The following is a 230,686-nucleotide window of genomic DNA, read 5'->3' as shown; positions in this document are numbered from 1 at the left end:
TGTTGACGATGCGGATATGGCGCTGGTCGTCGCTGGCGTCCTTGTGCTCGACGATCGCGGCGACGCGGCCTTCGGCGTCGCGCACGATGCGACCATAGCCGGTGGCGTCGTGCAGCTCGGCGGCCAGCACCGCGAGCCGGCCCGGCGCATCGAGCAGCCGCTGGAGGGTCTCGCTGCGGATCAGCGGCACGTCGCCGTACAGCACCAGCACCCGGGCGTCGTCGGGCACGCCGGGCATCGCCTGCTGCACCGCATGACCGGTCCCCAGCTGCTGCGCCTGTTCGGCCCAGTGCAGATCGGGCTGGTCTTCGAAGGCCGCGCGCACCTGGTCGCCGCCGTGGCCGTAGACCACGTGGATGCCGGCCGGATCGAGCGCGCGCGCGCTGTCGATGACGTGCGCCAGCATCGGCACCCCGGCGATCTTCTGCAGCACCTTCGGCAGCGCGGATTTCATCCGCTTGCCCTCGCCCGCGGCGAGGACGACGACATGGAGGGGGGCGCGCATGGGAACTCCGGAACCAGGGTTGCCGGCATTCTAGCGAGACCGGCTGCTACGATGCCGGCCGATCCGCGCGCGGCGCTCACTCCGGCGCCCACCACCGGCGCCCCCACCGGACACCAGCATGCCCGCAACCCCCACCATCGCCGACGCGACACCGCCCTCCCGAGCGGCACGCTTCGCGGCGGCCGCAGGTGCGGTGGCCACGCTCGCCGGACTGATCGTCCACGCGACCTGGCGGGCGCTGCCGGCGGAACGCTTCGCGCTGTCGCTGGTGCTGGCCGCGATCGCGCTGGCGCTGGCCTGGCCGCTGCAGCGCCTGCTGCGCTGGACCCGGGCCTCGGCATTGGCGGCGGTCTGGCTGGCCGCGCTGACGATCTACGTCGGCCTTCCTGCGGTCCTGGCGGTCGCGCTGCTCGGCGCCGGCGCGCTCGCGATCGGGCTGTGGCTGACGCCGGCCGGACTCGCCGCGCGCGCCGCGATCGCCACCGTCGTCGGCCTGTTCGCGATCGCGATGCTCGCCGGCTGGACGCTGACCTGGCCGATCCATCATCCATGGGTGTGGTTCGCGCTGCTGGCGGTTCCGGTCCTGCTGCAGCGGGGCGCGCTCGCGACGACCCTGCGAGACGCCCGGACGGGCTGGCGCACCGCGGTCGCCGCGGCGCCGCGTGCGGCCGCCGTCGCGGTGCTGCTGCTCGGCATCGCCTCGGTGGCGTGCTGGGTGCCGACGATGCAGTCGGACGACCTCGGCTATCACCTCGGTCTGCCCACGCAATTGCTGCTGCACGCGCGTTACGCGCCGGACGCGGAGTACCAGGTGTGGTCGTACGCGCCATGGGCGGGCGATGCGCTGCACGGCATCGCCTTCGTGCTGTCGCGCCGCGATGCGCACGGCGCGCTCAACGCGCTGTGGATCGTCCTGATCGCCGGTGCGCTGTGGGCGTTGCTGACGCCGCTGCGCGCGAGCGGCCTCGAACGCTGGACCGCGATCGCGCTGTTCGCGTCGTTTCCGCCGCTGGTCTGGATGGCCGCGGGCCTGCAGACCGAGCTGGCGTCGATCGCGGCGCTCTGCGCCTTCGTCGCCATGTCGCTCGCGCTGCCGGGCGTTTCCGGCGCGCCGCGCGCGCTGGCCGCCGGCACCGTGCTGTTCGCCGGACTGTTCGCGCTCAAGCTCGCGCATGGCATGGCCGCACTGCCGCTGCTGGCCTGGGCGCTGTGGACGCAACGCGCGCATCTGGCGTGGCGCTGGCTGCCGCTCGCGCTGGTCGCCGGTCTCCTGTTGATTGCGTCGAGCCACGTGCAGGCCTGGCTGGCGACCGGCAACCCGGTGCTGCCGATGTTCAACCACGTGTTCGGCTCGCCGTATTTCCCGCGCGAACAGTTCCACGACCCGCGCTGGCACGCCGGCGTCGGCGCCGACATCCTCTGGCGCATGACCTTCCTCAGCGCACGCTACGTCGAAGGCTGGAACGGCGGTCTCGGCTTCAGCCTGATCGCGCTCGCCGGGCTGTGGCTGCTGCGGCTCGCGCAGCCCGGCAGTCGCCTGCTGTTGCTTGCGGTCACCGCCTGCGTGTTGCTGCCGCTGCTGCCGATGCAATACGCCCGCTATGCCTGGCCGGGCATCGTGCTGCTGCTCGCGGTGCTGGTCGCCGGCAGCGAAGCCGCGCTCGGGCGACGCGCATTCGTCTGGCTGTTCGCGACGCTGTGCGCACTCAACCTCGCGTACCAGGCGAATGCGAGCTGGCTGCATCACGCGGCGGCGGTAAAGCGCACGATCCGCAGCGGCGGCGATGCCGGCGCGGTGTTGTCGGCCTACGTCCCAGAACGGCTGCTGATCCGGCGCATTCCCGACAATGCCAAAGAACTCGTGCTCGCCACCGATCCCGCGCGCAACATGGTCGCGGAGCTCGGCGGTCGCGGCCGCACCGTCTCGCCGCACGATCCCTCGCTGCACGCCGACGCGAAGATCGCCGACGGCGATGCCAGCGGCGCGGGCTGGGCCGCGCTGTTCGAACGCGAACGCATCCGCTGGGTGTTGGTGAATGCCGACACCGCATCGCCCGCGCTGCGCGCTGCGCTCGCCGCCGCGGGTGCGACGCGGGTGGAGGCGCTGGGCGGGATCGAACTGTGGCGTCTCCCGTCCATCACGACGACGGAGACGCCGCCGTGAGCCTGCAGCGTCAGGGACGCCGCTATCTGATGATCGGCTGCGTCCAGTGGCTGGTCGACTGGGGCGTGATGGTGCTGCTCAGCCATCTCGGTCTGGCGGTGGAGGTCGCCAACATCTGCGGACGCATCAGCGGCGCGATGCTCGGTTTCTGGCTCAACGGACGGTTCACCTTCGCCGGCGACGACACCCGCATCGGCGGCACCCAGTTGCGGCGCTTCGTGCTGATGTGGCTGTGCACCACCACCCTCAGCACCGTCGCGATGGGCGGCATCGACGATGTGTTCGGCCTGCAGTGGGCGTGGCTGGCCAAGCCGGCGGTGGAACTCCTGCTCGGCGTGTTCGGCTTCCTGCTGTCGCGGCATTGGGTCTACAAGGCCTGATCTTGCCGGTAGAGCGGCCTTCAGGCCGCTGTCGTGCTTGACGGAAAAGCCGCGGCCTGAAGGCCGCTCTACCGGAAGCACAAACGAAAACGCCGGCTTTCGCCGGCGTTTCGGATGCATCGCGATGCGAAGACCTCAGTGCTTGAGGTTCTTGCGCAGGCGCTCCAGCGCGCTGAGCTGGGCGAGACTCATCGCCAGCTGCGACTGGGCTTCCTCGGCGCTCATCTTCGGATCCTTGTGGGCGAGCGCGCGCTGCGCTTCTTCCATCGCCGCGCGGACCGCCGCTTCGTCGATGTCCTGCGCGCGCACCGCGGTGTCGGCCAGCACGGTCACGACCTGCGGCTGCACTTCGAGGATGCCGCCGGAGATCGCGAAGTCGAGCACTTCGCCGTTCGCCAGGGTGACGACGACCTTGCCCGGCTTGAGGCGGGTGATCAGCGGCGCGTGGCGCGGCGCGATGCCGAGTTCGCCCTGCTCGCCGGTGGCGACGACCAGCGTGGCTTCGCCGTGGAAGATCTCGGCTTCGGCGCTGACGATGTCGCAACGGATGGTGGCCATGGTGTTCCGGTTCCTCGTAGGGCGGGTCTTGACCCGCCTTCTGTTTCACGCAATGGCGGGTCAAGACCCGCCCGACATCACGCGGCGAGCTTCTTCGCCTTCTCGACCGCTTCCTCGATGCCGCCGACCATGTAGAAGGCCTGTTCCGGCAGGTGGTCGCACTCGCCGTCGCAGATCATCTTGAAGCCGCGGATCGTGTCCTTCAGCGACACGTACTTGCCCTTCGAACCGGTGAACACTTCGGCCACGGTGAACGGCTGCGAGAAGAAGCGCTCGATCTTGCGCGCGCGGGCCACGGCCAGCTTGTCGTCTTCCGACAGTTCGTCCATGCCGAGGATCGCGATGATGTCCTTCAGCTCCTTGTACTTCTGCAGGGTCGACTGCACGCGACGCGCGGTCTCGTAGTGCTCGTTGCCGATCACGTTCGGATCGAGCTGGCGGCTGGTCGAGTCCAGCGGGTCCACGGCCGGATAGATGCCCAGCGAAGCGATGTTTCGCGACAGCACGACGGTCGCGTCGAGATGCGCGAAGGTCGTCGCCGGCGACGGGTCGGTCAGGTCGTCCGCGGGCACGTACACGGCCTGGATCGAGGTGATCGAACCGGTCTTGGTCGAGGTGATGCGTTCCTGCAGCACGCCCATTTCCTCGGCGAGCGTGGGCTGGTAGCCCACCGCCGACGGCATGCGGCCCAGCAGCGCCGACACTTCGGTACCGGCCAGGGTGTAGCGGTAGATGTTGTCGACGAACAGCAGCACGTCGCGGCCTTCGTCGCGGAAGTACTCGGCCATCGTCAGGCCGGTCAGCGCCACGCGCAGACGGTTGCCCGGCGGCTCGTTCATCTGGCCGTACACCATCGCCACCTTGGACTTGGCGTGCTCTTCGACGTTGACGACGCCGGATTCCTGCATTTCGTGATAGAAGTCGTTGCCTTCGCGGGTACGCTCACCCACGCCGGCGAACACCGACAGACCCGAGTGCTCGGTCGCGATGTTGTTGATGAGTTCCATCATGTTCACGGTCTTGCCCACGCCGGCGCCGCCGAACAGGCCGACCTTGCCGCCCTTGGCGAACGGACACATCAGGTCGATCACCTTGATGCCGGTTTCCAGCAGTTCGGTGGTCGAGGCCTGGTCTTCGTAGCTCGGCGCCGCGCGGTGGATTTCCCACGTGGTGTCGGCCTTGACCGGGCCGGCTTCGTCGATCGGGTTGCCGAGCACGTCCATGATGCGGCCGAGGGTGCCGATGCCGACCGGCACCGAGATCGCGCGGCCGGTGTTGTCGGCGATCAGGTTGCGCTTCAGGCCGTCGGTCGAACCGAGGGCGATCGTGCGCACCACGCCGTCGCCGAGCTGCTGCTGCACCTCGAGCGTGATGTCGGTGTTCTGCACCTTCAGCGCGTCGTACACCTTCGGCACGTGTTCGCGCGGGAATTCGACGTCGACGACGGCGCCGATGATCTGAACGATCTTGCCCTGGTTGCTCATGACTGTGTCCTCTGGAACTTTGAGATTCTGCCTGGCGGCGCAGCGGTTGCCGCGCCTGCCGCGATTGGATTAGACCGCCGCCGCGCCGCCGACGATTTCGGAGATTTCCTGGGTGATCGCCGCCTGGCGCGCCTTGTTGTAGACGAGGTTCAGGGTGCCGATCAGCTTGGTCGCGTTGTCGCTGGCGGCCTTCATCGCCACCATGCGCGCGGCGTGCTCGGAGGCCACGTTCTCCATCACCGCCTGATACACCAGCGACTCGATGTAGCGCGTGAGCACGTGCTCCAGCACGGTCTGCGCATCGGGTTCGTAGATGTAGTCCCAGTCGTGGTGGGCGACGCTGGTCTCGGACGGCGGCAGCGGCAGCAGCTGATCGAACGCCGCGCGCTGGGTCATGGTGTTCACGAAGTCGTTGTAGACCAGGAACACCTTGTCGACCTGGCCGCTGCTGTACGCATCCAGCATCACCTTGATCACGCCGACCAGCTGGTCCACGTGCGGGGTGTCGCCCAGATGCGTCACCGACGCCAGCATGCCGACCTTGATGCGACGGAAGAACACCGTGGCCTTCTGGCCGATGGTGACCACGTCGACCTCGACGCCCTGCTGCTGCCAGTTGCGGATGTCGCCGAGCAGCTTGCGGAACAGGTTGTTGTTGAGGCCGCCGGCGAGGCCGCGGTCGGAGGAGACGATGACGTAGCCGACGCGCTTGATCTCCTTGCGTTCCACCAGGTACGGATGGTGGAACTCGGAGTTCGCCTGCGCGAGGTGGCCGATGACCTGCTTCATCGCGCGCGCGTACGGACGCGAGGCCTTCATCCGGTCCTGCGCCTTGCGGATCTTGGAAGCCGAGACCATTTCGAGGGCGCGGGTCACCTTGCGGGTGTTCTGCACCGACTTGATCTTGGTTTTGATTTCTCTGCCGCCTGCCATCTCTCTCTTCCCGTAGGGCGGGCTCAAGCCCGCCGTTACCGATTACGACACGTCCGGAGGCGGGCCAGGGCCCGCCCTACGACATCACCAGGAACCGGTCTTCACGAACTCTTCGATGCCGGCCTTGAACGCCGCTTCGAGGTCGTCGTTCCAGTCGCCGGTTTCGTTGATCTTCGCCAGCACGTCGCCCTTGGTGTTGAAGAAGTGTGCATGCAGGGCGTCTTCGAACGCGCCGATCTTGGCGACCGGCACCTCGTCCATGTAGCCCTTGTCCACGGCGTAGATCGACAGCGACTGCTCGGCGACCGACATCGGGGCGTACTGCTTCTGCTTCATCAGCTCGGTCACGCGCTGACCGCGCTCCAGCTGCTTGCGGGTGGCTTCATCGAGGTCCGAGGCGAACTGCGCGAACGCGGCCAGCTCACGGTACTGGGCGAGCGCGATGCGGATGCCGCCCGACAGCTTCTTCATGATCTTGGTCTGGGCGGCGCCACCGACGCGCGACACCGAGATGCCGGCGTTCACGGCCGGGCGTATGCCGGCGTTGAACAGATCGGTTTCGAGGAAGATCTGGCCGTCGGTGATGGAAATGACGTTCGTCGGCACGAACGCCGACACGTCGCCGGCCTGGGTTTCGATGATCGGCAGCGCGGTCAGCGAACCGGTCTTGCCCTTCACCGCACCGTTGGTGAACTTCTCGACGTAGTCCTCGGACACGCGCGCGGCGCGCTCGAGCAGGCGGCTGTGCAGGTAGAACACGTCGCCCGGATACGCTTCGCGGCCCGGCGGGCGACGCAGCAGCAGCGAGATCTGGCGATAGGCCACGGCCTGCTTCGACAGATCGTCGTAGATGATCAGCGCGTCTTCGCCGCGGTCGCGGAAGTACTCGCCCATGGTGCAGCCCGAGTAGGCGGCGATGTACTGCATCGCGGCGGATTCGGAGGCCGAGGCGGCGACCACGGTGGTGTAGGCCATCGCGCCGTTGGCTTCGAGCTTGCGCACGATGTTGGCGATGGTCGAGTTCTTCTGACCGATCGCCACGTAGATGCACTTGATGCCGGAATTCTTCTGATTGATGATCGCGTCGATCGCCAGTGCGGTCTTGCCGGTCTGGCGGTCGCCGATGATCAGCTCGCGCTGGCCGCGGCCGATCGGGATCATCGAGTCGACCGACTTGTAGCCGGTCTGCACCGGCTGCGACACCGACTTGCGCCAGATCACGCCCGGGGCGATGGTTTCGACCGGCGCGCTGACCTTGGCTTCGATCGGGCCCTTGCCGTCGATCGCTTCGCCCAGCGCGTTCACGACGCGGCCGAGCATTTCCGGACCGGTCGGCACTTCGAGGATACGGCCGGTGGTCTTGGCGGTGTCGCCTTCGCGCAGGTGCTCGTAGTCGCCGAGGACCACGGCGCCGACCGAGTCGCGCTCGAGGTTGAGCGCCAGCGCGGTGGTGCCGCCCGGCAGCTCGATCATTTCGCCCTGCATCACGTCGGCGAGACCGTGGATGCGCACGATGCCGTCGGACACCGAGGTCACGGTGCCTTCGTTGCGCGCTTCGGCGGCGAGCTTGACCTTTTCGATGCGGGTCTTGATCAGTTCGCTGATTTCGGACGGGTTGAGCTGGGTGCTGGCCATGGTGGTTCCCTTGTGCCGACGCGAGCGCCGACGATGAATTGAATGCGTGTTATTGGACGGGCACGTCAGTGGGCGAGGGCCGACTGCAGGCGGGCGAGCTTGCTTTTCAGCGAGCCGTCGATGACCACGTCGCCGGCATCGATCACCGCGCCGCCGATCAGACTCTCGTCGACCGCGGTCTCGATCTCGACGTCGCGGCCGAAGCGACGCTTCAGCGCGGCCTTGATGCTGTCGAGTTCGGTCGCGGGCAGCGTCGTCGCCGACGTGACCCTGGCCTTGACGATGCGCTCGGCCTCGGCACGCAGTTCCTCGAACAGCCCGGCGATTTCCGGCAGCAGCGCGAGACGGCGGTTCTCCGCCAGCACCGAGAGGAAATTGCCGAACGCGTCGGAAGCGCCTTCAGGCGAGAGCAGCATGACCGCGTCGCCGCGGCCGAGCTGGGGATGGCCGAGCAGCGACTGCACGCGCGGATCGGCGGCGACGCGCGCGGCGAAGCCGAACGCGCCGGACCATTGCGCAGCGGCGCCGGCCTCGCGCGCGATCGCGAATGCGGCGCGGGCGTAGGGGCGGGCGAGAGTGAGAGCCTGGCTCATCGGAGTCTCCGTCGTGCCGTCAGAGCTGCGCGGCGAGTTCGTCGATCAGCGCCTTGTGGGCGTTGGCGTCGATTTCGCGCTTGAGCAGCTTTTCGGCGCCCGACACGGCCAGGGCGGACACCTGCTTGCGCAGGTCTTCCTTGGCGCGGTTGGCGGCGGCGGCGATCTCGGCCTCGGCCAGCGCCTTCTGCCGACCGGCTTCGGCGACGGCGTCGTTCTTGGCCTGGTCGACGATCTGGTTGGCACGCTGGTGGGCCTGTTCGATGATCTCGTTGGCCTTGGTGCGCGCGAGCTTCAGTTCCTCGTTGACCTTCTCTTCGGCCTGGGCGAGGTTCTTCTGCGCGTTGTCGGCCGCGGCGAGGCCTTCAGCGATCTTCTGCTGACGCTCCTCGATCGCCTTCATCAACGGCGGCCAGATGAACTTGACGGTGAACCAGATGAGGATCGCGAACGAGATCATCTGGCCCAGCAAGGTGATATTCGGATTCATGACGTACCCTGCGGATGCGTGTCCTGCGAATCGGCGCACGCCGCGGCCTCGGGCCACGGCATGCGCGAACGGAGACGCGGACCGTATGGACGGTCCGCGCCGGTACCGATTACTGCTGGAGAGCGGCGAGCAGCGGGTTCGCGAAGGCGAACATCATCGCCACGCCGACGCCGATCAGGAACGCGGCGTCGATCAGGCCGGCCAGCAGGAACATGCGACCGGACAGCATCGGAACCAGTTCCGGCTGACGGGCGGCGGATTCGAGAAACTTCGAACCCATGATGCCGATGCCGAGCGCAGCGCCGAGGGCGCCGAGACCGACGATCAGGCCGATGGCGACGGCGGTGAGGCCTTGGACGTTGGCGATGAATTCCATGATGAACTCCGGATTGAACGAGATGGATGGATGGAAATGGCTGTGTGAAGCGGGGATGGTTGAAGCGGAAACTCAGTGGTGCTCGTGCGCCATCGCCAGATAGACGACGGTGAGCACCATGAAGATGAAGGCCTGCAGCAGGATGATCAGGATGTGGAAGATCGCCCAGCCGGCATGCACGAACACGCCCGGCACGAAGGTGACCCACGACGCGAACAGGCCGGCGATGAGCATGAACAGCAGCTCGCCCGCGTACATGTTGCCGAACAGTCGCATGCCCAGGCTGACCGGCTTGGACAGGTATTCGACGAGATTCAGGAAGAGATTGAACGGGGCCAGGACGACGGCCATGATGCCGTGACCATGGAAGGGCGCGGTGAAGAGCTCCTTGGTGAAGCCCCAGCCGCCCTTGGCCTTGATCGAGTAGAAGATGATCAGCAGGAAGACCGTGATCGACATGCCGAACGTGGTGTTGATGTCGGCGGTCGGGACCACGCGCAGATAGGTGTGGTGCGCGGTCTCCGCGCCGGCGACCCACGTGACCAGCGCCATCGGCAGATCCAGCGGCACCAGGTCCATCGTGTTCATGAACACGACCCAGACGAAGATGGTCAGCGCCAGCGGCGCGATGAAACGGCGATCGCCGTGGAAGGCGTCCTTGACCTGGCCATCGACGAATTCCACCACCAGCTCGACGAAGGCCTGGCCCTTGGAGGGCACGCCGGACGTCGCCTTGCGCGCCTGGCTCCACAGCAGGAAGCAGGCCAGCAGACCGAGCGTCAGCGAGATGACCCACGAGTCGAGATGGAAGGTCTGCCCCGCCACCTGGGTCGTGTTGTGGGTCAGGTGATGGACGATGTATTCGGTCAGTCCGCCACTGCTTTGTTCAGCACTCACGCTGTCGCCCTCAGGTCCACGGTTGCGCCGCGACGGTGTTCGCGGCGATCGATTCGAAACAGACCGGCCTAACGGCCCGGTCGACGATCCGGTCAAACTATCTGGTCAAGCGTCCGCACGATCCGGTCGCGCTCAGTCTCGGCGCAACCCGCCTCTCGCGGAGAACAACAACCCCGCCGCGGCCACGGCCGCGCCGGCGAGCGCCGGCAGGGCCGGCAATTTCCAGACGGCGATCGCGAAGAAGAGCCCCGCGGCCACCACGATCCACTTCGCCGCCAGCCCCACCAGCAGCCGGCCGAACGCCATTTCGGCGCCGACCACCCCGCCCGAGAACGCCCCCCAGGCGGCCAGGGCGCTGCCGAGGGTCATCGCGGCGCCTCCGACCAGCGCGCCGAGCGCGGCCGGACGTCCGAACGACAGGCAGACCACGGCGGCGAGCAACGTGGCCACGGCCTGGAACAGCACCGTGCGTCGCGCCAGCCGACGGCCCGCAGCGACAGAATTCAGCACGCGGCACCCGGGGAGTTGGCAGAAGCGGCGGACCGGTTCGATGCCTGACGCACATCGAAAACCACTCCGCGAAGCCGCAAAAGTATAGCAGCCGGCCGTTTTCCGGGGCAACCGACGAAGGTCTGAAACCGGGAGCCTGATCGATAGTCTTGATCAATCGTTATTTCCGTAACAATCGATTTGACCATTGCCCCGACTGGCCCGAGGCTGGTCTCCCCTGCTCTCGGAAACCCGACGTGGCCAAGACCCTCAGTTTCGCCGGCCTGCACGTGGGCGTGGCCTTCGGTGTGGGCTACGCGATGACCGGTAACCCGTGGGTCGGCGGGGCGCTGGCCCTGGTCGAACCCGCCTGCAATACCGTCGTTTTCCACTTCCACGAGAAAGTATGGAAACGGATCGAGGCCCGACGACCCGCCGTCCCGCCACCGCTGCAGGTCTGAACGGTCCTGCGGCTTGCGGGAACTTCCTGCCGCGGCACCTGTCCTTCGCTGGCGACCTGCGATTTCCCGTCGTCCCTCGGCGACGCGCAGGCTCCGGAGCCCCGGTCCCAAGCCGGGGCTTCGTCTTTGCGGGCGTCGCCCGCCGCCTCAGCCGGCCAGCGCCCAGTCCGCCGCGGCCTCGGCGTGGATGCGGGCGGTATCGAACAGCGGCACGCTGGCGTCGCCCGCGCCGACCAGCAGGCCGATCTCGGTGCAGCCGAGAATCACGCCCTGGGCGCCGCGGCCGACGAGGTCGGCGATGATCGCCCTGTAGTCGTCGCGCGAAGCGTCGAGGATCCGGCCCAGGCACAGTTCGTCGTAGATGACCCGATGCACGCGGTCGCGTTGCGCCGCATCGGGCGTGAGCACTTCGATCCCGGCCGCCGCGATGCGATCGCGATAGAACGCCTGCTCCATCGTGAAGCGGGTGCCGAGCAGCGCGACCCGCGTCAGCCCAGCCGCGCGGATGCGTGCGGCGGTGGCGTCGGCGATGTGCAGCAGCGGCAGATCGACCGCCGCCTGCACCTGCGGCGCGACGAGGTGCATGGTGTTGGTGCAGATCACGATGGCCTCGGCGCCGGCGGCCTGGAGCCCGCGCGCCGCCTCCGCGAGCACGGCGCCCGCCATCTCCCATTCGCCGCGATGCTGCATCGCTTCGATCTCCGCGAAGTCGACGCTGTGCAGCACCAGCTTCGCCGAATGCAGGCCGCCGAGGCGCGCGCGCATGCGTTCGTTGACGATGCGGTAGTAGGGAATCGTCGATTCCCAGCTCATGCCGCCGATGAGGCCGAGGGTTTTCATGGCAATGCCGGTAGAGCGGCCTGACCAGCCCTTCTACCGAAGATCTCGATCATTTCTTCTTCGGGATGTAGAGATCGGTGATCGTGCCGTCGAAGACTTCCGCCGCCATGCCCACCGACTCGCTGAGCGTGGGATGCGGATGGATCGTGTGGCCGATGTCGGCGACCTCGCAGCCCATCTCGATCGCCAACGCGACTTCGGCGATCAGGTCGCCGGCATGCACGCCGACGATGCCGGCGCCGATGATGCGATGGCTGGCCTCGTCGAAAACGAGTTTCGTGAAGCCTTCGGTGCGGCCGATGCCGATGGCGCGGCCCGAAGCGGCCCACGGGAATTTGCCGACGCCGATCTTCAGGCCCTTGGCCTTCGCCTCGGTCTCGGTGACGCCGACCCAGGCGATTTCCGGGTCGGTGTAGGCCACCGACGGGATCACCCGCGCGACCCATTCCTTCTTTTCGCCGGCCGCGACTTCCGCCGCGAGCTTGCCCTCGTGGGTGGCTTTGTGCGCGAGCATCGGCTGGCCGATGATGTCGCCGATGGCGAAGATGTGCGGCACGTTGGTGCGCATCTGCCGGTCGACCTCGATGAAGCCGCGCTCGGTCACGGCGACGCCAGCCTTGTCGGCGTCGATCTTCTTTCCGTTCGGCGCGCGGCCCACGGCGACCAGCACGCGGTCGTAGGTGTCGTTGGCCGGAATGCTGGCGCCATCGAAGCCGCAGACGATGCCGGCCTTCGTCGCCTTGGCCTCGACGACTTTGGTTTTCAGATGGATCGCCACACCCTGCTTCTTGAGGCGGTCAGCGAGCGGCTTGATCAGATCGGTGTCGGCGCCGGGCATGATCTGATCCATGAACTCGACCACGGTCACCGTGCTGCCGAGCGCGCGATACACCGTCGCCATTTCGAGGCCGATGATGCCGCCGCCGACGACCAGCAAGGTCTTCGGAATGTCCTTGAGTTCGAGCGCGTCGGTGGAATCCATCACCCGCGGATCGCCAACATCCCCATTGACCCATGGAAACGCCGGCAGCTTCACCGGCTGCGAACCGGCGGCGATGATGCATTGCTCGAAGCGGACGAGCCGGGTGCCGGCGTCGCCGGCGACTTCGATCTCGTTCGGGGACACGAACCGGCCGGCGCCCTGCACCACCCGCACCTTGCGCTGCTTCGCCATGCCGCTCAGGCCCTTGGTGAGCTGACCGACGACTTTTTCCTTGTAGCCGCGCAGGGTGTCGAGCGAGATCTTCGGTGCGCCGAAATCGATGCCGTAATCCTTCGCATGCGCGGCTTCGTCGATGACGTTGGCGGCGTGCAGCAGCGCCTTCGATGGAATGCAGCCGACGTTGAGGCAGACGCCACCGAGCGCGGCGTAGCGCTCGACCAGCACGGTGTCGAGCCCGAGGTCGGCGCTGCGGAACGCGGCGGTGTAGCCGCCGGGGCCGGCGCCGAGCACCAGCATGCGGCATTCGATGTCGGCCTTGCGGCCGCTGGATGCGGCGGCCGTGGGTGCGGGCGTCGCGACAGAGGGCGCTGCAGGTGCAGGGGTCGGTGCGGATGTCGGGGGCGGTGCGGCAGGGCTCGGGGCTGAAGCCCCCCCTACAATGGCGGTGCTGTCGGCGCTCTCGAGGATCGCGATCACGCTGCCCTCGGACACGTTGTCGCCGACCTTCACCTTCAGTTCCTTCACCACGCCCGCGGCGGACGACGGCACTTCCATCGTCGCCTTGTCGGATTCGAGCGTGACCAGGCCCTGGTCCTTCGCCACGGTGTCGCCGGGCTGGACCAGGATCTCGATCACCGGGATGCCTTCGAAGTCGCCGATGTCGGGGACCTTCACTTCAACCGTCGTCGTCATCATCGTTCCCCGGTCACAGCAGCACGCGGCGCATGTCGGCCAGGACCTGGCCGAGATATGCGGTGAAGCGCGCGGCGGCGGCGCCGTCGATCACGCGATGATCGTAGGACAGCGACAGCGGCAGGATCAGGCGCGGCGCGAACTGCTGGCCGTCCCACACCGGCTTGATCGCCGATTTCGAGACGCCGAGGATCGCGACTTCCGGCGCGTTGACGATCGGCGTGAAGCCGGTGCCGCCGATGCCGCCGAGCGAACTGATCGAGAAACAACCGCCGCTCATCTCGGCCGGGCCGAGCTTGCCGTCGCGCGCCTTCTTCGCCAGTTCGCCGGTTTCCTGCGCGATCTCGATCACGCCCTTTTTGTCGACATCGCGCACCACCGGCACGACCAGGCCGTTCGGCGTGTCTGCGGCGAAACCGATGTGGAAATACTTCTTGAGGACGAGATTGCCGTCGGTGTCGAGGGATGCGTTGAAGTCGGGATACTTCTTCAAGGCCGAGACCGATGCCTTCATCAGGAAGGCGAGCATGGTGAGCTTGATGCCCGCCTTCTCGTTCTCTTTGTTCAATGCGACGCGCAGCGCTTCCAGATCGGTGATGTCGGCATCGTCGTGCTGGGTGACGTGCGGGATCATCGCCCAGTTGCGGGCGAGGTTGGCGCCGGAAATCTTCTTGATCCGCGACAGTTCGCGGACTTCGATCTCGCCGAACTTCGAGAAGTCGACCTTCGGCCACGGCAACAGATTGAGGCCACCGCCGCCACCGGCGGGCGCGGGCGCGGCGCCCGTGGCGCCGCCCTGCATCGCGGCCTTGACGAAGTTCTGCACATCTTCGCGGCTGATCCGGCCGGCGCGGGCGGTACCGGTCACGCGCGACAGGTCCACGCCGAGTTCGCGGGCGAACAGGCGCACCGCGGGGCTGGCGTAGGGCACCTTGTCCGGCAGCACGGCGTCGGCCTCGAAGCGGACCGGCGGCAGACCGGCACCCATCGGTGCAGCGGTTGCAGGTGCGGCGGCCGGTGCAGGCGCGGAAGCCACAGGTGCAGGTGCAGCCACGGCCGGCGCGGGCGCCTCGGGTTTCGGCGGCGCAGCGGGCGCAGGTGCGGCGGCGGCGGCCGGTTCGGCATCGCTCGGTTCGATGATCGCGACCACGCTGCCCTCGGACAGATTGTCGCCGAGCTTGACCTTCAGTTCGCGGACGATGCCTGCGAACGGCGCCGGCACTTCCATGGTCGCCTTGTCCGATTCCAGCGTCACCAGACTCTGGTCGCGGGCGACGGCATCGCCGACGGCCACCAGGATTTCGATCACCGGAATGTCGGTGAAATCGCCGATGTCGGGAACGCGGGCTTCCTTCAGAACTGTCATGTGCGGGCCTTGTGGTCGTGCCTGCGCCGGGGGGCGAAAGGATCGGGCTATTGTGGCCGGGGATGCGCCCCGCGCCAACCACGGCGACACCCCCGAGCGCGCATGCGCGCGCGCCCGGCAGGCGAAAACGTATTCACACGTCGGCGCCCTGCGTCGCCATACGCCGGCGAACGGCGACGCGCGCCTTCGGCACGGGCGCGTCATCCGCGCTTGGGCACGGCCTTCGCCCTGGCCTGCGGCTTCGCCGCGGCAGGCGTCTTCTTCGCGGCCGGCTTGCTGGCGGCCGTCTTCTTCGCGACGTTCTTCGCCGCCGGTGTTTTCGCCGCCGTGTTTTTCGCGGCGCCAGCGGATCCGCTGGTCGCGCGCGACGCTTCGTACAGCGCGATGTACTCGTCGACCGGATGACTGGCGATCAGCGTGCCGATGGCATCGAGCGGCAGACGGTCGAGCGCGCGGAAACGCAAGCAGGATTTGCCCATGTCCAGCGTCGTGCCCATCGCCGCCGCGGCCTCGCGCAGCGCGCGTTCCTGCGCGCTGTCCGAATACACGCACATCAGATACAGCGCGTAGTTGTTCTTCTGCGCGGCGAAGCCGACGTAGGCCAGCGGCTTCCCGTTGTAGGTGTCGGGATAGCGGTCCAGCGGGACCTCGTAGGTCGGCATGCCCCAGGTCATGGCTTCGGCATAGCCTTCGGGCAGATGCCGGCGGATCAGCGCGCGCAGCGCCGCCGCCACCTCGCGGCGTTCGGGCGGCAGCGCGGCGAGATAGGCATCGACGGTGGTGGCGGTGCTGGTGACCATTTCGAACGCCTTCGACGGAACGGATGGCCGGATTCCGACGCCATGCAGGTCGTCGATCCGGGCCTGTCGACGCTACACCGGGACGCCTGCGGGGTCACGATGCGGCGCAGCGCGCGGTCGCACCCGTCTTCGGCGTCCGCCAAAGGCGAAGCCCGGCGCGGGGCCGGGCTTCGCGGGGTCGCGCGGGTCCGAACGGGCACTCAGCGCTCGTCGCCCACCACGCGCAGTCCGAAGACCATCGAAGCGAAACCGACGTTCTGGGCAGAGCCGGTGACGTTGAGGCGGATCGTGGTCGGCTGTTTGAAGAACTCCTTGGCCTGCGATTCGGTCAGGCCATAGCTTTCGATCAGCGCCTTCTTCGAGACGAAACCGGCCATGCACACCGCCGAGTCGCGGGTGCGCTCGGTGAAGTTCACGCCCACGTCCAGCGGCACCACGAAACTTTCGCTCGCGGTCATGCTGGTCATGAACTGGCCGCCGAACGGTGCGCCGGTGGTCGGGTCGATCAGCGCCGGATCGTCCAGCACCGGATTCTCGATGGTCAGCGTCGGCGTGTAGCGCAGGCGGCCGTAGGTCGGCGTGGCGCCGCTGTTGACGTAGTTGACGTTGAGCACCGGCGAGAACCAGTAGCACAGCAGCGAGTTCGCGGACTTGCCCGGCAACGTGATGTGCGCGGCATCGTCGAACGTGAAGGGCGTGAACGCCGGCGCCGGCGCCAGCACCTGGCACAGTTCGTCCGGATTGGTCGGGTCGCTCGGGCAGGTGTCACTGAGATTGATGAAGGCGCTGGCCAGACCCAGCCAGACGACGTTGCGCTTGAAGGAATCGACGTCGTAGACGTCCTCTTCGCTGGGCGCACGCGCGGCCTTCGCGGCGCCGGCCTTGGCGACCGACAGGCTGCGGACCGTCTGCAGCGGATGCTGCGCGTGTTGGCGGGTGGGCAGATCGGGAGAAACGGCTTCGATGACATCGTGTTTCGACAGACCGCCCTGCTGGGCGTAGACGCCGACGGACACGAGGGCCGCGGCGATGCCGAGGCCGAGGAAATGCTTGCGTTGCATGGTGATGCGCTCCGGAGGTTGGCGGGACGGACGACACGTACCGGAACACAACGCAGGCCCCCGGGCGGAGCGGACAGCGCTCCGCCCGGACGGCGTGGCGGATCAGTCGCCCATCACCCGCAGGCCGAACACGAACGACGCCGTGCTGACGTATTGCACGCTGCCGGTCACGTTCAGACGAACGGTGGTCGGGCTGGCGAAGAAGTCGTCCGCCTGCGACGGGGTCAGGCCGTAGTTCTGGATCAGCGACTTGTGGCTGATGAAGCCGGCCATGCAGACGGTTGAATCGCGGGTGCGCTCCATCAGGGTCACGCCGGGTTCGAGCGATTCCTGGAAGCGTTCGCTCGACGTCATGCTGGTCATCAGTTGGCCGCCGAACGGCGCGCCGGTGGTCGGATCGATCAGCGACGGATCGGCCAGCACCGGATTCTCGATGGTGAGCGTCGGGTTGTAGGAGAGGCGTCCGATCACGCGCGACGCGGTCGGGTTCTGCCACGTGTAGCTCAGCACCGGCGAGAACCAGTAGCAGAGGATCGAATTGCTGGCGTACTTCGGCAGCACGATCCGCGCGGCATCGTTGAAGGCGAAGCTCGTCGACGCACCGACCGCGGGGTTGAGCTCCTGACAGTATTCGTCGGGGCTGGTCGGCTTCGGGCAGCCGCTCTGCACATTGATGAAGGCGCTGGCGATGCCCAGCCAACGCACGTTGCGCCCGAAGCTGTCGACGTCGTAGACCTCGGCCTCGGTGACCGGATAGATCGGCGGCGCGAGCTTGGCGGTGATCGGGGCGGACGCGGCCGCCGGCAGGCGGGCGACCTTACCTCGGGTACGCTGCAGGCCAGAGTAGTTCTGGACATCCGCGGACACACCGCGGATGGCGTCGTCGCGGGTGAACAGACCGCGCTGGGCATAGGCGGTCATGGAAGCGATGGCGGCGACGGCGATGGCCAGGCCGAGGATGTGCTTGCGCTGCATGGGACGGGGCTCCGGAGGTTGGATGAAGTCGATGACCGACACCCAAAGCCATACGCAGGACGGACACCGCGGCGGACAGCCGCGGCGGCGGCAGGCTCAGGGCCGCTCCGCCTCCATGTGCACGCGCTCGCGGTGCAGCAGGTACAGGCCGCTGAGCACGATGATCGCCGCGCCCACCCAGGTGACGCCGTCGGGGAGGACGTGCCACAGGCTGAAATCCAGGATCAGGCCCCAGAGCAGCGCGGTGTATTCGAGCGGCGCGATCGAGGACGCCTCGCCGTGGCGGAAGGCCTCGGTCACGGTGTACTGGCCGAGCGCGCCGGCGACGCCGACCCCGGCGATCAGCCAGGCATCCGCAGCGGCCACCGGGCGCCAGTCCGGCAGGGCCAGCGCCCCCGCGCCGAGCGCGATGCAGGCCAGCAGCCAGACCACCATCGCCTGAGTGCTGTCGGTGCGCGCCAGCACCCGCACGGTGATCGCCGACACCGAATACCCCAGGGCCGACAGCAGCACCGCCAGCCCGGCGAGGGTCATCACGCCCTCGCCCGTGGGCCGCAGCACCACCAGCACCCCGACGAAACCGATCGCGATCGCGATCCAGCGTCGCGGGCCGACCTTCTCGCCCAGCACCGGCACCGACAACGCGGTGATCAGCAGCGGCGCGACGAAGAAGATGGTGTAGGCGGTCGACAACGGCAGCGTGCGCAGGGCGTAGACGAAGGCGGCCATCATCAGCACGCCCATCACGCCGCGCATCAGGTGCAGCGGCCAGCGCACCCGCAGCAGCCGCATCGGCCCGACCGTGGCCAGCGCCCAGACCAGCACGAACGGCAGCGAGGACGCACCGCGCAACGCCGCGACCTGGAACGGCGGATAGTGGGCCGACAGCGTCTTCAGGCCCGCGTCCATCAACGAAAAGAAGAGGACGGCGGCGAGCATCAGCAGGGCCGCTCGCCAGGAGCGGCGGCCGATGGGGGCATGCGGGGACATCCGGCTAGGATGCCGGTTGCGGCCAGCGCCGGCCAGCCGTGCGCGCGGGACACCGAGTCCCGCCGGACCTGCCGCCTGACCCGACGCGGGCGTTTCCGGCGTTTTACACTCCGTCCGCCCGACCTGACCCGGAGTGCTGCCGTGATGCCAGTCGTTACCCGTACGTTGCCCCTCGCCTGCCTGCTGATGGGCGTCCTGTGGCTGTCCGCCTGCCAGCGCGACGCCCCCGCGGACACGCCCGCACCTGCACCGGCAACTGCGGCGACACCCGCCCCGGCCGCACCGGCCCCGACGACCGACACCCCGGCCGCACCCGCCGAATTCGATCCCGCCAGCGTGCCGGACAGCACCGCGTCGCTGCCGCCGTTCCCGTTCTTCAAGTCGCCGGACGGGCTGGACAGCACCTTCGACGAGAAGGACAAGCTGGTGAACTTCGATCGTCACTTCTTCATCGCCGGCGACAAGGCCGTGGCGGTCGAAGGCCGGATCTTCCACGACCGCTTCAATCTCGACGGCGGCGCGCGCAAGTATTCCGACATCGAATTCCGCCGCAACTACGAGAACGCGATCCAGGCCCTGGGCGGAAAGAAGATCAACACGAGCCAGTACACCTACGCGGTGATGGACGCCGCCGGCGGTCGCGACGCGCTGGAGAAGACGAATTACGCCGCACCGATGAACCCCGATGCGCCGCACGACATCTATCTGATCCGCCAGGGCGGCAAGGAATGGTGGATCGATGTCAGCACCGGCGCGTTCCCGCTGCACGGCTACGTGGTCGTGCTGGAGCGCGAAGGCATGAAGCAGTCGCTCGGCTTCCTCGACGCCGCGGCGATGAAGCAGGCGATCGACAAGAACGGCCGGGTCGCGCTCTACATCAACTTCGACGTGGACAAGGCCACCCTGCGTCCCGACGCGCAGCCGATCCTCGCCGAGATCGACAAACTGCTGCAGTCCGATCCGGCGCTGAAGCTGTCGATCGAGGGCCACACCGACAACACCGGTGCGCCCGATCACAACCAGACCCTCTCCGCCGCCCGCGCCCGCAGCGTGCTCGGCGCACTGGTCGGCCTCGGCATCGATCCGGCGCGCCTGCAGTCCAAGGGCTTCGGCCAGGACAAACCGCTGGCCGACAACGCCAGCGAAGACGGCCGCGCGAAGAACCGCCGGGTGGAACTGGTGAAGATCTGAGGCGCGACCGGTCGCGTTGCCCGCCCTCCCGATGCGGGATGGCGGGACGCGATCCGCGCCGCGATCCGCGCACGATCAACGGACACGATCGCCGAACACGATCGGTTAACCTGTGCGCCCCGTCCCACGTGCCGCCGCCATGCCCTCTTTCGATATCGTGTCCGAAGTCGACATCCACGAGCTGACCAACGCCGTCGACCAGGCCAACCGCGAACTGTCCACCCGCTTCGACTTCAAGGGCGTGGACGCGAAATTCGTGCTCGAAGACACCCTGGTCACGCAGTCGGCGCCCAGCGAATTCCAGCTCAAGCAGATGACCGACATCCTGCGCGCGCGCCTGATCGCCCGCAGCATCGACGCCCGCTGCCTGGACTTCGGCGATGTCGAAACCAATCTCGCCGGCAGCCGCCAGAAGGTCACCGTCAAGCAGGGCATCGAACGCGAACTGGCGAAGAAGATCCAGGCCGCGCTGAAGGACGCCAAGCTCAAGGTCGATTCGCAGATCAACGGCGACAAGCTCCGCGTCAACGGCAAGAAGCGCGACGACCTGCAGGCCGCCATCGCCCTGCTCCGCGGCATGGAGTTCGAACGGCCGCTGCAGTTCGACAACTTCCGCGATTGAGCGCGATGCACGACTCGGTCGACCAGGCATCGGAGCCCGCGGAACTCGCCGCCACCCGCCGCTGGCTGGAGCGCGCGGTGATCGGGCTGAATCTCTGCCCGTTCGCGAAGGCGGTGTACGTCAAGCGACAGGTGCGCTTCGTGCTCAGCGACGCCGAACTCGAAGACGATCTGTTGGAAGAACTCGCCGAAGAGCTGCTGCGCCTGCGCGATACGCCGGCGGACGAGATCGACACCACCCTGCTGGTGCATCCGCGGGCGCTGACCGACTTCCTCGACTACAACGATTTCCTCGATCGCGTCGATGCGCTGATCGAGGCGCTCGAACTCGACGGCGTGCTGCAGGTGGCGAGTTTCCATCCGCAATACCAGTTCGCCGACAGCGATCCCGACGACCCGGGCAACGGCACCAATCGCGCGCCCTACCCGACCCTGCATCTGCTGCGCGAGGACAGTCTCGACCGCGCCGTCGCCGCGTATCCCGATCCGGATGCGATCGTGCAGCGCAATCTGGAGACAATGGAAACGCTGGGCCTGGACGGCCTGCGCCGGCTGCTCGACGACGAAAAGCGCCTTTCATAGGGTGCGCCTCGGCGCACCGGCCGTGTTCGCGGCGTGATCCGAGCGCTGCGCCGAGGCGCACCCTATGCCGTCATGGCAGCATCAGCGCGTGGCAACAACGCATACGCTTCCGCCAGATCCGTCGCGATACGGTGGCCCAGCGCGCGCGTGTCCGCATCGGGCGCGATGAGGTCCGGCACCTGGATCGGGGTCATGCCGGCGGCCAGCGCCGCACGCACACCGAACGCCGAATCCTCGAACACCACGCAGCGCGCCGGATCGACGCCGAGCGCGGCCGCGGCCTTGAGATAGCCTTCCGGCGCCGGCTTGGGTTCGATCACGTCGCTGCCGGTGATCACGATCTCGAAGAAGGACGCGATGCGGCTGGTCCGCAGTTTGAGGTGCGCGCGTTCGCGCTGCGTCGAAGTCACCACCGCGCGGGGCACGCCGCGACCCTGCAGATCGCCGAGCACATCGAGCACATGCGGCTGCAGCGGCATGCCCGCATCGATCCGCCGGTGGTATCGCACATGACACGCTTCGCGCAGTGCGTGGACCTGCTGCTCGGTCATCGTGCGCAGCATCATCGGCACGTAGTCCTTTTCGTGCATGCCGATCATGTCGAACCACAGGCGGTCGTCGACCTCCAGCGCCAGTTCCCGCGCCGCCTCGCGCCAGCAGTCGATGATCGCGCGTTCGCTGTCGAGCATCAGGCCGTCCATGTCGAACAGCACGGCCTGCGGCATGAAATCGATGCGACTCATTCGGCCGCGCCCGAAAACAGCGCTGCGCGATCCGCGTCACCGAGGATCCGCCACTGCCCTTCGGCCAGCGCGTCGAGGGACAGACCGCCGACCTGCGGCCGATGCAATGCGTCGACGTGATTGCCGACCGCCGCGAACATCCGCCGCACCTGGTGATAGCGGCCTTCGTGCAGGGTCAGCCGCACGCGCTGCGGATCGAGCGTCTCGAGTTCCGCTGGCAGCAGCGGTTTCTGTTCGGATTCGAGCATCAGCGTGCCGCTGGCGAACAGCGCCGCCTCGTCGCCGCGCAGCGGTCGCGCCAGCGTCGCCTCGTAGACCTTGGGGATTTCCGCTTTCGGCGAAATGATCCGGTGCAGCAGCGCACCGTCGTCGGTCAGCAGCAGCAGGCCGCTGGTCTCGCGATCAAGCCGGCCCACCGTCGACAGCACCGGATCGCGCAGGCGGAAACGCGGCGGCAGCAGGTCGTAGATCAACCGTCCCTGGTCCTTGGTCGAGCAGGTATAGCCCGCGGGCTTGTGCAGCATCAGCAGCAGGCCCGGCGCCGGGTCCAGCGGCTCGCCGTCGACGCGCACGGCGTCGTGGGTGGCGTGCACGCCGAGTTCGTCGTCGGCGTACAGCACCTCGCCGTCGGCGTCGGTGATGCGGCCTTCGCGGAACAGCGCGGTCACCTGCTTGCGGCTGCCGTAGCCGAGGTTGGCGATGAGTCTGAGCAGTTTCACGATTTCACCATCACGATTTCATCGTCATGTTTCACCACCATGATCTCATCCTCATGATTTCAGCCTCATGCGTTCACCGCCTCGATGATCTTGAAGCCGTTCGCCTGCGCGACCGTGCGCACGGTGCGGAAGCGCGCATCCAGCACCTGCTCGTAGGGCAGATGGCGGTTCGCGACCAGCCACAGGCGGCCGCCCGGATGCAGCGCATCGGCCGCGGCGGCGATGAACGCGCGGCCGATATCCGGGCGCTCCGCGCGGCCCTGCGCGTGGAACGGCGGATTGGTCACGATGACGTCGTAGCGCTGCGGCAGGCCGGTGGCGACATCGTGCCAGTGGAAGCCGAGCGGCAGACGCGCGGCGAAGGCGTCGAGATTGCGCTTCGCCAGCGCCAGCGCGCGCGCTTCGGCCTCGTACAGATCCAGCGACACGATGCCGGGGCAACGCCGCAGCAGTTCGACCGAGAGATAGCCGTAACCGCAGCCCAGGTCCGCGGCACGGCCGTGCAGATCGTCGGGCAGATGCGCGGCGAGCAGTGCGGACGCCGCGTCGATGCGATCCCAGGCGAAGACGCCGGGACGACTGACGAACCGTCCGTCGAGGATCGGGCGCGGCGCATCCAGCGTCGACCATTCGGCGAGCCGCGCCGCGTCGGTACTCGACGCGTCGACCGTCGCCCAGAACACGCGGCAGTGGTGCTTCGACAGGCTGCCGGACAGGCCCGCGAGCGCCTTCAGATCGGCTTCGCCGGATTTCGCGCCTTCGTCGTTCGGCATGCAGGCAACCACGACGCCACCGGGCGCGCAGGACGCGACCGCGCGGGCGAACAGCGCGCGCGCTTCATCGCGCTGCCGCGGCGGCAACAGCAGCACCAGCGGATGCGACGCCGCGTCATCGCCTGATTCGGCATCAACCGCTTCGGCATCGCGCACGCGCCAGCCGGAGCGCGCCAGCGCATCGGCCTCCGGCCTGAAGCTCTGTTCGCAGATCAATCCGGGGCGCGCCGCTTCGCGCAGCGGCCAGCCGTCGCGCGCGCGCAGGAACGGCACGTCCCCGGCGCGCGGCCACGCCAGCGCGCCCGTGGCGAAGGGCAGGAACAGGACTTCGAGCGCGGCGTCGCCGCGGTCAGCGGCCATGGCGGAGATCGGATTCGGCAGGCATCGGCGCATTTTAACCGCCCGGTGTGAGGTTTCCCGCCCCGCCGCGAATCATGTGAGCATCCTCGACAAGACCCGCCGCCGTGATCGCCACCGACACCCCCATGGATGCGCCCCGCGCCCGCTTCGCCGCCCTGCTCGATACGCATCGCGGCATCGTGTTCAAGGTGGCGAACACCTACTGCCGGCACGCCGAGGATCGCCAGGATCTCGCGCAGGAGATCGCCGCGCAGTTGTGGCGCGCGTTTCACGGCTACGACCCGGCGCGGCCGTTCTCCACCTGGATGTACCGGATCGCGCTGAACGTGGCGATCTCGCACGTCCGCACCGCCGGCGGACGCGCGCGCGACGTGCCGCTGGACGACCGGCATGACGAGCACCAGGACGGGCTCTCGGTCGACGACGGCACCGCACGGCACGAAAGCGACCAGCGCATCCGCGCGCTGCACGCGGTGATCGATCGCCAGCCGCCGCTGGACCGCGCGCTGTTGCTGCTGTGGCTGGAAGAACGCACCCAGCGCGAGATCGCCGACGTGCTGGGCATCACCGAAAGCAACGTCTCCACCAAGCTCAACCGGCTCAAACAACGCATCCGCGAACAACTCGCGGATATCGATCCTTCCTGACCTCCCCCTACAAGGCCGCTCTGCGAGGCACCCCCTGCAATGGACATTCCCATGGAACTCGACGAACTCAAGCAAGCCTGGAAAACCCTCGACGCGCGGCTGACGCTGCAGAACAGGATCCAGCTCGAAGCGCTGCACGAACGCAAGGTCGGCAGGATCCGCTCCCGCCTGCGCCCGCTGTTCTGGGGGCAGATCATCCAGATCCTGTTCGGCGTCTGGATGGTGCTGATCGGCGTCGACGTATGGGCCTCGCACCGCGATACGCTGCATCTGCTGCTCGCCGGCCTCGTCGTGCACGCCTACGGCGTCGCGACCATCATCGCCGCCGGCGTCGTCTGCGCCGGCATCGCCCGCATCGATCACGCCGCGCCGGTGCTCGAACTGCAGCGCAGGCTGGCGCGACTGCGCAGAGCCTATCTGCTCGGCGGTATGTGCGTGGGCCTGCCGTGGTGGGTGATGTGGGTGCCCTTCATGATGACCCTCGCGATGTCGGCGACCGGCATCGACATCTACGCCGTCGCGCAGGCGTCGTCGCCGCTGGCGAACTGGCTGAACATCGGCATCGCCGTCGGCGTGCTCGGCCTGATCGGCACCTGGATCTTCCATCGCTGGTCGCGGCATCCCAGCCGCGCCGCGCTGGGCAAAAAGCTCGAAGACGGCGCTGCCGGCGGCAGCCTGCGCAAGGCGCAGGCCGAACTGGATGCGTTGAAGCGTTACGGCGAGGAGTGAAGACAAGGCGGCGCTGCGATCCACCTGGTCGCATGCGCCGCCTTGACACCGAAAACCGCCGGTCGCATCCTGCGGAAGCGACGGGGAATCGCCGCAATTTTCCGGATGCCATCGTCCGCATCCGCTACGCATCGCGTCCTGCCGACGTTTCCGGCGCAGGGGCCGGATCGGCATCGACGTCCGCATCGACATCCGCCATGGACAGGAGGATCACACCATGTTCGATCCGTTCGATCACGACAGCGCACTGGATCGCGCCGCCCGCATCACGCCCGCCTATGTTCGCGATCTGCTCGACGGTTATGTCGAGGCCGACCTCATCGACGACGATGAGCGCCAGGCGATGCTGCGGCAGATCCAGCCGCTGCTCGACCTGATCCGCAGCACGATACAAGGCGAGCGCTTCTGGGAACTGTTCCAGCAGCATTTCGGCTTCGCGGGCGCCACACCGAAGATCGTGCCGATGAACGCCGCGAACCTCTGCCCGGAGCCGACCGGACTGATCAACGCGGCCAATCTCCTGCGCAGCGCCTACAACCGCAACGTGGCCCAGCAGGTGCGCACCGCCGATGGCCTGCGCGTCCGGCAACTGGCGGCGATGCGCGCGCGTCTGGCGCGCTCGCTGGGATTGTCCGATCCGCAGGACCTGGCGCTGATCCGCAACAGCTCCGAAGGCAACAATGCGATCAACGCCGGCTATCGACACTGGACCCGCACCGACGATCCGGCGCAGCTCGACACCGTAATCGTGTGGGACGAGAACCATCCCACCAATCTCGAAGCCTGGCGCCTGCGCCGCGATGCGCATCGCGGCATCCGCCACGACGACGATGCGCCCCGGCCGGGCGACCCCTTCCGGCTGATCCTGGTCCATCTCGACCGCGAAGACACGGCGGAAACGATCGCGCGGAAGTTCACCGACCACATCGATGCCCGCACCCGCTTCGTCACCTTCAGCGAAACCAGCAACGGCAACGGCATGCGGATCCCGGAATCGGCGATCGAATCGATCTGGAACCATGTCGCCGGCAACGGTTACGACCAGTGCCACATCCACATCGACGGCACGATGAGCTGGGGCGCGCGGCCGGTGAATCTCGGCAGGCCGCACTGCCACAGCTTCGTCTCCAGCGCGCACAAATGGTTCCTGGGACCCAAGGAGACGGCGATCTTCTACATGCACAAGGACAAGGTCGCCAATTTCCAGCCGAGCATTTTCGCGTACGACTACCGGATCCAGATCGGGCACTGGGACGCGATGCCCGCGAACGCGCTGCGCTTCGAGATGCTGGGCCAGCGCGACGACGTCAATCTGATCACGCTCGACCTGACCCAGATGGTGTGGGATGCGCTGATGCCGCGGAATCCGTATGGGCGCGTGCGCCATCTCGCGACGCGCCTGAAGGGCAAGCTGCTGGACAACGGCTGGCGGCTCAGGACACCGCTGGAAGACTGGAAAAGCTGGGGCATCGTGCGCGTCGAAGCGCCGAGCCATCCGCCCCGGGAATCGCTCTACGACTGGATGTACGACCCGCGGCGGCCGCACCGGTTCGGCGGTTCCGGCGGCGGGCGGCTGGGGGACGAAACCTTCCGCCTGTGCCCGCACATCTACAACATCGAAGCGGACATCGATCGCGCGGTCGAATCGATGAATCTCTGGCGCAGCCCCTGATCTGCGCGCGACGCCTGCCTGCGTGCCGAGACGCAGGCAGGCACGCGGATCAGGCGTCCAGCTCCCGCAACACCAGCGACGGCGGCACGTCCAGCACGCGCCGGGTGGCGAACAGACCGGCGAGGAGCGCGGCGAGCATGCCGATGGCGGCGCCGGTCGCGGCCATCGCCCAATCGGGTTCCCAGGGCAGATCGAAGACCTGCACCGAAACGACGCCGGCGAGAATGCTCGCGGCCACCGCGGCGACGAGTCCCGACAGCAGTCCGATCGCCGCGAATTCCGAGGCCTGCGCCATGCGCAGCTGACGACGGCTGCCGCCCAGCGCGCGCATCACACCGCCTTCGCGCAGGCGTTCGTCCTGGCTCGCGCTGACCGCGGCCATCAGCACCAGCACGCCGGCGGCGAGCGAGAACCAGAACACCACCTGCACCACCATCGCCACCTGGTCGCCGATGCTCTTCACCTGGGTGATGATCGCGTCGACGTCGATCACCGACAGATTCGGATGGCGCGACACCAGGCCGGCGGTGAACTTCGTCGCTTCCGGCGGCACCTTCACCGCGGTGATGTAGCTCGCGGGATAACCGTCGAGCGCGCCCGGCGACACCACCACGAAGAAATTGGGCCTGAAGCTCTGCCAGTCGACCTTGCGCAGACTGGTGACGGTCGCATCGAGACGCTGCCCGGCGATGTCGAAGGCGATGCGGTCGCCGATCTTCCAGCCCAGCGATTTGGCGAAGTCCTCCTCCACCGACAGCTCGGGCTTCGCCGTCCCCTGCGCCGACCAGGGCTTGCCGGCGACGATCCTGTTGTCGTCGCCGAAACCTTCGGCCGACGACAGGTTGAACTCGCGCTCGGCGAGACGACGCGCACGCTCGCCCTCTTCGGCGTAATCCTTCCCGGACACCGGCTTGCCGTTGCGTTCGATCAGGCGGCCGCGGATCATCGGATACAGCTCCGGCGCGGCCACGCCCTGCGACGCGATGTACGCGCGCACGTCTTCCATCTGCTCCGGCTGCACGTTGATGATGAAGCGATTCGGCGCATCCGGCGACAACGAGAGCCGCCAGCGGTCGAGCAGATCGGTGCGCACGAAGGTCAGCAGCAGCAGCGCCATCAGCCCGAGCCCGAGCGCGGACACCTGCGCGATGCTGGTGCCGGCGCGACGACTCACGTTCGCCAGGCCATAGCGCAGACTGCCGCGCAGGCGCGAACGCAGCCGGCGCACGAGCAGGATCAGTGCGTACGCGATCAACGCCAGCGCCGCGAGCGTGAGCGCGATGCCCGCGAGCATCGTCAACCCGAGCGTCGCCGAGCCCGCCTGCCACCACAGCAGCGCGGCCAGCCCGCCGAAACCCGCGAGCGCGACCAGCCAGGCGCTGGGTTCGGTGGCGTCGAGATCGCGACGCAGCACGCGCAGCGCCGGCACGCGGCGCAGCGCCAGCACCGGCGGCGCGCCGAACGACAGCAGCACCACCAGTCCCACCGCCATGCCCTGCAGCGCCGGCCACACGCTGGCCGGCGGAATGTCGATCTTCAGTTCGGCCGACAGCCATGCGCCGACCGCCCATTGCAGCGCGAACGCGACGACGACGCCGGTCAGGCTCGCCAGCACGCCGAGGATCAGCAGTTCCCCGATATGAATCGAGGCCAGCGTCTTCTGGCTCGCGCCGAGGCAGCGCATCACCGCCGCGCCGGACAGATGGCGCTCGCTGTGCCGGCGCGCGGCCATCGCCACCGCCACCGCGGCCAGCACCACCGAGATCAGCGCGGCGAGCCCGAGGAAACGGCCCGCGCCATCCAGCGCGGAGCGGATTTCGGGGCGCGCGTCGGCGATGGTTTCGAGGCGCTGCCCGCGACCGAGCGCGGCGCGCGAGGCATCGGCGAACGCTTCGACCGCAGGCGCATCGCCGGCGATCACGAGCTTGTAGGCGGCGCGGCTGCCGGGCTGGATCAGGCCGGTGGCCGGGAGATCCTTGAGTGCGATGAACACCTTCGGCGCGACGTTGAAATAATCGATGGCGCCGTCGGGTTCCTGCAGCACCAGTCCGGCCAGGCGCAGCTCGATGCTGCCGATGCCGATCGTGTCGCCCGGCTTGGCGCCCAGCGCATCGGCGCCCGCGCGACTGAGCCACAGCGTACCCGGGGCGGGCACGCCCTCGACCGTACGCTCGCCAGCGGCATCGGCGATGCGGAACGCACCGCGCAGCGGGAAGCCTTCGCCCAGCGCGCGCAGCTCGCCGAGCTTCAACTGTGCGGTGTCGCCCTGGCCGAGACGGATCATCGTCGGCAGCTCGATGGTCTCGGTGCGTTTCAATCCCTTCGCTTGCGCCGCTTCGCGGATGCGGCCGGCGATCGGCGTGTCGCTGCGCACGACGGCATCGCCGCCGAGCAGACGATTGGCCTCGATCGCCAGCGCACGGCCGGCGCGATCAGTGACGAAGCCGACCGACGTGACCGCGACCACCGCAAGCACCAGTGCGGCGACGAGAATGCGGATATCGCCGGCGGCGAGGTCGCGTCGCAGCTGGCGCCAGGCGAGCGGCAGCAGCTTCATGCCGACACCAGTCGGCCGCCGTCGAGCCGCAGCGCGCGATCGCAGCGCACGGCCAGATGATCGTCGTGGGTGACCAGCACGAGCGTGGTGCCGGCATCCGCATTCAGGCCGAACAGCAGTTCGATGATCGCCTGCCCGGTGCGGGTGTCGAGATTGCCGGTGGGCTCGTCCGCGAACAACAGTGCCGGCCGGGTCACGAACGCGCGCGCCAGGGCGACGCGCTGCTGTTCGCCGCCGGACAGCTGGCGCGGATAGTGGTCGAGACGCTCGCTCAGACCGACCTTGTCGAGAATCTCGCGCGCCGGGCCTTCCACGTCGGCGTCGCCGCGCAGTTCCAGCGGCAGCATCACGTTCTCCAGCGCCGTCAACGAAGGCAGCAGCTGGAAACTCTGGAACACGAAGCCGACCTTCTCGCCGCGCACCTTCGCGCGGCCGTCCTCGTCCAGCGTCGACAGCGGCGCACCGTCGAGCAGCACCCGGCCGTCGCTGGGCGTGTCCAGCCCGGCCATCAACGCCAGCAGGGTGCTCTTGCCGGAGCCGGACGCACCGACCACCGCGATCCGTTCGCCGCGGGCGATGCCGAAATCGATGCCATCGAGAATGGTCAGCTCGCCGGTGGGCAGGCGCACGCGCTTGCCGAGGCCTTCGACGGAGAGCGCCAGCGGCGCGACGGGGGACGCGGTCTCGGCGGACTCGCCGGCCGCGGGGGATTCAACCGGATGCAGGGTCATGGGGGGCGTCGGTGGGGGGACGAAGGGTCGATATTGGGCGGGGCGGAGGGGAACGCAAGGGTGTGCGGACCCCAACCGATGGCATGTACGCGCCCGGGATGCGCGCGGATGCGAAGACGGCGCGGCTTCCATCCTGCGATGCGTTATCGTGCCTGCCATGTCCGATCACGACCCATATCGCCCGCCCGAAATGGCGATCGCCCCGATGCAACGACGACGCTGGGTGCCTTCCGGCCTCGGCGGCTGGGCACTCCCTCTCGCGGGCGGACTGCTGTTGTTCGCCGCCTACAGCCTGTTCTTCGCCTGGGGCCGCGCCTGGTGGGTGCTCAACATGCCGGGTACGGCCGCCTTCCGCGGCAATCTGATGTGGGATCTGGCGTTGGCCCTGATCTACTTTTCGGCGACGCTGCTCTTCGGGTCGACCTTCGCGCTGATGCGACTGGGTTCGCCCCATTTTCGACCCCTGTACGTCGCCTGCTGCATCGTCGGCATGCTCGTACTATTCCTGATCGGCACCCAACCGCATGCATGGGCGAATCTGTTGTCGCCTACAGACGCGTCTCTGATGGCCGCCGGCTTCGCCGCTGCATGGTCCGCATTCTGGATTCCCTGGCTGTACCGTTCGGCGCGCGCCCGCAGCGTGTTCTCGGCTTGAATCATGACCGCGAGCGAAGGGGCCATGACGACCGATGCGTTTCGAACCGCGCGGACCGGCCCAGCCGGCCTCGGCGGCTGGTTGTGGCCCGTCACGTGGCTGGCCGCGACATTGCCGCTGTTCATGACCGCCGCCATCATTGCAGCCCTGATCGATCCTCTTTTCGTTCTGCTGCGTTACGGCACGATTTTGTATCCCTTCGGCGAGGCATGGTTGCAATGGGAGATCGGTGTCGGCGTATTGCTGACCGCAACCGCATGGTGGTGGGCGATTCGCTGGTTCGACCGCGATCCGCGCATGCTGCGACGTGCCCCGATCGCACTGCTCGCCTGCACAGCGGCGGTCGCGGCGATCGGATGGGTCGACCGCGATCATTCTGTCTACCCCGTCATCGCAACGGTCCTGCTGGGCTTGACCGCAGCGAGTTTTCTCGGTGTGCGCTGCTCGAAACGCATACGCAACACCTTCGTATCCCATCCGCTGCCGGTGCCAGATCCGGGATGGCACGGCGCGCTTTTCGGCGGCCCGTCCGATTGGTCGCATCGGCGTTGGCTGCTTCCGGGCATGCTTGCCTACGCAGCGGTCAGGCTTTTTTTCGAATTGGGCACCTTCGCAGGGGCGGCCTTCGAAACGATTCCACCCGCGCCTGTCACAGGCAGTGCGCAGATTGCGGAAGGCACCGCAGCAGCCCTGATCGCGATGACACATCCCGGGCGCTACATCGAGGCGTCCCGGGTGGCGCTGGCGCTGTCTTCGATTTCGGCGATGCTCCTCACCGGCGCGCTGATCGGCCTGATGCGCGGCGCGCGATGGACGCCATGGCTCACGCTCGGCGCGCTTCTGTGCGCAATGGCCGCCCCCTTGTGGATGAGCGTTCGCGACTGGTGTTGCCCGTTCGTCGACGGCCCCGAATTCGAACGCATGTGGCACGAGTGGTGCGTCGTCATACTGATCGCAGCGCTCGGCGGCGCCTTGCGGCGCTGGCCGGGAACGGATCAACAGGCTGCGCGTTGATGCGCTTCGGCTGTCGTCCCGGCGCAGGCCGGGACCCAGCGTTTGAAGCGTTTGCGCTGCGAGCGACGTGCGCAGCGGAAGATTCGGAACCTTCAAAGCGCAAAAGCGGGGTCCCGGCCTGCGCCGGGACGACGACGGGTGTGAGTGTCGCGGGTCGCGTGAACGACACGGATCGCGCGGGCGCAGAGCCATAGGACGAAACCCGCCAGACGGTAGACGGATGGCCACGAATATTCCGGCACTTCGCCAACAACCCCGGGTTTCGCTGCGCTCTACCCGGGCTACGCAAAACGGCGTTTGATGCGCTTCGGCTGTCGTCCCGGCGCAGGCCGGGACACAGCGTTTGAAGCGTTTGCGCTGCGAGCGACGTGCGCAGCGGAAGATTCGGAACCTTCAAAGCGCAAAAGCGGGGTCCCGGCCTGCGCCGGGACGACGACGGGTGTGAGTGTCGCGGGTCGCGTGAGTGACAAGGATCGCGCGGGTGCAGAGCCATAGCACGAAACCCGAAAGCGGTTTCCGCCATGAATGATCCATGCCGCCGGATGGCGGGTTTTCAACAACCAAGCTGGTTATCGCCTTCGGCGGTTCCGCACTACGATCACGACACTGCCGATGCGAGAAGGGCGGCATCGCCTTCGGCGATGCCGCCCCGCGCCCGTCGCCGGGCGGCTTCTCGATCAATAGATGCAGGAGCCGCCGCCGATCGGGCATGCGCGCAGGAAGATCCAGACCGTACTCCTGCACTGGTAGTAATAGCGATACGAGCCGCTCTGCGTGTAGACCACGCGACCTTCGAGGCTGGCGGTACACGCGATGTTCGGCGCCGCCGCGCTCGCCGTGCTGCTGAGCGACATCGCCGCGGCGAATACCGCGATCGCGACACCCTTCATGATTCCCTGCTTCATTGCATTCTCCTGGTTCGATCCGTTGAAGTCGCCGGAGGAAGAGCCTGTGGTGTACGGCGCATCGCGCGATGCGGCTTCGCACGCGTCGAAGGTCGGCAGGCGGCCGGCGTTGTCCGCCCGCGTTTCGAGTATGGTGGCTTTGATAGACGCCTGCAATCGAACGCGTTCAGCCTTATTCCTGAATACGACGATCGATGCGGCAATGCAGCATGGCGCATGCGTTGCTGATGCACGGACGTGCATCGCATCGCAGCATGCGCCTGCCGATGTTCCGGCAAGGCGCCTGGTACCGGCCTGCAACGGCATCGACGCGCACGGACATCAGGGCGACATCACTTCACCTCGACATCGTCGATCCCGAAGCGGAACGCGCCCTGCGGCTGGCCCGCGGTGAAGGCGATGCCGCGGACGCGGGCGAGATCGGCGGCGCCGGCGGTCACGGATTCGGCCCGATCAAGCATCATGGGACGTCGGCGGGAGGACGAGTGGTCGCCATTGGGCAAGCCCGAAAAGAATGCACGCCGCGACTTGCGACGATCCGCAATGCGCGCCGGCGATCGCCTTGACAGGCTCATGACGGCAGCGTAAATCATCTCCCTAATCGCAGCAGCGATTCCGCATCTTCTCGATGCGCTCGCCCCGCGGTACCGGTACTCGGGGGAATTCCAGGCGTCATTCGCATCCGACCCAGACAAGGTGCGCACGTCGGCATCGACGACGCTGCGCCAGTGATTCTCACAAGGACAAGGGGGAAGGAAATGTCATCGCTCAAGACCGCAACAAGTTCGTCGCTTCTGCTGACCGGCTGCCTGCTCGCACTCGCGCCCGGCGCCGCGAAGGCGCACAAACCGCTGCTGCACAAGACCTGCTGGTGCGACGCCGTCGCCGTCGACGGCAACCAGAACGTCAAGAAAATCATGAGCATCAGCACGGGACTGGTGTTCCACGTCGTCGTGCCGACCACCGGTGATCGGGGCGATTGCAGCAAGCAGTGCGGCGTCCTGTTCGATCAGAATCGTACCGCCATCGCGGCGCAGGCCTGTAACCTCAATCTCCCCAACGGCATCGACATCAGGGCGCTCTGGTGGATCGGAACGCAGAATGCGAACCAGGTCCGCAACGCGCCGCTGCAGGTGAAATATGGCCAGAAATGCCCCGGCAACGGCTGGATGTCGAATACCGACAACCAGATCGGCGGCATCACCTTCGACGGCAAATGCAAGGGCGAATACACCCTGACCTGGACCCCGGCACATCCCGGGCTCCCGCCTCTCTCGCCGCCCGCCAACGGAACACCCATCGGCAACTGGGGGTTTTTCTGGAACGGTCATTTGGTGGTCTGGGGAACGGCGTCGAACGGTGGTGCGCCCTGGCCCCCATCCTCGGCGAACGGCAAGATGTGCACGATTTGAGTCGTGCCGCTCCGAGTCGTGCCGCCTTGGATCTCGCTTGACCACGAACGGATCTGCAGGTACTCGATGGACGCCGAGATCGCCGTCGCCTGCCGCGACGCGAGTCCGTTCGTACGTGCGGCGGACTCGGCGGCAGTCAACGCGGTAGCCCGGACGTCGCTGCAGGCGACACCCGGGCCACACCGCTTCCAGAGGATCACTTCACCTCGACATCGTCGATCTCGAATCGGAACGCGCCCTGCGGCTGGCCGGCGGTGAACGCGAAGGCGCGCACGCGGGCGAGATCTGCGCCGTTGAATCCGTTCAGCGGGATGCGCACTTCGCTCCATTCCGGGCCGGCGACGAACGGCTTCATGCTCGGCATCGACTGCATCTGCGCGCCGGAGAACAGCATCACGCTGTAATTGCGGCCGTCGCCGCGGACGCGGAAGACGAGTTCCGTGCGCGCCGACAGATCGGCCGGCTGCATCGCGGCCTTGGCGGGAAAGAACATCGCGCCGGACCACGGGAACGCGAAACCGGCCTTGATTTCGCCGGACACCGCAAGCGCACCGTTCGCGCGCGTCATCGTCACGACCGAAGCGCCGCCGGCCATCTGGTCGGTGGTCTGCATCCAGCCGGCGCCGATCTTCGCGGGCAGCACGCCGCCCGCGCCGGCATTCGCGCCGCCACCGACATCGCCTTCGAAATCGTCGACCAGCGTGGCGGCGGGCATCGCTTCGCCCACGGCCGCGGCGGCGACCTGCGGCTGCGGACGGGCGATGGTGTAGCCGTTCTTCCAGACCGTGGCGATGTTGCGGGTGGCGACGATGTCGACGGTCGGATCGCCGTCGACCAGCACCAGGTCGGCGCGCAGGCCCGGCGCGATGCGGCCGCGGTCGTCGAGTCGGAAACGGCGCGCGGGCACCGAGGTCGCCGCGGCCAGCGCCTGCACCGGCGTGAGGCCGGAGCGCACCAGCAGATCGAGTTCGCCGTGCATGCTGATGCCGTGCGCGGTGCCGGGATTGCCGGCATCGGTGCCGGCGAGAATATCGACGCCGGCCGCGTGCAGATCGCGCACGTTCTTCATCGCATCGGCGAGCACCGCGGGCTTCGGTTCCGCCGCGCCGAAGGACGCCTTCAGCGCATCGGCCTGCGCGGTGGTGAGCCAGGGCCGCAGCCGCGCGTCCGCGCCGAGCTTGCCGCCCTCGCCGGCCTGGGCCATGGTCGCGAGCACCGAGAGCGTGGGCACCACGAACGCCCTGCGCCTTTTCGCCGCAGCGACGAAGGCGGCGTCGCCGGGTTCGCCAAACATGTGCACGAGACCGTCGGCACCACCGTCGACGGCCATCCGGCCATCGCGCAGGCGCGAGACATGCACCACCGCCAGCGCCTTGCGGCCGTGCGCGGCGGCGATCGCGGCGCGCACCTGCTCGGGCGAGATCGTGGGAATGCGCCGGGTGTCGCTGTGCGCGCTGAAATCCTCGACGATGATCTTGATGTAGTCGGAACCTTCGGCGAGACGCGCGGCGACGAACGCGCCGGCATCGGCGCCGGGTTCCAGCACCGGCACCTTCATCCCGTACTGGGTGCCATGACCGCCCGGCGCGGTGACCGCAGCGCCCGCGCTCCACAGGTCGGCGTCTTCGGTGCGCGCGAGCGAGGCACGTGCGGTCTTCAGCGCCGGCAGGCGATTCCAGTCGCCGAGCATGTCGAGCTCGGTGGTGACGCCGAAACGAAGCGCATCGCGCTGCGCTTCGCCCCAACTGTGCACATGGCTGTCGATCAGGCCGGGCAGCAGGGTCTTGCCGCGACCGTCGACGGTGGCGATATCCGCCGGCGCCTTCACGGTCGTGCCGATGGCGACGATGCGGCCGTCGCGAACCAGCACCTGCTGGTTCTGGCGCACGCGCGCGCCGTCGAACACGCGCACGTCGCGGATCAGGACATCGTTGGCCGGATCGTTGTCGCCGGCCGCGTGCGACGGGGCCGAGAAACACGCGACGGCGATGGCGACGGCGACGGCGACGGTGCTTGCGAGCGGAGCGCCGGTGCGGCGTTTGCAGAGGGTCATGGCGAAACTCCTTCGGGGGATGCGGACAGCGGGATGAAAAGGGGAATGGAGGGACAGGACGATCCGGCACCGCCGATGTGACGGCAGCGGATGGGGACCATGGGCGGATGACGCGTCGAGCGCCCGGATCAGCGGTCGTCGAAGTCGCGAGGTGGGCCGGTGATCTTCACAACCAGCCCTTCTGTCGGGCCAGCCGGTAGGCTTCGATGCGGTTGCCGACGCCGAGCTTGCCGATGGCTTCGGACAGGTAATTGCGCACGGTGCCGTGCGAGAGGCTGAGCTGGGTCGCGATCTCGTTCGCGGACAGGCCCTCGCCGGCGAGCCGCAGCACCTGGCGCTCGCGATCGTTCAGCGGGTCCTGCTCGGACCACGCTTCCAGCGCCAGCTGCGGGTCGATGGCGCGACCGCCGCGGTGGACCTTGCGCAGCGCTTCGGCAAGATCCTCGGCCGGCGCGTCCTTCAGCAGATAGCCGCAGACGCCGGCATCGAGGGCGCGACGCAGGAAGCCGGCGCGGGCGAAGGTGGTCACGATCACGACCTTCGTCGGCATCTCGTGGCGCTGGATGCGCTGCGCCAGTTCCAGGCCGCTGAGGCCGGGCATCTCGATGTCGGTCACCAGCAGATCGGGCTTCAGCCGCTGCAACTCGCGCCACGCGGTTTCGCCGTCGGGCGCGGCGCCGAGGACTTCGATGTCGGTCTCCAGCGACAACAGCGCGGTCAGCGCGCCGCGCACCATCGCCTGATCCTCGGCCAGCAGGATGCGGATCATGCGCGCACCGCCTGCGCGGCTTCGTCGCCGGCATCGCCGCCCACGGGCATCGCCAGCGGCAGCCGCGCTTCGATCCGCGTGCCCTTCCCCTTCGGGGTTTCGATGCGGAGCTGACCGTCGAGCGCTTCGATCCGCTCGCGCATGCCGGTCAGGCCGTTGCCCGGCACCACCGCACCGCCACGGCCGTCGTCGGACACCCGCAGCACGACTTCGCCCCACTCCAGCGCGAGTTCCACCCGCGCCGTCCGCGCACGCGCATGGCGCTGCAGGTTGGTGATCGCTTCGCGCAGGGTCAGCGCCAGCGCGCTTTCCACCGCCGGCGACAACACCCCGCCGTCGAGCGCGCCGCGCGCGATCGCGGTGTCGAAGGCGATGCCGTCGCTGTCCAGCAGCAGCCGCGCCGACACCAGTTCGGCGGCGAAGCCCGCGGCGCGGATGCCGGTGACCGCGGTCCGCACCTGTGCGAGCGCATCGCGCGCCACCCGGCTGACCTCGGCGATCTCGCGCTGCGCGGCCTCGCGGGCTTCGGGCGAATCGCCGCGCTGCAGCAGCTTCGCGGCGAGATCGCTCTTGAGCGCGACCAGCGACAGCGTGTGGCCGAGCAGATCGTGCAGATCGCGGCCGATGCGTTCGCGCTCGGCCACGGTGGCGAGTCGCCGCACTTCGTCGTGGGACAGTTTCAGTTCGGCGCGCTTGCGGGTGCTGATCGCGAACTGGTAGTTGCCGAAGAACACGCCCACCGACACCAGCAGCGTGATCAGGAACACGAAGACCGGATAGTCCAGCAGCAGCGTTTCCAGCAACAGACCGGCGAGGATCGCGAACGTCCACGCCAACTGCGGCCACAGCGAACGCCCGAGGGTGGCGGCGAACGCGATCGCGTAGATGATGTAGGCGTTGGCGAACGGATTCACCGGAAACAGCGCGTAACCGATCGCCGCGATCGCCACCATGCACAGGCGCGTCCCGGTGTCTTCAAGCCGGTAGGCGGCGAAATACAGCGGCAGGAACACCGCGATCGACAACAACGTGGGGCCGAGCACCTCGCGCGCCGGGCCGACCCAGCCGCCGCGGGCATCGCCGAACCAGCCCAGCACGAACGGCAGGAACAGGAAGGCGAGATAGCCGAGGGTGAAGAACGGCATCCAGCCCAGGCCCAGCGCTTCCGGCACCAGTCGGGCGCGCCATTGCAGCAACAGGGGCATCAGGGTTCGCGGCATGTGAAGACTCGTTGTTCGGTGGCGTGCGTGCGATCAGGGTAATGCAGGGGACTTGCGGCAGGAGGTTCCGCGGCGCTCAGGCGGCGAGCCGGCGCCGCGCCAGCGCGAAGAACAGCGCGGTGATGCCGAACAGCACGCCGAGGTGCACGAAGAGATTCCCGCCGGCATCCATGCCGATCACCTTCAGCGCGATCTGCGAATGATGATAGGACGGCCACACCGGCGCCATGCCGCCGATCCACGCGGGCAGCATCTTCAGCGGCAGCCACAGGCCGGAGAGGAAGGCCATCGGCAGATACAGCATGTTGACCACCGCCGGCGCGCCCTGACCGCCGACCAGCGTGCCGATGTACAGGCCCAGCGCGGCGAACGGCAGCACGCCGGCCAGATTCACGACGAACAGCAGCGCCCATTGCGACGGACGCAGCGACACGCCGCCGACGCCGGCGGCCAGCGCCATCAGCAGGATCGAGATCATCATCGCGAACAGCATCGCCATCGCCATCTTCGCCAGCAGATACGCGCCGGGCGGCATCGGCAGCGCGCGCTTGTAGATCAGGAAGCCCTGGTCGCGCTCCAACGCCACGGTCACGCCGAACGCGAACAGGCCTGCGCCCATCACCCCGAACACGCCGTAGGTCGCGAGCAGATAGCGCGCGGCGTCGCCGTTGGACTTGTTCAGCAGCACGCCGAACAGCAGATAGAACAGCGCCGGGAACAGCAGCGAGGGAATCGCGAACGACGGCGTGCGCAGCAGGCGCAGGAATTCGTGGCGGGCTTCGAGCGCATAGCTGCGCAGCGGCGAATGCGCGGCCGCGGCGGCGGCGCGGTCGACGGCGTGCGAAAGAGCGGCGGTCGTGTTCATGCGGCTTCCCTGGCGACGTCGGCGTCGCGATCGGTGGAATTCGAACGGGTGATTTCGAGAAAGGCGTCGGCGAGGCCGGCGCGGCGCACGTCGAGATCGCTCAGCGCGGCGTCTTCGGCCAGCAGTCGGCGGACCACGGTTTCGGCGTCGTCGGCCAGCACTTCGATCCGCGCCGGATTGCCGTCGGCGCCGCGGCTGGCGCTGCGCACACCGGGCCAGGTCGAGATGCGCGCGGCGTCCAGCGCCGACAGGCAGCTGATCCGCCGCTGCGAGACCAGCGCGCGAACCTCGTGCAGGCGGCCCGCGGCGGCGACGCGGCCGCGATTGAGCACGACCACGCGGTCGGCCAGCGCTTCGGCTTCTTCGAGGTAATGCGTGGTCAGCAGCACCGCGGCGCCGTCGGCGACGATCGCGCGGATGGTCGTCCACATCCGCTGGCGGGCGTCGATGTCGAGGCCGGTGGTGGGCTCGTCGAGGAACAGCACCTCGGGGTCGCCGCAGATCGCCAGCGCGAACTGCACCCGGCGCTGCTGGCCGCCCGACAGCTTGCCGTAGCGGCGATCGAGCAGGCCTTCCAGTCCGGCGAGGGCGACGCAATCGTCGACGGTGCGCGGCGACGGGTAATAGCTGCGGGTCAGCGCGAGCAGTTCGGCGACGCGGCTGTTCTCGGGAATGCCGGCGGACTGCAGCATCACCCCGGCGCGACGACGCGCGGCCAGCAGGCCGGGCGAACGGCCGAACAGCAGGGCCTCGCCGGCATCGGGCTTCAACAGCCCCAGCATCGCCGCGACCGCGGTGGATTTGCCGGCACCGTTGGCGCCGAGCAGGGCCAGCACCTCGCCGCCGCGCAGCGACAGATCGATGCCGTCCAGGGCGAGGGTGCGGCCGTAACGGTGGTGGACGCCGCGCAGTTGCGCGAGCGGGGGCGATTCGGGGGACATGGCGGGCTCCTGTGAGGATGGCGCCAGACTAGGCAGGGCGGGTCGCGGCCGGCAGTCGGGAGCGTCAACCATCGGACATGACATTCGTCAGCTGTCGCCGGGCCCCGCGAAGCATTACGCTTGTGTCGTTCGTGCCGCACCGCAGCGGCCACCTCGCCCCTCCCCCCTCAAGCCGCAGGACCCTGCCCGGACCGCTCCGGCCATCTCCCGCGCCCTTTTCCCGGACAACATGAACACCAACGCCGATCTGCTGAAGGAACTGCGCATCGACCGCAAGGCCCCCTCGCCGCCGAGCCGACATGGGCTCTGGATCGGCCTCGCCGTGGCTGTCGTGGTCGTCGGCGGCGCAGCCGCATGGTTCGCATTCGGGCGCGACGATCGCATCGAAGTGCGTACGGCGTCCGTGGTCGCCATCGGCAACGGCGGCGGCAGCGCCTCGGTGCTGGACGCCACCGGCTACGTGGTCGCCCGCCGCCAGGCGACGGTGTCGGCCAAGATCACCGGCAAGGTCCGCCAGGTGCTGATCGAAGAAGGCCAGCGGGTCGAAGCCGGCCAGATCATGGCCACGCTCGATCCGGTCGACGCCGACGCCCAGCGCACCCTGGCGCAGTCGCAGGTCGGCGCCGCGCGCAGCCAGACCGACAGCGTGCGCGCGCAGTTGACCGAAGCCGAAGCCAACGCGTCGCGCCTCGGCCGGCTGGTCGGCCAGAAACTGATCTCGCGCCAACAGTACGATCAGGCCGTGGCCCAGCGCGATTCGCTGCGCGCCCAGCTCGCGACCGCGCAGCGCAACGCGCAGGTCGCCGCCGATTCGCTGCGCATCGCCGAGAACGGCGTCGACAACACCATCGTGCGCGCGCCGTTCGCCGGCGTGGTGATCGCCAAGGCCGCGCAGCCGGGCGAGATCGTCTCGCCGCTGTCCGCGGGCGGCGGCTTCACCCGCACCGGCATCGGCACCATCGTCGACATGGATTCGCTGGAAGTGGAAGTCGACGTGGGCGAATCCTTCATCGGCCGCGTGCAACCGCAGATGCCGGTCGAAGCGGTGCTCAACGCCTATCCCGACTGGAAGATTCCCGCGGAGGTGATCGCGATCATCCCCACCGCCGACCGCGGCAAGGCCACGGTCAAGGTGCGCATCGCGCTGAAGCAGCGCGATGCCCGCATCGTGCCCGACATGGGCGTGCGCGTGAGCTTCCTGGAAGCCGCGAAGCCGGCCGCGCCCGCCGCCAAACCGGGCGTCCTGGCGCCGACCGCCGCGATCGTCGCGCGCGACGGCGGCGACGTGGCGTTCGTGGTCGAGGACGGCATCGCCCGCCGGCGCGCGCTCAAGCTCGGGCGCACCCTCGGCGACGACCGCGAAGTGCTGGAAGGCCTCGCCGGCGGCGACACGGTGGTGCTCGATCCCCCGGAAGCGCTCGCCGACGGCGCAGCCGTGCGCGTTGCCGACCCGGCGTCCGAAGACTCGGCCGCGGACGCCGAATAACCACGCGCCGCCGCACGTCATCGCACATTCCGCATCCCGTTCCGCCTTCACTCTCCCGCATTCCACGAGGACACCGCCGATGGACGCACTGGTTTCGATCCGCAACCTCACCAAGACCTACCAGCGCGGCTCCGAAAAGGTCGAAGTGCTGCATGGCGTCGACCTGGACATCCCGAAGGGCGATTTCGTCGCGCTGATGGGCCCCTCCGGTTCGGGCAAGACCACCCTGTTGAACCTGATCGGCGGGCTGGACTCGCCTTCCGGCGGCGAGATCGTCGTCGACGGCGCGCGCATCGACCAGATGCGTTCCGGGCAACTGTCGCAGTGGCGCAGCAACAACGTCGGCTTCGTGTTCCAGTTCTACAACCTGATGCCGACCCTCAACGCGCAGAAGAACGTGGAACTGCCGCTGCTGCTGACCAGCCTGGGCGCGGCGCAGCGCAAGCGCAACGCCGAGATCGCCCTGCAGCTGGTGGGCCTGGCCGAGCGGGGGAAACATCGTCCGAACGAACTGTCCGGCGGCCAGCAGCAGCGCGTGGCGATCGCCCGCGCGATCGTCTCCGACCCGACGCTGCTGATCTGCGACGAACCGACCGGCGACCTCGATCGCCAGTCCGCCGAGGAGATCCTCGCCCTGCTGCAGAGCCTCAACCGCGATCACGGCAAGACCATCGTCATGGTGACCCACGATCCGAAGGCCGCCGACCACGCCCGCCGCACGATCCACCTGGACAAGGGCGCGCTGGTCGACGGACTCGTCGACGGCGACGCCGCGCACTGATGCCGCATCGCCGGCCATCCGCAACCTTTCCGAGGTCGCCATGAAATACCTGCACCTGATCTGGGCCGCGCTGTTCCGCAGCAAGACCCGCACCTCGCTGACCCTGCTGTCGGTGATCGCCGCATTCCTGCTGTTCGGCATGCTCGACTCGGTCCGCCTGACCTTCGCTTCCGGCGGCCCGATCTCCGGCGCCAACCGCATGGTGGTGTCGTCGCGGCTGTCCATCACCCAGATGCTGCCCTACAGCCTCGAGAGCAAGATCGCGGCCACGCCCGGCGTGAAGAGCGTGGCCTACGCCGCCTGGTTCGGCGGCATCTACCGCGACCCCAAGAATTTCTTCCCGAATTTCGCGGTCGGCCCGACCATGCTGGACATGTATCCGGAATACGAATTGACGCCCGCGCAGCGCAAGGCCTTCGACGCCGACCGCACCGCCGCGGTCGTCGGCGAATCGCTGGCCGAGCGCCACGGCTGGAAGATCGGCGACACCATCCCGATGCAGGCCACGATCTTCCCGACCAGGGGCAGCAACAACTGGGAATTCAAGCTCGCCGGCATCTACAAGATCAACGACAGCAAACGCAAGGGCGAGGAAAACCAGCTCTGGTTCCACTGGCAATACTTCGACGAATCCAACGACTACGTGAAGAGCCGCGTCGGCTGGTACATGGTCAAGCTGGACGATCCGAACCAGGCCGACCGCGTGGCCAAGGCGATCGATGCGCTGTCCGCGAATTCCGACCACGAGACCAAGACCCAGACCGAACAGGCGTTCAACCAGGCCTTCGCCAAGCAGTTCGCCGATGTCGGCCTGATCGTCACCGCGATCATGGGCGCGGTGTTCTTCACCCTGCTGCTGCTCACCGGCAACACCATGGCCCAGGCGGTGCGCGAGCGCATTCCGGAGCTGGCGGTGCTCAAGACGATCGGTTTCTCCAACCGTTCGGTGCTGTGGCTGGTGCTGGCCGAGTCGATGCTGCTGATCGTGATCGGCGGTTCGATCGGACTGGGCATCGCCGCGCTGCTGATGCCCGTCCTCAGCAGCGCGAGCAACGGCATGATCCAGCTGCCGACCGTGCCGCTGCAGACCTGGGGCCTCGGTCTGGCGCTGATGCTGGCGATCGGCGCGATCGTCGGCCTGCTGCCGGCGATCCGCGCGATGCGCCTCAACATCGTCGACGCCCTCGCCGGGCGTTGAGGCGAGCCTCCTCCAAGGACAATCCCATGAATCGCATCAAACAATGGTTGGGCAACCTCGGGATCACGCTGCTGCTGGCCGCCGGGCTGGCCGCGTGGATCTGGCTGCCCTGGTACGGCCTGCTCGCGGCCGCGGCGCTGTTGACGCTGTGGCTGTTGCTGAGCCGCCGCGGCCTGCAGACCCTCGCGGTGGCCGGCATCGGCATCAGCAGCCTGCCGCGGCGCTGGGGCGCCTCCAGCGTGATCGTCATCGGCATCGCGGGGGTGGTCGGCGTGCTGGTGGCGATGCTGGCGATGGGCGAAGGCTTCCAGGCCACGCTCAAGGGCACCGGCAGCGACGACCGCGCGATCATCCTGCGCGGCGGTTCGCAGGCCGAAACCAATTCGGTGATCGTCCGCGACCAGGTGCCGCTGATTTCGGCGCTCGAAGGCATCGCCAGGGGCAGCAACGGACGCCCGATGGTGTCGCCGGAACTGTCGCAGGTCGTCAACCTGCCGAGCAGGAGCGACGGCACCGACGCCAACGCGCAATTGCGCGGCGTCGGCGAACAGGCCTGGGAACTGCGCCCGCAGTTGAAGATCGTGGAAGGCCGCAAATTCAGGCCCGGGCTGCGCGAACTGGTGGTCGGCCAGGGCGCGATGCAGCAGTTCCGCGGCATCACCGTGGGCCAGCAACTGACGCTGGCCAACCAGAGCTGGACGGTGGTCGGCAAGTTCGCCAGCGGCGACTCGCACGAGTCCGAACTGTGGGCGGACGGCGAAGTGCTGGCGTCGACCTACAACCGCCAGTCGTTCCAGTCGGCGACGGTGAAGCTCGACGGCAAGGATGGCTTCAAACGCCTGAAGGCCGCGCTCGCCGCCGATCCGCGACTGAAGCTGGACGTGCTGACCACGCGCGATTACTACTCGAAACAGTCGGAGCAGCTCAGCACGCTGATCCGCATCCTCGGCCTCGTGATCGGTTCGATCATGGCGGTGGGCGCGGTGTTCGGCGCGCTCAACACCATGTTCGCGGCGGTCGCCGGCCGGGCGCGCGAAATCGCGACCATGCGCGCGCTCGGCTTCCGCGGCGTGCCGGTGGTGATCGCGGTGATGATGGAAACCATGCTGCTGGCGCTGCTCGGCGGCCTGCTCGGCGCGGCCATCGCCTGGCTGGTGTTCAACGGTTACCAGGTGTCGACCCTGGGCAGCAACTTCAGCCAGGTCGTGTTCCAGTTCAGGGTGTCGCCGGAACTGCTGTGGACCGGCCTGAAATGGGCGCTGGGCATCGGCCTGATCGGCGGCCTGTTCCCGGCGCTGCGCGCCGCGCGCCTGCCGGTGACCGAAGCGCTGCGCGGAGCCTGATCGGCGCGCGCGGTTTGCGCGGCTTGCCTGCCCACGCCCCACCCCGACCTTCCCCCGCGCGCGCGGGAGGATCGAGGTGGGGCACGCGTTGCCGCGCGATCAGATCGCGGCCGCGCGTCGCGCGCGACGCAGGCTGTCGGTCATGAACAGCGCCAGCGCCGCCCAGATGAAGCCGAAGCCGATCGCGCGGTCCAGATCGAAGACCTCGCGGAACACCAGCACGCCGATCAGGAACTGCATCGTCGGTGCGATGTACTGCATCAGGCCGATGGTCGACAGCGGCACGCGCCGCACCGCGAACGAGAACCCGATCAGCGGCAGCGCGGTGAGCGCGCCGCCGAAGATCAGCAGCGCATCGATGCCGAGGCCCCAGTCCGCGCCGCCGGCCGCGGCGCCGAAAAAGCCGCCGGCGCCACCGATTTCCGCCCACACCAGATAACCCAGCGCCGGCAGCAGCAGCACCGCGTTCTCGACCCCGAGGCCGGTCACCGATTCGACCGCCGCGAGTTTGCGGATCAGCCCGTACACGCCGAAGGACGCGGCCAGCGCCAGCGCGATCCACGGAAAACTGCCGTAGTTGAAGGTCAGCCAGAGCACGCCGGCCGCGGCGATGCCGACCGACGTCCATTGCACCGGATTCAGGCGTTCGCGCAGGAACAGCGTGCCGATCACCACGTTGAGCAGCGGATTGATGAAATAACCGAGACTGGTTTCGACCACGTGGCCGGCGTTCACCGCCCAGATGTACAGCCCCCAGTTGATGCCGATGCACAGCCCGCTGAGCGCGAGCAGGCGCGCCAGCCGCGGCTGCGCCATCACCGCCGCGAACCAGCCGCGGCCCTGTTTCCAGAACAGCCACACCGCGACCAGCAGCGCGCTCCAGACCACGCGATGGGCGACGATCTGCAGCGACGGCACGGTCTTCAGCAGATGCCAGTACAGCGGCATCAGGCCCCACAGCACGAAGGCGCCGGTGGCCATCCACAGCCCGGCGCGGGTATCGGCGCGCGCGGCATCGGACAGCGGCGACGCGCTCATCGCCGCGACTCCGTCGCTGCCGTCCCGGTGGTCGATATCGCCGCCGGCGCGCGCGCCTTCGCGCGACTGATGACGATCACGCCGACCAGGATGATGGCCATCGCGCCGAGATCGTGCAGACCGAAATGCTCGCTGCCGAGCGATGCGCCCAGCAGCACCGCGATCGGCGGATTGACGTAGGCGTAGCTCGCGGCCAGCGCCGGCCGCACGTGGTTCAACAGCCAGACATAGGCGCCGAAGCCGCCGATGGAACCGAAGATCGCGAGATAGATCAGCGCCGCGGTGCCCTGCGGCGTCGGCGCCGCGGGCAGGCGTTCGCCCATCGCCAGGCCCAGCGCCACCAGCATCGCGCCGCCACAGAGCATCTGCGCGGCCGCGGCCATGAACGGCGACGGCAGATCGCGGCCGCGCGACCACACCGAACCGAACGCCCAGGCGATCGGTGCGATCAGCAGCATCACCAGTCCGCTCGGTGCGGAGGACAGACTGCTACCCGCGTTGAGCCAGAGCACGCCGAGGAAACCGATGCCGATGCCCAGCCATTCGCCGCGGCTGGGACGCAGGCCGAAGAGCATGCCGAACAGGCCCATCCACAGCGGCATCGAAGCGATCGCGATCGCCGCGAGCCCGGACGACACCTGCTCCTCGGCCAGCACCACCATGCCGTTGCCCAGCAGCATCATCAGCAGCCCCATCACCGCCAGTACCGGCCACTGCCCGCGCGTCGGCGCGGAAACGCCGCGCCAGCGCAGCACCGCGTAGAGCAGACCACCCGCGACCAGCATGCGTCCACCCGACACCGCCAGCAGCGGCGGCCAGCCGCCTTCCAGCGCGAAGCGGATGCCGAGGTAGGTCGAGCCCCAGATCACGTACACCGCCGACAGCGCCAGCGCGATCGCAAGCGTGGAGGCAGGGCGTGGGGCGGCCGCGGATGGAGAGGCCATCGCAGATCTCGAAGTGAGAAAAGAAAACCGTCGCGGTGCGCGACGGTCGCTGCATTCTACGCCCGCGCAGCGTGCGGAAACCGCGGCGATTGCGGCATTCCGTGGAACGCCGCCGTTCCGCGCGCGACGCGACTCAGGCAGCGCGCTCGCGTCCCAGCAGGCGGCGTTTGAGGTCGAGTCCCCAGCGATAGCCGCCGGGCGAACCGTCGCCGCGGATCACCCGATGGCAGGGCACCACGATCGCGACGCGGTTGTGCGCGCAGGCGCTGGCGACGGCGCGCGCGGCCTTCGGCGCGTCGAGCGCCGCGGCGACGTCGGCGTAGCTGCGGGTCTCGCCCGGCGGAATCTTCATCAACGCGTCCCACACGCGTTTCTGGAACGCGGTGCCGATGAGATCGACGGGCACCTTCGCGCGCTTGCCGGCGAGCGCGTCGGCGACCGCGCGCACCCGCGGCGCGAGGAATTCGTCGCGGCCGGCATCGACACGCTGCCGCTGCGCGCGCGGGAATTCGGTCTGCAGCGTGCGTTCGAGCGCATCGGCGTCGGCGCCGAGTTCGACCATGCAGATCCCGCGCGCGGTGGCCGCGACCAATGCCGGCCCCAGCGCGGTGTCGACGATGCTCCAGCGGATGTCCTCGCCGTCGCCACCGGCGCGATAGCGGGCCGGCGTCATGCCCAGCTTCGCCGCGCCGGTCTCGTACACCCGCGAGGGCGAGCCGTAGCCGGCGTCGTACAGCGCCGCGCTCACGTCGCGACCCGCCTTCAATCCGGACTTGAGGGCGCCAAGGCGGCGCTGGGCGAGGTATTCGGCCGGGCTCAGCCCGAAACGCGCGCGGAACCGGCGCTGCAGATGCGAGGCGCTGAGACCGACCGCGGCCGCCAGCTCGGCCAGCGTGGGCTCGCCGGCATCGAGCAGCGCACGGGCGCGATCGAGCGGGTCGCGATCGAGGGAGGCACGGTTGGAGAGGTCGTGGCGGGCGGCGTCGTTCATGCCGCAAAGACTACGGGCGCCCGCAGGCGCCCGCTATCCGGATCTTGCGCGGGTGCGCTTAGAGCGTGTTATGTACTTTTTCATATGCGGCGTTGCGCAGCCTGTGGCGCCGAGACAAGGTTCCGCGGCGCAGCCTTGGCTGGTGGCCAAGGCAAGCCGCGGGCCGCAGGATCGGCGCCACAGGGGCGCAACCCGAAGGGAAGGCCGTCTGCGGGCCCGATCCAGCGTTGCGCACCTTGCCAAGGCCACCACAGCCTTGGCGGCGGCACGCGCCTTGGCTCAGGCCCGCAGACGGCCTTCGCGGCACATGAAAAAGTGCATAACACGCTCTAGCGCATCAGTTGGCCCACTGGCCCGGCTTGCGCGACTCGGTCAGCAGCACCTGCGCCGACAGCGGTTTGTCGCTGTCGAGCTCGCGCACGGCGTCGGCGAGGATCGCGGCGGATTCGCGCAGCAGCGGGTCCGGGCGCTTTTCGGCGGCCTTTTCGCGGGCGGCGTCCTGGGCGATGTCGCGCTCGTTCGACGTCAGGCCGTCGTCGGTATCCTCGCCCAACGGATCGAGATCCAGGCCCAGCGCCTTGCGCTCTTCCTGCCGCAGCTTGCGCTTGGCCGCGTCGCGGTCGCGTTCGGCGCGGCGCTCGGCCTCGTTCAGCGAGACCCACTTCTTCGCGTTTTCCGCGCGGAACTGGGCGATGTCCTCGCTCCACCAGCGGAATTCGCGGTCGGCGGCGATGCGGGTGTTGTGCAGCGCTTCCAGTCGCGGCAGCAGCGGGCCGAAGTCGCCGTAACGCACGTACGGCACGGCCGCGATGCGGTCCCACGGCAGCGCGTTGTCGAGGGTGCTTTCGCCGTACTCGCTGGCGTCCACGGTCACCGGGAACTTGATGTCCGGCACCACGCCCTTGTTCTGGGTGCTGCTGCCGCCGGGCAGGAAGAACTGGGCGATGGTCAGCTTGACCTGGCCGAAGCGCTTGCCGTCGGCCATCGGCCAGCGGTCGAGGTCGACGAGGTTCTGCACCGTGCCCTTGCCGAAGCTGGTTTCGCCGATGATCAGGCCGCGACCGTAATCCTGGATCGCGCCGGCGAAGATCTCGGAGGCCGAGGCCGAGCCGCGGTTGATCAGCACCGCCAGCGGACCGTCCCAAACCACGCCGGACGCGGTGTCGCCGTCCACCCGGACGTCGCCGCCGGAGGCCTTGGCCTGCACCACCGGGCCCTTGTCGATGAACAGGCCGGTGATCGCGACCGCTTCGTCGAGCGAACCGCCGCCGTTGTTGCGCAGATCCATCACCACGCCGTCGACCCGCTCGCCGCGGAATTCGCGCAGCAGGCGTTCGACGTCGCGGGTGGCCGAGGCGTAGTCGTTGCTGTTGCGGCGACGGCCTTCCCAGTCCTGGTAGAACGCGGGCAGCTTGATCACGCCGATGCGCCGCGCGGGCGCGCCGTCGACGCCGGGGATGGTCAGCACTTCGCCCTTCGCCGCCTGTTCTTCCAGGCGGATCTTCGCGCGGTTGAGCACGATGCGGTTCGGCTTGCTGTCGAGCACCGCCTCGGCCGGCACGATGTCCAGCCGCACCTGGGTCCCCTTCGGGCCCTTGATCTTGTCGACCACGTCGTCGATGCGCCAGCCGATCACGTCTTCCATCGGACCGCTGTCGCCCTGGCCGACGCCGACGATGCGGTCGCCCGCCTTCAGCTTGCCGCTGAGGATCGCCGGGCCGCCGGGAATGAGCTCGCGGATCACCACCACGTCGTCCTGCTTCTGCAACTGCGCGCCGATGCCTTCCAGCGAGAGGCTCATGCTCTGCTCGAAACGCTCGGCCGCGCGCGGGTCGAAGTAATCGGTATGCGGGTCGATCGAGGTGGCGTAGGCGTTGAGGAACGTCTGGAACGCGTCGATGCCGTTCAGCTCGCCCACGTTCTTGGACATGTTGGCGTAACGCTTGTCCAGCGTCTTGCGGATCTCGTCGGGCTGCTTGCCGGCGAGCTTGAGGCGGAGCCAGTCGTTGCGGACCGACTGCTGCCACAGACGGTCGAGTTCGGCGGTGTCGGCGGACCACGGCGCGTCTTCGCGGTCGTACTCCCAGCGGTCGTTGCCCTCGAAGCTGAAGATGTCCTGCTTGAGCAGCGCGCGGGCGTGGGCGACGCGCTCGTTCACGCGGGTCTGGTAGAGCGAGAAGATCTCGAACGCCGGCGCCACTTCGCCGCTCTTGATCGCGTCGTCGAGGCGGCTGCGATAGCCCTCGAGCTTGGCGATGTCGCCGGCGGTGAAGAACAGCTTGCCGGGATCGAGGCTTTCGAGATACCGCTTGAACACTTCGGCCGACAGCTTGTCGTCCAGGGCCCGCGGGCGGTAGGCGTAACGGCTGTCGGACAGCAACCCGTACACCAGCTTGGCGGCGGTGGCCTGCTCGGCGCTGGGATTGCCGGCGTCGGCTTGCGCGGTCAGCCACGCGACCGGAGCGGTCAGCGCGAGGGCGAGCAGGGAAACCGGTAGAACCTTGGCGACTTTCATCGGCATCTCGTTCGAGGGGAGCGGATCTGGGGAGGCGCGTGCGTCTTGGCGGAGCATGCGTCGTCGAAAGAGAAGACGACAGGCACGGGGCCTAGGATGCACCCGGGCTCCGACCGATGCAAAGTGTCGAAAGTTGCGGAACGCACCGTCCGTCGCAGCGCAACGGCCGCAGAGCGGGCGGCCGCGGGCCGGACCGTTCAGCGGGGATTGGGCGACGCGACCGGGCCGTTCAGCCGACGAATCCGGCGTCCGCGGCCTGCTTGTCGGCGTGATAGGAACTGCGCACCATCGGGCCGGAGGCGACGTGGGTGAAGCCCAGCGCCATGCCGTAGTCCTCCAGCGCCTTGAATTCCTCGGGCGTCCAGTAGCGCATCACCGGATGGTGGTGGGCGCTGGGCTGCAGGTACTGGCCGATGGTGACCATGTCGACATCGTGCGCGCGCAGGTCGCGCAGGGTCGCCTGCACCTGATCCATGGTTTCGCCCAGACCGAGCATGATGCCGCTCTTGGTCGCCACCGCCGGATGCTGCGCCTTGAACTTCTGCAGCAGGGTCAGCGACCACTGGTAGTCGGCGCCGGGCCGCACGTTGCGGTACAGGTCGGGCACGGTTTCGAGGTTGTGGTTGAACACGTCCGGCGGATTCTCCGCCAGGATCTCCAGCGCCCGCTCCATGCGGCCCTTGCCGCGGAAATCGGGGGTGAGGATTTCGATCTTCGTGCCCGGGCTGAGTTCGCGCACCGCGGCGATGCAGTCGACGAAGTGCCGGGCGCCGCCGTCGCGCAGGTCGTCGCGGTCGACGCTGGTCACCACCACGTACTTCAGGCGCATGTCGGCGATGGTGCGGGCGAGGTTCAGCGGTTCGTCCGGGTCCGGCGGCTTCGGCCGGCCGTGGGCCACGTCGCAGAACGAGCAGCGGCGGGTGCAGACCTCGCCGAGGATCATGAAGGTCGCGGTGCCGTGGCTGAAGCACTCGTGGATGTTCGGGCAGGTGGCCTCTTCGCAGACCGTGACCAGGCGGTTTTCGCGCAACTTGGCCTTGAGGTTGGCGACCGCATTGCCGGCGGGGATGCGCACCCGGATCCACGACGGCTTGCGCAGCACAGGCGCGTCGGCGAACTGCACCGGCGAGCGCGCGATCTTGTCGGCGGCCACCTGGCGGACGCCCGGCTCCAGCGAGGCCGGGGCATCGCCGAGCACGGTCAGCGGGATGGTTTTCTCGGCGGGCGTGGGCGTGGACATCTCAGGCGACCTGGACGGAAGCGGAATGGGCTGCAGCGGAAGAAGAGCGTGCGGCGAGCGACGCGAGATCGGGCGCCGGCGCGGCCTGCGGTCGCAGACCGAACTGCGCGGCGAGCGCCTGCAGCAGCACGGGTTTCACCGCGTCGAGGCTGGACGGACCGCCCAAGTCTAGCATCGAGGTCACCTGCAGCCCGGCGTAGCCGCAGGGGTTGATGCGGTGGAAGGGTTCGAGATCCATGGCGATGTTGAAGGCCAGACCGTGGAAGGTGCAGCCGCGGCGGACGCGGATGCCCAGCGCGGCGACCTTGGCGCCGTTCACGTACACCCCCGGGGCGCCGTCGCGGCGCTCGGCGTGGATGTTCCAGTGATCGAGAGTGTCGATGATGGATTGTTCGATTTTGCAGACGTAATCGCGCACGCCGACCTTGATGCGCTTCAGGTCCAGCAGCGGGTAGACCACGAGCTGGCCCGGGCCGTGATAGGTCACCTGGCCACCGCGGTCCACGTTCAGCACCGGGATGTCGCCGGGCATCAGCACGTGTTCGGGTTTGCCGGCCTGGCCGAGGGTGAACACCGGGTCGTGCTCGACCAGCCACAGCTCGTCGGGCGTATCGGCGCCGCGATCGTCGGTGAAACCCTGCATCGCCCGCCACACCGGCAGATAGGGCTGACGCCCGAGATCGCGCACGAACGCGGGCAAGGCTGCGCTCACAGCGTCCACTTGATCTGCGGTTCGGCGCGCAGGGCGGCGTGGGCGGCCTCGTAACGGCTGCGGTCCTCGGCGTGAAAGCTCAGCCGGATCGACACGAATTTGCCGCCCGAGGAATTGCGCGCAGCCACGGTCTCGCGCAGCACCACGATGCCGATGGCCTCAAGCAGTTCCGGGATGCGCTCTTCCAGGCCGGCGCCGGCCGGACCCATGGCGGTGATCTCGAAGACCCCGGGGAACTGGAAGCCGTGGTCGGGATGGTCGGAGGTGATGTTCATGGCGCGGATTATGGGGCTGAAGGCAGGGCAACCCAAGTCTGGGGGCGCCAGGCCGGCAGCGCCAACCTCCTTCGAAACGCACAAGCCCCGCATGGGCGGGGCTGTGGAAAGAACAGTCTGAGCACGGATTCCAACTTGACTCAGGCAAACACAACCAATGACTCCAATCTCGCTATCGACCTTCTGCGAAATTCGCATCCACGAAAGCGCAGGCGAATTGCTCGGGATCTGGCGCATCGCCACGAGCGTTCGACCGGGCGATGGTCGCGAACCACAGATCACGAATCTTATCAGGCAAAGAAGGCTTGAATTCCATGACTGCACCGACAATTTCAACCCACGAACCACTGACGCCGTAAGTCTCTCTCAGGCCCGGCTCCAACTCGCGCAGACGATTCGCATCGAGATCACTCAGCTCGCCAATAGAATTGAGCACATACAGCTCCAAGAGGCGAAGAAATGGCTTGCCATCATATCTGCTCACAGGAATCCTCTTTCATGCACACACATTGAAAAACCGACCCGACGCCCAAGCTCCTCAAGCCCCATCATTTTCTATTCCGTGGCGATTGCTCCGCACGACCGCCCCCTCTGCCGGGCAAGGGATGAAGAATATCCCAGTATGACGAGCTTCGCGTGTGTTGCGATTTCGGGACCAACTGTAGAACGCCCTCTTGACCGGCGGCCTGGCTCTTCGTCGCATGATGCCATGTGTGATCGGACGGATTTTTCGTTCTGCCTTTCGGTGCGACCCTGTCGCCGACACCAGGAATCAGTTCTTCCATTTGCGCGGCGAACCTTGGGTCTTGCTTCATCTTTTCGTGAAGGTCCTTGTTCGCTCGATTGAACTGAACAGCGTCTGATTTATGGATGTCATCCGTATCCATTTTGAACTCGTACGCGACACTGTAGAACTTGGGTTTCTCGTGCGAAAGAGTACCCGAATCACCGACTCCGGCAGCGATCCCTGTCGTCGAGCCGTTTTTCGGAATCGCTCCATCTACCACACCCGACAAAGCACGCTTGAAGCGCCCGACGACAGCCCCGGGATTTGAACGCAAATCCTTGATGAAATTCCCGGCTCGCTTCAGGGTGCCAACGATTTCATCGACGCCGCCCGCGATCATCGAGAATCCGAAACCGACCGCCATGGAACCGAGCGTACTCCCGACTTCACCCCACTCCCACGACTTGAACTTGTCGTAAGACATGTCTTCGAGCTTTGTCTGCACCTCGGCCAACTTGTTTTCGATCACATCCTTCATCAGCGTCTTGGCGAACTTCATCAAGACGGTCTTCGCGGGCCCACCCGTTACCAGCGCTTGTACGCCCGCGACGATCGCGGAAGTCCAGTAAGGGTGTTCCTCGGCAAATTCAGCCGCACCCTCGATACCGTCCGAAATCATGTCGACGACCTTTCGCATCCCATCGCCCTTCGGACGATCGGCGTTGGAGATGAAGATCTCTTTCAGTACGGCATGGAGATCGCCATTCGGCGCGACGAACTGGGATGCGATCTCCTCCTTCGTGATCGTCATGTACCCGTTGTCGACAGCCTCTGGGCCGTAATTGCGTTGCATCCTGTCTTCCAACAGGGCGGCCTTTGTGTAAGCGCTGCGTATCTTCTTGTTGCCAGACATCTCCGAAAGCAGGCTCGCCTTGTCGGATGCGCTGGCGCCCTTCCTGTCCATTTCGGCAAGCGTCACAAGGATGGACTCGGCAACAGCCTCCGATTGCAGAGTGATCGCACTGTATTCATCCTGCGTATCGATCTCGGCAACCAGGGTCCCGTTTTCGTCCACGGTGATTCTGGGCGCATTGGCCGCCTGCAACGCCTTCCGCCCCTCATCGCTCAGCAACCATGCCCGATTGGATTCACGAGCCTTTCTTGCAACGACCGCCTCCTCGACATGTTCGATGCCGCGCTTGGTCGCATCCGCCAACGCATTGCCGAACGCATCGAACGCCATCTGCCCGTAATCCGGGCGCCCTTCCTCGCCCAACAGGCTGGCGACGTTGTGCTGCACCGCGCTGCCGATGAAGCCGTTCGCCGTACTGGTCAGGATCTCCCTGACATAGGAATTGCTGGTCAGCGGCTGTTTGCTGAGCCACCTGGCGGCATTGGAGTCGCCGCCCAGCCAATTCCCGAGCTCTGCCGTCATCGCACCGCTGACCGCGCTTGCGGCGAGGTTCGCCCAACTGAATGCCTCGCTGCTGCGGTCGCGCGATGGATCGATGCGGTTGATCGCCCAATTCGCACCGTAGTTGACCAGGTTGCCCGCGACGGCCTGTGCGGCGCCCCTGGCCCAGCTGAGCTTGCTGATCGCACCGAGCGTTTTGGTCAGCCCGCCCACCTCTTTTCCGGCTTTGACCGCCGTTCCCGCGGAACTCAATGCCGTACCCATGCCCGCGGTTGCCGCAGTGCTGATCGCGCCGAGCGCCACGGCGCCCCAGTCGAATTTATCGGTCAAACCGAAGGCCATCGAGGCAAGCTGACCAACCGCCGCACCCACCGCACCGGCGACGGCTGCGGCAGCGATCGTCGCTCCAACGCCAATGCCTGTAGCGGTTCCGGCAAGCACGGCGCCTCCGACAGCGAACGTCGCTGTGGTGACGGCTCCAGTCGCAGTGACCGTGCTTACGGCAGGCGCCATGGCAGCGGCAGCCGCCCCCGCCGTATACACCGTCACCACCGCGACGATGATGACCACCACGATCGTCAGAATGATCGACAGCGCACTGCAGCTCTTCTTCGGCGGCGGCGGCACATAGTCGAGCAACGGCGTGGTGCTGCCGATCACATCCGCCGGGTTGTAAGGCTTGAACGTATCCGCGTCGTTCTTGTTGACCTTGACTTCCGGCACCTTCAGCGTGGCGCCCGCGGTCAGCGTCTCGCTGCCGTCCAGCGCGTTGGCCGACGCAAGGACGTACCAGAGGCTTTCGTTGCCGTAGACGCGGCCGGCGATGGTGCGCAGCGTATCGCCGCCCTGCACCGTGACATTGCCGCTTCCGGATTCGCTGTTGCGATACGCGGTCAGCGTGCTGACGGCATCGATATAGCCGCCGGCCGACGCCATGGCCTGCTGACCATTGACGAAGGCGTAGCGCGTGATCGGGAAATTCCCGTTGCTGTCCTTGCGCTGGATGATTCCGCCGCCGGCATCGTAGGCGAACAGACGGTCTTTGCCGTCCTGGACCATGACGCGACGCCCCCAGCCGTCGTACACGCTGGTCGTGCTGCCCGGCTGGAAATTGCCGGTGCCGTAGCCATTGACGCGGGTTTCGAGATACGCCTCGCGTGCATCGTAGGTGTAGAGATAGGTGAACGTATATCCATCGATGCCATCGTCCTGGCCGATGAAGTCGCTGATGTGGTGGTACTTGTTCCACGCCAGGCGCCCGTCGCGGGCGAGATCGTAGTGGTTCTCCGTGGCATCGCGTGCGGCCAGAGCATGGCGGTAGCTGTACAACGGCATGGGGATGCCGCCAGACCACTGCGTGCCGGACACGTATCGCTCGTTGAACCCTTCCCAGGTGACCGATGTCAGCTGACGCCCATCGGCGTCGTAGGTGTAGTTCTCCCGGCGCTTTGCCTGTCCTGCGTACATCTGGCCGGTTTCGAACGGCTGCATGCGCGAAGTCAAACGCCCTGCGGCGTCGTAATCGAGGATTTCCGCAACCTGCGCAACGGCGCCCAGGGCCGCTGGCTTGAATACGATCCTGCGCTGGCCACGCTCGTTGTACTGGGTGTTTTCGTACTTGACGACACCGGACTCCAGGAAGCGACGGCGGATCTCGCGGCCGGCGGCGTCATAGTCGAGCGCGTAGCTGATGTCCTTGTCGTACGTGTTGGTGACGCCCAGCACGATGGCGCCGTTCGACAGCTTGCCATTGGCCACGGTGACGCGGTTCATCGCATCGTAGTCGTACCAGAACGACTTGAAGCTGGACGAGGCATAGATATACGTCGCGCCCGGCGTCACCGGTGTGTAAGAGCCGCCACCGCCGCCGCCGCCACCACCACCGCCACCGTCGTCCTCGATCGGAACTTCCAGCAATTGAACCGTCGTGGAAGTGTCGACGACCTCCATCGAATCTCGCTGCTCGAGCGTACCGGATACCGCGCTGCCGCCGTCCTTGTTGCTGGCCAGAGAAGCCTCGAGATCGCCATCGTCGAGGGCTTTCCGGATGTCCAGCGTCAAGGTCTTCTCGGCGATGCTGCCGTCCGCGTAGGTCGCACGCAGCTTGATGCTGCGCGAACCGAACCCCGTCGGCGTGCCGATCAGGTACCAGTCGCCCGGGCCGTACTGCTGCAACTGCAGCCAGGCGGGCGGCACGGCATTGTTCACGGAAACGATGGTGTATCCGTTCGGCGGCTGGCCGTTTCTCGCTTCGAACGCATCCGGCAGGAAGACGTCGAACGTATCGCCTTCGAACATGGTGATCTGCCACGGATCCACCGCGAGCATCAGCGTCTTGCTGACGCTTTGATTGTCGGTGTCCGTCGCGGTCACCACGATCTGATAGACGCCCTGGGCGGGAACGCCACTGATGACGCCGGTCGTCGCATCGATCTGCATGCCTGCGGGCAGGGGCTGCAACGGCTGCATGACGTTGCCGACGCGCAACATGGCGCTGTACTGCAGGGGCAGTCCTTCCGGATCCATGAACGCACTGGCCGTCGAGAAGGTCCAGTTCGCCTGACCCTGGCTCAGGGTCTGCTGCCAGCCGTCGTCGCCGATATAGGTCAGCTGCGGCGGCTGGCTCGGCAGGATCTTCACTGCGATGTCGCGCACGACCACACTGTTGTCGTCGATGCTCCGCGCGGTCAGACGCAGCGTCAGCATCTGCGCGGCCTGCGGAGTGCCGCTGACGATCCCGGTCGCCGGGTCGAAGCTCAACCACGACGGCAGCGGGCTGCCGTCGACCACTGTCAGGCTCATCTGGAACGTGGTTTCCGGAGCGAAACCGGCAACGCTGGGGCCGTAATTCACGCTGAACGCGTGGTTGGCATACCCCGTGATACCCCAACCTGCATTGGTACCGACATTGGCATTGGACGCCGCGTTCCCGACGCTCACGCGGCGGCGGTTGCCTGCGGCATCGTAGCTGTAGCGGACGGTCGCGAATTCGTATCCGTTCGCCATGTCGAACTGGCGGACCAGGCTCAACCTGCCCTGCGAGTCGTAGGTGGAGACCGTACGCAGGTGCACGATATTGCCCTTGCCGTCACGGGTATAGGTTTCCTCCATCGTGCGGTTGCCGCTTTCGTCGTAGGCATACCGCGTCCAGTTGCCGCCCTCGCGGATTTCCTTGACCAAGCCGCTGGCGTAGTAGAACTGGGAACGTTCGCCCGCGCCGAGCGGCACCGTCAGGCCAAGGCTTCCGGCAAGACTGGCGTTGCCATCGGTGCTGTCCGGCGGGGGCGCATTCGGATCGGGGCCATCGTAGCCGTCGCTGAGTTCGACATGGATGTTGCTGGATATGGCGCGCGTGGTCCTGATCAGCTGACCAGTGACGGCGTGATAGATATAGTCGTAGTCGGCACCACCCAGATCGTTGTGGTCGATCAGGCGACCGAAGACGTCGTAGTCCCAGGTCTGCTCGTCGACGAAGACATACTCGCCTTCGCGGTCCTTGCGGATGGCGGGTCCGCTGTAGTGCTCCGGCACATAGGTGTACCCACCGACGCCGTAGTCGTCGTAGGTGTATCCCTGATCGCTGTAGACCCACTCGCCCTGACCCAGGCCGGTGATGGTGCCATCGACATCGCCCAGCGACAGCAGATAGCGCCATCGCTGCGGGTCGCCATTGGTCTCGCGGATCTTGCGGCCCTGCAGATCGTGGGCGTAGGACTTGATCACTCCGGCGGCGCTTCGGCTGCCCAACAGCAGATGGCGACTGTCGTAGTCGTAGTGCGCGCTGAATCCCATCGCATTGTTGACTTCCCAGCGATCGCCGCTGTTCTGCAACGCGTAGTATTCGGCGCCGGTCATCTGGCGCCTGGTGGTGTCGTCGCTGCGGGTGACGAAGTCGCCGTGGGACACCGCACGACCGGCGCGATCGTAGGCCTTGTAGGTGATGTAACCCTGCGGATTCTGGACGTATCGCTCACGATCGAACAGGTCGTACGCCATGCGCGTGACGTTGCCCAAGGCGTCGACGACCTGCACGGTACGACCGATGTTGTCGTAAACCATGCGCTGCACATTGCCGTTGGCATCCCGACTCTCGGTCATGCGGCCGTAGTCGTCGTAATGCCATGTCAGCGTCGGCCGGGCGCGCACTTCGGTGCCGTTGGCGTTGACGACCTTGACCTCCGGGCGAATCTCCATCACCGCCTTGTTCTGGCTGTTGTAACGGATCAATGTCTCGTATCCGCGCGCATCGACATTGCGAACGACATTGTCCCAACGATCGTATTCGCGGACCGTCACCGGACGCAGGTTCAGATCGTCGGAATTCGACGGAAGCTCCTGGCGGATCGCACGCCCGAGTTTGTCGTAGCGGATGTGCGTGACCGCGTCGATCACCTGCTCCACGCCCTGCGCGTTGACGGTGACGCTGGCCTGGACGTTACGCACCACACGGCCGGCCAAGTCGTAAGCGGAGTGTCGGACGGCGCCGCCTTGAGCATTGGTGCTGAGCATGCGCCCGGCGTTGTCGTAGACGTAGCTCATCCAGGGCGTACCGACGGCGAAGGCATCGGAAATGCGATCGTCCTTGGCGACGACTTCTCCGAACGCGTTGTAGCGCACGATCTCGGACGCGTCGGTCGATATCCCCACGAGGTCCCGGACGAGCATGGACACGCCGTTCTGCGTGACGATCTTCGAGTGGTAGCGCTCGCGGACGACCGCCGAACTCAGCTGGCGGCCGGTCTTGTCGTACGTGTAGGTGCCGATGATGTCCGAATCGACCTGGGCGGTCAGATCCATGGTGTTGCGGCCGCGCAACTGGCTGAAGGTCGAGACGACCCGGTCGCCGGCGTCATACGTCCGGCTGGTGACGACACCGGTCGCCAGATCCCGTTCCGTGACCACCCGCCCGCGACGGTCGTACTCGGTTTCGGTGATCTGGTCGGCATCCACATCCTCCAACGCCGCGGCGGCGCCGACCTTGCCATTGGCATAACGCTGCACGCGCACGGCGTTGCCGAACGCATCGTATTCCAGCTCGGTGTATGGCGAACGCTGCTCGTACAAGCCGGCAGACGCCAGATGGGTGTTCACCGACAGACTCAGCTGGGCGTCCGACTGCGCGGCCACCACCGAACGCGATGGTTGCTGCACCGAAATGATGCGGCCCAGCGCGTCATAGCGCGTGGTGGTCGTGCCTTGCCCATCGATGATCGATGTGGTCCGGCCTTCGGCGTCGTAACCGAAGTGCGTAGCGACATCGACCAGAATCGGCGCATTGGCGCTGGACGATTGCGACCAATGCTTGACCGTTTGCGTCGACACCCGGCCCAGCGCGTCGTACGCGAAATCGACGCGACGATCGAAACCCGTGATCGCATCGCCCGCTGCAGGCAACTGGGGCGGAAGCACGGTCCCCAACGTCGACAGCGTCGTCGGCGCCAGCCGGCGCGCATGCTCGGTCTTGCTCTGGATTTCGCCGTAGACGGTGTAGCGCTGCGAGTTGACGTAGCCCTCGGCATCGATGCTGACGGTTTCGCGGCCGAGCGCATCGTAATACCGATACGTATCCGCCCACACCGCATCCACCTGGTCGGGCGTGCCCTCGAGCAGGATCGATGTCTTGACCGCTTCCCCGTAGGGGTTGAACCGGGTGCGCAGGGTCGGGCGCCCGGTCGCAACGCTGCCGTCGCTTTTCACGTAACTCACCGCATCCTGCTGTACCTGGTGCTTCTGGCCCAGGACGTTGTAGCTGTTGTCGACCCCGCGATCGGCGGCGCTCGACGGCAGGCCGGCCATCATCAGCGACTGCGTCAGGGCCTTGCCCGGCAGCCAGCCGGCGGCGCCGAATGCGGCGACCGAAGTGTCGAGCCTGTTGGCGTGACGGACGCTGCGGACCTCTTCGCCGAAGGCGTTGTACACGTGAGAGGTGACCTGCCGTTCCTGGTCGATGTCGTAGATCACCCGTCCGAGTGTGTCGTAGACCCGATCGCTGCGATGGCCCAGCGCATCCCTCTCCGACACCGCCTGCCCCAGCGTGTCGTACGCGATCTCGATGGTGTCGGCGACTCCGTTTGTCGGATCCAGCCCTGTCACCGGATCAGGCAGGACGATTCGCACGGTATTGCCGCGGTTGTCGTACTCGTAGCGGGTGATGCGGGTCTGCGCCGTATCGGCGTTCTCGACCCGGCGGAGCAGATTGCTGACGCCGTCGTATTCCATCCGGGTCACGATCGAACGGACCGTATGACCGGCGGTGGTCCGGACGAGCACGGCCGGGCTGATCTCCGCAGTGCGGCGGCCGGCACGGTCGTACTCGTAATTCCATATCGCACCTGCACGATCGGTGTGGCGGGTGATATTGCCGGCAGCGTCGTACTGGAAGAACTCGCTCTGGCCCATGGCATCGGTGCGCGATGTCACTTGTCCGGCAAGGTCGTAGGTCATCGATATCGCGCGATAACTGCCCATCGGCTGGGTCGCGACCCATGCGGTCAGCGCGCCCGTATCGGCGGCGCCGACCGGAAGCGCACCGTAGACGATCGTCTGCGTGACTCGACCGATCGCGTCGAAACGCTGCTCGCTGAGCGCACCGCTCGCATCGACCGCAAAACGCTGCCGATCGCCCGCATCGTAGTGGTAGCGCACCGTGCGGACCTGGGTCGCGCGCACGGCGGCGTCCGGACTCAGGGCCGCGTCGATGGCGCTTGCGACAGCGCCCTCCGTCGCGCCCCATGCGTAGCCGATGTCCACGCCGTAGCGGATCCTGGCGGTCTCGCGCCCGATGCCGTCGTACTGGGTCTCGGTCACCTGACCCATGCTGTCGCCGCTGCGCACGACCCGATAACGCACGCGTCCGGCCTGATCGTAGTGCAGGCCCTCGGCGCGCGCGGCGGATTCATGAACGGCCACGTGGGCCGCGAAGCTAGCTGCACTGGCCGTTCCCGCGGCGACCTCTCCCATCAGCGTCGCATCGAGCCTCGCGCCATAGGCCAGGGTCGTGCTCACGCGACCGATGGCGTCGTAGCGAATCTCTTCGGTCGAAGCATCCGCGTGGACCCGGAACACCACCCGTCCCACGGCATCATGCACGCTGTAGTCGGCGCGATCCTGCGCGGTCTCCACCAGCGCCGAAGCGACCGTGGCCGCATCCAGCGGGGTGCCGTGGAGACCCAGCGTCACCGCCTGTGCGTACCGACGAACGGAAGCGACCAGGCCGATCGCGTCGTAGCGCGTGCTGGTCACCGCGCCGGCGCCGTCGATGCTGTAGGCCACGCGCCCTGCCGCGTCGTACACCATCCGCTGCACCTGCGCGGTGCCGCGATGGGCGTTCAACCATGTCGACAGCGTCGCCTCCGAGACGGAGCCCTGCGACAGCGCCGAAGAAAGCATCGCGTCCACCGGCAACAGCGCGGTGTAGGCATAGGCACCGACCACGCGCCCGGCCTGGTCGTACTGCTGTTCGACCACGGCAGCCCGGGTGGCCGACGTCCGGGTGATGCTCAGACGCAGTCGACCTGCCGCGTCGTAGACGCTGTGATTCGATGTCGCCGCGGCTTCGTTCGCGGCCACGAATGCGTCGAAATCGGCGACGTCGGCGGTGCCGCTCAGCAACGTGTCGCCAAGCGCAGCCGCCACGAGGTCGGCCGGCACGGAATAGCGCAGGTTGCTCGTCACATTGCCGGCCGCGTCGTAGCGGGTTTCCCGCAGGATATTGTCCGCGGCCAGTACGAAACGCAGGCGACCCGCGCCATCGTGGATGCGCGATTCGCCCTCGTATCCCGCGGCCGGATCGACCTGCGCATCCAGACTCGCGATGGTCGCAGTGTCCAGCGTCCCGACAGCGGCAGGCGTGGCGTATGCGCGGGTGGCGACGACGCGCCCGGCCTTGTCGTACCACGTTCGGGTCATGCCGCCATTGCCGTCGACGCTGTACACCAGACGGCCGTTGGCATCGTGGAAGTTACGCATGACGCTGTCGTTTGCGCTCTGCGGCGTCGCCGCCAGCAGCGAGTCGATGGTGGCGGCACCTGCCGCAATCGCATCGCGCAACGTCGCCGTCAGCGTCAAGCGCTGCGCATACGCCTTGCTGGCGGTCTTGCGCCCTGTGCTGTCGTACACGGTCTCGGTCACTTCGCCTGCGCCGTTGATCGTCAAGCGCGCGCGGCCGTCGAGGTCGTAGACGACATAGCGGGTCACATCGCGCGCGTCGTCCCGCAGCCCCTGCTCGTCGATCAGCGCCAGCATGCCTGCGTCGTCCGGCGATGCGGTGCCGTACGCGCTCAGATCGAGGGCGCGTGCGTAGGCGCGCTGGGCGACCACGCGGCCATTGGCGTCGTAGGTCGTTTCTCCGACTCCACCCATGGCATCGATGCTGAATCGCAGACGGTTGGCCGCGTCGTACGCGTAGCGCGCCGAGCCGCCGTAACCGCTGCGGGCGATCACGTTGTCGTTGGCGTCGTAGACATACTCCGTCCGCAGCGCCAGACCGCCCGGATCGAGCGTCTCGCTGATCCGACGGCCGAAACCGTCGTATTCATATGCCGTCGTCTGCGCCGCCGCACTGCCGGCGCCCGAGGTGACCGACAGCCGGTTGCCTTCGCCGTCCCAGGTGTAGACGGTGCGCAGGTTCACACCATCCGGATCCTGCGCCAACTCGATCAGCTGGCCTTTGCGATCGTAGGTCATCCTGCTGACCCGGCCCGACGGATCGGTCGTCTGCACCTGCCGCCCCTGAGCGTCATACGCATGGCGCGTCGTCAGATTCAGACCGTCCGGATCCTCGGATCGGCTCAGCGTGCGGCCGACGGCGTCGTAGGCGTACGCCACGCTGCGGCCGGTGGCGTCGGTGGTGCGGATCAACTGCCCGCGGGCATCGTACTGATGCGTCGTGTCGTGGCCCGACGCGTCCGTCGCGCTGATCAGAAGACCACGATTGTCGTACGCCGTCCTCTGGATCGCGATGGAACCATCCGGCAGCGGCTGACGGGTCTCGATGGTCTGCCCGAAGGCGTTGTGCACGGTGGTGATGGCGACGCCTTCCGGCGTGACCATGGTCATGCTGCGCGCGGCATCGCTGTGGCTGTATTGGGTGACGCGGCCCAGCGCATCGGTCTGCGCGACCACCCGATCGAACGCGTCGTAGCTCGTCTGTGTCGCCAGATCCTCTCCACCGACGTTGCGCAGCACCTGCCCGATCTGTCTGCCGACGCGGTCGTAGACGTATTCGCGGACCGTGCCGCGCGCGTCCGTCGCGCCGACGAGTCGACCGAAGGCGTCGTAGGCGACGCGGGTATTGCGCCATGCGTACGCGTCGTATTCCTCCGTGCCGATGCGCTGTCCGCGCCGGTCGTACGTGTATGAGGACGACGACACCCACTCTCCCGCGACCGAGGACCGCCAGGCATTCCTGAGTTCGCCGAAACGGTTGTACTCGAACTCCGAGGCGGCGCCGTCGACGCCCTGGCGCCGGATCAGTCGGCCGGCGCGGTCGTAGCCGAACTGCGTGTGATCGCTGGTGCCGGCGAGCGCCGTCAGCTGCTGCAATGCCGAGGCCGCGCTCGCGCGATCGCCCGGCACCGCGATCGCGATGCGTCCGTCGTAGGCCAGGGTGTCGGCCACATCGCCGAACGCGGTGTAGCGCATTTCGGTGACTTCACCCAACGCATTCTTGAGCCCGGCGGCATCTTCGACTCCGCGCACGACATAACGCTGGCGGCCGGCCTCGTCGTGGAAGTACCAGGTCTTGTGTCCGAGCGCATCCGTGCTCTCGATCCGGCGCCCCAGCGCATCGTAACGATGACGCACGCCGTACTGCGCGTACAGCGCGTCCAGCTCGCTCTCGGTCATGTCGGCGTGCAGCAAGGCCGCGCCATCGCCGTTGAGTTCGCCGACCAGATGGCCAAACACGTCGTGGCGCAGGCCGCCGGCTCGAATCTCGCCCGTGTCGGCCGCCATCTCCGTCTTTACCAGCCGCCCGGCTTCATCGTAGACGTAACGCGTGACCGTCCCTTCGTGATTGCGCGAGACGATCAATTGGCCCAGGCCGTTGTAACTGTTCGTCGTTTCGCGCAGCGCCTCGGCCGGCGCGTCCAGCAGGGCCGCGGTGCGCAGGGTCGACAGCGACTCCGTGCCGCTCAACCCGGTCAGCCGCTTCGCGTATTGGCGCGTCGCTCGCTGGTTGTTCTGCTCATCGAAAAGCATCTCGCTGAGATAGCCTTCGGCGTTGAGCTCGCCGACCTGGCGGCCGCGCGCGTCGTGGAACAGCCGCGTGGTCTGATCCGCCGCCGCGTTCGTCGGACGCAGCTGTTGCAACGTGCCGCTGGCCCAGTACGCACTGTCGGTGCGGGTCGCATAGCGTACTGTCTTCGCCAATCGACCGCCTGCATCGTAGACCGACTCGCTCAGATAGCCTTCCGCGTCCAGCGTCGCCACCAGGCGGTCGGCGTTGTCGTAGAACATCCGCGTCACCCGCGTCTCGCGGGATGGCGCCGACGGTCTCCTCGCCGATGCCCCCCAACCCCAGCCGCCGTTGTAGATCTCGTCGCCCCATTCGGTGCTGCGCACCAGACGACCCGCACCGTCGTATTCGTAGGTGATCTCCGAGCCCGCGTTGTCGGTCGCGCGCACGAGGCGGCCGGCGCTGTCGTAGCGCATCTGCGCCACGCGGTCGTCCTCGACCTGCGCCACCCAGGCCTGATGCACCGCCAGCGATGTCGGCTGTGCCGCGGTGAACACCAGCTCGCGTATCGTCACCGCGCCACCGGCCAACCAACCCTGCGTGTTCGACAGTGTCGCGTAGCGCGTGGTCTTCAGCACGCGACCGGCGGCGTCGTATTCGGTCCGGCTGACCGCGCCGGTCGGATCCACCGTTGCGATCAGGCGCCCGGCGGCGTCGTAGAAGAAATAGCTGCGCCCGCCTGCGGCGTCCTCGCTCGCGCGCAGACGGCCGGTGGCGTCGTAGTAATTGGCGTTGGTGCGAGTGGTGGCGGCGCCGGCCACCACACCCGTTTCGCTCACCGACAACAGCTCACCGGCGCGGTTGCGTGCCTCGATGCGCACCAGACCATTGTCTTGCGTCAGCCGGATCCGATTTTCCGAATCGACGTAGCTGTAGATTGTCTGCAGCGTGCTCGCATCGTCGCCCGCTGCAGTCGCAGCATCGCGCTTGAGCACACTCAGCAGGCGGCCCATGCCGTCGTAGACGTATTCGGCGACTTCGCTGCCGGCAAGCACGCTGGCTGCGGTGCGCCCGGCACCGCGCGAGACGATCGACTGCCGCAGAAGGCCCTGGGCATCGTGGACATAGCGCGTGATGCTGGCGGTCGCATCCAGCACGCCGTTTCCGGCGGTATTCGCTGTGACGGTCGCGTATTCGATGCTCCGTTCCAATCGGCCTTTAGCATCGTAGGCGTAGCTGGTCAGGCTGCTGTTGGCGCGACGCTGCGCGGCCGCGTCGTTTGCCCAGGCGCTGAGCGCCTGATGGGTATATGCGGTGCCCGCGTAACGATCGCCCAGATACCGACGCTCGGATGCCAACATCCAATCGTAATGCGGCGCGGTCGACTCGTATGTCAGCTCGCGCACCTCGCCTTCCGCATTGATCACGAATCGCAAGCGGTCCGACCAGTCGTGCTCGTAAACATATCGCGTGGTCATCGCGCCGGATGGCATCGCCCCGTTGCCCGCTTCGTCCGCGTCCAGACCGTCGGCATCCGCCACCGTGTAGCGGGTCTCGCTGGTCACCTGATTGGCCTGGTTGTAGGTCCAGGCGATCACGTTGCCCTGCAGGTCGCGCTGCTGGATCCGATTGCCGTTGCCGTCGTAGCGGAATCGCTGCTCCTCGATGCTCGCGCCGCCGGTTGCGGTCGCCGTGGCGAAACTGCTGGTCGCGATCCGGGTCACGTTGCCGGCGGCATCGTATTCGTAACTCGTCGTCTGGCGCTGGCCATCGACCGCCGGTGCGAGTACCTCGGTCAACTGCCGGTTCGCATCGTATCGGTAGGTCCAGGTCCGGCCCGCCGCGTCGATCACGTCGGTCGAACCCGCGCCGTAGACGAAGCTCAGGGTGCGCGCCGAGCCATCCGCGGCGCTGCCTTCGGTCACCGTCTTGACCCGCCAGCCACCGGCGCCATCCGACTCGTAGGTATACGACACCGTCGCGCCGTCGCTCGCGGTCACGCCGGCGATGCGCAGATCCGCGGCATCGCCGCTGGCGTAGGCGTAGCTGGTGCGGAACAGACGGCCGTCGTTGGCGGCCGCGTTGGCGGCATCCCAAGCGTTGTCGTTGGCGTTGTCCGGGGTGAGATCGGTCTGCACCCAGCTCAGGCGACCGGCCGGGTCGTAGCCATAGGTGACCTGCGTCCGTATGACGCCGTTCTCCCGCGTGGCGATCGACGCCAGTCGCTGGGTATTGCCCTCGTAGGCGTACACGATCGCATCGCCGTTGGGATAACCGACGCTGGACACCACCTCGGAAACGCGGCCGAGCGCATCGTAGTGGATCAAATACGCGCTCGTGGACTGACTGACCCAGCGCAACAGGGCACGCGGCTGCGGATCGAATTCGCCGCTTTGCCGATTTTCGTTGCTTTCGAAATATTCGTGGTTCGACCCGTTGCCGTCCTGGTAGCGGTACCAGCCGGATTCGTCCCAGGCGATGACATCGTGCGCGCCACTGCCTGCGGTGGCGACATACATGCCGCGCGATGCATCGAACGCGTAGACGACCTGATCGCCCTCGCCGTTGTGATAACGCACGACGCTGCCGGCCGTATTGAGCGCGCCATCGAGCTCGACCCAGCGTTCGTAGCCGGTCGCCCAGCCGCCCTGGCCCATTCCGGGCACCTGGCCGCGGCTGTTGTAGGTGCGCAGCGCCGCCGCACTCTGTCCCCTGACGATCAGTCCTTCATCGAGCGCCTGCAGCACCAGATTGCCGGTCGCGACGTTGATGCCATGCGATTCCCGCCCCTGCCCCAGGCGCGTTCCGCTGCCTTGCCCGAGTTGCGTGGCCGAAGACTGGAAAACGCCAAGACCGTTGCCGGTGAAGATCGAGACCATATCGCTTGCTGCTCCGAATGCGGGGTGTCGTCGCCGGGCAAGGGGGCGATGCGCTTCATCGAAACCTGCCGGCGGGGTTCTCCAACAGTCCGGGGCAGAAGAAAATTGTTTAGGAAAATATTCTTTATTTTCAATAAGTTATGTAATTTTCCGACAGCCAAACATATCCGTTTCGCAAAAGCGACCGAAGCCCGGACACGTCGGCAGGACAGGATCGCGCGACCGCAGGCCGACGCGGGTGGACGGTGCAGCGCATGCGGAATGCCGTGGCCGCCATTCGTGCGATCCGTCGTAAACCCATCCAACGGCGCGATGCGCCACATCACGGAAATCCACCATGTACGTACGGATCACATCGTCCGCCCCGCTGGTCGCGCTGTTCTGCGGGGCCGCCATCACCACACTCGTCCTGGCGCTGCAGCCGCGGCAGGCCCCATCCGCAACGGCGATGCCGTCCGCGGTGGAAGGCGCGACGCAGGCCGGCCCTGACCGGACGCCCGCTGCGGACGGGAACCCCGCGACCACGACCGCATCCCCATCCGCACCGACCATCCGCGGCGAATCCCGGCCAGGCAGCTTCGACCCGGCCGAAGGGCGGGCCCGGATCGACGCCAACATCGCGGCGCTTGAACGGCGTTTCACGACCGAGCCGCTGGATCTGGCCTGGGCCGATCACCAAGAGCGCGCGCTGCAGGCGTTCTTCGCCGCGGACGCGCTCGCGGCACAGGACTTGCCGCTGCCGGAAGGTCTGCAGGCCGTCTGCCGCAGCGCCACCTGCCGGATCAGCGCGCGCTTCGCCGATCCGATCGAAGCCGAAATGACCACGCAGCGGCTGGCGATGCACGTCGCATCGCGACTGCCCTACGGCGCGGTGATGCCCTACCCGCTGGCGGACGGCCGCATCCAGGTCGAAGCCTGGTACTCCGCCACGCGGATCGCGCTCTGATCGCTTCCCGGGTGCGCATCGTGCGCCTCCGCACAGGATCCATCCCATGACCCACGCCTTCGCCACCGCCGCACTCACGCTCGCCATCGCCGCCGCCCTGAGCATCGCGCCGGGCACCGCATCCGCGAACTATCAGACCAGCACCGGCAGCGCCTGCATCGCCTACGGCAGCACCACCACGCCGGGCGAGTTGCGGTATCTGGTCAACGGGATCACGCCGCTCAATGCGACCGACGAATACATCCTCTGCGATTTCGTCACCGATTCGGAAAACGGCTGGTACAACGCCGCGAACAGCGCCACGCTGCAGATGTTCTTCAAGGCGGGCAATGTCGAGGCGGCGGTGACCTGCACCGCCACCGCGGGCTCGGCCTACATGTCCGGCGTGCTGACCTACAGCGGCGCGCACACCATTCCCGCCACCCTCGGCGGCACGCTCACGCTGAGCGGCATGACCGCGCCCGGCAGCTATTCCTGGGTGCCGTTCAACGTGGTATGCAAACTGCCCGCGAAAGCCACGCTGGCGCGGATGACGTTGAACGAACTCGGGCCCGTCTGAGGCGCGGCATGCGTCGGCGCGCCGCTCACCAGCGCGCCCTCACCAGCCCGGCATCTGGCTCCGGTCGAGTCCACCGACCTCGAACACCGCCTTGCGCTTGCCGAGGCCCTTCACCGGGAATTCGATTTCGAGGGTCTTCGCGCTGGTCGCAAGCTTCCACAGCGCGCGATCGTCCTCGATGAACATCGCGATGGCCTCGTCGGTGTCCGGTCGCGAACCCGGCAGCGATTTCGCGGGACGGTCGTCGGGCTTCACCGGCACGCGACAACCGCCGTAGCAGTTGAAGTCGCCGCGCTGCAGGACGAGATAACTGCTGCGGCCCCAGGACGGATGGTCGCGGAAGATCAGGCGCACCTGCGTGGGGCCGGAGCCGTCCACGTCGACGTTCTCCTTCGCATAGATCGCCGACGAGCGTTGCAGTCCGCCCTTCACGGTCTGGGTGCCGTAACTCCACAGCGCGGCGAGGCGTTTGGTTTCGCGTTCGGCCTCGGACTTGGCCTTGATCTCGTCGAGCTGCGCGGACACCCGCTTCGCCGCGGCGGTGTCGGGAAAATCGAGGATCAGCACGTCGGCCTGGGCCTTGGCCAGCGCCCAGTTCTGCTTGTCGACCGCATCGTCGAACGCGGCGGCGCCCTTCTGCGCTTCGGCCTCGCGCGCGGCGGCCTGGGCAGCTGCGGCGGCCCTGGCGGCTTCGGGGTCCTCGCCGCAGCCGGCGAGCAGCGCGACGCACAGCGCGAGGGGAAACATCCGGACGACGGCTAGGCGGTGCGCGATGGTCATGCGGTCTCCTGTGACGTTTTGGAGCATCGGGCTCAGGGCGCGTCCGCCGGCGGACCGGCCGGCGCGCCGCGTTCGATCAACAGCACCACCGCTTCTGCGGTTTCGCCGGGCCGTTCCATCAGCGACATGTGGCCGCAGCCGTCCAGCAGCACCTGGCTGGCGTGCGGAATGCGCGCGGCGTAGAGCGCCATCGCGCTGGGATCGATGACCTGATCCTGGCGGCACCACAGCAGCAGCGCCGGCTGTTCGATCTTCGCGGCTTCCTGCCCGGGCAGAAAGCGCTCGTCGCCGCGACCGATGCGGTCCAGCACGCGCTGCTCGAAGGCGGCATCGCGCTTGCGCTGGGCGATGTAGATGCGATCGACCGGCCACGGGATCGGCGGCATCGCGGTGCGATCATGGAAGACGGTGTCCATGTAGCGCTTCAGCGAGGCTTCGTCCTCGACCGCGAACGGATTCCTGCCGGCCAGCACGCCTTCGCCGAAACGGTTGTCGGCGAAGCGCACGCCGGCGGCATCGAGCAGGCCGACGCGCGCGACCCGATCCGGACGCCGCGCCGCGGTCAGCGCGGCGATGCCGCCGCCCATCGAATGCCCGAGCAGCACCACCGGCGCGCCGTTCGAGACTTCGCGCGCGGCGAGGAAATCCGCCACACGCCGGCTCTGCGCGACATAGCCGTAGTCGGCATCCGGCTTGCGTTCGCTCTGGCCCCATCCGGGCAGATCCGGGATCACGATGCGATACCGGCCCTTCAGCGCGCGCGCCAGCCGATACCAGTTTTCCTTGCTGCCGGTGTAGCCATGCAGCATGACGATGGTGGGCGCATCGGGCTTGTCGGCATCGATTTCGACCCAGGCCCACGCATGATCCCCGATCATGCTCTCGTGCGAACGCGCCCCCAGCAGCATGCGCTGCTTGGCGAACTCGGCGCGGATCACCAGGCCGGGATCGCGCCACAGCGCGATCGCCAGCGCGATCAGGATCGCGCCGGCGATGACGTTCGCGACGAAAGCCTTGCGCGGCGACACGCCCTTCATCGCGTCAGCGGATCACTTCGCCGGTGCGGCGGGCGCTTCGGGCGCCTGCGGCGCCGCCGGCGCGGCGGGTGCGGCGGGTGCGGACGGCGCCGGCTTGGCTTCGTCGATGGCCTTCTGCACCGAACCGGTGGTGATCGGGTGGTAGCCCGGCTTCGCTTCGGCGAAGACCTGCTTCGCCAGCGCGAGGCCGGCTTCGGTCTGCACCAGCGCGTTGTAGGTCGGCATGATCAGCTTGCGACGGCCGATGCGCTTGAGGAACGCGGCGATGGCGTCGTTGGCCTGGGTGTAACCGTTGCGCACCGCCAGCGGATACCAGCGCTGCGCGATCTCGCCGTTCATGGTGCCGGTGAAGGCGTAGGCGCCATCGAGCTGGGTCAGCTGATCCAGGGTCAGCGTTTCCGGCAGGCTTTCGATGAAATGCACCCACTCCTGGGTGGTCCATGTCTTGGTGATGGCGTCCGGCGGCAACTGGCCGGTGCCCAGCCACGCCAGCCGCGCGGAATCGACCACGCCGAAACGGCGGGCCTGGGTCTGCGGCGCGGTCGCCGGAATGCCGGGGTCGTACAGCCACGCATCGAACTCGGCCTGGGACACGATGTTCGGGTACTTCATCAGCAGATTCTGCTGCGCGTACTTCGCGAACTGCGCGCTGTTGATGCTCTGGAACGCGAAGTGGTTGAAGTATTCCTTCAGGAAGGGATCGAACTTGTCGCGGCCGAAACGCTCCTCGAGGAACTGCAGGAACCACGCGCCCTTGGTGTAGACGGTCGCGCTGCTGTTCTCGTCCGGGTCCTTGAGCACGCCGGGCTTGGTCGCGAGCGCCTGCAGCTTGGGATCGATCTCCGCGAACTCCTTCTTCAGCTCGTTGCGCTCGATCACGTTCTCCATGTCGGCCTGTTCTTCGCCGTACAGCACCTCGATGATGCGGTTCTCGACGTAGCTGGTGAAGCCTTCGTTGAGCCACGCGTCCTTGGCGCTGGAGAAGGTGACGAGGTTGCCCGACCAGCTGTGCGCCAGCTCGTGCGCGATCAGCGACACCAGGGTCTTGTCGCCGACGATCACCGTCGGGGTGAGGAAGGTCAGGCGCGGGTTCTCCATGCCGCCGTACGGGAACGACGGCGGCAGCACCAGCATGTCGTAACGGTCCCAGCGGTACGGGCCGTACAGCGACTCGGCGGTGGCGATCATCTTCTCGGTGTCCTCGAACTCGGCCACGGCCTTGTCGAGCATCGCCGGCTCGGACCACACGCCGCTGCGGTCGGAAATGCGCTTGAACGCGAGATCGCCGGCGGCGATGGCCATCAGGTACGACGGGATCTTCTGCGGCATCTTGAAGGTGTAGTCGCCGTCGCGGATCGCATTCGGATCGTTGTCGGCGCTCATCAGCACCATCACGTCCGGACGCGAGGTCAGGTGGGCGCTGTAGGTGTAGCGCACGCTCGGCGTGTCCTGCAGCGGCACCCACGAACGGGCGTGGATCTGCTGCGACTGGCTGAACATGAAGGGCAGCTGCTTGCCCTCGGTCATCGACGGTTCCAGCCACTGCAGGCCGGAGGCGTCCGGCGAGGTGCTGTAGGTCACCCGCACTTCCGGATTGCGCTGCGGCGTTTCGATGGTGAGCTTGCTGCCGAGGATCGGATCGGCGGCGGCCAGCGCGAACTTCAGCGGCGACCAGGCGCCCTTGGCGTCGGTGCCTTCGACCTTGGCGATGGTCAGATCGCGGCTGTCCAGCACCAGCGCGGTGGCGGCGGCGTCCTTCCAGTCGAGCTGGTAGGTGGCGGTGCCGGACAGGGTCTTGGTGTCGAAGTCGAGCTTCAGATCGAGGGTCAGGTCCTTGATCGCGACCTTCGTCGGCTCGGCGTAGGAATGTTCGTCGATGGTCGCCACGCTCGCGGCCGTTTTCGGCTTGGCGGCCGGCGTCGTCGGCGTGGCGGTCTCGGAGTTGCAGGCGGTCATCATCAGGGTGGCGAGCAGGGGCAGGGCCAGGATCGAAGCGCGCATGGCGGGACACGGTCGGACGGGAGAAGCCGCCAGTGTACCCGCCCCGCCCGGAGGGCAGACGACCGACCGCCGCCGGCCCGCCCGCGGCGGGCTGTCGCCGCCCGCTGGCCGCGGCCCGCGGCGCGATCCGTTCTATCGACTTGCCGGACGCTCGGCGCGAAAATGCCGGCGACCTTTCCGGCCGCCGCCCGCCACGCGGCCGCAGACCCATCCGATGCATTTCCCATCGAATCCACTCCCATCGAAACAAGGCCACCAGACCACCATGACCCATTCCGCCCGCGCGTCCGTTCTCCTCAAGGCCAGCCTGCTGACCCTCGCTCTGGCCGCCGTCGTGGCGCCGGCCAGCGCCCAGCGCCAGAGCGCGCAGGATCAGCGCAAGCAGCAGATGGCCGAGATCCCGACCTGCGCCAAACCGCTCGGCACGCTGTCGGTGCTCGAGCCGGAAGACGGCACCGACTGGTGGACCGGCCAGCAGCTGCCGGCGCCGTCGAAGCTGATCAAGGTCTTCGTCAGCAAGTCGCGCTGCTTCACCCTGGTCGACCGCGGCGCCGGCCTCGAAGCCGCCCAGCGCGAGCGCGCCCTCGGCGCCAGCGGCGAACTGCGCGGCCGCTCCAACGTCGGCAAGGGCCAGATGAAGGCGGCCGACTACGTGATGGTGCCCGACCTGATCTCCGCCAACCGCAACGCCGGCGGCAACGCCATCGGCGGCCTGATCGGCGGCCTGGTCGGCGGCCGCGCCGGTGCGGCCATCGGCGGCTTGGACTTCAAGCGCAAGACCGCCGACGTGGTGCTGACCGTCACCGACGTGCGTTCGACCGAACAGGTCGCGATGGCCGAAGGCAGCGCCAAGAAGACCGACATCGGCTGGGGCGCCGGCGGCGGCCTGTTCGGCTACAGCGGCTTCGGCGCCGGCGGCGCCAGCGGCTACGCCAACACCGAGATCGGCCAGGTGATCACCCTCGCCTACCTGCAGGCCTACATCGACATCGTCGGCCAGCTCGGCGGACTGCCGCAGAACGCCTCCGCCGCCAACGCGCAGCAGGCGGTCACGGTCACCAAGCCGGCCCGCCTGTTCACCACGCCGAAGGGCACCAAGGTCGTGCGCTCGCTCGACCCGGGGATGATGCTGTACCCCACCGGCAACAAGGAAGGCATGATGTGGGAAGTCGAGGACGAGCTCGGCAACAAGGGCTGGATCTCGTCGACGCTGATCGAGCTGTCGCGCTGATCGCGGCTTCGCGCATCACGCACGGAAAAGGGCGCTTCGGCGCCCTTTTTCATCGGCGGTCGTTGCGCAATCACGCCACGCGAAAAACACCGTCATCCTCGCGAATGCGAGGACCCCACCATGGTCATCGATCAAGTCTGGGTCCTCGCTTGCGCGAGGATGACGATCCTTGTTGATCGGCGCCCTGCGCGGCTTGACCGCCGAACCGCTGCAACACCGTCAGCGCAGCCGCGCCTTCACCAGATCCAGCAGCGCATCCGCGAGCGCGGTCTTCGCCGCCGGGCCCAGCGCATGCGCGGTCGTGGCGTCGATGACGGTCAGCGCGTTGTCGTCGCTTTCGAAACCGCAGCCGGCACGACCGACCTGGTTCGCGGCGATCATGTCCAACCCCTTGCGCACCAGTTTGTCGCGGGCGTAGCGCTCGACATCGTTGGTCTCCGCGGCGAAACCCAGCACCACACGCGGCCGCAGCGCATGCGCGGCGACTTCCGCCAACACGTCGTGCGTGCGCACGAGTTCGACGGTGAGCGTCTCGCCGCCACCCTCGCGGGTCTTCTTGATCTTCTCGGCCGAGACGGTGCGCGGCGTGTAATCGGCCACCGCGGCCGCGCCGATGTAGATGTCGGCCGGCAGCGCGCCCAGCACCGCATCGCGCATCTGCGCGGCCGAACGCACGTCGATCCGGCGCACGCCCGGCGGCGTGGCCAGATGCACGGGACCCGCGACCATCACCACATCGGCGCCGCGACGCGCGGCGGCGGCGGCGATCGCGAAGCCCATCTTGCCGCTGCTGCGGTTGCCGATGAACCGCACCGGATCGAGATCCTCGAAGGTCGGCCCGGCGCTGATCAGCAGGCGACGCCCGGCGAGGTCGTCGCCGCCGGCCAGGGATTCGTCCAGCGCGGCGACGATGTCCGGCGGCTCGCGCAGGCGGCCGGGACCGAATTCGCCGCAGGCCTGGGCGCCGTCGTCCGGACCGATCACCTGCACGCCGCGGTCGCGCAGCGTCGCCACGTTGGCCCGTGTGGCCGGATGCAGCCACATGCGATTGTTCATCGCCGGCGCCACCGCGATCGGTGCGGTGGTGGCGAGGCAGAGCGTGCTGACCAGATCGTCGGCCAGACCATGGGCGAGCTTGGCCAGGATGTCGGCGGTCGCCGGCGCCACGACCACGCGGTCGGCCCAGCGCGCCAGTTCGATATGCCCCATCGCCGCCTCGGCCGCTTCGTCCCAGAGCGTGCCGCGCACCGGCACCCCGGACACCGCCTGCAGGCTGGCCGCACCGATGAAGCGCTGGGCATTCGCGGTCATCGCCACCTGGACCTCGGCACCGGCCTCGCGCAATCGCCGGACCAGTTCCACCGCCTTGTAGGCGGCGATCCCGCCGCACACGCAGAGCAGGATGCGTCGACCGGTCAGCGCCATCGCGGGGTTTTCCTACGTTCGAACAGGGCCACAGCTTACCCGATGCCGCGGCCGCGCCCGACAGCGCGGCCGCGACCGCGGCGCGATGCTGTCGCCAACGCCCACCTCTTCTCGCCGACATGCAGATCCGCGACTGGCCCGACAACGAACGTCCCCGCGAAAAACTCCTCCACCACGGCCCCACCGTGCTCTCCGACGCCGAGCTGCTCGCGATCTTCCTGTCTTCCGGAATGCAGGGCTCGGACGCGGTCTCCAGCGCGCGCCGCCTACTGAGCGTTCACGGCCCACTGCGCAGCCTGCTGGAGCGGACGCCAAGAGAGCTGCTGAAGCTTCCGGGCATCGGCCCGGCCCGCGCCTGCGCCCTGCTCGCGGCGCTGGAGCTGGGCAACCGCCATCTCGCGGCCGGTCTGGAGCGCGGCGAAGCGCTGACCGACCCGCAGGCCGCCGGCCGCTATTTCGCCCAGCGCCTGCGCGGATTGCCGCACGAGGTCTTCGCCGCCCTGTTCCTCGACACCCGCCATCGCGCCATCGCCTTCGAGGAACTGTTCCGCGGCACCGTCGACGGCGCCGAGGTGCATCCGCGGGAAGTGGTGCGCCGCGCGCTGGCCCACAACGCCGCCGCGCTGATCGTCGGCCACAACCACCCCAGCGGCAACGGCGAACCCAGCGCCGCCGACCGCGCCATCACCCTGCGCCTGAAACAGGCGCTGGCGCTGGTCGAAATCCGCCTGCTCGACCATTTCATCGTCGGCGACGGCGCCCCGGTGTCGCTGGCGGCGCGGGGGTGGGTGTGAGGGGGGGCGGACAGCCCGCGCTTGGAGTGCGCAAGCCGCGCGCGCGGCATCGATGTCGCGATACGTTGGGGAGCGCGGCAGGCGGGCTACAATGCCCAACCCTCGAAACACCGCCGATTTCAGGCGCAAATCCTCCGTGAAATCCCAGCTTCGCGCCCTGATCGAACAGGGCATCGCCAATCTCCGCGGCCAGGGCGTGCTGCCCGCCGATCTCGCCGTCCCGGACTTCGTGGTCGAGCGCCCGAAGGACCGCAGCCATGGCGACTTCGCCACCAACGCGGCGATGACCCTGGCCAAGCCTGCGCGCAGCAATCCGCGCGCGATCGCGCAGGCCCTGATCGACGCCCTGCCCGCGAACGACGACATCGCTTCGGTGGAGATCGCCGGCCCCGGCTTCCTGAATTTCCGGCTGTCCGCGGCCGCATGGCAGCGCCAGCTGCGCGCCGTCCACGTCCAGGGCGAGACCTACGGCCGCAACGCCAGCGGCGGCGGCCGCACCGCCGGCGTGGAATACGTCTCCGCCAATCCCACCGGCCCGCTGCACGTCGGCCACGGCCGCGCCGCGGCGATCGGCGACTGCATCGCCCGCGTGCTCGACGCCAACGGCTGGCAGGTGAAGCGCGAGTTCTACTACAACGACGCCGGCGTGCAGATCGAGAATCTGGCGAAGTCGACGCAGGCGCGCGCCAGGGGCCTGAAGCCCGGCGACGCCGGCTGGTCGGAGGATTTCTACCAGGGCGACTACATCGCCGACGTGGCCCGGGCCTATCTCGACGGCGCCGCCGTCGAACTGGACGGCCAGCAGGTCGTCGGTGCCGGCGACGCGGAGGACTACGACGCGATCCGCCGCTTCGCCGTGGCCTGGCTGCGCCGCGAACAGAATCTCGACCTCGCAGCATTCCGCGTGTCGTTCGACGTGTATTACCTCGAATCCTCGCTCTACGCCGACGGCAAGGTGGAAGAGACCGTGCGCGAGCTCGTCGCGCACGGCCACACCTACGAGGAAGGCGGCGCGCTGTGGCTGCGCAGCACCGACTTCGGCGACGACAAGGACCGCGTGATGCGCAAGTCCGACGGCACGTATACCTATTTCGTGCCGGATGTGGCCTACCACCTGACCAAGTGGCAGCGTGGTTACGAACGCGCGATCACCGAGCTCGGCGCCGACCACCATGGTTCGCTGGCGCGCGTCATCGCCGGCCTGCAGGCGCTGGACTGCGGCATTCCGCAGCAGTGGCCGGAATACGTGCTGCACCAGATGGTCACGGTGATGCGCGGCGGCGAGGAAGTGAAGATCTCCAAGCGCGCCGGCAGCTACGTCACCCTGCGCGATCTGATCGACGAGACCGGCGCCGACGCCGTGCGCTGGTTCCTCATCGCGCGCAAGCCCGATTCGCAGCTGGTGTTCGACATCGACCTCGCGCGCTCGCAGACGCTCGACAATCCGGTGTACTACGTGCAGTTGTCGCATGCGCGCACCTTCGGCGTGCTGCGCAAGATGAAGGACCGCGGGCTGTCGTTCGATCTCGACGCCGGGCTGGCGCAGCCGCTGGATCTCGACAACGCCGCCGTGCGCGACCTGCTGATCGACATCGCGCGCTTCCCGGAGATCGTCGAAGTCGCCGGCCGCGATCTGGAACCGCACCTCATCGCGGCCTACCTCGTGGACCTCGCGCAGGCGTTCCAGTCGTACTACAACGGCCACATCTTCCTGGTCGACGACGCCGACACCCGCAACGCGCGCCTCGCGCTCGGCACCGCGGTGCAGCGCGTGCTGGCGAACGGCCTGGCCCTGCTCGGCGTCTCGGCGCCCGAGGAAATGTTCTTCGCCGACGACGCGGCGACGGAGGCGGTCTGATGGCGGCGAAACGCGGCAAATCGCAGGCGAAGCGCAATTCCGGCGGCGGCGGTGGCGGCATGTCCGGCTGGGCATGGCTGGTGATCGGCCTGGCGCTGGGCATCGGCGTGATCCTGCTGGCGCCGAAATTCCTCGACGGCAAGGGCGCAGGCTTCTTCCGCGCCGATCCGAAGCCCGACGCGCCGACGGCGGTGGACGCCAACCCCGACGACGCGCCGCTGGTCGACGACAGCGGCCCGGCGGTGGCGCCGACCGAGCCCAAGGATGAGGACTACGATTTCTACACCCTGCTGCCGGGCGAAGAGACCGCGCTGAGCGATACCGAACTGGCGGACCGCGCCCGCGCCGAGGAAGCCGCGCGCCAGGCCGCGGAGCCGCAGACACCCGCACCGACACCGACCGCACCCGACGCCGCGACCGCGCCGGCCGCGATCGACGCGAAGACGCCGCCCGCAATCGACGCACCGGCTTCGACTCCGCCGAAGCCGGACACCGCGACCGCCGCCGAACCACGCGGCGATGCGCGTTACATCCTGCAGGCCGGCGCCTTCGCCGCCTCCGGCGACGCCGAAGCCTTGAAGGCGAAGATTGCCTTCCTCGGCCTCGGCGCGCGGGTCGAATCGGCGCAGATCCAGGGCAAGACCGTCTACCGCGTGCGCATGGGACCCTACGGCACCGCCACCGAACTGGCCGACGCCAAGCGCAAACTCTCCGGCGGCGGATTGCCGGCGATGGCGATCAAGGTCAAGTGAACGAAATGAGCGATGCGACAGGCGTCATCTGTCGCTGATCGCAACCCCTGAGACACCCGACCGGCATACTCCTCTCCCAACAGGAGAACGCCATGCTCGAAGCCGCCCTGTTACGACCGTCGCTGCTCAGGCCGGTCTTCGATCTTCTGCTCAGCCGCCTCGACCGCCGTCGTCGCCGAAGGCTTCGGCGTTGCGCCGACGCCGCATTGCGCGAGGCGATCCGCGAGCTGCTGCTCGCGCAGCCCGACGAACGCCGGGTCGAGGCGAAGATCGCCCAGGCCCGCGCCGCGGGCGCGCTGACCCGCGAGACGGCGCTGGCGGAAACGATGCTGGCGCGACATCGCGACACCCGCGCGAGCACGGCGGGCAAACTCCATCGCAGCCGGCGGCTGTCGCAGGCGGCATGAGCGCCCGCGGTCGCAGCGACGTTAGAATCGCCGCATGAAGACCATCCTCATCACCGGCGGTACCTCCGGCTTCGGCCGCGCCGCCGTCAAACGTTTCCATGGCGCCGGCTGGCGCGTGATCGCCACCGGCCGCCGTGCCGAGCGCCTCGATGCGCTCGCCGACGCGCTCGGCCGCGAACGCCTGCACACCGCCGCCTTCGACATCCGCGACGAGGCCGAGATGCGCGCCGCCATCGACGCGTTGCCGCAGGCGTTCCGCGACATCGACGTGCTGGTGAACAACGCCGGCCTCGCGCTGGGCACCGCACCGGCGCAGCGCGCGGATCTCGCGCAGTGGAAACAGATGATCGACACCAACGTCACCGCGCTGGCGACGATGACCCATCTGCTGCTGCCGACGCTGATCGCGCGCAGGGGTGCGATCCTCAACATCGGCTCGGTCGCCGGCAGCTATCCCTACACCGGCGGCAACGTCTACGGCGGCACCAAGGCCTTCGTCTCGCAGTTCTCGCTGGGCCTGCGCAGCGATCTGCACGGCACCGGCGTGCGCGTGACCAGCATCGAGCCGGGCATGGCGGAAACCGAATTCACGCTCGTGCGCACCAGCGGCGACCAGACCGCCTCCGACACCCTGTACAAGGGCGCCGAGCCGATCTCCGCCGACGATCTCGCCGACACCCTGTTCTGGATCGCCACCCTGCCCCCGCACCTCAACGTCAACCGGATCGAAGTGATGCCGGTGCGACAGTCGTTCGCGGGGTTCCAGGTGGCTCGCGAGCGCTGACGATGCATCTGCTGCTGCCCGCGCTGATGGCCCTGGCGATCGGCTTGATGCTGCCGCTGCAGGGGCTGGTGAACGCGCGCCTCGGCGCGCAGATCGGGGGCCCGATCGTGGCCGCCTTCGTCTCGTTCCTCGTCGGCACCGTGCTGCTCGGCGCCTATCTGCTGCTGACGCGCACCCCGCTGGCGATCGGCGGCGCGGGCAAGCTGCCGCCGTGGATCTGGACCGGCGGTCTGCTCGGCGCGCTGTACGTCGCCTGTTTCACGCTGCTGATGCCGCGCCTCGGCGCGGCCTCGCTGGTGTGCCTCGCGATTCTCGGCCAGGTCAGCGCATCGCTGCTGTTCGATCATTTCGGCGTGCTGCAGGAACCACGCCGCGCGGATCCGGTACGCATCGCCGGCGCGATCCTGATGATCGTCGGCGTGCTGATGGTGGCGGCGCCGTGGCGCAAGCCACCCTCCGCGGCGGAGATCGCCGCCGCACCACCCGCACCCTGAAGTCGCGACGCGGTTCAGCCGTCGCAGCCGGAATCCTGCACGCAGGCGACGTACAGCGGCTCGCAGAACGCCTGATCGCGGATCCGCAGACAGCTGTTGTAGCGATCCAGGCATTTGCGGAGCGCGTATTCGCACCACGGGTCGGACTGGGCGCTGGCCGCGATCGCGAAGGTGCCTGCGAACGCGATGGCGGCGACCGCGATCAACGGCGCGCGGCGACGGACGGAGTGGCCTGGATTGGAGTGGCGTGGATCGGACGCAGGTCTTTTCATCGTGAACGGTCCTTGTCGGCCCGGATCGGGCGCGTTCACGCTAACGCCGCACGTGCATGCACGGCAAGTGCATCGGGGGTTCAGGGCATCGACGGGGACGCAAGCGGTTTCGATGCGGCGCGAGACAGCCACCATCCCCGCAGCCGCAACCCCGGCCGTTCCACCGCGTAGTACAGCAGCGCCGCCGCGATCAGCGAGGCCAGACCATACGTCGCGAACGCGAAATAACCGCTGCCGATGCGATCCAGCGCGTCGCCCAGATGGGTCTGCACCAGGCCGTACACCGGCTTGTGCACGAGATACAGACTGTAGGACACCGCCGCCAGCCATGCGGCGCCGGGCACCGCGCGACGGCCGATCCAACTGCCGGTCTGCGCGCCGGCCAACACCAGCAACGCCAGCCCCAGCGACAGCACTGGCCAACCGATGCTGTTGCCGAGCAGACCGGTGCGTTCGCGGAACAGCCAGAAACTCAACGCCATCGTCGCCAACCCCGCAATCAGCACAGCGTTGGCGCGCGCGCCGACGCGGGCCCAGCTGTCCGGGCGATACGTCTTCCACATCGCGAGGATCACGCCGGCCAACAGGCCGTCGAGCCGGTTCCAGGTCGGGTAGTAGATGTTCTCGACGAACCAGTTGCGATCGGAACCCAGCGTGTCGAAATGCAGCCACGTACCGCTGCGCAACGCGATGCCGCCGACCACGATCGCCGCGGCCAGCGCGACGAACCCCATGGCAGAGGCGCGCTTCGCGAGCAGCCAGGCCAGCAGCGGAAATACCAGATAGAAGTGTTCCTCGACGCACAGCGACCACGCGTGCGAGAACGCGGCGCGGTTGCCGTAGTCGATCGACAGATTCACGAAGAAGCCGGCGAACTTCCACCACGGCTCCATGCCCGGCGCTTCGCGGAACGCGGGCCACAGCAGATACAGCGCCAGCACCGCCCAGAACGCCGGCAGGATACGGAAGGCGCGGCGCAGATAGAAATCGCCGAAAGACAACCGTTCGCCGCTCGCCAGCGGCTTCAACACCTGCGCGCCGATCAGGAAGCCGCTGAGCACGAAGAACAGATCCACGCCCATCCAGCCGTAGCGCTGCGCCCAGTCCCAGTCCTCGCCGAGGCCGCCGACGAGAAACGAATGGAACAGCATCGTCCACAGCACCGCGATGGCGCGCAGCAGATCCAAACCGGGCAGATGATCGCGAACGGCGCCGCGGCGCGTGCGCTCGATTGAAGTGCCGCTGTCCACCGCGCGTCGCCTTGCCGTTGATCGGGACGCGCACTGTAATCGACGGCGTGCGACGTGGGCGGCGCGATGCGGAGGTTACATCGCCCGCCCGATCCCGCGCCCGCAGTGCGGGCGGAACCGTCAGCCCAGCGGCTCGTCGCTCAGATAGGTGTACGCGGTGAGCCCGTTCTCCAGCGCCTCGTTCAGGCGCGCGGCCTCGCCCTTGCTCAGGTCCACGGCGCCGACCTTGGCGCGGTAGATGCGGCGTAGGTCTTCGAGCTTGTAGCCGACGTAGTCCAGCATCACGTCGGTGGTGTCGCCGCGACGCTGCTGGGTGACCTTGAAGCCGTCGTCGCCGACGCGCACTTCGATCGCGTCGGTATCGCCGAACAGATTGTGGATGTCGCCGAGGATTTCCTGGTACGCGCCGACCATGAAAAATCCGATCCGGTAGCGTTCACCCGGGCGCAGCCCGTGCAACGGCAGCGAGGTGTGCAGATCCTCGTTCTCGACGTAGGTGTCGATCTTGCCGTCGGAGTCGCAGGTGAGGTCGGCGATCACGCCGCGACGGTCCGGCGCCTCGTCGAGGCGCTCGATCGGCACGATCGGGAACACCTGGTCGATCGCCCACACGTCCGGCATCGATTCGAACAGGCTGAAGTTCACGAAGTACTTGTCGACCAGACGCTCGTTGAGCTCGTCGAGCAGGTCGCGATGGCTCTTCTCGTCGTAGGTCAGGCGCGCGCGCACCGCATGGGCGATGGCGTAGAACAGGTCGTCGAGGCGCGCGCGCGCGACCAGGTCGATCTGGCCCAAGGCGTACAGCGACAGGCCTTCGCTGTGGTGATGCTGCGCTTCGTGGAACAGTTCCACCGCCGGCCGCGTGTCCAGCTCGGCGTAGATCTCGCGCAGATGGCGGATGGTCGGGGCTTCGTCATCGTGCGCGGGCGGCACGCGGCCTTCCGGCGCGCGCTCGACTTCGGAGACGTTGGTGACCAGCATCGCGTGGTGCGCGGTCATCGCGCGGCCGCATTCGGTGATCACCCGCGGCGGTGCGATCCCGTAGGCCTCGCAGGCCTCGGCCAGCGGCTGGACGATGCTGGAGGCGTACTGGTGGATGCCGTAGTTGATCGAGCAATAGCTGCGCGAACGCGTGCCTTCGTAGTCGACGCCGAGGCCGCCGCCGACGTCGACGTGGGTGACGGTCGCGCCCAGCTTCGACAGTTCGACGAAATAGCGGGTGGCCTCGCGCATGCCGTTGGCGATGTCGCGGACGTTGCTGATCTGCGAGCCCATGTGGAAGTGCAGCAGGCCCAGGCAATCGCCCATGTCGCTGTCGCGCAGGGACTTCCACAGATCAAGCACCTGGCGCGGCGACAGCCCGAACTTGGCCTTGTCGCCGCCGCTGTTCTGCCATTTGCCGGCGCCCAGCGACGCCAGGCGCATGCGCACGCCCAGTCCCGGTTTCACGCCCAGCGCCTTCGCCTCTTCCATCACCAGCGGCAGCTCGGACGGCTTCTCGACCACGATGAAGGTCTGCAGGCCGAGCTTGCGGCCGATCAGGGCGAGACGGATGTACTCGCGGTCCTTGTAGCCGTTGCAGACGATCAGGCCGCCGGGACGGCTCAGTGCCAGCACCGCCATCAACTCGGGCTTGCTGCCGGCCTCCAGGCCGAAGCCTTCGCCCGCGTGCGAGGCGAGGGTTCCGGCGACCGCGGCGTGCTGATTGACCTTGATCGGATAGACCGCGGTGTAACCGCCGGCGTAGTCGAACTCCTGCTGCGCCTGCGCGAACGCCGCCTGCAGTTTGCCCAGACGGTCGCCGAGGATCTGCGGGAAGCGCACCAGCAGCGGCAACTTGGCGCCGCTGGCCTGCGCGGCATCGACCACCTCGGCCAGCGCCGCGCCCGGCGCATCCGGGCCGCGCGGATGCACGACGATGCGGCCCTGCGCGTCGACATCGAAATACCCTTCGGCCCAGTGCGGGATCGAATAGGTCTTGCGGGCGTGGTCGATCGACCAGGCGGTCATGGGCGGCGGTTCCGGGGATTGAGGGGACGCGCATTGTAGGGCGGGCTCAAGCCCGCCACACGATTCCGCTTGGGCTGCCCGTCGGCGATCCCGTTCAGCTTCCCCGCCGATACACCGGATCCGGACACTGTGCGCGGACGCGCCGTGCCTGGTCGCGATGGGCGGTGTCTGTGAACACGCTGACGCTGCCCGGCAGGCGCACGGCATCGACCACGCGCTTGAGGCCGGCGGCCTCGCTCGCGACCGAGCCCTGCCAGCGCACCAGCAGGGCGTAATGCGCCGGTTCGCCGGCCATGTCCAGACGTTTCCGCGCCAGCCAGGCAGCGCCGATCTGGCCGAACGGCGCCAGTGCCGCGCGCAGGGCGGCCAGCGCGGCCTCATCGAGATCGTGGGCGACGAGATCGTCGTCGGCGTCCACACCGGCACGCGCCGCCAGCGAGGCCGCCCGGTCGGCGAACTCCGCGCGCAGCGTCGCCAGCGCATCGGCCACGGCGGACGACAGCGTCCCGTCGCGGCCCCAGGCGTCCAGCTTTTCGAACACCGGGCGGATCGCGCCCGCATCCAGGGTCATCGCCCGCCGCAGATGCGCGGCGCCGGCCGCGTCGTCGCCCTCGATCCGCAGCACGCCGGCGCGGAACCATGCGTTGGCGTTGTCGGGCGCCAGTTCGAGCGCGCGTTCGTACAGCAGCGCGGCGTCGAATTCCGGCCGCAGACGGGCCACCAGACGGGCGTGTTCGAGACGTTCTTCGATGCTCCAGTCGCTGCGGCGTTCGAGCGCGTCCAGGCGTTCGCGATCGGCCTTGGCTTCGGCATGCGCGGCCGTCCACGGTGCGCGCATCTCCGCGCGCCAGGCGTCGTCGAGGCTGCGCTCGATCCGTGCCAGCGCTTCGCCCAGCATCGCCACCGCCGGGACGCCCGGCGGACGCAGCGCGGGCGGCGCGCCCACCGCGGCCACGCGCTGCGGCAGCGTGGGATGGGTGTCCTCCAGATCGTTCTCGCGTTCCGCGCTCGCCAGCAGTCGCGCCACATCCAGCGGCGGCGCCTCGCGCAACGCCGCCGCCAGCAGCGCGTGATAGGCCGGCGCCGGCTGCGGCTGCGCGCGCATCCGCGCCTCCATCCGCGGCAGGAATGCGCGCTGCAGCCATTGCGCGGCGTGCGCGACGCGCAGCAGCGCCGAGACACGCGCCTCGCCGCCGACCAGCCGGGTGCTGACCGCGTCGGCCTCGTATTCGTCCTCGCGCGCCAGCACGAAGCTGTAGGCGCTGAAATACGGCGCATACCAGCGGAAAAACAACAGCAGCGGCCGCGCCATCGCGTTGCCACCGTGCGCCAGGGCATGCGCCAGTCGCAGCCAGCTCAGCCGCACGCGATAGATCCATCCCGAAAACCGGCCGTGGCCATGACTGAAATGGCCGAATTCGTGGGCGATCACCGCGGCGAGTTCATCGCGGTCGAGCACGCGCATCAGCGGCAGGCCGATCACCAGACAATGCCGATGGCCGGCCAGCCCCAGCAGACGCGGCACGCTGGCCGCGCCGGCGTTGAAGTCGCCGTCGATGATCACCTCGTCCAGCTCCGGCGCGCCGGCGGCCAGACGCAGGCGTTCGATGTCCTCTGCCAGCTCGGGCGCTTCCTCGGGCCGCAGCCGGTGGCCGGGGATCGGCTCGAAGCGCAGCCACAGCGCCCGCACCACCAGCGCCGCGAACACCATCTGCGGCAGCAGCACGTACAGCGCCCAGCCGTCGATACCGCGGCCGGTGACCAGCAGGGCGATCACCAGGCCCACCGGCAGGCCCACCGCCAGCAGCACCAGCAGCGAGAGCACGCCGAAACCCAGCCCGGCCAACAGCGCCACCCGGGTGCGATAGGCCTGCGGCGCCGCCTTGGCCTCGGCGGCGAGGCGCTCGATCATGGCCCGGTAGCGCCGTTCCTGGGTGTTCGCCGACATGGGTTTCCTCTCGGGGGCGCGTCGCGCGCGGAGGGGCATCGTAACGGAAGCCCGCGACCCGCTCCGGTACAATGCCGCCCCCTTTCCTGCCATCCGGGACGCCGCCATGACCGAGACCACCTGGCATTACGAGAATTTCGAACCCGCCGGCTCGGCCATCGGCTACCGCATCACCCGCAAGCTGGACGAAGTGCAGTCGCCGTTCCAGAAGATCGAGATCTTCGAGAGCACCGACTGGGGCAACCTCATGCTCATCGACGGCGCGATGATGCTGACCACCCGCGACAACTTCCTCTACCACGAGATGATGTCGCACCCGGCGTTGTTCACCCACGCGGATCCGAAGAACGTCGTGATCATCGGCGGCGGCGACTGCGGCACCCTGCGCGAAGTGCTCAAGCATCCGGGCGTCGAAAAGGCCGTGCAGTGCGACATCGACGAGCAGGTCACGCGCATGGCCGAGAAGTGGTTCCCGGAGCTGTGCGACAGCAACCACGACCCGCGTGCCGAACTGCTGTTCGACGACGGCATCGCCTACATGGCGAACTGCGCGCCGGGCAGCCTCGACATCGTCATCGTTGATTCCACCGATCCGGTCGGCCCGGCCGAAGGCCTGTTCAACAGGGCCTTCTACGAAAGCTGCTTCCGCGCGCTGAAGGACGACGGCATCCTCGTCCAGCAGTCGGAATCGCCGCTGGTGCTGCTGGACCTGATCAAGGAAATGCGCGGCGAGATGGGCAAGGCCGGCTTCGCGAGCTTCCAGACGCTGCCGTTCCCGCAGCCCTGCTATCCGACCGGCTGGTGGAGCGCGACGCTCGCCAAGAAATCCGGAGGCTTCGACTTCCGCGACGCCGATGCCCGCGCCAAGGCCTTCGCGACGAAGTACTACAGCGCCGACATCCACAAGGGCGCGGCGACGCTGCCGCCGTTCGTGGCGGAGGCCCTCGGCGGATGACGCTGTGCCGGACGCTGCGCCGTCCGTAACGATTCGCTTACTTCGGTCTCATGCTGTCTTAAGCGCAACGGTCTAGAAATCCCGGCATCTCGCCGGGATTTCCACATGCACGACACGCTTTCCCATGTCGCGCCCGTCGTGGCGCCGCGGTCACTGCCCGCCGCGGGCGCGATCGACCTGCGCACCCATCTGGCCGCACCGCTGGCGCTGTTCGCCGTCGCGCTCACCCTGATCTGGGCCTACGGCCTGGATTGGCGCCTCGCCCACGGCCTCTATGCCTGGGAAGGCTATCGCTGGGTACTCAAGAAGGCGTTCCTGACCCAGCACCTGCTGCATCGGCTGGGCCACGACCTCAGCGTCGCCGCCTGGGCCGGCGTGTCGCTCGCATGGCTGGCGTCGTTCCGGCGCGACGGCCTGACCGCCTGGCGGCGCCCGCTGGGCTATCTGACCCTGTCGGTGCTGGTCTCGACCGCGCTGGTGGCCGCGATCAAGGCCGGCTCGAACATGGACTGCCCCTGGGACATCGACGGCCTCGGCGGCACCCGTCCGCATCTCGGCCTGTTCGATCTTCGCCCGGACTCTCTGCCCGACGCGTCCTGCTTCCCGGCCGGCCATGCCAGCGGCGGCTATGCCTGGATGGCGCTGTACTTCTTCTTCCTGATGACCCGCCCGCACCTGCGCTGGCGCGGGCTGGCGGTCGGAATCGTCGTCGGCGCCGTGTTCGGGATCGCGCAGCAACTGCGCGGCGCGCACTTCCTGTCGCACGACCTGTGGACCGCGGCGATCTGCTGGACGACGGCGCTCGGCCTGTTCCTGTGGCTGCGGCCGAAGACGAACATCGGCTCCGCCTCCCGGTGAGCGGCACGCGACTTCCGTTGTAACATCCGGCCCGATGCGCACCAGCGTGCGCATGGCACGGCCGGTACCGTCCGGCCTCCCGTCAACCCGACTTTCCTCGTCGCCGTGGCTGCAACAGCGCGTCCTTCGAACATCGATCGGTTGAACATCGCGCTGATCGTGGCGTCGATGCTGCTCGCCCTCCGCTGGCCGTTCGAAACCCTGCTGCTCGCCTACGCCGTGCTCGGTCCGTTGCACTACATGACCGAGATCTCGTGGCTGCACGACCGCAACTACTTCCTGCCACGGCGTCGCGACGCGTGGCCGCTGTGGGTCGGCGGCACCGCCCTGATCGTCGCGGTGATCGCGGCGGCCGAGGCGGATCGGGATGTACTGCGGCGCGCGGTCGAGAACGGCGCGCTGTTCGCGCTGTTCGGCTTCGCGCTGATCCTGCTGATCACGCCGGTCTGGTGGCGACGGCTGCTCGCGCTGGCGGCGCTGGTGCCGCTCTGCCTGTGGTTCGCGCGCAGCCTCGATCTGGCCGATTCGCTGGCGGGCTATCTGCCCACGGTCATCCATGTCTACGTGTTCACCGGGTTGTTCATGCTCGTCGGCTGGCTGCGTCGCCGCGGTCGCGACGGCGCCGTCGCGCTGCTCGCGTACGCGCTGTGCCCGCTGCTGTGCTGGCTGGCGCCGCTGGACTGGAGCGCCGCGGCGTCCGCCTGGGCGGAACGCGCCTTCGTCGGCACACTCGCCGGCATCAACACGCTCATCCTCGGCGACGCCGGTTACGCCATCGATCGCGCGCATGTGGTCGAACATCCCGCCAGCATCCTCGTCACCCGCGTGCTGGCGCTGGCCTATCTCTATCACTATCTCAACTGGTTCTCGAAGGTCGAGGTGATCGGCTGGGCGCGGATCTCGCCTGCCCGCGGCGCGCTGATCGTCGCGCTGTGGGTCTTCGCGGCCGGTTTCTATTTCGTCGATTACGCGCTCGGCTTCATGCTGCTGCTGACCTTGAGTTTCCTGCACGTGGTGCTGGAGTTTCCGCTGAATCACCGGGCGTTCCGGGAGATGTTCGGCATGCTCCGTCCGGGGGATCGGCTTTCCAATCAGCGAAGTCACTGATTCGGCGCCAACGATCCCGTCGCCATGCGTCTCAGGTAAAGCCTGGAACCTTTTCCGCGCTGGAGCGCGGGTGACTTTCTTTGGCGCAAAGAAAGTCACCAAAGAAAACACTCAGGTCCAATTCAAATCTGCCATCGGAATTATGGTCGGGATTTTTCGATGAGACATCCTTGTCTCATCGAAAAACGGCGCACATCCTGTGCGCCGCCCTACGGGTCTCCAATCACGGATGGACACGCCGCCGCTGTACAGCGCATCGGGACGATGACCTCAAATGGGATGAAATCCGAATAGAGCATGGCCGTGTCGATTCTTGATGCTGCCGCAGGATCCGGGCTTTATGGCCCACGGCGACCATCAGCGCAGGATCCAGATCGCCGCCCTACGACGAACAACGATCACAGCGCATCGCCATCCATCTCGCCCGTGCGGATGCGCACCACCTTGTCCAGATCCCAGACGAAGATCTTGCCGTCGCCGATCTTGCCGGTGCCGGCCGACTGCATGATCGCCTCGACCACGGCATCGACGCGGTCGTCGCTCACCGCCACTTCGAGCTTGATCTTCGGCAGGAAATCGACCACGTACTCGGCGCCGCGGTACAGCTCGGTGTGGCCCTTCTGGCGGCCGAACCCCTTCACCTCGGTCGCGGTGATGCCGGCCACGCCGGCTTCGGCCAGCGCCTCGCGCACGTCGTCGAGTTTGAACGGCTTGATGATGGCCATCACCATCTTCATGAGGCGGCTCCTGCGCGGTCGGGGACTGCGCAGAGCATAGCGCGGGGGTCGGAAGATTCCGACGCCGGGACGCGGGGTCTTCCGATGGCGGCGGCAAGTCTGGCGCGGGATGCTGGCGTCCACGCTACAATCGCCCGGACATGCCCATGATCGACCTCAGCCAGATCGACGACCTCGCCCGCCGCCTCAGCGGCCTGGTGCCCCCCGCGTTGCGCGAGGGCCGCGAGGAAATGCAGGAAAACTTCAAGTCCGCGCTGCAGGCCGGGCTCGCGAAGCTCGACCTGGTCACCCGCGAGGAATTCGACGTCCAGCGCGCGGTGCTCGCCCGCACCCGCGGCCAGCTCGACGAACTGCGCGCCCTGGTCGAACAGCTGGAAGCGCGGCTCGCGGAACAGGACAAGCACCGCAGCGACACCCCGCCGCCCCACGCCTGAGGGCCGCCGCCATGACTCTTGCCCTCGTGCACACCCGTGCACGCACCGGCGTGCGCGCGCCCGCCGTGAACGTCGAAGTCTTCCTCGCCGGCGGCCTGCCGCGGATGTCCATCGTCGGCCTGCCCGAAGCCGCGGTCCGCGAAGCCAAGGACCGGGTCCGCGCCGCGATCCAGTGCGCGCAGTACGACTTCCCGGCCCGCGTCATCACCGTCAACCTCGCGCCGGCCGACCTGCCGAAGGACGGCGGCCGTTTCGATCTGCCGATCGCGCTGGGCATCCTCGCCGCCAGCGGCCAGATCCCGCTCGACGCCCTGCGCGACTGCGAATTCCTCGGCGAACTCGGCCTGACCGGCGAACTGCGTCCGGTCGACGGCGTGCTGCCCGCGGCGCTGGCCGCCGCGGCGCAGGGGCGACGGCTGATCGTGCCGGCCGGCAACGGCGCGGAGGCCGCGCTGGTCGCGGGCGTCGAAGCCTTCACCGCGCGCACCCTGCTCGAAGTCTGCGGGCACCTGTGCGGCCAGAAAGCCCTGCCGGCCGCGATCGCCCCGGCCAGCGCCTACGACCACGGCCCCGACCTGCGCGATGTCCGCGGCCAGACCCGCGCGCGTCGGGCGCTGGAAATCGCCGCTGCCGGCAGCCATCACCTGCTGCTGGTCGGCCCGCCCGGCTGCGGCAAGACCCTGCTGGCCTCGCGCCTGCCCGGCGTGCTGCCCGAAGCGAGCGAAGCCGACGCGCTGGAAACCGCGGCCATCGCATCGATCAGCGGCCGCGGCCTCGATCCCACACGCTGGCGCAACCGCCCCTTCCGCAGCCCGCACCACACCGCCAGCGCGGTGGCGCTGGTCGGCGGCGGCGCCGAACCGCGACCGGGCGAGATCTCGCTCGCGCACAACGGCGTCCTGTTCCTCGATGAGCTGCCCGAATGGGACCGCCGCGCGCTGGAAGTCCTGCGCGAACCGCTGGAATCCGGCGTGGTCACCATCTCCCGCGCAGCGCGGCAGTGCGAATTCCCCGCGCGTTTCCAACTGGTCGCCGCGATGAACCCCTGTCCGTGTGGATGGGCAGGCGATCCCTCAGGCCGCTGTCGCTGTCATCCCGATGCGATCCAACGCTATCGCGCCAAGATCTCCGGCCCGCTGCTCGAACGCATCGACCTGCATCTCGAAGTCCCACGACTGCCACCGGCCGAATTGCGACCCGACGCGCCGCCGGGTGAATCCAGCGATGTCGTTCGCGCCCGCGTCGTACGTGCACGCGAAGTGCAACGACAACGCGCCGGACGCTGCAACGCGCATCTCGATCAATCGGAAACGAATGCGGTCTGCCGACTCGCGCCGGACGATCAGGCGATGCTCGAAAACGCGATCGATCTGCTGCAGCTCTCGGCGCGTTCGATGCACCGCATACTGCGCGTTGCGCGCACCATCGCCGATCTCGCCGGCAGCGCCGACATTCTTGGACCGCATGTGGCGGAGGCGATCGGGCATCGGCGTGGGGAGCGCGCGGTGGCGTCACGAGCGACATGAGTGCATCGGGCGATCTTCGACCCACAAGCGCAAGTCAGGAAAGGCCGCCGCGCCCACCTGTATTTGCCACGCACCTCAAACCGCACCGATTGCGGCGATGATCGAAGTCAGACTGATCCCTTCATTCGCATCATAGGTGCCAGGCTTCCCATTCAATCTTTTGATCGCCTTGCCTCCGGCATGATGCAATGCGATCGCTCTCCAGTCATTGCTTCGAAACACCGGACTGCCGGAGCTGCCCGGTTCGGTTGGCGTTCGATAGTGCAGTCGTTGAGGCCCTGCGCCCGCCACCTGCTCGATATCGAGGATTTCGTTGTCATGGACGGAGAACTGCAAGCCTCGCCCCCCCGGATGACCAATCACGAAAACCCTTCTCGACTGCCCGCCGGCGTTCTGATCCAGCACCGGAAGATTCCTTGCAATTGCAATAGGTTGTATGCCGTCCAGAGGCTTGTTCAAGCGGAGTATCGCGCAATCGTACGCCATGGGTTCGCTTTCATATGCAATCTCGCTCACTTGATATCGCACCTTTTCCTCCATGGCCGAAAATGCGATCTCGATTTCATCGGGAGGCAGGCCCTTGTCCCTGCCTTCCTTGTTGCAGACGTGGAAATTCGTCACGACGAGCTTCTGGCCTCGCCAACGATCATGGATGCTCTCCCCATGGACCACGAAGCCCGTTCCAATCACTGCACCGTTGCTGGCGATGATCGATCCGACCGCACCCGCAGCATCGAGGCCCTTTCTCCACCACTCGATGGTTACCGGGCCTTCATCCCCCAGGATTGCTTCGAACTGAGGCTCGGAACCCGATAGTTGCTGCTTGTAGTCGAGAACGCTGGAGCCGGACAGTGGGAATTCCGCGCCAGGCAACTGAGCATGGAATGCGCAAATCACGGACAGCAAGCCCTGCCGCGCTTCGTCCTTCTCGCCGAGTCTCCAGATCTGCTCCAGTTGTCGACGCAGGCTGCCGACCTGGAAGGAGGTCAGGTCGTCATGGCGCAGGAATTCCTTGATGTACGTCTGAGCGGAGTCCACATCGTCGAGCGCCAGAGATGCCTCGGCCTTCGTCGCGAGTGCCCATGGATCGAGAGGACGGCCGTCATGACTGGCGTCGACCGTGCCCATGATCTTTTTTGCCAATGCGGCCAGATCGACGCCCTTGGCGGAAGCGACACCATCCTCTTCGGCGCGCTTTTGCAGGGCGAGCCAGTTGATCCCATGCCAGTAGTGCCTGGGATCCTCTTCGTAAGTCGTTCGATAAGCCCTGATCGATTTCTTCAAAAGATCGATGGCCAATGGATCCGCAGGCTCATGGTTCTCGACGAACATCTGCTTGTAGGCACGCCCCCTCAACCCCCGCAGCTCGAAGGATTCCCTGTCGCTTCTCGAGGTCCTCGGCAGTATTTCCCTGATGACAGCCAATGCCGCGGCAGGCTTTCCGGTCTCAATCAGCGCCTGCGACTGTCGCCTGCGCAACTCCGGCACCTGTGGGTCGAAACGGGCGACACGATCCGTGATCTGTTCCAACAACGAAAACTCTCGCTCGGCCTGCAAGCCGCGTATCAGGACCTTGGTATCCTCCCAGCGCGGGTTTCGACTCGATTTCGAGATTATCTTCTGCGCCTCGATGCGGATCTCGGATTGATCTTCATTCGTCGACACGACGTCAAGCCTCCCGCCCAAGCAAGGAACGCAGGGCGTTCTGCAATTCTTTTTGACGAAGGTACTTGACGATCGAGTGTCGCCAGGCGCCATCGTTGGTCACAGAGATGTCCTCGATCCTGATTTTTCCTTCCTGCTTGAAATCATTCGCGAATCTCGGGTCGCCGCCGCATACCACATCCAGCGTGTCGTAGACGTTGATCCAGCGGCCGCTTCCAATCTTCTCGAAGGGATAGCCGTTGTCCCGACTCCATTCCGGCTTGTTGCAATCCTGCACTTCGTCGATGCCCAAGGGGCTGCCGATCGTCATCAGCCCATCGATTCCCGGGCAGTCGACGATACGCTTGAGTGCGTCGTAGGCGATCATCGTTCCCATGCTGTGGGCGACCACGATGTGAGGTCTCGATCGGGGAATGCTCAGCTCGGCGATGGTCCGCCGCCGGATCTCATCCCGCACCTTCCACGTCGTTCCCGCTCTTGGCGAATGCTCGATATTGAAATAGAAGGCGTGGGCATCCCGCAGCAACGCTTTCATGATCCTCTTCTTCAGGAACCACGGCAGTGGAATGCGCTCCAGCCCAACCGCAGCGGCACCGCTGCTGTTCGCTGCCTGTTCCGCTTCCCACTGCGCCTCGCTGGCGTTGGTGAACCTGTAGAACATCGCTTCGATGAACCGCGCTTCCGCCTCCGTGCGCGACCCCACTGGCGGCAACTCGCCTTCCCCACCGGCGTCGACCTGTTCCGCCGTACTTTCCAGGGTGGACTCATAGTCCGCTTCGTTTTCGTCGGGCTTTTCGTACAGCACGTCTGCCCAGTACAGCATTGAACTGTTGACGCCTTCATTGCCCAGATGGAGGCCGTTCCCCCCATCTTCGAGCGCACGCAACCAGATACGATGCAACGAATCGGCAGCGGGCTTGTTGGCAAGGCCATGAATGAACGTGATATGCGGCATTTCTGACTCCTTTCACATGCAGTTGATGAGATCTACCGCGACAATGCACCGCGGCATTCATTCGTTTGTCCATGCGCGGATCGCGCATTGATTCGAAACACTGTCACGCACCAGCCGGTGATAGAGATCAATTCGACCACCTTCTACTGAAGTTGCGCGGATCGCGCATTGATTCGAAACACTGTCACGCACCAGCCGGTGATAGAGATCAATTCGACCACCTTCTACTGAAGTTCGGCAGATCCACGTGCCCGCAAGCAAGTTCAAGTCGGTGGATTTCAATCTTGATCGCGCCATTTCGATCATTGACCGGTAAAAGCAAATGGATTCCACTCCATAAACGAAGGCAGCGCGCGGCGTGCCGGGGCGATGACGGCCGGCCATCGCCGCCCCAGACTTGCCCGATCACGCATCCAGCGTTTGTGAGACGAGTCCATGCAGCTCCTCCGGCAGATCCCGGAAGCTGGAACCATAGTCATTTCGACGATACACATGAACCTTCCATCGCGCTTGCGAGACGAGCGCTTCGAGTTCGACAGAAGCATGGTCGTCGGCACTGACGATGGCGAGCGTCTTGCCGAGCAGGTCCGGATTGGCCATGAGGAATTCGATCTCCCAAGTCACGCCTTCCGAAAGCGCTCCATGTTTGTCAGCCTCGAAATCTGCCGCGATGAACAGGGCGCGCTGCCCCAGCGCCATCACATCCTCTTTCCAGTCCTCATCGCTGCTCAGTATCGGCAGAAAATTCAGGGTAGGCCTGGCGTCTCTTTCCGGATCCCAAAGCGCATACATATCGACTCGATTGCCAAGCATCGACTTCAAACCGAAAGCAGCGGGCTGGACATGGACATCGCCCATCTGACCCTCCGGCCCTGTTTGGGTGTATATCGTGCGTCGATCTCCGGTGACGCTTCGAAGATACAAGGCAAACCGACGCAGGCCCAGACCTCCATTCGCCAGTGAAACGGCTCCACCAAGCGCCTTCCGCAAATTCGATGCATATCGGCTCTTTGGCCAGAGGTAGAAGTAGCAGCAAAGCGGCCACAACAGGAATCCGACGAATTTCCAGAAATCCGCCCAGTTCGGCGGTGAAGCCTTTGTGTTGAAGTGGCTCTGGCACGAAACCATGAGGAACACGCAGACGCCACAAATGGGAGCGAACAAGGTCGCCGCCGAGAGCGCGCCCATTATTTCGACAGGCAGATCGATCTTCGGAATCTTGCGCGACGGTCGGTGCCGCTGAAGTTGCGCTGCGAGTGCATTTGCCGTGAATGCGGTGTAGCAGTACCTGCACACCAACAGAGCAAGCAGCCCGAGGAGGATCGACCCCACGATCGCAAGCACCGCATCGATGTCGCTCCCGGACTCCGCCATGGCCTCGACCTCCGAGGTTTCAAAACGCATGGTCTGACATACAGGAAGTCAAAACTCCTTGCGGGGAGTGTGCCGATTGGGCAGCCGGCGCGCAATCGCTGGTTTGGGCGCAGATCGGATCTTCGCACGCAGGAATCCCAAATCGCGGGACCGGCCCGTCTGCACGCCATGCACTGTCCAGGCGCTCGCCCGGAGAGGCGCTGCCACCTCCTTGTTCGCACCGGACGATGAGGCGATGCCCGAAACGGGTCGATCCGCTGCGGATCCCGACGCGCTCCGTGCATCGCCTTTTCGCGTCTTCGCCGGTCCAGCCTCCGGTACCGTCATTCCTGGGCGCATGTCCGCGGAGGCGAGCAGGTATCGGCGTGAGAGCAGGCCGTGTCGACGCGGGTGGCGGAAACACACGCATGGAAGTTCCTCAAGAGACCACTCTGATCCTGAGGCATCCTCTCCGGACAACGCCCCCCATGACTTTCGCCCCGCCCATCCTTCATGCTGGTCGTACCTACCGGAACGGGGCGGCGCCGTGGCCGATGTGTTCGTAAGCTACAAGAAGGAAGACCGTGAACTCGCGCAGCGCGTGGTCGAGGCGATCGAAACGGAAGGCTTTACCGTCTGGTGGGACGACGACATCACGCCTCGCGAGAGCTGGGACTTGTTGATCGAGCGTGAAGCGGACGCGGCAAAGGCGCTGGTCGTGCTGTGGACGCCGAAATCGGTCGCCTCTGAATGGGTTCGGGCAGAGGCCAAGCGCGGCAGGGATCTTTCCAAGCTGATCCCTTTCATGATGCAGCCCTGTCAGCTGCCGCTGGCCTTCTCGATGATCCAGGCGGCGGATCTTTCCGACTGGAATGGCGACATGACCGATGCGCGCTGGCGCAAGGCGATGGACTGGATCGCCGATCAATGCGGGCAGGCAAGACCGATTGCGCCGGCAAAGCCGGCGTTTCCGCGGGGCACATTCTGGCTGCCGGCAACCGTGGGTGTGACGGCTGCGGCTTTGGGGTGGGCTGCCTACACCTTCTGGCCGAAGGAGACCGACACCGCGCGTTCGCCTGCGACCCCAGTCCTGGACGCATCGCGACCGGCAACAGATTCCCCAGCCGTCGAGCCGCCGCTGCCAACCGGCCCGCTGGGTGAGGCCGAACGCGCGCGCCGCGCCTTCCTCGACGCACCGTCGAATCCCGCCTGCGAGGGCGAGGCCGCCCTGTATTTCGACTTCGAGGCGGTGGGCATCGACGAAGCGACGATCGGCGCATCGCTCGATCCGCTGCTCGAGCGACTGGATGAATGCGAGGTCTCCGCGGTTCTGGTCGAGGGTCACGCCGACGCCGCCGAGCGGAATCGAGGCTTCGATCTCGCCTCGGCCCGCTCCGGCACGGTCGCTTCCCTGCTGGTGGGGTCGGGGCTTCCGAAGGCCGCCATCGCCTCGGCCAGCTTCGGCTCCGAACGGCAAGCCGTGAAGGCGGGAGATGACATTCGTCTCGCCAAGAACCGCCGCGTCGTCGTGCGCGTGCGCGGCCTTCCGAGAAAGGAGGTGACCGCGGCGGCTTACAAGGCACTGGGCCTCTTGGACCCCGCAGACCGCTCTCAGCCCTTCTCGAAAATCCTGTTCGGATTCGACCGATCACGCCTGGAGGGACCCGAGGCGGTCGCCATTCTGGACACGTGGGGCGAGATCATGGCCGAGAACTCCGACATCGTCGTCGTGGTCACCGGCAGCAGCGGCACGGACGGCGCGGGCAGGGAATATGCCTTCAGGCTCGGCGAACGGCGGGCGCAGTCAGTCGCGGACTACCTGGTGTCGATCGGCGTCGAGGCTTCTCGCATCGAAACCCTCGCGCTCGGACCGGACCAGAATCCGCTGCCGGGCACGGACGTCGTCTCTCGCATGGCGAATCGAAATGTGTCTCTCGACAAGCGCCGAATGCCCTGAATGCCGTTACACGGGGCGGCTCGGGCAACGTGGGTGCACAGCTGTCGCTGTCTCCAAAGACCACTCTGACCCTGAGGTATCGCTCAGGCATCAAGACTCTGCCCCCTGTTTTTGCCATCAGGCCATCGCCCGTGCGGGCGTGTAGGTCGTCGATTGCTGTTGCGCATCGATCGCCTGCTGATTCAGCGCGCTCTCCGCTCGCGCAAGACTCTGCTCGACCGGCGTGCGCACCGCTTCGGCCGTTTTCACGCCGACGACGTCGTTCGGCCGCTCGGGCGAGCCGGTGTACGCGAACACGTATTCGCCCGCCTCGGCCTGCGTGCCCTTCCGGCCAAGCACCACGCCGTCGGCGGGCACGGTGAGGCCCGCCGTACGCCACTCCGCGGTGAGCGACGCGGCGACACGTTCGCTGGCCTCGTCGGGCGTGCGCCCGATCGAACGATCCATCGCATGCACATGCGTGCGCATCGAATCCAGAACCGGGTCCGACGGCGCGCCCCGGAGTTCCGTGCGCCGCTCGGGCGTACCCTGTTCGCGTTCGCGCGCGGCCGCTTCGACGGCAGCCCGCATCGCTTCGTCGGCGGTGCCGGTCGCCGGGAGGCCACGGTCTGTCTGGAACTGCTTCAGCGCGTGCTCGGTGCCGGGACCGAAATCGTTGTCGACCACCAGCGGTTCGCCACGCCGATTGGTGTACCCGAGCGCGTTCAGCTGGCTCTGCAGCACGCCGACCGCATCGCCCTTGTCGCCGGGCGCGAGGATGCCGTCCGCAAGCGGGTCGACCGGCCCGACGGGCTGGCCTTCATGGTCGCGGACATTGGTGACGACGGCCGCGGGACCCACGATGTTCTCGCTCGGCGCGGGCCGCTGATCGGTCGTGATCGCGCCTGAATCGAGATCCTGCAGGTAGCGGTCCAACTGCCCGAGATAGCGCGTGTTGATGTCGATGTGGACGTGCGTGGGATACGCCGTGTCGCTGACGACGCCGTCCTTCGAGCCGCGGCCCGACTGCGTGCCCATCGTCTCTCCGTACTCGATGCGATCGCCCGCCTGGCGATGCTCGAAAGACGTCGGGTCCATGTGCCGCACCTGCGCGATCATCTCGCGGTTCGGGTCGTCGGGCGGACCGCTCCAGATCTGCATCGTGCCCGTCCGCGGATCCAGCCCGTCGATGTAGCCGGCGGCCGGTGCGGGCACATCCACATCGCGCGAGTCGCCGACACGAAGCACGAAGTCCTTGGACACGAAGTAATCGCCGGATGCCGTCTGCTGCGGGCCCGTCTTGTCGGGCCGCCACAGCATCTCTTCGGGCTGCCCGTTCACGTCGGCATAGATCCGTCCGCGCTCCGCCAGCGCTTTGCCGGGATGGTGGTGCTCGAGATCGGCGTAGCGTCCGACGTCCTCGCGACCCTGCGGGGTGCTTTCGTATACCTCGTAACGGCTCATCGTTCGATCTCCTGCGGCGTTCGCGCCACCGACGTCAGTCGCCAGCAATCCGAGACACGCTCGAAAATGTAGATCGTCGGCTGCACGGCATCGGGAATGAATTCGTACACATCATGGGGTCCGGTATCGTCGAGCAGCCTGCCGTTGCGGCCGGGCTGCAGCGTCACGACGAAACCGCGCCCGGACGACTCGACGCGCCAGCGCACCGGGCGCTGTTCGGCGGGGCTTCGATCCGGCTCCAGATACACCCAGTCGTAGTCCATCGTTCCGAGGCGGTAGCCGTCGAAATCGGGCGCCGCCGCGCGCTCCGCGGGGCTCACCGTGTCGGCGAGGGAGGCCGGCATGCGACCGCGTCGCACCTCGGGGACCTCCGCCCACTCGAGCAGAATCTCGCGAGGATCCGTCATGCGGCACATCGCCGGCGCATCGGCAGCGGGCGGCAAGACGTGGGCCTGAGGCGGCGGCTTCGGGGACGCGGGCGCATTGGCGCAGCCGGCGAGAAGGCCTGCCGACACCAGCCACACGACAAGGGCAGGTCGCATCGCCATCAGGCCATCGCCCGCGCGGGCGTGTAGGTCGTCGATTGCTGTTGCGCATCGATCGCCTGCTGATTCAGCACGCTCTCCGCTCGCGCAAGACTCTGCTCGACCGGCGTGCGCACCGCTTCGGCCGTTTTCACGCCGACGACATCGTTCGGCCGCTCGGCCGAGCCGGTGTACGCGAACACGTATTCGCCCGCCGCGGCCTGCGTGCCCTTCCGGCCAAGCACCACGCCGTCGGCGGGCGCGGCGAGGCCCGCCGCACGCCACTCCGCGGTGAGCGACGCGGCGACACGTTCGCTGGCCTCGTCGGGCGTGCGTCCGATCGAACGATCCATCGCATGCACGTGCATGCGCATCGAATCCAGGACCGGATCCGACAACCGACCGAACTGCGTGCCCGGCGCATCCAGCGAAGCCCGGAGGGTGTCGGCCTGCATGCGCCCGACATCGAGCCGCAGTGCGTCGCGCGTCGCCTGATCGGCGATACCGGTGTCGGGCAGATCGTCCCGCGTCTGCTGATAGGCCAATACCGTATCCCGGGTGCGATCGCGGAAATTGCCCGTCTCCGGCAACCGCTCGGCCTCGCTGCCGGTCAGATTCATCCAATGATTGAGCTCGGCCTGCAATGCCTTGACGGCCTGCCCGCGCTCACCGTGCTCGAGCACACCGTCCGATTCCGGCGGGGCCGTGTGCTCGATGGCATCGCCTGCGACCACCTCTCCGTTGCGGATGGCTTCGATGGTTTCGGGCGTGAGGTATTCGGACCAGGCCTCGTGCCGCGCACGTCGATCGTCTTCACCGTTGTTGCCGCCGTTGATCGCGAGCATGGACGCTTCGATGTCGGTGCGCGCATCCTCGGGCACCCGCGCCTCCCAGTATCCGATCGCCACCGCCGCGAGATTTTCGGGGGCGGAGGCGAGATCGGGATCGTTTTCGAGGTCCAGCCCGGTGTGCTCGCCGATTTCCCGATAGGTATCGCGGCCGGTCAGCTGGATGTAGCCGCGGCCCCGATAGTCGTAGCCATCATTTTCGTTGTCGTTGCCCATCCGGTCGCCGTACATCATCCGGGCCAGCGTTTCGGGACTGCCATCCAGCGCTTCGAGGCGGGCCGCTTCGAGCTCTTCGTCGGTGTACCGATCGTGCGCCGATTGGACGGGGATCTGATCGATTCCCTGGGTATAGCGAAAGCTCTCCTCCGTCCGCCTCAGGTTTCCCGACTCGTGGCAGACGTTGGCCATGAAGGCCGACAGTTCCTCGGGGCTGTCGATGCCGGAATCGATGGCCGCCTTGAGCAGATCGAGCTGGGCCTGGTTGGGCATGGGGAGTTCCTTCAGTGAAACGTCGAGGTCGGGAGTCCTTTCGGCAAGCGCCCTGCAAAGCGATGGAGCCCGGGATCGAAGGGCGCGCGATCCACATGCTTCGACATCGGCAAACGCCGGGGGCAAACGACTGCGTCATGAAAGCGCCGGGATGAATCCCCATCCCTGAACGAACCGCCCGAGTCTGCGTCGCCCGCGCGCAGCATATGGCATGGCGGCGACAGGCCTGTCAACAACGCACGGCGATCCCGCGACAAGAGCGCGATGCCTCCGGACGCCCGGGCACGATCGCGGAGCGGCTCACCTGCGCCCGAGGTTCCGCTATCGGCGTGGAACGCATCCCTGAACGCGATGGATGGGATCTCCGGCGTCTGCGACGCGGGTGACGCGATGCCTGGGTTCGATGATCAGCGGATCTCGAGGGCGTAGGACTCGTCCGATTCCTCGACGACCGCGATGACGGCATCGGGATCGTGGATGGTGACGGTCTCCGTGGTGATCCCGTTGATCACGGCGTAGATGCTGTAGATGTCGCCGATCTGCAGCGTCCGCATCGTGAAATCGTTGGCGATCACCACCGACTGCAGAGGCATCCCGTTCGCGGAGACCTGGAAGGTCACCGGGCCGATGGTCGTCTTCTGGAACTGCAGTTGCCGGGGATCGCTCGACGGCATCGCCACGAGTTCGAATGCATAGGTCCCCTGCGCTTGATGCTGCACGATCCGCGCGAGAAAGCCCATCGCACCGGTGAAGGCGATGGGCGCCGACGTGTAGGTATTGCCTTCGAGGACCGTGGTCGCCACGACCGTGTAGGTCTGCGCGGTCGGAACCTGCTGTACGGCGCCGGGCGCGAGACCCGGCAGTCGCGCGATCGTCATGTCGCCTCGCCTCACGACGAACATGGCGATGTATGGGGTTTCGTTCTGCAGGGTCAGGCGGCGGGTCGAATCGTCCATGCGGGCATGCATACGGGTTGGGCTCCGGAAGGGAAAGGGCGACGCCGCCGGCGCGCGCGCCGTGGCGTATGCTGCGGCCCATTCGACACCGGGAGCGGACCATGACGCAAGCGCACGGCGGCTGTCTCTGCGGCGATGTCCGTTTCACCGTGACCTGGCCGAGCGAATGGGTGGCGCATTGCCACTGCTCGATGTGTCGACGGGCGCACGGCGCCGCCTACGTGACCTGGTTCGGAATGGCAGCCGACCGCGTCCGTATCGACGATCCCGTCAGCGCGCTGCGCTGGTACCTCTCGTCGCCCGGGCTCGACGGGCCGCGCGCCGAGCGCGGCTTCTGCACGCACTGCGGCAGCTCGCTGTTCTTCCGTTCGGATCGCTGGCCGGGCGAACTGCACATCGCGCTGGGCAATCTCGACGGCGACGCCGACCGCGCGCCGATGGCGCATGTGTTCTGGGACACCCATGTCGATTGGGCCGCCGTGGACCCGGGCGACGGTCTGCCGCGCAAACCCGCGCCGGAGGTGGACTGAGCCGCGAAGGACCGGCGCTGAGCCGGTCGCCCGCTGATCGACACCAACCGATCAGGCCTCGGCCAACGCCTTGTGCATCCGGGCGAAGTCCTTGCGGTACTGCTTCGCGAGCTTGGTCTTCTGCGCCGCGCTCAGGATCTTGCCGGACACCTGGAAGAACTTCTTCTCTTCTTCCTTGAGATGGTGATGCACTTTCTCGGACAGCTTGCGGGCTTTGGCCAGCCAGCCGCGATGATTCACGCCGAGCGCCTGCATGTCTTCGATGATCTCGTCGACCTCGTGATGCTCGGAGAGCGCGTGGCGGGACGAGGCCAGACCCATGTCGGTCATCAGGATCGGGACGTAGAGATAGCGCTCCTCCGACGCCGCGTGCGCGGCCAGCTCGATCCGCAGCGCGGTGAACAGCGACTGCCGATCCTGGGTATGCGGTTTGGAACGCAGCAGCTTGCGGCACAGCGAACGCTGGGTCTCGTGGCTCTCGCGCAGCGCGTCGTAGATGGTTTCGGACATGGCGATGGCTCCTTCGCAGGTGGGGTCGACACGGGCGCCGCGACGGCGCCCGGCAACGCAAAGAGTATGCGCGCATCGGGGCCGCGGCCACGAACGCCTGCGATCCGCAAGGCGGCCGTGCAAAACGAACCGGCAAAAGGAAACGGCCGGCATGACGCCGGCCGTTTGAAGAGAAGCGGGACGTGCGCTCAGTTGCCGGCGCAGGAATCGCACTTGTAGGCGCGGCGCAGGCTGTCCTGGGCGCCGCTGCGATTCTCGCGCTGCTGCTTGGCGGTCATGCAGATCGAGGTCATGCGGTTGGAACCGACGCTGCGGGTGTATTCGCAGACCATGCGCTCGTCCTCGGCCTTGGTGACGGCGGCCTTGATCCATTCCAGATCGTTGAACACTTCGGTGCGCTTGTCCGGTGGCATCTCGTCGAGGGTCTGCGCGCCGCCGAGCATGGCGAGCACGCGGTCCTGGCGTTCGATCAGTGCCGCACGGTCGCGCTTCTCCATGTCCTTGAACGCACCCTTGCCCGCGACGACCTGCGCGCGCAACTGGGTCTGCTGGGTGACGATGTCGCGGATGGTGAGCTGCTGCGGGTCGGCGGACGCGAAGGCGAGAAAACTGAACGCCGCGAGCGCGAGAACCCACAACGCGGACGCCGGCTTGAACGGGAATTTCACTGGCAAGACTCCTCTTTCTGCTGGAATTTTCTGCTGGAATGACGCCCTCACCGTCGCAGGCGGGGACCTCAGGGAATGCGGGCGCCGCACGGCGCGACGCGATGAAACATCAACGGCCGCGGTTCGCTTCGTCGCCGAGGCAGGCGATCGACGATTCGCCGCACATCTGACCGCGATTCAGCGAGGCGCGTGCGCGCTCCTGATGCTCGCGCTGCTGCTTCGCGGTCATGCATACGGATTTCATCCGGTTGGAACCGGCGATCCGCGTGTATTCGCAGATCATCCGCTCGTCCTCGGCCTTGGTGACCGCGGCCTTGATCCACTCCAGATCGTTGAACACCACGGTGCGCTGGTCCGGCGGCAGCACGTCGAGGGTCTGCGCGCCGCCGAGCATGGCGAGCACGCGATCCTGACGCTCGATCAGCGCCGCGCGGTCGCGCTGCTCCATGTCCTTGAACGCACCCTTGGCGGCGATGACCTGCGCGCGCAGTTGGGTCTGCTGGGTGACGATGTCGCGGATGGTCAGCTGTTGCGGGTCGGCGGAGGCGAAGGCGGCTGCGCACACCAGCGACAGGGCCAGACCGGCGAAGAACGATTTCACGGAAACGGCTTTCATGAGGACGCGGCTCCTGTTCAGGCAATCGTGGGGGGCAGGAACATCGACGGAAGCGCGGGCCTCATGCCACGGCGCCCCGGAGGCCGTGGAGGCGAAGCTCGACGGCGTGGCCCGAGATTGACACGGAACGACCGGATTTCGCCAGTGCGAACGAAAAGCCCCGGAGATCCGGGGCTTTCCTGTCGCAGCAGTCGGGTTCGGCGGGCTGCCGATCGCAAGGCCGGGCCGGGGCGTTCAGGGATCGCGGGACATCTGGCTCTGGCCGTGTTCGCGCAGCTTGCGGCGCTGGCCGACGGTCATGCACTTGTTCTCGGGGCGGTTGGAGCCCACCGGCTTGATCCGCTCGCAGATCAGACGGTTGTCCTCGGCGCGGACGACCGCCGCGCGGACATCCGCAAGCGCCTTGTCGAGCGCCGCCCGGTCTTCGGGCGAGAGCTCCGCGATCGCGGTCTTGCCGTCGATCAGGGCCAGCACCTGGTCCTGGCGCGAGAGGATGTCCTTGCGGTCCTCGTCGGTGAAATAGGAGTACTTGCCGGATTTGGATTCGACGACCTTGCGCAGATCGTTCTGCGCGGTACGGATCTGTTCGGGCGTGGAATCGATGGTGCCCGCGCCTTCGGCGAAAACGGGCGAAGCGAACAGCGAGACGGCGAGGATCGCCGTCGAGAAGACGATGCGCATGGGGGTTCTGATGGACGGAGGAAGAACCCCCATTGGAGCATGGGCGAAGCCGCGTCCGGCCATGACGAAAGTCATGGCCGGGATATCGCGCTTCGGATCGTCACGCCGCTGCGGCCGGCGTTTCGTGGAACTGCTCTTCCTCGGTGGAGCCCTTCAGCGCGACCGTCGAGGACTGGCCGCCCTGGATGGTCTGGGTCACGCTGTCGAAATAGCCGGTGCCCACTTCGCGCTGGTGCTTGACTGCGGTGAAACCGCGATCGGCGGCGGCGAATTCGGCTTCCTGCAGCTCGACGAAGGCGCTCATCTGGCGGCGGGCATAACCGTGCGCGAGGTTGAACATCGAATAGTTCAGAGCATGGAAGCCGGCGAGCGTGATGAACTGGAACTTGTAGCCGTAGCTCGCGATCTCCTTCTGGAACTTCGCGATGGTGGCGTCGTCGAGGTTCTTCTTCCAGTTGAAGCTCGGCGAGCAGTTGTAGGCCAGCAGCTTGCCCGGGAATTTCGCGTGGATGGCTTCGGCGAACTTGCGCGCGAATTCGAGATCCGGCTTGCCGGTCTCGCACCACACCAGATCGGCGTAGGGCGCGTAGGCGAGGCCGCGGCTGATCGCCTGGTCCAGGCCGTTCTTCGTCTTGTAGAAGCCTTCGACGGTGCGCTCGCCGGTGCAATGCGGCAGATCGTTCGGATCGATGTCGCTGGTCAGCAGATCGGCGGCCTCGGCATCGGTGCGGGCGACGATGATCGTCGGCGTGCCCATCACGTCCGCGGCGAGGCGCGCGGCGACCAGCTTCTCGACCGCTTCGCGGGTCGGCACCAGCACCTTGCCGCCCATGTGGCCGCACTTCTTCACGCTGGCCAACTGATCCTCGAAATGCACGCCCGACGCGCCGGCCTCGATCATCGCCTTCATCAGCTCGAACGCGTTGAGCACGCCGCCGAAGCCGGCCTCGGCGTCGGCCACGATCGGCTGCAGGAAATCGATGTCGCCGCTGCCTTCGGCGCACTGGATCTGATCGGCGCGCAGCAGGGTGTTGTTGATGCGCTTCACCACCTGCGGCACCGAGTTCGCCGGATACAGCGACTGGTCGGGGTACATTTCGCCGGCGATGTTGGCGTCGGCCGCGACCTGCCAGCCGCTGAGATAGATCGCCTTGAGCCCGGCCTTGACCTGCTGCATCGCCTGGTTGCCGGTGAGCGCGCCCAGCGCGTTCACGAAGTCTTCGGTCTGCAGATATTTCCAGAGCTTCTCCGAACCGAGGCGGGCGATCGAATGCTCGACCGGCACGGTGCCGCGCAGGCGGACCACGTCTTCGGCGCTGTAGGGACGGGTGATGCCGGCCCAGCGCGGGTTGTTGGTCCAGTCCAGCTTCAGTTGTTCGGCGGTGGGGAGCGTGGTCTTCATGGTCGTGGTCCTGCGTGGGGATGTGGTGTCGTTTTGTCGCTGCTTTGTAGGAGGGGCTTCAGCCCCGAGCGTTTGCCGTCGCATTCATTCGAAGAGCTCGGGCCTGAAGGCCCTCCTACAAAAGATCAATCGATGCGTTCGTAGGCCGGCAGCGTGAGGAAATCGGCGAGCGTGTCGCGGTGGGTGAGGTCGGCGAGCAGCGCGATGGCTTCGTCGACGCGCGCGAGGCCCGCGACGGTCGGATCGGCGGCGAGCTTCGACGGCAATCCGATCAGCGCGCGATCCAGCAATGCGAAATCGACCGGCGATCCGTCGTCGAGATGCAAATGTCCCCCGCGCGAGTCTTGGTCGCGCGGATCGGCATGATGCAGCCACTGCCACAGCTGCGCGCGCGAAATCTCGGCGGTGGCGGCGTCTTCCATCATCCCATGGATGGGCACGCAGCCGTTGCCGTCCAGCCACGCGGCGAGGTATCGCACGCAGACTTCGACGTTGCCGTAGAAACCGGCGGCGGTGATCGTGCCCAGCGACGGCTTCAGCAGATCTTCGGCCGAGACGTTCACGTCCTCGCGGCGCACGTCGTGCTGGTGCGGCCCCGGCATGCGTGCATCGAAGATGCCGCGCGCCAGCGCGACCATGCCCGGATGCGCCACCCAGGTGCCGTCGTGGCCGGCGTTCGCTTCGCGCAGCTTGTCGGCCTCGACCCGCGCGAATGCGGCGGCGTTGGCCTCGGCATCGCGCGGATTCGGAATCTGTGCGGCCATGCCGCCCATCGCATGCGCGCCACGGCGGTGGCAGGTCCTGATCAGCAGTTCCGAATACGCCTTCAGGAACGGCTGGGTCATCGTCACCTGGCCGCGCTCGGGCAACACCCGGTCGCGATGCGCGCGCAGGGTCTTGATGTAGGAAAAGATGTAGTCCCAGCGGCCGCAGTTCAGGCCGACGATGCGGCTGCGCAGCGCGTGCAGGATTTCGTCCATCTCGAATGCCGCCGGCAGGGTCTCGATCAGCACGGTGACCTTCATCGCGCCCTGCGGCAGATTCAGCTGCACCTCGATCTCGTCCAGCACCGCGTTCCACAGCGCCGCTTCTTCCATGCACTGCAGCTTCGGCAGATAGAAGTACGGGCCGCGGTCCTTCGCGGTGAGCGCGGAGGCGTTGTGGAACGCGAACAGCGCGAGGTCGAACAGACCGCCGGAAATCGGCGCGCCGTCGACGATCACGTGCTTCTCGTCGAGATGCCAGCCGCGCGGGCGCACCAGCAGCACCGCGCGCTCGGCTTCCGGCTTCATGCGGTACTGCTTGCCGTTGCCGTCGAATTCCAATGTGCCCCCGACCGCATCGCGGAGCGCGCGCTGGCCCTGGATCAGGTTCGCCCAGGTCGGGGCGGTGGAGTCCTCGAAATCGGCCATGTAGCAGTTGGCGCCCGAGTTGAGGGCGTTGATGACCATCTTCGGATCGACCGGCCCGGTGATCTCCACCCGGCGGTCGAGCAGGGCCGCCGGGATCGGCGCCACCCGCCAGTCGCCCTCGCGGATCGCCCGCGTGTCGTCGCGAAAGGCCGGCAGCGCGCCGTCGTCGAATTCGGCCTGCCGCGCCTGGCGTGCGGCCAGCCGCAGCTGTCGCTGGGGTTCGAAGCGGCGATGGAGATGGGTGAGCAGCGCCAGCGCTGCGGGGGTCAACAGGGCGTCCTGCCCCTCGGCCTGACCGGCGATGCAGAGACCGCCCGGTTGGTCGGAAGCCTCATCGTTGGGCTTGAGGACTGCGGACATCGATGACTCCAGAACACGACGTGGGGTCTCAACATCCGCCTCGGTACTGTATTTGACAACTCAGTTTTTGCAATGCACAAAATAAGCTGGGCTTATAGTTGAGCTTCGACGAAAGTCGAATCGTTTGAAACGACCGTGCAAGCCATTGATTCCTGGTCGAGATCAAACGGATCAGCCCGCACCCGTCCCGCTTGGAGAGGCCGCCATGGTCGACGACAACAGCCACAGCCCCCGTTTCGGCTACAAGTCCGATCGTCTGAAACCGCTTCGGGCCTTCTGTCAGGTCGCCCGCCTCGGCTCGGTGTCGCGCGCGGCCGAGGCCCTCTACCTCAGCCAGCCGGCGATCACCCTGCAGCTGCAGGCGCTGGAGCGGGAACTGGGGGTGCGGCTGTTCGAGCGCACCGGCCGGCGGCTCACGCCCACCCGCGAAGGCGACGCGCTGTACGAACTGGCGCGGCCGCTGGTCGAAGGCATCGACGCCCTGCCCGCCGCCTTCCGCGAGCAGATCCGCGGCCTGGACGCCGGCGAGCTGCACGTCGCCGCCGGCAGCTCGACCATCCTCTATCTGCTGCCGAAGATCGTGGAGGCCTATCGCAAGGCGCATCCCGAAGTGCGGCTGATCCTGCACAACGTCACCGGCGCCGGCGGACTGGACCAATTGCGCAAGGACGAAGTCGACCTCGCGGTGGGCTCGATGCTCGAAGTGCCGGGCGACATCGACTACGCCCCGGTCTACCGCTTCGAACCGATGCTGATCGCCCCGCCCAACCACCCGCTGGCGACCAAGCCCGACCTCAAGCTCGAAGACCTCTCGCCCTACGGCCTGATCCTGCCGCCGCAGCGCCTCACCACCTATCGCCTGGTCGACCTGGTATTCCAGCAGAACCGCGTGCCCTACACCGTCGCCCTCGAAGTCGGCGGCTGGGAAGTCATCAAACAGTACGTCGCCATGGGCCTGGGCATCAGCATCGTCACCTCGATCTGCCTCACCGACGCCGACCGCACCCGCCTCGCCGCCCGATCGCTGGCGAAATACTTTCCCTCACGCAGCTACGGCGTGGTCATGCGCAAGGGCAAATACCTCTCGCAGCAGGCCCGGGATTTCGTGGCGCTGATCCAGCCGCAGATTCTGGCGCCGCGGGAGTACGACGAGACAGGGCATTCGGGGAGGTGAGGGGTCGCAAAAAAAGAAATCTGCGACATACGTAGGCTGAGGTGAGCGCAGCGATGCCCACCATCCCGGTACGTCCAGCGACGTAAGCATCGAGCAGAGCGCAAAAACAGCGAGCAGTGCATTGAAGCATTCGGGTGATCCGGGTGGGATCGCTACGCTCACCCCACTTTACGCGCTATGGTGGTCTAATTATGGATCATGAGTAGGGGAAAAGCGTCGTGCTTAAGGTCTTTTTGAACCACACTTCGGAAGACAAGGCGCTGGTCATGCCGTATTTTCACAAGCTCAAAGCGCTAGGCTTTGAACCGTGGATCGACGAGAGAATTCTCCCTGGACAAGACTGGGATGAGGTGATCCAGCGTGCATTCAATGCTGCCGATGTCTATCTGATCTTCATGACCCCACGCAGTGTCACCAAGCGTGGGTATGTCCAGCTCGAAATTAATGACGCATTGGACAAGCAGAGATACAACCTGTACGGCGACATTGGCCTGATTCCACTTATGCTTGAGGACTGCGATGTGCCGGTCAAGATTTCCAGGTCGCACCAATACATTCGCTTACCAGAGGGATGGCATAAAGTGGTTGAGTCCTTGGAACTCGCAGCCCGGCAACGCAATATTGCCATTCACACAGGCGTGGAGATGGGTCCTTTTCGGATGTTCCTCCGTGCAGAGCAGCATCGCTGGGAAGGATTTCCTGGCTACGAAGTGTCGTTGAGTTACCCGCATATCGAGTCGTCGCGAGTTCCCAACGCGGCTCTTGAGCTCAATGAGTTTTTTACGTCCCTACGACTGAATATTCTGCTCGACGCTCGACAGGTCAGACTCGATCAGGAGAAAGAGCGATTCTCTGGTTGGGCCGGTGTCCCAGACTGGAAGCCCGTCAACTCATCTGACGTTTTTATATCACCTAGGCTAGCGAGTCAGTCCATCCTGAGCTTTAGCGTTCATCAGGATGGCATGTTTGCTGGCGCAGCCCATGGCTTCATGTGGCTTGAAACGCACAACTTCATGATTATTGAAGATCAGCTGATCAGGATCGATATCAATGACTTCTTATCAGAGCCCTATTTGGCTTATCCACCGATCACTGAGCTGGTGCGAGAACGAGTGGGGCATGAGTATGCAGATCGATTCGAAAGGGAGCTTGACGCCGATGATCTAATCAGAATTCGCGAAGCACTTCCCATCGACGGATCCATCTTCAAAAACTTCCAGATCACCCCTTCAGGCATCACTTTGCTCTATCCGCAAGGAGAGCTGTTCGGACATGCCGCGGGCGCTTTCGGCGCCGACCTCTCGTTTGATGAGATAAAGCAGTGGTTGAAGCCAGGCGGCCCTCACACTTATGCCCTAAATGCCAGCGCAATTTCTTGGGACTTGGGTATAGATGACTAGGTTTGTAAACCCAAGGCCATAAGGCGCGATGGTAGGGCGAAACCCGCGCAGCGGATTCCGCCATGAAACAGCGGCGAGGTTCAACGGTGGAATCGCCTTCGGCGGTTCCGCCCTGCCCGCTACGCGCTCACCGGGAGGACTTGGGGACGCGACCGGGAGACGTGGCGGGCGACCACCTCGCCAAGAACGATCGTCAGGACCCACGTGACGACGAAAAGGATGTCGGAGAGCAGGCCGAACGGGGGTTTGCCGGTGATGATGTAGAGCGGGATGAACACCAGTGCCACGGTTCCCAGGCCCATGCCGACCGCGTAGGCGCGGATCGCCCAGGCGCGATGGCGGACGAAGTCGCGTTTCCTGACCGCCATCATCGCCATGGCGAGCGCGATCAGGAGCACCACGCCGAAGACGCCGCGGGCGATGTCGACCATGATCGTCCTGACCGGCGTGACCTGGGCGAGGATCGACAGGCCCGACAGGCCGATGATCACGCCCGACACGACGAAGATCCGGCCTGATACGCGGTGCAGCCTCCCGAAGCGATGGCGGAGGGCGCGGACGAATTGCACGGGCCCGGTGATGCCGAACGCGAATCCCGCCAGCACATGTACGAACCAGGAGATGGGAGCGGCACCGAGGTGGGCGCTCGCTTTCGGGTAGTCGCCGGTCGGAATCTGAAACACCAGAAAGAGCGAGTTGAGGACCGGAATGGCGGTCAGGAAGGCCAGGAGCAGGGCGAGCGGGATCGGTCGCTGAAACAGGCGGAACATGGGGGCTCCCGAACGGAGAAGGTCTGTCGTGGTGGAAGGAAACAGCGGTCGAAAAACGGGGTCGGATGCCCGGTCGAAAACCGGATCCGCCAACTGCGCAACATCGCGCCTCAGGCGAAGCCGTACACCCAGGCCCAGGTGGTCTTGCGCGGCTTGCCGTTTTTGCCGGGCCCGTGCATCCGGATTTCATTGAACGGTGCGGGCAATGTCTGCGCGTCGACCGGCCCCGCGAGACGTTTGAGGTCGCGTATCTTGAGGCGATCGAGCCAGGTCTCGAACGCGGCCCAGTTCTCCATCCGCTTGATGTCGTCTTCCATGGCTTCCTCGCCGCCGAGCGCATCGTCCCCCGTGAAGAATCGGTTCTGCTTGTCGCTGTAGAGGTAGATCCTCGCGGCGGGATCGGTCCTGTGCAGGATGCGGCGCATGCCCAGCACGACGCCGGGCTCGTACAGCGGCGAGCCCATGCTCGCCATCTGCAGGATCGTGTTCGTGGGAATCGGCAGCACATCCGGCGCCCAGGACAGCACGGGGATCAGATTCGGAATCCGGCCTTTGTTGTTCCATCCTTGCCCCTTGTCGTGCCGGTTGAGGTTGTAGGCGTGCTCGAACCCGGTCACCAATCCGTCGACCCGCATGCGGCCTTCGCCCCACACGTCCAGCGGCATCGTCGCCTGCCGTTTGCGCAGGACGAACAGCACCTCGACCGGGTTACCGGACGCGGGCAGCGTCTGGCCGATCTGCACGCCATTGCCCCCGGCGTTCGCGGCGGATTCGACCTCAAGGAAGTCGTTGGTGGTGTGGATGCCATGGACGACGTGCCACTGCCAGCCGAAGGCGTTGTCGGACAACACCGGGCAGGCCGCGTGCGCCTGAATGTCGTACATGACGCCCGGCGCACCGTCCTCCGCGACGAGACGGATGTTGAAACTGCCTTCCGCGCCGTATAAGCCGGCATTCTCGAGCGTGAACGTTTCGGTGGCGCCCGGGTTCACGTAGGCGCTCCAGGCGATCTCCGCGCCGGCGGCGGTATGCCAATGTCCATGGACCGGCTCCCATGGATGGAACGACACATAGTCGTCCGTTTCGTTGCGGATCTCCACGGTGACCCTGTAAGCATCCATGCGAGCGTCCTCCATTGCGGTCTGCGGTCAGACAGGGACCGATGGTAGCAGGGCATCGCGGACACCGGACGACCGCACGCGCAGGCCTCGCGCGTTCGTGGCAGACAACGGCGCGTGACGCAGTCGGCGGATGCGCCCGCGGATCGTCGTCGGTGCGGTGCTCACGCCCTGCATCGCGCGATGCCGCATCTTCCGCCTCGACCGCCACGTATCATCCCCGCCATGCCCGCACCGCTCCGCGCCCTCGCCGCCCCCGCCACCGCGCGCATCCGCGCGTGGGTGCTCGATGTGTTTCCGCGCGGGCGCAGCGGAATCGATTACGACGCGCCCGCGGGCGATCCCGGGCTGTTCGGGCCGGAGAGCGTGACCTGGCGGATCCACGCGGACTTTCCGGGCATGCTTTCGGGTGGGTTGTGCGCGCTGATGCTGCAGACCCTGCACCCGCGCGCGCTGGCGGGGGTGTGGGATCACTCGAATTTCCGCGAAGACCTCGTGGGCCGGCTGCGCCGCACCACCGATTTCGTCGCCGGCAGCACCTACGCCGGCCGGGCGGAGGCCGAACGCCTGATCGCACGCGTGCGTGCGATCCATGCGCGCGTGCAGGGCACGACCGCGGACGGCACGCCTTATCGCGCCGATGATCCCGCGCTGCTGACCTGGGTGCACACGACCGAAAGCTACGGCTTCCTGCAGGGCTATCGCCGCTATTGCCGCGCGGTGCCGACGGCACTGGCCGATGCCTACTACGCGGAAACCGCGCGGGTCGCGGAAGCGCTCGGCGCGACCTCCGTGCCCGCGAGCGAGGCCGAGGTCGCCGCGTATTTCGCGTCGGCGCAGGACGCGCTGCGCTGCGATGCGCGTTCGCGCGAAGTGCTGGCCGTGCTCGCGCGGATGCGACTGCCGGTGCCGATGGCGGGCGTCTCGCGCGATCTGTTTCTCGGCGCCGGCGCCGCGCTGCTGCCCGACTGGGCGGAACAGCGGCTGCAGCGCACGTCGCTGCAACGCATGCAGGCGCGCGCGGCGTCCGCATCGCTGGCGACGTTGGCGCCGCTCTTCCGCGCGGCATTGCCCGACGGCATCGCGCCGCGCGCCTGTGCGCGGATGGGCATGGATGCGTCGTTGCTTACGCGATGGCCTGGCGCGGATCGGGTGTAATGTCCGGAAGCACACGACGCGATGAGGAAGCCGCGATGCACCCCGACACTCTGTCCTACCATGCGGCGCTCGCGCCAGCAGATCGCGCGATCTGCGATGTGCTGGCGCACGAGATCGCGCGGCATCTGCCGGAGGCGGAGAACAAGGTCTGGCACGCGCATCCGGTCTGGTTCCTCGACGGCAACCCGGTCGTCGGCTACGGCAAGTTGAAATCCTGCGTGCGCCTGCTGTTCTGGAGCGGGCAGTCGTTCGATGAGGACGGCTTGGCGAAGGAAGGCAGCTTCAAGGCCGCGGAAGCGCGGTACACGGCCGTCGATCAGGTCGATGTCGACGCCCTCGCGCGCTGGCTCGCGAAAAGCGCGATATCCAGTGGGATTACAAAAACATCGTCCGCCGCAAGGGACGGCTCGAACGTCTGAAGTGACGCCCTGCTCCGTGCGGCGCACGGGTGGAGATATCCGAGGGCGGGACCGCCTCTGGCAGAAGCGGGCCTGACTTCATCGATCGGGCCTGAGGCGGCAGGTCAAATGCCGCCGCTCGTTTTCGCACCTCAGTCGGCGGCCGCCGGCCCGAGCGGACGCGATGCGACGATTTCGCCGATCGCATCGTAGGTACGAGCGGTATCGAGCTTGCCGTCGCCATCGGCGTCGAATTCGCCGGAGACCGGGACGCCGCCGCGATATCGGATCGTTCGAACGACGCGGGCGTTCGTGTCGAGAGCTTCTTCCAGCACGATGACGCCGCTTTGGTGGACGAAACGCATATCGATGGCGCCGTCACCGTCGTGATCGACGCTCGACTCCATGGGCTGGTTGTCGCGATACCGATGCACGATCTCGAACCGCCCATCGAAGCCTTCGTCGAGTTCGACGCTGTGGGCATCACCGTTCGCCCGATAGCGTACGATCTGGTCGACGCGGCCGTCGCGATTGCGGTCGGTCTCGATACGATCGACGCGCTCGCCCGCAAGATAGGTGCGCTCGTCGATGCGGCCGTCGCCGTCGTAATCCCGCGCGATATTGTCTCCGGGACGGTTGTGGATCGCCCAGACGATCGCGCCGCCACAGAGGGCACCGAGCGACAGTGCACCCAGGATCTGCAACGTGGAAGCGCCACGCCCCGAAGATGCCGGCGCGGTCGCGGCCGCACCCGTCTCCTCCTGCACGTCGTCGCCTTCGGGTCGGGAACGCTCCCAGTCGGCGATGATCCCGCGCGCCTCCAAAGCCTGAGCTTCCGGCACCATCAGCGACACCGGCGTGTCGGCGGGCAATTCGCCCACGGCGCCGCGAAGGAATTCGCCCTGCACATGCGCCTGAATGCCCGCTTGTGCGAGCAGATCCCGCAGGAGATAGGCATCGGCAAGATTCGTCGTCTGGTGAACGATCTTCATGGCGGCCCCCTTTGTCTATGGATTGTATCGCAGGCCGTGCTGCGCTCCGCCCACTGCGCGCCCTCATGCCATCGACCATCGGGCGCAGATCAGAACCACTCCGGTCGCATTTCGAACGCGCTCGCCTCGCCATCGCGGACGAGACGGGCATGGTGTTCGACCAGCGGCAGTTCGGTGGCGAAGAAGAAACGGCAGGCCTGGAGTTTGCCGGCATAGAAATCGCGATCGTCGCCGCTGGCGTCGGCGAGAGCGGCCTGCGCGATCGCGGCCTGCTGCAGCCACAGCCAGCCGATGACGACATGGCCGAGCGCGGTCATGTAGTGGGTGGCGTTGGCGAGCGCGAGGCGGACATCGCCGGCGGCCATGCGCGCGCCGGCGGCGCGGGTGGCGTCGATGGCGAGCTTCGCGGCGACGGCGAGCTGGTCGGCCAACGGCATCAGCGGCGGGTGCGCACCGGCTTCGATGCAGGTCTGCGCGATCTTCGCCATCAGCAGTTTCAGCGCGGCGCCGTCCTGCATCATCGCCTTGCGGCCGAGCAGATCGAGCGCCTGGATGCCGTTGGTGCCTTCGTGGATCGGGTTGATGCGGTTGTCGCGGTAGTTCTGTTCCACCGGATACTCGCGGGTGAACCCGTAGCCGCCGAGAATCTGGATCGCCAGCTCGTTCGCCTTCAGCGAATAATCGGAGCCCCAAGCCTTCACGATCGGCGTCAGCAGCTCCAGCAACAGGTGACTGTCGCGACGCACCGATTCGTCCGGATCGCGCGCGTGGTCGACCAGCAGCGAGGCGTAATAGCCGAGCAGTTCCGCGCCTTCGACATAGACCTTCTGCTGCAGCAGCATGCGGCGCACGTCGGCGTGTTCGATGATCGCGACCGGCGGCGATGTCGGGTCCTTCTGGTCGGGATGCCGGCCCTGCCGACGCTCCTGCGCGTACTGCAGCGAGTAGAGATAGCCGGCCAGGCCCTGCAGCACCGCGCCCATGCCGACGCCGATGCGCTCCTCGTTCATCATGTGGAACATGTAGCCAAGGCCGTGGTGCGGTTCGCCGACGAGTTCGGCATGACAATCGCCGGATTCGCCGAATTTCAGGAAGGTGTTGACGCTGCCGCGCTGGCCCATCTTGTGATTGAGGCCGGCGAGGCGCACGTCGTTGCGTTCGCCGCGGCTGCCGTCGGCGTTGACGCGCCAGCGCGGCACGATGAACAGGCTGATGCCGCGCACGCCGGCCGGGGCGCCGACGATCTTCGCCAGCACCAGATGGACGATGTTTTCGCCGAGTTCGTGATCGCCGGCGGAGATCCACATCTTGGCGCCGGTGAGGCGCCAGCTGCCGTCGGCCTGCGGCTCGGCAGTGGTCCTGATGTCGGCCAGCGACGAGCCGGCGTGCGGTTCCGACAGGCACATCGTGCCGAAATAGCGGCCTTCGATGATCGGCTGCATGTACCGCCGCTTCTGGTCCGGCGTGCCGTATTCGGCGAGCAGGTTCGAAGCGCCGCGCGCCAGCGCGGGATAGGCGATCGTGCCCGGATTCGCGGCCGAGAACATCGAATCGCAGGCCTGCGCGACCACGAACGGCAACTGCATGCCGCCCGCGTCGTAATCGGCCAGCGCCGCGGCGAAACCGGCGTCGTTGTAGGCCTGCACCGCTTCGCCGATCTCGGGGATCAGTTCGACCTTGCCGTCGACCATCTGCGGCTCGTTGAGGTCGGACTTGCGGTTGTGCGGCAGGAATTTCTCCAGCGCGATCTGGTGCGCGAGGTCCAGCGCCGCACCGAAGGTGTCGCGACTGTGCTCCGCGAAGCGCGGGTAGGCGCAGAGGCGGTCGACGCCCAGCACTTCGTACAGCATGAAATCGAGGTTGCGGCGGTTGGTCAGCGGGCTCGGGTTCATGGGCGCGGCGGGTCCTTGGGCGAATGAGTCATTTGAGCATCGCGACTCATCTGGCGTCAAATCTCCGGAATGTCTACACTCCGGCCATGGCCGCTCCCTCCAAGACACCCGCCGGAACGAAGACCAGGACGACCGCCGATGCTGCGGCGCACAACGCCACGCGCCTCGCACAGGCCCTGCGCGAGGGTGCGCCCGCGCGGGTCACACCGCTGGACCTCTACCAGCTGGCGCGGCGCGACTGGCTGGCCGGGGAACGCATCGATGTCGGCGCGCTGGCCGCGCGGCTGAACATCGGTCGCGCCACCGCCTTCCGCTGGGTCGGCAGCCGCGACCTGCTGTTGGGCGAGATCCTGTGGTCGCTGTGCGACGAACTGATGCAGGACACCGCCGCCCGCCAGCGCGGCCGAGGCGCGCAGCGGGTCGCGGCGATCTGCGAATCCGCGATCCGCGCCCTGGTCGCGTTCGAACCGCTGCGCCGCTTCGTGCGCAGCGATCCCGAATACGCGGTGCGCCTGCTCACCTCCAAACTCGGCCCGGTGCAGGCGCGCGCGATCGAACGCGTGCGCGACCTGCTGCAGTTCGAGACCGACCGTGGCGCGCTGTCGCCGCCACTGGCGGTGGACACCCTCGCCTATCTGATCGTGCGCCTGTGCGAATCCTTCATCTACGCCGAAGCGACCAGCGACCAGCAGGTCGATGTCGCCGACGCCGGGCTGGCGATCGAACTGCTGCTGTCCGGCAAGGTCATGCCGCGCCGCGCGCCGGGCATGAAGAACGCCGGCAAAACCACCCCCGGAACCGCAGCGAAGCCGAAGACCACGGCGCGCACCTCTTCCCCTGCCACCCCCAGGACTTCCAGGAGCCAACGATGACGACCCGATACGCGGTGGACGCCGACGTCGCGGTACTGACCCTCGACAACCCGCCGGTCAACGGCCTCGGCTATGACACCCGGCGCGCATTGGTCGACGGCCTCGATCGCGCGCTGGCCGATCCCGCCGTGGTCGCTATCGTGATCGCGGGCGCCGGCAAATCATTCACCGGCGGCGCCGACATCCGCGAGTTCGGCACGCCGAAGGCGATGCAGGAACCGAATCTGTTGTCGGTGATCGCCGCGTTCGAAGCCAGCACCAAGCCGGTGGTGGTCGCGATCCACGGCGTGTGCATGGGCGGCGGACTCGAACTCGCGCTCGGCTGCCACTACCGTCTCGCCGCGCCCGGCACCCAGATCGCGCTGCCGGAAGTGAAGCTCGGGCTCGTGCCCGGGGCCGGTGGCACCCAGCGCCTGCCGCGCGCGATCGGGCTGGAGCCGGCGATGAACATGATCGTCTCCGGCAACCCGGTCGCCAGCGACGCATTGGCATCGATTCCGGGCCAGGCCCTGTTCGACCGCATCGTCGACGGCGATCTGCTGGCGGAGGCGAAGGCGTTCGCGCGCGAGCGCGCCGCGACAACGATCGGTAAAGAAGCCGGCCCGCATCCGCGCGTGCGCGATCGCCGCGTGGAGCATCCGAATCTCGACGCCTTCGTCCTGTTCGCCCGCACCACCGTCGGCGCGATGGCGAAGGACTATCCCGCCGCGCAGCGCTGCGTCGACTGCGTCGAAGCCGCGGCGCGCAAGCGTTTCGACGACGGCATGCGGTTCGAACGCGAGACTTTCGCGTCGCTGATGATGTCGCCGGAATCGCGCGCGCTGCGGCATGCGTTCTTCGCCGAACGCGCGGCCTCGAAGATCGCCGACGTGCCCGACGACACCCCGCAGCGCGAGGTGCGCAAGGTCGGCGTGATCGGCGCCGGCATGATGGGCGGCGGCATCGCGATGAATTTCCTCAACGCGGGTCTGCCGGTCGTCATTCTGGAAACGAAACAGGAGGCGCTGGATCGCGGCGTCGCCACCATCCGCAAGCACTACGAAGGCAGCGTGCGCAAGGGCAGCCTTAGCGAAACGAAGTTCGCGCAGCGCATGACGCTGCTGCAGCCGACGCTGGACTACGCCGACCTCGCCGACTGCGATCTGATCGTCGAAGCGGTGTTCGAGGAGATCGGCGTGAAGCAGGCGGTGTTCGAACGGCTGGATGCGATCGCCAAACCGGGCGCAATCCTGGCTTCGAACACCTCGACCCTGGATCTCGATCGGATCGCGGCGTTCACGACGCGCCCGCAGGACGTGATCGGCCTGCATTTCTTCAGCCCGGCGCACGTGATGAAGCTGCTGGAAGTGGTGCGCGGCAAGGCCACCGCGAAGGACGTGCTGGCGACCGCGATGGCGGTGGCGAAGAAGATCCGCAAGACCGCGGTGGTCTCCGGCGTCTGCGACGGCTTCATCGGCAACCGCATGATCGAGCAGTACAGCCGCCAGGCGATGTTCCTGCTGGAGGAAGGCGCGCTGCCGGCGCAGGTCGATGCCGCCGCCGAACGCTTCGGCTTCATGATGGGCCCGTTCCGGATGAGCGATCTGGCCGGCAACGACATCGGCTGGGCGATCCGCAAGCGCCGCTACGTCGAACAGCCGGAACTGACCTATTCGAAGGTCGCGGACGCGCTGTGCGAGCTCGGCCGCTTCGGCCAGAAGACCGGCGCCGGCTGGTACGACTACAGGCCCGGCGACCGCAAGGCGCATCCCAGCGCGGTGGTCGACGCGATGATCGTCGAACATTCGGCCGCGGCGGGCATCGCACGGCGTACGATCGGCGACGACGAGATCGTCGAGCGCCTGGTCTATGCGCTGGTGAACGAGGGCGCGAAGATCCTCGACGAAGGCATCGCCGCCAAGGCCGGCGACATCGACATGGTGTACCTGTTCGGCTACGGCTTCCCGCCGTTCCGCGGCGGGCCGATGCGCTACGCCGACGAGATCGGGCTGTTCAACGTGGTGCGCGCGATGCGCCGCTATGCCGCGGCCGATGTCGACGGCCGCCAGGCCGGTGCGTGGGAACCCGCACCGCTGCTCGCCGCGCTCGCCGCCGACGGCAAGACCTTCACCTGATCGCCACGCGCATCGTCGCCACGCACCGAATCCAACCTGGGAATCCGACATGACCGACGCCGTCGTCGTCTCCACCGCGCGCACCGCCCTGGCCAAGAGCTGGAAGGGCGCCTTCAACATGACCCACGGCGCCACGCTCGGCGCGCACAGCGTGCAGCACGCGATCGCGCGCGCCGGCATCGATCCGGGCGAAGTCGAGGACGTGCTGATGGGCTGCGCCACGCCCGAGGGCGCCACCGGCGCCAACATCGCGCGCCAGATCGCGCTGCGCGCCGGCTGCCCGGTGAGCGTGCCGGGCATGACCATCAACCGCTTCTGCTCCAGCGGCCTGCAGACCATCGCGACCGCGGCGCAGCGCATCATCGCCGGCGAAGGCGAGATCTTCGTCGCCGGCGGCGTGGAAAACATTTCCTGCGTGCAGGGCGTGATGAACCAGACCATGCTCGCCGACCCGTGGCTGGTCGCGCGGAAGCCCGCGATCTACTGGAGCATGCTGCAGACCGCGGAACTCGTCGCGCAGCGCTACGGCATCGACAAGGAACGCCAGGACGCATACGGCGTGCGCAGCCAGCTCGCCGCCGCGGCGGCACAGGCCGGCGGCCGATTCGACGACGAGATCGTGCCGATCACCGTGACCGCCGGCATCGCCGACAAGGCCAGCGGCCAGTTGTCGAGCCGCGAAGTCACGGTCTCCGCCGACGAGGGCATCCGTGCCGACACCACGCTGGAGGCGGTGCGCGGCATCCGCCCGGCGACACCGGGCGGCGTGATCACCGCCGGCAACGCCAGCCAGTTTTCCGACGGCAGTTCGGCGGCGGTGGTGATGAGCGCGACGCTGGCCGAACAGCGCGGGCTGCAACCGCTCGGCATCTTCCGCGGCTTCGCGGTCGCCGGCTGCGAGCCCGACGAGATGGGCATCGGCCCGGTGTTCGCGGTGCCGAAGCTGTTGAAGCGCGCCGGCCTCACGGTCGACGACATCGGTCTGTGGGAACTGAACGAAGCGTTCGCGGTGCAGGTGCTGTACTGCGCGGACACGCTCGGCATTCCGATGGAACGCTTGAACGTCAACGGCGGCGCGATCGCACTCGGCCACCCCTACGGCGTGTCGGGCGCGCGACTGGTCGGCCACGCGCTGATCGAAGGCAAGCGTCGCGGCGCGAAGTTCGTCGTGGTGACGATGTGCATCGGCGGCGGCCAGGGCGCGGCCGGGTTGTTCGAGGTGGTGTGAGCGTCGACGCATCCCCCTCCCCCGCATGCGGGGGAGGGTCGGGGTGGGGGCGTCAGGCGCGCACGCGCCGCTTCAACTCCGCGATCAACTCCGACACCTCCGCCGGCGCGAGCTTCGCGAAACGCTCGGGCAGCAGACTGCGGCGCGAGGATTCCTGCACCGCCAGCAGTTCCATCAGCTGGATGGTGTCGGTGTGCTGCGGCGGAATGAAATCGGCGATCGCCTGCTGCAGTTCCGCCGCGCCGAGCGCGCCGCCGGCTTCGCGCGCGAGATCGAGCGCCAGCAGCGCGATCGCTTCGAGATCGGCGTTGGAATACCCGTCGAGTCCGTCGAGCGCGTCGGCCAGCGCGGCCGCGGCCTCGTCCGGCAATGCGGCGCCGTTGCGCGACAGGATCGCGCGCACGATGCGCAGGCGGTCGGCGCCGGTGTCGGCGTAGAAGAACGGAATCTTGCGATCGAGACGACCCGGACGCTTGATGTCGACATCGAGCTTGTCGGGGCGGTTGGTCATCAGGATCGTCAGCACGTGGCCGCGGTTGTCGGTGTCGGACATGAAGTCCTTGATCCGCGCGATGACCCGCGACGAGGTGCCGCCGTCGGTCTCGCCGCCCTCGCCGTTGCCGAAGCTGCGGTCGCCTTCGTCGATGACCAGCGCGATCGGGCTCATCGCGCGGATGATCTTGAGCACGCGTTCGAGGTTGGATTCGGTCGAGCCCACCCACTTCGAGCGGAAATTCTTCAGCACCACGCCGGGCAGGCCGGCTTCCTTCAGGAACGCCTTGATCACGAAGGTCTTGCCCACGCCCATCGGGCCGACCGCGAGCAGGCCCATCGGCGCGAGCCTGCGTTCGCCGGTCTTGATCGTGGCCGCGATCTTCATCAGCTCGGTCTTGATCTGCTCGTAGCCGCCGACCGCGTCGAGGCCGTACGACGGATCGAGGAATTCGATGAGATCGCCGCAGGAGCGCTGGATGATTTCGCGCTTTCTTTCGCCGATGATCGCGAGCATCGCGTCGAGCGGATCGTCGTCGGGTTTCGGCGCCGCGTGGCCGAGGATCATGAATGCGATTTCCTCACGGGTCTTGCCCGCGGTGACCCCGGCATACATCTCGGCGCGCTGCTGCGCGTCGGCCGCATCGCCGAGGAGTTGCAGCGCGAGCGCCTTGCGTTCTTCCTCGGGCAGACCGGCGGCGGGGCGCTCGGCGACGATGCTGTCGATCTCGAGCAGGCGCAGGCCGGCGGTGTGCTTGGCGACCAGCGCCTGCTGCGCGGCCGGCATGTGCGGCGCGGACTGCGCGACCAGCTGCGCGCGCGCGGCCTCGTCCGGCAGCGGCACTTCGATCGCGCAGATGCGCGGATTGGTGTTCAGCGACGGATGCAGTTCCGACAGCGACGCGCACAGCAGCACGACGATGTGATTGCGCTGCAGCAGCAGGCCGCTGAGCGACCAGTCGTGGAGGATTTCCAGCAGGCCGCGTTCGTCGGTACTGAGGAAGGTGGTTTCCGCATTCGGCACCAGGTCGCCGGCGTGCGGCAGCACCAGGGCGATGCCGTCGCCGGTGCGCATGCGCAGCTCCAGCTTCGCCATGTCCTCCAGCAGCGATTCGCCGTGTTCGATCGGCTTGGTGGTCTCGCCGCGGCGCTTCAGCCCGGCGTGGCGCAGCGCCAGCTCGAAGCGCTGCGGCTTGGCCGCGAGCACGACGTCGTGAACGTAATCGACGAACGGCTGCAGCCGGCCTTCGTGCGGCACGCCGTCGTGGACGTTGCCGTGCACCAGGAACACGCCTGCCTCGCCGGCGAGATAGCGGCGCTTGAGTTCGTCGGCCCAGGGCGGGAGCGCGCCGCTGGTGGAGGTGACGCCGTTGAGGGTGGTCATGGGGTGTCCGAGATCAAGCGAAGCGAGCGAGGTCCTGTCATCCCGAACGCGGGCGCAGCCCGCGGAGGGACCTGCTGGTGCCGTTCAAGACGAAGCAGGTCCCTCGCTGCGCTCGGGATGACAACGGAAAATCAGATCGTGCGGTTGGCGTCGGCCGCGCCGGCGCGTTCCTTCTTCATCGCTTCGAGCTTGGCGCGGGCGGTGGCCTTGCTGCTGCCGGCCTTCAGCGACTTCAGGCGGGTGTCGAGATCGGATTCGCGCAGTTCCTCGCCGAGCTTGGCCTTGGCGATGGTGTCCTTGATGCCGGTGCGCACGTTCTCGAGCGCGCGCAGTTCGGCATCGACCGACAGGCCTTCGAGCTGATCCTGGATGCGCACGCGCGCCTGCGCGCTCTGCATCTTCGCCAGCATGCGGTCCTTCTCGGCCTTGAGCTTGGCGATCTCGCCCTTGACCTCGGTCAGCGCGGTCTTGGCGGTATCGACGTCCTTCTCGGCGCCCTGCAGTTCGGCTTCCATCGCCGCGATTTCGGCCTCGACCGCTTCCTTGCGTTCGATCAGTTCGACCGCGAGATCGTCCTGATTGGTCGCCATGGCCTCCTCGAGCATCGCGCTCAGCTCCTTCTGCTGCCCCTGCGCCTTCTGCAGGCGGTCGGCGGCATCCTCGCGCAGGCGGATGAGGCCGGCGGTGGCGTTCTTGAGCTTGTTGTACTTCTCGATCATGGTGTTGATCGCGTTTTCGTACGCGATCTCCGGGTGCTGCTGTTCCAGCCCGGTCACGAAGAGCGAGAGGAAGCCGCGGACGAGGTTGGCCAGTCGGCTGAAGATGTTCATGCGGTTCTCCTGGGGCAGCTTGCGTATCGGGTGAAGGGAATCATCTGGAGGGAATCACTTCGCGGTGCGCGCGCTCTGTCTCGCGGCCCGCGCCTGGGCGCCCGCGGCGCCGGTCTTGAAATAGCCGCTGTCGAGATCGTTCTGCGACAGGTCCAGCTCGATGTCTTCTTCCAGCTGCAGCCGCGACAGCGATTCGCCGAGCTTGGAGCCGAGCACGCTGGAATACGGGCTGGCGACGACCATCTGGTAGATCTCCTCGACCTGATCGGGCAGCGACACCAGCGCGGCCTCGATCGACATGCGCCGGGCGACCAGCTTGTCGTGGCGGAGCTTGATCGCGAGATAGTCGTCGTACGCCATCTTCAGGTGACGATAGCGCGGGTCGTTCTCGTCGACCTCGCCGAGCGAGCGTTCGGCCTCGCGCAGGCGGCGGTCGAGGGTGGCTTCCTCGCCGCTGCGCAGGCGCTCCTGGATGGTCACCTGCGCCAGCCACATCGCGAGATAGTCGACCGAGGCCTTGTCGACGCGTTCCGCATCTTCGTAGGACAGCTGGCTCTGCGCTTCGCCGGCGATGCGGTACAGCACGTTCGAGCGTTCGGCGATGGCCTGGTATTTCTGCCACATCGGCATGGCCAGCACCCGCTGCATGCCGCCATGCAGGGAGAAGATCTCCTGCTGCAGCTGCGCGCGACGCTGGTCGATGGCCGCGCGCCGGGACTGGCGTTCGACCTTGCTGCGGAACGAAGGCAGGTCCGGAATCACCAGCGCCAGCAGCGTCTGCACCGCGCCCAGCACCACCAGCGCGCCGAGCGCACCGGCGCCACCGGCCGGGATCGACGCCACCGCGGCGGCGAGCCCACCGCCGAGCAACGTCATCACGTTGCTCTGGCTGGTGAGCCAGGCGCGCAGATAGCTGATGGGTTTCGGCGGCGAATTCATTCGATCAGGTCATCCGGCTCAGACGGTCACCCGCACGTTGCCCTTGCCCGACGCCTGATGCAGACGGCTGAGGATGCGCTGCTCCAGCGCGACCGCCTCGGGCATGCGCAGCCAGCCGGTATCGCGCGGCTTGGGGGTGGCGATCTCGAAGTCGTCGGCGATCCGCGCCGGCTGGGTCGACAGCACCACCACGCGATCGCCCAGCAACAACGCCTCGGTCACGTCGTGGGTGACGAACACGATCAGGCAGGGATGTTCGCGATAGAGCTTGACCAGCAGTTTCTGCATGTCCTCGCGGGTCTGCGCGTCGAGCGCGCCGAACGGCTCGTCCATCAGCAGGATCCGCGGCTTGAGCATCAGCGCGCGCGCCAGCGCGATGCGCTGGTTCTGGCCGCCGGACAACTGGCTCGGCCGCAGCTTGGCCTTGTCGGACAGACCCACCGCTTCGAGCATGTGCATCACCAGACCGTGCCGCTGCGCCGCCGGCACGCGATCGCGCCACAGCTTCAGCCGGAACGGAAACGCGACGTTGTCGTAGACGGTGAGGTCCGGCCGGTTGGCGTAGCGCTGGAACACCATCACCGCGTCGTCGTGGGCGTCGTGGCAGGGTTCGCCGTCGATGCTGATCGTGCCGCTGGTGGGCATGTTGGTGTTCTGCGGGCGCACGCCGCCCATCATGTACAGCAGCGTGCTCTTGCCGCAGCCGGAAGGGCCCAGCAGCATGTTGATGCTGGGGCCGGTGAAACGCAGGCTGAGGTCGTCGACGACGCGGTTCACGCCGCCTTCGGGACGCGGATATTCCTGGACGATGCGGTCGAGTGCGATGACGGCGGGGGCGATGACGACCGGCGCCGCGCCCTGCTGCGTTGCGGAGTCGGTCATGCCTGGGTCTCCCACGGATACAGCCGACGCTTCACCACCCGCATCAGCTGATAGGTCAGCAGCGCCAGCGCCATGATCACGATGATGCCGGCGAACACCTGGTCCATCGCGCTGAAGCGGCGCGCGTTCTGGATCAGCTGGCCGAGACCGACCTTGGCGTTCACGTACTCGGCGACGGTGATGTAGGTCCACATCACCGAGACGCTGACGATGATGGCGTCGGCGATGCGCGGCATCGCGATCGGCACCACCGCGTGGCGGATGCATTCCCACGGCGTGGCGCCGAGGTCGCGGGCGCCGGTCCAGTAACTCTGCGGCACCGCCTGCAGCGCGTCGCGCACCATCGGCACCAGATAGACCACGGCGCCGAGGAACAGGAACGCGACCTTCATGGTTTCGCCGATGCCCAGCCACATCACCAGGATCGGCAGCAGCGCGACCACCGGCGCCGAGCGGAACGGATCGATCAGCGGCGACAGCAGCGCATTCAACTTCGGCGAGGCGCCCATGAAGATGCCGAGCGGCACGCCGACCAGCACCACCAGCACGCCGGCGGCCGCGACCCGGCCCACCGACCACAGCGTGGCGTCGAACAGCAGGCTCTTGCCTTCGTGCCACGACAGATAGGCCAGCGCCTTCACCACCGACACCGGAGACGGCAGCTTGTTCGGGCTGATCCAGCCGCTGGCGCTGAGCGCGAACCACACGATCAGCACGAAGGCGACGCCGCCGATGCCCAGTTGCCGCCGCAACCCTGCAGGCAGGGCGACATAGGGATTCCAGCCGTTCGCCATTACTGACGCGCTCCGTACACGGCGATGCGGGTGGAACGGTTGGACTCGCGGCAGGCGTCGATCGTCAGGCCTTCGGCTTCCGGCGCGCTTTCGTTGCACAGCGGCCGGCCGGAACCGTTGCCGACGATCTTGAAGCGCTCGCGCGGGAACTCCCACTGCTTCACCAGATAATCGACCACGGCTTCGGCGCGGGCCAGCGACAGGCGGTTGTTGATCGTCGCGTTGCCGGTGCTGTCGGTGTTGCCGCTGATCTCGAAGTAGGCGCTGCCGTTGTTCTCGATGAACGGCACCATGTCGGTGTCGATGGTCTTCTCGGCGCGCTTCGTCAGCGCGGCCTGGCCGCTGGCGAAGTTCACCACCACCGGTTTGGTCACTTCGGCCGGCGCCTGCACCGCTTCCTCGCGCGCCTGCTCGGTGAAGGTCTCGGTCTTGCGCGACTCGGCCTGCGCGGTGGTGCTGGCGTCGTAGAGGCTGCGGATGAAGCGGGTGTCGAAGCTGTCCTGCGGCGGGATCACCGGCGACTTCGGATTGGCCAGCGCGCCGGCGGCGCGGTAGATCTGGTCAAAGCGCTGGTAGACGCGGGCGTAGTGGTTGGTGCCGCCGGACATGCCGAGGATGCGCGCGTTGTCGGCGACGCCGGTCCACAGCAGGTTGTCGAACAGGCCCTTCACGAACGGCTTGCCTTCGTCCTTCGCCAGCAGGGTGAAGAACTCCTCGGTGGCGACCAGCGCATCGACCGCGCCGTCGGGATCGGCCTTGGCGGCATCGACGCCCTTCATCCAGCCGGTGACCAGTTTCTGCACCGCGGCGGCGCCCTGGGCGTCGTCGAGCACGCGCTGGTCGCAGACGATCACGTCGAAGATCAGGTTCGACGCGGTCTTGGTCGAATAGACCACGTGGCCCTTGGTCGCGCGCAGCGCCAGCGACAGGTCCGGATCCCACAGCACGGCGGCGTCGACGCTGCCCGATTCCAGCGCGGCGCGCACGCCACCCAGGCCGTCTTCGGCGGCGATGAACACGTACTCGATGCTCTGCTTGCGGCGCGCCGACAGCGACGAATTGTCGACCGCGTCGATGGTCATGCCGTGCGAGGGCGTGAACTGCAGCAGCGCGACCTTCTTGCCGGCGAGGTCCTCGACCTTCCGGATCGACGGGTCGCGGGCGATGATCGCGTCGGCGCCGCGGGTGTTGTCGACGATCATGACCGCCTTGGCATCGTGGCCGCTGTTGCGCAGGTTGGGCTGTTCCTGCGCCCAGAAATCCGAGGTGCGCCACACGCACTGCGCGGTGCCGGCCTCGAAGATCGTGGCGATGGTCGGGATGTCGTCCTGGATCACGAACTCGACGTTCAGGCCCTCCTTGTCGAAGATCGAGCCGCTGCGCGTCTTCAGGCTCTGGCCATTGGCGACCAGCGCCGGCGCGTAACCGTGGAAGCTGACGATGCTGACCTTCAGCGGATTGCCGGCGGAGCCCAGCGGGCCATCGCCCTTGCCGGCGTAGGCGCCCGCGGACGAGGTCTTGCCGCCCTCGGCCTGGGCGACGGCGGCGCTGCCTTCATCGCCGCCTTCGGCCTTGCGGTTCTTGTAGAGGTTCCAGAGCACCGAGCCGCTGCCGACCAGGACGATCGCGCCGATCAGCAGCTTGGCGAACGGGGTGAGTTTGACGGCCATGAGGCACTCCTTCGGGGAGGTGGTTCGAAACGTGGGGTTCGGACTTCGCGACGTGGAATCCGCTGCGGCGGCGATGCGGAATCCGTGGACGCGCGAAGGACTACAAACGGAAAACGGCGCGGCGCAGGGTCATTGCGCCGGCGGCCGGAACTGGGCGACCAGTTCGTCGAGGTTGAGGATGTGCGCGTCGATCCGCTGGGTTTCGCGCAGCAGTGCGGCCTTGTTGGATTCCGACTCCGACTGCAGCTTGGCGACATCCGCCGCGGCGGTGCCGATGGCGTCCTGGATCTGCGCCTCGAGCGCGGCGATCTGCTGGCGCAGCTCGGCGACCCGGCCGTCGCGGCTGCTTTCCAGCGCGGCGATGCGTTCGCGGTTGGACTGCACCACCGCGTCGGCGGTGCCCTGCATCTGGCGCTGATGCCCGCGCAGCGCGGCGACCTTGGCGTCGGCGTCGGCGAGCACCTGTTCCATCGACCAGGTTTCGTCGGCGACATCCATGGCGGTGATCGCGGCCCGGCGGGTGGCCGGATCCAGCGCGCGCAGCCCGTCGACCAGCTTCAGCAGACGCTCGACCGGGAACTGGGCCTCGGTGAGCCCCTGACGGACGTAGATGTCGGCGAAGCTCAGACCTTCCTCGATGCCGGCGACCGCGGGCGCAGCAGGCGCGGCATCGCCCGGCAGCGGCGGTGGTGCGGTCGAGATCGCCGCCTCGGCCTGCGCGGCACGACGGATGATGGCGTCGATGTCGTCGTCGCCGGCCGGCGCGGGCATGGGCGCGTCCGTCTCCGATCGCTCGATCAATCGCGCCGCTTCCAGCAGTTTCTTCAGTGTCGCCATGGGGTCCCCGCCTCGTGCGGCATGCTGCCAAGAATACGGGAAGCGCCGGGGGAATCCATCGCGCCGGCGCGGGCCCGGACGCTCACTCTCCGGTACCGGTGGCGACCAGCACGAATTCGGCCTTGGCCAGTCTGAGGAGCGCGACGCCCTCGCCCCGCTCGATCACCGTGCCCGGGAACTGCTGCAACCGGTCGCCGACCATCACCACCGAGGTCGCCCCCGGCGCCGGCGGGGCGCCTTCGGGCAACGGCGATCGCGCCGTGCGGACGATGCGCTCGAAACCTTCGCGCAGCGCCGCGAGCAGCGGCGCGCCATCGTTGCGCGTCCAGTAGGCGACGGGGTCGACGCCCTCGGGCACGGGTGCGCCGACATAGTGATAGAAGGTCAACGGGCCGAGGTCGCGGATCGACATGTGCTTGCCGCGCACCTTGCGGAAGCGCTGGAGCCGCAGCGTGATCACGACCTGGCGATCGTCCCAGCTCAGCTGCACCGCACCGGGGTCCGGGAGATGCGACGCGAACACCGGCCCCTGGACGACCATCGCGTTGCCGCTGTCGCGACCGGCCAGGACCTGCGCGACCTGGGCCTTCCCGGCCTCGCGGGCGAAGACGATGCGGGAAGCGGGGCCCTCCGCGACGCCATCGGCCCGGGCGATGGCGTCGCGGATCGCGGTCTCCAGGCGCTCGGGCGTCACCAGTGCGGCCACCGCCGACATCCGCTCGGCCCGCGCCATCGCGACCTTGCCGTAGGTCATCGGATCGATCCACAGCACCTCGTCTCCGAAAATCGTGCGCTGCGGATCGAACTGCAATTCGGGCGACTCGCCCGTCGGATCGGTCCAGAAAGGCCGTTCGCCCTGGTCGGGAATCCGCTGGAACGGGCGACGGAAGATCGCCGGCCGCAGGCTCTTGAAGGCGTTGTCGACGATCACCGTCTCGCCTTCCTGCGCCGGCGCCGCGGCGAGCTGCAGCGGGCACAACAGGGACAGGCACAGCGTCCAGCGCCACAGGGATCGTATCCGGCTGATCTTGATCATGCCTCTCTCCTGCCGCTCATACGCCGTGGTTGCGCCCCTGCCAGGGCGCGTACCAGGCGCGGATGCGGGCGATGTCGGCTTCCATGTCGTCGCCGAGGAAAAACGGCTCGCCGATGCCGATGATCTTGTCGGGATAGTGGAAATACGCCGGCACCACCGGCACGTCGGCGGCCCTGGCGATCTTCCAGAACCCGGTTTTCCAGCGCTCCACGCGCTTGCGCGTGCCCTCGGGCGCGATCCCGATCCAGAACCGCTCCTCGCGCTGGAAGTGGACCAGCACCTGATCGATCAGCCCGCGGGCATCGCCGCGGTTGACCTCGATCACGCCCATCCGGCGGAGCAGCGGCCCGAGCGGCCACCAGAACAACTGATGCTTGGCGAAGATGCGGACGTCCACGCCCAGGGCGACCTTGGCGGCGAGCCCCAGCAGCCCGTCCCAGTTCGAGGAGTGCGGCGCGCCGATCAAGACCGCGCGCGGCACGTCGGGAAACGCACCGACCACTCGCCAGCCGGCGACGCGCAGGATCGAACGCCCCAGCCAGCGGGCGAAGCGGTTCGGGCGGCTGCGCGGCAGGCTGGGCGGCAGCGGAATCACGAGATCGTCGCGGGCCGTCCCCGGGCCCGGATCTGCGTCAGTCATCAATCCCAGTCCTTGTTGGCGCGGGTGCGCTTGACGCCGGAGCGCTGGCGCTTGGCGTCGAGGCGCCGCTGTTTCGCGGCCCGCGACGGTTTGGTCGCGATCCGCGGCGTCGGCGCGGTCAGCCCGGTCGCGATGAACGCGGCCAATCGCGCGCGGGCGTCCTCGCGGTTGCGTTCCTGGGTGCGGAACCGCTGGGCGCTGATGACCAGCACGCCGTCCGTGGTCACGCGCCGATCGCGGCGGGCGAGCAGGCGCTCGCGCACCGCCTCGGGCAGCACCGTCGAACGCGCCACATCGAAGCGCAGCTCGACCGCCGTCGCGACCTTGTTGACGTTCTGCCCCCCCGGGCCCGACGCACGTACGAAACGTTCGACCAGCTCCGATTCGGGAATCTCGATTGCAGTGTCCGTATTCTCGATGTCCACCCGACCCTCCGCGGTCGATTCTAAACGCTGGGGCGCGGACGGTTGGCGGCGCATGCCGATTTGACCGGGCCGGGCCGGCTGCCGGAAGATGCCGGTCCCCCATGGAGAATCGGATCATGGCCCGTCGTCAGCTCTCTGCCGCCCTTCTGCCGGCCGCGCTCGCCGCCTGCCTCACCGTCTTCGCAGCGCCAGGCGCCATGGCCCAGGACCCGGCCGCCGTCGGCGGCCACAGCGACCCCGCCCTCGTCGGCGGCGGTGGCTGGAGTGCGCCGGCCCGCCCGATGGACACGCTGTCCCCGGCGCAGTTCAGCCGCGAAGGCGAACAGAACCCGCAGCGCTCGGCGCAGGAAGTCGAGACGCTGCTGGGCATGGTCCGCGGCCAGCTCGACGGCAGCCGCGGCGACGGTACCGCCGCCGGCAACCGCGCCGACGCCATCCGCTACCGCGGCGACGCCGAGAACCTGATCCGCCGCAACTGGGACAAGCTCGGCCCGGTCACCCGCGATCTCTACACCGCGCAGTACGGCCGCACTAATCCGAACGACGCCAGCCAGCGCTACGTCTCGCCCTACGGCGATGGCGGCCAGATCGAGAACCAGTTGCTCGGCGGCGCGCGCGAGGCCAGCGAATCGATGCAGACCCTCGAAGATCTGCTGCTGCCGATGCTGCAGGATCTGAAGCGCGGCTTCGACACGGAACTGCGCAACCGCGCGAACGGGCGCTGACCGCAGCGCCCTGCCCCGGCGATCGCTGGGGTCTTCGTCCATACCATCGGTTGGCGGACCAACGGCACGTCCGCGATCCGGCCGCATCGACCATCCTGCGACGACACTCTCCGGGAAACGTCGCGATGCTCGCCGCACTGAAGAAGCTCTTCGCAAGCGACCCAGAACACTACGACGGCGTCCGCAGGATCAACATCTATCTCTTGCGGGTGCTGTATGCGCTGATGTTCTTCATGCTCGGACAGACGGTCTGGCAGGAAATTCTCTCGCACGAAGGCGCGTGGAAACCCCAGGAAGCCATGGTGTGGTCGGTGTGGGCGGCGTTCTCGGCATTGGCAGGCATCGGCATCCTGCATCCGCTGCGCATGCTCCCCATCCTGTTGCTGGAAATCGCCTACAAGGGCATGTGGCTGGTGCTGGTGGCCTATCCGCTGTGGTCCGAAGGCCGGCTCGCGGGTTCGCCGGCGGAAGGCATGACCGCGGTGTTCTTCCCGGTGATCCTGGTCGTCCTGATTCTGCCGTGGGGCCACGTGTTCCGGCGCTATTCGCCGTTCCGCCGCGAACGCTGAGCGCGCACCCGGAATTCCTGCCGACCCCAACGGTAGGGCGGCCTGAAATATTGTGATTTCTCGGTCACGACGGCATTCGTGAGCCGGCTGTGGTCTTGATTTACCGGGGCCCCTGGTCGCGACGGGTTTCGCGGATCAGGCCCAACGGGCGCGCGGCAGGACGCCGCGCGTTTTTCGACAGGACATGGATGTCCTGTCGAAAAACCCCGCGGAACCCGTGGACCCGGCGCAACGCGCCGGGCGCGACCGACGGGGTGTGCTTTCTTTGGGTTACTTTTCTTGACTCGCGCTGCGCGCTCGCCCTTCGGGCCGGCTTCGCCGTTCGCGCCGCTGCGCGGCGCAGTGGCACAAGCAAAGAAAAGTGACTCGCTCGCGGCAGCGAGCGAAACCAGAGACAAGCGGTAGATCGCTCCGTTCGCCTTCGCAACAAGCTGGATTCGAATAGATCAAAAGCAGGTCCCTCGCCTGCGTCTCGGGATGACAATCGTCTCCAGAATGATCCCAACCTGATGAACGGCACAAGGGAAAGGCGGGGATACCTCTGGAGAGGACCGCTGCGTTAGCGATGCATCGCTAGCGCAACGGCGTCGCGTCGAACAACGCCAGCGCCTTGGCGAATTCCGCATCCGGCGGCGCCACCGCATCCACGATCGCAGCGGTCGCGGGATGCTCGAAACGCAGGCGCTCCGCGTGCAGCAGCATGCGATGGATGCCCATCATCCGGAACGCGCGGTTGTGGCGGCCGTCACCATGGCTGGTATCGCCGATCAGATGATGCGACAGATGCTTCAGATGCCGGCGGATCTGGCGGAAGCGCCCGGTCTGCGGCTGCGCGCGCAGCAGCGCATAGCGCGATGTGGGAAAACCCGACGACGGCAGATCCAGCTCGCAGGTGCCGAGACGCTCGAAACGGGTGATCGCCGGCTTCTTCTGCGGCTTGCCCGGGCCGCCATCCAGCGGATGATCGACCGTGAACGCCACTTCGGTCGGCCAGCCGCGGCAGATCGCGAGATAGTGCTTCTCGAACGCATGCGACATCAGGGTCTTGCCCAGCGCCGACGCGGTCTCGCGATCGAAGGCCAGCAGCAGGCAGCCGCTGGTGGCGCGATCGAGCCGGTGCACGAGGAAGATCGGCCGAGCGAACTGTTCGCGCAGACGGTCCGCGAGAAAATCGGTCTCGCCGCGGGCCAGGGCGCTGTCGTGCGCCATCAACCCTGCCGGCTTGTCGACCACGGCCAGCGCATCGTCGCGGTACAACACCGGGATCTCCGTGGTCTCCATCGACGGGAACGGCGCGCCGGGGAGCTCCGGACAGGACTTCTGGGTCATCGCAGGCGTGCCGCCTTCTGGGAGAATCGGAGCGCATTCTCGCCGATCCACGGCCCTCGCGTTCATGGCCCGCCGCGGCCAGCCAAGGAGTTCCGATGTCGTCTTCACACCCGCGCTTCCGTCCGTTCGCCCGATACCTCTCCCCGCTCGCGCTGGCCTGCGCGCTCGCGCTGTCCGCGCCGCTCGCCGCTTCCGCGGCCGACGGCGTGGCACCGCCCAAGGGCATGACCGCCGGTCCCTGCGTGGAAGGCATCTGCGAATACAGCCTCGGCAACGGCCTGCGCGTGCTGCTGTTCCCCGACGCCAGCAAGCCCACGGTCACCGTCAACATCGCCTACGGCGTCGGTTCTGTGCACGAGAACTACGGCGAGACCGGCATGGCGCATCTGCTGGAGCACATGCTGTTCAAGGGCACGCCCAAACACGCCGACATTCCGGGCGAGATGAAGGCCCGCGGCATCGAGAAGAACGCGACTACCTCGCTGGACCGCACCAATTACTTCGGCTCGTTCCCGGCCAACGACACCACGCTCGACTGGCTGCTCGCGCTGGAAGCCGACCGCATGGTCAATTCCTTCGTCGCGAAGAAGGATCTCGACAGCGAGATGACCGTGGTCCGCAACGAGATGGAGCGCAACGAGAACAATCCGGGCGCGGTGATGTTCCAGCGCCTGCGCTCCACCGCCTATCTCTGGCACAACTACGGCAACAGCACCATCGGCGCGCGCTCGGACGTGGAAAACGTGCCGATCGAACGGCTGCAGGCCTTCTATCGCACCTGGTATCGCCCGGACAACGCGACCCTGATCGTCGCCGGCCGCATCGATCCCGCGGCCACGCTGGCGAAGGTGCAGCAGCACTTCGGCAAGCTGGCGCGGCCGAAGACGGCGCTGCCGAAGCTCTACACCGCCGAACCGACCCAGGACGGCGAACGCGAAGTCGTCGTGCGCCGCAGCGGCGACACCCGTCTGGTCGGCATCGGCTATCGCACGCCGGGCACCACCCACCCCGACAGCGCCGCGCTCGCGGTGCTGCTGAACGCGATCGGCGACGCGCCGACCGGCCGCCTGCACAAGGCGCTGGTGGAAACCAAGCTGGCGGCCTTCGCCGGCGGCGGCAACAGCGACCTGCGCGACGGCGGCATGGCCACCCTGATCGCGGTCACGCCCAAGGATGGCGACCTCGCCAAGGCCGAAGCCGAACTGCTGCGCCAGATCGAAACCCGGCTGACCGCCGAACCGCTGACCGCGGAGGAAGTGAACCAGGCCAAACAGCGCATCGCCAACGGCTACGAGCGCGGCTTCGCCAACGTGAACAGCGTCGCGATGGCGCTGACCGAATCGGTGGCCGCCGGCGACTGGCGCCTCTACTTCCTCGAGCGCGATCGCATCGCCGACGTCACCGTCGACGACGTGAACCGCGTCGCCCGCACTTATTTCAAGGCCAGCAACCGCACCATCGGCCGTTTCGTCCCGACCGAATCGGCCGACCGCGTCGAAATCGCGACGGCCCCCAGCGCCGAGGACGCGCTGAAGGGTTACACCGGCAAGGCCGCATTGGCCGCCGGCGAAACCTTCGACCCCACGCCCGCGAACATCGACGCGCGGACCCAGACCTTCACGATCGGCGACAAGCTCAAGGTCTCGCTGCTGCCGAAGGACACCCGCGGCGACACGGTCATCCTCACCGCCACCTTCCGCTTCGGCGATGTCGACGCGCTGACGCGCAGCCCCGAACCGGCCGGCAGCGTCGCCGGCGAAATGTTGATGCGCGGCACCAAGACCATGACCCGCGAGCAGATCGCGCAGCGTTTCGAAGCGCTGAAGACCGCGGCCAGCGTGTCCGGCGGCGCGCAGAGCGCGGAGATCTCGCTGAACTCGCGTCGCGAACATCTGGCCGAAGCCCTGACCCTGGCCGCCGATGTCCTGCGCAATCCGGCGTTCCCCGAAAGCGAGTTCGAGCAGTTCCGCCTGCAGTCGATCACCGGTCTGGAAAGCGCGCGCAAGGAGCCCGGCACCGTCGCCGCGCTGGCGATGAGCGAATACTTCGACCCGTGGCCGAAGGGCCACCCGTTCGCGTACAAGTCGATCGACCAGTCGCTGGCCGAGCTGCGCGCGATCAAGCGCGAGGACGCCATCGCCTTCCACCGCGATTTCTACGGCACCACCGAAGGCGAGATCTCGATCGTCGGCGACTTCGACCCGGTCGCGGTGAAGGCGCAGCTGCAGACGCTGTTCGGCGACTGGCGCAGCGCGCGGCCCCACGCGCCGGTGCCGACGCATTTCACCGAGGTCGCCTCACGCAAGGCGCGATTCGAAACTCCCGACAAGGCCAATGCCGTGGTGATGGCGCGCAGCAATCTGCCGCTGAACGAGAACGACGCCGACTATCCGGCCCTGCTGATCGCCAACAGCGTGCTCGGCGGCGGTTCGCTGGACTCGCGCCTCGGCGATCGCCTGCGCCAGAAGGACGGCCTGAGCTACAACGTCGGCAGCAGCATCGTCGCCGACAGTTCCCCGCAGGGCCGCGACGACGCCGGCCTGCTGTCGATCCAGGCGATCGCCGCGCCGGAGAATGTGGACCGCCTGGAAACGGCGATGCGCGAGGAAATCGCGCGTTTCGTCCGAGACGGCATCACCGCCGACGAGCTGAAGAGCGCGGTGAACGATCTGCTCACCCGCCGCCAGCAGAACCGCGCCAACGACGGCAGCGTCGCCGGCGGACTCGCGCGCAATCTGTACATGGGCCGGACAATGGCCTGGACGGCCGCGTTCGAGGCGAAGATCCAGGCGCTGACCGTCGAAGACGTGAACGCCGCGATCCGCAAGTACATCAAGCCGGAGGCGATCAGCGTGTTCGCCGCGGGCGATTTCGCGAAAGCGGCGAAGGGCGCGGCACCGGCGGCGAAGTAAGGAAGACGGCCTCACCTACGCTGCATGGACCGACTCCCTCCCCCACATCGGGGAGGAGGGTTGGGGTGGGGGCCGCAGGTCGCCCAAACGCCCCCATCCCGGCCTTGCCCCGCATCGCGGGGGAAGAAGACAAGTCGTGGAATACGATCAGCGTCGCGGCCAGGCCGCGACCAGCGCCCACAGGCCGCCGAGGCCCGCGATCCACGCCGCGGCCGGCACGCCGAACATCGGCGGACCACCGGCTTCCATCGCGAACAGCACCGCGGCCACGATCAGCAGGCCGGTGCCGAGGATCGCGGACACCATCCGCCGCTGCATCGCGCGCATGGTCTCGGCCAGATCGGCCAGATCGCGCGAACGCATCGCCAGTTCGTGTTTGCCGCCGACCTGCTGGCTCAGCCACGCGTGCAGCAACTGCGGCATGTCCGGCGCGCGCGTCACCAGTTCCGGCAGGCGCTTGCGGAATTCGCCGGCCAGCCGCTGCGGGCTGTAGCGTTCGAGCAGGATCTTCTCCAGCACCGGCTTGGCCACCGCCCAGATGTCGAGCTTCGGATCGAGCAGCCGGCCGACGCCCTCGATGTTGAGCAGCGTCTTCTGCAGCAGGATGAGCTGGGGCTGCAGCGTGAGTTCGTATTTCTGCGCGGTGCGGAACAGTTTCACCAGCACTTCGGCGAGCGAGATTTCCGACAGCGGTCGGGTGAAATACGGCTCGCAGACCGCGCGCGCGGCCGCTTCCAGTTCGTCGATGCGCGTATGCGCCGGCATCCAGCCGGCCTGCACGTGCAGTTCGGCGATGCGGCGATAGTCGCGGTTGAAGATCGCCATGAAATTCTCGGCGAGGTAGTACTGGTCCTCGGTGGAGAGCTGGCCGACGATGCCGAAATCGATCGCGATGAAGCGCGGGTTGTCCTTGCGCGCGGGATCGCTGTCGACCCAGATGTTGCCGGCGTGCGCATCGGCGTGGAAGAAATTGTCGCGGAACACCTGGGTGTAGAACACGCGCACGCCCTTGGCCGCGAGCGCGCTGCGGTCGATGCCAGCGGCGTCCAGCGCGGCGATGTCGTCGCTGGGAATGCCGTAGACGCGTTCGAGCGTGAGCGCGCGCTCCGCGGTGTGGCTCCAGATCACCTCGGGCACGTACAGGTCCGGCGAATCCTTCCAGAAGCGGCGGATCACCGAGGCGTTCGCGCCCTCGCGCTGCAGGTCGAGTTCGGCCGCGAGCGTGGTCTCGATCTCGCGCACGATCTCGCGCGGGCGGATCTTGTCGGCGTTCGGATGCGCGCGCTCCACCAGCGTGGCGAAGCTGTTGAGCAGGGCGATGTCGCCGCCGATCTGTTCCTCGATGTCGGGCCGCAGCACCTTCACCACCACTTCGCGCCCGCCGGGCAGGCGCGCGGCGTGCACCTGCGCGATCGAGGCCGACGCCAGCGGGGTGGTGTCGAAGTGCTCGAAGGCCTCGCGGATGTCCTGGCCCAGCGCCGACTCGACGATCCGGCGCGCGGCCTCGCCGTCGAACGGCGCCACCCGGTCCTGCAGCAGCGACAGCTCGACCGCGATGTCCGGCGGCATCAGGTCTCGGCGCGTCGACAGGATCTGGCCGAACTTCACGAAGATCGGGCCCAGCTCCTGCAGCGCGAGGCGCAGGCGCGCGCCGCGCGACATCGCCGCGACCTCGCGCGAGGCGCGCGGCACGAACGGACGCGCGAGCTTCAGCCAACGCTCGGCCGGGGTGTCGTCGAGCAGATCGTCGAGCCGATAGCGGATGAGCACGCGGCCGATGCGCGCGGCGCGCAGGAAAGCGCTCATGGAGCGTCACTCATGCCGCGATCCTCCTGGCGAGGCGCGCGACCCGCGCCTTCAGGCGTTCGGCGTCGTCGCGCAGGGTGTCGACGTCGTCGTGGAAGGCGTCGAGTTCGGCGCGCGGCACCACGTCGCGCGATTCCTCGGTGACGTATTCCGCCGCGGTCTCGGCGAAGCGGCGACCGCCGTCGCGGGCCTGGCGCAGCGCGGCGGCGACGCCGTTCGCGATCTGCACGCCGAGCACGTCGCCGAACACCGCCGCGAACGGCTGCTGCCAATCGGGATCGAAGCGTTCGGCCAGACGCTGCAGCCGGCGCGCGAGTTCGGCGTCGCCTTCGATGCGCATCGCGCCCACCGGCATCGCCTCGTCGTCGGCCTGCGCGCCGAGCAGCCGCGGCAACACCGTGCGCATGCCGAACGACAACACGCCACCGAGGGTGCCGCGCACGGCGAGATCCGGGGTTCGTTCGGGATCGACCGGCCCGACCCGCAGCCGCGCGCCGTCGACGGTGAGCCGCAGCGCCAGCGGGGGTTCGCCCGAGGCCGACGCGGCGGTCAGTGCCAGCACCACGCTGCGGCCGTCCAGCGCCTGCAGCGCGTCGCGGGTGTCGGGGTCCAGTGCGATGGCGCGGTTCAGCGCGGTTTCCAGCGCGCGACCGGCCAGGGGTTTCCAATCGAGGGGGGAGGTCATGGGGGCATTCTAGCGGGCGCAGCGGTGCCTGCCCCGATCGTGCATTGCGGTCGTGCGTTGCGCTTGATGGCCCGCCCCCCCAATCGCGGGGGAGGCCGGGGGCCCTGATGTAGGAGGGCCTTCAGGCCCGAGCTCTTCGTCAGGCAAGAGCTCGGGCCTGAAGGCCCTCCTACGAACGAGACGGCTCGGGCCTGGCAACGGCGATCAGGCGCCGGCCACTTTCGAATAGCTCGCCGTCAACCGCTTCAGCCCTTCCTCGATCGTCACCCGCGGCGCATAGCCGAAATCGCGCGTGGCCGGCGCCATCGAGTACCAGTGGGTCGTGCTCAACTGTTCGGCGAGGAATCGGGTCATCGGTGGCTCGTCCTTCAACCGCAGCAGCGGCCACAGCCCTTCGCAGGCGGCGCCGATGGCGTAGGCCGCCCAGAACGGCAAGGTCTTGTCGACCTCCGGCGCGCCCGCGGCGCGCAGCAGCGCGTTGACGATCTCGCGCACCGGTTTCGGTTCGCCGTTGCTGATGAAATAGGCCTTGCCGGCGCAGGCCGCGCCCGGCGCCAGATGCGCGAAGGCGTCGAAATGCGCCTGCGCCGCGTTGTCGATGTAGGTGGTGTCGATGACGTTGTAGCCACCGCCGACGAACCGCAGCCGCCCCGCACGCGCCCGCGACACCAGCCGCGGCACCAGCTGCTGGTCGCCGGGCCCCCAGATCAGCCGCGGCCGCAGCGCGACCACCGCGAGGTCGGATCCGTTGGCCGCGAGCACCGCCTTTTCGGCGATGGTCTTGGTGGTGGCGTACGGCGCCTTGAAGCCTTCGCCGTAGGGCACGGTCTCGGCGGTGCCGCCTTCCACCGGATGGGTGGCGCGATGAGTCACGCTCGGGGTGGAGGTGTAGACCAGCCGGCCGATGCCGTGGGCGCGGCAACCGGCGATGACGTTCTCGGTGCCGACGACGTTCGCCTGATGGTAGCTGTCGTAACTGCCCCAGGCCCCAGCCTTGGCCGCGTTGTGGAACACCGCGTCCATGCCGGCGCAGGCCGCGAGCATGGCATCGCGGTTCGCCAGATCGCCCTGGATCTGGCGCACGCCCAGCGGCTCCAGCGAACGATAGTGGCCGCGGTTGTAGCTCGCGACCTCGTGGCCCTGTTCGACCAGGCCCTTGCACAGCGCGTGCCCCAGAAAACCGCCGCCGCCGGTGACCAATATCTTCATGCGTCCTCGTTTGACTGCTTCCCCGCCGCTGCGGGCGGAGGGATCGAAGGCCCATGTTAACGAAGCGTCTGGGCACATTGGGCCGAACGCCGAGTTCGATGGGCGCCAGATCGGATCAGCCGCTCACGCAGCAGGCGGAGTTCCGGGCGTATGCTGCGGCCATCCGACTTCAGGAGCCCTGCCATGCGTCGTACCGCCCTCGCCCTCGCCGCCTGCCTCTCGCTCGCCACCGCCGCCGGTGCGGGCGCGCAATCGCTCGAAGACCAGCTCAGGGACCGGCTGCTCGGCAACTCCGGCAGTACCGGCAACCTCAGCGAACGCGATGCCGCCGGCGGCATCAGGGAAGCGCTGGCGCAGGGCGTCGACCGCGCGGTGCGCCAGCTCGGCAAGCCCGACGGCTTCTTCCGCGACCAGGCGGTGAAGATCCTGGTGCCGGAGAAACTGCGCCGGCTCGCCGATCTCGCGCGCCAGCTCGGCGCGGGCAAGAAGGTGGATGCCTTCGAGCTGTCGATGAATCGCGCCGCCGAAAAGGCGGTGCCGCTCGCGGCCGGCATCCTCGCCGACTCGGTTCGGCAGATGACGCTGCAGGACGCGATCGGCCTCGTGCGCGGCGGCGACACCTCGGCCACCGATTTCTTCCGCCGCACCAGCGAACGCAAACTCTACGACGCCTTCCGCCCGATCGTGGAAAAGCAAACCGCTTCGGTCGGCGTCACCCAGAAATACAAGGACTTCAGCAAGAAGGCCGGCGGCAACGCCCTCGCCGGCGCGCTGCTCGGCAATCAGGGCAACGGCGCCACCAGCGCCGACCTCGACGACTACGTCACCCGCGAAACCATCGACGGCCTGTTCCATGTGATCGCCGAACAGGAACGGCAGATCCGCAACAACCCCGCATCGCGCACCACCGACCTGCTGCGGCGGGTGTTCCGCTGACCGCGAACGCACGGCGGCATCGCCGCCCGAACCACCTGCGCACGGGCCCGGCATCGCCGGGCCCGTTTCGTTTCGCGCAACACGAACGTTGAGAATTTTCGACTGACGCATCGCAGCATCGACTGGATCGCGCAGCGCACGCGTATGCCGATCAAAAAACAGAGATCGATTGCTCAAATCGTAGATCGTATACGTGTATACGATCCGGAAGTCGCCCGGCGTCCACGCCCACGGCGGCCTCGTCGCGCGACAGCCCCCAGGACGAAGCCATGCCCTTCCCGCCCCCACGGGCTGCGGGAGGGGTGGGCTTTTCGTGTCGTTGCGACCCATCACGCCAACCACTTCAGTAAAGGATGATTCGCAATGGTTCGTAAGACCCCGATCTATGCCGCAATCGCTTCCGCCCTGCTGCTCGCGCCGTTCGCCCAGGCCGCCGCACCGGTGGCGGAAATGGGCGAAGCCGTCGTCGCCGAAACCCCGATGGCCAAGGCCATGGGCGCCGCGTCGTTCGCCACCCGCGAGAACCGCGGCCCGACCCTGATCGCGCTCGGCGCCCCCGCCCTCGCCGACGCCCGCGCGCTGAAGTCGCGCCGCCTGGATCAGGTCAAGCGCGGCCAGCCGCTGGAAATCGGCTTCTCCCGCAACGTCCCCAACGCCCGCATCGCGCTGTCGAAGCTCGGCTGGGAACGTCTCGCCGACGGCAGCCTCGCCACACGCTTCGAGGTCTCTTCCGACACCGCCGCCGCCCTGCGCGCATCGTTCGCGCTGAAGGCCACCGGCCGCGGCGCCAATCCCGCCGCCGTGACCCTGCGCTTCGGCGGCAGCGACGGTCGCGTGTTCGAGCAGAACGGCCTCGAATTCGCAGGCCGCGACGCCGGCTGGTCGCCGGTGCTGATGGGTGCGAAGGCGACCGTCGAAGTCGTCCTCGCCAAGGGCCAGCGCCCGCAGAACTTCAGCCTCGCGCTGCCGCAGATCTCGCACCTCGACATCAGCCCGATCGCCAGCGAAGTCGAGATCGCACGCGCCGCCAAGATCGGCGAGAGCGACAGCTGCGAGCGCGACATCGTCTGCCGCGCGAACCCGAGCGCCGGCTTCCTGTCGGCCGAGAAGGCCGTGGCGCGCATGGTGTTCACCAAGAGCGGCAGCTCGTATCTGTGCACCGGCACCCTGCTCAACAACAACTACTCGCCGAAGAAGCGCCTGTTCTGGAGCGCCGCGCACTGCATCAGCACCCAGACCGTCGCCAACACCCTGCAGACCTACTGGTTCTACAAGGCCACCACCTGCGGCGGCACCACCCAGGCCGCCGGCGCGGTCACGCTGACCGGCGGCGCGTACCTGCGTCACGCCAACACCACCCGCGACACCCTGCTGCTGGAGCTGAAGTCCGCCCCGCCGGCCGGCGCCACGTACGCCGGCTGGAGCAGCGCCGCCATCGCCGCCACCGGCACCGCGATCGAAGGCATCCACCACCCCGCAGGCGACGCCAAGATGTACTCGCTGGGTTCGGTCACCGGCCTCAGCACCTCGATCGACGGCAAGTCGCCGCTGTATCGCGTGGTGTGGACCACCGGCGTGACCGAAGGCGGCTCGTCGGGCTCGGCGCTGTTCACCGTCAGCGGCGGCAGCTATCAGCTGCGCGGCGGCCTGTATGGCGGCACCTCGTACTGCACCGCGCAGAGCAGCCCGGACTACTACTCGCGCTTCTCCGACGTGTATTCGTCGATCTCGACCTACTTCAACCCGTAAGCGTCAGGCGGGTCGATGCGATACCGACGGGCCCGGTGCGAACCGGGCCCGTTCTTTTTCAGGCACCGTCGTCGCGCGATGAACGATCAACCGACCGCGCGGCCCGCCGCCCACACCGCGAGTTTTTCGCGACCGATCTTGGCGTTATGGCGGATGTCGACCGGGAATGCCTTGGGGTAGTGCAGGAAACGCGGCACCTTCGCGGTGTGCACGTGGCCTTCGCCGAGATGGCGCAATTCGGATTCGATGCGTGCCCAATCCGAAGCGGGCACACCCTCGCGCAGCTCCACGCACAGCACCGGCACCTGCGCACCGAACGCGCCGATGCCGACCAGCGCGGTGCGGCGCACGTCGGGATGGATGTTGAACACCGGCTCGATCTGCTCGGTACACAGCGTCGTGTCCGCGGTCACCACGCGCTGGGTCTTGCGACCGCAGAACCACAGCCGGCCCTCGCCATCGAAATAGCCGAGATCGCCCATGCGGTGGACGATGCGTTCGCCGCCGTCGGACAGGGTTTCGCGGATCTTCGCCGCGCGGGTCTGCGCGTCGCGATTGAAATAGGCGTCGGTGGCGGTGGGCCCGGCCACCGTGATTTCGCCGACCAGGCCGCCATGGACCATGAGATCGTCGGACCACGCGTCGATCGGCGCGTCGTCCACGCGGATGATGCGCACCTCGTTCGGCGGCACCGCGCGACCGACGCAGGTGCCGGCGCCCTGCTCGGTGCGTTCGCGCAGCGTGAGCAGTTCGCGGCCTTCGATCACCGCCACCGGCAGGCATTCGGTGGCGCCGTACGGCGTCCAGAACCGCGCATCGGCCGGCAGCAGAGACTGGATTTTCGCGACCACGTCCGCCGGCACCGGCGCGCCCGCCGACATCACCGTCTTCAGCCCCGGCAGCGGTTGGCCGTAATCGGCCAGTACCCGCATCAACGCCGGCGAACCGAACAACTGATCGATCCCGAAGCGCGCGATCGCCGCATGCAGCTTGCGCGGATCGGCGTTCGCGGGCCGGGTCGGATCCATGTCAGGAATGATCGAGGTGGTGCCGAGCGCGGGATCGAACAGCGCGAACGGCGGAAAGGTCGGCAGGTTCGCGCCGCCCGGCGCGATGCCGAAGGCCTCACCCATCATCGCGATCTGGCCGACGAAATGCCGGTGACGATATACGACGCCCTTCGGCACGCCGGTCGAGCCGCTGGTGAACAGCAGCGCGGCGACATCGTCCGGCCGGGTGTCGGCGAGCTGCGGGCCCGCGCCCGCGCCGTCGCGCTCGACCTCGGCCAGGGTGACGTCGGCGAGGATCGCGCGCGCACCGGTGGTCACACGAATCGTCGCGCTGCGCGCCCACCCCAACAGCACCCGGGCGAACTGCGCCAGCGGAATGCCGATGAAGGCCGCGGCCTGCGCTTCGTCGAGACACTGCCGCAGCGCGCGCTTGTCGATGCCCGGATCGACCAGCACCGGCACCGCGCCGGCCTTGAACAAGGCGAACATCAGCAGGAAGAATTCCGGTGTCGGCCGCACCATCAGCACCGTGCGGGTGCCGCGGACGATGCCGCGCTTCGCGAGGCCGGCGGCGATGGCATCGCTGCGCGCGTCGAGCTGGGCATAGCTCAGCGCGATGTCGTAGCGGCCGTCGCGGCCGGGACAGCGCATCGCGATCTGATCGGGGCGTTCGCGCGCGAGGCGCGGCAGGCTGGCGGCGATGTTGCAGCAGTCGGTCATCGCTGAATTGTAGCGGCCCGCACCCGCCAGCCGTTACCGGGAGGCAATGTTCGGGGCAGAAGGCCATCGCGCGCATTGCGTAGAATCCGCGCATGCCCCACCCCTGCCTGTCCTGCGGCGCCTGCTGCGCCCACTTCCGCGTCAGCCTGCATTGGTCAGAAGCCGAGCCGAAACTGGGCGGCCGCGTACCGATCGCATTGACCGAAACCTTCGGCCCGCATCAGCGCAGCATGCGCGGCACCTGGGCGAAACAGCCGCACTGCATCGCGCTGGAAGGCGTGGTCGGCGAAGGCGTACGTTGCACGATCTACGATGCGCGGCCGAACGCCTGCCGCGACCTGCGGATGTCATGGGAACCGTTGTCATCGCAACCAATGTCGGGGGAAGGCGGTGGCCCGAACCCGCAGTGCGATCAGGCGCGGGCGGCCTACGGGCTTCCGCCGCTGACGCGGGACGAGGTCGAACGGGCGCTCGCGGAATCCGCGACGGGCTGATCAGCCCGCGCGACGCGACGACAGCGACGACAGCGGCCCGCGACCGTCGTCGGTCAGGCCCGCCATCACCATCTTCCGGAACGGCGCGAACCGCTGCGCGGCGCGCAGCGCGGCCCGCCGCAACAGCTTCGCGGGCGGCGCCTCGTCGGTGTAGAGGCCGGCGACCAGTTGGGTCGCGAGATACAGCGGCCGCGTCGCGCGGCGGTGCGCGCGTTCGTAGCCCTGCAACAGCGCATCGCTCCAGAACGGACGCCCGGCCGCATGCGCGTCGCGGATCGCGGTGGCCAGCGTGTCCTGCCCACGCAGACCGAAATTGAAACCGTGCGCGGTCACCGGATGCATGCCCACCGCGGCATCGCCGATGGTCGCGAACCGTTCGGCCACGAAATGCCGCGGATACACGCCCACCAGCGGATACGCGCAGCACGGGCCGACGAAGCTCATCGCGCCCAGGCGGCCGTGGAAGCGCCGCGCCATGTCCGCGCCGAAGGCCTCGGCATCCAGCGCCTGCACCGCCATCGTCTGCGCGTGCGGCAGGGTCAGCACCACCGACGACAGATGCGGATCGCGCAGCGGCAACAGCGCCAGCGTCTGGCCGTAATCGAACCACTCCCACGCGGTGTGCGCGTGTTCGCGCTCGTGGCGCACGCGGCAGACCAGCATGGTCTTGCCGAAATCGCGCATCGTCGCGGGAATGCCCATCGCGCGCCGCGTCTCCGAGAACCGGCTGTCGGCGGCGACGATCAGATCGGCCGTCAGCGTGGCGCCGTCGTCGAGCCGCACCTCGGCGCCGTCGGCATCGGTGCGCACGCCGGTGACGCGCAGGCCGTCGAACAACACCGCGTCGGTAGTGGCGAGCAGCTCCGCACAGGCCGCACGGCGGATCGCATGGTTCGGCACCAGCCAGCCCAGCGGTCCGGCCTCGCCCGATCCGCGGCGGAAGCGCAGACCGTCTTCATCGTCGCCGTCGAGCACCAGGGCATCGCGCAGTTCAGACACGTCGTCGTCGGCGAGCCGCGTCCACAGGCCCAGCGCCTGCATCAAGCGCTGCGAACGATGGGTCAGCGCGATCTCGCGACCGTCCTCGGCCGGATCCGCCAGCGCCGCGCGCGGCTGGCGCTCGACCAGCGCGATCCTCAGCCCGCTGCCGGCCAGCGAACGCGCGAAACACAGGCCGGCCGGCCCGGCCCCCACCACGACGATGTCGAACCTGTGCTCGGGACGGAACTGGGAAGCGGACATGGCGCCCTCGCGGCGTGTGCGAAGGCGGCAGGGTAGGCCCGGCGCGGTCGCCGGGCGTTGATCCGGGTCAATCGCGCCGATGGATCGACACGGCGCCGGCGTTCATAGCGGATGCGCGTCCAGAAAGCGTCGCATCGCCGGCACCAGCACCTCGTGCTTGTCTTCCAGCACGTAGTGATGCGCGTCCTCGAACGCATGCACCTCGGCCTCCGGCAGGGCGCTGCGGAAGCCTTCGAGGAAGTGGCGATCGAACACGAAATCCTGCAGGCCCCAGGCGATGAACGCCGGGCGGTCGGCATAGCCGGCCAGGCGCTCGCCCGCGGTCTTCACCAGCGTCCACGCAGGATCGCCTTCGGCCAGCGGAATGTCCTGCACGAAGCGCAGCGTCGAAATGCGGTTCGCCCACGAATCGTAGGGCGCAACGTAACCGCGATACACGTCCTTCGACAGCTTGCGCGCCACGCAATCGCGCGCGGTGCCCGCGGCGAAGGCGTTGAAGCCGCGGATCAGGAACGCGCCGAGCGCGGTGTTGCGGCAGAGGTTCAACTGCCACGGCATCGGCTTGGCCGGCGGCAGCGGGAACGCCGCGGTGTTGGTGATCAGCAGCCGGCGCACCTGCGCCTCATGCGACAGCGCCCAACCGAAGCCGATCATCCCGCCCCAATCGTGCACCGCAAGCGTCACCGGGCCATCGATGCCCAGCGTGTCCAGCAGCGTGGTCAGATCGTCGACGCGCGACTGCAGCGTGTAGGTGTAGCGGTCGTCGCCGGGCTTGTCCGACAGCCCCATGCCGACGTGATCCGGCACGATGCAGCGATATTTGTCGCGCAGCCCCAGCACCAGATGCCGCCAGTAGAAACTCCACGACGGATTGCCGTGCAGCATCACGATCACCTCGCCGTCGCGCGGACCTTCGTCCAGATACGACATCGCGATGCCGGGCCGGACTTCGAAGCGGTTGGGGGTGAAGGGGTAGTCGGGCAGGGCGTGTGCGGTCATGGCAGGCATCGGCAGGGAACGGTTCCATCGCCGACGACGCCGGCCCGGCCGTGACCGGCCGCGGAACAAGGCCGCCAAGGATAAGGGATAGTCGGAGCAAGCCATATGCCCCGTGGTCCCGGCGAAAGCCCGGGCCCAGCTCTGCTGGCCATGCCCGCATTGCCGGGATCAAGCCGGGTTCGTCGCATCTCGCGTGTCGTCCGCCTCGACATCGGCGGGCCCAGGGCCCGCCCTACGAGAAAGATTTTTTCTGCGAAGCCGTAGGGCGGGCTCAAGCCCGCCTTACGAGTTCTCCGGAACGACCTGTTCAGCGCATCGCTCGAAAACGACCCGCGTCTTCCCGCGCGCGGCCCATTGCCACCAGCATCTCCAGCAATTGCGGGAGACGCTTCTTCCAGGGCCCGCGGGCGGTGAAGCGTGCGGCGATGTCGTCCAGCGACATCGCCTGCGGGCTGGCCGAGAGCACGTCGGCGACCGCGCGCACCTGCGCCACCGCATCCTTCGGCCACGGCTGCGGTTTGGCGGCGGCGGTCGGCGCGACGGTCTCGGGCGCGTCGTCTTCGGGGCCGGTGTCGATGACCGCCTGCGCGGGCGGGGCCTGCGGGTTCTGGAATTCCGGCCGCAGCCAGCGCACGAGGCCGCGCGCTTCCTCGGCGGCGCGTTCGGCGTTCAACGCCACCAGCCGTTCCAGCACCGCATCGTCGAAGGCGCGCTTGGCCTCGTCGCGGGTCTGGCCCTCGGCGGGCACGTCGTTGCCGTGCGCGATCCGCAGCAGCGGCAGCAGATCGGACCAGCCGTAGGCGTCCAGCACCGCCGCATCCAGTTCGTCGTGGATCTGGCGCAGCACCGACACCAGACCATGCTCGTGGATCACGCGCTCCTTCGCAGTCAGCGGTTCGCCGCTGCGGAGTTTTTCCAGCACGTTGTACATGCCGGTGAGGGTGAGATCGGGATGCGCGAATTGTTGGCGTTTGCGATGGATGTCGAGCTTTTCTCCAATGGCACCAATGCCAACCTTCCTTTCTTCAACACAATCCGGAAATGGAAAAGAGGAAAAGCACATCGAAGAGTTGTATCTAGGCCGATCCTCCAGAGTACTACCCCGTGCTATGGCCCATGCCACGTGAATATGACTTGACAACACTGTCAACACGAAAGGATTTTCTGTGGCGATTGCCACAAGCCCATCGTCTGGCAGAATCTCGTTTTCTACGAAAGCAAAGAATCTATGCTTACTGACATAAACCGTTGCAATGTATTTTCGCAAATCAGAATGCGCAATTCTCAAAAGCTTTCTTGGCTCTGCAAAAATCCACCAGCGCTCTCGAACTGATGCCCTAGGATTCTCATCACGCTCCGGCTTCACCCGCTCCAACAACCATTGATACACCTCGGGAAACTGCTCCCGCACCTGCTCGGCATCCAATCCGAACATGTCGATCACACGCACATGTCTCGGCGTCTGGGTCAGATCGCGCCCATTGCGATACGGCCGCAAACGCCGTTCGAGCCCGGGCACGCGCCCGAAGCCGAGCGCGATCGCCTGTTCCTCGGTGACAGTCATGCCTTCGCCGTGCGGAATCACACCGCGGTTGCTCAGCAATGCGTTTGCACGCAGCGGAACCGCACCCGCGACATTCGCCCCGATCTTGAGGTCGGCGAACATCGTGCCGCGCTTGTCGAACAGTTCGACCTCGACTTCATCGTCGCCCGTATCGGGTTCGCCGACAACTTCGCGCAACAGCGCAATGCCCTGCCCGCCCTGCGCCACCGTCATCGCAATCCGCACCGCCGCACCATCGGCGACATCCACCCACGGATGATCCGGAATCGCGAAGACCAGCGACAGCGGCTGCTCACTCCCACCGTCGTCCCGGCGCAGGCCGGGACCCAGCGGTTGATCTTCAGAGCTGGATCCCGGCCTGCGCCGGGATGACGACGGAGAAATCGATGCATCGGCCTTGCTGCCGGCGGCTTTCGCGGTAGGCGGCGTCATGGCCGCTTCGATGACGCGACGGTTGAACGCCTGCCGGATCGAGTTCGTGGTGATCAGGCCGAAGCGTTCCAGTGCACCACGGCGCGTCAGCAACGCCGCGTAGTGCCACCAGTACATCACCAGATCGGCGGACTCGGGCACGTCGGGCCACGCGTCGCGCAGCGCTTCGACATAGCCGTCGCCCAGCGCGATCCGCATCCGCTTGTTACCGATGAACGGCGGATTCCCCACCACGAAATCCGCCTCGGGCCATGCGGCCCTGCGCGGATTGACGTAGCGCTCCACCGCCTTGCGCGCGGCCTCATCGGGAATCTTCTCGCCGGTGATCGGCGAAATCTTCATGGTCTCGCCGTCCCAACGCGTGACCGGCACGCCGCGTTCGTCGACGACCAGCTGCACGTCGTCGTAGGCCAGCACCGCGTCGCGATTCTCGATATTGCGGAAATCGCGGATCACCGGCACCGGCGGATTCACGTCGCCGCGGGTGCGGAAATGCCACTGCAGATAACCGATCCACAGCACCACTTCGGCGATGGCGGCGGCGCGTGGGTTGAGTTCGATGCCGAGCAGATTGTGCGGATCGACGGTTTCGCCCGCGGCGGCGTCGGCGCGTTCGCCGCCCAGCGCGAGGCCGGTCTGGCGGTCGCCCAGTTCGTCCAGCGCGTTCAGCACTTCGCCTTCGAGGCGCTTGAGATGTTCCAGGGTGACGTAGAGGAAGTTGCCGCTGCCGCAGGCCGGATCGAGCACGCGCACGGTGCAGAGCCGGTGATGGAAGCGGCGCAGTTCGGCGGCGGCCTCATCGGGTTTGCCTTCGGCGGCGAGCGCCATCGCCGCGACCTGCGCGTCGCTCCATTCCGCGCGCAGCGGTTCGATCACCGTCGGCAGCACCAGACGTTCGACGTAGGCGCGCGGCGTGTAATGCGCGCCGAGCTTGTGACGATCCTTCGTGCTGAGCGCGCGTTCCAGCAGCGTACCGAAGATCGCGGGTTCGACATGTTTCCAGTCGGCCTTCGCGGCCTGGATCAGCAGGGCCAGCTGCGGCTTGTCCAGCGGCAGCGTATCCGGCTGTTTGAACAGCTTGCCGTTGAACTGCAGCACCTCGCCGGCGATCGCGGCCGAGAACCCGCCGCGGTCCATGTCGCGCCAGAGTTCGCCGAGCATGCGCATGGCGATCTCCGGCTGTTCGGCGTAACGCAGCAGCAGATCGCGGAAGCTGTCGCCCGGCAGCAGTTTCACGTCCTCGGCGAACATGGTGAACAGGCAGCGCATCAGGAACTGGGCGACGGCTTCGGCGCCGTGACCGGCAGCTTCGAGGCTTTTCGCGAGTTCGGCGAGACGGCCGGCGATCTCGCGGGTGACGCGCGCGGATTCGCGGCTGGGATCGAGCGCGAGCGGATCGGTCCAGACCTTGCGCAGGCGTTCGCGCAGTTCCGGTTTGCGCAGGTCGTCCAGCGCGATGCGATGGCTGCGCGGGTCGGGAAATGGGGTGTAGGTGCCCCCGGAACGCGAGAACTCGGCATAGAGTTCGATGCGGGTGCCGACATCCACCACCACCACGAACGGCGGCCGCCCCTCCTCCGCCGGCAGCGCACGTGCGTATTGCTCGGCTTGGGTGCGCGCGCGCAGCAGCGCCTCGTCGAAGCCCCTGGTGTGCGCGCCGGCCTTGAGCTTCTTGGATTCGAGGACGAAGGCGCCGCGGCGGTACAGATCGATGCGGCCGGCGCTGGTGCTGCCGTCGCCATGGGCGAAGACGATCGGCCGCTCGAACATGTAGTTCTGTTCGGGCGTGGGGTGCGGCGCGTCGACGCCCAGCAGGCGGCAGAGATCGAGCAGAAAGCTCTGCGAGGTGGACAGTTCGGAGGCGGCGACGCCCTGCCATTTGGCGATGAATCGCTCTGCGTCGTCGTCGCTGGCGATGTCGCGGGGATCGGAAGGCGTCATGGCGGTCCTTTGCGGGTGTCGTTCGGCGTGCGGCGTTGAGTACCGTCACCCGGATATCGAAGACATCCGGTGGCAGAAACCTCCGGTGCGGGATGCCGACGATTCAGGCGTGCGGTACATGGGTGCCGGCTGTAGAACCGATCGTGGTCGCGAATCCGCACCGATTTGCGCTGCGGCTGGGTCTTGACCGCCTCACGGATGGCGGTCGTTTTCGTGGTGGTCGTTACGACGGCACTCAACTCGGCCAGCATGCGGTTGGCATGGTGCGGTAACTTCAGGGTCGGGGCAGCTTCGAAGCATGCCGGACTCAGCTCATGCAACGACCGCATCGACGCCCTCGGCAACATGTATAAAAACTGCGAATATTTATACACGTGGCGCGCGAGATGTTCAATTTGTCGGGTTTTGTATGCGCATCAGTCGGCGGGCTGACCGCGACCCGCCGCAATGAAAATTTCCATCGATTTTTTTCTGGCGCCGGCCCCGATGGAAAGCGGCTTTCGCCAGTCGATCACGCCCTGTGCGTCGTCGTCCCGGCGAAGGCCGGGATCCCGCTCTTCGGGACGCTGACACCGCCAGATTCAAGTGCTGGGTCCCGGCCTTTGCCGGGACGACAATGTCGGCGTTTGTGTTTCGCGTTGTAGATCAGGAGGGCGGGCCGACGTGGACCTGCCCCTTGTCCTATGCCTCTGTCTTGGCAGAGATCGGGCCTGAAGGCCCTCCTACGAAGGCGGGTTCGTTGAGATCCCTTGGCACGATCAGCCCGCGAATTTCTCCCACAATCCCTCGAAATGGCCGGCGAAGGCGCGGACCAGGCGGATGTCGTCGGTGACCACGAGGTTCTCCTCGTTGCCTTCGCTGGCGCTGCGGGTCCAGTTGAAGCTGCCGCTGGCCAGTCGCTGGCCGTCGAACAGGGCGAACTTGTGGTGCATGTGGAAGGCGGTGTCGTCCAGGCGCACGTCGAGGCCGCGGTCGCGCAGGCGCAGCACGTCGCTGCCGGCGTCGTGGACCTTGTGGTCGTCGCTGAGGATGCGCACCGCGACGCCGCGGCGATGGGCGTCCAGCAGCGCGTCGCAGAGGCGGTCGTCGGAGATGGTGTACACGCAGACGTCGATCGTGCGCTTCGCGCCGAGGCACAGTTCGCGCAGGCGGCGCAGGCAGTCCTCGCCCGGTGCGAACCAGGCGTTCGCTTCCACCGGCGGCGGGTCGGCGCCGGCATCCAGCGTGCGCACCACCTGCTCCAGCCAGCGCAGCAGATCGAGCGATGGGCCGGGCGAAGGACCTGGCGATCCACCCGGCGGCGCGGTCTGCGGCTCGCTCCAGCGCTCGCGGACCAGCGCGAAGGCGCGATTGCGCAGATAGCGCACGCGGTCGCGGCCCAGGCCGCTGCCGATCTCGCGCAGTTCGAACTTCTCGGCGTCGTCCAGCACCGCGTCGGCGGCGCTGTCGCGCAGCAGGCGGTCGAGTTCTGAGAAATCGATCCTGTCGCTCATCGGGGCGTCTTGCCGAGCAGGCGGTCGGAGAATTCCGCCAGCGCCTGTTTCAGTTGTTCCTCGCGCAGCGCGTCGGCCAGCGCCTGGCCTTCGACCGGCGCGGTGCGCGCGCGTTTCGCCGGCGCCGCGGCCGGCGCGCTCTGCAGCGTGGCGATGCGCTCGGCCAGCAGCGTCAGCACCTGCTGCAGTTGCAGTTGCTGCTCGGCATGACGCTCGAACCACGCCGGCGGCAGCGGATTGGATGCCGATGCCGATGCCGCAGGGTCGGTCTCGGCGACGACATCATTCGATGGCGCGCGCGGCTGCGCCAGCCGTTCCGACAGGCGCTCCAGCGCGGCGAGCAACTGCGGCCACGGCGCATCGGGCTTGTCGACGGCAGGCTTCGCGATGGCAGGTGTCTCGGCCGCCGGCTTCGCGCGCTCGGACAGTTTCTCCAGACCGCGCACGCTTTCGACGAGGTCGTTGAGCTGTCCGACCACGCGCTGGCCGACATCGGTCTCGCCCGCGCCCATCGCCTTGTTGCGCAGGAAATCGCGCTTGATCTGCGCCCAGCGCGCGCTCTGCGCATCGTCCATCGTGCCGCGCAGCTCGGCCAGCTTCAGCAGATTCTCTTCGGCGCCGGTCGTCAGCAGCTGCGATTCGCCCTGGTAGTGATCGGCGATCAGTTGCTGCAGCTCCGCGGCGTTCATCACCGGCGAGATCTTCTCCGCCAGCTTGTTCATGTTGCGGTAGCTGCCCTGCAGCCGGAACGCGGGCTCGGTGCGATAGGTGTCCGCCTGCGCGGCGCTGGCGATGTACTGCTGGTTGACGCGATAGACCACGTCGCGCACCTGCATCATCCGTTCCAAGGTGGCCGAAATTTCGTTGATCTCGGCGCCGCTGTAGCCATGCGACAGGCTGTTCGCGGAGAAGGGCTTGCCCTCGATCTTGTCGACGAGCTTGTAGAGATCGCCCAGATCGCGGGTGGCCATCGGCGCCAGCACCGGATTGGAGGTCAGGCTGTTTTCCAGATAGCTGAGCTTGAACGCATCCTCCATGCCGCCCAGCACGTCGCCGAGGTTGTAGATGTCGGCGCGGTTGGCCAGCATGTCCGGAATCTTGAACACTTCGCCGGACTCGGTGTACGGATTGCCGGCCATCGCCACGCAGAACTTCTTGCCGCGCATGTCGTAGGTGCGGGTGCGGCCCTGCCACACGCCCTCGATGCGGCGGGTGCCGTCGCAGAGCGAGATGAATTTCTGCAGGAACTCCGGATGCGTGTGCTGGATGTCGTCGACGTACAGCATCACGTTGCTGCCCATCTCCAGCGCGAGGTTGAGCTTCTCCAGCTCCTGCCGCGCGGTCGCGTCGGGCGCCTGCGCCGGATCCAGCGATCGCACCTCGTGCCCCAGCGCCGGGCCGTTGATCTTCATGAAGATCAGGCCCAGCCGGTGCGCCACGTATTCCATCAGCGTGGTCTTGCCGTAGCCCGGCGGCGAGATCAGCATCAGCATGCCCATCAGGTCGCTGCGCTTGCCCTCGCCCACGGTGCCCATCTGCTTGGCGAGGTTGTCGCCGATCACCGCCAGATAGACGTCGTTGATCAGCTTGTTGCGCACGAACGAGGTCAGCGGCCGCGGCTTGAATTCCGACAGCCGCAGCGCGTCGCGTTCGCGCGCGATCAGCGCCTGACGCAGGCTCTGGCAGCGGCGGAACTTCGGCAGGAACGCCTCGCGATGGCGATGCAGGCGTTCGCCGAAATCGTCGACGCCGACCGTCATCGTGCCGCCTGTGGTCGCGCCATTCGCGCCAGTGTCCCGCGCGATCCGCGAGTGCTCGCCGAGCAGCCCGTCGACCGTCGCGCGCAGATCCGCCTCGACGACCTTCGACAGCGCCTCGTCGCCGAGCAGCAGCAGGGCGACGGCTTCGGGCAGGTAGTCCGCGATCGGGACGTGCGCCGGGTCGACGATCATCGCCTCGAACCAGTGCATGGCGAGACGCCAGCGCGCGGCCGGATCGTCCTTCAGCGCGAGCAGCGAGGCCTGCAGTTCGTCCCACAGCCGCTCGGCGACGAGCCGCTGGCGCAGCGCGTCCAGCAACTGCCGCGCGTATTTGCTGAAGACGAAGGATGCGCGCGGCGCGCCGAGCACCGCGATCAGGTAGTCGGCGGCGCGCGCGTCCAGCGCCGCGTCCACCGGCAACGACTTCGCATCGGCTTCGGCGCGCATCGCCGCGGCGATGTCCGCACGCAGGCGATCGAGACCGCCGCGATGCGCGAACACACGATCGATGCCCTGCGCGTTGCGCGCGCGATCGGTCCATTGCGCGGCCTCGGGGCGCTCGCGCATCTGCGCCCAGAACAGGCTCGCCCATGCGCGCGCCGCCGGGGCGTGCGCGAGCAGTCCGGCGCCGTCGCGCAGCGGCAGCAGCGCCGCCAGCAGGCGCGCGGCATCGTGGTCGTGGATGCCCTTCTCGTAGCCTTCGCGATAGCGCGGCGCGGCGAAATCGCGCACGGTCTTCGTCAACACCTCCGGCTGCGCCAGCTGCTGGCGCAACAGATCCAGGGTGAGGCCGTCGCGGCCGGCTTCGGCCGCGGCCAGCAGTTCGCCCAGCAGATATTCGCCGCGGTACAGCGCCGGCGATTCCGACTCCAGCGACAGCGACCAGAATTCCCGCAACGCATCCAGCTCGGCGTCGCGCACCGGCGCGAAGAATTCGGTGCCGGTGAGGTGCAGGGCGAGCCCATCGCCGCGCGGCAGCACGGTGAGATCGAGCTCCTGGGTGTTGACGCTGAAGCGGTGGCGCGGGCCGAGCTTGATGACGTTGCCGCCGTCCTCGAACAGTTCGGTGCGGTCGCGCAGCGCGCGCACGGCCTGGTCGCGCACGCCCTTGAGCCGGGCCTCGATGTCGTCGGCCTTGACGCTGTCCTTCAGCCCGCGCAGCCGCTCGGCGAGATCGCGCAGCTTCAGGATCAGCGCGTCGCCGGCGAAGAACGCATTGAGTTCGTCCATGCCGGCGATGCGCGCGGTGCGGCGACCGAGGCCTTCGAGGATCCGCGCCGCGGCATCGGCCAGCGACTGGCTTTTGCGCTGACGCTCGTCCAGCAGCGTCTGCTTGTGCGCCTCGAAGGTTTCCAGCAGCTCGTCTCGCTTGGCGACGATGTCGCCGAGGAACTGCTCGTGCTCGCCGAACTGGCTTTCGAGTTCTTCGAGCTGCACCATCAGCCGCGACAGTTCCTGGTCGCAGCGCTCGGGATCGCGCGCCGCCGACAGCGCGCTGGCGATGCTCTGGCCGAACAGCGTGAACTGCGCGCCGAACTGGGCCACCGCCTCGCCGCTGCCGAGGGTCTTGCGCCGCTGCTCCGCGCGCGCCTTCGCCTGGTTGAGCCGGGCGTAGATGCCGGACAGGGTTTCGACGATGCGCGTGCGCCGGGTGGCGTCGTCCACCTTCAGCGTCGCCATCAGTTCCGACAGCATGTCGAGATCGGTCGACAGCGTCTGCATCTGCTGCTGCGGCTCGCGCAGCGCGGCGACGCTGATCGCCTTCTGCGCTTCGGCATCCAGCGCATGCACGCGGTCGGCGTAGGGCTGCAGCGCCTTGTCGCCGGCCAGATAATCGCCGGTCGCGACGCCGGTGCGCGCCTGCGCCTCCAGCAGAGTCGCTTCCATGGCGTCGATCGCCGCGGTGTCGACATAGCGGTACTCGCGGATCGTCAGCAGCCGGCCGCGCTGGGCGACGATCGCGTTGAGCGCGTCGACGCAGTCCTGCACGCGTTCCCAGCGGTCCGGGTCGAGACTGCCGAGCAGCGCCTTCTGCCGTTCCTCGGCGTCGCGCATGGCCGCCTCGGACTGGCGGCGGATGCTCTCGACCTTCTCGTATTCGTCCAGCACCGCCTCGCTGCTGGCGACGATCTCGCGCAGCAGCGGCGCCAGCCCTTCGCAGTGGCGATCCTCGATCCAGTGATATTGATCGAACAGCCGGCGCGTGGTCTGGGTGAGCAGTTGATAGCGCTGCGCCGAGGCGTCGCCGCCGTCGATCTCGCGCGCCAGGCTCAGCAGCTCGGAAATACCGCGGACCAGGTCGGCGTTGCCGATCCGGCCCATGAAGGTGTTGCCGGCCGGCTGCCGCTGCGCATAGTCCTCGAACGCGAACGGCGTCTGCCAGACCTGCATCGGATGAATCCGCGTCGGCTCGCTGCTCTCGGCGCTGAAGATCACCATGCGCCCGTCTTCCAGCCGCGCATAGCCGTGGCCGAGCACCGGCGGCTGCATGCCGCGCTGGATCATGTTGTAGACGAACAGCGCGATGCGGCCATTCTGCGGCTCGTAGAACAGGTAGAGCACATCCTCGCCGTTGGGCGAACGGATCGTGCGCTTGAAGCGCATGCCCTGCACCGCCTGGTCGAAGGTGCGGGTCTCGCCGTTCTGCAGCATGTAGCCGCCGGGGAAGACGATGCCGTGGTCTTCCGGCAACTGTACGCAGGCCTGGCCGATGGCGTCGATGCGATGGACTTTGCGCGACAGCGTGTTGTAGACCAGATATCGCCACTGCTGCTCGCGATACGGCAGGATCTTCAGCAGGATCAGACTGCCGACGCGGGCGAAATCGACCTGGGCGTCGTCCAGCGACTGGGTCTGATCCTCGACCGGTTCGCGGTAGAGGCCGAGGCCGTCCTCGGTGTTGTTCTCGATCTTGACCGTGAGGTCGCCGTTGACCGTCTCCACGAAGACGGTGTCGAGGATGTTCAGATGCGGATGGCGGCCGTTGACGGCCATCTCGCGGGTCGCGCGCGTCCACTCGAAGTCGTACGGCGCCGGCAGCGCGATGTCGCGCTCGCCGCGGTTGTCGATGTAGCGCACGGTCTGCCGCCCACTGCCGCCCTCGATCTGCCAGCGGAACACGCGGATGTCCTCGATCCGCTCGCCGATCTGGAACGCCGCCAGCAGCTTGCCGTCACGCACCACCAGCTGCAGCAGCCGGGTGTTCTTGTAGTAGGCGAAGAGTTCGGCGAATTCCTTGGCGAAGGTCGCGTCGCCGAGGAAGCTGTTCGCGATCTCGACCGGCGTCACGTCGTAGCCTTCCGGCCCTTCGACCAACCGGTAGAGCAGGAACACATCCTCGATCCGGATTTCCTTCTTCAATCCGATGAAGACGTTGTAGCCGAACAGCAGGCAGTCGCCGACCTGGACGATGTCGCGGGCCACGCAGTTGTGTTCGGTGCGGATCCGCAGGCGGCCCACGACCTCCATCCGGCTGCTGCCGAATTCCTGCAGGCGCTGCGCGTTGAGCGCGTCCGCGCGTTCGCGCAGCAGCCGACCCTGTTCGGTCAGGCGCTTGCGCAGCACCTCGTAGGCGCCGCCTTCGGCGACGGCCTTGTCGATTTGCGATGTGGATTCGGACTGCACTGTCTGGACGCTCCTGTTTCAATCCGCGATCTGTCGTGCGCTGCCGGCGGGCCGGCCGATGCTCACGAACCTTTCTCCGGCGCGGATGCCGGCTCATAAATTATGTGCAGGCCGAAGAGTTGCCAGCCACCGTCAACGTTCTTCATGACCACCTGTTCTTCGCAGATACGCCCGCCGCAGACCCTGAGATGGCTCAGCGTCGCGTATGTCGCCTTGGGGTCGTGCCTCTTGCCCTCGACGCGCGCGAACAGATCGATGGAAGCGAAACGCCGTCCGCTGTCCGCATCGACGTATTCGATCGCCTGCTTCAGCTCCGCCGCCATGGACTCGATTTCAGTGCGGCCCACGCTCGCCGCCTGGGGATGGTCTCCCGCCAGGATTTCTGCAGCAAGGCCAACATGATCGCCCGCATCGAAATGGCGCAGCACATCGTTCGCCGCGGCCTCGAAGCTCTCCCGGTAGCCGCCATCGCAGACGAGTTTCGGCGCGTCATGGGTACTCCCCTTGCATGCCCGGTACGCGTCGTTCGGCTCCGCGGCATACGCGATCGCCGGGGACAGCGCAGCCACCGGCACGGTCGCCGCCAGCACGGCTGCACTTGCCATCGCCCTGATCATGATCCTCTCCTCTCCTCTTCGCGCAGCGGCCGGCTGTCGAAACGACAGCCGGCCGTTCGCGACTCATGCGTCTTCCGATTCCGAGACCTTCGTGGTCTTGGCCTCTTTCCCGCCGACCTGCATCGACAGCAGCTTCTGCAGCACTTCCTGCACGATCGGGCTCTTGCCGGCGACGCCTTCCACCGCCTTGCCCACCGACAGCGCCTTGGCGAAAGAATCGAAGAACGCGCCTTCGCCGCCGACGATGTCGATGTTGGCCTTGGCCAGCGCGGTCGACAGCACTTCGGCCTGCTCGCGCGCGATCTCCTTGTTGGCGTCGATCGAGGCCATCGCCTGCTCGAAGGTCTTCTCCAGCTGCATGCGGAATTCCTCGTGCGCGCGCGCCTGATCGCTCATCGCGCCCAGCGCGGCGAACTTGTCGGTCAGACCCTCGGCTTCCGAACGGTACTTCTGACGCAGCACTTCGGCCTGCGAGAAGCCCACGTCCTTGATGACCTTGGCCTCGACCACACCCTTGTCCTGGGCGCCGCGAGCTTCCGCGGACAGCGTCTCGGCGACCACGCGGGCCTTGGCCAGACCCTCCTTCTCCAGCGCCGCGGCGGCAACTTCGCGCACCCGCGCATCGGCCAGGCCCGGCGCGGCGCGCTCGGCCTCGATGCCTTCGGCCATGCGCTTCTTGGCTTCGGCGTGCTTGGCCGCGGCTTCCAGTTCGGCCTGCGCGATCACGGTCAGCTCCACCGCCTTGTGCTTGGACGCGGCCTCGTCGGCCTCGGCCTGCTTGACGTGACGCACCAGCGCCTCTTCGGCCTTGGCCTGGGCGGCGAGCACGGTCACCTGCTTCTGGCGATCCGCTTCGGAGACCTGACGCACTTCCTTGATCCGCTCTTCTTCCTGGGCCACGGTCTTCTCGACCGAGACGCGTTCGCGGATCACGTTGGCGATGTCCTTGCGCTGGATTTCCAGGGCCTTTTCCTTGTCGATCTTCTGCAGCTCGACCTCGCGTTCGCGCGAGACGATCTCCAGGTCCTTGGCGCGATGCACCTTCTCGACTTCGATCACCACCGCGCGCTGGCGGTTCTGCTCGGCGACCTCGACTTCACGCAGGCGGTTCTGCTCGCGGATGTCCAGCGATTCCTGGGTCGCGATGCGCGCCTGCTCGGCCTTCAGGCGCTCTTCTTCCTGCACCTTCATCGTCTCGGCTTCCTCGCGCGCGCGGATGGTCGCGATCTCGCGCTTCTGGCGGGCCTCGGCGTCGGCCTGCTGGCGTTCCAGCGCGAGCATCGCTTCGCGGGTCTCGACGTTCTTCTTGGTGATCGCCAGCTCTTCGTTGCGCGCCAGTTCGTTGGTGATGACGTTCTGCGCCGCGGTCAGCTCGGTGATCTTGCGGATGCCTTCGGCGTCGAGGATGTTGCTCGGGTCGAGCGAGTTCTTCGGCGTCTGCTCGAGGTAGTCGATCGCCACGTCTTCGAGCACATAGCCGTTGAGGTCGTTGCCGATCACCTGGATGATGCGGTCGCGGAACTCCTGGCGGTTCTCGAACAGCTTCACGAAATCGATCTGCTTGCCGACCGTCTTCAGCGCTTCGGAGAACTTGGCGTTGAACAGCTCGTTCACCGCGATCTTGTCGGACGCGCGGTCGACACCGATGGCCTTCGCGACCTTCAGCACGTCCTGCGCGGTCTCGTTCACGCGCAGGTAGAACGCGACGGTGATGTCGGCGCGCATGTTGTCGTGGCAGATCAGGCCGTCCTTGCCGCGGCGGTCCACTTCGAGGGTGATCAGCGAGATCCGCATGAACTCCTTCTTGTAGATCACCGGGTAGACCAGGGCGCCGGTGAAATGCACCTTCGGCGTGGACGACAGATCGTTGACGATCAGCGCCGTGCCCTGCGGCACCTTGATGTAGAAGGCCTTGAACAGGCCGACGATGCCGAGCAGCATCAGGATCACGGCACCTGCGATCATCAGCACGGGCAGTAGGGTTTCGCCAGACATCTCAGTTCTCCAATCGACGCGCAATGACGGATACGACAGGCTGCAGCCGGCGCGCGGGTCGGGGCTGCAGCGGATTCGGGGGGGCACCGCCGGGATCACAATCGCTCGAATTCCTCGGCGGACGTGGCCCGGTAGGCGTTCTGGTCTTCCAGGTATTCGATCAGCACGATGCGGTCGCCGCGGACGAAACGTCCGGACACCTCCGCGCGCACCTGCAGGATCAGGCCGGCGCCGCCGTCGTCGACTTCGGCGGTGCCCGAGGTCTGGGTGATCTCCGGACTGCGCACCACCGCGTAACGGCCGAGCATCGGTCGCTGCGAGACCGGCGCGAATCGGCGGAGGATGCGCCGCACCGGCGCCAGCACCATCCGTCCGACCGGAATCGCGAGCACCAGCCCGGCGATCATGGTCGCGATGTCGGCGGGAATCGCGAAGACGCCGAGCTTGGCTTCGCGCAGCAGGAACAGATCGGTGAAGTAGCAGACGCTCCAGCCGACGATCGCGATGATCGTGAACACCACCATCACCGGCACGCCGTGCAGGCCGAACTTCATCAGCAGACCGCCGGCATCGGCATCGTGGTGATGCCCGCCGTGACCGTGACCGATGTCGTGGCCATGTCCGACGCCGTGGCTGATGCCATGCGTGACGCCGTGACCGAGATCGTGTCCGATGCCATGACCCACGCCATGGCCGATGCCATGACCGGCACCGTGACCGCCGAAGCCGTCGGGCATCAGGCCGTCGATGGTGTCGACTTCGAGAATGCCGAGCGCGGACAGCAGCCAATGCGCCGACACCACCAGCAGCAGCACGGTGTACACGACGGTCGGAAACGACGTCACGATCTGCAGGAACACATCCATCCTCACTCCCCCGGCCGCTGCGCGCGAGCCCCCGCGCACGACACGTTTCGGTCAATCTTCGATTTTCTTCTTCAGCCGCGACAGCACCGCGTCGGCGCCGCTGGGCTCGGCGATGATGCCGGCCTCGCGCAGCTTCGCTTCGAGCGCGTCGTCGCCGTCCTCGCGCGCGATCTCGGCGGCCGCCTCCATCCGCGCGCCGCGCTCGGCCTGCCGGCGCTTGATCCGTTCCAGCGATTCCAGGGCCGTGCGCAGGCGCGAATCGGTACCGGCATGGCGATGCGCCACGGTCGCCTGCGCGCGCTGCACGGTCGCGGTCGCGCGCACGGTGTCGACCTGCTGCTTCAGTCGCTTGATGTGCGCTTCGGCCTGGGCGATCACCTTGCGCAGATCGGCGATGCGCGCGGCGAGTTCTTCGCTGCGCTGGCGGTCGTCGTCGCGATCGGCCTCGAACGCGGCGATCTTCGCCGCGACTTCGCGCGCCAGCGCTTCGTCGTCCGCCTTCAGCGCCTTCAGCGCATAGCCTTCGTATTCCTCGACCCGCGCATCGGAGGCCGCCAGGCGATCCAGCGCGACCTTGTAGTGCGCCAGCATTTCGGCCAGCGCATCCTTCGAACGGTGCAGTTCGGCGTCGGCGTCGCGGATCTCCTGATCGAGGATGCGCAGCGCCTGACTGTCGGCGATGGCCTCGCCGAGCTCGTTGGCGCCGCCGCGCACCGCATCGACCAGCTTGCGCCAGATCGGCGATGCCGATGTACCCGCAGCGATATCCGGCGTTTCCTCGCCGCCCGGGCGTTCGGGCGATTCGTGGACGTTCATGCGGCCTCCCGCAGATGGGTTTCGTAGGCCTCGGTGGCGCGGATGACGTTGTCGGCGAGGGTTTCGACTTCGAACAACACGTCGGCCAGCGAGGACGACGCGCTGAGCGCGCCGAACATGATGTAGACCGGATCGCCGTCGAGGGTTTCGATGCCCAGCGTCGACAGCGGGAAGAGTTTGTGGGTGCGCAGCAGCGCTTCGTTGAAGCGGGCGGGGTCGCGTACCTGCGAGACCGGCCACAGCAGCGCCTCGACCACGATCTGCCGGCCGACCACCGCCATGAACAGCGGCAGGTCGCCGTAGTCGTGCATGGTCAGGTACAGGCCGGGCTCGGCGCCTTCGATCAGCTCCACCGACATCAGACCTTCGCGGACCGGCTCGGAGGCGGCGATCGCCGCGCACAGCGCGGTCGAAGTCCACATCGGCGCCCCCGCATGCATCGCGGCGGACAACCGCGGCGCCGCCACGGTCTGCAACTCACCCATCGTCTGCTCCCCTGCATGGCGCGCCGGCCGAGCGGCGTCTTCCCGCGGGCGGCGCATCTGCCGCTCGATCGCGGCCAGTTCATCGGCGTATTCCGGCAACACCCACAGCTCCTTCTTCGTCAGCCCCTGCTCGCGCAGGCGCTCGCGATGGCGGCGTTGGTAGAAGGCGGAGGTGCGGCGTTCCATGGCGGTCATCCTGATTGTCACATGTGAGTACTGTCAAGCCATCACATGTGACAATCCGACCAACGGTCGCCAGACCCGGTCGCACCAGCCGGCGCGCATCGCCCGCGGGCTTTCCGACGAACGGAGGAAGAACTAGACAATTTTGTCTAGACAAAATTGTCTAGTTCGCATACGGTGCCTGCACAGGGCAATCCCGCCTCCCGCATCCGGACGACCCGCGCATGTCCCGCACACCCGCCACGGCACCGCCCCCGAAACCCACGCCCGCCGAGCTCGATCTGCTGCGCCTGCTGTGGCGCCTCGGCCCCAGCACCGCGAAGCAGGTGCACGAAGCGCAGCAGGTCGAGCGCCCGGAGGCCGCGCAGGCCACCGTGCTGCGGCTGCTGCAGGTCATGCACGGCAAGGGCCTGGTGATCCGCGACGAGAGCGAGCGCTCGCACGTCTACGCCGCGGCCGCGGCGCAGGACTCGCTGCAGACCAATCTGCTGCAGGACCTGATCCACAAGGCCTTCTCCGGATCCGGCAAGGCGCTGGTGATGACCGCGCTGCGCGGCCACGTCACCGATGAAGAACGCGCCGAGATCCAGCGCTTCCTGGAGCAGAGCCGTGACGAATGACCTCCTGTCCGTGCTGGCCACGACCCTGACCACGGCCTTGGTCCCGGCGCTTGCGCAGGGGCTGCTGCACTTCCTCTGGCAGGGCGCGGCCATCGGCGCCAGCGCCTGGCTGATCCTGTGGATGCTGCGCACCGCCCGTCCGCAGGCGCGCTATGCCGTGGCCTGCATCGCGCTGGCCGCGTGCCTCTGGCTGCCGCTGCAGACGCTGCGGCAGGGGCTGCAGCCGGCGACCGCGCCGACGGACACGAGTCCGATCGCCGCCGAGGCAACGGCGGACGCCGTCGCGCCCACCGTGCTGGCGACGCTGGGCCACGCGTTCAGCGCCCGCAGCGCACCGCTCGATGCGGCGACGCCCTGGGTGGTCGCGCTGTGGGGCGTCGGCGTCGGCGCGATGCTGCTGCGCCTGCTGGCCGGGCTGTCGTGGCTGCGGCGCGCGCGCCGGGCCGCGCGGCTGCCGGTACCGGAGATCTGGCAGTCGCGATGGCGTGCGCTCTGCGCGCGCATGCAGCTCGACGATCGCATCCGCCTGCTGATCAGCGACGACGACGATGGCCCGCTTTCCGCCGGCATCTTCCGCCCGGTGGTGATCGTGCCGGCCGCGCTGCTGGCGCGGATGCCCGCCGAACTGCTGGAGGCGCTGCTCGCGCATGAACTGGCGCACATCCGTCGTCACGATTACCTCGTGAACCTGCTGCAGACCCTCGTCGAATCGCTGCTGTTCTATCACCCCGCGGTGTGGTGGCTGTCGCATCGCATCCGGATCGAACGCGAACTCATCGCCGACGACATCGCCGCGAACGCGCTCGGCGAACCCCGCCGCCTCGCGCTCGCGCTTTCCGCGCTGGACCGCCATGCAGCCGCAACGCACCCGCACGCAACGCCCGCCCTCGCACAGGCCGCCCAAGGAGGCCATCTCATGACCCGCATCCAGCAATTGATCCGCCCCACGCGTCCCGGCATCGGCGCCCGCATCGCACTGCCGGCGGTGGCCCTGCTCGCCACCGGTGTGGCCTGCTACGCTTACGCGCAGGCCGACCGTGCACCACTGCAGGCCGCGCAGCGCGTACAGGCCGAGCGCCCGGCCGCAGCGTCGCCGACCATCGTGGCCGCCGGCCCGCGCGGCGTGGTGCGCACCGGCGCTGTCGTGCACGTGGACAGCGACCGCGCGCATGAGGGCTATGCGCTCGTGAACGGCGATTCCGAAAAATTGTTCTTCTCCGGCGACACCGATCAGGTCGACGACGTGCGCGCGGCGCAGGCCGCGCTGGACGGCGATTTCCTGTGGTTCAACCACGACGGCAAGGCCTACGTGTTGCGAGACCCCGCGGTGCTCGCGCGCGTCCAGCGCGCCTGGGCGGCTTCTTCAGCCAGCGAAGCGAAGATGGAAGCGATGAGCCGCGAAATGGAGACGCATAGCCAAGCCATGGAAGCGATGAGTCGGCAGATGAGCGCGCTCGGCGAAAACATGGGCCCCTCGCGGGAGATGCAGGAGAGCAACGCGCAGCTGCAGCACCTGGCGATGGAACAGGCGAAGCTCGCGCAGCGGCAGGCCGAACTGGCGATCGGCGCCGACACCGCCGCTCAGGCGGCTGCGGAACTGGAGATCGAACGGCGGATGGATGCGCTGGACCTCGAGATCGAACGGATCTCCGAACGCATCGACGCCGAAGCCGAAGCGATGACCGCGCGCGCGGCGCCGATGGAAGCGCTGGGCGAGAAGATGGAAAGCGCGGCCAGGCCGATGGAAGCCCTCGGCGCCGAAATGGAAGCGCTCGGCGAAAAGATGGAGCGCGAGATGGCGGCGATCGACAGCGAGATTCGCGGGGAAATCGAACGCGCGGTGCGCGAAGGCCGGGCCGAGCCCGCGCCGACGCGGCAATAAGCGTGACGACGCGGCGGCGCTCATGGGCGCCGCCGATCTGCGCCGCTCGAACGAAGACCCCGGCCCTGCCCGGGGTCCTCGCGTTTCGGCCGGGACCTCAGTCGAAGCCGTATTGGCGGCGGACTTCGACGATGCGCGCCAGCACTTCGGGATCGACGCCGTCGCGCTCGGCGCGGGTGAGGATGTTGGCGAGGACACGCTTTTCGTCGGCATCCACGACTTCGTCGCGCACGGCCAGCGCGAGCAGTTTTTCGAGTTCGGCGAGATCGAGGCGGCCATCGTCGGTGAAGACGTGGATCGAGGCGATGGCGATTTCGTGGTGACTGCGGAGCTTGCCGGTCATTAGCGGTCCTTTTCGGGAAGCGGAAACGAAAACCCCCGGCGGGCCGGGGGCTTGCGGGGCACTGTAACGGCGGCCGCAGCCGCCGGACAGTGTCTTACCAGACCACTTCGGCCATCGAGCAGTTCAGGCCGGAACCGATGCCCAGCAGCGCGACGCGGTCGCCCTTCTTCAGGCGGCCCATCTCGCGCAGCTTGCTGAGCACGATCGGCACCGACGCCGGGCCGATGTTGCCGTGCTCGCCGAAGATGGTGAGCACCTTCTTCGGGTCGATGCCGAAGGCGTCGAGCATGGCCTGGGTGTGGACCTTGCTGACCTGGTGGATGACGAATTCGTCGACTTCGTCCACCGCCCAGCCCAGCGCGAGCTTGGCCGCGGCGAACGTCTTCGACGCGAGCTTCATGCCTTCGATCAGGAGCATCTTGGTGTCGGTGACCATGCGGTCGAGGTTGCCGCGGCAGAGGGTGTTCCACTGCGTGGCGGCGCGGGTGACGCCGCCGCGATAGCGCGGCGCGCCCGGAGCCAGTTCGGCGCGGGCGAGCACCATGCCGGCGGCGCCGCAGCCCAGGGTGAGCGTGGCCATTTCGTTGCGGAACTCTTCTTCGGTGAGGTCCGGGCTGGCCATGCGGTTGAGCGTCTTCTCGTAGGCGAGATTGGCGGTTTCGCCGTCGACGATCAGGGCGTAGTCGATTTCGCCGCGCTCGATCATCCGGCTGGCGATGTCCATGCCGTTGAGGAAGGCGAGACAGGCGTTGGCGACGTCGAAGTTCTGGCAGGTGTCGGACAGGCCGAGGTTGCCGCTGACGATGCTGGCGGTCGACGGTTCCAGATAGTCGCGGCTGACCGAGGTGTTGACGAGCAGGCCGACGCGCGAAGGGTCGATGCCGGCGTCGGCCAGCGCCTTCACGCCGGCGAGGGTGGCGGCATCGGAGGCTTCGACGCCATCGTCCCAGAGACGACGCGAACGGATGCCGGCGATGTCTTCGAGGACGTTGGCCTTGATCCCCAGCCGGTCCAGGGTCGGCTTGAGCCGGGCGTTGATCTCGGCGCTGGTGAGCTGACGCGGCGCGTCGATGTGGGCAAGTCCGGCGATGGCGACGTGTTGAAACAGCATGGGCAGAGGACCATGAGACAGTCAGGAACCGTATAGGGTACTGCCTTCCCTACCCTGGCGCATGCAAAAACCACCGGCGGACCCGCGATTCCGGGCGCCGGCGCACAATCCCGTGCGTTTCCAGCGTGTTACAGCGGAGGTTCGGACCGCCCGCGAAGCCCGGACCGCCGCTCCGGTTCAGCGGGCGGTCTCCCATGCGTATCCGGCCATGCGCCGGACCCCCGGATCGGGGTGGCGGGCGAAGCGCTCGCGCCAGCGTTGCCGCTGCGCCGCATCCGCCGCCACGCCCGCCAGCAGCCAGCACAGGCGCTCCAGCCGCGGCGTTTCGTTGCGGCGCCATTCCGCCGCGAGGACGGGTTCCCAGTGCGTGGTCGGCAGGCGCGACAGCGGGCGCCGCAGCGCCCAGGTGTCGCCGTGATCGAGATATTGCGCCAGCCCCCAGTCGGATTCCGACGCCGGCAGGCATTCGCCCAGCGCCTTGAAGGCGGCCCGACGCGCTTCCTGATCCCAACTGCCCCAGCGCCGTCCCTCCGCGTGGTCGGCGATCATCCGCCGCAGCCGCCCCACCGCCTGGGCATCGCCCCATGCCCCGAGCGTGGCGATGGCCACCGTGCGCACGCCCCACCATTTGTCCGCGAGCGCCGCTTCGACCTCGCGCCACGCCTCGGCATCGGGCTCGCGGGTGCCGAGCGCCCGCAGCCGCGCGCAGCGTTCGCCGACGAGATTGGCGCCGGGACGATCGTGGGCCGCGCGGCGCGCGCGCCGGCACGGCAGACAGCGCACCGCGGTGCTGCCGATCGGGCCGAGCGCGACCTCATGCCACCACTTCTGCTGCTTCGCGGTCCACACCTCTTCCTCGCCGCAGTCGCGGCAGACGAACACGACATCCGCGTAGAACTCGGGCAGCACGCCGAAGGTGTTGTTGTGCCGCGCCAGCAGCGAGCGGTCGGCCGGCTCGATGCCGCCCACCGGCAGATGGCGGCCGTGCGACGGCTTGGCCAGCGTCTCCTGCAGCCGGCGGGCGCGTTCGAGCCGTTTGTGCTTGATCTCGGCGCGGCGCTGTTTGCCGCTTTTGCTCACTTGCGGCAGCGCCAGGCGATGTAGCGCTGCTCGCCGGACACCGGCGGCGCCACCGGCTGCACGGTGTCGGCGCCGAGCCCCGGCGCCTCGTTGCGCGCCAGCGTTTCCAGTTCGTCGCGCACCTTCAGCCGATTGCGTTCGTAGAAGGCGACGCTGTCCTTCACCGACACCTCGACCTCGCCGCGCTTCTCGCAGCCGGCGGGCGTGCCGTCCACCACCCGCACCTTCGAAGCCCCGGGCGCCATGTGCACCCAGGTGCAGCCGGCGGCGAGCAGGCAGGCCGCGGCAATGGCGAAGCGACGTACGGACATGGACGAACTCCGGAAAAGACGATGCCCGCCATCATGGCGGGCATCGTCGCAACACGACAAGAACGACGCGGCGGGACACGCCCGCCGCGGGGCTCACTTCTTCACGGGATTGCCGTCGGCGTCGACGATGCTGACCTCGCCCAGCTTCAGCGCGCGCACCGGCTTCTCGATCTGCTTCAGGTCGCCGACCACCACCCAGGTCAGGGCATCGGGCTGGATGGTCGCGGCCGCGGCCTTCACCTGGTCCACGGTCAGGCCCTCGATCTCGGCCTTGCGCTGGAACACGTAGTCGTCGGGACGGCCGTAACGGACGATGCCGCCGAGCGTGCCGAGCACCGCGCCGGCGGTTTCGTACGAACCGGGCAGGCCGCGGATTTCGGTGGACTGGATCTTGGCGACTTCCTCCGGCTTCGGCGGCGCCTTGCCGCTGGCGTAGTCGGCGATCTCGCGCTGCAGTTCCTTCATCGATTCGGCGGTCTTGTCGATCTGCACCGCGGCGAAGGCCATCCACGGGCGCTGGCCCATCGCGTTGGAGGCGCTGCTGTACGAACCGTAGGCCCAGTGCTTGTCTTCGCGCAGGTTCATGTTGAGGCGCGAGGAGAACTCGCCGCCCAGCACCGAGTTGGCGATGTCGAACTTGACCGCACCCGTATCCTTCGTCGACGGCACCAGCTGGCCGACGTAGATGTTGGCCTGCACCGCGCCCGGCTGGTCGATCAGGTACACGCGCGGCTTCTTCGGAATCGCCACCGGCGCGATCGCGCCGTTGCCGGCGACGCTGCTACCAGCCGGCTTCCAGTCGCCCAGATGCTTTTCGAGCACCGGCACGATCTCCTTGAGCGTGGTGTCGCCCACGATCAGCAGCGTGGCGTTGTCCGGACGCACCCACTTCGCGTGGTAGGCCTGCAGGTCGTCGCGGCCGAGCGTGGCGATCGACGCTTCGGTGCCGGTGCCGCTGAAGGGAATGGCGTAGGGATGGCCCGCGCCGTACAGCAGCGGCGGCAGCACGCGCATCGCGGCGCCGTTCGGACGCGCCTTTTCCTGCTTGATGCCGGCGATCCAGTTGGCCTTCACGCGGTCGATTTCGGCCTGGTCGAAGCGCGGACGGCGCAGCATGTCGGCGAACAGCGCCACCGACGGATCGAGATTCTGCTTCAGCGCCGACAGGCCGGCGGTGGCGCCGTCGAGACTGGCGCCGGCGCCGAGGTTGGCGCCCAGCGATTCGGCGCGATTGCCGAAGGCGATGGCGTCGTAATCGCCCGCGCCTTCATCGAGCATGCCCATCGCGAAATTGGCGGTGCCGAGCTTGCCGCCCTGGTCGGCGACGAAGCCGCCGCCGAAGAGGTAGCTCATCTGCACCACCGGCAGGCCCTTGCGCTCGGCCAGGATCACCTGGGTGCCGTTGCTCAGCGTGGCGCGCTGCAGCGACGGGAATTTCAGCTGCGGGAATTCGGTGGTCGACGGCACGCCTGCGCTGCGATCGACGCCGGTCGGCTTGGTCTTGAACTTGCGATCCACCGGCGGCAGCGTGAGCGCGGTCGGAGTGACCGCCGGCTCTTCGGCCAGCGGCTTGCGCTCGCCCGGGGTCACCACCAGCGTGTGACTGCCCTTGCCCGCGCCGAGCCACGCGTTGCCGGCAGCCTTCACCTGGGCGACGGTGGTGGTGTCGATGGTCTTCAGGCTGGTGCGGAAACAGCCCGGGTTGCCGGTGTAGACGGTGCATTCGGCGAGCACGTCGGCCTTGCCGCCGAAGCCGCCGATGCGCTCCACGCCGCGGATGAAGCCGGCCTTGAACACGGTGCGCGCCTGATCCAGTTCGGTCTGGGTCGGGCCTTCGCTCAGCAGTTTCTTCAGCTCTTCGTCGATCGCGGCCTCGACCATCGCCGGGTCCACGCCCTGCTTCACGGTGGCGCTGATCATGAAGTTGGAGCCGAGCTGCGAGTAGTCGGCGCTGGCGCTGACGCTGTCGACCAGCTTGTCCTTGAAGAACAGGCGCTGGTCCAGACGCGAGGCGCGGCTGCCGCCCAGCACCTGCGCCAGCAGTTGCAGGCGGTCGATGTCGACGGTGCCGACCTGGGCGACGTTCCAGACGCGGTAGATGCGGGCCTGCGGCACCTTGTCGGTGATCGAGGAACGGCTGTCGGTGGCCAGCGGCGACACGTCCACCTTCGGCTGCGCCATCGTCGGCGAGGCCGGAATGTCGCCGAAATACTTCGTGACCTTTTCCTTCGCGGTGGCCAGATCGATGTCACCGGCCAGCACCAGCACGGCGTTGTTCGGGCCGTACCAGGTGCGGAACCAGTTCTTCACGTCGTCGAGGGTCGCGGCGTTGAGGTCCGCCATCGAGCCGATCACGCTGTGGTGATAGGGATGACCCTTGGGATACATGGACTTGCCGAGCAGTTCCCAGACTTGGCCGTAGGGCTGGTTCTCGCCCTGGCGCTTCTCGTTCTGGACCACGCCGCGCTGTTCGTCGAGCGTCGCCTGGTCGATCGCGCCGAGCAGATGGCCCATGCGATCGGATTCCATCCACAGCGCCATGTCCAGCGCGGTGGTCGGCACGTTCTGGAAGTAGTTGGTGCGGTCCTGGTTGGTGGTGCCGTTCTGGTCGGTGGCGCCGACCAGTTCGAAGGGCTCGAAGAATTCGCCCGGATGGTTCTCGGAACCGTTGAACATCAGGTGTTCGAACAGATGCGCGAAGCCGGTGCGGCCCGCGGGCTCGTCCTTGCTGCCGACGTGGTACCAGATGTTCACCGCCACGATCGGCGCCTTGCGGTCGGTGTGCACGATCACGCGCAGGCCGTTGGGCAGGGTGAACTGCTGGTAGGGGATGTCGACATCGGCGCTGCGCGCGGGCCTGGCGGCCTGGGCATCCAGCGGAACCAGCGACAGGGTGCCGCCGAGCGCGAAGGTCAGCGAAAGCGCGAGCAGGCCGAACTTGAGCGCGGGCCGGCGCGAACGGGCGATGGACATGCGGAACTCCTGGAAACGGTCATGAGAAGGACGACGGAAGACGTCCGGACAGGTGGGCGGGGCGCGGTTCGACAGCGCCCGGCCGGCGTTGCATGCTAGTCCCGCACCCGGGACATGACACTAGGCCACAAGTCCCGGCAGACGCCCGCCCACTGCCCGGAGGTCTCATGCGCCCGTCCCGCACGGCCCTGCACGCCCTCGTCACCGGCGCCAATCGCGGCATCGGCCTGGCCTTCGTCCGCCGGCTGCTGGCCCGCGGCGACCGCGTGATCGCCACCTGCCGCCAGCCCGGCAGGGCGACCGCCCTGAACACCCTCGCCGGCGAATATCCCGGCCGCCTGCACGTGCTGCCGCTGGAGGTGGGCCAGGACAAGTCGCGCGCCGAACTGGCGCGCGAACTGGCCCTGGTCTGGGACGGGGACGGCGGCGCCCGCATCGATCTGCTGGTGAACAATGCCGGCGTGCTGCATTCGGGCGAACGCTTCGGCGAACTGAGCCAGGCGACGCTGGAGGACACCCTCCGCATCAATGTCGCCGGGCCGCTGCTGCTGACCCAGGCGCTGGCGCCGCGGCTGGCCGACGGCGGCGTGGTCGCCAATCTGTCGTCCGACCTCGGCTCGATCGCCGGCGTCGCCGACTTCCGTCATCCCAGCTACTGCATCAGCAAGGCCGCGCTGAACATGGCGACCGCGCAGCTGGCGCAGGCGCTGAAGCCGCGCGGCATCCGCGTGGTCGCGCTGCATCCGGGCTGGGTGCAGACCGACATGGGCGGCGACGGCGCGCAACTTCCGGTGGACACCTCGGTGGACGGACTGCTCGCGACGATCGATGCGCTGGGCCCCGACGACAGCGGCGCGTACCGCGACTGGCGCGGACGGACGATGGTCTGGTGAATGTCCGACGCCGGCCGCAGCCGAATGCCGGCTGACCGCAACGGCGGCGCATGACTCCCGGCACGGTCGCCGTCGTGGCCGCGGGGTTTTACTGCGCGGACTCCCCGCGATCGCCGAGGCCCGCATGCGCCGCCTTCCGCTCTCATTGCTGGCCGTCGTCGCCCTCGCGGGCTGCGGCTCGGTGGAATATCGCGACACCAACGCGTCGGTCGATGCCGACCCGCTCTGCGCCAGCCGTCCCGATCGGCCAGGCGAACCGGTGGCCAAGCGCTGCGAGCGCGAGACCGGCGGCAAGATCACCTTCGGCGAATCCGCGCGCGAACCGCTCGACCTGAGCGGCGCGCGCAAGGACGACGATCCGCGCTGAGCCGCGACGCGGCCGCGCATCCGGACGCGCGCGATGCCCGTAAGATCGGGCATGACCTCACATCCCGCCGTACTGATGCTTTGTCTGGCCGCCCTGCCCGCGCAGGCGTCGATGCTGGCGCTGGAAGGCGATGCCCGCGATCCCGACGACGGCCGCCTGCTGTATCGCGAGATCCATCTGATCCGCGGCGACGGCGACCGACCGACCGAACGGCTGGTGCTGTATCGCTGCGCGAACGGCGTCGCCTTCGCGCGCAAGCGCGTGGATTACCGGCAATCCGCATTGGCGCCCGCCTTCGAGCTGGAAGATGCGCGCGGCTATCGCGAAGGCCTGCGGCGCGAGGGCGGCCGGACCCTGGTGTGGAGCGGCCGCGATGCACCGAAGCCGCTGGCCGCGACGAAAACGCCCCTGGTGGCCGACGCCGGTTTCGACGAATTCCTGCGCCAGCGCTGGCCGCAGCTCACCGCGGGACGACCGCAGCCGCTGTCGTTCGCGATCCCCGCCTTCGGCCGCAGCCTGCCGTTCAAGGTCCGCAGTGCCGGCACCCGCGGGTCCGACGGCGACCGCGTCCATCGCTTCGAACTGCGGCTGGAGGGCCTGCTCGGCGTGGTCGCCTCGAGCATCCGCGTGGAATACGGCGCCGACGACCAGCGCCTCCGCCGTTTCATCGGCCCGACCAACATCCGCGACGCGCGCGGCGGGCAGATCGAAGCGCGGATCGATTTCCCGCAGGCGCCGCGGCCGGTGGACGCGCAGCGCTGGCAGGCCGCGGCCGCGCAGCCGCTCGCGGACTGCGCGCCGGGCGGTTGAGCGCGCGCCGGTTGAGCGCGCGGCCGCGACGAAGCGCGGCACAATACGACGCATGTTCGACGTCCTCCTCTACCAGCCCGAAATTCCGCCGAACACCGGCAACGTCATCCGCCTGTGCGCGAACACCGGCGCGCGGCTGCATCTGATCCGTCCGCTCGGCTTCACCCTCGAAGATGCGCAGCTGCGGCGCGCGGGCCTCGACTATCACGAGTACGCCACGCTGCGCGTGCACGACGATCTCGACGCCGCGCTGGCCGCGATCGCGGAGACGAACGGGGCGCCGCCGCGGCTGTTCGCGCTGAGCACGCGCAACGCCACCCGCTACGATGCGATCGCGTACGCGCCCGGCGACGCCTTCCTGTTCGGGCCGGAAACCCGCGGCCTGCCCGACGACGTGCTCGCCGCGATTCCGGACGGCCAGCGTCTGCGCCTGCCGATGCGGCCGGGCAACCGCAGCCTGAATCTGTCGAACGCGGTGGCGGTGACCGTGTTCGAAGCCTGGCGCCAGCAGGATTTCACGTAAATTCCATCCACCCCCGCACAGGACGCCACCGATGACCAAGGTTCCCGAGCGCAAGGCCAGCGACTTCGATCCCGAAGTGCTGCGGCTGTTCGATCAATACGTGCACGGCGCGATCGACCGGCGCGGATTTCTCCTCGGCGCCGCGCGCTTCGCGGTCGGGGCGACCACCGCGGCCGGTCTGCTCGCCGCGCTCAGTCCGCAGTTCGCGGCTGCGCAGGAGGTCGCGGGCGACGACCCGCGGCTGTCGACGGCCTATGTCGAGTTCGATTCGCCGCAGGGCTACGGCAAGGGCCGCGGCTATCTGGCGAAGCCGGCGAAGATCCGTCGACCGCTGCCGGTGGTGTTGGTGGTGCACGAGAACCGCGGGCTCAACCCGCACATCGAGGACATCGCGCGGCGGCTCGCGCTGGCGGACTTCATCGCCTTCGCGCCCGATGCGCTGTTCCCGCTCGGCGGTTACCCGGGCGACGAAGATGCGGCGCGGGCCTTGTTCGCCAAGCTCGACCAGACGAAAACGCGCGAGGATTTCGTCGCCGCGGCCGGCATGCTGCGCGGCATCGCCGACGGCAACGGGCGTCTGGGCGTGGTCGGTTTCTGCTACGGCGGCGGCATCGCGAATCTGCTGGCCACGCGGCTACCGGATCTGGACGCGGCGGTGCCGTTCTACGGCAGCGCGCCAGCGCTCGCGGACGTGCCGAAAATCAAGGCCGAACTGCTGGTGGTGCTGGCCGACAACGACGAGCGCATCAACGCCGGCTGGCCGGCTTATGAATCAGCGCTGGACGCGGCCGACGTGCGCTACGCGCTGCTGCGCCCGCCGGGCACCCAGCACGGCTTCAACAACAACACGACGCCGCGCTTCGATGCCGACGCCGCGCGCGACGCCTGGTCGAAAACGCTGGCGTTGTTCGAACGTCGACTGCGCGACGTACACAAACCGCGCGTGCGGGGAAGCTGAATCGAATGCATGCACCCGCGCATGGAGACCGTCCGTGATCTCCATGCGCAGCAGGTCCCGCAGCGGCGGGAACGGTCAACGCGATCTCCGTTTCGCGCCGGCGGTACGCGCTTCGTCCGCCGACCGTGTGGGGGAAGGATGCGCGTGTCGCGCCCGGCTTACTTCTTCGGCTTCGCCGGCGACGGCTGGCCGTTGACCGCGAGATAGGTCTTGTACTCGTCGCCGGTCAGCGCGCCGTCGGCGTTGGCGTCAGCCTTGTCGAACACCGCCTGCAAGGCCGGGATCGGGGCGGCCTCGTTCTTGCTGAGGTTGCCGTCCTTGTCGATGTCGAGATCGGACCAGGACTTCTTCTGCGGCGCGGCCGCATCGGTGGTGGCGCTCTGCTGCGACGCGGCCTGATCGGCGGCATCCGTGGTCGGGGGCTGGGACGGTTCGGTGGTCTGCGCCGAGGCGGTGGAGGCGGCGAAGATCGCGGCGAAGGCCAGGCTCAGGCCGGGAATGATGAGATCGGAACGCTTCTGCATGGCGGTGTACTCCGGAGTCTTGGGGGAAAGATCGACACCCGTGCTGCGGTGTCCATCGGGATCCACCATGCGAGGCCGCGCATGAATCGAATCTTCTGCGCGAACGTGAACGCAACGCGGCCTTAACCCATGCGGAAGAAAGACGCGCTAGGCGCGCGGCGGCGCGCACGCAACGACGGGCTTCGCGCGCCAAAAACTGAACGTCGCGGCCGCACGCAGGGCTGAACGCTACACAACCTTCACGAATGCGTGCGCGACGATTTCCGCATCGCACGCATCGCGCAACCGGATCGGCTCAGGTTTCGACCAGCAGGCGTGCGACCTCGTCCTGCGTCGTCGGCCGCACCGCACGCGCGCGCTCTTCGCCGTCGCGCAGGACCAGCACGCTCGGCCACAGCTTGATGCGATAGGAACGCCCCAGAGGACGCCCCGGGCCATCCTCGATCTTGAGATGGCGCACATCGTCGCGCCCGGCGAGCGCATGTTCGATCAGCGGCTGCGCGCCGATGCAGTGCGGGCACCACGGGGCGCCGAATTCCAGCACGGTGATGCCGGGCAGCGCATCGACGTCGCTGCGCGCGGGTTCGCGATCGGCATAGGCGGCGGTATAGGACACGGATGTTCTCCGGGGAGGCGTCAGAGATGCTGCGGGTTCGTCGTCCGCAGATGCTGCGGCTCTTCCTTCACCGGCGAGGGATGATCCGCCAGCAACTGCGCGGTCACTTCCATCGGCTGATGCTTGAACCGATCGATCGGCAACCAGACCTTGCCCGTGTCCTCCTCGAGCGGCCCCTGCACCGCGAACAGGATCGGATGCCGGCCCGTCTCGTTGAACGTCACCACGTGATCGACCTGGTTGAGCCCGCCCTGGCGTGCGTAGGAGACCAGCGACATCGCCAGGTTCTCGCGCTGCTTGTCGGTGAGCGGACCGGTCTCGGTCGGATCGAGCTTGCCGATCTCGCCGACGATCTTCTGGTACATGTCGAAATCGCGCCCCTGCAGGTTGAGCAGCGCGGCCTCGCGCGGGTCGATCGCCGAGGGATCGTCGACGGGTTTTTCGCGCTTGGTGACCGGCTCCGGTGCGTGGTCGTCGTCCTGGCTGGGCTTCGGCGCGAGCGGATCGTCGCGCCCGCGCTTCTTGAGATTGACCTGCGGCGCATCGTCCTCGTACTGGATCGGCGCCTCGTCGTCGTCCTCGACGACCGGCTTGGGCTCTTCGGTGGCGTATTCGTAGTCGTCGAAGACCGGATCGTACAACTGGCCATCCAGGCCGACCTCCCATTCGTGGGAGCTGTTGGCCGAACGCGACACCAGGCGCAGGTTCTCCGGATCGTTGTAGAGATCCAGCACCTGCGCCTTGGTGATCGGCGGCACCGGATCCAGACCCAGCAACTCGGCCTGTTCGCGCTGCAGCCGATTCTGTTCCAGCATGTCGCCGAGTTTTTCGGCGAAGGTGACCTTGTGGTCGATGTCGATGCCGCCCATCGTCACGTACTGGTCGGTCGCGCCGCACCTGAACAACTGCACGGAATGATCGCGGCTGCGGTCGTCCGGGTGGTCGGGGTCGGGAATCGTCACCTCGCCGGCGTAGGCTTCCTTCAGGGCGTGCTGGAACCAGACCTTCTTGATCCCGGAATCGAAGTTCAGGCCTTCGCGATCGACGCCCTGGGTCCACTCCGCTTCCGTGGTCTTCTTGTTGCGGGTGGTGCCATCGGTGGCGACGTCGTAGGCCGGATAGTCCTTGTCGACGTCGAACCGCATCTTCTTCTCGACCCAGTCGCGCCACTCGGGCGAGTCGGCGGTGTGCGCGTCGAGGATCTTGTCGGCGGACGTGCGCGCGCGGTTGTAGGTGGCGGACACCATGCGCAGGTTGTCGACGTCGTTGTAGCACAGCATCGCGTCGCTCTTGGACCAACCTTCGAGCTCGTGGAAATGTTCGAGCCACGGCTGCTTGTGGTCGACGTCCAGGGCTTCGGCCGAGTTCCAGGTCCGGGTCCGTTCGTCGAAGAACAGCAGCAGTTTCTTGTCTTCGATGGTCCCCTCGACGCTGCGCATGTTGCCCGGGATCTCGACCCATTCGTTGCGCATGTAATCGACGGTGGAATCGTAGAAGCTCAGGCCGGTGCGGCCCTTGGTCTGCTTCCACTGATTGTCGTAGCCCTCGCCGTGCTGCGTCGGCTGCAAATCGTCGGTATGGGCGATCTTGACGGTGTAACCGCTCAAGAGTTCGACGTCATCGGTCGGCATGGTCGTTTCCTCGTCGGTCCTTCTTTGGGGATGCTCGCGGCGATCGGTCCGGGGCTCGGCGGCGGCCCGGAAATCGCGATCCCAATGATGCCATGCACGGCAGCAGGCGGCACGGGTCGCCGGTCATGGCGGTGTCGCGGCGGTGTCGCGGCGGTGTCGCGGCGGTGTCGTGGACTTGTCGCGCGGGCGCCGGCCCACGACGATGTCGGCGCCGACATTACGCTGCGCTAACAATCGAAAGCGTATGGTTTCATCACGCAGCGACGCAGGGTCGCTGCCACCGTCCCGGTCGCGCCGCGTCACTCCCCCCCTACTCCGCACCGGGCCATTGCTCCCGTCGACCATGCGCGTCTTCGACGCCCGTTCGACACGGGATTCGCGGCTCAAGCCGCCTTCGATCCGCAGCCATCGCGCTCCGCGATGCGCCGTCGATCGCTCAAGAGAGAACATTCCAGATGAATACCCAGAACAAGACATCCATCATCACCGGCGCCGGCACCGCACCGAGCGCCCACCAGGACATCAAGCAGGACGCCGCTCCGGCCGCCACGCAGAACAGGAACCTGCTCGACACCGCCGCCGGCCAGGGGTCCTACAACACCTTCGCGAAGGCGGTCGAACAGGCCGGACTCGCCGAGACGCTGCGCGGCCCCGGCCCGTTCACCGTGTTCGCGCCGACCGATGCGGCCTTCGCCAAGCTGCCCGCGGGCAAGCTCGATTCGCTGATGAAGCCCGAAAACAAGGCCGAGCTGGCCTCGGTGCTGAAGTACCACGTGCTGACCGGCCGCAAGAGCGCCGCCGACATCGGCAAGTGGGACTCCGCCCGCACCATGCACGGCCAATCCGCGCCGATCAAACTGACCGACGGCAAGTTCAGCATCGACGGCGCGCAGGTCACGGACAGCGACCTCGGCAGCAGCAACGGCGTGATCCACGGCATCGACAAGGTCAATCTGCCGACCGCCGCCGTCGTCTGACCCCGGTCGCCGCGTCGCGACAACATCCCGCGACAAGCAACAAGCAACAAACAACAACGGCAGGGTTCGCCCTGCCGTTGTCGTGTCCGCACCGGAGGTCCGCCGACAGCGGTTCGCTTCGGCATCAGCCCCGGAACTGGCCGCCCTCGACGCCCTCGCGCCAGCGCGACGGATCCGGACGCCAGTCGCCGTGGCCCAGCATCGCGATCACCAGATGCTCCAGCGGATGCCCCAGCCAGGTCTCGGCGGACAGGCCGGCGTCGCGGCGGTCCGCGTCCACGACGAAGGCGCGGAAGGCATCCTCCGCACGCGCCGCCGTGGCGACGATGCGCTTGGCCAGATCGGTAGGACAGCAGGTTGCCGTCGTCCGCGCGCAGGAAGGATTTTCCCGACCAGAATTCCTGGATGGTGTCCTCGTTCCAGAACGCGGCATGCTTGGCCCGGATCTCCTCCGGACGATAGAGCGCGTAGCTCGGATCGCCCAGACGCGGAAACAACGCATGCTCGGTGTTCACCGCCAGGCCTTCGTTGAGCCAGGCGGGAATCGGCAGATGCGACAACAGGCAATGGGTCAGCTCGTGGGCGATGGTCGGCTGCATTTCTTCCATGGCGCCCGCGTACAGCGCGAAATGACCGTAACCGCCGTGCACGAACATGCCCGAAGACATCGCGTATTCGCCGCCGTCGTCCGGGTAGTAATGACTGATGTAGTCGTAATACGTGTCTTCGTCGGAGAACACCATGACCACATGTTTGCCGTCGCTGCGTGCGACCGCGATTCCGCCGAGATTGCGCACGATCCTTCGCCGTACCGATTGGCAGAACTGCAGGAACACCTCCACCGGGCGGTCGTCCAGCGCGGACAGCAACAGGAAGTCGGTCGACGCATGGATCCGGTATCCCCGCCCGAGTCGGGCCGCCATGGCCCGCAGCCAATGACCGGCGGCGGCGGTACGGAAGGCATCGCGGTCGGCAGGCGATGCGCCGGCATCCGGCGGCATCGCGATCGCTTCCCACACCGGCAGCGGCAACCGCGTGCCGTCGTACCAGTGCATGGCCACCGGCGCGAATTCTTCCGCGAGCGTCGCGGTGGTCGGCGTCGGCCCGCCGCCGCCGAACAGCCGGCGCAGGCGGCTCAGCATGCGAGGTCCTCGATGCCTCGCTCGACGGGATCGGGAGGTGTCTCTCGATCGTTCATGGCATCCCCCTGCCACAGACTCGCCGCATACCTGAACACATCCCCGGAAGGAGATCAATCGAGCCGCTTGCCGGGCGTTACCGCCTCGATCCGCGCAGGCGTACGCAGACGGCATCGCAGCGCGGCTTCGCCGGAATCGGAGACGCGGGCACCGCTGTCGGTGCGACGATCGGCCGCGACCGCGGTGGCAACAGCGGCGACGCGCCAGGCAACGCGAACGGGCCGATCAGACTGTCGATGTCCACCTCTTCCAGCGCGCCGATATCGACCGTGAAGAACCCCTGCGGAATGCGCGCGCGCTGATCGCCGATCGCGAGTCGCGCACGCAGCGGCGGGTCGTAGACGACCTTGGGCAAGGACCATGGCATCGGGAAATTGGCCGGCGATGGCGGCCGGTTGAGGCCTGCGTTGCGCAGCGGACTGTTGCTGCGCGGACGCAGATTGCGCGCGGCGATGTCGCGGAAGCCCGGATCGCCGCTCTTGAGGGTGTCCTTCCATTCCGAGGGGACGTCGGTCGCGGCGAACTGCACCCAGTTGCGGCTGCCGGCGACACGACGCCCGCCGCTCCACGGCGCGGTGGTGAAGGGCGCGCACACCGGCGTGTCGGCGCTGGTGTTCTCGCGCAGGATCGCCGGCGCCGTGCTGCCGGTCTGGTGAATCGCGTTGTTGTGCATCTCCACGCTGCCCGCGCCGAGCTGCACGTAGACCGCAGTCCCCGCGCCGGGACGATCGAACAGGATGGTGTTGCCGACCATGCGCACGCGGCCGTCGCTGCTGCCGTTGAGATCGCCGCCGATGCGGATCGCGTTCGGCCAACTGGTCGAGGTGTGCACGATGACGTTGTTGAGCAGCTCGGCATCCTCGCGTTTGGTCGCGCGCGTCCAGCCGGCGGCCTGGGTCTCGCAGTCCGGGCCGATCAGCTCGATCTCCTGATAGACCGATCCCTCGAACCAGTTCGAATGGATTTCCGCGCGTTCGTGCCGGTTCTTCAGCAGATTGCCGCCGTTGCCGTCGTGCACGTAGTTGTAGCGCATGCGGAACACCGAACCCGGATATGCGATCTCGTCCGACTGCATGTAGATCGGGTGGCGCGTGCTGCCGGAGCCGGCGTCGTAGACCTCGCTGTATTCGAGCGTGAACGATCCGGAATTCAGGTCCGCGCCGAGAATGCCGTGCCCCGGACACGCATGGATGACCGCGTCGCGCACGGTGACGTCGTGGGCTTCGCTGAACACGCAGGTGTTGCTGCCGCCGCGCACTTCGAAGCCCTCGAACACGACGTGGTTCGAGCGCTGGAACTTGATCGTGTTGACGCCACCCTGCAGCACCGGGCGGCTGCCGCCGCCGGCGCGGCGCCAGCGGATGATCACCGGATTGCCCGGCGCGCCGCCATCGTTCTCGCCGACGATCGCGCTGCCGTAGGTGGCGTTGCCGTCGACCTCGACGATATCGCCCGGCGCCAGATCGTTGCCGCTGAACAGGATGGCCAGCTGGGTGTAATCCCGGCCCGAGGGGCCGACGGTCCAGGTCCGCGCGTCCGCGGCACCGGGCAGCAACAGGAACGCCAGCGGAAGCGCGGCGAGGATCGGCAGGGACGACGCGAGCGAACGCAGCGACATGGGAGGCTCCTGATCTCGTGACGAAAACATCGGTCGGTGCGCCCCCCCGCATCACCGCCGGCAAGCATGGCACATGCGGCGCCGTCGACCGTGAAAACGATCACACGCCCGTCACGCGCCGACGATGCATCGCGGCGGGGTATGCTCCCGGCACGTCGGGAGATGGCGCATGAACGATGAACGCAGCACGGACCTGCCGCCGACCGCCGAGCCGGCCTATCGGCTCGCCTGCGCGGTCGAGGACGATATCCTCAAGGTTCAGGTCGATGGCGACGTGGATGCGCAGCCGGTGCGGCTGGCGTACTGGCGCGAGATCGTGCGCACGGGACGCGAGCGCCATTGCCGCAAACTGCTGGTGATCGACCGCAAGAAGGGACGCCCGGCCACGCCGGAAGAGCTGGCCGCGCTGGCGCACGCCTTCCGCGACCTGCATGGGGTCTTCGAGCGCATCGCGGTGGTGGAACCGACCGCGGCATTCATGCCTGCGGTCGAACACGGCGAAATCTTCGCGCGTTCGCTGGGCATCAACGTGCGGATCTTCGCCGACGCCGTGAGCGCGGAACGCTGGGTCCGCTTCGGGAGCGCCGACGATTGAAACCCCGATCGAGAGGTTCCGATGGCATGGGTACGACGGCCTGATCGGAACCCCTGTGGGCGCGACGACAGATCAGGCCGCTGCGATGGAAACCTTTCAGACAGGCGCTCAGAGATGCCGCGGCGGGCCGCCCTGGCCCTGGTTGGAGGGGGTCTGACCCTGCGGGTTCTGACCGGTCTGGCCCGGATCGTTCGGCGGCGGCAACTGCACGTCGACGCTCTGCGACCGCTGCGCGTTGAGCGACTGCGCCACCTGATGACGATGGTGCGCCATCAGCTCCAGCGCACCGGTATTCGCGGTCACCGAGCGGTTTTTCAGCCCCTCTTCGACCGACAGCCAGGTCATCTGCGGCGCGGACATGCCGCCGTTGTCGAACGAGAGTTTGATCGATGCCTTGCCGTGATCGTCGAAGCCCTGCACGCGATCGATGCCGGTCATGCCGTGATGCTTGGCCATCACCACCAGCGACGACGCCATGGTCTCGCGCTGTTCGGCGCTGAACACCTGCTGCTGCGGGTCGAGTTTCGTCAGATCGGACAGGATCTTCTGGTACATCGGATGGTCGGTGTGGCTCGAATGGCTGAGCAGCGGGCCGACCGGCTGCGGCATGCCCTGGTGCAGGTTCTGCGGTGGCGGCTGCATCGACGGCGCGTGAGTCTGCGCCCAATGGCGCTCGGTCATCATCTGCTGTCCCACGCGCAGTTCGACGATCGTCTCGCGCAGGCGCTGCTGCACCTGCGGATCCATCGGGCCGCTCTTCTCGATGAAACCGTCGAACTCGCCGCGGATCTTCGGCGCCACCTTGTCGCGATAGCCGCCGTCCTGGACGATCTCCCATTCGTGCGAACTGTTCGCGCTGCGGCCCACCAGGCGGAGGTTGCTGGTGTCGTTGTAGGCGTTCAGGGCGTCGGCCTTGCTCACGCCGTTCGGATGCAGTTCGAGCATCTTCTTGTTGAGCTGTTCGAACGGCACCACATGATCGATGTCGAACGCGTCGCGGGTCACCAGTTGCCCGGTCGCGGCGCAGCGGAACAGCGGCACTTCCCACTTCGTCTTGCCGTCGTCGCTGGCGATGTTGACGCTGCCGGCATACTGCCGCTTCAGCTCGCTCTCGAACCACTGCTCGACCACCTTCTTGTCGAATTTCAGTTCGGAGCGCGTGTTCTCCTCGGTCCAGGTCTGGTTGAGCGTGGTCTTGGTGCGCCGCGCGCCGTCGGTCTCGGGATCGAAATCGCGGATCTGGAGGCTGTTGTCGAACGCGAAGCGCTCCCTGACCCACTCCTTCCACTGCGGGGAATCCTGCCCATGCTGCCGCAGGAGATCGTCGGCGCTGTCGCGGGCGCGGTTGTGCACCGACGGCAGCATCCGCAGATTGCCGACATCGTTGTAGGCCATCAGCGCGTCGGCGCCGTTGTTCACGCCGAGTCCGAGCAGGTGCTGCTTCCACGGCGTCTTGTGGTCGATGTCGAGCGCATCGGTGGTGTGCCAGGTGTCGGTGGTCGGGCTGTGGAACAGCAGCACCTGTTTGCCGTCGAGATTCGCGTGCACCGTGCGCATGTTCCGGGTGGCCCAGTCGTTGCGCATGTATTCGATGGTGGAATCGTAGAACCGCATGTCATCGCGCGAACTGCTGCCGTTCCAGCGCTTCGACTGCAGATCCAGGCCGTGGTCCGGCGGCGTCAGATGCTCCCAGCTCGCCAGATGCACCTTGTTGCCGCTCTTCAGGGTCTTCTCGTTCACGCCGCCCATGTCGCAACTCCTTCGCCTGCGGTGGATCGATCGCGCCGCGACCGGCGCACAGTGTGCGACGGTCGTCGCGGGCTCGCAACCGCGGCCGCAGGCATGGGCAGCGCCACGTCTGCCGGCTATCCTGCGTGGCGACGCAGACCGCGATGGACACAGGGACGACAGGATGAATGCAACGATCGCACCGACCGGCATCCGCAGCAGGATCGACGGAAGTCTCCCCGGCGGCATCGTCGCGGTCGCGACCGCGATTCCCGCCTTCATCGGCTACACCGCGCAGGCGACGCTCGACGGCACGGACTGCACCTGCGTGCCGGTGAAGATCGGTTCGATGGCGGAATTCGACGCGATCTTCACCGGCCCGCCCGGAACCCGGCCGCAGGCGCCGCGTTATCGCGTGACGGTGCTGCCGTCGCCGCCTGCGGACGGCGACGACGATGCCGAGACGGTCGGCTTCGTGAGCTGCAGGATCGCGCCCGATCCGGCCACCGTCTACTGGCTGCGCGACAGCGTGCGGATGTTCTTCGAGAACGGCGGCACGGAAGCGCGGATCGTGTCCGCCGGCCCGTTCGGCGCCGCCTCGGGTCATGCCGCGCCGCCCGGCGCCGCCTTCGTCGACGCGCTGGTCAATCCGAACGTGCGGCTCGCCGATCTGCAGGCCGCGCTCGCCGCGTTGAAGACGAGCAGCGACGTCACGCTGTACGTCGTGCCCGAAGCGACGCTGTTGCCCGATGCCGATGCGCTCGCGCTCACCCAGTCGCTGCTCGCGCAGAGCGCCGCGCTGGGCACCTGCCTGACGCTGCTCGACGTGAAGGGCGGGCTCCGGCCCGATCCGCAGGCGTGGCCGCAGGACATCGCCGCGTTCCGCCGTTCGACCGGCGACATCGGGCTCGATTTCGGCGCGGCGTATTACCCGTTCCTGATCACGGCCCTGCGCAGCGGCACGCTGGACTACACCGATTTCGACGGCGGCGACGCGCGCGCGCTGCTGCCGGTGCTGAACCCCGATGCCATGCCGAATCCCGCAGCGGCGCAGTTGCTGCAGGCCATCGCCGCGGGCACCGCGCCCGATGTCGCGAAGAATCATCAGGCGCTTCTGATCGCGAGCCCGGCCTACGCCGCGCTCATCGCCATCGTCGAACGCAAGGCCGGCACCTTGCCGCCCAGCGGCGCAGTGGCCGGGATCTTCGCGCGGGTCGACGCAGACGCCGGGGTCTGGACCGCACCGGCCAATGTCGTGCCGGCCATGGTCGCGGACCTGACCCTTCGGCTCAGCGACCAGGATCAGGCCGGGCTCAACGTCGATGCCGTGAGCGGCAAATCGATCGACGCCTTCCGCCTGTTCGCCGGCCGTGGCGTGGTGCTGTGGGGCGCGCGCACGCTCGACGGCAACAGCCAGGACTGGCGTTACGTTCCGGTGCGGCGTACGGCGGTCATGGTCGAACAGTCGATCCGCGCCTGGCTGCGCTCGCTGGTGTTCGCCGCGAACGACGCCAACACCTGGGCGTATGCGCAAAGCGCGATCGAACAATTCCTCACCGGCCTCTGGCAGGCGGGCGGGCTGCAGGGCACGAAGCCCAGCGAGGCGTTCGCGGTCCAGGTCGGTCTCGGGACCACGATGACCGCAGACGATCTGCTCGACGGCGTCCTGCGCATCACCGTGCTGCTGGCCATCACCCGTCCGGCCGAATTCATCGTCATCGGGATCGAACAGCCGCTCGCCATCGGCTGACGCCGGCTATGGCGTGCCGGCGCTCTTGTCGCCGTCCTTCGCGCCGGCATCGTCATCGGCCGTGCCCCTGGCATCGATGCGGCCCCATGCGTCGTGGCTGCCGAAGCGATCGCCCTCGTCGGGATCCATGCAGTCCTGCTGCGCGATGCGCCGCGCGATCTCGCGCTGGAGATCGCTCGCGGCGTAATGGGCATCGCCGTAGGGACTGCGGTCGGCAACCGGTTGTCGCGTGGCGGGATGCGCGGCCGCCGGTGCTTTCACCGTCTCGGCCCGGGGCGATGGCTTCGCGGCCGGTGCGGGGCACGGCGGACGGACGGCGCCGGAAACAGGCGCATGCCGCATCTGCCGCGGCGCGGCGACGGGCGGTGCCGCATCGGCCGGGCACGCGGCGAGCACGGCGGCGCAGAGCAGGAACGCGCGGATGCGGGCGACGGTCATCGGCCCATGCTACACCCGGCGCGTGACGGTCGCGGCGGCCCGTGCGCGAGGGCGACGGCACCCCGCGCACGGATGACGCGAACGACCACAGCCGCGACAAGCCACGTCTGCATCGCCCCCCCTGCATCGACCTTCTTCGCGCGGCTGGCGTCGTGTCCGCCGCCCGCCAAGGTCGTCAGTGGATCATCGGCGAATGGTGCTGCGTCGGCTGCTGCAGCGTCTGCGTCTGCTGCAACGCGAGCTTCCGCGCCTCGTCCATGCTGTAGGTGCTGTAGTCCACCGGGGTCAGCGCACCGCGCGACACGTTCGTCAGGGAGACGCGGTTGGACGGATCGGACGGATTCTGCAGATCGCCCTGCATCACGACCACGCCGGTCTTCTCCTTGTTCATCACCACGCCGTCGATATGCGTGATCCCGTTCCTGCGGGCTTCGAGCACGGTCGCCGCGGCGAGGTTGTCGCGATAACCGTCCTGCGGCAGCGTGCGCCGCTCCGGATCGACCCGGTCGATCCAGTCGCGGACGGTCTTGAAATCGCCGTAATCCGGATGCGAAGGATTGCTCATCATCGGTGGCTTCTTCTGACCCTTCTGCGTCGGGTATTCGAAATCGAGAATGCCCTTGTCGCGCAGGTCCAGCGCCTGGGTCAACACGAAGCGCTGGTTCTCGCGCATTTCCTGCATTGCATGCTGCAGAATCGTCCCGTGCGGTTTGGGCATCACCGCGATCACGTCCGAGTTCTGCTCCAGCGTGCGCTTGAAAGCGTCCGCCATCGGCAGCGCGGCATAGCCGCCGTTCCTCGGCGGATCGCCCATCACGGCCACCAGGTTCTGGTTGGTCGGGTTGTAGACGACCTTGTCGATGCGGTCCATGCCGATCGCGACGGCGCTCTGCACCAGCGATGACGCGGCGTTCTCGCGTTCGAGATGGGTGACGCCGGTGCTTTCGGGGACGAGCATCTCCATTTCGGACAGCGCCTTCTTGAACATGGCGTAGTGCGGGTGATCGGGCTCGTTCATGCGCAGCGGCTGCGGCGTGTCGTCGAGCATGCCGCGGGTATCGTCGACGCCGAAATCGAAATCGCTGTCGTATTCGCCGCGCGAGTCCAGCTCCCACTCGTGCGAGGAATTCGCGCTGCGGCTGACCAGACGCAGATTGCCGACGTCGTTGTACGCATCCAGCGCCTCGGCCTTGGTGATCTTGCCGCTCAGGCTGTCGGCGCACAGCTCCTTCAGCACCTCGGAAAACGGCTGCTTGTGATCGATGTCGAAGGCGTCGCGGGTGACGAGCTGCTGGGTCGCCGGGCAGCGGAACAGCGGCACGCTGTAGTCCTTGCCGGTGGTGTTGTCGTGGATGGGCACCGAAGTGACGTAGAGCTTCGACAGCTCGTTCTCCATCCAGATGTTCTTGACCCGGGTGTCGAAGGTCAGCCCCTTGCGACCATTCTCGACGCCCCATTCGGTATCGCGGGTCGATGCGCGGCGCACCACCGAATCGTTCTCGGGATCGAACTCGCGATGGGTCGCCTTGGGGTCGAAGTCGACGTTCTCCCTGCGCCATTTCTGGAACTGCTTCGAATCGAGGCCGTGCGTGTCGATCAGCGTATCGAGCTTGTCGCGCGAGCGGTTGTGCACCGACGGCAACATCCGCAGGTTGTCGATATCGTTGTAGGCCATCTGCGCGTCGGCGTAGTTGTTCACGCGCTTGTCGCCCAGATGCTTCTTCCATTCCCTGGCGTGGTCGATGTCCAGCGCTTCGGCGGTATGCCAGCTATCGGTGGCCTTGCTGTGGAACAGCATCAGGTTCTTCCGCTCCGTCACGTTGAGGGTCTGGCCGAAGCCGTTGTCGATGCTCACCGGCAGATCCAGCTGGACGGTCACCGGGTTCATGTGGTCCCGCGCCCAGTCGTTGCGCATGTAGTGCACGGTGGAATCGTAGAACGCCATGCCCTTGCGCGGCTTGCTGTCGTTCCACTCCTTGTCCCGCAGGTCGCTGCCGTGGGTCGGCGGCTTGAGGTCTTCCCACGACGCCAGCGTGACCTGGCCGCCACCATCGAGTTTCCGTGTTTCGAATCCCATGTCCTGCTCCTTGTGCGCGTTGTGCTGCGTCTTCGCCGCTTCAAAACGCGAAATCGTAGCGCGGCCGGCCGCGGTTCCGGCCATCGGCGCCAACGGCGAAGCACGCGGCAAAGCGTTCGCGGTGAGCGGTTCTCGACGATCCGCTGACGCGTGCCGGGCATCCCGGCGACCGCGCAGGATCGCCGGAGCGGTCTTCAGGCCGCTTTCCCGGAGATCGGATGAAGATTCAGCTGCATGAAAGCTGCTCTACCGACGCTCAACCCGACAGCAGGCGCAACAGCAGCCAGGCGGGCACGCCGACGAAGAACAGCAGGCGGGCGACCGCTTCGAGCGTCGCCCTGACCCCGGCCGCGCGTTCGCGGCGCAGCAGCAGCGACAGCCCGGTGCCCGCTTCGACGACGATCCGCAGCGCCGCCGCGAACAGCGCCAGACCGATCGCCCAGGACGCCCACCAGATCAGGAACGCGATGACATAGGCCTTCAGGCCGAAGGTGTAGTACTCGCCGAAGGTGCCGCCGAACGCGATCTGCTGGTGCAGGCGGAACGCGGGCAGCGCCGGGACCAGCGGGAACAGCACGAATTTCGCCAGCGGATGATCGATCCGCCAGCGCGGCACCGCGCTGCGCACGCGCGCGAACATCGCCGCCGGTGTGGCCCGGGCCGTCGCGAGCGCGGGGCGCGCGCCGGCGCCGATCAGGGCATCGATCAGGGCGGACACATCGGCCAGTGCGATGCCGTGCGACCAGCGACGGCCCGATGCCAGCCGCAGCCACGCGCCGGCCGCGGGCAGCGGCAGCGACCACGGCTCCACCGCGGCGATGTTGTCCAGCGGAATCTCGATGCGCCGCTCGCGCTGCTCCAGCACCAGCGCATCGCCCTCGATGCGCACGGTCGCGACGAACGCGCGCGCGATCGCCCAGGCCGCGGCCAGCGGCGCGAGCACCAGGCCGGCGAACCGCCAGATCCGGGTCAGCGGATTCGACTGCGCATCGGGCAGGGTCAACAGTTCGATGCCGATCCATGCCAGCCCGCACCAGGCGAACAACCGCAGCAGGCCGGCCGCGATGCGCCACCCCGGCGTCAGCACGACCGCGTCGATGCGCGCATGCGCATCCGTCCGCGCGGGCGTTGTCGCGACGCGCGCCCGGCGTCGACGCAGCGCCTCCACGACCGGAAAGACCGACAGCAGCAGCAACAGCGCAAGGCCGGCGCGACCGACCCAGTCGCCCCAGAGCACCATCAGCGTCGTCGGCGGTGCGCCCGTCGCCACTTCGCCGATCAGCAGTTTGCGTTCGCCCATCGCGGTGCGGGCGACGACTTCGCCGCGCGCGTCGATGGCGGCGCTGATGCCGTTGCTGGTCACGCGCAGCTGCGGCAGGCGGGTTTCGATGCTGCGGAACGTGGCGACCGCGAGATGCAGGTTCGCGCCGGCGGGATGCGCGGTGAACCAGGAATCGTTCGACAGCCCGAGGATCACGCGCGCGCCGAGGCGCGCGCCGTCGATCCCGAGCCCGGTGTCGACATCGTCCAGGCAGATCATCGGCAGCACCGGGATCTCGCGCCCGTCGGCGAGCCGCAGCGGGAACACGCGCGCACCATCGCCCGGCCGCCAGGTGCCGGTCCACGGCAGCGCGCCGCGCAGGGTCGGCCCGTCCAGCCAGGCCGGCACGTGTTCGGTGAGCAGGAACAGCCGGGTCTTGCGATAGAACGTCAGCGGCACCGGCACCGGTTCGAGCAGGCTGGCGGCGTTGTATTCGCCGGTCGCGTCGATGTCGTAGGTACCGAACACCAGCGGCACGCCGGCGGCGGAAATGAAGTGCTGGATCTCGCGATCGAGTTCGGCGCCGGCCTCGCTCTTGGGATGACCGAAGGTCGTCGGATACACGGTTTCCGACCACAGCAGCGCATCCACGCCGTGCTGCTCGACCGCCTCGTGCGACATCGCGTAATGCGTGTCGAGCACGTGCCGGACCACTTCGTACGCGCCCATTTCGCGGCGCAGGCGGTCGTAGTCGACGATGTTCGACTGCACCATGCCCATGCGCAGCGGCTTCTCGCCGGCCGCGGGCGCGGTGTCCAGCATCGACAGGCGCACCGCGCCGTAGCCGGCCATCAGCGCGACGATGGCGCTGGCGACCGCCAGCGGCCGGACCACCGCGCGCGCGCCGTCGCGACGACGCGCGATCGCGGCGGCGACGGCTTCGTTGATCAGGATCAGCAGGAAAGTCAGGCCGGCCGCACCACCGACATCGGCGAACTGGCGCAGCCAGAGCGAGGGCGCGAGGCCATGGCCGAAGGTGTCGCCCAACAGCTTGGGATACAGCCATTCGACGGCCACCCACGCCGCGGCGCCCGCCAGCGCGCGCAGCACCGGGCCGTGACGCCGCCCGGCCAGATGACGCACCAGCGCGAACGCGATGAACTGCGGCTGCAGCAGCGGCGCGGCCACCAGCACCACCAGCACGCCGATCACGCCGTGCAGACCGGTGTAGGTGGCGATGGCGACGCCGAACCAGCCGAGCACGGCCGCGACGAAGGCGACGCTCATCGCCCATCCGCTCAGCGCGGCGCGGGTCGCGCTGCGGCCCGCATCCAGCGCCAGCAGCCAGGGCACGAGCAGCACGAAACCGAGCAGATGGCCGATGCCGCCCAGCGAGGCGCCCCAGGAATACAGGCCGAACAGAACCGCAGTGGCGACGACGCCGGCCAGCGCGCGCCAGCCGGGGAGAGAAAGCCGGGCCATGCTAGATCGAGGGGCCCGGCGTCAGCAGCGGCGGCGGAATCTCGATCAGACGGACCGCCAACCCGGGCGGCGCCATGTTCGGCGGCACCACGCGGTTTTCGGGAATCGGAATGCGGCGCCCGGCGGCATCGAAGAATTCGAAGTCGGGCGAGAACATCAGGATCGGTTCGATCCGCTGGCCATCGTCGGTCGCCTGGAAATGGCGGACATAGCCTTCCGGCAGCGGGAAATCCTCCGGTACGGCGAGCCCGACCAGCGGCGGGCTGGTGCCCGGCGGATTGAACGCGCCGAGCCCCGTGTGGATGCCGGCCTTGTGCAACTCGTCGATGACCTCCGCCATCGTCGGTTCTTCGCCCGGCGGAATGAACGCCGCGAGATCCTGGCCATCGCCGGCATTGCCGCCGGCCTGGGCAGAATCCGGCGTCAGCGTGCGGCGCGGCACGGCATTCGACGCCAAGGACGCGTGCGGGGACGCGGTGGTGCGCAGGTCGCCGCGCACGTCGGCCGCGGGCGCGGCATCGCCGGCGTCGGCGGCCGCATTCGATGCCTGGTGAAGCGTTTCGACGACATAGACCGCGCAGCCGCCCGCCAGCACCAGCGCGAGCGCCTTGTACAACAGCGCGGGACGGCGACCGCCGCCCGCGCGTCCGGACACGCGCACCCCCTCGTCGTCCTTGCGGGACGACGGGGGGATGCCATGGTCGCGATCGTCAGCCATCGCTGCGTCCGGGAACTGCGTCCTGACTCGGCCGGTGGCGGGATCAGAGCGCCGCCGGGCTGTGGGTCGACAGCGACCAGCCCATGCGCTCGTGGCCGTACTGGTTCCAGATCGGGCTGCGGCCGTTGGTGAACGAGGTGTAGCGCGCCGCGCCGGTACCGGTGGTGCCGCCCCACAGACCCGCGGACACGGTGCCGCCGGTGTAGGTCGGATGCACGTCGTCCGACTGGATGTAGTCGTAGCTGCTGGACGAGGACACGAAGTGCGTGTTCGCGTCGCGCAGGGTCGGCTTCAGGGTCGAGGTGATGCGGGTCAGATAGCTGGATTCGCTTTCGCCGGCGACGTACTTCAGCGCGTTCGAATCGATCTGGCCGTCGCCGTTGCTGTCGTAGTCGGCACCCATGTACTCGGCGAAGTTGTCGACGCACTTGAAGCCCTTCTGGCGGGCGTATTCGCACATCCAGTAGTTCATCTGCGCGATCGCCGGCAGGAACTTGTCGCGCAGATTGACCTTGGCGCCGGTGGTCGGATCGTTGCACGAGCTCTGCACGTTGTCGGCGTTGTAGCCGGGGTAGTACAGGTTGGCGATGACCTTCAGCTTCACGCCGGAATAGGCGTTGGCGTTGATGTAATCCATCGCCGAGGCGACGTAGGTCTTGCAGTTGTTCACCGCGGTGGTGAGCACGCTGTAATTGCAGGTGCCGGTCTGGCCCTTGAAGCTGGTGCGCGCCTGCAGGCCGTCGTTGCCGCACATTTCGAAGGTGACCACGCGGGTCGACGCGGCCTGCATGTACGAACGCTCGGCCACGATCTTGTTGTTGTAGACGTCGGACGCGATCGCACCGGACTTGGCGCGACGTACGCTTTCGATGTCCGCGTTCCACAGCGCCGCCAGGTATTCGGCGTCGACCGTGGGCGCCGAATACTTCGCGGCGTTGGAAATGGAGCCGTTGTAACCGGCGTAGATCGAATCGCCATAGGCGACGACGCGATACTTCGCGGTGGTGCCCGCGCGATCGATGGTCCAGGACACGTTCTGGTTCAGCGTATTGGCCATGGCCGGCGCGCCGACGGCGAGCAGGGCGAGGGTCGAAAACAGCGCAAGTGCGTTCTTGCCGAATCGGTGGGTCATGACTTGCATCCTTGTAAAGAGGTAGTGCCGGCGGAAGCCGGAGCTTCCGTCAGGGAAAACGGACAACCTTGGGGGCGTTCGGACCGTGTGGGGGCCGTTCCTTGCCGCGCCGTACGCTAGCGTGTTGTCCTGCGACGGTCAACACGACGCGCGATGCCGCCAGCGATGCGGCATTGCAACATCCCCGCAATATCGACGACATGATCGTCCCGTCGCACATGCGGCGACCGCAGCGGTCGCGGCCCGGCGCTGTCGCCATGCCCGATGTGCGGCAGCCGCGCATCCGTTAGCATGGCTTTCCCCACGTTCGAACACGACAACAGGATGTCCGCGATCATCACCCCGGCGATCAACAACCCATCGGACTGGTTCCTCCGCAAAGTCCGGCCGCAATCGACGCAGTGCCGCGTCTTCTGTTTTCCCTACGCCGGCGGCGGCGGCGCGATCTATCGCGGCTGGCACGCGGCGCTGCCCGCATCGGCCGAAGTGCTCGCACTGCAGCTCCCCGGTCGCGGAGCACGCTACAACGTGGCCCCGATCGCTTCGCTCGCGCAACTGAGCACGCTGCTGGCCGATCTCGTCGCGCCGCTCATGGACCGGCCCTGCCTGTTCTTCGGCCACAGCAACGGCGCGCTGATCGGCTACGCGCTCGCGGTCGAACTGGCGAAGCGCGGCATGCCGCTGCCGCGGCATCTGGTGCTGTCGGCGAAACGTCCGCCGCACATCCCCCGCAGCGAGATCCTGCACGATCTGCCCACGCCGCAGCTGATCGAGAAGCTGCGCAACCTCAACGGCACGCCACCGGAAATCCTCGCCAATCCGGAACTGCTCGAGATCGTGCTGCCGACCCTGCGCGCCGACCTCTCGCTGAGCGACACCTACCGCCACGAGCCGGTACCGCCGCTACCCTGCCGCGCCACCCTGCTGGGAGGCACCCGGGACGCCGACGTGCCGCTGGATGCGTTGCGCCAATGGGACCGCTATTTCCGGGACACGCCCGCGCTGCACGTTTTCGAGGACGGCCATTTCTTCATCCACTCGGCGAGGGATGACGTGCTGCGCACGCTGCACCCGCTGGTGCAGGACTGCATCGCCGCGGGGTGACGCCCGCGGCGACGGATCGGACACCCTCGGTCGTCCCGGTCGTCGATCCGCATCACCGCGACCACGACCGCGACCGATGGCCTCGACTCTTCCGAAGCGGCCTCACGTCGCCGGATTGAGCTTCAACAGCGCATCGACGAACGCATCCAGCTGTTTCACCGCTTCGCCGATATCGGCCTTGCCGGCCGGAAACTCCAGCGAGGCGCCGACGCCGACCATCCGGCTGCGCATGCGGGTCAACGCGATCAGCCGGACTTCCTCGACCTGATAGGTTTCGCCGTTCAGCGTCTGCTGCATCGGCAGCACCAGATACATGCGGATCGTCCGCTCGTCTTCGCGATAGACGACCTGCTCGCCGGGCTTGCCCTGTTCGAAGCGGATGCCATCGCCGAAGCGGGCGGCGAAGGCCTCGTTGATGCGGTCGTCCCGGTCGGCGAGCTTCGGGGACAGATCGATGCGACGCAGCTTGCCGGCGATCAGGGGCCTGGCCTGCGCCCAGGATTTCGCGTCGAGTTCGACGTTCTCCAGCCCCTGCTTGGTATAGAACTCGAGCGATACATGGCGACCGTATTCGGCCGGTTCGAGATTCAGATCCTCGGCATGCAGCAGCATGTCCAGCAACAGCATGTCCGCAGGCTTCGCATCCTCGATCAGGCCGCGCATCTGCGGATCGAGATCCTCCATGGCCACGTAACCCTCGGGCAGCGGGACGATCAGGGTCTTGTCGCCGACCCGCACCACGCGGGTGGTGCCGCCGGGCGCGCCTGCGGGCGATCGGACGAGCGCTTTCTCGTTGGACGGCTGCGACGATTTTCCGTCGACGGCGGTCATCGATTCGGCGCGCGCCGTGGCGCCAGGAATGGCGAACGCCAGCAGCGCGGAGGCCAGCAGCGCGCCGAGCGTGCGCGGCATCGAAGCGGAAATCATCATGTCGAACCCGGCAGGAGGGGCGACACGCGCCCGGAATGCGGATTATAGGTGCGCAGGCGCTCCGTCACGACGACCGGCGGATGCCTGCATCTTCCCGTGGATCATGCCTTCCCGGGTTCGTCGATCGCCTCGACCTCACCGTCGAACTCGGCGGAAATGTCGGCATCCTCCCGCTCCGTCGACAGCGGCGGAAGCGGCGGCGGCTCCGCGCATGCGGTCTGCACCGCCAGACTCATGTCGTTGTGGCCCAGGCCTGACAGGCCATTGGTCCACAGAATCTCGCCGGTTCTCGCATCCAGCGCGAAGACATAGCCCTTCGACCCCGCGAAGACCCGGAAGCCTTCGCACAGCACACTGACGGTTTCGTAGCCGGTGGCCGGTAGACTGGTCTGCCATCGATCTTCGCCGGTCCGCTTGTCGATGGCCCTCACGTGACCATAGGTTCCGACGAACAACAGATCGCGGGGGTTCGGCGCTTCTTCCATGACACGCATCTCCTCGATAGGAACGCATCGCATCGCACGGCCGGGTCGCCCCCGGCCGGCGGATCATCGCTTTTTCAGCGGACCGAACAGCCGGAAGCCGAATCCGTTGTTGCGGACAAGATTCAGCGCCAGCACCGAGACGACCATCAGCGTGACCAGCTTGAAATACGGCACCAGCAACGACGCGATGACGAAGGCGCTGGCGAACCCGGACCAGCCGAGCGCATCGAGCATCGAATAGATGCCGTATGCGCCGCAGCCGAAGGCGCAGATCGCGAGGATCGCGACCGGCAGCGCCAGGATGCCGGCACCGTCCACCGAGCTGGCTTCGACGACGAGCGCAAGCACGATCACGACGATGTTCATCGCGATTGCGGCGATCACGTACCGCAATCCGATCGCCGCCTCCCGCGCGGCGCTCTCATGCCTGTGATTGCGGTTGAACGTGATGTCCTGGAAATCCTGCGTCATCGAACCGCCCCCTGATCCGGCCTGTCACAGCATGATGCCATCCAGATGATGTCATCAAGCCTGGGTGGCGCTGCCACTCACGGCGTCTGCAGCACCAGACCGTCGGCGAGGATGCGGTACTCGACCGGGGATACCGGCAAGCCCTTGCTGTCTTCCTTGAGGTGTTCGATCTGGGCCGGCGTGAGCGTCTTGCGCGACAGCACACCATGGACCTCGGCGCGGCCGGCGCTGTCCTTCGGAATCTGGAACGCATGGTCGCCGAACATCACCCGCGCGGTCTGGCCGTCGTCTTCCAGCACCATCCAGCAGCCCTCGGCCTGACAGACTTCGGCGATGCGACCGCTGAAGCGCGCGGGCTTGCCCGCATGCGCATCGAACCGGGCGACCGCCTGCGCGATCGGCGTGGACACGCCTTCCGGCAGCGGCTTGCCGTAAGGTTTGGCGTCGCCGGCCTGGACGGCCGCGGCGAAGGTCAACAGGGCGAGAACGGCGAACATGCGCATGAAGCGGCTCCGGTGGAAATCGATGCGGGAAGATACCGCGGGCGCGCAGGCTTTGCGAAGGCCGTCGTGCGCCTACCCGCCCTTCGCGCCCTGGACGTAGACGTTGGCCCAGTCCACTTCGTAGATCCACTGGGTGCCGGGCGCCGTGGCCGCCTGCAGGTCCGCGTTGTAGGCCCAGCCCCAGTCGCTGCCGGGCACCCAGACATTCAGGGTCAGGCTCATGTCCGACTGCGGCACGCTGGTCTCGGTGCGCACCAGCGCATCGTTGATGTACCAGCGGATGTCCTCGGACGACCAGACGATCATGAAGTCGATCGGGCCGGAAAAATCGACCGTGGTCGGCACGACCAGATCGATGCCGCTGTTGTCGTCGAGGTAGACGTTGGTGTTGATCGCTTCGTGCGCGCCCTGCCAATAATTCGATGCGAACTCGAAATCGATCTCGTCGTGCTGGAACGGATCGGTCGACAACAGGTTGTAGCTGAAGAGCGACGCCACCGCGCCGCCCGGCATGCCGAACGGGCAGCGCACGCGCGCCTGGAACGCGACCTTCTCGTAACTGCCCAGTCCCCATTTTTCGCGCGTGCTGATCTGCGCGCCCAGAAACGAGGTGTTGTCCGGATCGCGCGGATTCCAGGAACTGAGGATCAGCTGCGCGCGTCCGTTGGCCACCGGCACGCAGCCCAGCGGAATGCCGAAGTCGGGCAGGTTGCGCAGCGCGGTCCGTCCGAGAAACGAAGGGTTGTCGCTGCTCGAGATCCAGTGCGGACTGGTCCAGACCGTGCGGTCCACATCGGGTCCGTCGGAAAACGACAGATTCGCGGCGACCGTCCATCCATCCGCGGCCTGCAGGACATTCGTTTGCAGCGTCTTGCTCATCACCGGCTCCCTGTGCGTGGCGTTTCGAGGCGCGACGACATCGTCGGCCAGTCGATTCCCTGTGTGCGCTTCGGCGTGTCCGATCACGGATGTCCCGTGGATCGGCGCCCCCTGTTGCATGTTGTCGTACCCGTGTCGATGGGCCTGTTCCGTGACATCGCGCATCGGCTCCAATCCGATTCCAGCCATGCACGCCTCGAATATACCGCCGCCCGGAGACGCGGCGCAATCGTGCGCCCGGCGCTGTCCTTTCCGGCGAAGACCCGGTACAACATCGCGCATCCGCGAACGCCATGTACGCCGCCATCGACGCCACCATGATCGACCGCCAACGACTCTATCGCGACGGCTATGCCCTGCTGCAGCGCGCGGTTCCGGCCGAATGGCTGGACGAACTTCGGGATACCTTCGATGCGGGCGTCATTCCGTCGGACCGCTGGCCCGTGCCGCGCGGCGCGGACTGGCGCCATTCGCAACTGGATCTCGATCCGAAGGTGCAGGCCGTCTGCCGGCTGCCGTCGTTGCTGGCCGTAGTCGGCGCGCTGATCGGCGAGCGCTTCTTTCTCGCCCAGGTCGAGGGCCGCGAGCCGCTGGCCGGCGGCGGTCAGCAGGGCCTTCATCGCGACTTCTCGGCGGACCGGCCCGGCGACACCGTGAACGCGCTGGTCTTTTTCGACGACTACGGCCCCGACAACGGCGCGACGCGCCTCGTCCCCGGCACGCATCGCTCCGCGCCGGACGCACCGTCGCCCGACCTCGCCGACGAATCGGGTTCAGTGCAACTCGCGGGCCACGCGGGCGACATCCTCGTGTTCGATGCCGACCTGCTGCACGCCGGCAGCCTCAACCACAGCGGCGCGCGCCGACGCTCGCTGCTGATCGGCTATTTCGCCGAACATCGCTACGCCTCGCACCTCGCCACCGCGCACCTGCGCAACATCCACATGGATACGAGCGAGCGATTCGATCCGTAAAGGTGTTGGGCGCACATCGCAGGCTCACGGCGCGTCCGGTCGGGTCGCGATCCAGTTGAACAGGAACTCGCGATGCTCGGCCCAGGTCTGGCCGACCGCCTTGCCGTCGATCAGGCACACCGCGGTGTGATACAGCCCCTGGCCGTCGGTGGTGCGGAAGCTGGCGCACAGGCGCCCGCGATCCCGCTTCCAGCGCCCGGCCAGGATGTCGCTCTGATAGAAGCGGCCGGTCACGCTGCGATCGGCCGCAAGCGTGAGCGTCATCGGCTGGGTATAGGGTTTGCCGGGCTCGGTCGACAGGTCGACGACCCAATCGCCATCGAGCGAAGGCTCCGCGGCGCAGACCGCGGAAGCGCAGAACATGAGGGCGAGACACGCGAGGATGCGCATGGCGGTGCTCCTGTCGGGCAAGTGGATACGGCGTCCGGATGATGCACGGGCTGGCCGGCAACTCATGCAGCTACGGCGTCCCGCGGGTATCGGATGCAGGCACCGTCATGCAGGCCTCGACCCGTCTTGCGCGCAGTTGAACCCGACATCGCCGCCCAGCCGACACACCGACCATTCAATCCAAAAAAATTATCGAAAATTTAACGACGTGTCGCGTACCAATCTTCATGTCGATTACGACAAGGAGCATACGAACATGATGCCATTCAAATCCATGATCATCGCAGCCGCGTTTTTCATCACGCTAGCCAGCATCGCGACATCGGCGAAAGCCGAAGTCTACGAACTGGGATGGCCCTATCCGCCGAACAATCTCGAACCGTATCCGGCGCGCAACCAGTATCCCCCGCTGTGCGATCCGACCAACAAGCCCGGGCCCGACCGGCTGCGTGGTCTGCTGAGCTTCTGGTTCGGCGCGCCCAATCAGTACAACCCGAACTGGCACATCGGCCGGCCGTGCAACGTCAGCGCGACGTCGTATCATCGCGAAGGCAGAGCGCTCGATTTCTACGTCAACGCCACCGATCCCCGCGCGCAGGCGATCGTCAACTGGATCCTCGCGACCGACGAATACGGCAATCCGCATTCCAAGGCGCGCCGCCTCGGCATCATCGAGATCATCTGGAAGGATTCGATCTGGTCCTCCGATCAACCGGGAGGCTTCCGCAGTTGCCCTACCTGCGGCCCGCACTACGACCACATCCACTTCAGCTTTTCCCGCGAAGGCGCCAATGCGCAGACGTCATGGTTCACCACCAACGATCTCGTCAGCAGCGCCGCATGCGCCAGCGGCACGGCGCAGGTGAAGTACTGGACCTACCCCAGCGGCTTCGGCCCGCTGCGTCATGTTCGCCGGATCGACTACGCCGGCAGCGCCTACGCGACGCAGTCGTCGTTGGCAGGCTCGCCCTGGCGCGTCTACACCTCGCTGGGCCCGACCGTGGTGGCCGCCAACGCGCCGGTCAGCGCGCTTTACGGCGCGCGCGCGTACCTCGGCGCCTGTACGGTCACGCTGTTTTAGCGCGTCGTTGTGGTGAGGGCGGGGCCGCCGTTCGCGGTTCCACCCTCGCCGAGCCTACCCAGTCCGCGGGTAGAACGCCCTGTCGCACGAAACGGTGGAATGAGGAATACCGCCACTCGCCGGGCCGCTGCGCCCAATAGCGGCGTTGCCAGATCGCACGTTCCCGTCTTGAAGTCCGCGATGGCGATCCGTACCCGCGATCATCGATAGATCGCGAAAATTCACCCTTGATACGGTTCCATCGGGCCGGAAAATCCGCACCCCCTTCCGGCAACGACCAGAGACAGTGCGGGTGATCGGGCAACACCACGCATGCCGGCATCGCGAACGGGCGCCACGCCCGAACCACACGAAACGCATGCGACAGCGCATCGATGCGTTCGCTCAGTATCGCAGTCCGACGATCGACAACGGCGACCGTGAAGAAATAGGTTCCACCCGGTACCAATCTGCGGCGATAGTTCGGCATGGCTCATCATCGCCATGCGGCATGCGTCGTCCCATCAGACAATCCCTCGCCTCACCGCCAGAAAACCCCGGTCATCGTAGGGTAAGCCCCTGGCCCACCATCATGACGCCCACACACTGCTGGCCATCAACGAAGCGGAACGCATAACACCGAACGACGCAGGGCATTCGATTGCCGGAACGGTGGGCCAGGGGCCCGCCCTGCTTGCTGAAGAGCCACCGCCATGGCATGGGCTTCGAAGACTGCCAGACGCGCGACGAGCGCAGATTGTCGGTGTTGCTGTTGCTGAACATGCTGGCGGGGTTCACGGCATGGCTGTTGGGATTGGCGTTGGCACAAGGAGCCGTGAAGGTAGACCCAATGGCGGCCCGACCTTCACTGCTGCACAGCGACTCGGTCTTCCAAAGAGCGATGGAGTGGTTGCGAATGTCAATCTGGCCACCAGCGCTGACCGATGCGGTCAACGCGGTACTGCGGTGTTTTATCGAAACCGCTTCAATCGCAGCATGAAATGTGGGGATACCTCAGGCTTGAGCCCGCCCTACGGCGTTTGCCGCCCGTTCGCGACAAGTCCACCTTGAGCGCTTGCAGATCGCTCCAGTCAACCTGCCTCCAATTCGCTCTCACTCATTTCGCGTGCCCTCTGGGCAGCCGACTTTCCCTCTTCGAATGTCTGCACTTCCCATGCCGCGGGCCTCTCCTCGCGGAATTTCGTTTCTACGGCGATAGCTTCATCGGTCTGCCCGAGAGCGAACAGGCAGTGCGCCAGTGTCGCGAAAATCCATTTGTGATCGCTTCGTTCCTGAAAGGTATCGCTTTCGATGATCGGCTTCAGGAGCGCGACAACCTCTTGGCGCGTTCGCATCGCCGAAATCCTGTAGAACACCCGATCCGACCCGGAGGCCGCTTCGGCCAGCCAATCGTAACAGAGCGCCAGGTTTTCCCCATTGTAGTAGTCGCGACGGATTTCGAAGCCCCGGCGATACAATCTTGAAGCCCGCTCCAGTTGGACCGGATCTTTCGACTCTTGCCAAAGCCGCTTGTGGATGGCTCCCGCCAGCCCTGTCGTCTCGGGATCATTCGTCTCATCAGGATGCAGATCCTCGATGATGCGCAAGGCGTCAATCAGGGCCGAGAACTTCGAAGGCTTGGCCGCTTTGTACGTGCTCAGCGCCAGCCGCTGAAGAATGTAGGTATCGCCCGGGCGGAGCTCCCTGGCAGATGAGAAGGCCAGAACGGCACTTCCGAAGTCGCTGCTCTTGATCGCGGTTTCGCCGGCTTCCAACAGCGTCGCCAGGCGCGCTTGCTCATCTTCGGCCGAATCGAGGAGGCTCTCGTATTCTTCATCGGTCAGGCGTGGCTGCTGCAGCTTCGGAAGAAACGTATAGACCGGGCTATCCGGATTTCGCGAATTCTCGGCCCCATCGATCAATGCCGCCAGAGCGGCCTTCGCCCGCCTCGCCTCCCTTGAGCCGATGTCATCACCCAGATGCTCGTACTCGAAGGTATTGATGTGATTGAGATCGAAGTAGAGTCTGCCTCTCGACTCCTTCATGATGATCGTCGATCTCGGGCGCAACGCATGCCTCACGCCGAGTTCGTAAACCGCATTGACGTTCCCGGTCGAGATGTCCGCGATCACCAGATCGGCGCGCAGAAGCATTTCATACATCGGCAAATCGATGAGTCCCGTATGCGAGATCTTGTCGCCGCGTATGCATCGGTAGCCCTTCGCTTCGGCTGCCGGCGCAATGATTTCGCTGTAGGTTGCGTCAAGATCGAGGGCCCGGCCCGACTCATAGTCAGTCTTTCGGCCGAATCCCATTACGACAAAACACACCGGTTGCCCGCTGGCGTCCATGCTCGCCCCCATATGAATCAAGCGTTGTTTTTCGCGTCATCAAGGGCACCCATGACGCCATCCCACTCATGGCAAGTGACCCATGACGTCCTGCACTCCAACAGTCCCGGCGGAGGAATCCAGTTCCGTCGGGCGCATCAGCCGAAGGCGTCATGGGCCATTACACCTCACCGAGGCCGGGGGTTCAACGGGGTCACCCCTGTTTTCCTGGGCACTTGCGAGAAGGCCGAACCGACATCGCTGGGCGCATCAGCCGGAGGCGTCCTGCGCCATGATGCGTTGGCCGGCGTCGGTATTGCCGAAGAAGATGCATGACGCTCCGCGGACGCACCCTGCTGCGCATGCGCCTTGCGGTCGTCATCGAAGCGGCAGGCGCTTGCAGCAGGTGCGGATGTCCTCGGCGCCCTTGGCGGGGTCGACCTCGTACGCCATCGATCCCGCTTCGTACTCGAACGTCGCGATGCCCGTGGTCGGGCCGCGGGTATAGCTGCCGCTGATCTGCAGATACTTGGTCTCTCCCGGCTTGATGTCGATGACGAAAGCGAGATCGGGCCAGCCCGTATCCTTGGACCAGTTGACGACGATGTCGTGCCGCCCGGCCGGAAGCGCCATTTCGGCGTAGGTTCGCTGCTTCGGGCGGAACATCAGCCGGTCGTCCACCATCACCTTCGGCGTCCGCAAGGTCGGATAGGCGTTGATGCGATAGACCACGAAACGCCCAGGGGCGTCGACATCGGCGGAATCCACCGTCTGCATCGTCGCAGTGGCCTGAGGCGGTGCGGGCGCGTCCTGCGCGAACGCGCTGCCGACCGCGATGGCGGGGGCCAGAGCGGACGCCCACATCGCACGTCTCACAGAGGTGTTTGGCATAGCCGCCTCGGGATGTTCCTGGTCGGGATTAGGTCGATTTGTGCGAGTCGGTAAAATAAACCTGACTCCATTTTTCGCGCCCACCCTGCAAAGGCATATGCGTCTTGCGGCCTGGTTGTCCAGACGCGTTGATGGGCGCTTTTACAGGCGATTCTCGGCAACAATCTCGTCGATCCATGCATCGAACGCAGCACGGAGCGCTTCCGAGCGCTCGGCATCCTCCGCACAGTCGCAGAAACCGTTGAAGGACAGCATGCGCCCATTGATCGGCGCGATCGCGGCGAAGATCAACAGGTCCGCGGACAACTTGCGGCCATTGCCCTGGGCGCTCGTCGACATCCGCGTGAACATGCGAACCGAGTCGTCGCTGCGATACAGCACAGGCTGGCCGATGGCGTCGATATCGATCCGGTATGGGCCTTCGAGTTTGCGCTGCGCGCTTTCGTTGATCATGTCTTCGAAGGCATCGGCCGCATTGGGCACATCGACTCGCCGCGCGATGCGCAGGTAGTTTTCGCGTTCATCCCGCCATTCCTGAGGTGTCGGCTCGCGTCCCGCCCATTTTCGATCTTCGTAGACATGGAACATCCGGCCTTCGACGATTTTTCCGGCGCGCATCCGTTCCAGATCCAGCGGGGTCACAAGCACCTCGATCAGACGCTTCCCCGGCGGTGTCGTGACATCCAGCAGCTTGAAGATCTCCGGGTCCACCTCGCTGACTGGGACGTGGTCCGGCGGCGCCGGTACGGACACCGTACGGCCGGCCAGCTCGACCTTGAACCCCTGCGCCTGCACCGTCGTCGCCATGCACAGCAGACACAGGCACCCGACAAGCCATCGCCCGATCAGGCGCGCGACATCATTCTGCATCGTCATTGCATCCCCCGATTCGTCCATGAAGCGTAGGCGTTGATGCGATCCTCCACAAGACGTGCGATGGCATCGACATCACATCGGTGGAGGCCGCCTCATGTCGTGTCGTTGAATCAGAAGACGCGCACCGTAGGGTGGCGGTGAGCGCAGCGAATCCCACCATGGATACATCCGTCGCCGCAGACCCAAAAGCGAACGGCCGCGATGGGGCGGCCGTTGCGGTCTTGCGTTGAAGGTCGGCGCGAGCGTCGCGTCGCATGGTGGGGTTCGCTGCGCTCACCGCCACCCTACGATGCATCGCGGGAGTCTACCCTACGCACTTGAGCCCTACCTACGGCGCTTTCAGTCGCATCACATGGAAAGTCGACTATGACCCCTGTTTTTCTTCTTCGCGGGTCAAGACCCGCCTTACGTAGGGCGATTCTAACCCGCCTTATGGGTTTTTCAATTCACATTATTGAAGAAGAGGAAGATAGCTTATCCAAACGCCGAATCATACTGACTTTCCTTTTATCTCCACCCCCTCTCATTATTTCAATCCGACTCGGATCGTTTGAAAAAAATAGAATTACAGCTTCTTTTTCATCTCCGCCCAATATGGTTACGAGAGAATTTCCGGAGCTCCTTCTCTTTTTTTCATAGGTTCCATAAACTGCTCGGCCACGAATAGTTCCATCAATTTTCACATCATACGGCTCAGGCTTTTCGTCTGTTGCAAACACGCTTCGCAACCTAACCGACGATGGCGATTCTAAAATAGAACCTCGTGCAGTGAATTTCACGCCATCTATATTAATCACGAACTCAGCACCATCAAGCATCCACGCGCCTTCAGGATTCGGAGCATCATCGGAAACAAGAGCTTCACCCATTCTTCTATAAAACCCAGAAACCTCTTGCGCAGACGTGATAATCCCCCGTTCCGCATCCCTTTCTTTTTCTATCGAATCCTTTACCTGAGATAAGGCAGCATCAACATTCTTATGATGGTCTTTAACACCTAAAGCACTCTCGCAGATATCACGAGCTTCATCCAAGAAACCCGAACGGAGCAACCGATAAGCCATATTGCTTGCGGCCAAAGTTCCCCCCATAGCTTTTGATTTCTTGTATGCGGTTATTGAACTGATTGGAAGCTTTTGATTTTCGTAAGCAACGCCTAGATTATTCCAAGCCACTTCACTACGATCTTTGTATGGAATACGGAGATAGTGAAAAAGCGCCATATCAGCCATGCCAGCATCGGAGTATGCATAAGCAAGATCAAATCTCATTGAATGATCGTCAGGGCTGTGTTCGAGAAGTTGCTCCATTGAAGCGAAAAAGAATCCATTCTCTTTTCTGGCTTTTGAAAAATACTTCTCCGCCGACAAGGCTGCAGATCTAAGAGACACATCACGTGCTGCAATTTCCCTCACAGTGACCAGAACATTCTCCGCAAAAGCCGGATCTTTTTCCGCCGCGGAACTAACCGCCTCCACTAAAAGTTCAATTTTTACCTTGGGGACTGACTCGCAGCTAGATGCCTCAACAAATATCTCGGCAGCCTTCAGATCTTCGCCGAGCGCTTTGTATGAAAGCGCTAAATACTTAAGGATTGCTGGGCTTTCGAGACTCTGACGCGCCATGCTCGCAATTTTTTCTATCCGTCCAGCCCTTCCAAACTGAATCTTCATGTATTCTGCAAAAGCAGGCCAAGCCTCTTTTTCTGAAGGGGTGGAGCCGGCCGACTCGTAAAACGCCTTTTCTATACTGGCTGCCTTCTCAATATCATCAATCGCCGTGTAATGCATGAACGCGATTTCGTATTGATCTATGCTCCATGTATGGTCCGGCAGAAACCAATTCGAGACGCCGCCTTCATTTTCAACGCTTGCCGGCGCGCTTGATCCGGCCAAGGCATCCATGCCTTCTGGAATGGCAGAAGAGAGAGCGGCGACCATTTGGAGCAGCCGCTCAAAAGACTCTTCTGGACGACTACGATTAAATGGGATGTATTCAAGGCTGCCCTGGATACCGCCTGGGGATCTCACTCCGTCTTCAACTAAGAGGATGACATGGAGGCCGCGACCAACTGCCAATCCAATCTCTTGAATGATCCAATCCGATGTTTTCCAAACGTAATCTTGGTCTTTGGCGTATCTGTGTCCAGAGAAAATAAATTTGCCATCCTTTAGTGCGGAAGGCGATACAACCAGTTCTTTTCTTGTGCAAATTCCAATGAAGACATTCTTGCCTTCAAATAACCTGAGCACTTTGTCATCAATCGCAGATGCCTCAGGATGCTCGGCATGCTCCCAATTGAAATGGGGATTCAACTCTCGTATTGCACTGAAGTACTTCAGGAATTTCTCAATTACCTGATGGTCATCTTGCGTGAAGCTGTGGCCTACAAACGCATACAGAGTCTTCATACCACCGCCACCCCCTCACCCACACTTCGAATACCCACAATTCAAACAGGTCGCGCACCCGTCCATGATGACGACCGCTTTCGTCGAGCACTTGTGGCACATCGTCGCCGACGGCGGAAAACTCACGCCTTCGCCGGTGACTTCGATCTCTTCGTGATGGATGGCCGGGGCGGCCCCGGTCACGTCAGGCTTTTTTTTTGAGCGGTTCTCTTCGTAGGCGCGGCGCTTTTCGGCGATCAGGGCGCGCTGGGTGTCGCTCATTTCGGGATCGTGCATGAGGCCGATCGTCTTGAGGTGGTCCTCGACGATCATGCCCAGTTCGGCGACCAGCGAGGGCATGTAGACGCCGCCGGCCTTGTAGTAACCGCCCTTGGGATCGAACACGGCCTTCATTTCCTCGACCAGGAAGGTCACGTCGCCGCCCTTGCGGAACACGGCGGACATGATGCGGGTGAGGGCGACGATCCACTGGAAGTGTTCCATCGACTTCGAGTTGATGAAGATCTCGAAGGGGCGGCGCTGTTCGTGCTCGTTGCCGGCGTTGAGCACGATGTCGTTGATCGTCACGTACATGGCGTGTTCGACCAGCGGGGATTTGATCTTGTAGGTGCTGCCGATCAGCACTTCGGGGCGCTCGATGCGCTCGTGCATCTGGATGACGTCGGCGACCGGCAGCGACTGCTCGGCTTCGACGGTGGCGCGCGGCACGGAGGCGCCGGCGACGGCGGCCTTGTCTTCGGGTTTGACGACGGCGTAACCCTTGATTTTCTTGTCGATCTTGACGGCCATGGCGCGTGTTTCCGGATGCTGTGTGTGGTGTGTGGGCGGTACGCCCGTCTCCCCGCCGGGGCGGAGAGACGGGATGACGCGGGATTACTTCTTCTTCGCGGCCTTCTTGGCGGCCTTTTTCGGTGCCGCTTTCTTCGCCGCCTTCTTCACGGTCTTTTTCGCGGCGGCCTTCTTCGCCGGCGCTTTTTTCGCAGCGGCCTTCTTCGCGGCCGGTTTCTTCGCCGTGGCCTTCTTGACCGCCTTCTTCACTGCGGTCTTCTTGGCGGCGGCCTTCTTCGCGACTTTCTTGGCGGCCTTCTTCGCGGTCTTCTTGCCGCCGGCGACCTTGGCCTTTACGGTCTTCACCGCGGAGGCGGCCTTGGCCTTGGCGTCGTCGACGACCTCACCGGCCTTCTTGCGGGCCTTGGCTGCGGACTTCTTGGCCTTGCCGACGGCCTTGCTCACCGCTTTTCCGGCCTTGGTGTTGGCGACCGCGTCGCCGACTTCCTTCGCCTTGTCCGCCACCGCTTCGGCGGCGTCGGAAAGCGCTTCCGTAATCACATTGCCATTGCTCATGGTGGTTCCTCGTCAGGGGATGCACGGGCGGAACGCCCGTGAGCGAAATGTAGCGCGATCCGCGGCCATGCGGTGAGACGAACGGGCGAAGGCGATGGGCGGCGCCGGGGCGGGTTCATGCGCCCTTCCCGGCCTTCCCCCGCGGGCGGGAGAAGGCGGGAAACGAAGGGTCAGAACTTGCCGTAGTAGCCTTCTTTCAGCGCGTCGAAGAGATTGGCGGCGGAGTGCATTTCGCCGTCGTATTCGATCTCTTCGTTGCCCTTGACCTCGATGATGCTGCCGTCTTCCAGCTCGAACCGGTACAGGGTGTTTTCCAGGTCCGATTCCTTCACCAGCACGCCCTGGAAGGCGGCCGGGTTGAAGCGGAAGGTGGTGCAACCCTTGAGGCCCTGCTGGTAGGCGTAGCGGTAGATGTCCTTGAAGTCCTCGTACGGGTAGTCGGTGGGGACGTTCGCGGTCTTGGAGATCGAGCTGTCGACCCATTTCTGGGCCGCGGCCTGCACGTCGACGTGTTCCTTGGGGCTGATGTCGTCGGCGGAGATGAAGTAGTCGGGCAGCTTCGCGTCGGCTTCGTCGCTGAACGGCATCGCCTTCGGGTTGATCAGCTCGCGGTAGGCCAGCAGCTCGAAGCTGTAGACGTCGACCTTTTCCTTCGACTTCTTGCCTTCGCGGATCACGTTGCGGCTGTAGTGGTGCGCGAACGAGGGTTCGATGCCGTTGGAAGCGTTGTTGGCCAGCGACAGCGAGATGGTGCCGGTGGGTGCGATCGAGCTGTGGTGGGTGAAGCGGGCGCCGGTCTCGGCCAGCGCGTCCACCAGCTCCGGGGCCACCGTGGCGACGCGCTGCATGTAGCGGCTGTAGCGGGCGTGCAGAACCTTGCCGGGAATCTCCTGGCCGACCTTCCAGCCGTCCTTCGCCATTTCCGGACGCTTGCGCAGCATTTCGGCGGTGACCGGGAAGCGCTCTTCCATGATCGGCGCGGCGCCCTTTTCCTGCGACAGCTGCAGCGCGACTTCCCAGCCGGCGACGGCCATGTCGCGGGCGATGCGGTCGGTGAAGTCCAGCGACGGCGCGCTGCCGTACTTCATGCCGAGCATGGTCATGGTGCTGCCCAGGCCGAGGAAGCCCATGCCGTGGCGGCGCTTGCGCATGATCTCGGCGCGCTGCTGTTCCAGCGGCAGGCCGTTCACTTCGACCACGTTGTCGAGCATGCGGGTGAACACGCGCACGACTTCCTTGTATTCCTCCCAGTCGAATTCGGCCTGGTCGGTGAACGGCGCGCGCACGAACTTGGTGAGGTTGACCGAGCCCAGCAGGCAGGCGCCGTAGGGCGGCAGCGGCTGTTCGCCGCAGGGGTTGGTGGCGCGGATGTTCTCGCACCACCAGTTGTTGTTCATCTCGTTGACCTTGTCGATCAGGATGAAGCCCGGCTCGGCGTAGTCGTACGTCGAGACCATGATCATGTCCCACAGGTGACGGGCGCGGATGTGGCCGTAGATCTTGCAGGCCACCAGCCCGTCGTCGCGGGTGATGTAGTTCTTGTGGGTCGGCCATTCGCGCCAGACCACCTGTTCGGCGTTGTGCACGTCGAGGTCGCCGACTTCCTTCTCGTTGATCGGGAAGACCAGCGGCCAGTCGGCGTCGCTTTCCACCGCCTGCATGAAGCCGTCGGTGATCAGCAGCGACAGGTTGAACTGGCGCAGGCGGCCGTCTTCGCGCTTGGCGCGGATGAAGTCCTTCACGTCCGGGTGGGAGACGTCGAAGGTGCCCATCTGGGCGCCGCGACGGCCGCCGGCCGAGGACACGGTGAAGCACATCTTGTCGTAGATATCCATGAAGGACATCGGGCCCGACGTGTAGGCGCCGGCGCCGGCGACGAACGCGCCGCGCGGACGCAGGGTCGAGAATTCGTAACCGATGCCGCAGCCCGCCTTCAGGGTGAGGCCGGCCTCGTGGACCTTTTCGAGGATGCCGTCCATCGAGTCGGTGATGGTGCCCGACACGGTGCAGTTGATCGTCGAGGTGGCCGGCTTGTGTTCCAGCGCGCCCGCATTCGAGGTGATGCGGCCGGCCGGGATCGCGCCGCGGCGCAGGGCCCACAGGAACCGTTCGTACCAGTATTTCTGCTTCTCGCCGCTCGGCTCGGCATCGGCCAGCGCGCGCGCGACCCGCTGGTACGTGGCGTCGATGTCGCCATCGACGTCCTCGCCCTGCTTGGTCTTGAGTCGATATTTCTTGTCCCAGATGTCCCAGGAAGCCGGCTGCATCGGAATTTCCGCGGCGGCTTCCGCTTTGGCGACAGCCTCAAGACGCACAGTGCTCATCCACTCCCATCCTCGTCGTTGCGGGCCGCGGCTGTGCCGTCGGCCTCTTGTTCTGTGTGGTGCCGGCAGCGGAGCCCCCATGCTCCACGCTGCCAACGGATTCCGTGATGCGGTTCCGGGTCCGACCGCGATTCAAACGCTCCTGTGCGACCCGTGTCTGCTCGCCTGCCTCCTGCGATTCCGACCTGGCGATGCCCGCGACCCACCCACGCTTCCCTACAGATGTCCGTTCGATGACACCGTGGAACCAAAACTTCCGTGAAACACCATTGGTTGGGCCGTCTGCCACATGCACCCCAAGATGTAGTGGCGACGCGGGGTGCCAAGCTACGCCCCCCGGTGACCCAAGTCAACGGCTTGACGAGTTCGCAATGCGCATCCCGTCACAACCCGTCGGCGGCTATCCGGCGGACGGCGGAGGCTGTCCGAAACCGGTTTCATCCCGCGTTTAAGCCGGCCCGCGGAGACTGCGGCGGTCCGCGGCGCGGGCAGGCCGGGGCTTGATTCCCGGGGTCTTCGCCGCGATCTTCAGGCCATTCCAAACCCTCCCTGCGCGCCGCCCGGCCGCGTCCCCTGCGATCGCCGAACGATGACCACCGAACGCCCCGCCCGCCGCTCCGCGAAAACCTCCCTCCTGCTGGCCCTGACCGCCGCCGCCGCGTTCGGCGGTTTCGCCGCCACCTGGGTGCGCGAAACCCTGCAGACCCCGGCCCTGGCCGCGTCCGCACCGGTCGCCGCGCCGATGGTCGCGGCGCTGCCCAACGCCGTGGACGGCCAGGCCATGCCCTCGCTGGCGCCGATGCTGAAGAAGGTGACGCCTGCGGTGGTGAGCGTGCACACCAAACAGCGGGTGCGGGTGAACACGCCGTTCGGCGACGACCCGATGTTCCGCCGGATCTTCGGCATTCCCGAAGAGCGCATTTCCGAATCGCTGGGCTCGGGCGTGATCGTCGATGCCCAGCGCGGCCTGGTGCTCACCAACCATCACGTGATCGAAGGCGCCGACGACGTCTCGATCACGCTCAGCGACGGGCGCACCCTCCAGGCCGAGTTCGTGGGGTCCGATCCGGATACCGATGTGGCGCTGATGCGGATTCCCGCGGAGCGTCTGGCCGCGGTGACCCTGGCCGACAGCGACCGGCTGCTGGTGGGCGATTTCGTGGTGGCGGTCGGCAATCCCTTCGGCGTGGGCCAGACCGTGACTTCGGGCATCGTCTCGGCGGTGGGCCGCAGCGGCCTGCCCGGACTGGGTTTCCAGAACTTCATCCAGACCGATGCCTCGATCAATCCGGGCAATTCCGGCGGCGCCCTGGTCAATCTGCGCGGCGAACTGGTGGGCATCAACACCGCCAGCTTCAACCCGCGCGGCAGCATGGCCGGCAACATCGGCCTGGGCTTCGCGATCCCCAGCGATCTCGCGCGCAGCGTGATGGAACAGTTGCTGGCGAACAACGGCGTGGTCCGCCGCGGCGCGCTGGGCATCGACAGCCAGACGGTCGACGCGCGGATCGCGCAGGGGCTGGGCCTGAGCGAGGCCCGCGGCGCGGTGGTGACCCGGGTGTACCCGGGCTCGTCCGCGGCCGCCGCCGGCCTGCGCGAGGGCGACGTGATCCTCGGCGCCAACGGCCAGCGCATCGACAACAGCGACGCGCTGCGCAACTTCCAGGGCCTGCAGCCGGTGAACACCCGGGTCTCGCTGGAGGTGCGCCGCGACGGCAAGCCGTTGACCATCGCCGCGACCCTGCGCGAGCAGCCGCGCGAGATCGCCGGCGCCGGCCTCGACCCGCGCCTGACCGGCGCCACCTTCGCCGAGTTGCCGGAATCGCTGCGGCGCCAGAACGTCACCGGCGTGCTGGTGGACGATGTGGCCCGCGGCAGCCGCGCCGCCCGCAACGGCCTGCGCAAGGGCGACGTGATCCTGGCCGGCAGCATCGGCGATTTCGGCGACCTCGGCGGTTTCCGCGCCAACTTCGCCAACCCGCCGTCGGAACTGGTGCTGCGGGTGTGGCGCAACGGCCAGCAGGGCAATCTGCTGATGCAATAAGCGCATCGCGCCGTGCGCAACGCACGGCGCCCACGGCGGGGCGGCGCGGGCATTAATCTGCGCGTTCACGCCCGCAGGAATCCGGCCATGTCCACGCCCGTCGAACCGGTCTCCGAAACCTCACCCGCGCCACCGCCGCATGCGCCACGGCCGCGCTCGTCCGCCGCCGCGCTGGTGCTGGCGACGCTGGCGGTCGGCTTCACCCTCTGGGCGACCCAGGAACTGTTGCTGCCGATCCTGCTGGCGATGTTCTTCGCCCTGATCGGCAACCCGATCCTGCGCTGGCTGCAGAAGCTCTACATCCCGCGCTTCCTCGGCGCGGTCGCGGTGCTGTCCTCGGGCCTGGCCTGCGCGATCCTGCTCGGCAACCTGCTGGCGGAACCGGCGGGGGATCTGGTGCGGCAACTGCCGCGCGAATTGCGCGAGCTGTCGCCGAAGTTGCGGCAGATGACCAAGCCGGTGCAGGAAGCGAAGAAGAACGCCGAAAGCATCGCCCGCGCGGCCGGAGGCGAAGACGCCGGCACGGTGAAAGTGGTGCGCACCGAAGTGAACGATCCCTACCGCGCGATCACCGCCACCCCGCGAATGATCGCTTCGGTGCTGGCGGTGGTGCTGCTGACCCTGTTTTTCATGGTCTACGGCGAGAACCTGCAGCGGCGGGCGCTGGCGCTGCTGCCCGGGCGGCAGCAGCAGAAACTCACCGTGGGCATCCTGCAGTCGATCGAACGCGAGATGTCGCGCTATGTGCTCACCATCACCGTGATCAACGTCGCGCTGGGGTTGGTCTTCGCCGGTGCGCTGGCGCTGCTGGGACTGCCGCTGCCCGAAGCGCTGCTGTGGGGCACGCTGGCGGCGCTGCTCAACTACGCGCCGTATGTCGGGCCGCTGATCGGCATGGTCGCGATGCTGTTGATGGGATTCGTGCATTTCGACGCGCCGCTGCAGGCGCTGCTGCCGTCGGGTCTGTACCTGCTGCTGCACACGCTGGAAGGCCAATTGATCACGCCGATCGTGCTCGGCCGGCGGATGGCGCTGTCGCCCTTGATGCTGTTGCTGGCGCTGATGGTGTTCGGCTGGCTGTGGGGGATCGTCGGACTGCTGCTGGCGGTGCCGCTGCTGGCCTGTACGAAACTGGTGCTGGAACGCCTGGAAGGCATGGAACCCTGGGCGCGGCTGCTGGAATGAATGCCGCACCCCGGGCCGCCGCCGGCCATGGGGCCGGCCGGGCACCCGCGTTACACTTGCCGCCGTGAACTTCCGCATCCGCGCCATCACCCTCGACCTCGACGACACGCTGTGGCCGTTCGCTCCCATCGGCGCGCGGATCGAACGGGTGCTGGACGACTGGCTGCGCATCCACAGCCCGCGCACCGCCGCGCGCTTCCCGATCGTCGAGATGCGCGCGCTGCGCGAATGGGTCTTCGCCGGGCACCCGCACCTGCTGCACGACATGGGGGCGCTGCGCCGGCTGACGCTGGAGTACGCCTTCCGAGAAAGCGGTGAGGACCTGGCGCTGGTGCAACCGGCCTACGACGTGTTCTACGCCGAGCGCAATCGCGTGGAGTGCTATCCCGACGCGATCGACGCGCTGGCGCGGATCGCCGCGCGACTGCCGGTGGCGGCGCTGAGCAACGGCAACGCCGACCTCGTCGCGATCGGCCTGGACCGGCATTTCGCGTTCCAGCTCGGCGCACGCGAACACGGTGCCGCCAAGCCCGCGGCGAGCATTTTCCACACCGCCTGCGAACGCCTCGGCTGCGCGCCCGACGAAGTGCTGCACGTCGGCGACCACATCGAGGCGGACGTGCTGGGCGCCGCGCGCGCGGGCCTGCGCACCGCGTGGGTGCATCGCGAGGACGCGCACGCGCAGCACCCGCACTGGCCGCACGCCGACATCGTGCCGGACCTGATCGTGCCCGACATGGCCGCGCTGGCCGACCGGATCGACGCGATGCACGCCGCGACCGCACCCCGAGATTCCGACGAACCCGTTGCCGAGATCACGCCATGACCGCACTGCCCGGGCTGGTGCCCGCCGCCACCGACGACGCTCCTTCCAGCGCTGCCTTCGCGCTCTCGGTCGTGACCGCAGCGGGGTTCCCCGCATGGATCGCCGCGCATTCCGAATCCACCCGCCGCTGGCTGCAGGCGCAGGGTTTCACCGGCGCGGCCGGCACCCATGCGCTGCTGCCCGGCAGCGACGGCCTGGCCGGCGCGGTGCTGGGCGTCGGCGACCTGCACGATCCCTTCGCCTACGCGCACGCGCCCGGCGCGCTGCCCGCGGGCGACTGGCGCCTCGTCGACGATGGCCTGCCCGACGACGCGGCCCGCGATGCGCTGCACCTGGGCTGGGGCCTCGGCAGCTATCGCTTCACCCGCTATCGCGACGCCGCACGCGCGCCGGCACGGCTGGTGGCCGACGTCGACGACGACATCGCCGCGCAGCTCGCCGCCTGCGTGCGCGTGCGCGACCTGATCAACACGCCGACCGAGCACATGGGTCCGGACGAACTCGAGGCGATCGCGCGCGACATCGCGCAGACGCACGGCGCCGATCTCGACGTGCTGGCCGGCGACGATCTGCTGGCCCACAACTTCCCCGCGATCCACGCCGTCGGCCGCGCCTCGCACCGCGCGCCGCGGCTGATCGTGATGCACTGGGGCGGCAATACCGACGAAGGCCGGGCCCGCCCGCACATCGTCATCGTCGGCAAGGGCGTGTGCTTCGACACCGGCGGCCTCGACATCAAGGCCGCGGCCGGCATGCGCAACATGAAGAAGGACATGGGCGGCGCCGCGCACGCGATCGCGCTGGCCGAACTGATCATGACGCGGAAGCTGCCGGTGCGTTTCACGCTGCTGGTGCCGGCGGTGGAGAACGCGATCGGCCCAAACGCGTACCGTCCGGGCGAAGTCGTGGCCACGCGCAAGGGCATCAGCGTGGAGATCGACAACACCGACGCCGAGGGCCGCGTGATCCTCTGCGACGCGCTGACCTATGCCGGCGAACAGACGCCGGCCATGATCCTCGACTTCGCCACGCTCACCGGCGCCGCGCGCGTCGCGCTGGGACCGGACCTGCCGGCGCTGTTCAGCAACGACGATGCGCTCGCGAACGACTGGCTGTCCGCCGGCGCCGCGCACCACGACCCGCTGTGGCGCATGCCGCTGCACCGGCCGTATCTGCGCTATCTCAACAGCGGCATCGCAGACATCGCCAACGGCAGCAATTCGACCATGGCCGGCTGCGTCACCGCCGCGCTGTATCTCGAACGCTTCGTTCCCGCCGATCAGGCGTGGGCGCATCTCGACGTCTACAGCTGGAACGACAGCGATCGCCCCGGCCGGCCAGCTGGCGGCGAAGCGCAGGCGCTGCGCAGCTGCTACGCGATGTTGAAGACCCGCTTCGCCTGAGGATTCCGATGAAAACGACGCACTTCCGCCGCCTGTCCATCGTCGTCTGCGCATCGGTCGCGCTGTCGCTGGGGCTCGGCGTCGGCGCGCAGTCCGCGCGCGCGCCGACCGCTTCCGCAGCGACCGCATCGGCGACGCCGAGCGCGCAGCGCAGCGTGCTGGTGATGGGCGACTCGCTGTCCGCGGGCTACGGCCTCGCCGCATCGCAGGGCTGGGTCTCGCTGACCGCGCAGAAAGTGTCGAAGGAAAAACCGGGCTGGCGCGTGGTCAACGCCAGCATCAGCGGCGAAACCACCGCCGGTGGCGCATCGCGCATCGCCGCCGAGCTGAAACGTCACAAGCCGTCGGTGGTAGTGATCGAACTCGGCGGCAACGACGGCCTGCGCGGCCTGCCGTTGACGCAGACCCGCGCGAACCTCGCGAAGATGATCGTCGCGGCGAAGGCCGCGAACGCGAAGGTGCTGCTGATCGGCATGCGCCTGCCGCCGAATTACGGCCCCGATTACACGCAGGGCTTCGAACGCACGTTCCGCGACCTGTCGCAGCAGCACAAGACCGCGTTCGTGCCGTTCCTGCTCGAACCGGTCGCGTTCGACGATCGCGCCTTCCAGGCCGATCGCATCCACCCCACCGCCGCCGCACAGCCGAAACTGCGCGATCACGTCTGGCCCGCGCTGGCGCCGCTGCTGAAATAACACCGACGGATGAACGCGTTTCGCATCGCTGCATCCGTGCGGCGCCGCAACGCGTATGCGGCGCCTTCGCCCGGAAAGGCGATTTTTTTCGCATCGATCGCATCCCGACTGCATCCGGCGAAGACGTCGCCGCGTAAAGCTCTCCGTACCGGTTCTCCGCGACGCTCCGATCTCCCCTCGGATCGCGGAGACGCCGGTCGCCCTTCCCCCACGGAGAACACACGCGATGAAAACGACACTGCTCACGGCCGCGCTGGCCGCCACCTTCACCCTCGCTTTCGCCGCCCAGGCCGGCCACCACGAGAATCCCATGGTCGGCGGCGCGCCGATGCTGCCGACGAAGGACATCATCGACAACGCGGTCAACTCGAAGGATCACACCACGCTGGTCGCCGCGGTCAAGGCCGCCGGGCTCGTCGAGACGCTGAAAGGCAAGGGCCCGTTCACCGTGTTCGCACCGACCAACGCCGCGTTCGCCGCGCTGCCGGCCGGCACCGTCGACACGCTGCTCAAGCCCGAGAACAAGGGCACGCTGACCGGCGTGCTGACCTATCACGTGGTCCCGGGCCGCATCGACGCCAAGGCCATCGCCGCGAAGATCAAGGCCGGCAACGGCACCGCCACCTACGCGACGGTGCAGGGCGGAACGCTGACCTTCAAGAGCGCGGGCAAGGACGTCTCGGTGACCGACGCGAAGGGCAACACCGCCAAGGTCACCATCGCGAACGTTTACCAGAGCAACGGCGTGATCCACGTGATCGACAAGGTGCTGCTGCCGTAACCGCGGCGAGCCGCATCGAACCCGCTTCTCAAACCTTTTTCTCGAACCCGCTTCTCGAACCAGTTCCTCGAACCGTTTTTCCTATCCGTTTTTGCGACACGGATCCGCGATACGCCTCCCCCCGATGCGTGGTGCTCTGCAGGGCGACTCCGGTCGCCCTGTTTTTTTTTGCGCGTCGTCTGTGTGTGGCCGACCCGTACCTCGCTTGTTCTCGAAATGACTTCGGCATGCCGCCGCCGAATTGTGAAAAAAATGTTTGCAATCCGAAAATGCCGGGTGTAATGTGCGCGCCGATCGCAGCACGCGCTGCACGACCGTCACGAGATTCCGCCGGATTTTCCCGATGAACGCCGCTCTCCATCTCCACCGCCGCCCCGAACCTTCGCGCATCCGCCGCGATGCGATCGGCTGCACGCAGCAGGCGAAATCCGGCTTCGACCGCCGCCAAGACTGATCTTCCTTCGCGGAGATCGGTCGATCCGATCTCCGAGGAACGCGAACGCCCTCGGACGACCTCCGGGGGCGTTTCGTTTGCGGGTTCTCATTCCAACACCCCATCTGCGCGTTCGCATTTCTCCACTCTTCGATCCGCTTCGCCCTGAAGCACCCGGCACCAATCCCCATGCCGAGGCCAAGGGCTGGCTGCCAGCGCATTCGCGTGCGTTGTGGTGCTTCGACGCGGGCGGCGCACGAAGCGGATACTGCCATCGTCGAATCGGGTTGCATCCATGCCGCTGCGTGACGGCGGCCACAACGGCATCCCGCATCGACACGACGACATCGACATACGCGCGCGACCGCGCGCACTGGACAAGACCATGAACGCTTCTTTCCAACTCCTGCATGCCGAAGGCAGCCCGGTGCCGATCAAGGGCTGGGTGAACGGCGTGCCGCTCGAACCCGAGGCGCGACAGCAGTTGCACAACCTCGCGGCCATTCCGTTCGTCGGGCCATGGGTCGCGGTGATGCCGGACGTGCACCTCGGCAAGGGCGCGACCGTGGGCTCGGTCATTCCGACCCGCGGCGCGATCATCCCGGCGGCGGTCGGCGTCGACATCGGTTGCGGCATGGCCGCGGTGCGGACCACGCTGCGCGCCGAGGATCTGCCGGACTCGCTCGCGCAGCTGCGCAATTCGATCGAACGCAGCGTGCCGGTGGGCAACGGCAACGGCGGCGAACACCGCCGGCTGCCGGACAGCCTCGAAACCCGGCTCGCGCAATCCGGGCTGGCGCAACGGCTCGATGCGATCAAGGCGAAACACCGGCAGATCCGCACCGACAAGCTGGACCGGCAGATCGGCACGCTCGGCGGCGGCAACCACTTCATCGAGATCTGCCTGGACGAAGCGGGCGCGGTGTGGGTGATGCTGCACTCGGGCTCGCGCGGCACCGGCAACCTGATCGGCACCTATTTCATCGAACGCGCGCGTCGGGAACTGGAACGCCGGACGCTGGGCTTCCATCTGCCGCATCGCGATCTGGCGTTCTTCATGGAAGGCGAGGCGCTGTTCGACGATTACGTGGAAGCGGTGTCGTGGGCGCAGGACTACGCCCGCGCCAACCGCGAGGCGATGATGGCGCGGGTCCTGCACGAAATGCGTCACCGTCTGCCGAAGTTCCAGCTCGACAGGATGGCGGTGAACTGCCATCACAACTACGTGCAGCGCGAGGAACACTTCGGCGAATCCCTGCTGGTCACCCGCAAGGGCGCGGTCAGCGCACGCGCGGGCGAACTCGGGATCATCCCGGGCAGTATGGGCGCGAAGAGCTACATCGTCCGCGGCAAGGGCAACCCGGACAGCTTCTGTAGTTGCAGCCACGGCGCGGGCCGGACGATGAGCCGGACCGCGGCGAAGCAGACCATCACGCTGAAGCAGCACCGCGAGGCCACCGCGCACGTCGAATGCCGCAAGGACCCGGGCGTGATCGACGAATCGCCGGCCGCGTACAAGGACATCGACGCGGTGATGGCGGCGCAGTCCGATCTGGTCGAAGTCGTGCACACCCTCCGCCAGGTGGTCTGCATCAAGGGGTGAGGCACAGCGCTTGCGCGGCACTGCCGCGCGCTGTGCCGAACGCCCGCACAAGGATGTGCGGGCCGGGCGACCCGAAGCCGCAACGCATCGCCATGGATGGCATCACGGCAATGATCGAATGCCACGGACGCTTGCGCGGCACTGCCGCGCAGTTGTCCCGAACGCCCGCACAGGGATGTGCGGGCCGGGCGACCCGAAGCCCGCAACGCATCGCCATGGATGGCATCGATTCAACGATGGAAACGGTCTCGCTCGCGCATCCGGGCAACAGAACTCTCTGCCAGGGTACTGGCCAAGTCAGGGGAGCCCCCTGTGGGAGCGACGGAAGTCGCGACGCTTTCCCGAGCGGCATGACCCGCTGGTTGACCCGCAGTTCGTCGCGACTTCCGTCGCTCCCACAGGGTCTTCGGCAACATGCCCGGTCGAGCGGCCTGAGTTCGCTGCTTTTTCGTGAAACAGCAATCCGCTGTTCAACCGCCGAATGACGGGTCAGGGCGCTCTACCGATGCTCCGGCCGAACGCGTTGAACAGGCGCTCACGCCTCGACCGTTTCCGCGTTGCGCTCCTGCTGCTGCAGCCGCCACATCTGCGCGTAGGCGCCTTCGCGCGCGAGCAGTTCGGCATGGCGGCCACGCTCGACGATCCGGCCCTGGTCCATCACCAGGATCTCGTCGGCGTTCATCACCGTCGACAGTCGATGCGCGATCACGATCGTGGTGCGACCCTCGGCGATCCGATCGAGCTCGGCTTGGATCGCCTGTTCGGATTTCGAGTCCAGCGCCGACGTCGCTTCGTCGAAGATCAGGATCGCGGGATTCTTGAGCAGCGCGCGCGCGATCGCGACCCGCTGCTTCTCGCCGCCGGACAGCTTCAGGCCGCGCTCGCCGACTTCGGTGTCGTAACCGTCCGGCAGACGCAGGATGGCGTCGTGGATATGCGCGGCCTTCGCCGCGGCTTCCACTTCCTCGCGGCTCGCATCGGGACGGCCGTAGAGGATGTTGTAGTGGATGGTGTCGTTGAACAGCACGGTGTCCTGCGGCACGATCGCGATCGCCTTGCGCAGCGAAGCCTGGGTGTAGTCGCGCAGATCGCGCAGCGCGCCGTCGTCGCCTTCGATCGCGATCCGACCAGAATCCACGTCGTAGAACCGGTACAGCAGGCGGCCGAGCGTGGATTTGCCCGAGCCCGAATGCCCGACCACCGCCACGGTGCCGCCGGCCGGCACTTCGAAATCGATCTCGCGCAGGATCTCGCGGCGCGGGTCGTAACCGAAGCGGACCTTCTCGAACGTAACCCGCGGGCGATGCGCCTGCAGCGGCACCGCATCGTCGCGATCCTTCACGTCGAGATTCTCGTCGAGCAGGCCGAACAGGCGTTCGAGATTGGTGAAGGCCTGCTTCACCTCGCGATACATCATGCCGAGCAGGTTCAGAGGCGCCGACAGTTGCAGCAGCACCGCATTGACGAACACCAGCCCGCCGATGGTCATCGTGCCGTCGACCACGCCCGCGGCCGCGCGCCACATCATCGCGGTCACGCCCAGCGACACGATCGTGACCTGGCCGAGGTTGAGCAGACCGAGGGTCTTGCGGCTCATCACCTGCGCTTCCTCGCGATGCTGCAGGCTCATGTCGTAACGCCGCGCTTCGTGCTCTTCGTTGCCGAAGTACTTCACCGTCTCGTAGTTCAGCAGCGAGTCCACCGCGCGCTCGTTGGCGCGGGTATCGGCCTCGACCGCGGCGCGGTAGTAGCGCGTGCGCCATTCGGTGATCATGAAGGTGAAGACCATGTAGGCGACCAGCGTCGCCAGCACGATCGCCGCGAATCCCCAGTCGTACATCCACACCAGCACGCCGGTGACGAGCACGATCTCGAACAGGGTCGGCAGGATGGTGTAGATCATCCAGTCCAGCAGATCGGCGATCGCGGTGCCGCCGCGTTCGACGTCGCGGGCGACGCCGCCGGTGCGGCGCGCCAGGTGGAACCGCAGCGACAGCGCGTGCAGATGGCGGAAGACCTGCAGCGTCACCCGCCGCGACACCCGCGCCATCACCCGCGCGAACACGATCTGCCGCACCTCGGTGAACAGGGTCATGCCCACGCGCGACGCGCCGTAGGCGAGCAGCAGTCCCACCGGCATGACCAGGGCCACCGACGCCTGTTCCATGCCCAGCGCATCGACCAGTTTCTTGAGCACCATCGGCACCGCGAGACCCGCCAGTTTCCCGGCGACGACCAGGCCCAGCGCGAACAGGATCCGGCCCATGAACGGGCGCAGATACGGGGTGAGCTCGCGCAGGATCTGCCATTCGCCGCGGGCGGTGGCGGATTGGGCGACGACCAGCGGCGAGGTCTGTTCGGCGGTCTGCGGTGCGACGGGGGGCGTGGTCATCGCATCATCATGAGGGCGCGCGACCGGGAATCAAAGCTGATGGCCTCGCCGGCAGCCCATGTCAGGATGCAGGAAAGCGTCGCGCTTTGCCGGATGGGCCGCGGGCGTGGTTCACTGTGGCCATGGCCGTTTACGTCGACAACGCTGTGTTCCGCTGGCGCGGCCGGCGCTGGGCGCATCTCATGGCCGACGAACTGGACGAACTGCACGCCTTCGCCGCGCGCCTGGGCATTCCGCGTCGCGCCTTCCAGGACAAGCGCAGCGGCGCGCACTACGACATCGACAGCGCCCTGCGCGAACGCGCGCTGACGCTGGGTGCGACCCCGGTGTCGCGGCACGAGGACCGCACCCGGATGCGCGCGATCATCGCCAACGCGCGGCGGCAATGGAGCGGCCACGCAACCGGCGGCGCCGATGACGCCTCCTGACATCGACCCGTCCCCGCCTTCCGCCCGGAGCCCCGCATGCCCGATTTCGACCTGACCCCGCCCACCGCCGACCAGCGCGTCGCGCTCGCCGCCGCGCTCTCGCCCGAGGAACGCCGCGTGCTGCTGTCGCACGGCACCGAGGCGCCGTTCTGCGGCGTGTTCCTCGACAACAAGCGCGAGGGCGCCTACGTCTGCCGTTTCTGCGGACTACCGTTGTTCCGTTCCAGCACGAAATTCGATTCCGGCACCGGCTGGCCGAGTTTCTTCGCGCCCTTCGCCACCGAACACGTGAAGAACATCCGCGACACCAGCCACGGCATGGTCCGGATCGAGATCGTCTGCGCACGCTGCGAGTCGCACCTCGGCCACGTCTTTCCCGACGGCCCGCGGCCGACCGGCCTTCGTTATTGCCTGAATTCGGTGTCGCTGGGTTTCGTGGGCGAGGGCGAACCCCTGCCCGACCCGCTGGCGCGCGGCGAGACCGCGTTCTGAGTCGCGGCCGGGCCGCGGCGGCCCGGGGTATCCTATGCGCCTTCCGCATCTCGCCCGTTGCCCGCCATGACCGACACGCTTCCCGACCGCCTCTCCAACGATCCGCGCAGCCCGTTCTACGATGCAGCCCTGCTGGAACGCGGGATCGGCATCCGCTTCAACGGCGTCGAGCGCACCAATGTCGAGGAATACTGCGTCAGCGAAGGCTGGGTCCGCGTCATCGCCGGCAAGGCGCTCGACCGTCGCGGCCAGCCGATGACGATGAAGGTCAAGGGCACGGTCGAACCGTATCTGCGCGGCGCGGAGTGATCCGCTCCGGATCGATCCGCCAATCGATCCAGCTTATTTCGCCGTCGCGCCACCGAGGTGGCGCGAGAGGAACGCCAGCAGCCTCGTGTAGTACTCGCGCCGGTGCTCCTCGGTGTAGAAACCGTGGCCTTCGTACGGGTAGTACAGGGTTTCCACCGGCACGCCGGCGTTCTTCAGCGCCTTCTCCATGCGTTCGGTGTGCTCGATCGGCGCCTGCCGGTCCTTGCCGCCCGCGGCGAGGAACACCGGGGCCCTGATCCGGTCGGCCAGCGCGGTGGGCGACACGGCGCCCAGGCCATCGCGCGGACCGATCCAAGCGTCGGCCCAGTTGCCCATACCGCCACCGCGCTTCGATACGTCGCGATGCAACTTTTCCAGGTCGTACACGCCGACATAGCCCACCGCACAGCGGTACAGGTCGGGCTCGGTGGCGGCGCCCATCAACGCGGCGTAACCGCCATAGCTGGCGCCGTAGATGCAGACGCGCGCCGGATCCGCGATCTTCTGCGCGATGACCCAACGCGTGGCGTCGGTGAGATCCTGCTGCATCCTGCCGCCCCATTCGCGGGCGCCGGCATGCATGAATGCGCGCCCGTAGTTGCCGGATCCCCGATAGTTCACCCGCAGCACGGCATAGCCGGCTTCGGCCAGCAATTGCGCGTCGTCGTCGAACCAGGGGGTGTCGAACTCGCCGAACGGGCCGCCGTGCGGCAGCACGACCAGCGGCAAACCCGCATCCCGGGGGCTCGACAGCGGCAGCGTCAGGTAACCATGCAACATCAGACCGTCGCGCGCCGGAATCTCCACGCTGCGCGTGGGCGGACGCTGGTCGGGATCGAACCAGAGACGCCGGCTGAACACCGGATCGACCTTCTTCGCGACGGTGTCGTAGAGATAGAAATCGCCCGGGTTGCGGTCGCTCCATACCGCGAACAGCAGCAGCCGGCCGTCGTCGGTGGCCGATGTCAGCAGGACGGTGTGCCCCGGGAACGCCTTCTCCAGCTGGCGGTAATATTTCGCGGTCGGCTCTGCCGGATCGAAGAATCGGGTGCTGCTGGTGCCATGCACGTACAGCGCACCGACCGGCGTGTCCCCGTCGACCGCCTCCAGCAGCGCATGGGGATCGGCCACGGGATCGCGCAACAGCTCGGTGCGCGCGCCGGTCGCGGTGTCCATCGCCATGACGACATCCGGCCCGCGTGCCTGCTCGACCTGCAGGTACGCGATCCTGCCATCCGGCGAAAATCCCATCGCGATCTCCCGCACGCCGCTGACGGACTCGTCGTTGATCAGGCGCCACGGTTTGTTGCCGGCATCGCGGTAATACAGCTTGCTGAGATTGTCCTTGCCGCCGCCGCGCGCGAAGCGCGCATGGCCGCGCTGGTCGCTGGTGAACACGGCATTGGTCACCGGTGCCGCGGACACCGGCGCGCGCACGCCGGTGTAGACGTTCATCTTTTCGAGCGATGTCTCGGTCTGCGCGCCGTAGGGCACGACCGTGATCAACACGTTGTCGGGGTCCGCACGCAAGGTATCGTGCAACAGCGCGTAGCTGTAATCGGTCGGCCCGGTCAACCATATGGAACGCGAACCGTCGGCATCGATCGCGACGAGTTCGCCGGTCGCCGACGGGACATCGTTGCGGCCGTATTTCCTGGCCATGCCGGCCATCACGCGATGGTCGTTGACCCACCAGAAGTCGGCAACGACGGTGTCTTCCTTGTCTTCGATCTTGGCGATGGGCTTCTTGTCGGCGCGGCGGATCACCACCAGGATGGTGCGGTCTTCCAGCGGCACCGTCGCCGCATAGTATTCGCCGGTGGGCGAGATCTTGATCTGCAGATACGCGTCCCTGCGCAGAAAGGGCGCCAGATCGACGGGGGCCACGGATGCGGCTGCGGTGGCTGCCGGTTCGGCGGCGGACAGCGCGCCTGCCCACAACAGCAGCGCACAGCTCCCTGCGCGAAACAGACCTCGGATCATCGACGCATTCCCCTGCGTTTCGGCTCGCGAGGAGGATAAACGACGCGGGCGGGCGCGGGTCGCGACGCAAACGAAACGGGCCGGCGAGGCCGGCCCGTCGTGCGTCCAGTGGAAGATTTACCAGCGGCCCGGGGGATCAGCGGCGAAACCGTTCGGGAAGGCCTGCGGCTGGCCGCGACGGTAGCCGTCGTCGTAACGGTAGGGGCGCGGCATCACGCCCATCGCGACCAGGTTCGGAATGTCGTCGTAGCGGACCTGCACCACCTGTGCCGGGGTGCGCGAGGCGCGGACGAAATCGGTGCGGCTGACCGGCGCCCATTCGCGCTGGCCGTGGCCGGTGCCGATGCTCTGGCCGACGCCGCTGGCCGAATCGGCGGCTTCGGCGGCGCGACGCGAGGCCTGCGGCGCGGCGGCGGGCGCCGATTTGCTTTCGTTGCGGCCGCGATAACGGTCGTCGTATTCGTTGTCGCGGGCGACCGGCGGCGCGTAATACGGTTGCGGCTGCGCGCGTTCGCGGAAGACCGCCACGCCGATCACGCCGACGTTGTCGGGGCGGCCGGTGCGCGCGGCATAGCTGTCGGGCAGGTCGGTGAAGTAGAACTGGGCGACGTCCTGCCACGATTTGCGCCAGCCGGTGATCTCGGTGCTCTGCCACGGGCCCAGCACGTAACCGGTCTGGTTGGCGGCGGCGGTTTCGCCGCTGATGGCGTTCACGCCATCCACCGACAGCACCACGAGCACGCGCTCGCCGGTGGTGTTGGTCAGGCGCACGCCGTAGCGGTGGCCCGGAGTGCCCGGCACCCAGTCGCGGCCGCGGTGGCGGTATTCGGGCAGCCATTCGCCGGTATCGCGGTCGACGATGTCCACATCGACCAGCGGCTGCGCCGACAGCGGCGCGCAGGCGGTGGCGGAAACGAGGGCGGCGAGCAGCAGGGCGGTGGGGCGCAACATGACGGGGCTCCGTGTGGGATGTCCGGTTCGGACACCCCCATGAACGCGCAGGCCCGATGAACGGGGTTGCAGCCGCAGCGGCGAATGGGACGCCCGCATTCAGCCGCGGGTAAACTGACCGGCCGCTTCCGCTGCCGACCCGATTCCGCCGCCCCATGACTTCCACGCGCATCCTCACCGGCATCACCACCTCGGGCACGCCGCACCTGGGCAACTACGTCGGCGCGATCCGCCCGGCGGTGGCCGCCAGCCGCAGCCCCGACGTGCAGAACTTCTATTTCCTGGCCGACCTCCATGCGCTGATCAAGGTGCAGGACCCGACCAAGGTGCAGCGTTCGACGCTGGAGATCGCCGCGAGCTGGCTGGCCTGCGGCCTGCAGCCGGACCAGGACCGCGTGTGGTTCTATCGCCAGAGCGACGTCGTCGAAACCACCGAGCTGACCTGGTTCCTGACCTGCGTGGCCGGCAAGGGCATCCTCAACCGCGCGCACGCCTACAAGGCCGCGGTCGACCGCAACCGCGCCGAAGGCGAGGACGACGACAACGCGATCACCGCCGGCCTGTTCATGTATCCGGTGCTGATGGCCGCGGACATCCTGATCTTCAACGCGCACAAGGTGCCGGTGGGCCGCGACCAGATCCAGCACATCGAGATGGCGCGCGATTTCGCGCAGCGCTTCAACCATCTGTACGGCGAGCCGGTCGGCAAGACCTTCTTCACGTTGCCGGAAGCGGCGATCGAGGAACACGTCGCCACCCTGCCCGGCCTCGACGGCCGCAAGATGTCGAAGAGCTACGACAACACCATCCCGCTGTTCGCCCCGCGCGAGCAGCTGAAGAAGCTGATCTTCTCGATCGTCACCGATTCGCGCGCACCGGGCGAAGCGAAGGACACCGAGGGCTCGGCGCTGTTCCAGCTCTATCAGGCGTTCGCGAGCGCCGAGGAGACCGCGGCGATGCGCGCCGCCTTCGCCGACGGCATCGGCTGGGGCGATGCGAAGCAGACGCTGTTCGACCGCATCGACCAGGAAGTCGCGCCGCTGCGCGAACGCTACAACGAGCTGATGGCGAAACCCGCGGTCATCGAGGAACAACTGCGCGACAACGCCGTCGCGCTGCGCGAACGCCACGCCACCCCACTGCTGCGCACGCTGCGCGAAGCGGTGGGACTGCGCGATCTCTCGAAGGCCGGCGATGCGCCGAAGGCCGAGAAGGAGAAAACCGCTGCGCTGCCGCAGTTGAAGCAGTATCGCGAAAAGGACGGGAAGTTCTATTTCAAGCTGGCCGACGGCGACGCCGTGCTGTTGCAGAGCATCGGCTTCGAGAACCCGAAGGATGCCGGCGCCTGGGTCGCGCGCTTCAGGCAGGAAGGCGGCGCTGCGTTGTCGGCGGCGACAGCCATCATCGCAGTGCAGACGCCGGAAGCCGGCGCCGCGCTGGATGCGCTCAAGCGCGCCGAAGACGAACGCGCGCAAAGCAAGACCGGCTGAGAGACCGCACGCCATGCACCCCACCGTCGAACTCAACCTCGCCCTGATCCTGTTCCTGCCGTGGTTCCTGATCCTCGGCGCGCTGTACTGGATCTACCCGCGCCGACCGCGCCCCGCCGCACGGATCGTGTTCGACCTGGGCGCACTTGCGCTCGCGACGGCCGCGTTCCTGCTGTCGATGCACTGGTCGATGGAGATCGCGGACCGTCGGCACGGCCACATGTGGCCGCAGGTGCTGGCGACTTCGGTCGGTTACGGCGTGTGGCTGGCGATGATGACACTGGCGTTCTTCGTGCGCCGGGCGTGGCTGCGCCGGCGCGGCTGAGTTTCCGCATCCTCTTTTTCATTCAAGGCACGCGCGCATGACCGCATCCCTTTCCGACACCGCCGCACGCCTGCGCGAGGTGGTGCAGACCGCCACCCGCGGCATGGTCGGCCGCGAACAGCTGGCCGAACTGATCGTGCTGGCGGCGGTGGCGCAGGAACATCTGCTGGTGATCGGCCCGCCGGGCACCGCGAAGAGCGCGATCGTGCGCCGGGTCGCGGGCGCGCTGGGCGGACGCTATTTCGAATACCTGCTGGGGCGCTTCACCGAACCGTCGGAACTGTTCGGGCCGGTGGACCTGCGCAAGCTGCGCGAGGGCGTGGTGGAAACCGACGTGACCGGCATGCTGCCGGAAGCGGACGTGGTGTTCCTCGACGAAGTGTTCCTCGGTTCGACCGCCGTGCTGAACACGCTGCTGGGCATTCTCAACGAACGCCGCTTCCGCCGCGGCCAGACCGTGCACCAGTGCCCGCTGCGCGTGTGCGTGGGCGCGGCGAACGCATTGCCGGACGACGAGTCGCTGGCCGCGTTCGCCGATCGCTTCCTGCTGCATCTGTTCGTGGAACCGGTGCCGGACAACCAGCTGGAAGCGCTGCTGCGCGGCGGCTGGGACAGCGAGCGCGTGCCGACCGCGCCCTGCGCCGATCTGTCGCAGCTGGGTGCGCTGTGCGATGCGGTGGCCACGGTGGCGATGGACGACGCGCGCGGCGCGCTGGCCGCGGCCGTGCGCCAGCTGCGCGCGGCGGGACTGGGGCTGTCGGACCGGCGGATCGTGAAGGCGCAGCGGCTGGTGGCCGCGGCGACCGTGCTGGCCGGACGCACGCGCGCCACCGAAGCCGATCTGTGGCCGCTGTTCTACGTGATGCCGACCCAGCAGAGTCAGCTGAGCGCGCGCGAAGCGCTGCGCGACCGGCTGGCGGTGGCGGCGCATCCGACCCTGCACGCGGCGGTGGAACAGGCGACGCTGCAGCCGATGTCGCGGGTGTCTCGCCTGATCGAAGCCGCGCGCGACTGTCTCGACGGCGATCACGCACCCACGGTGAAAGCGACCCTCGCCGAAGCGCTGCTGCGCGAGATCGACGCGAACTTCGCCACCGACGCCTTGCCGTCCGCGCTGGCCGAGACCCGCGCGCGATTGGCGGCGGTGGCGTCGGCCGCGGATTGAGCGACGCCGCGGCGATGCGCTGGCGTTGGCGCGAGGAAACCGATGTGCCGAGCGCGACCGGCGTGGTCGGCTGCGGTGCGGTGGCGCGCGCGCTGTTCGCGAAGGCGCATGCGGCGGCGATCGCATGCGAGGGCCGACAGGCGACGGTGCCGTGGCAGGTCACCGCGCATCAGGATCTGCTGCTGTTGACCGGCCCCGCCGATGCCCTGCCCTGGGTGGCGGGCGCGCGTTACGCCGCGCCGCGCGCCGATGCGCCGACGCTGTGGCTGCCGACGCTGCAGCGGCCCGACATCGCGCTGGATCTGCTGGCGGCGGCGATCGCGCGCAGGTATCCGCAGAAGCCGCTGCTGCTCTGGCCCGATCCGGCGCAGTTGGTGCCGCTGCATCGGCTGCTGCCGGCCGATACCGCGGTGCTGGCGCGGATCGCCGCGCACTGGGACGCGTCATGAGCGATGCGCGCACACCGCTGCCCGCGCCGGTGACGTTGCCGGCCGCGCTGCGCCCGTGGCGACCATGGCTGGAATGGCTGTCGCCGGAACAGATCGCCGCGATGGGCGATCTGCTGCCGCGACTGGAGGCCGCGCTCGGCGCGTTCCGCGGACCGCGGCTGCGCGGCGACGAGGAACCGGTCGGGATCGACGATCTGCGGCGACGCGGCCCGTACCACCGGTTGCTGCTCAGCGAATGGGCCGTGGCCGACGCGGCGCCGGACGAATTCCTGCGCCGTGCGAGCAGCGGCGAACATCTGTTCCTGTCGCCGCGCCGCGAAGTGCGCAGGGCCGATGCGCGGATCGTGGCGCTGTTCGACACCGGTCCGGCGCAGCTGGGCGCACCGCGGCTGGTGCAGGTCGCGCTGTGGATCCTGCTCGCACGACGCGCGGAGGCGGCCGGTCTGGAATTCCGCTGGGGCACGCTGGCCGAACCGACGGCACTGCATCCCGCGGAAAGCCCGCAGCGCCTGAAGGCGTTCCTGGCGCGGCGCACGCTGGTGCATGCGGATGCGGCGGCCACGACGGCGTGGCGTGCGGCACTGGCCGGCGACCGCCGCGGCCACGGCGAATGCTGGCGGATCGGCGACGTCGCGGCCGTTGCGCAGGAGCGCGACGATTTCACCCATCGCGTCGACATCCGTCGCGAATGGCTGGGCGCGCTGGCGGTGACGATCGCGGGACCCGGCGGCCGTCGCGACGTGGCCCTGCCGCTGCCGCCCACCGGCGCGGCGGCGAAACTGCTGCGCGGCCAGTTCGCGTTCGAGGTGACGCCGGTTCCGGTCGAAGAAGAGGCGCGGGGCGCGCGGCTGTCGCTGCGCCAGCCGCCGTTGATCGGACCCGGCGGCGAACGCATCGCGGTGCCGCTGCTCGACGAAAGCATGGCGATGCTCTACACGCTGCCGCGACACGACGGCGAGGTGCGGACCGGTGCGCGATCGATGGCGTGGACGCGCGGCCGCGAGCTGCTGTGCGCCGCGCTGGGCACGAAACATTTCGCGGGCATCATCGCCGACCGGGAACATCTGCATTTCTGGAATTTCGAGGGTTTCCGCACCCGCGTCCGCCCCGACAACCGCGAGTTCCAGGCGCCGCCGGGACAGGCGCACTGGCGCCCCTGCGTGTGGCTCACCGGCACGCGCAAGCCGCACGACGTCTACGTGCTCGACGGCGCCGGGCATCTGTTGCGCTGGCGCGGCGATCCCGCGCGCGGCCAGGGCACGGCGGCGCAGCACGAGGTGTTCGAGCACGACGTGCTGGCGATCGCGCGCGCGGACGGCGAACGCCTCGTCTACGTCCGCTACGGTCGTCAACGCATGGAACTGGTGATGCACGATCGCTTCACCACCGTGGATCGCGTGATCGGCGAAGGCGAGGCCCCGCGACGCCCGGTGCGGACCTGGATCCATGGCAACGTCGCGTCGGGCGCGCGCGGCGGCAACGTGAACTGGTCCGGCGCCTGGTGCATCCCGGAACACGGCAGCGGCGACGGCGGCGCATGGATGGTCTTCGAGCGCCGCGGCTACGGCAACATCTGCAGGCAGGTGCGGATCGCGGTCGGCGCGAAGTGGCAGGTGTTCGGCCTGGTGCGATCGCCGGACAGCGCCGATTACGGCCTGGTCGCGCTGTCGCC

General features: G+C 67.2%; 198 protein-coding genes (2 of these 198 only partly in view). 74 read left to right on the top strand and 124 right to left on the bottom strand.

Features of this window, described 5'->3' with window-relative positions; translation table 11 throughout:
* On the bottom strand, positions 1–505 hold the 5' portion of the coding sequence (glmU, locus tag ABD974_RS05215; protein WP_345302235.1) for a bifunctional UDP-N-acetylglucosamine diphosphorylase/glucosamine-1-phosphate N-acetyltransferase GlmU. The gene continues 866 nt to the left of window position 1, outside the view; 505 of the gene's 1,371 nt are visible here — the first part of the coding sequence; it begins with the start codon at positions 503–505; its stop codon lies off the left edge, out of view.
* Positions 506–623: 118 nt separating this feature from the next.
* On the opposite strand from glmU, the gene ABD974_RS05210 reads away from it, so the two are divergent.
* Positions 624–2,669: a hypothetical protein gene (locus ABD974_RS05210; protein WP_345302234.1), complete on the top strand. Its 2,046-nt coding sequence runs from the start codon at positions 624–626 to the stop codon at positions 2,667–2,669.
* The gene (locus ABD974_RS05205) at positions 2,666–3,049 is read left to right on the top strand and encodes a GtrA family protein (protein ID WP_345302233.1); all 384 of its coding nucleotides are present in this window, start codon (positions 2,666–2,668) and stop codon (positions 3,047–3,049) included. The genes ABD974_RS05210 and ABD974_RS05205 overlap by 4 nt, the downstream gene beginning before the upstream one ends.
* A 135-nt stretch (positions 3,050–3,184) precedes the next feature.
* Here ABD974_RS05205 and ABD974_RS05200 read toward each other — a convergent pair whose 3' ends face one another.
* The 9 genes from ABD974_RS05200 to ABD974_RS05160 all read right to left on the bottom strand — a co-directional run bounded on the left by ABD974_RS05200 (position 3,185) and on the right by ABD974_RS05160 (position 10,525).
* Positions 3,185–3,607 (bottom strand): F0F1 ATP synthase subunit epsilon, encoded by a 423-nt coding sequence (locus ABD974_RS05200; RefSeq protein WP_345302232.1) that lies wholly within the window; start codon positions 3,605–3,607, stop codon positions 3,185–3,187.
* A 77-nt stretch (positions 3,608–3,684) separates the two neighbouring features.
* The gene (gene atpD, locus ABD974_RS05195) at positions 3,685–5,091 is read right to left on the bottom strand and encodes a F0F1 ATP synthase subunit beta (protein ID WP_345302231.1); all 1,407 of its coding nucleotides are present in this window, start codon (positions 5,089–5,091) and stop codon (positions 3,685–3,687) included.
* 69 nt (positions 5,092–5,160) lie between these two features.
* Positions 5,161–6,024 (bottom strand): F0F1 ATP synthase subunit gamma, encoded by an 864-nt coding sequence (gene atpG / locus ABD974_RS05190; protein ID WP_345302230.1) that lies wholly within the window; start codon positions 6,022–6,024, stop codon positions 5,161–5,163.
* Positions 6,025–6,108: 84 nt separating this feature from the next.
* Positions 6,109–7,659, bottom strand: coding sequence for a F0F1 ATP synthase subunit alpha (atpA, locus tag ABD974_RS05185; protein ID WP_345302229.1), 1,551 nt, complete (start codon positions 7,657–7,659; stop codon positions 6,109–6,111).
* 65 nt (positions 7,660–7,724) lie between these two features.
* On the bottom strand, positions 7,725–8,252 hold the full coding sequence (locus ABD974_RS05180) for a F0F1 ATP synthase subunit delta (RefSeq protein ID WP_345302228.1): 528 nt from the start codon (positions 8,250–8,252) through the stop codon (positions 7,725–7,727).
* A gap of 19 nt (positions 8,253–8,271) precedes the next feature.
* Entirely contained in the window at positions 8,272–8,742 is a 471-nt protein-coding gene (locus tag ABD974_RS05175) for a F0F1 ATP synthase subunit B (RefSeq protein ID WP_345302227.1), read from the bottom strand.
* Between the two features lie 109 nt (positions 8,743–8,851).
* Positions 8,852–9,118 (bottom strand): F0F1 ATP synthase subunit C, encoded by a 267-nt coding sequence (atpE, locus tag ABD974_RS05170; protein ID WP_425562629.1) that lies wholly within the window; start codon positions 9,116–9,118, stop codon positions 8,852–8,854.
* A 72-nt stretch (positions 9,119–9,190) separates the two neighbouring features.
* A complete protein-coding gene (gene atpB / locus ABD974_RS05165; RefSeq protein ID WP_345302226.1) occupies positions 9,191–10,015 on the bottom strand; it encodes a F0F1 ATP synthase subunit A in 825 nt (274 codons plus the stop codon).
* A gap of 132 nt (positions 10,016–10,147) precedes the next feature.
* On the bottom strand, positions 10,148–10,525 hold the full coding sequence (locus ABD974_RS05160) for a hypothetical protein (protein WP_345302225.1): 378 nt from the start codon (positions 10,523–10,525) through the stop codon (positions 10,148–10,150).
* Between the two features lie 236 nt (positions 10,526–10,761).
* On the opposite strand from ABD974_RS05160, the gene ABD974_RS05155 reads away from it, so the two are divergent.
* A complete protein-coding gene (locus ABD974_RS05155; RefSeq protein WP_345302224.1) occupies positions 10,762–10,965 on the top strand; it encodes a DUF2061 domain-containing protein in 204 nt (67 codons plus the stop codon).
* A gap of 147 nt (positions 10,966–11,112) precedes the next feature.
* On the opposite strand, the gene ABD974_RS05150 is transcribed toward ABD974_RS05155, so the two are convergent.
* The 7 genes from ABD974_RS05150 to ABD974_RS05120 form a co-directional block, all read right to left on the bottom strand.
* A complete protein-coding gene (locus tag ABD974_RS05150) occupies positions 11,113–11,805 on the bottom strand; it encodes an aspartate/glutamate racemase family protein (RefSeq protein WP_345302223.1) in 693 nt (230 codons plus the stop codon).
* Positions 11,806–11,854: 49 nt separating this feature from the next.
* Positions 11,855–13,660: a dihydrolipoyl dehydrogenase gene (lpdA, locus tag ABD974_RS05145; RefSeq protein WP_345302222.1), complete on the bottom strand. Its 1,806-nt coding sequence runs from the start codon at positions 13,658–13,660 to the stop codon at positions 11,855–11,857.
* 13 nt (positions 13,661–13,673) lie between these two features.
* Positions 13,674–15,230 (bottom strand): dihydrolipoyllysine-residue acetyltransferase, encoded by a 1,557-nt coding sequence (aceF, locus tag ABD974_RS05140; RefSeq protein ID WP_345302221.1) that lies wholly within the window; start codon positions 15,228–15,230, stop codon positions 13,674–13,676.
* The gene (locus tag ABD974_RS05135) at positions 15,227–15,826 is read right to left on the bottom strand and encodes an iron chaperone (protein WP_345302220.1); all 600 of its coding nucleotides are present in this window, start codon (positions 15,824–15,826) and stop codon (positions 15,227–15,229) included. Before ABD974_RS05135 ends, aceF begins: the two co-directional genes overlap by 4 nt.
* Positions 15,827–16,026: 200 nt before the next feature.
* Positions 16,027–16,887 carry a hypothetical protein gene (locus ABD974_RS05130; protein ID WP_345302219.1) on the bottom strand — a complete coding sequence of 287 codons (861 nt, stop codon included), beginning with the start codon at positions 16,885–16,887 and terminating at the stop codon, positions 16,027–16,029.
* Positions 16,888–16,989: 102 nt separating this feature from the next.
* Positions 16,990–17,862 (bottom strand): hypothetical protein, encoded by an 873-nt coding sequence (locus tag ABD974_RS05125; RefSeq protein WP_345302218.1) that lies wholly within the window; start codon positions 17,860–17,862, stop codon positions 16,990–16,992.
* Positions 17,863–17,958: 96 nt separating this feature from the next.
* Positions 17,959–18,852 carry a DMT family transporter gene (locus tag ABD974_RS05120; protein WP_345302217.1) on the bottom strand — a complete coding sequence of 298 codons (894 nt, stop codon included), beginning with the start codon at positions 18,850–18,852 and terminating at the stop codon, positions 17,959–17,961.
* A gap of 144 nt (positions 18,853–18,996) precedes the next feature.
* On the opposite strand from ABD974_RS05120, the gene ABD974_RS05115 reads away from it, so the two are divergent.
* The 3 genes from ABD974_RS05115 to ABD974_RS05105 all read left to right on the top strand — a co-directional run bounded on the left by ABD974_RS05115 (position 18,997) and on the right by ABD974_RS05105 (position 21,246).
* Positions 18,997–20,043, top strand: coding sequence for an OmpA family protein (locus ABD974_RS05115; RefSeq protein ID WP_345302380.1), 1,047 nt, complete (start codon positions 18,997–18,999; stop codon positions 20,041–20,043).
* A 139-nt stretch (positions 20,044–20,182) separates the two neighbouring features.
* Entirely contained in the window at positions 20,183–20,665 is a 483-nt protein-coding gene (locus ABD974_RS05110) for a YajQ family cyclic di-GMP-binding protein (RefSeq protein ID WP_345302216.1), read from the top strand.
* A 5-nt stretch (positions 20,666–20,670) separates the two neighbouring features.
* Positions 20,671–21,246, top strand: coding sequence for a DUF1415 domain-containing protein (locus ABD974_RS05105; RefSeq protein WP_345302215.1), 576 nt, complete (start codon positions 20,671–20,673; stop codon positions 21,244–21,246).
* A 62-nt stretch (positions 21,247–21,308) separates the two neighbouring features.
* Here ABD974_RS05105 and ABD974_RS05100 read toward each other — a convergent pair whose 3' ends face one another.
* The 3 genes from ABD974_RS05100 to ABD974_RS05090 form a co-directional block, all read right to left on the bottom strand.
* Positions 21,309–21,989: an HAD family hydrolase gene (locus ABD974_RS05100; RefSeq protein ID WP_345302214.1), complete on the bottom strand. Its 681-nt coding sequence runs from the start codon at positions 21,987–21,989 to the stop codon at positions 21,309–21,311.
* Positions 21,986–22,708 (bottom strand): pseudouridine synthase, encoded by a 723-nt coding sequence (locus tag ABD974_RS05095; protein ID WP_345302213.1) that lies wholly within the window; start codon positions 22,706–22,708, stop codon positions 21,986–21,988. The genes ABD974_RS05100 and ABD974_RS05095 overlap by 4 nt, the downstream gene beginning before the upstream one ends.
* Before the next feature lie 65 nt (positions 22,709–22,773).
* Complete coding sequence (locus tag ABD974_RS05090) at positions 22,774–23,841, bottom strand: class I SAM-dependent methyltransferase (protein ID WP_345302212.1); 1,068 nt, start codon at positions 23,839–23,841, stop codon at positions 22,774–22,776.
* Between the two features lie 125 nt (positions 23,842–23,966).
* Here ABD974_RS05090 and ABD974_RS05085 point away from each other — a divergent pair, with 125 nt between their 5' ends.
* The 3 genes from ABD974_RS05085 to ABD974_RS05075 all read left to right on the top strand — a co-directional run bounded on the left by ABD974_RS05085 (position 23,967) and on the right by ABD974_RS05075 (position 26,889).
* Positions 23,967–24,488 (top strand): RNA polymerase sigma factor, encoded by a 522-nt coding sequence (locus ABD974_RS05085; RefSeq protein ID WP_345302211.1) that lies wholly within the window; start codon positions 23,967–23,969, stop codon positions 24,486–24,488.
* A 51-nt stretch (positions 24,489–24,539) separates the two neighbouring features.
* Positions 24,540–25,217 carry a hypothetical protein gene (locus ABD974_RS05080; protein ID WP_345302210.1) on the top strand — a complete coding sequence of 226 codons (678 nt, stop codon included), beginning with the start codon at positions 24,540–24,542 and terminating at the stop codon, positions 25,215–25,217.
* 217 nt (positions 25,218–25,434) lie between these two features.
* On the top strand, positions 25,435–26,889 hold the full coding sequence (locus ABD974_RS05075) for an aminotransferase class V-fold PLP-dependent enzyme (protein ID WP_345302209.1): 1,455 nt from the start codon (positions 25,435–25,437) through the stop codon (positions 26,887–26,889).
* A gap of 49 nt (positions 26,890–26,938) precedes the next feature.
* On the opposite strand, the gene ABD974_RS05070 is transcribed toward ABD974_RS05075, so the two are convergent.
* Positions 26,939–29,446, bottom strand: a complete 2,508-nt coding sequence (locus tag ABD974_RS05070) for an ABC transporter permease (protein WP_345302208.1) — start codon at positions 29,444–29,446, stop codon at positions 26,939–26,941.
* A complete protein-coding gene (locus tag ABD974_RS05065) occupies positions 29,443–30,177 on the bottom strand; it encodes an ABC transporter ATP-binding protein (protein ID WP_345302207.1) in 735 nt (244 codons plus the stop codon). Before ABD974_RS05065 ends, ABD974_RS05070 begins: the two co-directional genes overlap by 4 nt.
* A 205-nt stretch (positions 30,178–30,382) precedes the next feature.
* On the opposite strand from ABD974_RS05065, the gene ABD974_RS05060 reads away from it, so the two are divergent.
* Together ABD974_RS05060 and ABD974_RS05055 are read left to right on the top strand one after the other, a co-directional pair.
* The gene (locus tag ABD974_RS05060) at positions 30,383–30,832 is read left to right on the top strand and encodes a hypothetical protein (RefSeq protein WP_345302206.1); all 450 of its coding nucleotides are present in this window, start codon (positions 30,383–30,385) and stop codon (positions 30,830–30,832) included.
* Between the two features lie 3 nt (positions 30,833–30,835).
* Positions 30,836–31,846, top strand: a complete 1,011-nt coding sequence (locus ABD974_RS05055) for a hypothetical protein (RefSeq protein WP_345302205.1) — start codon at positions 30,836–30,838, stop codon at positions 31,844–31,846.
* A gap of 677 nt (positions 31,847–32,523) precedes the next feature.
* Here the strand turns inward: ABD974_RS05055 and ABD974_RS05050 are convergent.
* Positions 32,524–33,057 (bottom strand): hypothetical protein, encoded by a 534-nt coding sequence (locus ABD974_RS05050; protein WP_345302204.1) that lies wholly within the window; start codon positions 33,055–33,057, stop codon positions 32,524–32,526.
* A gap of 26 nt (positions 33,058–33,083) precedes the next feature.
* A complete protein-coding gene (locus tag ABD974_RS05045) occupies positions 33,084–33,215 on the bottom strand; it encodes a hypothetical protein (RefSeq protein WP_345302203.1) in 132 nt (43 codons plus the stop codon).
* 294 nt (positions 33,216–33,509) lie between these two features.
* On the opposite strand from ABD974_RS05045, the gene ABD974_RS05040 reads away from it, so the two are divergent.
* Positions 33,510–34,163 carry a hypothetical protein gene (locus tag ABD974_RS05040; protein WP_345302202.1) on the top strand — a complete coding sequence of 218 codons (654 nt, stop codon included), beginning with the start codon at positions 33,510–33,512 and terminating at the stop codon, positions 34,161–34,163.
* A gap of 196 nt (positions 34,164–34,359) precedes the next feature.
* On the opposite strand, the gene ABD974_RS05035 is transcribed toward ABD974_RS05040, so the two are convergent.
* From ABD974_RS05035 to ABD974_RS05015, 5 genes are all read right to left on the bottom strand, one after another.
* A complete protein-coding gene (locus tag ABD974_RS05035; RefSeq protein ID WP_345302201.1) occupies positions 34,360–36,216 on the bottom strand; it encodes a CIA30 family protein in 1,857 nt (618 codons plus the stop codon).
* 166 nt (positions 36,217–36,382) lie between these two features.
* On the bottom strand, positions 36,383–36,985 hold the full coding sequence (locus ABD974_RS05030; protein WP_345302200.1) for a response regulator transcription factor: 603 nt from the start codon (positions 36,983–36,985) through the stop codon (positions 36,383–36,385).
* Complete coding sequence (locus ABD974_RS05025; RefSeq protein ID WP_345302199.1) at positions 36,982–38,205, bottom strand: sensor histidine kinase; 1,224 nt, start codon at positions 38,203–38,205, stop codon at positions 36,982–36,984. The genes ABD974_RS05030 and ABD974_RS05025 overlap by 4 nt, the downstream gene beginning before the upstream one ends.
* A 76-nt stretch (positions 38,206–38,281) precedes the next feature.
* A complete protein-coding gene (locus ABD974_RS05020) occupies positions 38,282–39,070 on the bottom strand; it encodes an ABC transporter permease (RefSeq protein ID WP_345302198.1) in 789 nt (262 codons plus the stop codon).
* Entirely contained in the window at positions 39,067–40,011 is a 945-nt protein-coding gene (locus tag ABD974_RS05015) for an ABC transporter ATP-binding protein (protein ID WP_345302197.1), read from the bottom strand. Before ABD974_RS05015 ends, ABD974_RS05020 begins: the two co-directional genes overlap by 4 nt.
* Before the next feature lie 229 nt (positions 40,012–40,240).
* Here ABD974_RS05015 and ABD974_RS05010 point away from each other — a divergent pair, with 229 nt between their 5' ends.
* The 4 genes from ABD974_RS05010 (at position 40,241) to ABD974_RS04995 (ending at position 44,819) form a co-directional block, all read left to right on the top strand.
* Positions 40,241–41,497: an efflux RND transporter periplasmic adaptor subunit gene (locus tag ABD974_RS05010; RefSeq protein ID WP_345302196.1), complete on the top strand. Its 1,257-nt coding sequence runs from the start codon at positions 40,241–40,243 to the stop codon at positions 41,495–41,497.
* A 79-nt stretch (positions 41,498–41,576) separates the two neighbouring features.
* Complete coding sequence (locus ABD974_RS05005) at positions 41,577–42,278, top strand: ABC transporter ATP-binding protein (RefSeq protein WP_345302195.1); 702 nt, start codon at positions 41,577–41,579, stop codon at positions 42,276–42,278.
* A 40-nt stretch (positions 42,279–42,318) separates the two neighbouring features.
* Positions 42,319–43,476: an ABC transporter permease gene (locus ABD974_RS05000; protein ID WP_345302194.1), complete on the top strand. Its 1,158-nt coding sequence runs from the start codon at positions 42,319–42,321 to the stop codon at positions 43,474–43,476.
* 26 nt (positions 43,477–43,502) lie between these two features.
* Positions 43,503–44,819 (top strand): ABC transporter permease, encoded by a 1,317-nt coding sequence (locus tag ABD974_RS04995; protein ID WP_345302193.1) that lies wholly within the window; start codon positions 43,503–43,505, stop codon positions 44,817–44,819.
* 99 nt (positions 44,820–44,918) lie between these two features.
* Here the strand turns inward: ABD974_RS04995 and rarD are convergent, their stop codons facing one another.
* The 9 genes from rarD to ABD974_RS04950 all read right to left on the bottom strand — a co-directional run bounded on the left by rarD (position 44,919) and on the right by ABD974_RS04950 (position 65,865).
* Positions 44,919–45,842 (bottom strand): EamA family transporter RarD, encoded by a 924-nt coding sequence (gene rarD / locus ABD974_RS04990; protein ID WP_425562636.1) that lies wholly within the window; start codon positions 45,840–45,842, stop codon positions 44,919–44,921.
* An 11-nt stretch (positions 45,843–45,853) separates the two neighbouring features.
* Positions 45,854–46,801, bottom strand: coding sequence for a drug/metabolite exporter YedA (gene yedA / locus ABD974_RS04985; RefSeq protein WP_345302192.1), 948 nt, complete (start codon positions 46,799–46,801; stop codon positions 45,854–45,856).
* A 133-nt stretch (positions 46,802–46,934) separates the two neighbouring features.
* Positions 46,935–47,792, bottom strand: a complete 858-nt coding sequence (locus ABD974_RS04980) for a bifunctional transcriptional activator/DNA repair enzyme AdaA (RefSeq protein WP_345302191.1) — start codon at positions 47,790–47,792, stop codon at positions 46,935–46,937.
* 337 nt (positions 47,793–48,129) lie between these two features.
* Positions 48,130–50,313, bottom strand: coding sequence for a carboxy terminal-processing peptidase (locus tag ABD974_RS04975; RefSeq protein WP_345302190.1), 2,184 nt, complete (start codon positions 50,311–50,313; stop codon positions 48,130–48,132).
* 223 nt (positions 50,314–50,536) lie between these two features.
* Complete coding sequence (lipA, locus tag ABD974_RS04970) at positions 50,537–51,547, bottom strand: lipoyl synthase (protein ID WP_345302189.1); 1,011 nt, start codon at positions 51,545–51,547, stop codon at positions 50,537–50,539.
* Between the two features lies 1 nt (position 51,548).
* The gene (lipB, locus tag ABD974_RS04965; RefSeq protein WP_425562628.1) at positions 51,549–52,259 is read right to left on the bottom strand and encodes a lipoyl(octanoyl) transferase LipB; all 711 of its coding nucleotides are present in this window, start codon (positions 52,257–52,259) and stop codon (positions 51,549–51,551) included.
* Positions 52,256–52,534, bottom strand: coding sequence for a DUF493 family protein (locus ABD974_RS04960; protein WP_345302187.1), 279 nt, complete (start codon positions 52,532–52,534; stop codon positions 52,256–52,258). Before ABD974_RS04960 ends, lipB begins: the two co-directional genes overlap by 4 nt.
* A 172-nt stretch (positions 52,535–52,706) precedes the next feature.
* Complete coding sequence (locus ABD974_RS04955) at positions 52,707–53,018, bottom strand: hypothetical protein (protein ID WP_345302186.1); 312 nt, start codon at positions 53,016–53,018, stop codon at positions 52,707–52,709.
* Between the two features lie 64 nt (positions 53,019–53,082).
* Entirely contained in the window at positions 53,083–65,865 is a 12,783-nt protein-coding gene (locus ABD974_RS04950) for a putative Ig domain-containing protein (RefSeq protein ID WP_486346764.1), read from the bottom strand.
* A gap of 2,203 nt (positions 65,866–68,068) precedes the next feature.
* On the opposite strand from ABD974_RS04950, the gene ABD974_RS04945 reads away from it, so the two are divergent.
* A complete protein-coding gene (locus ABD974_RS04945) occupies positions 68,069–68,677 on the top strand; it encodes a hypothetical protein (RefSeq protein WP_345302184.1) in 609 nt (202 codons plus the stop codon).
* 46 nt (positions 68,678–68,723) lie between these two features.
* On the top strand, positions 68,724–69,236 hold the full coding sequence (locus ABD974_RS04940) for a hypothetical protein (protein WP_345302183.1): 513 nt from the start codon (positions 68,724–68,726) through the stop codon (positions 69,234–69,236).
* Positions 69,237–69,275: 39 nt separating this feature from the next.
* Here the strand turns inward: ABD974_RS04940 and ABD974_RS04935 are convergent, their stop codons facing one another.
* The 3 genes from ABD974_RS04935 to ABD974_RS04925 are packed head-to-tail and all read right to left on the bottom strand — an operon-like array spanning position 69,276 to position 73,054.
* Positions 69,276–70,016, bottom strand: coding sequence for a hypothetical protein (locus ABD974_RS04935; protein WP_345302182.1), 741 nt, complete (start codon positions 70,014–70,016; stop codon positions 69,276–69,278).
* A gap of 32 nt (positions 70,017–70,048) precedes the next feature.
* Positions 70,049–71,044: an alpha/beta fold hydrolase gene (locus ABD974_RS04930; RefSeq protein ID WP_345302181.1), complete on the bottom strand. Its 996-nt coding sequence runs from the start codon at positions 71,042–71,044 to the stop codon at positions 70,049–70,051.
* A gap of 21 nt (positions 71,045–71,065) precedes the next feature.
* On the bottom strand, positions 71,066–73,054 hold the full coding sequence (locus ABD974_RS04925; RefSeq protein ID WP_345302180.1) for a M1 family metallopeptidase: 1,989 nt from the start codon (positions 73,052–73,054) through the stop codon (positions 71,066–71,068).
* Positions 73,055–73,319: 265 nt separating this feature from the next.
* Here ABD974_RS04925 and ABD974_RS04920 point away from each other — a divergent pair, with 265 nt between their 5' ends.
* Positions 73,320–74,285, top strand: a complete 966-nt coding sequence (locus ABD974_RS04920) for a CsgG/HfaB family protein (protein ID WP_345302179.1) — start codon at positions 73,320–73,322, stop codon at positions 74,283–74,285.
* Positions 74,286–74,504: 219 nt separating this feature from the next.
* Here the strand turns inward: ABD974_RS04920 and coaBC are convergent, their stop codons facing one another.
* Positions 74,505–75,710, bottom strand: a complete 1,206-nt coding sequence (coaBC, locus tag ABD974_RS04915; protein ID WP_345302178.1) for a bifunctional phosphopantothenoylcysteine decarboxylase/phosphopantothenate--cysteine ligase CoaBC — start codon at positions 75,708–75,710, stop codon at positions 74,505–74,507.
* A gap of 119 nt (positions 75,711–75,829) precedes the next feature.
* On the opposite strand from coaBC, the gene radC reads away from it, so the two are divergent.
* The 6 genes from radC to ABD974_RS04885 all read left to right on the top strand — a co-directional run bounded on the left by radC (position 75,830) and on the right by ABD974_RS04885 (position 80,799).
* Positions 75,830–76,504 (top strand): RadC family protein, encoded by a 675-nt coding sequence (radC, locus tag ABD974_RS04910; RefSeq protein ID WP_345302177.1) that lies wholly within the window; start codon positions 75,830–75,832, stop codon positions 76,502–76,504.
* A 136-nt stretch (positions 76,505–76,640) separates the two neighbouring features.
* Positions 76,641–78,362 carry an arginine--tRNA ligase gene (gene argS / locus ABD974_RS04905; RefSeq protein WP_345302176.1) on the top strand — a complete coding sequence of 574 codons (1,722 nt, stop codon included), beginning with the start codon at positions 76,641–76,643 and terminating at the stop codon, positions 78,360–78,362.
* Positions 78,362–79,114, top strand: a complete 753-nt coding sequence (locus ABD974_RS04900; protein WP_345302175.1) for an SPOR domain-containing protein — start codon at positions 78,362–78,364, stop codon at positions 79,112–79,114. Before argS ends, ABD974_RS04900 begins: the two co-directional genes overlap by 1 nt.
* Before the next feature lie 92 nt (positions 79,115–79,206).
* Positions 79,207–79,521, top strand: a complete 315-nt coding sequence (locus tag ABD974_RS04895) for a hypothetical protein (protein ID WP_345302174.1) — start codon at positions 79,207–79,209, stop codon at positions 79,519–79,521.
* Positions 79,522–79,555: 34 nt separating this feature from the next.
* The gene (locus tag ABD974_RS04890; protein ID WP_345302173.1) at positions 79,556–80,305 is read left to right on the top strand and encodes an SDR family NAD(P)-dependent oxidoreductase; all 750 of its coding nucleotides are present in this window, start codon (positions 79,556–79,558) and stop codon (positions 80,303–80,305) included.
* Positions 80,306–80,307: 2 nt separating this feature from the next.
* A complete protein-coding gene (locus tag ABD974_RS04885) occupies positions 80,308–80,799 on the top strand; it encodes a DMT family transporter (RefSeq protein WP_345302172.1) in 492 nt (163 codons plus the stop codon).
* Between the two features lie 14 nt (positions 80,800–80,813).
* Here ABD974_RS04885 and ABD974_RS04880 read toward each other — a convergent pair whose 3' ends face one another.
* From ABD974_RS04880 to ABD974_RS04865, 4 genes are all read right to left on the bottom strand, one after another.
* Positions 80,814–81,071: a hypothetical protein gene (locus ABD974_RS04880; protein WP_345302171.1), complete on the bottom strand. Its 258-nt coding sequence runs from the start codon at positions 81,069–81,071 to the stop codon at positions 80,814–80,816.
* A gap of 80 nt (positions 81,072–81,151) precedes the next feature.
* Entirely contained in the window at positions 81,152–82,267 is a 1,116-nt protein-coding gene (locus tag ABD974_RS04875; RefSeq protein WP_345302378.1) for an acyltransferase family protein, read from the bottom strand.
* A 174-nt stretch (positions 82,268–82,441) separates the two neighbouring features.
* Complete coding sequence (gene speA / locus ABD974_RS04870; protein ID WP_345302170.1) at positions 82,442–84,331, bottom strand: arginine decarboxylase; 1,890 nt, start codon at positions 84,329–84,331, stop codon at positions 82,442–82,444.
* A 94-nt stretch (positions 84,332–84,425) separates the two neighbouring features.
* The gene (locus ABD974_RS04865; RefSeq protein WP_345302169.1) at positions 84,426–86,279 is read right to left on the bottom strand and encodes a M48 family metalloprotease; all 1,854 of its coding nucleotides are present in this window, start codon (positions 86,277–86,279) and stop codon (positions 84,426–84,428) included.
* Between the two features lie 106 nt (positions 86,280–86,385).
* On the opposite strand from ABD974_RS04865, the gene speE reads away from it, so the two are divergent.
* From speE to ABD974_RS04850, 3 genes are all read left to right on the top strand, one after another.
* A complete protein-coding gene (speE, locus tag ABD974_RS04860; RefSeq protein WP_345302168.1) occupies positions 86,386–87,234 on the top strand; it encodes a polyamine aminopropyltransferase in 849 nt (282 codons plus the stop codon).
* Positions 87,235–87,339: 105 nt separating this feature from the next.
* The gene (locus ABD974_RS04855; RefSeq protein WP_345302167.1) at positions 87,340–88,092 is read left to right on the top strand and encodes a phosphatase PAP2 family protein; all 753 of its coding nucleotides are present in this window, start codon (positions 87,340–87,342) and stop codon (positions 88,090–88,092) included.
* Positions 88,093–88,233: 141 nt separating this feature from the next.
* The gene (locus ABD974_RS04850) at positions 88,234–89,199 is read left to right on the top strand and encodes a hypothetical protein (protein WP_345302166.1); all 966 of its coding nucleotides are present in this window, start codon (positions 88,234–88,236) and stop codon (positions 89,197–89,199) included.
* Positions 89,200–89,597: 398 nt separating this feature from the next.
* On the opposite strand, the gene ABD974_RS04845 is transcribed toward ABD974_RS04850, so the two are convergent.
* The gene (locus tag ABD974_RS04845) at positions 89,598–89,936 is read right to left on the bottom strand and encodes a P-II family nitrogen regulator (RefSeq protein ID WP_345302165.1); all 339 of its coding nucleotides are present in this window, start codon (positions 89,934–89,936) and stop codon (positions 89,598–89,600) included.
* Positions 89,937–90,082: 146 nt separating this feature from the next.
* Here ABD974_RS04845 and ubiK point away from each other — a divergent pair, with 146 nt between their 5' ends.
* The gene (gene ubiK, locus ABD974_RS04840) at positions 90,083–90,370 is read left to right on the top strand and encodes a ubiquinone biosynthesis accessory factor UbiK (RefSeq protein WP_345302164.1); all 288 of its coding nucleotides are present in this window, start codon (positions 90,083–90,085) and stop codon (positions 90,368–90,370) included.
* An 11-nt stretch (positions 90,371–90,381) separates the two neighbouring features.
* The gene (locus tag ABD974_RS04835) at positions 90,382–91,896 is read left to right on the top strand and encodes a YifB family Mg chelatase-like AAA ATPase (RefSeq protein WP_345302163.1); all 1,515 of its coding nucleotides are present in this window, start codon (positions 90,382–90,384) and stop codon (positions 91,894–91,896) included.
* Positions 91,897–91,971: 75 nt separating this feature from the next.
* Here ABD974_RS04835 and ABD974_RS04830 read toward each other — a convergent pair whose 3' ends face one another.
* The 4 genes from ABD974_RS04830 to ABD974_RS04815 are packed head-to-tail and all read right to left on the bottom strand — an operon-like array spanning position 91,972 to position 95,920.
* Positions 91,972–93,561 carry a serine protease gene (locus ABD974_RS04830; protein WP_345302162.1) on the bottom strand — a complete coding sequence of 530 codons (1,590 nt, stop codon included), beginning with the start codon at positions 93,559–93,561 and terminating at the stop codon, positions 91,972–91,974.
* Between the two features lie 4 nt (positions 93,562–93,565).
* Positions 93,566–94,516 carry a lipase family protein gene (locus tag ABD974_RS04825; RefSeq protein ID WP_345302161.1) on the bottom strand — a complete coding sequence of 317 codons (951 nt, stop codon included), beginning with the start codon at positions 94,514–94,516 and terminating at the stop codon, positions 93,566–93,568.
* A 57-nt stretch (positions 94,517–94,573) separates the two neighbouring features.
* Positions 94,574–94,900, bottom strand: a complete 327-nt coding sequence (locus tag ABD974_RS04820) for a hypothetical protein (protein ID WP_345302160.1) — start codon at positions 94,898–94,900, stop codon at positions 94,574–94,576.
* A gap of 21 nt (positions 94,901–94,921) precedes the next feature.
* Positions 94,922–95,920, bottom strand: a complete 999-nt coding sequence (locus tag ABD974_RS04815; protein WP_345302159.1) for a hypothetical protein — start codon at positions 95,918–95,920, stop codon at positions 94,922–94,924.
* 496 nt (positions 95,921–96,416) lie between these two features.
* Between ABD974_RS04815 and ABD974_RS04810 the strand changes: the two genes are divergently transcribed.
* A complete protein-coding gene (locus ABD974_RS04810) occupies positions 96,417–97,826 on the top strand; it encodes an OmpA family protein (RefSeq protein WP_345302158.1) in 1,410 nt (469 codons plus the stop codon).
* Positions 97,827–97,943: 117 nt separating this feature from the next.
* On the opposite strand, the gene ABD974_RS04805 is transcribed toward ABD974_RS04810, so the two are convergent.
* The 4 genes from ABD974_RS04805 to ABD974_RS04790 all read right to left on the bottom strand — a co-directional run bounded on the left by ABD974_RS04805 (position 97,944) and on the right by ABD974_RS04790 (position 102,086).
* On the bottom strand, positions 97,944–99,269 hold the full coding sequence (locus ABD974_RS04805) for an XVIPCD domain-containing protein (protein WP_345302157.1): 1,326 nt from the start codon (positions 99,267–99,269) through the stop codon (positions 97,944–97,946).
* Positions 99,266–99,817 carry a hypothetical protein gene (locus ABD974_RS04800; protein WP_345302156.1) on the bottom strand — a complete coding sequence of 184 codons (552 nt, stop codon included), beginning with the start codon at positions 99,815–99,817 and terminating at the stop codon, positions 99,266–99,268. Before ABD974_RS04800 ends, ABD974_RS04805 begins: the two co-directional genes overlap by 4 nt.
* Positions 99,817–101,256 (bottom strand): XVIPCD domain-containing protein, encoded by a 1,440-nt coding sequence (locus ABD974_RS04795; RefSeq protein ID WP_345302155.1) that lies wholly within the window; start codon positions 101,254–101,256, stop codon positions 99,817–99,819. The genes ABD974_RS04800 and ABD974_RS04795 overlap by 1 nt, the downstream gene beginning before the upstream one ends.
* Before the next feature lie 281 nt (positions 101,257–101,537).
* Positions 101,538–102,086: a hypothetical protein gene (locus ABD974_RS04790; RefSeq protein ID WP_345302154.1), complete on the bottom strand. Its 549-nt coding sequence runs from the start codon at positions 102,084–102,086 to the stop codon at positions 101,538–101,540.
* 101 nt (positions 102,087–102,187) lie between these two features.
* On the opposite strand from ABD974_RS04790, the gene ABD974_RS04785 reads away from it, so the two are divergent.
* On the top strand, positions 102,188–102,616 hold the full coding sequence (locus tag ABD974_RS04785) for a GFA family protein (protein ID WP_345302153.1): 429 nt from the start codon (positions 102,188–102,190) through the stop codon (positions 102,614–102,616).
* Between the two features lie 51 nt (positions 102,617–102,667).
* Here ABD974_RS04785 and ABD974_RS04780 read toward each other — a convergent pair whose 3' ends face one another.
* The 6 genes from ABD974_RS04780 to aceB form a co-directional block, all read right to left on the bottom strand.
* Complete coding sequence (locus ABD974_RS04780) at positions 102,668–103,126, bottom strand: hemerythrin domain-containing protein (protein WP_345302152.1); 459 nt, start codon at positions 103,124–103,126, stop codon at positions 102,668–102,670.
* A 188-nt stretch (positions 103,127–103,314) separates the two neighbouring features.
* Positions 103,315–103,794 (bottom strand): hypothetical protein, encoded by a 480-nt coding sequence (locus ABD974_RS04775; RefSeq protein ID WP_345302151.1) that lies wholly within the window; start codon positions 103,792–103,794, stop codon positions 103,315–103,317.
* A 109-nt stretch (positions 103,795–103,903) separates the two neighbouring features.
* Complete coding sequence (locus ABD974_RS04770; RefSeq protein ID WP_345302150.1) at positions 103,904–104,410, bottom strand: hypothetical protein; 507 nt, start codon at positions 104,408–104,410, stop codon at positions 103,904–103,906.
* A 234-nt stretch (positions 104,411–104,644) separates the two neighbouring features.
* Entirely contained in the window at positions 104,645–105,091 is a 447-nt protein-coding gene (locus tag ABD974_RS04765) for a hypothetical protein (protein ID WP_345302149.1), read from the bottom strand.
* 100 nt (positions 105,092–105,191) lie between these two features.
* Positions 105,192–106,493 (bottom strand): isocitrate lyase, encoded by a 1,302-nt coding sequence (aceA, locus tag ABD974_RS04760; protein WP_345302148.1) that lies wholly within the window; start codon positions 106,491–106,493, stop codon positions 105,192–105,194.
* 125 nt (positions 106,494–106,618) lie between these two features.
* Positions 106,619–108,265, bottom strand: a complete 1,647-nt coding sequence (aceB, locus tag ABD974_RS04755) for a malate synthase A (RefSeq protein WP_345302147.1) — start codon at positions 108,263–108,265, stop codon at positions 106,619–106,621.
* A 205-nt stretch (positions 108,266–108,470) separates the two neighbouring features.
* On the opposite strand from aceB, the gene ABD974_RS04750 reads away from it, so the two are divergent.
* Positions 108,471–109,439, top strand: a complete 969-nt coding sequence (locus tag ABD974_RS04750; protein ID WP_345302146.1) for a LysR family transcriptional regulator — start codon at positions 108,471–108,473, stop codon at positions 109,437–109,439.
* A gap of 218 nt (positions 109,440–109,657) precedes the next feature.
* Positions 109,658–110,839: a TIR domain-containing protein gene (locus ABD974_RS04745; protein ID WP_345302145.1), complete on the top strand. Its 1,182-nt coding sequence runs from the start codon at positions 109,658–109,660 to the stop codon at positions 110,837–110,839.
* 119 nt (positions 110,840–110,958) lie between these two features.
* On the opposite strand, the gene ABD974_RS04740 is transcribed toward ABD974_RS04745, so the two are convergent.
* Positions 110,959–111,609: a DUF2306 domain-containing protein gene (locus ABD974_RS04740; protein WP_345302144.1), complete on the bottom strand. Its 651-nt coding sequence runs from the start codon at positions 111,607–111,609 to the stop codon at positions 110,959–110,961.
* Between the two features lie 110 nt (positions 111,610–111,719).
* Positions 111,720–112,730 (bottom strand): hypothetical protein, encoded by a 1,011-nt coding sequence (locus ABD974_RS04735; RefSeq protein WP_345302143.1) that lies wholly within the window; start codon positions 112,728–112,730, stop codon positions 111,720–111,722.
* A gap of 222 nt (positions 112,731–112,952) precedes the next feature.
* Between ABD974_RS04735 and ABD974_RS04730 the strand changes: the two genes are divergently transcribed.
* Both ABD974_RS04730 and ABD974_RS04725 read left to right on the top strand, forming a co-directional pair.
* Positions 112,953–113,885: an oxygenase MpaB family protein gene (locus tag ABD974_RS04730; protein ID WP_345302142.1), complete on the top strand. Its 933-nt coding sequence runs from the start codon at positions 112,953–112,955 to the stop codon at positions 113,883–113,885.
* Positions 113,861–114,304 carry a DUF1801 domain-containing protein gene (locus ABD974_RS04725; RefSeq protein ID WP_345302141.1) on the top strand — a complete coding sequence of 148 codons (444 nt, stop codon included), beginning with the start codon at positions 113,861–113,863 and terminating at the stop codon, positions 114,302–114,304. The genes ABD974_RS04730 and ABD974_RS04725 overlap by 25 nt, the downstream gene beginning before the upstream one ends.
* A 131-nt stretch (positions 114,305–114,435) precedes the next feature.
* On the opposite strand, the gene ABD974_RS04720 is transcribed toward ABD974_RS04725, so the two are convergent.
* Positions 114,436–115,275, bottom strand: a complete 840-nt coding sequence (locus tag ABD974_RS04720; RefSeq protein ID WP_345302140.1) for a putative signal transducing protein — start codon at positions 115,273–115,275, stop codon at positions 114,436–114,438.
* 89 nt (positions 115,276–115,364) lie between these two features.
* Positions 115,365–117,167 (bottom strand): acyl-CoA dehydrogenase, encoded by a 1,803-nt coding sequence (locus ABD974_RS04715; RefSeq protein ID WP_345302139.1) that lies wholly within the window; start codon positions 117,165–117,167, stop codon positions 115,365–115,367.
* 86 nt (positions 117,168–117,253) lie between these two features.
* On the opposite strand from ABD974_RS04715, the gene ABD974_RS04710 reads away from it, so the two are divergent.
* Genes ABD974_RS04710 through ABD974_RS04700 form a run of 3 tightly spaced genes read left to right on the top strand, consistent with a single transcriptional unit; the run spans position 117,254 to position 121,381 of the window.
* The gene (locus ABD974_RS04710) at positions 117,254–118,039 is read left to right on the top strand and encodes a QsdR family transcriptional regulator (protein ID WP_345302138.1); all 786 of its coding nucleotides are present in this window, start codon (positions 117,254–117,256) and stop codon (positions 118,037–118,039) included.
* On the top strand, positions 118,036–120,153 hold the full coding sequence (locus ABD974_RS04705) for a 3-hydroxyacyl-CoA dehydrogenase NAD-binding domain-containing protein (RefSeq protein WP_345302137.1): 2,118 nt from the start codon (positions 118,036–118,038) through the stop codon (positions 120,151–120,153). The genes ABD974_RS04710 and ABD974_RS04705 overlap by 4 nt, the downstream gene beginning before the upstream one ends.
* Positions 120,154–120,202: 49 nt before the next feature.
* On the top strand, positions 120,203–121,381 hold the full coding sequence (locus ABD974_RS04700) for an acetyl-CoA C-acyltransferase (RefSeq protein ID WP_345302136.1): 1,179 nt from the start codon (positions 120,203–120,205) through the stop codon (positions 121,379–121,381).
* A 52-nt stretch (positions 121,382–121,433) separates the two neighbouring features.
* On the opposite strand, the gene ABD974_RS04695 is transcribed toward ABD974_RS04700, so the two are convergent.
* The 10 genes from ABD974_RS04695 to arfB form a co-directional block, all read right to left on the bottom strand.
* Complete coding sequence (locus tag ABD974_RS04695; protein ID WP_345302135.1) at positions 121,434–123,257, bottom strand: ATP-binding protein; 1,824 nt, start codon at positions 123,255–123,257, stop codon at positions 121,434–121,436.
* A 131-nt stretch (positions 123,258–123,388) separates the two neighbouring features.
* Positions 123,389–124,087 carry a PspA/IM30 family protein gene (locus ABD974_RS04690; RefSeq protein ID WP_345302134.1) on the bottom strand — a complete coding sequence of 233 codons (699 nt, stop codon included), beginning with the start codon at positions 124,085–124,087 and terminating at the stop codon, positions 123,389–123,391.
* 54 nt (positions 124,088–124,141) lie between these two features.
* Entirely contained in the window at positions 124,142–125,026 is an 885-nt protein-coding gene (locus tag ABD974_RS04685; RefSeq protein ID WP_345302133.1) for a hypothetical protein, read from the bottom strand.
* An 18-nt stretch (positions 125,027–125,044) separates the two neighbouring features.
* A complete protein-coding gene (locus tag ABD974_RS04680) occupies positions 125,045–125,908 on the bottom strand; it encodes an ABC transporter ATP-binding protein (RefSeq protein ID WP_345302132.1) in 864 nt (287 codons plus the stop codon).
* Positions 125,905–126,702 carry an ABC transporter permease gene (locus ABD974_RS04675; protein ID WP_345302131.1) on the bottom strand — a complete coding sequence of 266 codons (798 nt, stop codon included), beginning with the start codon at positions 126,700–126,702 and terminating at the stop codon, positions 125,905–125,907. Before ABD974_RS04675 ends, ABD974_RS04680 begins: the two co-directional genes overlap by 4 nt.
* Positions 126,702–128,372, bottom strand: a complete 1,671-nt coding sequence (locus tag ABD974_RS04670) for an OmpA family protein (protein ID WP_345302130.1) — start codon at positions 128,370–128,372, stop codon at positions 126,702–126,704. The genes ABD974_RS04675 and ABD974_RS04670 overlap by 1 nt, the downstream gene beginning before the upstream one ends.
* Before the next feature lie 129 nt (positions 128,373–128,501).
* Complete coding sequence (locus ABD974_RS04665; protein ID WP_345302129.1) at positions 128,502–129,209, bottom strand: hypothetical protein; 708 nt, start codon at positions 129,207–129,209, stop codon at positions 128,502–128,504.
* A gap of 82 nt (positions 129,210–129,291) precedes the next feature.
* On the bottom strand, positions 129,292–130,245 hold the full coding sequence (locus ABD974_RS04660) for a hypothetical protein (protein ID WP_345302128.1): 954 nt from the start codon (positions 130,243–130,245) through the stop codon (positions 129,292–129,294).
* Between the two features lie 16 nt (positions 130,246–130,261).
* A complete protein-coding gene (locus ABD974_RS04655) occupies positions 130,262–130,885 on the bottom strand; it encodes a lysophospholipid acyltransferase family protein (RefSeq protein WP_345302127.1) in 624 nt (207 codons plus the stop codon).
* Entirely contained in the window at positions 130,885–131,310 is a 426-nt protein-coding gene (gene arfB, locus ABD974_RS04650) for an alternative ribosome rescue aminoacyl-tRNA hydrolase ArfB (protein WP_345302126.1), read from the bottom strand. The genes ABD974_RS04655 and arfB overlap by 1 nt, the downstream gene beginning before the upstream one ends.
* Positions 131,311–131,426: 116 nt before the next feature.
* On the opposite strand from arfB, the gene ABD974_RS04645 reads away from it, so the two are divergent.
* Positions 131,427–132,035: a hypothetical protein gene (locus ABD974_RS04645; RefSeq protein WP_345302125.1), complete on the top strand. Its 609-nt coding sequence runs from the start codon at positions 131,427–131,429 to the stop codon at positions 132,033–132,035.
* A gap of 125 nt (positions 132,036–132,160) precedes the next feature.
* Complete coding sequence (locus tag ABD974_RS04640) at positions 132,161–132,604, top strand: hypothetical protein (protein ID WP_345302124.1); 444 nt, start codon at positions 132,161–132,163, stop codon at positions 132,602–132,604.
* Positions 132,605–133,177: 573 nt separating this feature from the next.
* Here ABD974_RS04640 and ABD974_RS04635 read toward each other — a convergent pair.
* Complete coding sequence (locus tag ABD974_RS04635) at positions 133,178–133,885, bottom strand: pseudouridine synthase (RefSeq protein ID WP_345302377.1); 708 nt, start codon at positions 133,883–133,885, stop codon at positions 133,178–133,180.
* Between the two features lie 143 nt (positions 133,886–134,028).
* Between ABD974_RS04635 and ABD974_RS04630 the strand changes: the two genes are divergently transcribed.
* The gene (locus ABD974_RS04630) at positions 134,029–136,845 is read left to right on the top strand and encodes a M16 family metallopeptidase (protein WP_345302123.1); all 2,817 of its coding nucleotides are present in this window, start codon (positions 134,029–134,031) and stop codon (positions 136,843–136,845) included.
* 147 nt (positions 136,846–136,992) lie between these two features.
* Here the strand turns inward: ABD974_RS04630 and ubiB are convergent, their stop codons facing one another.
* From ubiB to oleD, 3 genes are all read right to left on the bottom strand, one after another.
* Positions 136,993–138,651: a ubiquinone biosynthesis regulatory protein kinase UbiB gene (gene ubiB / locus ABD974_RS04625; RefSeq protein ID WP_345302122.1), complete on the bottom strand. Its 1,659-nt coding sequence runs from the start codon at positions 138,649–138,651 to the stop codon at positions 136,993–136,995.
* Between the two features lie 10 nt (positions 138,652–138,661).
* Positions 138,662–139,336 (bottom strand): ubiquinone biosynthesis accessory factor UbiJ, encoded by a 675-nt coding sequence (locus ABD974_RS04620; RefSeq protein WP_345302121.1) that lies wholly within the window; start codon positions 139,334–139,336, stop codon positions 138,662–138,664.
* A 204-nt stretch (positions 139,337–139,540) separates the two neighbouring features.
* Positions 139,541–140,545, bottom strand: coding sequence for a 2-alkyl-3-oxoalkanoate reductase (oleD, locus tag ABD974_RS04615; protein ID WP_345302120.1), 1,005 nt, complete (start codon positions 140,543–140,545; stop codon positions 139,541–139,543).
* Positions 140,546–140,728: 183 nt separating this feature from the next.
* Between oleD and ABD974_RS04610 the strand changes: the two genes are divergently transcribed.
* Positions 140,729–141,481, top strand: a complete 753-nt coding sequence (locus tag ABD974_RS04610; RefSeq protein WP_345302119.1) for a DUF4197 domain-containing protein — start codon at positions 140,729–140,731, stop codon at positions 141,479–141,481.
* A 363-nt stretch (positions 141,482–141,844) separates the two neighbouring features.
* A complete protein-coding gene (locus ABD974_RS04605) occupies positions 141,845–143,230 on the top strand; it encodes a trypsin-like serine peptidase (RefSeq protein ID WP_345302118.1) in 1,386 nt (461 codons plus the stop codon).
* An 86-nt stretch (positions 143,231–143,316) separates the two neighbouring features.
* Here ABD974_RS04605 and oleC read toward each other — a convergent pair whose 3' ends face one another.
* Positions 143,317–144,960, bottom strand: a complete 1,644-nt coding sequence (gene oleC, locus ABD974_RS04600; RefSeq protein ID WP_345302117.1) for an olefin beta-lactone synthetase — start codon at positions 144,958–144,960, stop codon at positions 143,317–143,319.
* A 92-nt stretch (positions 144,961–145,052) separates the two neighbouring features.
* Between oleC and ABD974_RS04595 the strand changes: the two genes are divergently transcribed.
* Entirely contained in the window at positions 145,053–145,454 is a 402-nt protein-coding gene (locus ABD974_RS04595) for a YkgJ family cysteine cluster protein (RefSeq protein WP_345302116.1), read from the top strand.
* On the opposite strand, the gene ubiM is transcribed toward ABD974_RS04595, so the two are convergent.
* The 10 genes from ubiM to ABD974_RS04545 all read right to left on the bottom strand — a co-directional run bounded on the left by ubiM (position 145,455) and on the right by ABD974_RS04545 (position 163,474).
* Entirely contained in the window at positions 145,455–146,696 is a 1,242-nt protein-coding gene (gene ubiM, locus ABD974_RS04590; protein WP_345302115.1) for a 5-demethoxyubiquinol-8 5-hydroxylase UbiM, read from the bottom strand.
* Positions 146,697–146,798: 102 nt separating this feature from the next.
* Positions 146,799–147,695, bottom strand: coding sequence for an alpha/beta fold hydrolase (locus ABD974_RS04585; RefSeq protein ID WP_345302114.1), 897 nt, complete (start codon positions 147,693–147,695; stop codon positions 146,799–146,801).
* Positions 147,696–148,002: 307 nt separating this feature from the next.
* Positions 148,003–151,632, bottom strand: a complete 3,630-nt coding sequence (locus ABD974_RS04580) for a class I SAM-dependent DNA methyltransferase (protein WP_345302113.1) — start codon at positions 151,630–151,632, stop codon at positions 148,003–148,005.
* A gap of 758 nt (positions 151,633–152,390) precedes the next feature.
* Positions 152,391–153,125: a phospholipase D-like domain-containing protein gene (locus ABD974_RS04575; RefSeq protein ID WP_345302112.1), complete on the bottom strand. Its 735-nt coding sequence runs from the start codon at positions 153,123–153,125 to the stop codon at positions 152,391–152,393.
* Entirely contained in the window at positions 153,122–158,509 is a 5,388-nt protein-coding gene (locus ABD974_RS04570; RefSeq protein ID WP_345302111.1) for a DNA repair ATPase, read from the bottom strand. Before ABD974_RS04570 ends, ABD974_RS04575 begins: the two co-directional genes overlap by 4 nt.
* Before the next feature lie 62 nt (positions 158,510–158,571).
* Positions 158,572–159,126, bottom strand: a complete 555-nt coding sequence (locus tag ABD974_RS04565) for a hypothetical protein (protein WP_345302110.1) — start codon at positions 159,124–159,126, stop codon at positions 158,572–158,574.
* A 63-nt stretch (positions 159,127–159,189) separates the two neighbouring features.
* Positions 159,190–161,121: a flotillin family protein gene (locus ABD974_RS04560; RefSeq protein ID WP_345302109.1), complete on the bottom strand. Its 1,932-nt coding sequence runs from the start codon at positions 161,119–161,121 to the stop codon at positions 159,190–159,192.
* A gap of 95 nt (positions 161,122–161,216) precedes the next feature.
* Entirely contained in the window at positions 161,217–161,987 is a 771-nt protein-coding gene (locus ABD974_RS04555) for a hypothetical protein (RefSeq protein ID WP_345302108.1), read from the bottom strand.
* A gap of 51 nt (positions 161,988–162,038) precedes the next feature.
* Positions 162,039–162,803 (bottom strand): PspA/IM30 family protein, encoded by a 765-nt coding sequence (locus ABD974_RS04550; protein WP_345302107.1) that lies wholly within the window; start codon positions 162,801–162,803, stop codon positions 162,039–162,041.
* Positions 162,800–163,474: a YjfI family protein gene (locus ABD974_RS04545; RefSeq protein ID WP_345302106.1), complete on the bottom strand. Its 675-nt coding sequence runs from the start codon at positions 163,472–163,474 to the stop codon at positions 162,800–162,802. The genes ABD974_RS04550 and ABD974_RS04545 overlap by 4 nt, the downstream gene beginning before the upstream one ends.
* Before the next feature lie 221 nt (positions 163,475–163,695).
* On the opposite strand from ABD974_RS04545, the gene ABD974_RS04540 reads away from it, so the two are divergent.
* Together ABD974_RS04540 and ABD974_RS04535 are read left to right on the top strand one after the other, a co-directional pair.
* Positions 163,696–164,091 (top strand): BlaI/MecI/CopY family transcriptional regulator, encoded by a 396-nt coding sequence (locus ABD974_RS04540; protein WP_345302105.1) that lies wholly within the window; start codon positions 163,696–163,698, stop codon positions 164,089–164,091.
* On the top strand, positions 164,081–165,973 hold the full coding sequence (locus tag ABD974_RS04535) for a M56 family metallopeptidase (RefSeq protein ID WP_345302104.1): 1,893 nt from the start codon (positions 164,081–164,083) through the stop codon (positions 165,971–165,973). Before ABD974_RS04540 ends, ABD974_RS04535 begins: the two co-directional genes overlap by 11 nt.
* 97 nt (positions 165,974–166,070) lie before the next feature.
* Here ABD974_RS04535 and ABD974_RS04530 read toward each other — a convergent pair whose 3' ends face one another.
* From ABD974_RS04530 to ABD974_RS04510, 5 genes are all read right to left on the bottom strand, one after another.
* Positions 166,071–166,316, bottom strand: coding sequence for a hypothetical protein (locus tag ABD974_RS04530; RefSeq protein WP_345302103.1), 246 nt, complete (start codon positions 166,314–166,316; stop codon positions 166,071–166,073).
* A 94-nt stretch (positions 166,317–166,410) separates the two neighbouring features.
* Positions 166,411–167,427 carry a 3-oxoacyl-ACP synthase III gene (locus tag ABD974_RS04525; RefSeq protein ID WP_345302102.1) on the bottom strand — a complete coding sequence of 339 codons (1,017 nt, stop codon included), beginning with the start codon at positions 167,425–167,427 and terminating at the stop codon, positions 166,411–166,413.
* Positions 167,428–167,604: 177 nt separating this feature from the next.
* Positions 167,605–168,507 (bottom strand): zinc-ribbon domain containing protein, encoded by a 903-nt coding sequence (locus ABD974_RS04520; RefSeq protein ID WP_345302101.1) that lies wholly within the window; start codon positions 168,505–168,507, stop codon positions 167,605–167,607.
* The gene (locus tag ABD974_RS04515) at positions 168,504–168,818 is read right to left on the bottom strand and encodes a DUF4156 domain-containing protein (protein WP_345302100.1); all 315 of its coding nucleotides are present in this window, start codon (positions 168,816–168,818) and stop codon (positions 168,504–168,506) included. Before ABD974_RS04515 ends, ABD974_RS04520 begins: the two co-directional genes overlap by 4 nt.
* A 93-nt stretch (positions 168,819–168,911) precedes the next feature.
* The gene (locus ABD974_RS04510) at positions 168,912–171,791 is read right to left on the bottom strand and encodes a M16 family metallopeptidase (RefSeq protein ID WP_345302099.1); all 2,880 of its coding nucleotides are present in this window, start codon (positions 171,789–171,791) and stop codon (positions 168,912–168,914) included.
* Positions 171,792–171,958: 167 nt separating this feature from the next.
* On the opposite strand from ABD974_RS04510, the gene ABD974_RS04505 reads away from it, so the two are divergent.
* From ABD974_RS04505 to ABD974_RS04485, 5 genes are all read left to right on the top strand, one after another.
* Complete coding sequence (locus ABD974_RS04505; protein WP_345302098.1) at positions 171,959–172,684, top strand: SDR family oxidoreductase; 726 nt, start codon at positions 171,959–171,961, stop codon at positions 172,682–172,684.
* Positions 172,685–172,808: 124 nt separating this feature from the next.
* Positions 172,809–173,051, top strand: coding sequence for a hypothetical protein (locus ABD974_RS04500; protein ID WP_345302097.1), 243 nt, complete (start codon positions 172,809–172,811; stop codon positions 173,049–173,051).
* A 51-nt stretch (positions 173,052–173,102) separates the two neighbouring features.
* Positions 173,103–173,861, top strand: a complete 759-nt coding sequence (locus ABD974_RS04495) for a hypothetical protein (protein ID WP_345302096.1) — start codon at positions 173,103–173,105, stop codon at positions 173,859–173,861.
* Between the two features lie 52 nt (positions 173,862–173,913).
* Positions 173,914–174,384 carry a tRNA (cytidine(34)-2'-O)-methyltransferase gene (locus tag ABD974_RS04490; RefSeq protein ID WP_345302095.1) on the top strand — a complete coding sequence of 157 codons (471 nt, stop codon included), beginning with the start codon at positions 173,914–173,916 and terminating at the stop codon, positions 174,382–174,384.
* A gap of 31 nt (positions 174,385–174,415) precedes the next feature.
* A complete protein-coding gene (locus ABD974_RS04485; protein WP_345302094.1) occupies positions 174,416–175,342 on the top strand; it encodes a dienelactone hydrolase family protein in 927 nt (308 codons plus the stop codon).
* Between the two features lie 158 nt (positions 175,343–175,500).
* Here the strand turns inward: ABD974_RS04485 and ABD974_RS04480 are convergent, their stop codons facing one another.
* The 3 genes from ABD974_RS04480 to ABD974_RS04470 form a co-directional block, all read right to left on the bottom strand.
* A complete protein-coding gene (locus ABD974_RS04480; protein WP_345302093.1) occupies positions 175,501–175,866 on the bottom strand; it encodes an EF-hand domain-containing protein in 366 nt (121 codons plus the stop codon).
* A gap of 295 nt (positions 175,867–176,161) precedes the next feature.
* Positions 176,162–176,482 carry a thioredoxin family protein gene (locus ABD974_RS04475; protein ID WP_345302092.1) on the bottom strand — a complete coding sequence of 107 codons (321 nt, stop codon included), beginning with the start codon at positions 176,480–176,482 and terminating at the stop codon, positions 176,162–176,164.
* A gap of 20 nt (positions 176,483–176,502) precedes the next feature.
* On the bottom strand, positions 176,503–178,113 hold the full coding sequence (locus ABD974_RS04470; protein ID WP_345302091.1) for a GH-E family nuclease: 1,611 nt from the start codon (positions 178,111–178,113) through the stop codon (positions 176,503–176,505).
* A gap of 455 nt (positions 178,114–178,568) precedes the next feature.
* On the opposite strand from ABD974_RS04470, the gene ABD974_RS04465 reads away from it, so the two are divergent.
* Complete coding sequence (locus ABD974_RS04465; RefSeq protein ID WP_345302090.1) at positions 178,569–179,090, top strand: fasciclin domain-containing protein; 522 nt, start codon at positions 178,569–178,571, stop codon at positions 179,088–179,090.
* Between the two features lie 124 nt (positions 179,091–179,214).
* On the opposite strand, the gene ABD974_RS04460 is transcribed toward ABD974_RS04465, so the two are convergent.
* Positions 179,215–179,370, bottom strand: a complete 156-nt coding sequence (locus tag ABD974_RS04460) for a hypothetical protein (protein WP_345302089.1) — start codon at positions 179,368–179,370, stop codon at positions 179,215–179,217.
* A 995-nt stretch (positions 179,371–180,365) separates the two neighbouring features.
* The gene (locus ABD974_RS04455; protein ID WP_345302088.1) at positions 180,366–181,907 is read right to left on the bottom strand and encodes a hypothetical protein; all 1,542 of its coding nucleotides are present in this window, start codon (positions 181,905–181,907) and stop codon (positions 180,366–180,368) included.
* Between the two features lie 169 nt (positions 181,908–182,076).
* On the opposite strand from ABD974_RS04455, the gene ABD974_RS04450 reads away from it, so the two are divergent.
* Entirely contained in the window at positions 182,077–182,502 is a 426-nt protein-coding gene (locus ABD974_RS04450; RefSeq protein WP_345302087.1) for a hypothetical protein, read from the top strand.
* Between the two features lie 108 nt (positions 182,503–182,610).
* On the opposite strand, the gene ABD974_RS04445 is transcribed toward ABD974_RS04450, so the two are convergent.
* Entirely contained in the window at positions 182,611–184,251 is a 1,641-nt protein-coding gene (locus tag ABD974_RS04445; RefSeq protein ID WP_345302086.1) for an XVIPCD domain-containing protein, read from the bottom strand.
* Between the two features lie 163 nt (positions 184,252–184,414).
* Between ABD974_RS04445 and ABD974_RS04440 the strand changes: the two genes are divergently transcribed.
* The gene (locus tag ABD974_RS04440; protein WP_345302085.1) at positions 184,415–185,980 is read left to right on the top strand and encodes a phage tail sheath family protein; all 1,566 of its coding nucleotides are present in this window, start codon (positions 184,415–184,417) and stop codon (positions 185,978–185,980) included.
* Positions 185,981–185,986: 6 nt separating this feature from the next.
* Here the strand turns inward: ABD974_RS04440 and ABD974_RS04435 are convergent, their stop codons facing one another.
* The 5 genes from ABD974_RS04435 to ABD974_RS04415 form a co-directional block, all read right to left on the bottom strand.
* Positions 185,987–186,418, bottom strand: a complete 432-nt coding sequence (locus ABD974_RS04435) for a hypothetical protein (RefSeq protein WP_345302084.1) — start codon at positions 186,416–186,418, stop codon at positions 185,987–185,989.
* Positions 186,419–186,593: 175 nt separating this feature from the next.
* Positions 186,594–188,495: an XVIPCD domain-containing protein gene (locus tag ABD974_RS04430; RefSeq protein ID WP_345302083.1), complete on the bottom strand. Its 1,902-nt coding sequence runs from the start codon at positions 188,493–188,495 to the stop codon at positions 186,594–186,596.
* Positions 188,496–188,751: 256 nt separating this feature from the next.
* Positions 188,752–191,238, bottom strand: coding sequence for an apolipoprotein N-acyltransferase (gene lnt / locus ABD974_RS04425; RefSeq protein WP_345302082.1), 2,487 nt, complete (start codon positions 191,236–191,238; stop codon positions 188,752–188,754).
* Between the two features lies 1 nt (position 191,239).
* Entirely contained in the window at positions 191,240–191,956 is a 717-nt protein-coding gene (locus ABD974_RS04420) for a hypothetical protein (protein ID WP_345302081.1), read from the bottom strand.
* 43 nt (positions 191,957–191,999) lie between these two features.
* Positions 192,000–193,088 carry an SGNH/GDSL hydrolase family protein gene (locus ABD974_RS04415; RefSeq protein ID WP_345302080.1) on the bottom strand — a complete coding sequence of 363 codons (1,089 nt, stop codon included), beginning with the start codon at positions 193,086–193,088 and terminating at the stop codon, positions 192,000–192,002.
* Between the two features lie 291 nt (positions 193,089–193,379).
* Here ABD974_RS04415 and ABD974_RS04410 point away from each other — a divergent pair, with 291 nt between their 5' ends.
* A complete protein-coding gene (locus ABD974_RS04410; protein WP_345302079.1) occupies positions 193,380–194,192 on the top strand; it encodes a thioesterase II family protein in 813 nt (270 codons plus the stop codon).
* 102 nt (positions 194,193–194,294) lie between these two features.
* On the opposite strand, the gene ABD974_RS04405 is transcribed toward ABD974_RS04410, so the two are convergent.
* The 5 genes from ABD974_RS04405 to ABD974_RS04385 all read right to left on the bottom strand — a co-directional run bounded on the left by ABD974_RS04405 (position 194,295) and on the right by ABD974_RS04385 (position 197,460).
* Positions 194,295–195,122, bottom strand: coding sequence for a hypothetical protein (locus ABD974_RS04405; protein ID WP_345302078.1), 828 nt, complete (start codon positions 195,120–195,122; stop codon positions 194,295–194,297).
* Between the two features lie 101 nt (positions 195,123–195,223).
* A complete protein-coding gene (locus ABD974_RS04400; protein WP_345302077.1) occupies positions 195,224–195,607 on the bottom strand; it encodes an outer membrane protein assembly factor BamB family protein in 384 nt (127 codons plus the stop codon).
* A gap of 63 nt (positions 195,608–195,670) precedes the next feature.
* Complete coding sequence (locus ABD974_RS04395; RefSeq protein ID WP_345302076.1) at positions 195,671–196,078, bottom strand: hypothetical protein; 408 nt, start codon at positions 196,076–196,078, stop codon at positions 195,671–195,673.
* Between the two features lie 77 nt (positions 196,079–196,155).
* Entirely contained in the window at positions 196,156–196,581 is a 426-nt protein-coding gene (locus ABD974_RS04390) for a DUF4920 domain-containing protein (RefSeq protein WP_345302075.1), read from the bottom strand.
* 72 nt (positions 196,582–196,653) lie between these two features.
* Positions 196,654–197,460, bottom strand: a complete 807-nt coding sequence (locus ABD974_RS04385; protein ID WP_345302074.1) for a glycoside hydrolase family 16 protein — start codon at positions 197,458–197,460, stop codon at positions 196,654–196,656.
* A 293-nt stretch (positions 197,461–197,753) separates the two neighbouring features.
* Here ABD974_RS04385 and ABD974_RS04380 point away from each other — a divergent pair, with 293 nt between their 5' ends.
* Entirely contained in the window at positions 197,754–198,434 is a 681-nt protein-coding gene (locus ABD974_RS04380; RefSeq protein WP_345302073.1) for a phytanoyl-CoA dioxygenase family protein, read from the top strand.
* A 24-nt stretch (positions 198,435–198,458) separates the two neighbouring features.
* Here the strand turns inward: ABD974_RS04380 and ABD974_RS04375 are convergent, their stop codons facing one another.
* Positions 198,459–198,824, bottom strand: coding sequence for a hypothetical protein (locus tag ABD974_RS04375; protein WP_345302072.1), 366 nt, complete (start codon positions 198,822–198,824; stop codon positions 198,459–198,461).
* Between ABD974_RS04375 and ABD974_RS04370 the strand changes: the two genes are divergently transcribed.
* On the top strand, positions 198,823–199,905 hold the full coding sequence (locus tag ABD974_RS04370; RefSeq protein WP_345302071.1) for a VldE C-terminal domain-containing protein: 1,083 nt from the start codon (positions 198,823–198,825) through the stop codon (positions 199,903–199,905). The two genes, ABD974_RS04375 and ABD974_RS04370, sit on opposite strands and share 2 nt — an antisense overlap.
* Here ABD974_RS04370 and ABD974_RS04365 read toward each other — a convergent pair.
* Entirely contained in the window at positions 199,892–200,374 is a 483-nt protein-coding gene (locus ABD974_RS04365; protein WP_345302070.1) for an REP-associated tyrosine transposase, read from the bottom strand. The genes ABD974_RS04370 and ABD974_RS04365 overlap by 14 nt on opposite strands.
* A 204-nt stretch (positions 200,375–200,578) precedes the next feature.
* On the opposite strand from ABD974_RS04365, the gene ABD974_RS04360 reads away from it, so the two are divergent.
* Positions 200,579–200,884 (top strand): hypothetical protein, encoded by a 306-nt coding sequence (locus ABD974_RS04360; RefSeq protein ID WP_345302386.1) that lies wholly within the window; start codon positions 200,579–200,581, stop codon positions 200,882–200,884.
* Positions 200,885–200,975: 91 nt separating this feature from the next.
* Here ABD974_RS04360 and ABD974_RS04355 read toward each other — a convergent pair whose 3' ends face one another.
* The 7 genes from ABD974_RS04355 to ABD974_RS04325 all read right to left on the bottom strand — a co-directional run bounded on the left by ABD974_RS04355 (position 200,976) and on the right by ABD974_RS04325 (position 210,060).
* Positions 200,976–202,235, bottom strand: a complete 1,260-nt coding sequence (locus ABD974_RS04355) for a tetratricopeptide repeat-containing protein (RefSeq protein ID WP_345302069.1) — start codon at positions 202,233–202,235, stop codon at positions 200,976–200,978.
* 357 nt (positions 202,236–202,592) lie between these two features.
* The gene (locus ABD974_RS04350) at positions 202,593–203,078 is read right to left on the bottom strand and encodes a hypothetical protein (RefSeq protein ID WP_345302068.1); all 486 of its coding nucleotides are present in this window, start codon (positions 203,076–203,078) and stop codon (positions 202,593–202,595) included.
* Positions 203,079–203,246: 168 nt separating this feature from the next.
* Complete coding sequence (locus ABD974_RS04345) at positions 203,247–204,002, bottom strand: hypothetical protein (RefSeq protein ID WP_345302067.1); 756 nt, start codon at positions 204,000–204,002, stop codon at positions 203,247–203,249.
* 425 nt (positions 204,003–204,427) lie between these two features.
* Positions 204,428–206,392 (bottom strand): tetratricopeptide repeat protein, encoded by a 1,965-nt coding sequence (locus ABD974_RS04340; protein ID WP_345302066.1) that lies wholly within the window; start codon positions 206,390–206,392, stop codon positions 204,428–204,430.
* Between the two features lie 15 nt (positions 206,393–206,407).
* Complete coding sequence (locus ABD974_RS04335; protein WP_345302065.1) at positions 206,408–207,181, bottom strand: TSCPD domain-containing protein; 774 nt, start codon at positions 207,179–207,181, stop codon at positions 206,408–206,410.
* 84 nt (positions 207,182–207,265) lie between these two features.
* Complete coding sequence (locus ABD974_RS04330) at positions 207,266–207,736, bottom strand: hypothetical protein (protein ID WP_345302064.1); 471 nt, start codon at positions 207,734–207,736, stop codon at positions 207,266–207,268.
* A 170-nt stretch (positions 207,737–207,906) separates the two neighbouring features.
* Complete coding sequence (locus ABD974_RS04325) at positions 207,907–210,060, bottom strand: adenosylcobalamin-dependent ribonucleoside-diphosphate reductase (RefSeq protein ID WP_345302063.1); 2,154 nt, start codon at positions 210,058–210,060, stop codon at positions 207,907–207,909.
* Positions 210,061–210,649: 589 nt separating this feature from the next.
* On the opposite strand from ABD974_RS04325, the gene ABD974_RS04320 reads away from it, so the two are divergent.
* The 6 genes from ABD974_RS04320 to ABD974_RS04295 all read left to right on the top strand — a co-directional run bounded on the left by ABD974_RS04320 (position 210,650) and on the right by ABD974_RS04295 (position 216,994).
* A complete protein-coding gene (locus ABD974_RS04320) occupies positions 210,650–212,104 on the top strand; it encodes a Do family serine endopeptidase (RefSeq protein ID WP_345302062.1) in 1,455 nt (484 codons plus the stop codon).
* 87 nt (positions 212,105–212,191) lie between these two features.
* Complete coding sequence (locus ABD974_RS04315; protein ID WP_345302061.1) at positions 212,192–213,289, top strand: AI-2E family transporter; 1,098 nt, start codon at positions 212,192–212,194, stop codon at positions 213,287–213,289.
* 64 nt (positions 213,290–213,353) lie between these two features.
* Entirely contained in the window at positions 213,354–214,115 is a 762-nt protein-coding gene (locus ABD974_RS04310; protein WP_345302060.1) for an HAD family hydrolase, read from the top strand.
* The gene (locus ABD974_RS04305; protein ID WP_345302059.1) at positions 214,112–215,518 is read left to right on the top strand and encodes a leucyl aminopeptidase family protein; all 1,407 of its coding nucleotides are present in this window, start codon (positions 214,112–214,114) and stop codon (positions 215,516–215,518) included. The genes ABD974_RS04310 and ABD974_RS04305 overlap by 4 nt, the downstream gene beginning before the upstream one ends.
* 8 nt (positions 215,519–215,526) lie before the next feature.
* Positions 215,527–216,213, top strand: coding sequence for an arylesterase (locus tag ABD974_RS04300; RefSeq protein ID WP_345302058.1), 687 nt, complete (start codon positions 215,527–215,529; stop codon positions 216,211–216,213).
* Between the two features lie 226 nt (positions 216,214–216,439).
* On the top strand, positions 216,440–216,994 hold the full coding sequence (locus ABD974_RS04295; RefSeq protein WP_345302057.1) for a fasciclin domain-containing protein: 555 nt from the start codon (positions 216,440–216,442) through the stop codon (positions 216,992–216,994).
* A gap of 28 nt (positions 216,995–217,022) precedes the next feature.
* Here ABD974_RS04295 and ABD974_RS04290 read toward each other — a convergent pair whose 3' ends face one another.
* Positions 217,023–217,442: a hypothetical protein gene (locus ABD974_RS04290; RefSeq protein ID WP_345302056.1), complete on the bottom strand. Its 420-nt coding sequence runs from the start codon at positions 217,440–217,442 to the stop codon at positions 217,023–217,025.
* Positions 217,443–217,812: 370 nt separating this feature from the next.
* On the opposite strand from ABD974_RS04290, the gene ABD974_RS04285 reads away from it, so the two are divergent.
* Positions 217,813–219,030 carry an RtcB family protein gene (locus ABD974_RS04285; protein WP_345302055.1) on the top strand — a complete coding sequence of 406 codons (1,218 nt, stop codon included), beginning with the start codon at positions 217,813–217,815 and terminating at the stop codon, positions 219,028–219,030.
* Between the two features lie 535 nt (positions 219,031–219,565).
* Here the strand turns inward: ABD974_RS04285 and ABD974_RS04280 are convergent.
* Entirely contained in the window at positions 219,566–221,422 is a 1,857-nt protein-coding gene (locus tag ABD974_RS04280; protein ID WP_345302054.1) for an ABCB family ABC transporter ATP-binding protein/permease, read from the bottom strand.
* Positions 221,423–221,544: 122 nt separating this feature from the next.
* Between ABD974_RS04280 and ABD974_RS04275 the strand changes: the two genes are divergently transcribed.
* The 3 genes from ABD974_RS04275 (at position 221,545) to ABD974_RS04265 (ending at position 222,651) form a co-directional block, all read left to right on the top strand.
* The gene (locus ABD974_RS04275; RefSeq protein WP_345302053.1) at positions 221,545–221,850 is read left to right on the top strand and encodes a DUF4031 domain-containing protein; all 306 of its coding nucleotides are present in this window, start codon (positions 221,545–221,547) and stop codon (positions 221,848–221,850) included.
* 36 nt (positions 221,851–221,886) lie between these two features.
* Positions 221,887–222,342, top strand: coding sequence for a peptide-methionine (R)-S-oxide reductase MsrB (msrB, locus tag ABD974_RS04270; RefSeq protein WP_345302052.1), 456 nt, complete (start codon positions 221,887–221,889; stop codon positions 222,340–222,342).
* Positions 222,343–222,408: 66 nt separating this feature from the next.
* The gene (locus ABD974_RS04265; RefSeq protein WP_345302051.1) at positions 222,409–222,651 is read left to right on the top strand and encodes a DUF3297 family protein; all 243 of its coding nucleotides are present in this window, start codon (positions 222,409–222,411) and stop codon (positions 222,649–222,651) included.
* 33 nt (positions 222,652–222,684) lie between these two features.
* On the opposite strand, the gene ABD974_RS04260 is transcribed toward ABD974_RS04265, so the two are convergent.
* Entirely contained in the window at positions 222,685–224,634 is a 1,950-nt protein-coding gene (locus ABD974_RS04260; RefSeq protein ID WP_345302050.1) for a S9 family peptidase, read from the bottom strand.
* Positions 224,635–224,751: 117 nt separating this feature from the next.
* Complete coding sequence (locus ABD974_RS04255; RefSeq protein ID WP_345302049.1) at positions 224,752–225,585, bottom strand: hypothetical protein; 834 nt, start codon at positions 225,583–225,585, stop codon at positions 224,752–224,754.
* A gap of 155 nt (positions 225,586–225,740) precedes the next feature.
* On the opposite strand from ABD974_RS04255, the gene ABD974_RS04250 reads away from it, so the two are divergent.
* The 5 genes in view from ABD974_RS04250 to ABD974_RS04230 are tightly spaced (at most 37 nt apart) and all read left to right on the top strand, a layout consistent with a single transcriptional unit that may run on beyond the window.
* Positions 225,741–227,075, top strand: coding sequence for a tryptophan--tRNA ligase (locus tag ABD974_RS04250; protein ID WP_345302048.1), 1,335 nt, complete (start codon positions 225,741–225,743; stop codon positions 227,073–227,075).
* A gap of 13 nt (positions 227,076–227,088) precedes the next feature.
* Positions 227,089–227,400, top strand: coding sequence for a preprotein translocase subunit YajC (gene yajC / locus ABD974_RS04245; protein WP_345302047.1), 312 nt, complete (start codon positions 227,089–227,091; stop codon positions 227,398–227,400).
* Positions 227,401–227,437: 37 nt separating this feature from the next.
* Positions 227,438–228,565, top strand: coding sequence for an AAA family ATPase (locus ABD974_RS04240; RefSeq protein ID WP_345302046.1), 1,128 nt, complete (start codon positions 227,438–227,440; stop codon positions 228,563–228,565).
* A complete protein-coding gene (locus ABD974_RS04235; protein ID WP_345302045.1) occupies positions 228,562–229,014 on the top strand; it encodes a bpX5 domain-containing protein in 453 nt (150 codons plus the stop codon). The genes ABD974_RS04240 and ABD974_RS04235 overlap by 4 nt, the downstream gene beginning before the upstream one ends.
* Positions 229,011–230,686: the 5' portion of a hypothetical protein gene (locus ABD974_RS04230; protein WP_345302044.1), read on the top strand. Its footprint extends 205 nt past the window's final position; 1,676 of the gene's 1,881 nt are visible here — the first part of the coding sequence; its start codon is at positions 229,011–229,013; its stop codon lies beyond the right edge, outside the window. Before ABD974_RS04235 ends, ABD974_RS04230 begins: the two co-directional genes overlap by 4 nt.

The organism is Lysobacter hankyongensis (assembly GCF_039543145.1).
Taxonomy (GTDB): Bacteria; Pseudomonadota; Gammaproteobacteria; order Xanthomonadales; family Xanthomonadaceae; genus Lysobacter_I; species Lysobacter_I hankyongensis.
Note: the sequence above shows the minus strand (reverse complement) of the source record. Positions and strands in the feature narration are given on the sequence as shown.

Bases quoted from the DNA above. Each gene is read 5' to 3' on its own strand.
- ABD974_RS04725 (WP_345302141.1), top strand. From the start codon at position 113,861: ATGGCCTGGCGCGGATCGGGTGTAATGTCCGGAAGCACACGACGCGAT.
- ABD974_RS04395 (WP_345302076.1), bottom strand. From the start codon at position 196,078: ATGACGCAGGATTTCCAGGACATCACGTTCAACCGCAATCACAGGCAT.
- ABD974_RS05040 (WP_345302202.1), top strand. From the start codon at position 33,510: ATGTCATCGCTCAAGACCGCAACAAGTTCGTCGCTTCTGCTGACCGGC.
- ABD974_RS04355 (WP_345302069.1), bottom strand. From the start codon at position 202,235: ATGGACGCCAGCGGGCAACCGGTGTGTTTTGTCGTAATGGGATTCGGC.
- ABD974_RS04710 (WP_345302138.1), top strand. From the start codon at position 117,254: ATGGCCGCTCCCTCCAAGACACCCGCCGGAACGAAGACCAGGACGACC.
- ABD974_RS04980 (WP_345302191.1), bottom strand. From the start codon at position 47,792: ATGAACGACGCCGCCCGCCACGACCTCTCCAACCGTGCCTCCCTCGAT.
- ABD974_RS04380 (WP_345302073.1), top strand. From the start codon at position 197,754: ATGTACGCCGCCATCGACGCCACCATGATCGACCGCCAACGACTCTAT.
- ABD974_RS04895 (WP_345302174.1), top strand. From the start codon at position 79,207: ATGCTCGAAGCCGCCCTGTTACGACCGTCGCTGCTCAGGCCGGTCTTC.
- ABD974_RS04480 (WP_345302093.1), bottom strand. From the start codon at position 175,866: ATGCAGAAGCGTTCCGATCTCATCATTCCCGGCCTGAGCCTGGCCTTC.
- ABD974_RS04920 (WP_345302179.1), top strand. From the start codon at position 73,320: ATGACCCATTCCGCCCGCGCGTCCGTTCTCCTCAAGGCCAGCCTGCTG.
- ABD974_RS04375 (WP_345302072.1), bottom strand. From the start codon at position 198,824: ATGCGCATCCTCGCGTGTCTCGCCCTCATGTTCTGCGCTTCCGCGGTC.
- ABD974_RS05015 (WP_345302197.1), bottom strand. From the start codon at position 40,011: ATGTCCCCCGAATCGCCCCCGCTCGCGCAACTGCGCGGCGTCCACCAC.
- ABD974_RS05110 (WP_345302216.1), top strand. From the start codon at position 20,183: ATGCCCTCTTTCGATATCGTGTCCGAAGTCGACATCCACGAGCTGACC.
- ABD974_RS04560 (WP_345302109.1), bottom strand. From the start codon at position 161,121: ATGTCTGGCGAAACCCTACTGCCCGTGCTGATGATCGCAGGTGCCGTG.
- ABD974_RS04925 (WP_345302180.1), bottom strand. From the start codon at position 73,054: ATGCGCGCTTCGATCCTGGCCCTGCCCCTGCTCGCCACCCTGATGATG.
- ABD974_RS04265 (WP_345302051.1), top strand. From the start codon at position 222,409: ATGACCGACACGCTTCCCGACCGCCTCTCCAACGATCCGCGCAGCCCG.
- ABD974_RS04740 (WP_345302144.1), bottom strand. From the start codon at position 111,609: ATGTTCCGCCTGTTTCAGCGACCGATCCCGCTCGCCCTGCTCCTGGCC.
- ABD974_RS05150 (WP_345302223.1), bottom strand. From the start codon at position 11,805: ATGAAAACCCTCGGCCTCATCGGCGGCATGAGCTGGGAATCGACGATT.
- ABD974_RS04365 (WP_345302070.1), bottom strand. From the start codon at position 200,374: ATGCCGAACTATCGCCGCAGATTGGTACCGGGTGGAACCTATTTCTTC.
- ABD974_RS04575 (WP_345302112.1), bottom strand. From the start codon at position 153,125: ATGAGCGACAGGATCGATTTCTCAGAACTCGACCGCCTGCTGCGCGAC.
- ABD974_RS04770 (WP_345302150.1), bottom strand. From the start codon at position 104,410: ATGAAAGCCGTTTCCGTGAAATCGTTCTTCGCCGGTCTGGCCCTGTCG.
- ubiM (WP_345302115.1), bottom strand. From the start codon at position 146,696: ATGTCCGCTTCCCAGTTCCGTCCCGAGCACAGGTTCGACATCGTCGTG.
- ABD974_RS05120 (WP_345302217.1), bottom strand. From the start codon at position 18,852: ATGTCCCCGCATGCCCCCATCGGCCGCCGCTCCTGGCGAGCGGCCCTG.
- ABD974_RS04675 (WP_345302131.1), bottom strand. From the start codon at position 126,702: ATGGCGAACGGCTGGAATCCCTATGTCGCCCTGCCTGCAGGGTTGCGG.
- ABD974_RS04640 (WP_345302124.1), top strand. From the start codon at position 132,161: ATGCTCGCCGCACTGAAGAAGCTCTTCGCAAGCGACCCAGAACACTAC.
- ABD974_RS04595 (WP_345302116.1), top strand. From the start codon at position 145,053: ATGCCCCACCCCTGCCTGTCCTGCGGCGCCTGCTGCGCCCACTTCCGC.
- ABD974_RS04815 (WP_345302159.1), bottom strand. From the start codon at position 95,920: ATGCGTTTTGAAACCTCGGAGGTCGAGGCCATGGCGGAGTCCGGGAGC.
- ABD974_RS04635 (WP_345302377.1), bottom strand. From the start codon at position 133,885: ATGGAGACCACGGAGATCCCGGTGTTGTACCGCGACGATGCGCTGGCC.
- ABD974_RS04565 (WP_345302110.1), bottom strand. From the start codon at position 159,126: ATGATCAGGGCGATGGCAAGTGCAGCCGTGCTGGCGGCGACCGTGCCG.
- ABD974_RS04455 (WP_345302088.1), bottom strand. From the start codon at position 181,907: ATGTCGCTGCGTTCGCTCGCGTCGTCCCTGCCGATCCTCGCCGCGCTT.
- ABD974_RS04695 (WP_345302135.1), bottom strand. From the start codon at position 123,257: ATGACCACCCTCAACGGCGTCACCTCCACCAGCGGCGCGCTCCCGCCC.
- ABD974_RS04665 (WP_345302129.1), bottom strand. From the start codon at position 129,209: ATGGCGACACTGAAGAAACTGCTGGAAGCGGCGCGATTGATCGAGCGA.
- ABD974_RS04585 (WP_345302114.1), bottom strand. From the start codon at position 147,695: ATGACCGCACACGCCCTGCCCGACTACCCCTTCACCCCCAACCGCTTC.
- ABD974_RS04255 (WP_345302049.1), bottom strand. From the start codon at position 225,585: ATGTTGCGCCCCACCGCCCTGCTGCTCGCCGCCCTCGTTTCCGCCACC.
- ABD974_RS04620 (WP_345302121.1), bottom strand. From the start codon at position 139,336: ATGACCTCCCCCCTCGATTGGAAACCCCTGGCCGGTCGCGCGCTGGAA.
- ABD974_RS05105 (WP_345302215.1), top strand. From the start codon at position 20,671: ATGCACGACTCGGTCGACCAGGCATCGGAGCCCGCGGAACTCGCCGCC.
- ABD974_RS04465 (WP_345302090.1), top strand. From the start codon at position 178,569: ATGAATACCCAGAACAAGACATCCATCATCACCGGCGCCGGCACCGCA.
- ABD974_RS04805 (WP_345302157.1), bottom strand. From the start codon at position 99,269: ATGAGCCGTTACGAGGTATACGAAAGCACCCCGCAGGGTCGCGAGGAC.
- yajC (WP_345302047.1), top strand. From the start codon at position 227,089: ATGCACCCCACCGTCGAACTCAACCTCGCCCTGATCCTGTTCCTGCCG.
- ABD974_RS05035 (WP_345302201.1), bottom strand. From the start codon at position 36,216: ATGACCCTCTGCAAACGCCGCACCGGCGCTCCGCTCGCAAGCACCGTC.
- ABD974_RS04825 (WP_345302161.1), bottom strand. From the start codon at position 94,516: ATGCCGCATATCACGTTCATTCATGGCCTTGCCAACAAGCCCGCTGCC.
- ABD974_RS04320 (WP_345302062.1), top strand. From the start codon at position 210,650: ATGACCACCGAACGCCCCGCCCGCCGCTCCGCGAAAACCTCCCTCCTG.
- ABD974_RS04785 (WP_345302153.1), top strand. From the start codon at position 102,188: ATGACGCAAGCGCACGGCGGCTGTCTCTGCGGCGATGTCCGTTTCACC.
- ABD974_RS04345 (WP_345302067.1), bottom strand. From the start codon at position 204,002: ATGGACGAATCGGGGGATGCAATGACGATGCAGAATGATGTCGCGCGC.
- ABD974_RS04580 (WP_345302113.1), bottom strand. From the start codon at position 151,632: ATGACGCCTTCCGATCCCCGCGACATCGCCAGCGACGACGACGCAGAG.
- speE (WP_345302168.1), top strand. From the start codon at position 86,386: ATGACCGAGACCACCTGGCATTACGAGAATTTCGAACCCGCCGGCTCG.
- ABD974_RS04295 (WP_345302057.1), top strand. From the start codon at position 216,440: ATGAAAACGACACTGCTCACGGCCGCGCTGGCCGCCACCTTCACCCTC.
- ABD974_RS05075 (WP_345302209.1), top strand. From the start codon at position 25,435: ATGTTCGATCCGTTCGATCACGACAGCGCACTGGATCGCGCCGCCCGC.
- ABD974_RS04340 (WP_345302066.1), bottom strand. From the start codon at position 206,392: ATGAAGACTCTGTATGCGTTTGTAGGCCACAGCTTCACGCAAGATGAC.
- ABD974_RS04495 (WP_345302096.1), top strand. From the start codon at position 173,103: ATGACCTCACATCCCGCCGTACTGATGCTTTGTCTGGCCGCCCTGCCC.
- atpD (WP_345302231.1), bottom strand. From the start codon at position 5,091: ATGAGCAACCAGGGCAAGATCGTTCAGATCATCGGCGCCGTCGTCGAC.
- ABD974_RS04945 (WP_345302184.1), top strand. From the start codon at position 68,069: ATGTACGTACGGATCACATCGTCCGCCCCGCTGGTCGCGCTGTTCTGC.
- ABD974_RS04450 (WP_345302087.1), top strand. From the start codon at position 182,077: ATGAACGATGAACGCAGCACGGACCTGCCGCCGACCGCCGAGCCGGCC.
- ABD974_RS04390 (WP_345302075.1), bottom strand. From the start codon at position 196,581: ATGCGCATGTTCGCCGTTCTCGCCCTGTTGACCTTCGCCGCGGCCGTC.
- ABD974_RS04510 (WP_345302099.1), bottom strand. From the start codon at position 171,791: ATGTCCATCGCCCGTTCGCGCCGGCCCGCGCTCAAGTTCGGCCTGCTC.
- ABD974_RS04540 (WP_345302105.1), top strand. From the start codon at position 163,696: ATGTCCCGCACACCCGCCACGGCACCGCCCCCGAAACCCACGCCCGCC.
- ABD974_RS04420 (WP_345302081.1), bottom strand. From the start codon at position 191,956: ATGGCTGACGATCGCGACCATGGCATCCCCCCGTCGTCCCGCAAGGAC.
- coaBC (WP_345302178.1), bottom strand. From the start codon at position 75,710: ATGGCGCTGACCGGTCGACGCATCCTGCTCTGCGTGTGCGGCGGGATC.
- ABD974_RS04280 (WP_345302054.1), bottom strand. From the start codon at position 221,422: ATGACCACGCCCCCCGTCGCACCGCAGACCGCCGAACAGACCTCGCCG.
- ABD974_RS04940 (WP_345302183.1), top strand. From the start codon at position 68,724: ATGACCCACGCCTTCGCCACCGCCGCACTCACGCTCGCCATCGCCGCC.
- ABD974_RS04960 (WP_345302187.1), bottom strand. From the start codon at position 52,534: ATGAACATCACCTCCGACCATCCCGACCACGGCTTCCAGTTCCCCGGG.
- ABD974_RS05065 (WP_345302207.1), bottom strand. From the start codon at position 30,177: ATGACCCTGCATCCGGTTGAATCCCCCGCGGCCGGCGAGTCCGCCGAG.
- ABD974_RS04890 (WP_345302173.1), top strand. From the start codon at position 79,556: ATGAAGACCATCCTCATCACCGGCGGTACCTCCGGCTTCGGCCGCGCC.
- ABD974_RS05060 (WP_345302206.1), top strand. From the start codon at position 30,383: ATGCAACGACGACGCTGGGTGCCTTCCGGCCTCGGCGGCTGGGCACTC.
- ABD974_RS05080 (WP_345302210.1), top strand. From the start codon at position 24,540: ATGGAACTCGACGAACTCAAGCAAGCCTGGAAAACCCTCGACGCGCGG.
- ABD974_RS04690 (WP_345302134.1), bottom strand. From the start codon at position 124,087: ATGAACATCTTCAGCCGACTGGCCAACCTCGTCCGCGGCTTCCTCTCG.
- ABD974_RS04885 (WP_345302172.1), top strand. From the start codon at position 80,308: ATGCATCTGCTGCTGCCCGCGCTGATGGCCCTGGCGATCGGCTTGATG.
- ubiK (WP_345302164.1), top strand. From the start codon at position 90,083: ATGATCGACCTCAGCCAGATCGACGACCTCGCCCGCCGCCTCAGCGGC.
- ABD974_RS04275 (WP_345302053.1), top strand. From the start codon at position 221,545: ATGGCCGTTTACGTCGACAACGCTGTGTTCCGCTGGCGCGGCCGGCGC.
- ABD974_RS04530 (WP_345302103.1), bottom strand. From the start codon at position 166,316: ATGACCGGCAAGCTCCGCAGTCACCACGAAATCGCCATCGCCTCGATC.
- ABD974_RS04410 (WP_345302079.1), top strand. From the start codon at position 193,380: ATGGCTTTCCCCACGTTCGAACACGACAACAGGATGTCCGCGATCATC.
- ABD974_RS04645 (WP_345302125.1), top strand. From the start codon at position 131,427: ATGGCCCGTCGTCAGCTCTCTGCCGCCCTTCTGCCGGCCGCGCTCGCC.
- atpE (WP_425562629.1), bottom strand. From the start codon at position 9,118: ATGGAATTCATCGCCAACGTCCAAGGCCTCACCGCCGTCGCCATCGGC.
- ABD974_RS04305 (WP_345302059.1), top strand. From the start codon at position 214,112: ATGACCGCACTGCCCGGGCTGGTGCCCGCCGCCACCGACGACGCTCCT.
- lnt (WP_345302082.1), bottom strand. From the start codon at position 191,238: ATGGCCCGGCTTTCTCTCCCCGGCTGGCGCGCGCTGGCCGGCGTCGTC.
- ABD974_RS05030 (WP_345302200.1), bottom strand. From the start codon at position 36,985: ATGATCCGCATCCTGCTGGCCGAGGATCAGGCGATGGTGCGCGGCGCG.
- ABD974_RS04750 (WP_345302146.1), top strand. From the start codon at position 108,471: ATGGTCGACGACAACAGCCACAGCCCCCGTTTCGGCTACAAGTCCGAT.
- atpA (WP_345302229.1), bottom strand. From the start codon at position 7,659: ATGGCCAGCACCCAGCTCAACCCGTCCGAAATCAGCGAACTGATCAAG.
- ABD974_RS04485 (WP_345302094.1), top strand. From the start codon at position 174,416: ATGACCAAGGTTCCCGAGCGCAAGGCCAGCGACTTCGATCCCGAAGTG.
- ABD974_RS05135 (WP_345302220.1), bottom strand. From the start codon at position 15,826: ATGGTCACCAGCACCGCCACCACCGTCGATGCCTATCTCGCCGCGCTG.
- ABD974_RS04240 (WP_345302046.1), top strand. From the start codon at position 227,438: ATGACCGCATCCCTTTCCGACACCGCCGCACGCCTGCGCGAGGTGGTG.
- ABD974_RS05180 (WP_345302228.1), bottom strand. From the start codon at position 8,252: ATGAGCCAGGCTCTCACTCTCGCCCGCCCCTACGCCCGCGCCGCATTC.
- ABD974_RS04550 (WP_345302107.1), bottom strand. From the start codon at position 162,803: ATGAACGTCCACGAATCGCCCGAACGCCCGGGCGGCGAGGAAACGCCG.
- ABD974_RS04470 (WP_345302091.1), bottom strand. From the start codon at position 178,113: ATGCCGACCGATGACGTCGAACTCTTGAGCGGTTACACCGTCAAGATC.
- yedA (WP_345302192.1), bottom strand. From the start codon at position 46,801: ATGGCCTCTCCATCCGCGGCCGCCCCACGCCCTGCCTCCACGCTTGCG.
- ABD974_RS04515 (WP_345302100.1), bottom strand. From the start codon at position 168,818: ATGTCCGTACGTCGCTTCGCCATTGCCGCGGCCTGCCTGCTCGCCGCC.
- ABD974_RS05000 (WP_345302194.1), top strand. From the start codon at position 42,319: ATGAAATACCTGCACCTGATCTGGGCCGCGCTGTTCCGCAGCAAGACC.
- ABD974_RS04685 (WP_345302133.1), bottom strand. From the start codon at position 125,026: ATGAATTCGCCGCCGAAACCCATCAGCTATCTGCGCGCCTGGCTCACC.
- atpG (WP_345302230.1), bottom strand. From the start codon at position 6,024: ATGGCAGGCGGCAGAGAAATCAAAACCAAGATCAAGTCGGTGCAGAAC.
- aceA (WP_345302148.1), bottom strand. From the start codon at position 106,493: ATGAAGACCACGCTCCCCACCGCCGAACAACTGAAGCTGGACTGGACC.
- aceB (WP_345302147.1), bottom strand. From the start codon at position 108,265: ATGTCCGCAGTCCTCAAGCCCAACGATGAGGCTTCCGACCAACCGGGC.
- oleD (WP_345302120.1), bottom strand. From the start codon at position 140,545: ATGAAGATATTGGTCACCGGCGGCGGCGGTTTTCTGGGGCACGCGCTG.
- ABD974_RS04975 (WP_345302190.1), bottom strand. From the start codon at position 50,313: ATGCCGATGAAAGTCGCCAAGGTTCTACCGGTTTCCCTGCTCGCCCTC.
- ABD974_RS04660 (WP_345302128.1), bottom strand. From the start codon at position 130,245: ATGATCAAGATCAGCCGGATACGATCCCTGTGGCGCTGGACGCTGTGC.
- ABD974_RS04800 (WP_345302156.1), bottom strand. From the start codon at position 99,817: ATGGCGATGCGACCTGCCCTTGTCGTGTGGCTGGTGTCGGCAGGCCTT.
- aceF (WP_345302221.1), bottom strand. From the start codon at position 15,230: ATGACGCGCCCGTGCCGAAGGCGCGCGTCGCCGTTCGCCGGCGTATGG.
- ABD974_RS04610 (WP_345302119.1), top strand. From the start codon at position 140,729: ATGCGTCGTACCGCCCTCGCCCTCGCCGCCTGCCTCTCGCTCGCCACC.
- radC (WP_345302177.1), top strand. From the start codon at position 75,830: ATGCAGATCCGCGACTGGCCCGACAACGAACGTCCCCGCGAAAAACTC.
- ABD974_RS04440 (WP_345302085.1), top strand. From the start codon at position 184,415: ATGAATGCAACGATCGCACCGACCGGCATCCGCAGCAGGATCGACGGA.
- ABD974_RS04250 (WP_345302048.1), top strand. From the start codon at position 225,741: ATGACTTCCACGCGCATCCTCACCGGCATCACCACCTCGGGCACGCCG.
- ABD974_RS05090 (WP_345302212.1), bottom strand. From the start codon at position 23,841: ATGGCCGCTGACCGCGGCGACGCCGCGCTCGAAGTCCTGTTCCTGCCC.
- ABD974_RS04605 (WP_345302118.1), top strand. From the start codon at position 141,845: ATGGTTCGTAAGACCCCGATCTATGCCGCAATCGCTTCCGCCCTGCTG.
- ABD974_RS04400 (WP_345302077.1), bottom strand. From the start codon at position 195,607: ATGGAAGAAGCGCCGAACCCCCGCGATCTGTTGTTCGTCGGAACCTAT.
- ABD974_RS04370 (WP_345302071.1), top strand. From the start codon at position 198,823: ATGGCGGTGCTCCTGTCGGGCAAGTGGATACGGCGTCCGGATGATGCA.
- ABD974_RS05020 (WP_345302198.1), bottom strand. From the start codon at position 39,070: ATGAACACGACCGCCGCTCTTTCGCACGCCGTCGACCGCGCCGCCGCC.
- ABD974_RS05100 (WP_345302214.1), bottom strand. From the start codon at position 21,989: ATGAGTCGCATCGATTTCATGCCGCAGGCCGTGCTGTTCGACATGGAC.
- ABD974_RS04700 (WP_345302136.1), top strand. From the start codon at position 120,203: ATGACCGACGCCGTCGTCGTCTCCACCGCGCGCACCGCCCTGGCCAAG.
- ABD974_RS05115 (WP_345302380.1), top strand. From the start codon at position 18,997: ATGCCAGTCGTTACCCGTACGTTGCCCCTCGCCTGCCTGCTGATGGGC.
- ABD974_RS04935 (WP_345302182.1), bottom strand. From the start codon at position 70,016: ATGACCATCGCGCACCGCCTAGCCGTCGTCCGGATGTTTCCCCTCGCG.
- ABD974_RS05010 (WP_345302196.1), top strand. From the start codon at position 40,241: ATGAACACCAACGCCGATCTGCTGAAGGAACTGCGCATCGACCGCAAG.
- ABD974_RS04720 (WP_345302140.1), bottom strand. From the start codon at position 115,275: ATGAAGATCGTTCACCAGACGACGAATCTTGCCGATGCCTATCTCCTG.
- ABD974_RS04435 (WP_345302084.1), bottom strand. From the start codon at position 186,418: ATGACCGTCGCCCGCATCCGCGCGTTCCTGCTCTGCGCCGCCGTGCTC.
- lipA (WP_345302189.1), bottom strand. From the start codon at position 51,547: ATGTCCACGCCCACGCCCGCCGAGAAAACCATCCCGCTGACCGTGCTC.
- ABD974_RS04330 (WP_345302064.1), bottom strand. From the start codon at position 207,736: ATGAGCAATGGCAATGTGATTACGGAAGCGCTTTCCGACGCCGCCGAA.
- ABD974_RS05210 (WP_345302234.1), top strand. From the start codon at position 624: ATGCCCGCAACCCCCACCATCGCCGACGCGACACCGCCCTCCCGAGCG.
- ABD974_RS04765 (WP_345302149.1), bottom strand. From the start codon at position 105,091: ATGCGCATCGTCTTCTCGACGGCGATCCTCGCCGTCTCGCTGTTCGCT.
- ABD974_RS04300 (WP_345302058.1), top strand. From the start codon at position 215,527: ATGAAAACGACGCACTTCCGCCGCCTGTCCATCGTCGTCTGCGCATCG.
- ABD974_RS04545 (WP_345302106.1), bottom strand. From the start codon at position 163,474: ATGGAACGCCGCACCTCCGCCTTCTACCAACGCCGCCATCGCGAGCGC.
- ABD974_RS04325 (WP_345302063.1), bottom strand. From the start codon at position 210,060: ATGAGCACTGTGCGTCTTGAGGCTGTCGCCAAAGCGGAAGCCGCCGCG.
- ABD974_RS04845 (WP_345302165.1), bottom strand. From the start codon at position 89,936: ATGAAGATGGTGATGGCCATCATCAAGCCGTTCAAACTCGACGACGTG.
- ABD974_RS04385 (WP_345302074.1), bottom strand. From the start codon at position 197,460: ATGAGCAAGACGCTGCAAACGAATGTCCTGCAGGCCGCGGATGGATGG.
- ABD974_RS04405 (WP_345302078.1), bottom strand. From the start codon at position 195,122: ATGATGATTTCCGCTTCGATGCCGCGCACGCTCGGCGCGCTGCTGGCC.
- ABD974_RS04820 (WP_345302160.1), bottom strand. From the start codon at position 94,900: ATGGCCGGCCGTCATCGCCCCGGCACGCCGCGCGCTGCCTTCGTTTAT.
- ABD974_RS04260 (WP_345302050.1), bottom strand. From the start codon at position 224,634: ATGATCCGAGGTCTGTTTCGCGCAGGGAGCTGTGCGCTGCTGTTGTGG.
- ABD974_RS05025 (WP_345302199.1), bottom strand. From the start codon at position 38,205: ATGCCGCGAACCCTGATGCCCCTGTTGCTGCAATGGCGCGCCCGACTG.
- ABD974_RS04865 (WP_345302169.1), bottom strand. From the start codon at position 86,279: ATGTCGGCGAACACCCAGGAACGGCGCTACCGGGCCATGATCGAGCGC.
- ABD974_RS04505 (WP_345302098.1), top strand. From the start codon at position 171,959: ATGCGCCCGTCCCGCACGGCCCTGCACGCCCTCGTCACCGGCGCCAAT.
- lpdA (WP_345302222.1), bottom strand. From the start codon at position 13,660: ATGACGACGACGGTTGAAGTGAAGGTCCCCGACATCGGCGACTTCGAA.
- ABD974_RS05175 (WP_345302227.1), bottom strand. From the start codon at position 8,742: ATGAATCCGAATATCACCTTGCTGGGCCAGATGATCTCGTTCGCGATC.
- ABD974_RS04285 (WP_345302055.1), top strand. From the start codon at position 217,813: ATGAACGCTTCTTTCCAACTCCTGCATGCCGAAGGCAGCCCGGTGCCG.
- ABD974_RS04500 (WP_345302097.1), top strand. From the start codon at position 172,809: ATGCGCCGCCTTCCGCTCTCATTGCTGGCCGTCGTCGCCCTCGCGGGC.
- ABD974_RS04730 (WP_345302142.1), top strand. From the start codon at position 112,953: ATGCCCGCACCGCTCCGCGCCCTCGCCGCCCCCGCCACCGCGCGCATC.
- ABD974_RS05200 (WP_345302232.1), bottom strand. From the start codon at position 3,607: ATGGCCACCATCCGTTGCGACATCGTCAGCGCCGAAGCCGAGATCTTC.
- ABD974_RS04490 (WP_345302095.1), top strand. From the start codon at position 173,914: ATGTTCGACGTCCTCCTCTACCAGCCCGAAATTCCGCCGAACACCGGC.
- ABD974_RS05055 (WP_345302205.1), top strand. From the start codon at position 30,836: ATGACCGCGAGCGAAGGGGCCATGACGACCGATGCGTTTCGAACCGCG.
- ABD974_RS04430 (WP_345302083.1), bottom strand. From the start codon at position 188,495: ATGGGATTCGAAACACGGAAACTCGATGGTGGCGGCCAGGTCACGCTG.
- ABD974_RS04880 (WP_345302171.1), bottom strand. From the start codon at position 81,071: ATGAAAAGACCTGCGTCCGATCCACGCCACTCCAATCCAGGCCACTCC.
- ABD974_RS05045 (WP_345302203.1), bottom strand. From the start codon at position 33,215: ATGATGCTTGATCGGGCCGAATCCGTGACCGCCGGCGCCGCCGATCTC.
- ABD974_RS04630 (WP_345302123.1), top strand. From the start codon at position 134,029: ATGTCGTCTTCACACCCGCGCTTCCGTCCGTTCGCCCGATACCTCTCC.
- ABD974_RS04715 (WP_345302139.1), bottom strand. From the start codon at position 117,167: ATGAACCCGAGCCCGCTGACCAACCGCCGCAACCTCGATTTCATGCTG.
- ABD974_RS05070 (WP_345302208.1), bottom strand. From the start codon at position 29,446: ATGAAGCTGCTGCCGCTCGCCTGGCGCCAGCTGCGACGCGACCTCGCC.
- speA (WP_345302170.1), bottom strand. From the start codon at position 84,331: ATGACCGCCTGGTCGATCGACCACGCCCGCAAGACCTATTCGATCCCG.
- ABD974_RS04655 (WP_345302127.1), bottom strand. From the start codon at position 130,885: ATGACTGACGCAGATCCGGGCCCGGGGACGGCCCGCGACGATCTCGTG.
- ABD974_RS05050 (WP_345302204.1), bottom strand. From the start codon at position 33,057: ATGCCGTTGCAGGCCGGTACCAGGCGCCTTGCCGGAACATCGGCAGGC.
- ABD974_RS04445 (WP_345302086.1), bottom strand. From the start codon at position 184,251: ATGGGCGGCGTGAACGAGAAGACCCTGAAGAGCGGCAACAAGGTGCAT.
- ABD974_RS05130 (WP_345302219.1), bottom strand. From the start codon at position 16,887: ATGCAACGCAAGCATTTCCTCGGCCTCGGCATCGCCGCGGCCCTCGTG.
- oleC (WP_345302117.1), bottom strand. From the start codon at position 144,960: ATGACCGACTGCTGCAACATCGCCGCCAGCCTGCCGCGCCTCGCGCGC.
- ABD974_RS04335 (WP_345302065.1), bottom strand. From the start codon at position 207,181: ATGGCCGTCAAGATCGACAAGAAAATCAAGGGTTACGCCGTCGTCAAA.
- ABD974_RS04780 (WP_345302152.1), bottom strand. From the start codon at position 103,126: ATGTCCGAAACCATCTACGACGCGCTGCGCGAGAGCCACGAGACCCAG.
- ABD974_RS04350 (WP_345302068.1), bottom strand. From the start codon at position 203,078: ATGTGGGCGTCCGCTCTGGCCCCCGCCATCGCGGTCGGCAGCGCGTTC.
- ABD974_RS04525 (WP_345302102.1), bottom strand. From the start codon at position 167,427: ATGCTGTTTCAACACGTCGCCATCGCCGGACTTGCCCACATCGACGCG.
- ABD974_RS04705 (WP_345302137.1), top strand. From the start codon at position 118,036: ATGACGACCCGATACGCGGTGGACGCCGACGTCGCGGTACTGACCCTC.
- ABD974_RS05125 (WP_345302218.1), bottom strand. From the start codon at position 17,862: ATGCAGCGCAAGCACATCCTCGGCCTGGCCATCGCCGTCGCCGCCATC.
- ABD974_RS04995 (WP_345302193.1), top strand. From the start codon at position 43,503: ATGAATCGCATCAAACAATGGTTGGGCAACCTCGGGATCACGCTGCTG.
- ABD974_RS05085 (WP_345302211.1), top strand. From the start codon at position 23,967: ATGGATGCGCCCCGCGCCCGCTTCGCCGCCCTGCTCGATACGCATCGC.
- ABD974_RS04835 (WP_345302163.1), top strand. From the start codon at position 90,382: ATGACTCTTGCCCTCGTGCACACCCGTGCACGCACCGGCGTGCGCGCG.
- ABD974_RS04790 (WP_345302154.1), bottom strand. From the start codon at position 102,086: ATGGACGATTCGACCCGCCGCCTGACCCTGCAGAACGAAACCCCATAC.
- ABD974_RS04670 (WP_345302130.1), bottom strand. From the start codon at position 128,372: ATGGCCGTCAAACTCACCCCGTTCGCCAAGCTGCTGATCGGCGCGATC.
- ABD974_RS04680 (WP_345302132.1), bottom strand. From the start codon at position 125,908: ATGACCGACTCCGCAACGCAGCAGGGCGCGGCGCCGGTCGTCATCGCC.
- ABD974_RS05005 (WP_345302195.1), top strand. From the start codon at position 41,577: ATGGACGCACTGGTTTCGATCCGCAACCTCACCAAGACCTACCAGCGC.
- ABD974_RS04900 (WP_345302175.1), top strand. From the start codon at position 78,362: ATGGCGGCGAAACGCGGCAAATCGCAGGCGAAGCGCAATTCCGGCGGC.
- ABD974_RS04855 (WP_345302167.1), top strand. From the start codon at position 87,340: ATGCACGACACGCTTTCCCATGTCGCGCCCGTCGTGGCGCCGCGGTCA.
- ABD974_RS04735 (WP_345302143.1), bottom strand. From the start codon at position 112,730: ATGGATGCTTACAGGGTCACCGTGGAGATCCGCAACGAAACGGACGAC.
- ABD974_RS04415 (WP_345302080.1), bottom strand. From the start codon at position 193,088: ATGACCCACCGATTCGGCAAGAACGCACTTGCGCTGTTTTCGACCCTC.
- ABD974_RS04555 (WP_345302108.1), bottom strand. From the start codon at position 161,987: ATGGATGTGTTCCTGCAGATCGTGACGTCGTTTCCGACCGTCGTGTAC.
- ubiB (WP_345302122.1), bottom strand. From the start codon at position 138,651: ATGAGCGCTTTCCTGCGCGCCGCGCGCATCGGCCGCGTGCTCATCCGC.
- ABD974_RS04315 (WP_345302061.1), top strand. From the start codon at position 212,192: ATGTCCACGCCCGTCGAACCGGTCTCCGAAACCTCACCCGCGCCACCG.
- msrB (WP_345302052.1), top strand. From the start codon at position 221,887: ATGCCCGATTTCGACCTGACCCCGCCCACCGCCGACCAGCGCGTCGCG.
- ABD974_RS04950 (WP_486346764.1), bottom strand. From the start codon at position 65,865: ATGGGCCGCCTGCTGAGTGTGCTCAAGCGCGATGCTGCGACTGCAGCG.